General features: G+C 43.6%; 212 protein-coding genes, 7 pseudogenes and 1 riboswitch (1 of these 220 only partly in view). Of the genes and pseudogenes, 71 read left to right on the forward strand and 148 right to left on the reverse strand.

The window, feature by feature from the left end; all coding sequences use genetic code 11:
* The 8 genes from atpE to upp form a co-directional block, all read right to left on the reverse strand.
* Positions 1-121, reverse strand: partial view of a F0F1 ATP synthase subunit C gene (atpE, locus tag HHK01_RS14005; RefSeq protein WP_170008352.1) — the 5' portion only. Its footprint begins 83 nt before the window's first position; the window shows 121 of its 204 coding nt (coding positions 1-121); its start codon is at positions 119-121; its stop codon lies off the left edge, out of view.
* Positions 122-178: 57 nt separating this feature from the next.
* A complete protein-coding gene (gene atpB / locus HHK01_RS14010; RefSeq protein WP_170008817.1) occupies positions 179-904 on the reverse strand; it encodes a F0F1 ATP synthase subunit A in 726 nt (241 codons plus the stop codon).
* 4 nt (positions 905-908) lie between these two features.
* Positions 909-1,295 carry an ATP synthase subunit I gene (locus HHK01_RS14015; RefSeq protein WP_170008818.1) on the reverse strand — a complete coding sequence of 129 codons (387 nt, stop codon included), beginning with the start codon at positions 1,293-1,295 and terminating at the stop codon, positions 909-911.
* 8 nt (positions 1,296-1,303) lie between these two features.
* Complete coding sequence (locus HHK01_RS14020; RefSeq protein ID WP_170008819.1) at positions 1,304-1,489, reverse strand: AtpZ/AtpI family protein; 186 nt, start codon at positions 1,487-1,489, stop codon at positions 1,304-1,306.
* A gap of 249 nt (positions 1,490-1,738) precedes the next feature.
* Positions 1,739-2,416 (reverse strand): hypothetical protein, encoded by a 678-nt coding sequence (locus HHK01_RS14025; RefSeq protein ID WP_170008353.1) that lies wholly within the window; start codon positions 2,414-2,416, stop codon positions 1,739-1,741.
* Positions 2,417-2,551: 135 nt separating this feature from the next.
* Entirely contained in the window at positions 2,552-4,810 is a 2,259-nt protein-coding gene (locus HHK01_RS15805; RefSeq protein WP_322619372.1) for a S8 family serine peptidase, read from the reverse strand.
* Positions 4,811-5,014: 204 nt separating this feature from the next.
* Positions 5,015-6,169, reverse strand: coding sequence for a non-hydrolyzing UDP-N-acetylglucosamine 2-epimerase (wecB, locus tag HHK01_RS14035; protein WP_170008354.1), 1,155 nt, complete (start codon positions 6,167-6,169; stop codon positions 5,015-5,017).
* A gap of 42 nt (positions 6,170-6,211) precedes the next feature.
* Entirely contained in the window at positions 6,212-6,841 is a 630-nt protein-coding gene (gene upp, locus HHK01_RS14040; RefSeq protein ID WP_170008355.1) for a uracil phosphoribosyltransferase, read from the reverse strand.
* A 290-nt stretch (positions 6,842-7,131) separates the two neighbouring features.
* On the opposite strand from upp, the gene HHK01_RS14045 reads away from it, so the two are divergent.
* Complete coding sequence (locus HHK01_RS14045) at positions 7,132-8,091, forward strand: metal ABC transporter solute-binding protein, Zn/Mn family (protein WP_170008356.1); 960 nt, start codon at positions 7,132-7,134, stop codon at positions 8,089-8,091.
* 185 nt (positions 8,092-8,276) lie between these two features.
* Here HHK01_RS14045 and HHK01_RS14050 read toward each other — a convergent pair whose 3' ends face one another.
* From HHK01_RS14050 to rlmN, 3 genes are all read right to left on the reverse strand, one after another.
* Positions 8,277-8,510 (reverse strand): hypothetical protein, encoded by a 234-nt coding sequence (locus HHK01_RS14050; protein ID WP_170008357.1) that lies wholly within the window; start codon positions 8,508-8,510, stop codon positions 8,277-8,279.
* 119 nt (positions 8,511-8,629) lie between these two features.
* Positions 8,630-9,868: a serine hydroxymethyltransferase gene (glyA, locus tag HHK01_RS14055; RefSeq protein ID WP_170008358.1), complete on the reverse strand. Its 1,239-nt coding sequence runs from the start codon at positions 9,866-9,868 to the stop codon at positions 8,630-8,632.
* 627 nt (positions 9,869-10,495) lie between these two features.
* Positions 10,496-11,581 (reverse strand): dual-specificity RNA methyltransferase RlmN, encoded by a 1,086-nt coding sequence (gene rlmN, locus HHK01_RS14060; protein WP_170008359.1) that lies wholly within the window; start codon positions 11,579-11,581, stop codon positions 10,496-10,498.
* Positions 11,582-11,845: 264 nt separating this feature from the next.
* Between rlmN and HHK01_RS14065 the strand changes: the two genes are divergently transcribed.
* Positions 11,846-13,084 (forward strand): dicarboxylate/amino acid:cation symporter, encoded by a 1,239-nt coding sequence (locus HHK01_RS14065; RefSeq protein WP_170008360.1) that lies wholly within the window; start codon positions 11,846-11,848, stop codon positions 13,082-13,084.
* A 45-nt stretch (positions 13,085-13,129) separates the two neighbouring features.
* On the opposite strand, the gene HHK01_RS14070 is transcribed toward HHK01_RS14065, so the two are convergent.
* The 9 genes and pseudogenes from HHK01_RS14070 to HHK01_RS14105 form a co-directional block, all read right to left on the reverse strand.
* Positions 13,130-14,359, reverse strand: a complete 1,230-nt coding sequence (locus HHK01_RS14070) for an MFS transporter (RefSeq protein ID WP_170008361.1) — start codon at positions 14,357-14,359, stop codon at positions 13,130-13,132.
* A 248-nt stretch (positions 14,360-14,607) separates the two neighbouring features.
* Positions 14,608-15,171, reverse strand: coding sequence for a TIGR01440 family protein (locus HHK01_RS14075; RefSeq protein WP_170008362.1), 564 nt, complete (start codon positions 15,169-15,171; stop codon positions 14,608-14,610).
* Positions 15,168-15,614 carry a ribose 5-phosphate isomerase B gene (gene rpiB, locus HHK01_RS14080; protein WP_170008363.1) on the reverse strand — a complete coding sequence of 149 codons (447 nt, stop codon included), beginning with the start codon at positions 15,612-15,614 and terminating at the stop codon, positions 15,168-15,170. Before rpiB ends, HHK01_RS14075 begins: the two co-directional genes overlap by 4 nt.
* Before the next feature lie 144 nt (positions 15,615-15,758).
* A complete protein-coding gene (locus HHK01_RS14085; RefSeq protein ID WP_407646964.1) occupies positions 15,759-16,706 on the reverse strand; it encodes a methyl-accepting chemotaxis protein in 948 nt (315 codons plus the stop codon).
* Positions 16,704-17,054: pseudogene (locus HHK01_RS15980) on the reverse strand (HAMP domain-containing protein); the annotation flags it as partial. The gene HHK01_RS14085 and the pseudogene HHK01_RS15980, both read right to left, overlap by 3 nt.
* Before the next feature lie 23 nt (positions 17,055-17,077).
* Complete coding sequence (locus HHK01_RS14090) at positions 17,078-17,512, reverse strand: low molecular weight protein arginine phosphatase (protein ID WP_170008365.1); 435 nt, start codon at positions 17,510-17,512, stop codon at positions 17,078-17,080.
* A 293-nt stretch (positions 17,513-17,805) separates the two neighbouring features.
* Complete coding sequence (locus HHK01_RS14095; protein WP_170008366.1) at positions 17,806-18,357, reverse strand: manganese efflux pump MntP; 552 nt, start codon at positions 18,355-18,357, stop codon at positions 17,806-17,808.
* 176 nt (positions 18,358-18,533) lie between these two features.
* Positions 18,534-19,568, reverse strand: coding sequence for an L-threonylcarbamoyladenylate synthase (locus tag HHK01_RS14100; protein ID WP_170008367.1), 1,035 nt, complete (start codon positions 19,566-19,568; stop codon positions 18,534-18,536).
* Between the two features lie 100 nt (positions 19,569-19,668).
* Positions 19,669-20,145: a hypothetical protein gene (locus tag HHK01_RS14105; protein ID WP_170008368.1), complete on the reverse strand. Its 477-nt coding sequence runs from the start codon at positions 20,143-20,145 to the stop codon at positions 19,669-19,671.
* A gap of 356 nt (positions 20,146-20,501) precedes the next feature.
* On the opposite strand from HHK01_RS14105, the gene HHK01_RS14110 reads away from it, so the two are divergent.
* Positions 20,502-21,371 (forward strand): cation diffusion facilitator family transporter, encoded by an 870-nt coding sequence (locus tag HHK01_RS14110; protein ID WP_170008369.1) that lies wholly within the window; start codon positions 20,502-20,504, stop codon positions 21,369-21,371.
* A 56-nt stretch (positions 21,372-21,427) separates the two neighbouring features.
* Here the strand turns inward: HHK01_RS14110 and spoIIR are convergent, their stop codons facing one another.
* Positions 21,428-22,090, reverse strand: a complete 663-nt coding sequence (gene spoIIR, locus HHK01_RS14115; RefSeq protein WP_170008370.1) for a stage II sporulation protein R — start codon at positions 22,088-22,090, stop codon at positions 21,428-21,430.
* A 63-nt stretch (positions 22,091-22,153) separates the two neighbouring features.
* The gene (locus HHK01_RS14120) at positions 22,154-23,068 is read right to left on the reverse strand and encodes an acetamidase/formamidase family protein (protein WP_170008371.1); all 915 of its coding nucleotides are present in this window, start codon (positions 23,066-23,068) and stop codon (positions 22,154-22,156) included.
* 243 nt (positions 23,069-23,311) lie between these two features.
* On the opposite strand from HHK01_RS14120, the gene motA reads away from it, so the two are divergent.
* The 3 genes from motA (at position 23,312) to HHK01_RS15985 (ending at position 25,124) form a co-directional block, all read left to right on the forward strand.
* Positions 23,312-24,100 (forward strand): flagellar motor stator protein MotA, encoded by a 789-nt coding sequence (motA, locus tag HHK01_RS14125; RefSeq protein ID WP_170008372.1) that lies wholly within the window; start codon positions 23,312-23,314, stop codon positions 24,098-24,100.
* Positions 24,093-24,857 carry a flagellar motor protein MotB gene (motB, locus tag HHK01_RS14130; RefSeq protein ID WP_170008373.1) on the forward strand — a complete coding sequence of 255 codons (765 nt, stop codon included), beginning with the start codon at positions 24,093-24,095 and terminating at the stop codon, positions 24,855-24,857. The genes motA and motB overlap by 8 nt, the downstream gene beginning before the upstream one ends.
* A 123-nt stretch (positions 24,858-24,980) precedes the next feature.
* Complete coding sequence (locus HHK01_RS15985; protein ID WP_407646965.1) at positions 24,981-25,124, forward strand: DUF3977 family protein; 144 nt, start codon at positions 24,981-24,983, stop codon at positions 25,122-25,124.
* Between the two features lie 95 nt (positions 25,125-25,219).
* Here HHK01_RS15985 and clpP read toward each other — a convergent pair whose 3' ends face one another.
* The 13 genes from clpP to HHK01_RS14200 form a co-directional block, all read right to left on the reverse strand.
* Positions 25,220-25,804, reverse strand: coding sequence for an ATP-dependent Clp endopeptidase proteolytic subunit ClpP (clpP, locus tag HHK01_RS14140; protein ID WP_170008821.1), 585 nt, complete (start codon positions 25,802-25,804; stop codon positions 25,220-25,222).
* Positions 25,805-25,824: 20 nt separating this feature from the next.
* Complete coding sequence (locus HHK01_RS14145; RefSeq protein WP_170008374.1) at positions 25,825-26,538, reverse strand: sigma-70 family RNA polymerase sigma factor; 714 nt, start codon at positions 26,536-26,538, stop codon at positions 25,825-25,827.
* A 562-nt stretch (positions 26,539-27,100) separates the two neighbouring features.
* Positions 27,101-27,949 (reverse strand): peptide chain release factor N(5)-glutamine methyltransferase, encoded by an 849-nt coding sequence (prmC, locus tag HHK01_RS14150; protein ID WP_170008375.1) that lies wholly within the window; start codon positions 27,947-27,949, stop codon positions 27,101-27,103.
* Positions 27,950-29,026 (reverse strand): peptide chain release factor 1, encoded by a 1,077-nt coding sequence (gene prfA, locus HHK01_RS14155; protein ID WP_170008376.1) that lies wholly within the window; start codon positions 29,024-29,026, stop codon positions 27,950-27,952.
* A 141-nt stretch (positions 29,027-29,167) separates the two neighbouring features.
* Complete coding sequence (locus tag HHK01_RS14160) at positions 29,168-29,611, reverse strand: hypothetical protein (RefSeq protein ID WP_170008377.1); 444 nt, start codon at positions 29,609-29,611, stop codon at positions 29,168-29,170.
* Positions 29,612-29,697: 86 nt separating this feature from the next.
* A complete protein-coding gene (locus HHK01_RS14165; protein ID WP_170008378.1) occupies positions 29,698-30,318 on the reverse strand; it encodes a thymidine kinase in 621 nt (206 codons plus the stop codon).
* A 170-nt stretch (positions 30,319-30,488) separates the two neighbouring features.
* A complete protein-coding gene (gene rpmE, locus HHK01_RS14170; RefSeq protein ID WP_170008822.1) occupies positions 30,489-30,689 on the reverse strand; it encodes a 50S ribosomal protein L31 in 201 nt (66 codons plus the stop codon).
* Between the two features lie 132 nt (positions 30,690-30,821).
* On the reverse strand, positions 30,822-32,105 hold the full coding sequence (gene rho / locus HHK01_RS14175) for a transcription termination factor Rho (protein WP_170008379.1): 1,284 nt from the start codon (positions 32,103-32,105) through the stop codon (positions 30,822-30,824).
* 373 nt (positions 32,106-32,478) lie between these two features.
* Complete coding sequence (gene glpX / locus HHK01_RS14180) at positions 32,479-33,444, reverse strand: class II fructose-bisphosphatase (protein ID WP_170008380.1); 966 nt, start codon at positions 33,442-33,444, stop codon at positions 32,479-32,481.
* 207 nt (positions 33,445-33,651) lie between these two features.
* Positions 33,652-34,938: a UDP-N-acetylglucosamine 1-carboxyvinyltransferase gene (locus HHK01_RS14185; RefSeq protein WP_170008381.1), complete on the reverse strand. Its 1,287-nt coding sequence runs from the start codon at positions 34,936-34,938 to the stop codon at positions 33,652-33,654.
* Between the two features lie 138 nt (positions 34,939-35,076).
* Positions 35,077-35,730: a fructose-6-phosphate aldolase gene (fsa, locus tag HHK01_RS14190; protein ID WP_170008382.1), complete on the reverse strand. Its 654-nt coding sequence runs from the start codon at positions 35,728-35,730 to the stop codon at positions 35,077-35,079.
* A 183-nt stretch (positions 35,731-35,913) separates the two neighbouring features.
* Positions 35,914-36,777: a class II fructose-bisphosphate aldolase gene (locus HHK01_RS14195; RefSeq protein WP_170008383.1), complete on the reverse strand. Its 864-nt coding sequence runs from the start codon at positions 36,775-36,777 to the stop codon at positions 35,914-35,916.
* A gap of 227 nt (positions 36,778-37,004) precedes the next feature.
* Positions 37,005-37,379, reverse strand: a complete 375-nt coding sequence (locus HHK01_RS14200; RefSeq protein WP_170008384.1) for a response regulator — start codon at positions 37,377-37,379, stop codon at positions 37,005-37,007.
* 267 nt (positions 37,380-37,646) lie between these two features.
* Between HHK01_RS14200 and HHK01_RS14205 the strand changes: the two genes are divergently transcribed.
* On the forward strand, positions 37,647-38,153 hold the full coding sequence (locus HHK01_RS14205) for a DUF2529 family protein (RefSeq protein ID WP_170008385.1): 507 nt from the start codon (positions 37,647-37,649) through the stop codon (positions 38,151-38,153).
* A gap of 51 nt (positions 38,154-38,204) precedes the next feature.
* Here the strand turns inward: HHK01_RS14205 and HHK01_RS14210 are convergent, their stop codons facing one another.
* The 10 genes from HHK01_RS14210 to HHK01_RS14255 form a co-directional block, all read right to left on the reverse strand.
* A complete protein-coding gene (locus tag HHK01_RS14210; protein ID WP_170008386.1) occupies positions 38,205-39,833 on the reverse strand; it encodes a CTP synthase in 1,629 nt (542 codons plus the stop codon).
* A gap of 159 nt (positions 39,834-39,992) precedes the next feature.
* The gene (gene rpoE, locus HHK01_RS14215; RefSeq protein ID WP_170008387.1) at positions 39,993-40,565 is read right to left on the reverse strand and encodes a DNA-directed RNA polymerase subunit delta; all 573 of its coding nucleotides are present in this window, start codon (positions 40,563-40,565) and stop codon (positions 39,993-39,995) included.
* 126 nt (positions 40,566-40,691) lie between these two features.
* Positions 40,692-40,868: a hypothetical protein gene (locus HHK01_RS14220; RefSeq protein ID WP_170008388.1), complete on the reverse strand. Its 177-nt coding sequence runs from the start codon at positions 40,866-40,868 to the stop codon at positions 40,692-40,694.
* A gap of 601 nt (positions 40,869-41,469) precedes the next feature.
* Positions 41,470-44,730 (reverse strand): fused isobutyryl-CoA mutase/GTPase IcmF, encoded by a 3,261-nt coding sequence (icmF, locus tag HHK01_RS14225; protein WP_170008389.1) that lies wholly within the window; start codon positions 44,728-44,730, stop codon positions 41,470-41,472.
* A 25-nt stretch (positions 44,731-44,755) separates the two neighbouring features.
* Positions 44,756-45,415: a TetR/AcrR family transcriptional regulator gene (locus HHK01_RS14230; protein WP_170008390.1), complete on the reverse strand. Its 660-nt coding sequence runs from the start codon at positions 45,413-45,415 to the stop codon at positions 44,756-44,758.
* A 42-nt stretch (positions 45,416-45,457) separates the two neighbouring features.
* Positions 45,458-46,597: an acyl-CoA dehydrogenase gene (locus tag HHK01_RS14235; protein ID WP_170008391.1), complete on the reverse strand. Its 1,140-nt coding sequence runs from the start codon at positions 46,595-46,597 to the stop codon at positions 45,458-45,460.
* A 33-nt stretch (positions 46,598-46,630) separates the two neighbouring features.
* A complete protein-coding gene (locus HHK01_RS14240) occupies positions 46,631-47,767 on the reverse strand; it encodes an acyl-CoA dehydrogenase (RefSeq protein WP_170008392.1) in 1,137 nt (378 codons plus the stop codon).
* Between the two features lie 12 nt (positions 47,768-47,779).
* Positions 47,780-48,631 (reverse strand): 3-hydroxybutyryl-CoA dehydrogenase, encoded by an 852-nt coding sequence (locus HHK01_RS14245; RefSeq protein ID WP_170008393.1) that lies wholly within the window; start codon positions 48,629-48,631, stop codon positions 47,780-47,782.
* 263 nt (positions 48,632-48,894) lie between these two features.
* Positions 48,895-50,076 (reverse strand): acetyl-CoA C-acetyltransferase, encoded by a 1,182-nt coding sequence (locus tag HHK01_RS14250; protein ID WP_170008394.1) that lies wholly within the window; start codon positions 50,074-50,076, stop codon positions 48,895-48,897.
* 261 nt (positions 50,077-50,337) lie between these two features.
* Complete coding sequence (locus HHK01_RS14255; protein ID WP_170008395.1) at positions 50,338-52,452, reverse strand: (Fe-S)-binding protein; 2,115 nt, start codon at positions 52,450-52,452, stop codon at positions 50,338-50,340.
* A gap of 283 nt (positions 52,453-52,735) precedes the next feature.
* Between HHK01_RS14255 and cls the strand changes: the two genes are divergently transcribed.
* Together cls and HHK01_RS14265 are read left to right on the forward strand one after the other, a co-directional pair.
* Positions 52,736-53,929, forward strand: a complete 1,194-nt coding sequence (gene cls / locus HHK01_RS14260) for a cardiolipin synthase (protein ID WP_170008396.1) — start codon at positions 52,736-52,738, stop codon at positions 53,927-53,929.
* Positions 53,930-54,043: 114 nt separating this feature from the next.
* Complete coding sequence (locus HHK01_RS14265; protein ID WP_170008397.1) at positions 54,044-54,622, forward strand: spore coat protein; 579 nt, start codon at positions 54,044-54,046, stop codon at positions 54,620-54,622.
* 354 nt (positions 54,623-54,976) lie between these two features.
* On the opposite strand, the gene argS is transcribed toward HHK01_RS14265, so the two are convergent.
* On the reverse strand, positions 54,977-56,647 hold the full coding sequence (gene argS / locus HHK01_RS14270) for an arginine--tRNA ligase (RefSeq protein WP_170008398.1): 1,671 nt from the start codon (positions 56,645-56,647) through the stop codon (positions 54,977-54,979).
* Positions 56,644-57,063: a YwiB family protein gene (locus HHK01_RS14275; RefSeq protein WP_170008399.1), complete on the reverse strand. Its 420-nt coding sequence runs from the start codon at positions 57,061-57,063 to the stop codon at positions 56,644-56,646. The genes argS and HHK01_RS14275 overlap by 4 nt, the downstream gene beginning before the upstream one ends.
* A gap of 174 nt (positions 57,064-57,237) precedes the next feature.
* Between HHK01_RS14275 and HHK01_RS14280 the strand changes: the two genes are divergently transcribed.
* Together HHK01_RS14280 and HHK01_RS14285 are read left to right on the forward strand one after the other, a co-directional pair.
* On the forward strand, positions 57,238-57,666 hold the full coding sequence (locus HHK01_RS14280; protein WP_170008400.1) for a hypothetical protein: 429 nt from the start codon (positions 57,238-57,240) through the stop codon (positions 57,664-57,666).
* A complete protein-coding gene (locus HHK01_RS14285; RefSeq protein WP_170008401.1) occupies positions 57,667-60,108 on the forward strand; it encodes a molybdopterin-dependent oxidoreductase in 2,442 nt (813 codons plus the stop codon). It abuts the gene before it with no gap.
* A 186-nt stretch (positions 60,109-60,294) separates the two neighbouring features.
* On the opposite strand, the gene HHK01_RS14290 is transcribed toward HHK01_RS14285, so the two are convergent.
* The 3 genes from HHK01_RS14290 to speE form a co-directional block, all read right to left on the reverse strand.
* Positions 60,295-60,816 carry a hypothetical protein gene (locus tag HHK01_RS14290; RefSeq protein WP_170008402.1) on the reverse strand — a complete coding sequence of 174 codons (522 nt, stop codon included), beginning with the start codon at positions 60,814-60,816 and terminating at the stop codon, positions 60,295-60,297.
* A 336-nt stretch (positions 60,817-61,152) separates the two neighbouring features.
* Entirely contained in the window at positions 61,153-62,028 is an 876-nt protein-coding gene (speB, locus tag HHK01_RS14295; RefSeq protein WP_170008403.1) for an agmatinase, read from the reverse strand.
* 15 nt (positions 62,029-62,043) lie between these two features.
* Positions 62,044-62,874 (reverse strand): spermidine synthase, encoded by an 831-nt coding sequence (gene speE, locus HHK01_RS14300; protein ID WP_170008404.1) that lies wholly within the window; start codon positions 62,872-62,874, stop codon positions 62,044-62,046.
* Positions 62,875-63,156: 282 nt separating this feature from the next.
* Here speE and HHK01_RS14305 point away from each other — a divergent pair, with 282 nt between their 5' ends.
* A complete protein-coding gene (locus tag HHK01_RS14305) occupies positions 63,157-65,262 on the forward strand; it encodes a transglycosylase domain-containing protein (RefSeq protein WP_170008405.1) in 2,106 nt (701 codons plus the stop codon).
* A gap of 409 nt (positions 65,263-65,671) precedes the next feature.
* Here the strand turns inward: HHK01_RS14305 and HHK01_RS14310 are convergent, their stop codons facing one another.
* From HHK01_RS14310 to HHK01_RS14325, 4 genes are all read right to left on the reverse strand, one after another.
* Complete coding sequence (locus HHK01_RS14310; RefSeq protein WP_170008406.1) at positions 65,672-66,199, reverse strand: YwhD family protein; 528 nt, start codon at positions 66,197-66,199, stop codon at positions 65,672-65,674.
* A 310-nt stretch (positions 66,200-66,509) separates the two neighbouring features.
* Complete coding sequence (locus HHK01_RS14315) at positions 66,510-67,436, reverse strand: manganese-dependent inorganic pyrophosphatase (RefSeq protein ID WP_170008823.1); 927 nt, start codon at positions 67,434-67,436, stop codon at positions 66,510-66,512.
* Positions 67,437-67,599: 163 nt separating this feature from the next.
* Positions 67,600-68,109, reverse strand: coding sequence for a YwgA family protein (locus HHK01_RS14320; RefSeq protein WP_170008407.1), 510 nt, complete (start codon positions 68,107-68,109; stop codon positions 67,600-67,602).
* Positions 68,110-68,199: 90 nt separating this feature from the next.
* Entirely contained in the window at positions 68,200-69,504 is a 1,305-nt protein-coding gene (locus HHK01_RS14325; RefSeq protein ID WP_170008408.1) for an HD domain-containing protein, read from the reverse strand.
* 372 nt (positions 69,505-69,876) lie between these two features.
* Between HHK01_RS14325 and HHK01_RS14330 the strand changes: the two genes are divergently transcribed.
* Positions 69,877-70,719 carry an RsfA family transcriptional regulator gene (locus tag HHK01_RS14330; RefSeq protein ID WP_170008409.1) on the forward strand — a complete coding sequence of 281 codons (843 nt, stop codon included), beginning with the start codon at positions 69,877-69,879 and terminating at the stop codon, positions 70,717-70,719.
* Between the two features lie 83 nt (positions 70,720-70,802).
* On the opposite strand, the gene HHK01_RS14335 is transcribed toward HHK01_RS14330, so the two are convergent.
* The 7 genes from HHK01_RS14335 to HHK01_RS14365 form a co-directional block, all read right to left on the reverse strand.
* Complete coding sequence (locus tag HHK01_RS14335) at positions 70,803-71,633, reverse strand: lipoate--protein ligase family protein (protein ID WP_170008410.1); 831 nt, start codon at positions 71,631-71,633, stop codon at positions 70,803-70,805.
* Positions 71,634-71,751: 118 nt separating this feature from the next.
* Positions 71,752-72,723, reverse strand: coding sequence for a phosphate acetyltransferase (gene pta / locus HHK01_RS14340; protein WP_170008411.1), 972 nt, complete (start codon positions 72,721-72,723; stop codon positions 71,752-71,754).
* Between the two features lie 279 nt (positions 72,724-73,002).
* Positions 73,003-73,923 carry a 3-hydroxyacyl-CoA dehydrogenase family protein gene (locus HHK01_RS14345; protein WP_170008412.1) on the reverse strand — a complete coding sequence of 307 codons (921 nt, stop codon included), beginning with the start codon at positions 73,921-73,923 and terminating at the stop codon, positions 73,003-73,005.
* A 132-nt stretch (positions 73,924-74,055) separates the two neighbouring features.
* A complete protein-coding gene (locus tag HHK01_RS14350; protein WP_170008413.1) occupies positions 74,056-75,516 on the reverse strand; it encodes a CoA-acylating methylmalonate-semialdehyde dehydrogenase in 1,461 nt (486 codons plus the stop codon).
* A gap of 22 nt (positions 75,517-75,538) precedes the next feature.
* Positions 75,539-76,894: a GntP family permease gene (locus HHK01_RS14355; protein ID WP_228027590.1), complete on the reverse strand. Its 1,356-nt coding sequence runs from the start codon at positions 76,892-76,894 to the stop codon at positions 75,539-75,541.
* 12 nt (positions 76,895-76,906) lie between these two features.
* Positions 76,907-78,100, reverse strand: coding sequence for an iron-containing alcohol dehydrogenase (locus HHK01_RS14360; RefSeq protein WP_170008414.1), 1,194 nt, complete (start codon positions 78,098-78,100; stop codon positions 76,907-76,909).
* A 166-nt stretch (positions 78,101-78,266) separates the two neighbouring features.
* On the reverse strand, positions 78,267-80,060 hold the full coding sequence (locus HHK01_RS14365) for a sigma 54-interacting transcriptional regulator (RefSeq protein ID WP_228027591.1): 1,794 nt from the start codon (positions 80,058-80,060) through the stop codon (positions 78,267-78,269).
* A gap of 257 nt (positions 80,061-80,317) precedes the next feature.
* Here HHK01_RS14365 and hemQ point away from each other — a divergent pair, with 257 nt between their 5' ends.
* From hemQ to gerQ, 3 genes are all read left to right on the forward strand, one after another.
* Positions 80,318-81,070, forward strand: a complete 753-nt coding sequence (hemQ, locus tag HHK01_RS14370) for a hydrogen peroxide-dependent heme synthase (RefSeq protein ID WP_170008415.1) — start codon at positions 80,318-80,320, stop codon at positions 81,068-81,070.
* A gap of 246 nt (positions 81,071-81,316) precedes the next feature.
* Positions 81,317-81,748, forward strand: a complete 432-nt coding sequence (locus HHK01_RS14375) for a cell wall hydrolase (protein ID WP_170008416.1) — start codon at positions 81,317-81,319, stop codon at positions 81,746-81,748.
* Between the two features lie 65 nt (positions 81,749-81,813).
* Entirely contained in the window at positions 81,814-82,305 is a 492-nt protein-coding gene (gerQ, locus tag HHK01_RS15835) for a spore coat protein GerQ (protein ID WP_322619373.1), read from the forward strand.
* A gap of 239 nt (positions 82,306-82,544) precedes the next feature.
* Here gerQ and HHK01_RS14385 read toward each other — a convergent pair whose 3' ends face one another.
* The 3 genes from HHK01_RS14385 to HHK01_RS14395 all read right to left on the reverse strand — a co-directional run bounded on the left by HHK01_RS14385 (position 82,545) and on the right by HHK01_RS14395 (position 84,099).
* On the reverse strand, positions 82,545-82,910 hold the full coding sequence (locus HHK01_RS14385) for a DUF423 domain-containing protein (protein ID WP_170008417.1): 366 nt from the start codon (positions 82,908-82,910) through the stop codon (positions 82,545-82,547).
* A gap of 18 nt (positions 82,911-82,928) precedes the next feature.
* On the reverse strand, positions 82,929-83,177 hold the full coding sequence (locus tag HHK01_RS14390; protein WP_170008418.1) for a YwdI family protein: 249 nt from the start codon (positions 83,175-83,177) through the stop codon (positions 82,929-82,931).
* A 223-nt stretch (positions 83,178-83,400) separates the two neighbouring features.
* On the reverse strand, positions 83,401-84,099 hold the full coding sequence (locus HHK01_RS14395) for a uracil-DNA glycosylase (RefSeq protein WP_170008419.1): 699 nt from the start codon (positions 84,097-84,099) through the stop codon (positions 83,401-83,403).
* A gap of 205 nt (positions 84,100-84,304) precedes the next feature.
* Here HHK01_RS14395 and HHK01_RS14400 point away from each other — a divergent pair, with 205 nt between their 5' ends.
* Positions 84,305-84,631: a YflT domain-containing protein gene (locus tag HHK01_RS14400; protein ID WP_170008420.1), complete on the forward strand. Its 327-nt coding sequence runs from the start codon at positions 84,305-84,307 to the stop codon at positions 84,629-84,631.
* Positions 84,632-84,638: 7 nt separating this feature from the next.
* Here HHK01_RS14400 and HHK01_RS14405 read toward each other — a convergent pair whose 3' ends face one another.
* Genes HHK01_RS14405 through HHK01_RS14415 form a run of 3 tightly spaced genes read right to left on the reverse strand, consistent with a single transcriptional unit; the run spans position 84,639 to position 86,991 of the window.
* Positions 84,639-85,364, reverse strand: coding sequence for an ABC transporter permease (locus HHK01_RS14405; RefSeq protein WP_170008421.1), 726 nt, complete (start codon positions 85,362-85,364; stop codon positions 84,639-84,641).
* A complete protein-coding gene (locus HHK01_RS14410) occupies positions 85,361-86,080 on the reverse strand; it encodes an ABC transporter permease (protein WP_170008422.1) in 720 nt (239 codons plus the stop codon). Before HHK01_RS14410 ends, HHK01_RS14405 begins: the two co-directional genes overlap by 4 nt.
* A complete protein-coding gene (locus HHK01_RS14415; RefSeq protein ID WP_170008423.1) occupies positions 86,077-86,991 on the reverse strand; it encodes an ABC transporter ATP-binding protein in 915 nt (304 codons plus the stop codon). Before HHK01_RS14415 ends, HHK01_RS14410 begins: the two co-directional genes overlap by 4 nt.
* A 153-nt stretch (positions 86,992-87,144) precedes the next feature.
* On the opposite strand from HHK01_RS14415, the gene HHK01_RS14420 reads away from it, so the two are divergent.
* From HHK01_RS14420 to bshB2, 6 genes and pseudogenes are all read left to right on the forward strand, one after another.
* Positions 87,145-87,813: an HAD family hydrolase gene (locus tag HHK01_RS14420; RefSeq protein WP_170008424.1), complete on the forward strand. Its 669-nt coding sequence runs from the start codon at positions 87,145-87,147 to the stop codon at positions 87,811-87,813.
* 16 nt (positions 87,814-87,829) lie between these two features.
* Entirely contained in the window at positions 87,830-88,504 is a 675-nt protein-coding gene (locus HHK01_RS14425; RefSeq protein WP_170008827.1) for a response regulator transcription factor, read from the forward strand.
* Positions 88,501-89,904, forward strand: coding sequence for a sensor histidine kinase (locus tag HHK01_RS14430; protein ID WP_170008425.1), 1,404 nt, complete (start codon positions 88,501-88,503; stop codon positions 89,902-89,904). The genes HHK01_RS14425 and HHK01_RS14430 overlap by 4 nt, the downstream gene beginning before the upstream one ends.
* An 81-nt stretch (positions 89,905-89,985) precedes the next feature.
* Positions 89,986-90,130 (forward strand): annotated as a pseudogene (locus HHK01_RS14435) (bifunctional hydroxymethylpyrimidine kinase/phosphomethylpyrimidine kinase); the annotation flags it as partial.
* Between the two features lie 88 nt (positions 90,131-90,218).
* The gene (locus tag HHK01_RS14440; protein ID WP_170008426.1) at positions 90,219-90,569 is read left to right on the forward strand and encodes a YojF family protein; all 351 of its coding nucleotides are present in this window, start codon (positions 90,219-90,221) and stop codon (positions 90,567-90,569) included.
* Positions 90,570-90,587: 18 nt separating this feature from the next.
* Positions 90,588-91,253, forward strand: a complete 666-nt coding sequence (bshB2, locus tag HHK01_RS14445) for a bacillithiol biosynthesis deacetylase BshB2 (RefSeq protein ID WP_170008427.1) — start codon at positions 90,588-90,590, stop codon at positions 91,251-91,253.
* A gap of 9 nt (positions 91,254-91,262) precedes the next feature.
* Here bshB2 and HHK01_RS14450 read toward each other — a convergent pair whose 3' ends face one another.
* The 6 genes from HHK01_RS14450 to HHK01_RS14475 form a co-directional block, all read right to left on the reverse strand.
* The gene (locus HHK01_RS14450; RefSeq protein WP_170008428.1) at positions 91,263-91,637 is read right to left on the reverse strand and encodes a hypothetical protein; all 375 of its coding nucleotides are present in this window, start codon (positions 91,635-91,637) and stop codon (positions 91,263-91,265) included.
* Positions 91,594-91,767 (reverse strand): hypothetical protein, encoded by a 174-nt coding sequence (locus tag HHK01_RS14455; protein WP_170008429.1) that lies wholly within the window; start codon positions 91,765-91,767, stop codon positions 91,594-91,596. Before HHK01_RS14455 ends, HHK01_RS14450 begins: the two co-directional genes overlap by 44 nt.
* 79 nt (positions 91,768-91,846) lie before the next feature.
* Positions 91,847-92,566: a GntR family transcriptional regulator gene (locus tag HHK01_RS14460; RefSeq protein ID WP_170008430.1), complete on the reverse strand. Its 720-nt coding sequence runs from the start codon at positions 92,564-92,566 to the stop codon at positions 91,847-91,849.
* 148 nt (positions 92,567-92,714) lie between these two features.
* Positions 92,715-93,050, reverse strand: a complete 336-nt coding sequence (locus HHK01_RS14465) for a hypothetical protein (RefSeq protein WP_170008431.1) — start codon at positions 93,048-93,050, stop codon at positions 92,715-92,717.
* 118 nt (positions 93,051-93,168) lie between these two features.
* Positions 93,169-93,543: a GntR family transcriptional regulator gene (locus HHK01_RS14470; protein ID WP_170008432.1), complete on the reverse strand. Its 375-nt coding sequence runs from the start codon at positions 93,541-93,543 to the stop codon at positions 93,169-93,171.
* A 147-nt stretch (positions 93,544-93,690) separates the two neighbouring features.
* Complete coding sequence (locus tag HHK01_RS14475) at positions 93,691-94,572, reverse strand: LysR family transcriptional regulator (protein ID WP_170008433.1); 882 nt, start codon at positions 94,570-94,572, stop codon at positions 93,691-93,693.
* Between the two features lie 107 nt (positions 94,573-94,679).
* On the opposite strand from HHK01_RS14475, the gene HHK01_RS14480 reads away from it, so the two are divergent.
* Positions 94,680-95,777: a citrate/2-methylcitrate synthase gene (locus HHK01_RS14480; RefSeq protein WP_170008434.1), complete on the forward strand. Its 1,098-nt coding sequence runs from the start codon at positions 94,680-94,682 to the stop codon at positions 95,775-95,777.
* 33 nt (positions 95,778-95,810) lie between these two features.
* On the opposite strand, the gene HHK01_RS14485 is transcribed toward HHK01_RS14480, so the two are convergent.
* Complete coding sequence (locus HHK01_RS14485) at positions 95,811-96,149, reverse strand: DUF3889 domain-containing protein (protein ID WP_170008435.1); 339 nt, start codon at positions 96,147-96,149, stop codon at positions 95,811-95,813.
* Between the two features lie 138 nt (positions 96,150-96,287).
* On the opposite strand from HHK01_RS14485, the gene HHK01_RS14490 reads away from it, so the two are divergent.
* Positions 96,288-96,701, forward strand: coding sequence for a pyrophosphohydrolase domain-containing protein (locus HHK01_RS14490; RefSeq protein ID WP_407646966.1), 414 nt, complete (start codon positions 96,288-96,290; stop codon positions 96,699-96,701).
* A 123-nt stretch (positions 96,702-96,824) separates the two neighbouring features.
* Here HHK01_RS14490 and HHK01_RS14495 read toward each other — a convergent pair whose 3' ends face one another.
* Together HHK01_RS14495 and HHK01_RS14500 are read right to left on the reverse strand one after the other, a co-directional pair.
* Positions 96,825-98,513, reverse strand: a complete 1,689-nt coding sequence (locus HHK01_RS14495; protein WP_170008437.1) for a BCCT family transporter — start codon at positions 98,511-98,513, stop codon at positions 96,825-96,827.
* Between the two features lie 259 nt (positions 98,514-98,772).
* Positions 98,773-99,642: a Cof-type HAD-IIB family hydrolase gene (locus HHK01_RS14500; RefSeq protein WP_170008438.1), complete on the reverse strand. Its 870-nt coding sequence runs from the start codon at positions 99,640-99,642 to the stop codon at positions 98,773-98,775.
* A 269-nt stretch (positions 99,643-99,911) separates the two neighbouring features.
* Here HHK01_RS14500 and HHK01_RS14505 point away from each other — a divergent pair, with 269 nt between their 5' ends.
* From HHK01_RS14505 to HHK01_RS14525, 4 genes are all read left to right on the forward strand, one after another.
* Positions 99,912-101,048, forward strand: coding sequence for an ABC transporter ATP-binding protein (locus tag HHK01_RS14505; RefSeq protein ID WP_170008439.1), 1,137 nt, complete (start codon positions 99,912-99,914; stop codon positions 101,046-101,048).
* Entirely contained in the window at positions 101,049-101,702 is a 654-nt protein-coding gene (locus tag HHK01_RS14510) for an ABC transporter permease (protein WP_170008440.1), read from the forward strand.
* Positions 101,703-101,716: 14 nt separating this feature from the next.
* Positions 101,717-103,282 (forward strand): glycine betaine ABC transporter substrate-binding protein, encoded by a 1,566-nt coding sequence (locus HHK01_RS15840; protein ID WP_322619374.1) that lies wholly within the window; start codon positions 101,717-101,719, stop codon positions 103,280-103,282.
* A gap of 201 nt (positions 103,283-103,483) precedes the next feature.
* On the forward strand, positions 103,484-105,052 hold the full coding sequence (locus tag HHK01_RS14525) for a BCCT family transporter (protein ID WP_228027593.1): 1,569 nt from the start codon (positions 103,484-103,486) through the stop codon (positions 105,050-105,052).
* A gap of 207 nt (positions 105,053-105,259) precedes the next feature.
* Here HHK01_RS14525 and HHK01_RS15655 read toward each other — a convergent pair whose 3' ends face one another.
* The 7 genes and pseudogenes from HHK01_RS15655 to HHK01_RS14555 all read right to left on the reverse strand — a co-directional run bounded on the left by HHK01_RS15655 (position 105,260) and on the right by HHK01_RS14555 (position 114,950).
* Positions 105,260-106,114: an Ig-like domain-containing protein gene (locus tag HHK01_RS15655; RefSeq protein ID WP_228027749.1), complete on the reverse strand. Its 855-nt coding sequence runs from the start codon at positions 106,112-106,114 to the stop codon at positions 105,260-105,262.
* Positions 106,115-106,120: 6 nt separating this feature from the next.
* A pseudogene (locus HHK01_RS15660) lies at positions 106,121-107,281 on the reverse strand (arabinogalactan endo-1,4-beta-galactosidase); the annotation flags it as partial.
* A gap of 905 nt (positions 107,282-108,186) precedes the next feature.
* Positions 108,187-110,250: a beta-galactosidase GanA gene (locus HHK01_RS14535; protein ID WP_170008830.1), complete on the reverse strand. Its 2,064-nt coding sequence runs from the start codon at positions 110,248-110,250 to the stop codon at positions 108,187-108,189.
* 35 nt (positions 110,251-110,285) lie between these two features.
* Positions 110,286-111,137 (reverse strand): galactooligosaccharide ABC transporter permease GanQ, encoded by an 852-nt coding sequence (locus tag HHK01_RS14540; RefSeq protein ID WP_170008442.1) that lies wholly within the window; start codon positions 111,135-111,137, stop codon positions 110,286-110,288.
* 3 nt (positions 111,138-111,140) lie between these two features.
* On the reverse strand, positions 111,141-112,397 hold the full coding sequence (locus HHK01_RS14545; RefSeq protein ID WP_170008443.1) for a galactooligosaccharide ABC transporter permease GanP: 1,257 nt from the start codon (positions 112,395-112,397) through the stop codon (positions 111,141-111,143).
* Positions 112,398-112,504: 107 nt separating this feature from the next.
* Positions 112,505-113,782, reverse strand: coding sequence for a galactooligosaccharide ABC transporter substrate-binding protein GanS (locus HHK01_RS14550; protein ID WP_170008444.1), 1,278 nt, complete (start codon positions 113,780-113,782; stop codon positions 112,505-112,507).
* A 175-nt stretch (positions 113,783-113,957) separates the two neighbouring features.
* The gene (locus HHK01_RS14555) at positions 113,958-114,950 is read right to left on the reverse strand and encodes a galactan degradation operon transcriptional regulator GanR (RefSeq protein ID WP_170008445.1); all 993 of its coding nucleotides are present in this window, start codon (positions 114,948-114,950) and stop codon (positions 113,958-113,960) included.
* A gap of 282 nt (positions 114,951-115,232) precedes the next feature.
* On the opposite strand from HHK01_RS14555, the gene HHK01_RS14560 reads away from it, so the two are divergent.
* Genes HHK01_RS14560 through HHK01_RS14575 form a run of 4 tightly spaced genes read left to right on the forward strand, consistent with a single transcriptional unit; the run spans position 115,233 to position 119,932 of the window.
* A complete protein-coding gene (locus HHK01_RS14560) occupies positions 115,233-116,414 on the forward strand; it encodes a galactokinase (RefSeq protein ID WP_170008446.1) in 1,182 nt (393 codons plus the stop codon).
* Between the two features lies 1 nt (position 116,415).
* Complete coding sequence (galE, locus tag HHK01_RS14565; protein ID WP_170008447.1) at positions 116,416-117,411, forward strand: UDP-glucose 4-epimerase GalE; 996 nt, start codon at positions 116,416-116,418, stop codon at positions 117,409-117,411.
* Between the two features lie 2 nt (positions 117,412-117,413).
* The gene (galT, locus tag HHK01_RS14570) at positions 117,414-118,904 is read left to right on the forward strand and encodes a UDP-glucose--hexose-1-phosphate uridylyltransferase (RefSeq protein WP_170008448.1); all 1,491 of its coding nucleotides are present in this window, start codon (positions 117,414-117,416) and stop codon (positions 118,902-118,904) included.
* Positions 118,901-119,932, forward strand: a complete 1,032-nt coding sequence (locus HHK01_RS14575) for an aldose epimerase family protein (protein ID WP_170008449.1) — start codon at positions 118,901-118,903, stop codon at positions 119,930-119,932. The genes galT and HHK01_RS14575 overlap by 4 nt, the downstream gene beginning before the upstream one ends.
* Positions 119,933-119,977: 45 nt before the next feature.
* Here the strand turns inward: HHK01_RS14575 and HHK01_RS14580 are convergent, their stop codons facing one another.
* On the reverse strand, positions 119,978-121,144 hold the full coding sequence (locus tag HHK01_RS14580) for an ROK family transcriptional regulator (protein ID WP_170008450.1): 1,167 nt from the start codon (positions 121,142-121,144) through the stop codon (positions 119,978-119,980).
* A gap of 207 nt (positions 121,145-121,351) precedes the next feature.
* On the opposite strand from HHK01_RS14580, the gene HHK01_RS14585 reads away from it, so the two are divergent.
* Positions 121,352-122,413, forward strand: coding sequence for an NAD-dependent epimerase/dehydratase family protein (locus tag HHK01_RS14585; RefSeq protein ID WP_170008451.1), 1,062 nt, complete (start codon positions 121,352-121,354; stop codon positions 122,411-122,413).
* A gap of 175 nt (positions 122,414-122,588) precedes the next feature.
* Here HHK01_RS14585 and HHK01_RS14590 read toward each other — a convergent pair.
* Positions 122,589-123,038, reverse strand: a pseudogene (locus tag HHK01_RS14590) (AhpC/TSA family protein); the annotation flags it as partial.
* A gap of 279 nt (positions 123,039-123,317) precedes the next feature.
* On the opposite strand from HHK01_RS14590, the gene HHK01_RS14595 reads away from it, so the two are divergent.
* Complete coding sequence (locus HHK01_RS14595) at positions 123,318-123,620, forward strand: DUF3817 domain-containing protein (RefSeq protein ID WP_170008453.1); 303 nt, start codon at positions 123,318-123,320, stop codon at positions 123,618-123,620.
* Positions 123,621-123,654: 34 nt separating this feature from the next.
* Here HHK01_RS14595 and HHK01_RS14600 read toward each other — a convergent pair whose 3' ends face one another.
* A complete protein-coding gene (locus HHK01_RS14600; RefSeq protein WP_194241307.1) occupies positions 123,655-124,539 on the reverse strand; it encodes an SDR family oxidoreductase in 885 nt (294 codons plus the stop codon).
* A 504-nt stretch (positions 124,540-125,043) separates the two neighbouring features.
* Between HHK01_RS14600 and HHK01_RS14605 the strand changes: the two genes are divergently transcribed.
* Positions 125,044-125,952, forward strand: coding sequence for a PhzF family phenazine biosynthesis protein (locus tag HHK01_RS14605; RefSeq protein ID WP_170008454.1), 909 nt, complete (start codon positions 125,044-125,046; stop codon positions 125,950-125,952).
* A 156-nt stretch (positions 125,953-126,108) separates the two neighbouring features.
* Positions 126,109-127,524, forward strand: a complete 1,416-nt coding sequence (locus HHK01_RS14610; RefSeq protein WP_170008455.1) for a LysM peptidoglycan-binding domain-containing protein — start codon at positions 126,109-126,111, stop codon at positions 127,522-127,524.
* Between the two features lie 205 nt (positions 127,525-127,729).
* On the opposite strand, the gene HHK01_RS14615 is transcribed toward HHK01_RS14610, so the two are convergent.
* Positions 127,730-128,179, reverse strand: a complete 450-nt coding sequence (locus HHK01_RS14615; RefSeq protein ID WP_170008456.1) for a hypothetical protein — start codon at positions 128,177-128,179, stop codon at positions 127,730-127,732.
* A gap of 270 nt (positions 128,180-128,449) precedes the next feature.
* Here HHK01_RS14615 and HHK01_RS14620 point away from each other — a divergent pair, with 270 nt between their 5' ends.
* A complete protein-coding gene (locus HHK01_RS14620; RefSeq protein ID WP_170008457.1) occupies positions 128,450-129,223 on the forward strand; it encodes a 3-hydroxybutyrate dehydrogenase in 774 nt (257 codons plus the stop codon).
* A 108-nt stretch (positions 129,224-129,331) separates the two neighbouring features.
* Here the strand turns inward: HHK01_RS14620 and HHK01_RS14625 are convergent, their stop codons facing one another.
* The 5 genes and pseudogenes from HHK01_RS14625 to HHK01_RS14645 all read right to left on the reverse strand — a co-directional run bounded on the left by HHK01_RS14625 (position 129,332) and on the right by HHK01_RS14645 (position 133,072).
* Entirely contained in the window at positions 129,332-130,219 is an 888-nt protein-coding gene (locus HHK01_RS14625; protein WP_170008458.1) for an ROK family protein, read from the reverse strand.
* A gap of 271 nt (positions 130,220-130,490) precedes the next feature.
* Complete coding sequence (locus tag HHK01_RS14630) at positions 130,491-131,483, reverse strand: Gfo/Idh/MocA family protein (protein WP_170008459.1); 993 nt, start codon at positions 131,481-131,483, stop codon at positions 130,491-130,493.
* Positions 131,484-131,513: 30 nt separating this feature from the next.
* A complete protein-coding gene (locus tag HHK01_RS15665) occupies positions 131,514-131,684 on the reverse strand; it encodes a hypothetical protein (RefSeq protein WP_407646914.1) in 171 nt (56 codons plus the stop codon).
* 266 nt (positions 131,685-131,950) lie between these two features.
* A pseudogene (locus HHK01_RS15845) lies at positions 131,951-132,094 on the reverse strand (family 1 glycosylhydrolase); the annotation flags it as partial.
* Positions 132,095-132,817: 723 nt separating this feature from the next.
* Positions 132,818-133,072, reverse strand: coding sequence for a hypothetical protein (locus HHK01_RS14645; protein WP_170008462.1), 255 nt, complete (start codon positions 133,070-133,072; stop codon positions 132,818-132,820).
* An 87-nt stretch (positions 133,073-133,159) separates the two neighbouring features.
* On the opposite strand from HHK01_RS14645, the gene HHK01_RS14650 reads away from it, so the two are divergent.
* Positions 133,160-133,711 carry a short-chain dehydrogenase gene (locus tag HHK01_RS14650; RefSeq protein WP_170008463.1) on the forward strand — a complete coding sequence of 184 codons (552 nt, stop codon included), beginning with the start codon at positions 133,160-133,162 and terminating at the stop codon, positions 133,709-133,711.
* A 24-nt stretch (positions 133,712-133,735) separates the two neighbouring features.
* On the opposite strand, the gene HHK01_RS14655 is transcribed toward HHK01_RS14650, so the two are convergent.
* From HHK01_RS14655 to HHK01_RS14695, 10 genes are all read right to left on the reverse strand, one after another.
* The gene (locus HHK01_RS14655) at positions 133,736-134,296 is read right to left on the reverse strand and encodes a flavin reductase family protein (protein ID WP_170008464.1); all 561 of its coding nucleotides are present in this window, start codon (positions 134,294-134,296) and stop codon (positions 133,736-133,738) included.
* Positions 134,297-134,350: 54 nt separating this feature from the next.
* Positions 134,351-134,491: a hypothetical protein gene (locus HHK01_RS15670; protein ID WP_228027594.1), complete on the reverse strand. Its 141-nt coding sequence runs from the start codon at positions 134,489-134,491 to the stop codon at positions 134,351-134,353.
* A riboswitch (cyclic di-GMP riboswitch) is annotated at positions 134,481-134,563 on the reverse strand. It overlaps the preceding gene by 11 nt.
* Positions 134,564-135,386: 823 nt before the next feature.
* Positions 135,387-137,276 carry an ABC-F family ATP-binding cassette domain-containing protein gene (locus HHK01_RS14660; RefSeq protein ID WP_170008832.1) on the reverse strand — a complete coding sequence of 630 codons (1,890 nt, stop codon included), beginning with the start codon at positions 137,274-137,276 and terminating at the stop codon, positions 135,387-135,389.
* 60 nt (positions 137,277-137,336) lie between these two features.
* Positions 137,337-137,528 (reverse strand): histidine phosphatase family protein, encoded by a 192-nt coding sequence (locus HHK01_RS14665; RefSeq protein ID WP_170008465.1) that lies wholly within the window; start codon positions 137,526-137,528, stop codon positions 137,337-137,339.
* A gap of 103 nt (positions 137,529-137,631) precedes the next feature.
* Positions 137,632-138,387, reverse strand: coding sequence for an SDR family oxidoreductase (locus HHK01_RS14670; protein ID WP_170008833.1), 756 nt, complete (start codon positions 138,385-138,387; stop codon positions 137,632-137,634).
* Positions 138,388-138,496: 109 nt separating this feature from the next.
* Positions 138,497-139,261, reverse strand: a complete 765-nt coding sequence (locus HHK01_RS14675; protein WP_170008466.1) for an alpha/beta fold hydrolase — start codon at positions 139,259-139,261, stop codon at positions 138,497-138,499.
* Positions 139,262-139,276: 15 nt separating this feature from the next.
* Positions 139,277-140,623, reverse strand: coding sequence for a hydroxysqualene dehydroxylase (locus HHK01_RS14680; RefSeq protein WP_170008467.1), 1,347 nt, complete (start codon positions 140,621-140,623; stop codon positions 139,277-139,279).
* 195 nt (positions 140,624-140,818) lie between these two features.
* Positions 140,819-141,406, reverse strand: coding sequence for a transposase (locus tag HHK01_RS14685; protein ID WP_170008468.1), 588 nt, complete (start codon positions 141,404-141,406; stop codon positions 140,819-140,821).
* Between the two features lie 172 nt (positions 141,407-141,578).
* Positions 141,579-143,120, reverse strand: coding sequence for a gluconokinase (gene gntK / locus HHK01_RS14690; RefSeq protein ID WP_170008469.1), 1,542 nt, complete (start codon positions 143,118-143,120; stop codon positions 141,579-141,581).
* Positions 143,121-143,426: 306 nt separating this feature from the next.
* A complete protein-coding gene (locus HHK01_RS14695; protein ID WP_170008470.1) occupies positions 143,427-144,773 on the reverse strand; it encodes a GntP family permease in 1,347 nt (448 codons plus the stop codon).
* A 179-nt stretch (positions 144,774-144,952) separates the two neighbouring features.
* Here HHK01_RS14695 and HHK01_RS14700 point away from each other — a divergent pair, with 179 nt between their 5' ends.
* The 5 genes from HHK01_RS14700 (at position 144,953) to HHK01_RS14720 (ending at position 149,695) form a co-directional block, all read left to right on the forward strand.
* Positions 144,953-145,807, forward strand: coding sequence for a MurR/RpiR family transcriptional regulator (locus tag HHK01_RS14700; protein ID WP_170008471.1), 855 nt, complete (start codon positions 144,953-144,955; stop codon positions 145,805-145,807).
* 88 nt (positions 145,808-145,895) lie between these two features.
* Positions 145,896-146,912, forward strand: coding sequence for a DUF3231 family protein (locus HHK01_RS14705; RefSeq protein ID WP_170008472.1), 1,017 nt, complete (start codon positions 145,896-145,898; stop codon positions 146,910-146,912).
* 27 nt (positions 146,913-146,939) lie between these two features.
* Positions 146,940-147,818: a DUF3221 domain-containing protein gene (locus tag HHK01_RS14710; protein ID WP_170008473.1), complete on the forward strand. Its 879-nt coding sequence runs from the start codon at positions 146,940-146,942 to the stop codon at positions 147,816-147,818.
* A gap of 137 nt (positions 147,819-147,955) precedes the next feature.
* The gene (locus tag HHK01_RS14715; protein ID WP_170008474.1) at positions 147,956-148,537 is read left to right on the forward strand and encodes a biotin transporter BioY; all 582 of its coding nucleotides are present in this window, start codon (positions 147,956-147,958) and stop codon (positions 148,535-148,537) included.
* A 588-nt stretch (positions 148,538-149,125) separates the two neighbouring features.
* Positions 149,126-149,695, forward strand: a complete 570-nt coding sequence (locus HHK01_RS14720; RefSeq protein WP_170008475.1) for a glycerol-3-phosphate acyltransferase — start codon at positions 149,126-149,128, stop codon at positions 149,693-149,695.
* 82 nt (positions 149,696-149,777) lie between these two features.
* Here the strand turns inward: HHK01_RS14720 and HHK01_RS14725 are convergent, their stop codons facing one another.
* Positions 149,778-150,224 carry a hypothetical protein gene (locus tag HHK01_RS14725; RefSeq protein ID WP_170008476.1) on the reverse strand — a complete coding sequence of 149 codons (447 nt, stop codon included), beginning with the start codon at positions 150,222-150,224 and terminating at the stop codon, positions 149,778-149,780.
* A gap of 754 nt (positions 150,225-150,978) precedes the next feature.
* On the opposite strand from HHK01_RS14725, the gene HHK01_RS14730 reads away from it, so the two are divergent.
* The 13 genes from HHK01_RS14730 to HHK01_RS14775 all read left to right on the forward strand — a co-directional run bounded on the left by HHK01_RS14730 (position 150,979) and on the right by HHK01_RS14775 (position 158,844).
* Positions 150,979-151,755 (forward strand): phospholipase A2 family protein, encoded by a 777-nt coding sequence (locus HHK01_RS14730; RefSeq protein WP_170008477.1) that lies wholly within the window; start codon positions 150,979-150,981, stop codon positions 151,753-151,755.
* A 444-nt stretch (positions 151,756-152,199) separates the two neighbouring features.
* Positions 152,200-152,721, forward strand: coding sequence for an RNA polymerase sigma factor (locus tag HHK01_RS14735; RefSeq protein ID WP_170008478.1), 522 nt, complete (start codon positions 152,200-152,202; stop codon positions 152,719-152,721).
* Positions 152,708-153,181 (forward strand): zf-HC2 domain-containing protein, encoded by a 474-nt coding sequence (locus tag HHK01_RS14740; RefSeq protein WP_170008479.1) that lies wholly within the window; start codon positions 152,708-152,710, stop codon positions 153,179-153,181. Before HHK01_RS14735 ends, HHK01_RS14740 begins: the two co-directional genes overlap by 14 nt.
* A 16-nt stretch (positions 153,182-153,197) precedes the next feature.
* On the forward strand, positions 153,198-153,494 hold the full coding sequence (locus HHK01_RS14745) for a hypothetical protein (RefSeq protein ID WP_170008480.1): 297 nt from the start codon (positions 153,198-153,200) through the stop codon (positions 153,492-153,494).
* Positions 153,495-153,928: 434 nt separating this feature from the next.
* A complete protein-coding gene (locus HHK01_RS14750; protein WP_228027595.1) occupies positions 153,929-154,210 on the forward strand; it encodes a sigma factor-like helix-turn-helix DNA-binding protein in 282 nt (93 codons plus the stop codon).
* A 215-nt stretch (positions 154,211-154,425) separates the two neighbouring features.
* Positions 154,426-154,884 (forward strand): DUF6431 domain-containing protein, encoded by a 459-nt coding sequence (locus HHK01_RS15990; protein ID WP_228027750.1) that lies wholly within the window; start codon positions 154,426-154,428, stop codon positions 154,882-154,884.
* A gap of 134 nt (positions 154,885-155,018) precedes the next feature.
* Complete coding sequence (locus HHK01_RS14755) at positions 155,019-156,272, forward strand: DDE-type integrase/transposase/recombinase (RefSeq protein ID WP_170006483.1); 1,254 nt, start codon at positions 155,019-155,021, stop codon at positions 156,270-156,272.
* Positions 156,265-157,065, forward strand: a complete 801-nt coding sequence (locus HHK01_RS14760) for an ExeA family protein (RefSeq protein WP_170008482.1) — start codon at positions 156,265-156,267, stop codon at positions 157,063-157,065. Before HHK01_RS14755 ends, HHK01_RS14760 begins: the two co-directional genes overlap by 8 nt.
* Positions 157,062-157,322 carry a hypothetical protein gene (locus tag HHK01_RS14765; RefSeq protein ID WP_170007305.1) on the forward strand — a complete coding sequence of 87 codons (261 nt, stop codon included), beginning with the start codon at positions 157,062-157,064 and terminating at the stop codon, positions 157,320-157,322. The genes HHK01_RS14760 and HHK01_RS14765 overlap by 4 nt, the downstream gene beginning before the upstream one ends.
* Positions 157,323-157,811: 489 nt before the next feature.
* Positions 157,812-157,949, forward strand: coding sequence for a hypothetical protein (locus tag HHK01_RS15680; protein ID WP_228027753.1), 138 nt, complete (start codon positions 157,812-157,814; stop codon positions 157,947-157,949).
* A complete protein-coding gene (locus HHK01_RS15685; RefSeq protein WP_265575565.1) occupies positions 157,943-158,104 on the forward strand; it encodes a GNAT family N-acetyltransferase in 162 nt (53 codons plus the stop codon). The genes HHK01_RS15680 and HHK01_RS15685 overlap by 7 nt, the downstream gene beginning before the upstream one ends.
* Entirely contained in the window at positions 158,047-158,373 is a 327-nt protein-coding gene (locus tag HHK01_RS15690) for a GNAT family N-acetyltransferase (RefSeq protein ID WP_228027754.1), read from the forward strand. Before HHK01_RS15685 ends, HHK01_RS15690 begins: the two co-directional genes overlap by 58 nt.
* 39 nt (positions 158,374-158,412) lie before the next feature.
* On the forward strand, positions 158,413-158,844 hold the full coding sequence (locus HHK01_RS14775; RefSeq protein WP_170008483.1) for a hypothetical protein: 432 nt from the start codon (positions 158,413-158,415) through the stop codon (positions 158,842-158,844).
* 223 nt (positions 158,845-159,067) lie between these two features.
* On the opposite strand, the gene HHK01_RS14780 is transcribed toward HHK01_RS14775, so the two are convergent.
* From HHK01_RS14780 to HHK01_RS14795, 4 genes are read right to left on the reverse strand one after another with little or no spacing between them, the layout of a single operon-like run.
* Positions 159,068-159,859 carry a DUF817 domain-containing protein gene (locus HHK01_RS14780; protein WP_170008484.1) on the reverse strand — a complete coding sequence of 264 codons (792 nt, stop codon included), beginning with the start codon at positions 159,857-159,859 and terminating at the stop codon, positions 159,068-159,070.
* A 54-nt stretch (positions 159,860-159,913) separates the two neighbouring features.
* On the reverse strand, positions 159,914-160,495 hold the full coding sequence (locus HHK01_RS14785) for a hypothetical protein (protein ID WP_228027596.1): 582 nt from the start codon (positions 160,493-160,495) through the stop codon (positions 159,914-159,916).
* 45 nt (positions 160,496-160,540) lie between these two features.
* Positions 160,541-160,762, reverse strand: a complete 222-nt coding sequence (locus tag HHK01_RS14790; protein WP_170008485.1) for a helix-turn-helix domain-containing protein — start codon at positions 160,760-160,762, stop codon at positions 160,541-160,543.
* Between the two features lie 10 nt (positions 160,763-160,772).
* Positions 160,773-161,255, reverse strand: a complete 483-nt coding sequence (locus tag HHK01_RS14795) for a DUF2975 domain-containing protein (RefSeq protein WP_170008486.1) — start codon at positions 161,253-161,255, stop codon at positions 160,773-160,775.
* Between the two features lie 366 nt (positions 161,256-161,621).
* Here HHK01_RS14795 and HHK01_RS14800 point away from each other — a divergent pair, with 366 nt between their 5' ends.
* On the forward strand, positions 161,622-161,819 hold the full coding sequence (locus tag HHK01_RS14800; RefSeq protein WP_228027597.1) for a hypothetical protein: 198 nt from the start codon (positions 161,622-161,624) through the stop codon (positions 161,817-161,819).
* 610 nt (positions 161,820-162,429) lie between these two features.
* Here HHK01_RS14800 and HHK01_RS15995 read toward each other — a convergent pair.
* The 8 genes and pseudogenes from HHK01_RS15995 to HHK01_RS14840 form a co-directional block, all read right to left on the reverse strand.
* On the reverse strand, positions 162,430-162,525 hold the full coding sequence (locus tag HHK01_RS15995; RefSeq protein ID WP_170008487.1) for a YvrJ family protein: 96 nt from the start codon (positions 162,523-162,525) through the stop codon (positions 162,430-162,432).
* A gap of 90 nt (positions 162,526-162,615) precedes the next feature.
* A complete protein-coding gene (locus HHK01_RS14810; RefSeq protein WP_170008488.1) occupies positions 162,616-163,956 on the reverse strand; it encodes a 6-phospho-beta-glucosidase in 1,341 nt (446 codons plus the stop codon).
* Positions 163,957-163,979: 23 nt separating this feature from the next.
* A pseudogene (locus tag HHK01_RS14815) lies at positions 163,980-165,014 on the reverse strand (glycoside hydrolase family 1 protein); the annotation flags it as partial.
* Positions 165,015-165,173: 159 nt separating this feature from the next.
* The gene (locus tag HHK01_RS14820; protein WP_170008490.1) at positions 165,174-166,400 is read right to left on the reverse strand and encodes an ATP-binding protein; all 1,227 of its coding nucleotides are present in this window, start codon (positions 166,398-166,400) and stop codon (positions 165,174-165,176) included.
* A gap of 132 nt (positions 166,401-166,532) precedes the next feature.
* The gene (locus HHK01_RS14825; RefSeq protein ID WP_170008491.1) at positions 166,533-167,213 is read right to left on the reverse strand and encodes a Na-translocating system protein MpsC family protein; all 681 of its coding nucleotides are present in this window, start codon (positions 167,211-167,213) and stop codon (positions 166,533-166,535) included.
* 257 nt (positions 167,214-167,470) lie between these two features.
* Complete coding sequence (locus tag HHK01_RS14830; RefSeq protein WP_170008492.1) at positions 167,471-168,169, reverse strand: Na-translocating system protein MpsC family protein; 699 nt, start codon at positions 168,167-168,169, stop codon at positions 167,471-167,473.
* A gap of 303 nt (positions 168,170-168,472) precedes the next feature.
* Positions 168,473-169,690 carry a GNAT family N-acetyltransferase gene (locus tag HHK01_RS14835; RefSeq protein WP_170008493.1) on the reverse strand — a complete coding sequence of 406 codons (1,218 nt, stop codon included), beginning with the start codon at positions 169,688-169,690 and terminating at the stop codon, positions 168,473-168,475.
* Between the two features lie 233 nt (positions 169,691-169,923).
* Positions 169,924-173,031: an efflux RND transporter permease subunit gene (locus HHK01_RS14840; RefSeq protein WP_170008494.1), complete on the reverse strand. Its 3,108-nt coding sequence runs from the start codon at positions 173,029-173,031 to the stop codon at positions 169,924-169,926.
* A gap of 171 nt (positions 173,032-173,202) precedes the next feature.
* On the opposite strand from HHK01_RS14840, the gene HHK01_RS14845 reads away from it, so the two are divergent.
* Positions 173,203-174,069, forward strand: a complete 867-nt coding sequence (locus HHK01_RS14845) for a TetR/AcrR family transcriptional regulator (RefSeq protein ID WP_170008495.1) — start codon at positions 173,203-173,205, stop codon at positions 174,067-174,069.
* On the opposite strand, the gene HHK01_RS14850 is transcribed toward HHK01_RS14845, so the two are convergent.
* The gene (locus tag HHK01_RS14850; protein ID WP_228027598.1) at positions 173,984-174,445 is read right to left on the reverse strand and encodes a hypothetical protein; all 462 of its coding nucleotides are present in this window, start codon (positions 174,443-174,445) and stop codon (positions 173,984-173,986) included. The two genes, HHK01_RS14845 and HHK01_RS14850, sit on opposite strands and share 86 nt — an antisense overlap.
* A 25-nt stretch (positions 174,446-174,470) precedes the next feature.
* Between HHK01_RS14850 and HHK01_RS14855 the strand changes: the two genes are divergently transcribed.
* Positions 174,471-175,286 carry a DUF2935 domain-containing protein gene (locus HHK01_RS14855; RefSeq protein ID WP_170008497.1) on the forward strand — a complete coding sequence of 272 codons (816 nt, stop codon included), beginning with the start codon at positions 174,471-174,473 and terminating at the stop codon, positions 175,284-175,286.
* Between the two features lie 350 nt (positions 175,287-175,636).
* Here HHK01_RS14855 and HHK01_RS14860 read toward each other — a convergent pair whose 3' ends face one another.
* A complete protein-coding gene (locus HHK01_RS14860) occupies positions 175,637-177,475 on the reverse strand; it encodes an SgrR family transcriptional regulator (RefSeq protein WP_170008498.1) in 1,839 nt (612 codons plus the stop codon).
* A 135-nt stretch (positions 177,476-177,610) separates the two neighbouring features.
* Between HHK01_RS14860 and HHK01_RS14865 the strand changes: the two genes are divergently transcribed.
* Positions 177,611-178,804, forward strand: a complete 1,194-nt coding sequence (locus HHK01_RS14865; RefSeq protein ID WP_170008499.1) for an MFS transporter — start codon at positions 177,611-177,613, stop codon at positions 178,802-178,804.
* A 38-nt stretch (positions 178,805-178,842) separates the two neighbouring features.
* On the opposite strand, the gene HHK01_RS14870 is transcribed toward HHK01_RS14865, so the two are convergent.
* From HHK01_RS14870 to HHK01_RS14885, 4 genes are all read right to left on the reverse strand, one after another.
* The gene (locus HHK01_RS14870; protein ID WP_170008500.1) at positions 178,843-180,324 is read right to left on the reverse strand and encodes an alanine/glycine:cation symporter family protein; all 1,482 of its coding nucleotides are present in this window, start codon (positions 180,322-180,324) and stop codon (positions 178,843-178,845) included.
* Between the two features lie 255 nt (positions 180,325-180,579).
* Entirely contained in the window at positions 180,580-181,629 is a 1,050-nt protein-coding gene (locus HHK01_RS14875) for a DmpA family aminopeptidase (RefSeq protein ID WP_170008501.1), read from the reverse strand.
* 61 nt (positions 181,630-181,690) lie between these two features.
* Entirely contained in the window at positions 181,691-182,698 is a 1,008-nt protein-coding gene (locus tag HHK01_RS14880; protein ID WP_170008835.1) for an asparaginase, read from the reverse strand.
* Between the two features lie 92 nt (positions 182,699-182,790).
* Complete coding sequence (locus HHK01_RS14885) at positions 182,791-184,215, reverse strand: S8 family peptidase (protein WP_170008502.1); 1,425 nt, start codon at positions 184,213-184,215, stop codon at positions 182,791-182,793.
* A gap of 277 nt (positions 184,216-184,492) precedes the next feature.
* Here HHK01_RS14885 and HHK01_RS14890 point away from each other — a divergent pair, with 277 nt between their 5' ends.
* Entirely contained in the window at positions 184,493-186,547 is a 2,055-nt protein-coding gene (locus HHK01_RS14890; RefSeq protein ID WP_170008503.1) for a sensor histidine kinase, read from the forward strand.
* A gap of 56 nt (positions 186,548-186,603) precedes the next feature.
* Here the strand turns inward: HHK01_RS14890 and HHK01_RS14895 are convergent, their stop codons facing one another.
* From HHK01_RS14895 to argH, 6 genes are all read right to left on the reverse strand, one after another.
* Positions 186,604-187,977 carry a M20/M25/M40 family metallo-hydrolase gene (locus HHK01_RS14895; protein ID WP_407646968.1) on the reverse strand — a complete coding sequence of 458 codons (1,374 nt, stop codon included), beginning with the start codon at positions 187,975-187,977 and terminating at the stop codon, positions 186,604-186,606.
* A gap of 163 nt (positions 187,978-188,140) precedes the next feature.
* Positions 188,141-188,671 (reverse strand): transposase, encoded by a 531-nt coding sequence (locus HHK01_RS14900; RefSeq protein WP_170008505.1) that lies wholly within the window; start codon positions 188,669-188,671, stop codon positions 188,141-188,143.
* Between the two features lie 128 nt (positions 188,672-188,799).
* Positions 188,800-189,618: a carbohydrate ABC transporter permease gene (locus HHK01_RS14905; protein ID WP_170008506.1), complete on the reverse strand. Its 819-nt coding sequence runs from the start codon at positions 189,616-189,618 to the stop codon at positions 188,800-188,802.
* A 28-nt stretch (positions 189,619-189,646) separates the two neighbouring features.
* Positions 189,647-190,570 carry a carbohydrate ABC transporter permease gene (locus HHK01_RS14910; protein WP_228027600.1) on the reverse strand — a complete coding sequence of 308 codons (924 nt, stop codon included), beginning with the start codon at positions 190,568-190,570 and terminating at the stop codon, positions 189,647-189,649.
* A 137-nt stretch (positions 190,571-190,707) separates the two neighbouring features.
* A complete protein-coding gene (locus HHK01_RS14915) occupies positions 190,708-191,991 on the reverse strand; it encodes a sugar ABC transporter substrate-binding protein (protein WP_170008507.1) in 1,284 nt (427 codons plus the stop codon).
* A gap of 39 nt (positions 191,992-192,030) precedes the next feature.
* Positions 192,031-193,506: an argininosuccinate lyase gene (gene argH / locus HHK01_RS14920; RefSeq protein WP_170008508.1), complete on the reverse strand. Its 1,476-nt coding sequence runs from the start codon at positions 193,504-193,506 to the stop codon at positions 192,031-192,033.
* A 260-nt stretch (positions 193,507-193,766) separates the two neighbouring features.
* Between argH and HHK01_RS14925 the strand changes: the two genes are divergently transcribed.
* Together HHK01_RS14925 and HHK01_RS14930 are read left to right on the forward strand one after the other, a co-directional pair.
* Positions 193,767-195,185 carry a Na+/H+ antiporter NhaC family protein gene (locus HHK01_RS14925; RefSeq protein WP_170008509.1) on the forward strand — a complete coding sequence of 473 codons (1,419 nt, stop codon included), beginning with the start codon at positions 193,767-193,769 and terminating at the stop codon, positions 195,183-195,185.
* Positions 195,186-195,421: 236 nt separating this feature from the next.
* The gene (locus tag HHK01_RS14930) at positions 195,422-195,994 is read left to right on the forward strand and encodes a cysteine dioxygenase family protein (protein WP_170008510.1); all 573 of its coding nucleotides are present in this window, start codon (positions 195,422-195,424) and stop codon (positions 195,992-195,994) included.
* 179 nt (positions 195,995-196,173) lie between these two features.
* On the opposite strand, the gene HHK01_RS14935 is transcribed toward HHK01_RS14930, so the two are convergent.
* Both HHK01_RS14935 and HHK01_RS14940 read right to left on the reverse strand, forming a co-directional pair.
* A complete protein-coding gene (locus HHK01_RS14935) occupies positions 196,174-196,971 on the reverse strand; it encodes a cytochrome c oxidase assembly protein (RefSeq protein WP_228027601.1) in 798 nt (265 codons plus the stop codon).
* A 384-nt stretch (positions 196,972-197,355) separates the two neighbouring features.
* Complete coding sequence (locus HHK01_RS14940; protein ID WP_170008512.1) at positions 197,356-198,498, reverse strand: TraB/GumN family protein; 1,143 nt, start codon at positions 198,496-198,498, stop codon at positions 197,356-197,358.
* A gap of 417 nt (positions 198,499-198,915) precedes the next feature.
* On the opposite strand from HHK01_RS14940, the gene HHK01_RS14945 reads away from it, so the two are divergent.
* On the forward strand, positions 198,916-199,614 hold the full coding sequence (locus HHK01_RS14945; protein ID WP_170008513.1) for a DUF421 domain-containing protein: 699 nt from the start codon (positions 198,916-198,918) through the stop codon (positions 199,612-199,614).
* 27 nt (positions 199,615-199,641) lie between these two features.
* Here HHK01_RS14945 and manA read toward each other — a convergent pair whose 3' ends face one another.
* The 5 genes from manA to HHK01_RS14970 all read right to left on the reverse strand — a co-directional run bounded on the left by manA (position 199,642) and on the right by HHK01_RS14970 (position 208,027).
* The gene (gene manA / locus HHK01_RS14950) at positions 199,642-200,589 is read right to left on the reverse strand and encodes a mannose-6-phosphate isomerase, class I (RefSeq protein ID WP_170008837.1); all 948 of its coding nucleotides are present in this window, start codon (positions 200,587-200,589) and stop codon (positions 199,642-199,644) included.
* A gap of 395 nt (positions 200,590-200,984) precedes the next feature.
* Entirely contained in the window at positions 200,985-203,621 is a 2,637-nt protein-coding gene (mngB, locus tag HHK01_RS14955; protein WP_170008514.1) for a mannosylglycerate hydrolase, read from the reverse strand.
* A 34-nt stretch (positions 203,622-203,655) separates the two neighbouring features.
* Complete coding sequence (mngA, locus tag HHK01_RS14960) at positions 203,656-205,578, reverse strand: PTS 2-O-a-mannosyl-D-glycerate transporter subunit IIABC (protein ID WP_170008515.1); 1,923 nt, start codon at positions 205,576-205,578, stop codon at positions 203,656-203,658.
* A gap of 185 nt (positions 205,579-205,763) precedes the next feature.
* Positions 205,764-206,495, reverse strand: a complete 732-nt coding sequence (locus HHK01_RS14965; protein WP_170008516.1) for a MurR/RpiR family transcriptional regulator — start codon at positions 206,493-206,495, stop codon at positions 205,764-205,766.
* Positions 206,496-207,178: 683 nt separating this feature from the next.
* Positions 207,179-208,027: a M55 family metallopeptidase gene (locus tag HHK01_RS14970; protein WP_170008517.1), complete on the reverse strand. Its 849-nt coding sequence runs from the start codon at positions 208,025-208,027 to the stop codon at positions 207,179-207,181.
* A 571-nt stretch (positions 208,028-208,598) separates the two neighbouring features.
* Between HHK01_RS14970 and HHK01_RS14975 the strand changes: the two genes are divergently transcribed.
* On the forward strand, positions 208,599-208,955 hold the full coding sequence (locus HHK01_RS14975) for a helix-turn-helix domain-containing protein (protein ID WP_170008518.1): 357 nt from the start codon (positions 208,599-208,601) through the stop codon (positions 208,953-208,955).
* Positions 208,956-209,234: 279 nt separating this feature from the next.
* Here the strand turns inward: HHK01_RS14975 and HHK01_RS15695 are convergent, their stop codons facing one another.
* The 3 genes from HHK01_RS15695 to HHK01_RS14985 form a co-directional block, all read right to left on the reverse strand.
* Complete coding sequence (locus HHK01_RS15695; RefSeq protein ID WP_228027602.1) at positions 209,235-209,492, reverse strand: hypothetical protein; 258 nt, start codon at positions 209,490-209,492, stop codon at positions 209,235-209,237.
* A gap of 155 nt (positions 209,493-209,647) precedes the next feature.
* Positions 209,648-212,803, reverse strand: coding sequence for a DEAD/DEAH box helicase (locus tag HHK01_RS14980; protein WP_170008519.1), 3,156 nt, complete (start codon positions 212,801-212,803; stop codon positions 209,648-209,650).
* 93 nt (positions 212,804-212,896) lie between these two features.
* Positions 212,897-213,298 (reverse strand): (deoxy)nucleoside triphosphate pyrophosphohydrolase, encoded by a 402-nt coding sequence (locus tag HHK01_RS14985; RefSeq protein ID WP_170008520.1) that lies wholly within the window; start codon positions 213,296-213,298, stop codon positions 212,897-212,899.
* Between the two features lie 180 nt (positions 213,299-213,478).
* Here HHK01_RS14985 and HHK01_RS14990 point away from each other — a divergent pair, with 180 nt between their 5' ends.
* A complete protein-coding gene (locus HHK01_RS14990; protein ID WP_170008521.1) occupies positions 213,479-213,925 on the forward strand; it encodes a hypothetical protein in 447 nt (148 codons plus the stop codon).
* Positions 213,926-214,177: 252 nt separating this feature from the next.
* Here HHK01_RS14990 and HHK01_RS14995 read toward each other — a convergent pair whose 3' ends face one another.
* From HHK01_RS14995 to xylA, 4 genes and pseudogenes are all read right to left on the reverse strand, one after another.
* Complete coding sequence (locus tag HHK01_RS14995) at positions 214,178-214,453, reverse strand: glycoside hydrolase family protein (RefSeq protein ID WP_170008522.1); 276 nt, start codon at positions 214,451-214,453, stop codon at positions 214,178-214,180.
* A gap of 27 nt (positions 214,454-214,480) precedes the next feature.
* Positions 214,481-214,991, reverse strand: a pseudogene (locus tag HHK01_RS15000) (aldo/keto reductase).
* A gap of 115 nt (positions 214,992-215,106) precedes the next feature.
* Positions 215,107-216,606, reverse strand: coding sequence for a xylulokinase (xylB, locus tag HHK01_RS15005; RefSeq protein ID WP_170008523.1), 1,500 nt, complete (start codon positions 216,604-216,606; stop codon positions 215,107-215,109).
* Positions 216,607-216,633: 27 nt separating this feature from the next.
* The gene (gene xylA / locus HHK01_RS15010; protein ID WP_170008524.1) at positions 216,634-217,959 is read right to left on the reverse strand and encodes a xylose isomerase; all 1,326 of its coding nucleotides are present in this window, start codon (positions 217,957-217,959) and stop codon (positions 216,634-216,636) included.
* A 336-nt stretch (positions 217,960-218,295) separates the two neighbouring features.
* Between xylA and HHK01_RS15015 the strand changes: the two genes are divergently transcribed.
* The gene (locus HHK01_RS15015; RefSeq protein WP_170008525.1) at positions 218,296-218,913 is read left to right on the forward strand and encodes a YesL family protein; all 618 of its coding nucleotides are present in this window, start codon (positions 218,296-218,298) and stop codon (positions 218,911-218,913) included.
* Between the two features lie 234 nt (positions 218,914-219,147).
* Here HHK01_RS15015 and HHK01_RS15020 read toward each other — a convergent pair whose 3' ends face one another.
* The 3 genes from HHK01_RS15020 to HHK01_RS15030 all read right to left on the reverse strand — a co-directional run bounded on the left by HHK01_RS15020 (position 219,148) and on the right by HHK01_RS15030 (position 222,262).
* On the reverse strand, positions 219,148-219,969 hold the full coding sequence (locus HHK01_RS15020) for a carbohydrate ABC transporter permease (protein WP_170008526.1): 822 nt from the start codon (positions 219,967-219,969) through the stop codon (positions 219,148-219,150).
* A gap of 13 nt (positions 219,970-219,982) precedes the next feature.
* The gene (locus HHK01_RS15025; RefSeq protein WP_170008527.1) at positions 219,983-220,861 is read right to left on the reverse strand and encodes a carbohydrate ABC transporter permease; all 879 of its coding nucleotides are present in this window, start codon (positions 220,859-220,861) and stop codon (positions 219,983-219,985) included.
* Positions 220,862-220,960: 99 nt separating this feature from the next.
* The gene (locus HHK01_RS15030; RefSeq protein ID WP_170008528.1) at positions 220,961-222,262 is read right to left on the reverse strand and encodes an extracellular solute-binding protein; all 1,302 of its coding nucleotides are present in this window, start codon (positions 222,260-222,262) and stop codon (positions 220,961-220,963) included.
* Positions 222,263-222,426: 164 nt separating this feature from the next.
* Here HHK01_RS15030 and HHK01_RS15035 point away from each other — a divergent pair, with 164 nt between their 5' ends.
* Both HHK01_RS15035 and HHK01_RS15040 read left to right on the forward strand, forming a co-directional pair.
* Entirely contained in the window at positions 222,427-223,605 is a 1,179-nt protein-coding gene (locus HHK01_RS15035) for an ROK family transcriptional regulator (RefSeq protein ID WP_170008838.1), read from the forward strand.
* A gap of 86 nt (positions 223,606-223,691) precedes the next feature.
* Positions 223,692-225,302 carry a glycoside hydrolase family 43 protein gene (locus HHK01_RS15040; RefSeq protein WP_170008529.1) on the forward strand — a complete coding sequence of 537 codons (1,611 nt, stop codon included), beginning with the start codon at positions 223,692-223,694 and terminating at the stop codon, positions 225,300-225,302.
* A gap of 111 nt (positions 225,303-225,413) precedes the next feature.
* Here the strand turns inward: HHK01_RS15040 and nhaC are convergent, their stop codons facing one another.
* Together nhaC and HHK01_RS15050 are read right to left on the reverse strand one after the other, a co-directional pair.
* Complete coding sequence (nhaC, locus tag HHK01_RS15045) at positions 225,414-226,838, reverse strand: Na+/H+ antiporter NhaC (RefSeq protein ID WP_228027603.1); 1,425 nt, start codon at positions 226,836-226,838, stop codon at positions 225,414-225,416.
* A gap of 359 nt (positions 226,839-227,197) precedes the next feature.
* Positions 227,198-228,682 (reverse strand): malate:quinone oxidoreductase, encoded by a 1,485-nt coding sequence (locus HHK01_RS15050; protein ID WP_170008530.1) that lies wholly within the window; start codon positions 228,680-228,682, stop codon positions 227,198-227,200.
* Between the two features lie 126 nt (positions 228,683-228,808).
* On the opposite strand from HHK01_RS15050, the gene HHK01_RS15700 reads away from it, so the two are divergent.
* Positions 228,809-229,015 carry a hypothetical protein gene (locus HHK01_RS15700; RefSeq protein ID WP_228027604.1) on the forward strand — a complete coding sequence of 69 codons (207 nt, stop codon included), beginning with the start codon at positions 228,809-228,811 and terminating at the stop codon, positions 229,013-229,015.
* A 47-nt stretch (positions 229,016-229,062) separates the two neighbouring features.
* On the opposite strand, the gene HHK01_RS15055 is transcribed toward HHK01_RS15700, so the two are convergent.
* Entirely contained in the window at positions 229,063-229,437 is a 375-nt protein-coding gene (locus HHK01_RS15055; protein ID WP_170008531.1) for an SDR family oxidoreductase, read from the reverse strand.
* Positions 229,434-230,474: an NAD(P)-dependent alcohol dehydrogenase gene (locus HHK01_RS15060; RefSeq protein ID WP_170008532.1), complete on the reverse strand. Its 1,041-nt coding sequence runs from the start codon at positions 230,472-230,474 to the stop codon at positions 229,434-229,436. Before HHK01_RS15060 ends, HHK01_RS15055 begins: the two co-directional genes overlap by 4 nt.
* Positions 230,475-230,686 lie beyond the last annotated feature (212 nt).

Consider the following 230,686-nt stretch of genomic DNA (forward strand, 5'->3'; position numbering starts at 1 on the left):
TACCGCGCGCTTCCGGTTGACGAGCAATTCCTTCGACTGTACGTGATACGATAAGACCGTTACCGATACCTGCTCCAAGTGCTGCAAGACCGATAGCAATAGCTGCTGCAATAGCATTCATGATTTGTTGTCCTCCTTAAATATATGAAAGTTTAGTAGGCTTCCCAAATGGGTATAATCAATGGTCAGAGCTTACTTTATGAGCAAGGTACACCATCGTTAACATAGTAAAAATAAACGCTTGAATTACACCGACAAAGAGACTAAATCCTTGCCAAGCTATCATCGGGATAATCCCTGCAAGTCCACCAAGGATACTGGATGTTCCGAGACCAACGAGCAGTGCAAGAAGTATTTCACCCGCATAGATATTCCCATAAAGTCGAAGACCAAGCGTTAGCGTGTTTGCGAACTCCTCAATAATCTTCAACGGGAATAAGAACCACATCGGTTTGACGAACTCTTTCCCATAGCCGCCAACACCCTTCAATTTCACGCCGTAGTAATGGCTTAATACAACGACTAAGAGCGCTAATGTTAAGGTAACAGTTGGGTCAGCTGTCGGCGATTTCCACCAGAGCTCATTATCGACCACAATGGCTAACGGCACACCAAGCAAATTGGCGACAAGGATGTACATAATTAAGGCAAGTCCAAGCAAATGAAACCGCCCGCCATCCTTCCAATCCATCGTTGAATTAATGATGTTCCGAATAAAGTCAATGACCCATTCCATAAAGTTTTGCAATCCTGTTGGGCGCATTTGTAAGTTTCGCGTGAACAATATTGCAGTAAGCAGAACGATAACAGTGGCTACCGTAATCATTAACACGTTTGACATGTTAAAGGGTATGGTCAATTCACCTATCACCAGTTCCTCTATGGGCGCTTCATGTTCTTCCATCATCTCACCTCTTTTCCCGCTTCTTGCTAACCAAGTTTAGAACAAAAAAATCTATCATAATGACAACATACATTGTCATTAATCCAATTACAGTACTTCCCAGCGAGATGTCGTCAGGAAAACGCAGTACGATGACAACCGCAAGTGCCCCTGTTGCCAGACGCGAAAAACTTCCTAATGAACGAGTACGCTCTCCCTTTGCAATCGCTTCCCCGAACTGTGTTGACTTTCTTTGTAAAAGCCAGAAGTTGAATAAACTCAGGCTTGTCCCAAGAATCAACCCCGCAAAGACAGGTGCATACGGAGTGAACCCCCATCCGATTGTATAAATGGAGAGGAGATATAATAAGTACTTCGTTCCTCGCTTGAAAAGTGTGTTGAGGTCGGGCATCATGACACCTACTCTTTCGTATAACGTCGGATTGTCATGAGCATTGCAGTAATGCCCGTAGCAAGTCCCAATAATACCCCGGTAATAAGAAGTAGAGGATCTGTTTGGAAAGTATCATCAAGCCATCTGCCTCCGAAGAGACCGATGAGTATTGAACCTACCAATTGGGACAAAATGGCTGACATGAGAGCCATTGCTCGTAAAGGGTGGCGGTCAGGCTGTTTATTCACAGTAAATCGACCCCCAAGAAAAGTTGGGTAAAGTTGAGGAATTTCAGATCTGATAGGGCTACGTAGAGTAGAGGGAAAACACCTTTGAAAACCCTATCATCCTATACCCTTTGTTAGCATACAATAGCCCCCCAACCATGTCAACGTGTTCTAGTTTATTAAATCCATTCCCACAGCTACCAATTGTTGGTCTGTCACATTTTGATCACAAATTCACATACTTACTGAACCTATGAGTTTTTTTATAAATGAAATTCGCGGATATCGGCTCCTGATCGCGGATATCTGCTTCTGACCGCGGATATATTCCTCTGACCGCGGATATATTTCCCTGATCACGGATATCTGCTTCTGACCGCGGATATCTGCCCCTGTTCGCGGATATCTGCCCCTGTTCGCGGATATATTCTCCTGACCGCGGATATCTGCTTCTGTTCGCGGATATATTCTCCTGTTCGCGGATATCTGCTCCTGTTCGCGGATATCTGCTCCTGTTCGCGGATATCTGCTTCTGACCGCGGATATCTGCCCCTGTTCGCGGATATTTTCTCCTGATCGCGGATATATCCTCCTGACCGCGGATATATTCTCCTGTTCGCGGATATATTCCCCTGATCGCGGATATATTCTCCTGACCGCGGATATATTCCCCTGATCGCGGATATATTCTCCTAACCGCGGATATATTCCTCTGATCGCGGATATCTGCCCCTGTTCGCGGATATATTCTCCTGACCGCGGATATCTGCTTCTGTTCGCGGATATCTGCTTCTGTTCGCGGATATATTCTCCTGTTCGCGGATATCTGCTTCTGACCGCGGATATCTGCCCCTGTTCGCGGATATTTTCTCCTGATCGCGGATATATCCTCCTGACCGCGGATATATCCATAGCTCCGTTGCGAAGTCGTTGCGTTTTTTCAGCAGGCTATGGTGTAAGCCCGAACAAACGGAATGGTGTAAACCCGCATCAGACAAACAAATCGAAAAAAAAACGCCTCATAAAATGCATGAAGGCGTTTTTACTTTAGCGATGTTGATGAAACCGCGTTACAGGTTGTTGCAGTGCGATTTCCATTTCAATGACGTCCTCTTTTTTCGATTTGCGTGCAAAGATAAACGCATGGTAGTCCCCAAAAGGTACTCGATCCATTGGTATTTCCCTTTCGAGTAAACCCCTTTCAATGTTACGCCCCCAGTCGAGAAACCCAACAAAGCGAAGTGTGTCAGGGTCATACAGAGCGATCCCAAACTCTTCTGCGCCCCCAGGCAAGTACACTTCGTATTCCCATTTATCTTTTTCTTCTGCAAGCCGTAAATCAAATCCCATTACCCGTGGATAGTCAGGTTCTTTCGCCACAAGCAAGTAGGGGAGCTCGATTGTCTGTTCCTTACTTCTTAGCGTCACGAAGCCATCATAAAGCGATTTTTTGTTATCAACAAGTTTTGCTGTTACTCGTACCCGTTTGCTTTCCCCTGCGTCCAGTGAAAAAGAGGCTGGAAAACGCCACTCTATCATTTCTGTATCGGGGGCTTCAAACTGATATGTTTGCCGTTGGTCACTGACATTTTGTACGGTGACTTCTGCTTGCTTTGTTCGGTCTCCTCCCACACGTTGCACCTTTCCAAACGAAAGAGCACTTGGCATGACAAGCGATTTTGTTTCGATTGCTTCCACGACTTGTATCCTGCCTGCTCCTTGCTCATAGACAGCATACGGTTTTCCATTTTTCGTAACAAGTGGCTTTGCCGTATTCATGAGCGCTGCCTTAATTTGCTCTGGTTTCCAGCTTGGATGTGCCTGTTTCAAGAGTGCGGCAGCCCCTGCTACGTGGGGGGCTGCCATACTTGTACCTTGCAACTCCATGTATCCACCTGGCACTGTACTATTAATAGCAACACCTGGGGCCAGTACATCCGGTTTGACCATCCAATTTCCTGTGACGGGTCCTCGTGAGCTGAAGCCTGCCAATACATCTTCCACTTCTTTTGTATGCAATCTAATCTCATCCGTCCCATTCTTCATCTCTCTACGCAACTTGGCTCCGTCCTCTTTAGATAAAGCAGCTACCGGAATGTCCAGAAACTCCTCTATATTCCCGACAAAATCCCCTTCTACGTTGTTAACAATTAGGAGCCCGATCGCTCCTGCCTCTTGAGCAAAGAGAGCTTTGTTTGTAAATGTCACTTCCCCACGATCCACGAGCGTAATGTTACCCGTTACATTACCGTACTCTTCTTTTGTAGTACCTAAGCCGACATCTTCCACCTCGTACGTTCGTTCTGTTTGCCATTCAGTCGAACCGATGAGTGGTTGTAAGGCAAGAGAATTCCTATTTGCACCAAATTCCATAAAGGGTATTTTCATGGGAGGGGTTGAAGCGCCCACAGAAATCGCTTTTCCACTAGTCCCCGGTGAACCAACCGTCCATTTATTCGGTCCACTATTTCCATTAGAAGTTACCGCCACAATTCCCTTTTCAACCGCTTTGTTTAAGGCAAGACTAACTGGAAGATCTGGTCCATTTACAGTCGTGCCTAGGGATAAGTTGAGTATGTCTACTTTGTCGCGAATAGCTAATTCAATCGCCATAATCACTTGCTCTGTCGTTCCGAAGCCACCCGGCCCGAGCGCTCTGTATGCTTTAATTTTCGCTTTAGGTGCGATACCTTGCATCATACCGTCTGCTGCAATGACTCCTGCGACATGCGTTCCATGAAAGGTGTTTAGGCGACCTTGGGAAGTGGTTTCCATTGGATCCTGGTCTCCGTCAATTACATCACGTCCGCCGTCGTAATTTCTCATGAGATCAGGGTGCTGGTAGTCAATGCCTGTATCGATGACCCCAACCATTACTCCTTCACCAGTGAGTCGATGGTCTTTTGCATCGTACAGTCCGCGTACATCAGTTGCACCTATATACGGGATACTCGTTTCGCCATCAGTTGCATAGGAAACTGCCTTAGAAATAGATGAGATGCGTTGGATGCCGCCCAATTCTTTTAGTTCTCTAACTGGACCCGACACAGAAAACCCTGAGAACACCTCTGTAAACACGTGGCGAAGTTCCATATCTTTAAAAGGGGCCAGCATCGCACGTATTTCATCTTCCGTTTTCCTCTCTTCCAGCACAACAATAGCTACCTGCTCTTCGTCGAGAGAAGGTTCCGGTAGTGGAGGGATTTCTACTTTTATTTCCCGTCCGCTTACGATCATTCCACTAAACGAAAATGTTATGACACACAATATACATAACAACTTATACCAAAGACCCACACGCGTCACTCCCCTCTCTCCCGCTTACCGATTAGCGTGTCTCCCGAGTAGGGAAGGTATGCGCGACAAAATGGGAGTTTTGTCCCTTTTGAACGGGGGTTTGTCCCTTTTGAAAGCAATCGGTACTTTCGCCGATTTCTTTCCAGCGCTCTCACCAAAGAAAGTACTCCTCAAAATGAGAAGTACTTCTACACAATATATGTTTGCAAAGGGTTAACGCTTTATAGCTGGTTCAAAAGATGCCGGTCGTTCAGTGGTTTGCCCGAATCGATAACGAATACTCTCTGCAATTCGAGCAGATGCTTGGCCGTCTCCGTACGGGTTAGACGCCTTAGACATCGCGTCATACAAAGCTTGATCTGTTAGCAATTCTGTCGCCAATTGATAAATAGGTTCCTCGTCATTGCCTGCAAGCTTCAACGTTCCTGCTGCGATGCCTTCAGGGCGCTCGGTCGTATCACGAAGCACGAGAACTGGCTTCCCGAGTGATGGTGCTTCTTCTTGAATACCACCGGAATCTGTGAGTACAATGTGTGCGCGCGAAAGGAAGTTATGAAAGTCAATCACATCTAGCGGTTCAATTAGATGAATACGAGGATCATTTCCGAGCACCTCATCCGCTAGCTCACGAACAACTGGATTCAAGTGGACCGGATAGACAACCTGTACATCCGGTTGCTCTTCCACAATTCGTTTAATGGCACGGAACATATTGCGCATCGGCTGACCGAGATTTTCCCGGCGGTGTGCTGTGACGAGAATGAGGCGGTCCTCACCGAGCTTGTTCAACACTTCGTGGTCATAGCCATCCGTCACAGTTGTTTTCAACGCATCAATAGCGGTATTTCCAGTGACAAAAATCGCGTCGCCTTTTTTACCTTCATCTAATAAGTTACGCGCTGCTTGATCGGTTGGCGCAAAATGCAAATCAGCCATCACACCGGTCAATTGGCGATTCATCTCCTCCGGAAACGGGGAATATTTATTCCACGTTCGCAGGCCTGCCTCGACGTGTCCCACCGCAATTTGGTTATAAAAGGCTGCCAAACTCCCGACAAATGTCGTTGTTGTATCGCCGTGAACGAGCACGATATCCGGCTGGTGCCTTTTCATGACCTCATCTAACCCTTGAAGCGCACGTGTCGTCACATCGATCAACGTTTGGCGGTCCTTCATAATATTTAGGTCTTCATCTGGAGATATATCGAAAAATCCCATTACTTGATCAAGCATTTCGCGATGCTGTGCCGTAACAACAACAATCTGTTCAAATTGTTTAGGACGAAGATTCAACTCTAACACGAGTGGTGCCATCTTAATTGCCTCAGGACGCGTTCCAAAAATCGTCATCACTTTTATTCGTTTCATATGTAGAAACTCCTTTCGATCAGGACGTACACGGTTTACAAACTACTTTGTACCAAACAGACGGTCTCCAGCATCACCAAGTCCAGGAACGATATAGCCTTTTTCATTTAATTTTTCGTCTAAAGCGGCGATATAAATGTCTACATCAGGGTGCGCTTCCTTCACGACCTCTACGCCTTCAGGGGCTGCAATCAAGCACATGAATTTGATGTTTTTCGCACCACGTTTTTTTAAGGAGTTCAACGCTTCAACCGCAGAACCACCCGTTGCAAGCATAGGATCAACTACAATAAAATCACGCTCCTCAACATCTGATGGCAATTTCACGTAATACTCAACAGGCTGTAATGTTTCTGGGTCACGGTACAGACCGACATGTCCCACTTTTGCTGCTGGAATGAGCTTCAGAATTCCGTCGACCATTCCAATGCCTGCCCGTAAGATCGGCACGATACCGAGCTTTTTCCCCGCCAAAACGTTCGATGTTGCTTTCCGTACTGGCGTCTCAATTTCGACCTCTTGTAATGGCATGTCTCTCGTAATTTCAAAAGCCATTAGTGTCGCTACCTCATCTACAAGTTCCCGAAACTCTTTTGTCCCTGTATGTTGGTCACGGATATACGTTAATTTATGCTGAATGAGCGGATGATCAAACACATACACTTTTCCCACAACGTTCTCTCCTTTAGTACCAAGACTTTGGTTTTTTCACACTTCCCATCATTTTACCGAAAAAAATCGACAGCTTCAATGAGACATCCTGCAAAATGTGTGCGCAAAACAGGAAAATCGTCAGGATCACTCATTGACTTGTAGAAATTTGCTGTAATTTGCAAATAAGAATGATTACGAAAATCCTTTACAACCCGTTCAACTGTCTATACACTATAAAACGTAATGATTACGAATTGAATTAATAGAAAGCACTTGACCGATCTGCTTGTAGAAAGGATGACACATACATGAAAAAGAAACTATTTTTAGCTTCAGCCCTTCTTGTTGGGCCCGCATTGTTAGGTGGGTGCAGTGAGGAAGAAGTCGCCCAAACATCTGAAATAGACGAAGACAAATTAACCATTTACGCAAGTGTTTTCCCGTTGGAGGACTTTGCAAAAAAAATCGGTGGGGATTACGTAGATGTGAGACCTATGATGCCAAATGGTGGAGACGCTCATACTTATGAACCAACGCCTAAAGAGATGACTGAGTTTGCAGAGGCAGACTTCATTCTTTACAACGGCATGCAATTAGAAGGATTTATTGAACCCGTTAAAGACGCCCTCGCTAATCAAGATGTTGAGCTAGTAGCTGTTGGCGACTTTGTTCTGGAGAACGTGCCTGAGGATGAGTATGTTTTTATTGAAGAAGATGAAAATGAAGGCGAGGAATCTTCCGTTAGTCTAGACCCCCATATTTGGATTGACCCTATGAACGCCAAGGACATGGCAGAAGTTGTTTTAGAGCAGCTAAAACAAGCAAAGCCTGAAGCAGCAGATGACTTCACGAAAAACTTCGAGGCAATGGCAGACGATTTCGATACCCTGGATACTGCGTTTCAAGAGGCAATCGATGCCGCTCCAAATAAAACCATCGTGGTGGCACATGCCGCTTACGGATATTGGGAAAAAGCATATGGACTTGAGCAAGTAGCTATAAACGGCTTCTCCACGATAGAAGAACCATCCCAACAAGAATTGACGAACATTGTGCAATTAATTGAATCTGAAGGAATTCCATTCATTATCTTTGAACAAAACGTCTCTTCGCGCATTACAGAAATCATTCAAGATGAAGTCGGCGTGGAGGACTTAATGCTTCATAACATGGCTACTGTTACGGATGAAGATCGTAAAAATGGTGCTGATTATTTTAGTATTATGCAGCAGAATGTGCAGACGTTAGAGAAGGCTTTGAATTACTAGAAGATGATGAACAGCCCCTTACCGTTTGGCGAGGGGCTACTTTTTATGGGTCCTAAGTCACGATGGTATACTTTCGTCTGAAAGTATGTACTCAATCGTAGTTGAACCGGCAGCCTATTGATGTAAACTTTTTATTGGCTAGTAGACAGCTTCATGATGGTTTCTCCCCCACAGGTTTCTCCCATTTACCAATAAATATAAAGTCCCAAGCCAACTGCTAATATCACCACTAAGGCAACGTACATAAGCGTTAGGCGGGTTACATTCCCCTTCGTTTCAGAACGATAATTTTCATCACCTTTCCCACCTAAAGCGAGCGTTCCGATTAAGCCAGCGACCATAATTAGTATGACGATGATGAATGCGATTTCCACTTCTTTCACCTCAAATAGTAAAGGAACTGGTACGACCCGATTCATGTCGAAAAATCTTCATGTATTTACTACGAAACCTCTCGCAGACAGTCGACAAAAAGTGACAATTTCCGGGTGGTACCAGTTCCTGTGTTTATGACCAGGGTGAGGACGGCTTCGCGTTCTTATTTTGCGTACAAAGGAAACTTCGCTGTGAGCGCGAGTACTTCTTCTTTCACTTCAGCGAGTACCGCTTCGTTTTCATGATTCGTTAATGCCTTTGTAATGAGGCGAGCGATTTCATCCATTTCTGCTTCACCAAATCCGCGTGATGTGACGGCTGCTGTACCGATGCGAACACCACTTGTCACAAACGGGCTCTCTGGATCAAATGGGATTGTATTTTTGTTGACGGTAATTGCTACTTCGTCGAGTACTTTTTCTGCCACTTTGCCTGTGAGATTGTGTTTGCGTAGATCCACAAGTAACAAGTGGTTGTCTGTTCCGCCCGATACAATGTCGAAGCCTTCCTTAATGAACGTTTCTCCAAGTCGTTTTGCATTTGCGACAACTTGCTGGGAGTACTCTTTGAAAGCCGGCTGCAATGCTTCTCCGAATGCGACCGCTTTCGCTGAGATGACGTGCATGAGCGGACCACCTTGCAAGCCTGGGAAAATCGATTTATCTATCTTCTTCGCAAATTCTTCCTTGCAAAGGATCATACCTCCACGAGGGCCGCGCAATGTTTTGTGCGTCGTCGTTGTCACAAAGTCTGCATATGGCACTGGATTTTGATGGAGACCTGTAGCTACAAGTCCAGCAATGTGCGCCATGTCGACCATAAAATACGCGCCTACTTCATCGGCAATCTCACGGAACTTCGCAAAGTCAATTGCACGTGGATAAGCACTCGCACCCGCTACAATGAGCTTCGGCTTCGTTTCCAATGCTTTTTGACGAACATCTTCGTAGTCGATATGTTGTGTTTCTTTGTCTACACCGTATTCGACAAAGTTGTATTGAATTCCACTGAAGTTAACAGGGCTTCCGTGTGTTAAATGTCCACCGTGAGACAAGTTCATCCCGAGGACAGTATCGCCTTGCTCTAGTACGGTGAAGTACACGGCCATGTTTGCTTGAGCACCTGAGTGTGGCTGCACGTTGGCATGCTCAGCTTGGAACAGTTCCTTCGCACGATCTCTAGCTAAGTCTTCCACCACGTCGACGTGTTCGCAACCACCGTAGTAGCGACGATTTGGGTAACCTTCTGCATATTTGTTCGTTAACACGGAGCCTTGCGCTTCCATGACAGCCTCAGATACAAAGTTTTCAGAAGCAATTAACTCAATGTTTTGCTCCTGGCGTTCTTTTTCATTTTGAATGGCTGCAAATACTTGTTTATCTTGTGCTTGTAAGTGTTTCATCCTCTGTCCCCCTCGCGATTATCCGTTCCATCTTGTTCCAACCTTATTGTATCAGAACCGTACGATTGTGGAAACGATCTGCAAGCGTTTTCTCTTATGATGGCCAGACACCCACGCTGCTAAAGTGTTATCACAATGAATTTATTTCCACTGTGTCAAAAAAGTCTTCTCCCAGTATCCCCATGGAAATGTCGCCATAAGAGCCGTTAGGGGCAGATATCCGCGGTCGGGAGAATATATCCGCGGTCAGGGGCAGATATCCGCGATCGGGGGCAGATATCCGCGGTCGGGAGCTGATATCCGCGGTCAGGGGCTGATATCCGCGGTCGGGAGAATATATCCGCGGTTGGGGGCAGATATCCGCGGTCAGGAGAATATATCCGCGATCAGGGGCTGATATCCGCGATCAGGAGAATATATCCGCGGTCAGGGGCAGATATCCGCGGTCGGGAGAATATATCCGCGGTCAGGGGCTGATATCCGCGATCGGGGGCAGATATCCGCGGTTGGGGGCAGATATCCGCGGTCGGGAGAATATATCCGCGGTCAGGGGCAGATATCCGCGGTCGGGGGAACCGAAAAAAACGCATCCAACTATCTGGACACGTTTCTTTCTTCACTCGGTATTCAGCCTATTTCTTGACCTTCTCGTTTACGCGCTTTTTCCTTTTTAATCTGTTTACTTCTTAATTGCCCGCATGCAGCATCAATATCTGTTCCATGCTCTGTCCGAACGCCGCAGTTAATCCCTTTGTCCATTAACGTTTCATAAAACTTTAAGATCGCTTTCTTCTCGCTTCTTTCGTAGTCATTATCTCCGACAGGATTATACGGAATTAGATTCACGTACGATAGGTGACGTTTGTTACTGAGTAGTTTTGCGAGCTGCTGGGCTTCTTCGACGTGATCGTTTACATCCTTCAACAGAATGTATTCAAACGTGATGCGGCGGTTGGTCTTTTCTAGGTAGTAGTCGACAGCCTTCATTAATTTTTCAACCGGGTAAGCTCGGTTGATTTTCATAATGCGTGTTCTAAGCTCATCATTCGGCGCGTGCAACGATACGGCTAGGTTTACTTGCAGGTTTGTATCGGCGAATTCATAAATCTTATCTACCAGGCCACTTGTCGATACCGTAATGTGTCTCGCCCCGATGCCTAGTCCAGTTTGTGAATTCACCACATAGAGGAAGTCCATTAGATTATCGTAGTTATCAAAAGGCTCGCCAATTCCCATCACAACGATGTGGCTCACTCTTTCATCTTTTCCGACTTCATCTAAATGCAGTTGAATTTTCATAATTTGCTCCACAATTTCTCCACTAGACAAATCCCGATGCTTTCTCAAGACACCACTGGCACAAAAGCTGCAGCCGATGTTACAGCCTACTTGCGTCGTGACACACACAGATAATCCGTAATTAAAGCGCATTAATACGGTTTCAATTACGTTGCCATCTTGTAATTTGAATAGGAATTTAATCGTTCCATCCTTTGATTCTTGCTTAATCTCTTCCTGCAAAGTTTGTATAACAAAGTGATCCTCTAGTAGCTGAATACACTCTTTGCTCACGTTGAGCATTTCAGAGAAGTTCGTTACGCGCTTTTTATATAACCAATCCCAGACTTGAGTTGCCCGGAATTTTTTCTGTCCGTGGTCCACAAGCCATGATGTCAGCTGTTCTAAAGTCAATCCATATATTGAGTCCTTCATTTATTACCCTCATTTCAAAACTTTTCAATCTCACTTAATCCTACTGAAAATGTGTGAATGTAGCAACCTGTTTGACATGGTATATAATTGTATCTATTTTTCGATCAAATTCATAGTAAGCATTGATTTTGACAACTTCAACTAGGTACTGTATCTTATGAAAGAGTTTCCCGACTAAATTTATAGGAATTATCATATAGTCTTAGAAAACTATTTCCTTCTACGCTTGGGAACACTATTCATAAATAAGGGAGGTTATGTTTCGTGAAACCGATTTGGAGAGGTTATATCAACGCATCGCTTATTGTCAAAATTACCGTCGCTTTAGTTCTCGGCATTATCGTTGGTATTATTTTTGGCCAAGAAGCCTCTGTATTATCACCATTTGGGGATCTTTTAATTCGTTTACTTAAGTTTCTCATTATCCCGCTCATTTTATTTACCTTAATCGTCGGCGTCAATCATACTAAGATAGGTAACTTAGGGCGCATGGGTGGAAAGGTATTTTTGTATTATTTGCTAACGTCCGCACTCGCGATTGTCGTCGGATTAGCGGTTGCTAGCTTCTTTGATCCTGGTACTGGAATGAGTCTTGACACTGAAGAAGCATTCGAAGTACCTGATAACCCAGGTGTTACGAGTGTTCTATTAAGCATCGTACCGGATAATATTGTGACAGCTTTCAGTGAACTGAATCTGTTAGGAATTATTTTTACAGCACTCGCTTTCGGGATTGCTATATCTTTATTGAGATCATCTAAAGAACACGCTGAATTAGGTCAACATCTATACAAAGTGGTTGACGCATTAAACGAAGCCACATTAGCTATTATGAAGGTCATCCTACAATACGTTCCGATCGGGATCTTTGCGATGATCGCGACAACTGTCGGTAACCAAGGAATGGATACTTTACTGTCATTAGGTGACATGATCCTCGTTCTCTATGTGGCTTTATTCGTACAGGTCGGCGTCTACATCGTCTTCATGCTGTTATCTAAAGTGAACATTGGCCAGTTTTTTGTACAGGCACGCACACCAATGATAACTGCCTTTGTCACACAAAGTAGCTCGGGGACATTGCCACTTACGTTGAACGCTGCAAAAAACCTAGGTCTATCAAAAAGCTTATATGGGTTTAGCCTACCACTAGGTGCCACAGTCAACATGGATGGGGCAGCTATTCGTATTGCTGTATCAGCTGTTTTTGCGGCCAACCTTGTGGGAGATCCTTTGAGCTTTGCAGACATGTTGGTTGTCGTTTTAGTAGGAACACTCGCTTCCGTCGGTACAGCAGGGGTTCCAGGAGCAGGCATCATTATGATCGCCACCGTTTTTGCACAGCTCGGTCTGCCTATGGAAGCAGTGGGCTTACTGGTCGCTATTGATGCTATCGTTGGAATGGGTTGTACGGCCCTAAATGTTACCGGTGATTTGGTGGGTACGTCCATCATTAATAAAACTGAAAAGCAACAAGATAACTACACCCTTTCAAACGAGTAACACATATCCGGTGTCAGACCCCCACTGCAGTAATACCTTAACACTTTAACGTAATGGGGGTCTGACACCGCTAAGTGCTTCTACTACGACAGGTTGGCGTCGACCCCTCTTGACCGCTATCCCAACCACAAACAACAACGACGTACACCCAAACACGATGACCATCCAACGGAAACCGATCGTATCTAGGAACAATCCAGTTAACAGCATGAAGATCTGAAACAAAATGTTCTCGACCATACCACGGATAGAAAAGAAACGACCGTGTAGTGATTCAGGAACTTCAGTTTGGAAAATGGTCGTGACAATCGGAAACAGTGTCCCCATTGCAAGACCGAACAGAGCGAACGTCACAAACGGCATAAGTGGCTCTCCGGCAAAATACAATGATAGATGGCTGATCGAACCAATTAAAGTGATCACCAATAACGGACGAATACTCTTTACGTTGCTAAAGAAGCGTCTAGCAAAGTACGATCCGATAAAGACCGAAATCCCTTCAACTGTATAGAGCATCCCTTTAATTTCAGGGTTATTTTGCAGCTCACTTATTTCAATTACCATTAAGTTAAAGCCAGCAAGAAAGAAAAAGGCAGGAACGACAAGGAGAAGTCCATTAACGACCATCGGCTTTTCTTTGAGCGTCGGTAACAGTAACCGGAACGTCTGCACGAACGATTCTTTCTCTTGGCTGTTCCTCGGCTTCGGTTCATCCCCTTCAATTTTCAAGAAACACGTGGCGACAAACAACATCGCATAGGTCAAAAACGTCACAAAATACAACGAAAAAATAGTCATACTCACTAGAAGTAATCCACCTAACGCCGTACCAATTATTCTGGCAGCAGTGAAGATGTTCATGTGAATGCCGTTCGCTGTGAGCAGCTGTTTTTTCGGAACGATCATCGGAATGACTGTCTGCATCGCTGGGTTAGCGAATGTCACGGTAATCCCAATCGTTAACGTGTACACAACCATCCACGCTACAGAGTTTTGCCAAATGGCCACGAACATAAAAAGGACCGCCATACACCGCGTAAAGCTTGTAATCACGAGCACCTTTTTCTTTTGAGAACGATCTATGAGGCGTCCTGCCATCGGTGCGAGAAATACTCCGACAACAAAGCCCGCTAACAAAATGAGTGCCTGTAAAAATGAGGACTCTACATTCCTTTGTAAAAACTCTAAATTTCCGATGATCCCTACCCACAAACCAATACTTGAGATGGCAACACCTGCAATAATAATTAAAAAGTTCCGATTCCATAAAGCCATCCGTGGTTCCTCCCTCTAACGGTGTCAGACCCCCATTGTAGTAAAGCATTAACGCAGTGGGGGTCTGACACCCTTAACTAACTTAACTTCGAGACACGAAATAATCTTTTTTATTATACAGGATTTTACACCGAACGGAACTCTTTCTCAAAAAATATTTCCACCCAAAAAAAACCCTTTACTCGTTCTAGAGTAAAGGGTGAAAAGATTGCTCTCTAGCGGTGTCAGACCCCCACCACGGTGATACTTTAACGTAGTGGGGGTCTGACACCCACTGTGTAGACTGCTCGCTCGCCACCTATCAGTTTCGGGCGCGTTTTTGCAAAGGTAACATGTGCGTGACCTACTGTGTTCACCTGCATGCGAACGGGTACGGCAACCGGTCGCAAATGCATACCGATTAGTGTGTCGCCCACGTCTAGTCCCGCATGTGCTTGAATCCGTTCTACGACAACTGGATCCTTCAAATGCGTGTAGGCATAGGTTGCCATCGCCCCACCCGCTTTGCGAACAGGAATGACGGATACTTCTTCAAGTGTGTACCGCTCCATTGTCTCCCGCTCCACGACTAATGCTCTGTTAAGATGCTCACAACATTGAAAGGCCGCATGCACACCCTTTTGTTGGCAAATTTGGGCAATTGGCGTATACAGAGCTGCAGCAATTTCCTCAGTTCCTGCTGTTCCGATACGTTCTCCTGCTACTTCACTCGTACTACACCCAATGACTAGCAGTTGCCCTGTTTTTAATACGGCTTCCTCAAAGAACGCTTCCACAATCTCCGTCCAAGTTGATTGGAGAGAGTAGATCATTGCCCGCTCTCCTCTATTTCCGTTAGCTTTTTAAGACGTTTGGCGTGGCGTCCCCCCTCATAGTCTGATTGCAACCACGTTTGGGCGATTTCCCGCGCTAGTCCCGGACCAATGACACGTTCTCCCATTGCCAACACGTTGCTATCGTTATGAGCACGCGTCATTTTCGCTGAAAATACGTCATGTACGAGTGCACAGCGGATTCCTTTTACTTTGTTAGCTGATATGCTCATCCCAATTCCTGTTCCACAAATCAAAATCCCTCGATCAAATTCACCGGATGCTACCTTTTGTGCTACCGGTAAAGCGTAATCTGGGTAATCAACAGATGTTTCACAGTCGCATCCAAAATCCTCATAAGGAATGTTTAACTCTTCTAGTAAAGAACGAATCTCTTCGCGGATGTTGATACCACCATGATCCGATGCAATAGCGACTTTCATCGTCATCGCCTCCCTTTCTTATGTAGCTATAGTTTGGCACAATTCTTTCCGTTTATAAAGCAATGATTAGTTTGAACAAAACCGCACTTTTGAAATCGAGAAAAAGAGCACCTCTCCGCATCTTGCAGAAAGGTACTCCCCCACTTACCGATTCAGTTGATCAATCGTTTCCTTCAACTGAGCGGCCTGTGCTTGAAGCTCCTGGGCTAACTCTTCAACAGCTCTCATTACTGCTGTTTGCTCTTCCGTTGCTGAGGCAACTTGTTGTGCTCCAGCAGAAGTCTGTTCAGCGATCGCCGCCACTTCTTGTGATTGCGACGATGTTTTTTGGATTTGTGTCATTTGTTCGTCAACGAGTGTCGAGATCATTTCCACTGCACCCGCTACGTCGTTCACGGATTTTGTCATCGCTTCCATTGCAGAGTTCGTTTCTTCCCCTTTTTTCGCTTCACTTTGGGCAGAAGACACTTGCTCTGTAATATGTGCAACGACTTGCTTCACTTCTCTTTGGATATTTTGTACAAGTCCTGAGATTCCTTTCACAGCTTTAGCACTCTCGTCCGCGAGCTGGCGAACCTCTTCTGCCACCACCGCGAACCCTTTCCCATGCTCGCCGGCACGTGCTGCTTCAATGGAGGCGTTTAAGGCAAGCAAATTCGTTTGCTCGGCAATATCCCCGACCATTGAAATAATTTGCTCAACCTTTCTTGCATGCTCTTCAAGCTGATGTACAGATTGCAAAGAAACTTCATGCTCCTTCGCCAAAACGGAAATCCCTTCAACTAGTGAAGAAATAACTCCACGACTCTTGCCGAGCTCCTCCACCATTCCTTGTGAAACCTCTTTTGTTGATTTCGCCTGGTGAAGTACCTCTCCAGCAATGCGTGTCACTTCTTCTACAGAAGCTACCGTCGTCTGTACAGCTGTAGCCGAGTTTTCCGCTCCTGCTGAAATTTGTGCGATCGTTTCACTAATTGCTACCGACTGTTGTGCCGCTTTTTGTGACTCATCAGTCATCGCCAGCACTTTTTCGTTCGTATGTTGAAAGTTTGTCTCCACGTGCAAAATCATTGTACCGATGTTTGTCATCATTTTTTGTAGAGAAGCGCCTAGTGCACGAATCTCGTCATCAGTTTTTCCGATATCAATGACTTGGTCTAAATCACCCGCAGCCGCTTTCTCTGCAGCGTCCTGTAAACGATACAATCTTCTCACAATAAAACCGGCAAAGAAATACGCTAAAATACCCGACCAAATAACCCCTAAAACAAGCGTACCTATCGTGAATAAAGTTTCTCCAACAAACGAATCTACATAATTAAATACGAAATACAAAAATAGTGCAGAAATAGAATACGTGATAAAAGAAAGTCCTAGTGTCATCCACACGAACTTTTTACGCACGCCAGAACGAAACGCTTTCTTTTTCTCTTTTGCCATCCGGATTCCTCCTCCAAAGCTCCCTAAGCCTTGTCGAGTTTAACCGCTAGCTTTTGAAGTAATCTTTCCAGTTCAGCAAAGGTTTGCCGATACGTATCTATAGAACCCCCGTAAGGATCTGATACGCTCCCCGCTTCACCGACTGCCCCCTTTAAAGTATAGAGCTTATCGGACATATGAGGATAGTGTGCCTGCAATAGTGCGACATGGTCTGCTGTCATGCCAATTACGTGAGTTGCCCAGACCATGTCCTCCTCGCTCAATGCTTTTGACACATGCGAAGCCGGAATGCCAGCTTCCCCTAAAACAACGACCGCATGTTCAGCGGCAGGTGCACCGTCCATCGCAAACAGCCCACGTGACCTTACCTCATACCCATTAGTTACATGTTGAAAGATTTTCTCTGCCATTGGACTTCGACAAGTGTTACCGGTACATACAAATACGATTCGTTTCATCGTCCATGCCTCCTTACTAGTTACCCGTTCCATGTTTTCATGCTCGCGCGACGCGAGTGGGACCAGTGTTGCAACACGACGTCGCGACTTTAGCTTGGTTTCTCTAGTATACGGATATTTAGCACGATTCTAAAACAGAAGCCACTGGACATAGACACATTTTCCTACGACTTCTTTATCGACCAAACCTATTGAAAACTTTATGTATTTGAAAAAAAAGTAATCGGATATACAAAAAGAAGCTATACCCCTTACACTCACGGTATAACTCCATCCTATTTGCTATGTATTTACTAAGGCAGTATCAGCTTCAACCCAAACGCAAATAAAATACTCCCGCCCAATGCCTCACCATAAGAGCCTAGGAAACCTTGTACACGTTTTCCGACGAGTAAGCCTGCCCATGTTAACAATGTGGCAGCTATTCCAAAGCAGACAATCGTTAGAACCGTTTTGGCTCCATAAATACCGAGCGTTAGCCCCACGGAAAAACTGTCTAAACTGACGCTAAAGGCATAGACAATGAGGCCAAAGCCAATCGGCTGTATGAGCGAGTCTTCTCCCTTTCGAAAGCTAGCAATAAACATTTGGATCCCAAGAATAATGAGTAACCCTCCACCGGCATATGTTGCCACCGTACCGAATGTATCAGACAAAAAGCGCCCTGTCACCATACCTCCGAGCGGCATAATCACGTGAAATAAGCCGACCACAATCCCAATTTTCAAAATCTGTCGTCCACGCAAAGGGAACATTCCCATTCCCAACCCAACTGAAAAGGCGTCCATCCCAAGCGCAAACGCCATAACGGATAGCATTAAAATTTCTTGTAGCCACTCTGACATACGAGTTCCCTCCTTGGACGTGCCTATAGCAACATATGCATGTCCAAAGGGAATTAGAAGGATAGGTTGTTAGAAATTTAACTAACGAGCGTGTTAGCGATCGAATTTGGTCGCTGACTGATCTCGTCTTCTTTTGATGTGGAATAACTATATATAGAATAAACTCCAGCTGGAAATTAGTATAAATAACTATGTCCTGCTGCCTTCCGCAACCGATTCATTAACGCAGCACCCGCCCCATCTTCAGGGAACGTTTCGCACAAAATGACGTCTACATTTTGTTCGTTAAACTGACGAAGCGTATCATAAAGGGCCTTAGCTACTGTCGCGATATCCCCACGTTGACCACAAGTGAGCACAGCATCTGCTATCAAATCAGCTTTGGAGTCGACTGTAGTCAACACGCCGACCCGCTTTCCTTCACCTTGAAAGCGGTCTATCCACACTTGTAATGTCTTGATTTCACCTTCTACAAGATACAAAGGGGCGTCCGGGGCGTAGTGAGTATACTTCATACCTGGAGACTTGGGAGCTGATGTCACTCCGGTTAAACCCGCATCCAATTCCACATTGCCTATAACGGCGCGGATTTGGTCGGCTGTGATAGAGCCAGGACGTAGAATAATCGGTACTTCCCCTGTGCAATCCACAACCGTCGATTCGATTCCTTCTTCCGTAGGGCCGCCATCCACAACGCCTGCGATACGACCTTGTAAGTCTTGCAGCACATGTTCCGCGCGCGTCGGACTCGGTTTACCAGATGAATTAGCGCTTGGTGCCGCTATCGGGAGCTGTGTTGATTCCAGTAGATTACGTGCGACTGGGTGAGACGGAATCCGGACGGCCACTGTGGACAAGCCAGCTGTTACTCGTGTGGATAACATCGAGGTTTCCGTTACTGGCAAAATAAATGAAATGGGTCCCGGCGCAAAGGCTGCGATCATTTGTTGTGCAAGTGGAGAACCTCTGTCCGCAAATTCATCCATTTGTTCGGGCATACTAACATGCACGATCAGTGGGTTGTCACTCGGTCTACCTTTTGCCTCGAAAATACGCGCCACCGCTTCATCATTCGTCGCATCAGCTCCAAGTCCATACACCGTCTCCGTAGGAAAAGCCACGACCTTTCCTTCTTGGAAGAACGTGGCGACCTCATTTATGATTGATTGTGGATACTCTGTGGATTGTACCGTCCAAATTTTCGTGTTCATAAGCTCAAACTCCTTACCCGTTCAAAAAGGTTCTTTATCGAGTATAAGAGATGTTTACTGATAGAACAAGTCAATGTTATACACAAAATGTGGATAACTCCTATTCACTTGTGGGTAACTCTGTGGATACGTCAAGTGAACGCTTCATAAATAAGAAGTTTTCTTCACGGCTCGCTACAATTTGAGCACCATGTTCACAACCGGAGAGCACCTCTACTGCTTCCACTTCTTCCATCTCTTGAAATCCAAGTACTTGAAATAAGGTAGAGGTAGAGCGGCGATTGGATACTAAGTATACTGTTTCCATCCCCTTTTGCTGGGCAAGTTGGAACGCACCTTCGAACAACGCGAATAAGTCATTCTCAGTAGTTGCCGGTGTTAAGACGAGAGAACGCAAAAGACCAGACCTTTCCATCGGTTCAAGCCCGACCGTTGCGGTCATTTTTCCCTCTTCATTTTCTTGTAGAAGAAAGTGGTCATAGAGCTTGTCCACACCATCTGTTTGTAAGTCAGCTTTTTTAAGAAAGGATTGCAAAGAAAGGATATCTTGTTCTGTTGCGAATCGAATTGTGTTCATATCTTTCACCCTCCAAAGAGATTGTTACTGCATTCTATGGAAGTGATAGAGAGAATAGAACTCGATTTGGTAGATTTCCTCTCTTACCTAGCAAAGTACGGCATCCAGCGCACCCATCATTGTATTCCGTGCATGTTCGGTTTGACTGCTGATGTACTCTTTCCCATTCGGGTGCAATTCATAGGTTCATTCCGATCCCTTTGATTAATTGTTTCATTTATATTTTTTGCGGATACTCAAAACTATTCAGTACATACTACTTAGATGCAAAAAGGGAAACTTGTTTCTGTAGACCCACACGAATTCCCCTTGGTAAGCTATAGAAAGTGTACATAAGATTTGTTAGGGGATGAATTATGGATAGGTATCAAGAATTAAAAATGGCTGAACGTGGTGCATGGGTTAGTATTGGCGCTTATATCATTTTGTCTGCCGCGAAATTATTTTTTGGATATACCTTTAACTCGGAAGCGCTTCGGGCAGATGGTTTAAATAACACCACGGATATCGTGGTCTCTATTGCTGTGTTGATCGGTCTGAGAATATCTCAGAAACCGGCTGATGAAAATCACCGATACGGACACTTTCGCGCAGAGACGATCGCTTCACTGGTGGCCTCGTTTATTATCGCAACTGTAGGTTTAGAGGTATTGTATAACGGCATTGTTTCGATAGTGAATCCTAAACAAGAAGCGCCTAATTTAATTACAGCATGGGTTTCGTTAGGAAGTGCTGTCGTTATGTTTTTTGTGTTTATATACAACAGAAATTTAGCAAGGAGAACCAACAGTCACTCACTCCTAGCTGCCGCTGGAGACAATAAGTCAGATGCCTACGTAAGTATTGGGGTTTTTGTTGGGATCATGGCTTCTCAAATAAATCTGGCTTGGATTGATACGGTCGCAGCGATCATTGTAGGTCTCCTAATTTGCAAAACAGGATGGGATATATTTAAAGAGGCAACGCACTCGCTTACGGACGGATTCAGTGAACGTTCTTTAGAGGAAATCAAGCAAACAATTGAGTTAGTTTCACAGGTGGAAGCATTAAAGGATATTAAGGCGAGGTACTTGGGAAGTGAAGTACATGTAGATATTGTAATCGAGGTGTCACCACATCTAAATGTGCAGGAAAGCCATGAGATTGCGGATGAAATAGAGGAACAGTTGCATAGGAAGCATAACATTGCGCACAGTAACATCCATACAGAACCTGCTAATAATTAAGAAATAATATTCCTAAAAACCCTTCTTTCTTTAAGACTAGAAAGAGGGTTTTTCATTTAAAACAAGTCCAACACCCACTGAAACATTTCCACTAAGAAAAACTTTGCTTGCGGTTTATCGCCTTCTCCATCCACGTACATTGGGTCGTCTTCTACTCCATCTTCCCTTTGCTCTATTTTGACGTCATCGACGCCGTTTCCAGTTTGCGTAGTCATTCCGTTTGAGGAATCAACGAAGCACAGGTTTGGGAACAGGACACACCACCAATTCGATCCTTTTGCTTCTCCTAGCGAAATCAACACCGCTTCATATTCTCCTGCAGGGTATAGCAAGTTTCCGTACAATTTCGTAGGGAATTTAATCATGCCATATTCAACTTTAACATCCTGGTCCAGTCCCGACTCCTCTACCACTCGTTCAGCGATTTTTGTGATTTCTGGTAGTTTCTCTTGCATAACTTTACTCGCTTCGTCGAATGAAGAAGCTCCCTCCATCCACTCGGTAATCGCTATGTTCACTTCATCTCGAACGTCACGCTTCAGTGCTTGATCTACCTCCATGTCACTGTTAGCAAGAATTCGTAATCGCATAGCCTCTTCAGGTATCACGAATCGGCTATTTGCTGTCGCTTCTGTCTTTGGAATCGATAAACTCGCGATCGTGCCGAGCACTAATATACATATATACAAACTAGCAAAGTATTTTTTATTAATTTTCATAATTTGCACCGCCCCTTCACTACACAGTGTGGACAGGCGGTGCTCATCTTAAACTATGAAATTTTAATTTTTATTTTGTGCAAACGGCGTGCAGTTGAAAGCTTCTAGAAAACTACTTGGAACAAAGAAGCGACACGTAACTAACGGATCCACCACTTGAGAGATTTGCGTATGACCAACAGCACTCATCGCCATCGTTAGTTCCGCAAGCGACAAATCAGTATGTGGATGTAAGAAGTCAATCATCTCTTCCACAGCTACTTTCACTGCTTCGTCCAAAGTGTGCTTAGATACTAGAATGGCGAGACCTTCGTCGTTTTGCAAAAACGGGTAGCGTATAGGCTGTTCTTTAACGACGTCCAAAGTCACCTCTACTTTGCCTGGTACTTCAACTCCAGACACCCCGATTTCACCGTCTCCCATCGCTGCATGGAAATCTCCTAGACCAAATAACGCACCTTCAGTAAACACAGGGAAATAGACCGTAGCTCCTTCTGTCATGAGGGTCGTATCCAAGTTTCCACCGTGTGCCCCGGGTGTCCCGTTGTTCACTGGCTCCCCCTCTGGCGCCACCCCAATGACCCCAATCATTTTTTGTACAGGGAATTGAAGGGACGTTGAAAAGGTTACCTTATCTCCTTCAATTGGCAACACCTTTACTGAAAATGAGTCTACTCGATGTCCCATCACACCAAGGTCAGGACCTGTTACCATCACTCCTTGAGCTCCAATGTCTATGGAGTGAATGGTGACAGCTAATACATCGCCCTGCTCAGCACCCTCTACATATACAGGACCTGTTGCTGGATTCACTCGATCCCAATCGAGCTGCTGCATCGTCGTGCTTTCTGATTGAATTTGATCCTCAAAGCAATCGTACGTTTCAATAGCAACACGCTCTCCAGTACGAACGTGCACCTTTGCCTCATTTTCTTTAGAAAAAGCATAGAACGGCTTTCCTTTTTGTAATGTTTTCATGAGTCCCCAACCCTCTCGATCGTATGAATTTTCCGATAGTTTATCATATAAATAGGGCAGATGACCAGTGAGGTAGCTTGTAGACGCTTTCCTTCAATTGCTCTTATCATTTATAAAAGGAGTTAGTGAGCTATAAACTTTTGGCGGTTTTTGTCGATCTATTAAGTAGGGAGTGGGCGCCGTACTTGTTCGCATATTCTCTTCCAACACTATTAGATTCCTTGAGAAAGCTTAGGTGAGACCATGGATAAAACAACATTGATAGGAATAATACTCGGACTCATTGCCGTTGGAGTAGGTATGATTTTGAAAGGAGCCAGTCTTGTTGCACTTTTTAATCCGGCGGCCTTGTTCATTATTCTACTAGGAACAATTGCAGCGGTTACCATCGCCTTCCCATCAAGTGAAATTAAACGAGTTCCTCAATTATTTGGCGTTCTATTCAAGGAGAAAAAGGTGATGTCAATTGAGCAGCTCATCCCCCTTTTTTCTGATTGGGCAACTGTCGCTAGAAAGGAAGGCTTGCTTGCACTTGAAGGCAAGATCTCTACTGTAGAGGATCCCTTCTTAAAAAACGGCTTACGGATGGCTATCGATGGCCAAAGTGCCGAATTCATTCGTGATGTCATGACAGAAGAAATAGAGGCAATGGAAGATCGTCACCAAGCGGGAGCCGCTATTTTTTCTCAAGCGGGAACTTATGCTCCTACACTAGGCGTTCTTGGAGCAGTAATTGGTTTAATCACCGCTTTAACTTATATGGACAATACGGATGAACTAGGAAAGGCCATTTCATCTGCCTTTATCGCGACACTCCTTGGAATCTTTACTGGCTATGTACTGTGGCACCCCTTCGCAAATAAATTAAAAAGAAAATCAAGGCAAGAATTAAAAGTGAGACAAGTCATGATTGAGGGGGTTCTCTCGGTACTTGAGGGACAAACACCTCGTGCTATTGAGCAAAAGTTATCGACTTACCTACCCATTAAAGATAGACAAAAGGTGTTAACAGAGGGTGAGCTAAATGGCTAGAAGAAAAAGGAAAAAGAATGAAGAAGATCATATCGATGAGACGTGGCTGATCCCTTATGCTGACTTACTTACCCTCCTACTGGCATTATTTATTGTCCTTTTTGCAGCAAGTAACGTTGATATTCAGAAATTCAGGCAGATTGCTGAGTCCTTGAACAGTGCCTTTACCGGCGGGACTGGTGTGCTGGAATACGACAGCACACTCCCAGAAAATATACCGGTTGTCACGGAGGAAGAGGAAGAGGAAGAGGAAGAGGAAGAAAAAGAAGAAAAGTCAAAGGAAGAGACTGATCATGAGAGAAATGAGCTTATTCAAGTAAAAGAAAAAATAGATACTTATATAAAAAACAATGAGCTGGATTTACAACTAATAACTGCACTCACTGATGAGGGACTTCTCCTTACTATTCTAAATGATGCACTTTTTGAATCAGGAAGCGATGTTGTGCAGAGTTCAGATGTTGCACTGGCTAGGGAAATCTCTGAGCTCCTTGTCATGAACCCCCCGCGCAACATCATCGTGAGTGGTCATACAGACAATGTGCCCATTCGCAATAGTCAATTCGACAGCAACTGGCACTTAAGCGTGATGCGCGCAGTTAACTTCATGAAAATTTTATTAGAAAATGACGATCTCGACCCACGTTCATTTAGTGCAAAAGGGTTTGGTGAATTCGAACCTATTGCCTCAAACGCAACGGCAGAAGGAAGAATGAAAAATAGACGTGTAGAAATTTTGATTTTGCCTAATGAATAGCACCATGTCTATCCGAGGAAGTGGTTCTCTTTGAAATACATTGAATTCGGTTTAGGGTAACACATGGCTCATTAGGACAGAAGCAGAACATGATGATGGCACAGAAACAGAAGAAAAAGAATCATCGGACCAATCAAATGCCACTCCATATATATTCGGTTTTGGATTAGGGAAACTGTGTTTATTTTGGACTTAAAAGAAGGATTCAAAAGAAATAAGAAGAAACGTAGTGCATTTAAAGCTGTGGTTGGTAGTCTGGATATGTGATGAATTAGTTTGGTTTGGATTTACGCGTTGGCCTTCGTTCAATTCCACACATCAAAAAACGACAACCAGCATACGCCAGTCATCGTCATCACACCTTATTTGCTAGACTGAATAATCTCATCAATAATCCCATACTCTTTTGCTTCCTGCGCGCTCATGAAGTAATCGCGATCCGAGTCTGTAGTCACCTTCTCCAACGGTTGGCCCGTTCGCTCTGAAATAATGTGGTTTACTCGTTCTCGGAGCTTCAGGATGCGTCGTGCGGAAATCTCGATCTCTGTCGCTTGCCCTCTTGCCCCTCCTAATGGTTGGTGAATCATGATCTCACTGTTCGGGAGTGCGAATCGCTTTCCCTTCCCCCCAGCGAGCAATAGCATCGCACCGAATGAAGCGGCAAATCCTGTACAAACAGTGCGTACATCAGGTTCAATGTATTGCATCGTGTCAAAAATAGCGAAACCTGCAGATGTCGATCCACCTGGACTGTTAATATATAGGGTGATGTCTTTCTCTGGATTATCAGCAGCCAAAAAGAGCAGCTGCGCGACAATGGAATTTGCCATGTGGTCGTTAATTTCATCACCAACCATAATAATTCGGTCTTTTAACAGTCGCGAATATATGTCATACGAACGCTCTCCACGGCTCGATTGTTCAATCACATACGGAATTGTAGTCATCATGTACTCCTCCTATTTGTTTAAGCTGCCATACAGACGGCGCCAGAAGGAGTGCACGTGCGCATGTGTTGTTTTGCGAGTAGAATAGGAACGGTTTGCCCCAGGCGTAAGGAATGTAACGACGGAAGCACTTCGAGTAGTCGCTTTGGGTCTTGTGAGTGAATGGTGGTGTAGAGAAGGTCTGTAAATGCCTCTCGATCGTAGTCAATCCAGAATCGATCTGCAGATTGCCCTTGTTGCCCTTCTGTCGCCCTTCTCAAGCGTTCATTTGCCCGATGCAATGTGGATTTAATCGCGGTATCCGTTGTGTCAAACAGGTCTGCGATTTCTTTGACTTGAAATCCAAACGCTTCTTTCAAAAGAAAGCTGACGGACTGCTTGGGAGTTAACGTGTTCACTAACAGCTGAACTAAATCGGTTGAGTTTTCACTAGAAGATTGCTCCGTATCAATTACTTCAGGAGCAGATTCCAGCGTCTCCCTTTTTGACTTTCTGACGTGATCGATCCAACTGTTGTGTGCAATTTTTTTATAAAAGGCAAGACTCGTGTCAGGATGCACAACGTTCTTTTTCCATGCTTTCACGATCGTTTCCTGTACAAGATCCTCGGCATCCCACTTATTTGAAGTAAGAAAGCGGCAATACGGCAGTACCTTTTCGTACAAATCCTCCACATGCTTCTCTTGTACAACACCCAAAATCTGTTCCTCATATTGACCAAGCTTGGTAAGCAATGAAACCACTCCTTTGTGCGCGCGTCTGTACTCTATAAACGGATGAGTTCATCAAAAGGATACGGGTGGATTGAAATTTTTCCTTGTTGGTTTCATTATATTCTAGGAAAAGCTGTAGAGACAAAAAAACGGGTATGTGATCGTATCTGAAACCCCTGCTCTAAGTCTGCGCAACCACTCCCTAAGTCTGAGCAAATCCCCATAAGTCTGCGCATCCGCTCCTAAGTCTGAGCAAATCCCCATAAGTCTGCGCATCCGCTCCTGAGTCTGAGCAAATCCCCATAAGTCTGCGCATCCGCTCCCTAAGTCTGAGCAAATCCCCATAAGTCTGAGCAACCACTCCTAAGTCTGAGCAAATCCCCATAAGTCTGAGCAACCACTCCCTAAGTCTGAGCAAATCCCCATAAGTCTGCGCAACCACTCCTAAGTCTGAGCAAATCCCCATAAGTCTGCGCATCCACTCCCTAAGTCTGAGCAAATCCCCATAAGTCTGCGCATCCACTCCCTGAGTCTGAGCAAATCCCCATAAGTCTGCGCATGTTCGCGCGTGTAGAATCCGCATTTATATCCGTGCCACCACAATCCGATCCTTCCCATTTATATCCTGCTTCACTGTCACAGTTGCTTCTGGATATGTACGCAAAATAAGATGACTCACTGCTTCAGCTTGCGTATAGCCAATCTCAAAGGCGAGTATCCCGTGGCGGCGTAACACGGCAGGCGATTGCTTTATGATGCGACGATAGGCCTCCAATCCATCCTCCTCAGCAAACAACGCCAGGTGAGGCTCGTAATCCCGGACAGTGTCTGACAAATCAGGTGCTTCCCTGTGAGCAATGTACGGTGGATTGGACACGATCACGTCGACCTGTTGTCCAGCGTCTACAAGCGGAGTGAGCAGATCCCCTTCAAAAAAGCGGCAGCCAGCTTCTAAACTTTGGGCGTTCACTCGTGCGACCTGCAGTGCTTCACTAGATAAGTCTGTAGCGAACACCTGCCATTCCGGGCGTTCCACTTGCAACGTCACCGCAATTGCACCAGAACCGACCCCTACATCGACAACGGTTACATCGCGCTTTCCTGAAGTCTCCTCCAACACCGCCACCACCAATTCCTCCGTCTCTGGCCGCGGAATGAGCACGTGGGAATTCACCGTAAACTTTCTGCCATAAAACCATTCGTAGCCATACAGATGTTGAATCGGCTCACCATTTGCATGGCGGTGCACCCATTCTGTAAACGTCGTATTCTGCCCCTCTGTTAAAACGTCTTGTTCGCGCAAAATCAGCTCGCTAAACGAGGACAAACCTAATAACTCGCGTAGCATCCAATTGGCCGCGTTTGCTTCTCTACCCTCTTTTTCCAAAAAAGAAGAAGCCCACTGCAAGGCTTCTCGAATTGTTCTCCCCATTTAATTCCCTTCTTCCGCTTGTTCTAACCGCGAAGATTGGTCTGCAAAAACGAGTGCATCCACGATTTCATCTAATTTTCCCTCGAGAATTTGGTCAAGCTTTTGGATCGTTAAGCCGATACGGTGATCCGTCACGCGGTTTTGTGGGAAATTGTACGTGCGAATCCGTTCAGATCGATCTCCAGAACCGACAGCTGTTTTGCGCTGTGCATCGTACTCTGCTTGAGCCTCTTTTTGGAACATGTCGTACACACGGGCACGCAAAACCTTCATCGCTTTTTCTTTGTTCTTAATTTGCGACTTCTCGTCCTGGCAGCTCACGACGACTCCTGTTGGTACGTGGGTTAATCGGACAGCAGACATCGTGGTGTTAACGCTTTGTCCTCCTGGTCCGCTGGAGGTAAACGTATCGACACGAATATCCTTATCGTGAATATCTACTTCTACTTCTTCAGCTTCTGGCAAACAAGCAACAGTCGCTGTAGACGTATGGATTCGACCACCAGATTCCGTTTCAGGAACGCGTTGCACACGGTGAGCACCGTTTTCGAACTTCATCTTGGAATAAGCGCCTTTTCCATTGATCATAAAGATAATCTCTTTAAAGCCACCTAGACCTGTAGCCGCTGAATCAATGACTTCTATTTTCCATCCTTGCGTTTCAGCATAACGAGCGTACATGCGGTATAGGTTGCCCGCAAAAAGGGCGGCTTCATCTCCACCGGCCGCACCCCGTACTTCCATAATCACGTTCTTTTCATCGTTCGGGTCTTTCGGAACGAGCAACAGTTTCAATTTGTCTTCAAGCTCTGAAATTTGTTCTTCAAGCTCACTAATCTCTTCCTTTACCATGTCACGCATGTCTGCGTCTAACTTATCTTCCAGCATCGCCTTCGCGTCATCGAATTGAGATTTTGCCTCTTTGTACATTCGATACGTTGCCACTGTATCGGCTATATCGGACTGTTCCTTCGAATATTCACGAAGTTTGTTTGTATCACTAATGATTTCAGGGTCGCTTAATAACCCATTTAACTTTTCATAACGTTCTTCTACCGATTGTAATCGATCAAACATTCCTTTTCACCTCTACCGTTATCCACTTTTGTCATTATAGTATACGGCAGACTGTTCGGTCAAAGTGCATCACGAGCAAATCGCTTTCCAACTAGCTATTTTCCTTGAAATCTGACACAAAATTCGAGGCGTGTCAGTTCCCTAAGGTTGTTCTGTGAGTTTTAGTCTAATGTCGTATCGTGGTAATGCCATTACGAGAGCCTCGTATAGGTTGTCGTGAGCTTCATTTACTTTTTCTTTCGACATGTTGCCGGCGTAGTTTGCCTTTACCCGCATCGTATTTCCGTCAATGAAAACAGCATCCGGAATGTAGCCTGCACGCTCAATGACTCCCTCAGCCTTTTCTTGGTCTGTCCCTCTATCTGGTCTCTCCTCATCTAAATCCAAAAAGTTTGGGTTTTGGTTCGTATTCAAGCGGGGATCGTCAGTTAAGTCCCGCGTATACACATCTTCTCCTTGTTTACCAGTTCCCATAAGTTGGGTTCCGTTCGTATCGTTATGCTCTGTGTATACTGAATCTTGAGCGGTATTATTGCATCCCGCTACAAAGAACAGTGTGACTACTATTCCAATTGATTTCCACACAAAAAAGCACCTCCTACCCGTAGCGTGCGCGTTTTCGCAACGCTTCATGCTGGAAAGAGTAAGGAAGTGCTGATAATTGAGTTAAGTTATGGTTTCGTTGTATGCATCAGTGGTTTATACTCGAGGGCTGGCGACCCTGGCACCTCATGGTGGTGTCTACACCTTGGTTCGTATGACTCACTGGCTCCGACAAGAATGATCGGATCATCGTAGGAAGCTGGAGCTCCGTTAATGAGTCGTTGTGTGCGACTAGCTGGGCTACCACAAACCGCACAAACAGCGTGCAACTTTGTTACCTGTTCTGCCAAAGAAAGCAATGTAGGCATTGGTCCAAATGGTTCTCCGCGGAAATCTTGATCTAAGCCTGCCACGACAACGCGGATTCCTTCATCAGCTAATTGGGTGCACACAGTGATAAGCGAATCGTCCATGAATTGAGCTTCGTCAATCGCTACAACATGTGTATCCTCATCCACATGTGCCAGAATCTCCTCTGGTGATGTGACAGGAAAAGCTGCTACTTGGTCACCACTGTGAGAGACGACGGCCACCTCACTGTAACGGTTGTCCAAACTTGGCTTAAACACCTTTACGTTTTCTTTTGCAAATTGTGCCCGTTCGACTTGTTTAATAAGCTGTTCTGACTTACCTGAGAACATACTTCCACAGATCAATTCAAGCCAGCCGGATTGTTTCATCACCCACATGTTGCCGTCGTCCTCCCGTTCTCTCGAGTCTATGTAATAGCTATCATTTAGCCCTTTTTATAATAAGGCTGTTTTCGTATTCTTTGTTGTTTTTACTAAACCAGCCTATGACAAAAAGGTTTTATAACAAAGAAAAACAGGCAAGAGCCTCTTGCCTGTTTGTTCTCGTCTTACTTAAGGCCATATTTTTTGTTAAATCTATCCACACGACCGTCTGCAGAAGCAAAACGTTGACGACCTGTGTAGAATGGATGACATTCAGAGCAAGTCTCTACGCGAATGTCTTCTTTGACAGATCCTGTTTCAAACTCGTTTCCACAAGAGCAAGTCACTTTTGCTTTCTTATATCCTGGATGAATACCTTGTTTCATCATTTTCACTCCTTTGCCCTGAATCATACTGAGACAGAGTTCAATTAGGCGAAGGGTTATCCCTTTCACCAACAACTTCACTCATTATAACAACGCTTGCTCAATATTTCAAGTTGTCCACAGCAGGAAATATTAGTTTGTTGTTCTACGATGATTCTGCTTCATCTCATCACCGAGCGTATCGTAAAAGTCCTCATTCGTTTTACTTTGGCGGAGCTTTCGCAGCAATTTTTCAGCAAAGTCAGGTGAATCAGACATTGTTTTGCGTATCGCCCACAATTTCTCAAGATGAGACTTGTCAATAAGCAATTCTTCTTTTCGTGTACCAGAACGACGAATGTCGATAGCAGGGAAAATACGACGTTCTGCTAAGTGTCTATCAAGGTGGAGCTCCATATTCCCTGTCCCTTTAAACTCTTCGTAAATCACATCGTCCATGCGAGATCCCGTGTCGACTAAAGCTGTTGCTAAGATCGTCAAGCTACCACCTTCTTCAATGTTACGTGCAGCACCGAAGAAACGTTTCGGACGGTGAAACGCGGCAGGGTCAATCCCACCTGATAACGTACGACCGCTCGGAGGAATCACTAAGTTATAGGCACGGGCTAAACGAGTGATACTATCCATTAAAATCACAACATCTCGCTTGTGTTCAACGAGACGCATAGCACGTTCTAAAACGAGCTCAGCTACTTTAATATGATTTTCTGGAACCTCATCAAATGTAGAAGACACAACGTCTCCCGCAACCGACCTCTCAATGTCGGTTACTTCTTCTGGGCGCTCATCGATTAACAGTACGATCAGTTCCGCGTCAGGATGGTTCGATGTAATACTGCTTGCAATCTCTTTAATGAGCATCGTCTTACCTGCTTTTGGTGGTGCTACAATAAGACCACGTTGCCCAAATCCGACTGGCGTCATAATATCCATAATCCGTGTAGACAAATTGTGTGGTGTATTCTCCATCAGCATGTGCCGATCCGGATACAAAGGGGTTAGCGCAGGGAAATGGACACGTTCTTTTGCTGTCTCTGGATCGTCACCGTTGACTGCTTCCACGTGGAGGAGGCCGTAATACCGCTCATTCTCTTTTGGAGGACGAACTTTACCAGACACCTTGTCCCCGTTACGTAAATCAAAGCGTCGAATTTGTGATGCAGAGATGTAAATGTCTTCAGAGCTTGGCGAGTAATTGATCGGGCGTAGGAAACCAAAGCCTTCCGATTGGATAATTTCTAAAACGCCATCCATAAAGAAATATCCTTCTTGCTCCGCACGAGCTTTAAGAATAGCAAAAATAAGTTCTTTTTTTGTCAGCTTGCTGTAATACGAAATTTTATACTTGCGAGCGAGCTCGTATAAGTCTTTTAATTTCATATTTTCTAATCCGTAAAATGTCAGTTCTTCTAGCATAATTCCACCACTTTTTTTAGTTTTCGGGAAATCGTTTGTACTATTAGGTAAGGATGATTTTTATTTGGGGTAAGGCAGGCAAACTGATTCATTATACGCACATTAGATGCCAACTAAAGATTACGACGTCCTATTAGAGAACGACCGTGACCTTGGGCTCGCCTTTGCGTAAAAATTTACCTACTTACGTCCTGTGAACGAGAGGAGATATTGAAGCATTCTTTCGTTGTGAACTTTATAGCAGTTCCCCAACTGCTCGTACTCTCGACAGAGTGATTATACTTTATATTTCGAGACAGAGAGGAACTTTTCCTGTTAAGTCAGCAAAAATGAACTAACAATTTTTCGAAAAAGTTCACTCTCCCATCTTTTTCTAACCGCGCATAACAAGATTGGGTTTTTTCTGGAGACTATGACGTCCGTCAACAAATCGAACGGTGCCACTTTTCGCACGCATAACAACAGAATGCGTTGCTCCGTAAGTTCCTTTAAACTGAACACCTTTAAGTAGTTCACCGTCTGTAACTCCAGTCGCAGCAAAAATGGCGTCATCGCCACGCACCAAATCTTCCATCAGAAGTACTTTCGTCACGTCGACTCCCATTTTTCCGCAACGCGTTCGTTCTTCTTCAGTTTGTGGAAGCAATCTTCCTTGGATCTCACCACCAAGACATTTTAAAGCAACGGCCGCTAAAACGCCTTCTGGTGCTCCACCTGATCCGAACAAGATGTCAACCCCTGTGTGGTCAAAAGCAGTGTTGATCGCACCAGCCACATCACCGTCTTCAATCAGCTTAATGCGCGCACCAGCTTCTCGTAATTCAGCGATAATGTGTTCATGTCGCTTACGGTTTAGCACAGTCGCCACGACATCTTCAACGTCTTTATTTTTAGATCGTGCGACGGCCTTTAAATTTTCTGTGACTGATCGGTTAATATCAATTTTGCCAACTGCTTCTGGCCCTACTGCAATTTTATCCATGTACATATCGGGTGCGTGCAATAATTGACCATGATCGGCCACCGCTAGAACGGCTAAAGCATTCCAGCCACCTGATGCGACGATGTTTGTCCCTTCAAGCGGATCGACAGCAACGTCTACACGCGGACCATACCCTGTGCCAAGTTTTTCGCCGATATACAACATCGGCGCTTCATCCATTTCACCTTCTCCGATGACTACGGTTCCTTTCATCGGTATCGTGTCAAACACATCACGCATGGCAGATGTCGCTGCATCATCCGCTTCCTCTTTGCAGCCTCTGCCCATCCAACGTGCAGAAGCAAGTGCTGCCGCTTCTGTAACTCGAACTAATTCCATCGATAAGCTTCGTTCCATGTGCCATTCCTCTCCTTTGATGTCACTTCATTCGAAAAGCGTACCTACAGAGAAGACCTTTTCATCTGGGGAACAGGGCACCACCTTGATCACACGTTCATTGTCCCGAGGCACTCGCCATGCATCAGTCGTTAAGTACGGCTCCTACATGTTTTTTTTGTGTAAACAATCCTCAACAACATTATACCAAAAATACGCCCCTGCCGTTTACGATTGTTCAATTTGTTCCAATTCTTCTTGAGTCATTGGTTCTCTCCAGATTTGCGCTCCCAGCCCTTCCAGTTTTTCAACGAGCTGGCTGTAGCCTCGATCAATATGTTCAAGTCCGGTTACCTCAGTAATGCCTTTAGCAAGCAGACCCGCGATGACAAGGCACGCCCCCGCCCTTAAGTCACTTGCCTTTACTTTAGCACCTTCAAGTTGGGTCGGACCTGTAATAATAGAAGAACGACCTTCTACTTTCACTTTGGCATTCATTCTTCGCAGTTCATCTATGTGCTTAAAACGGGCAGAATAGATCGTATCGGTCACCACGCTCGTCCCGACAGCATGCGTCAATAAAGCTGAAAACGGTTGTTGCAAATCTGTAGGAAAACCTGGGTAAACAAGTGTTTTAATATCAACAGGAAGCAGTTGGTCGCCCGGTTCTACAAACATTTGATCGTCACTCGTTTCAATCCGGACACCCATTTCTCTCAACTTAGCCGTGAGGGACTCCAAATGTTGTGGAATCACGTTGTCCAAGAGGAGTCCATCTCCAATAGCTGCACCTAGAATCATAAACGTCCCTGCTTCAATGCGGTCCGGAATAATTGTATGGCGGCAGCCTTCGAGTCGATCTACACCTTCAATACGAATGACGTCTGTCCCTGCTCCCTTAATCTTTGCACCCATGCTTGTTAAGAGGGTCGCGACATCAATAATTTCCGGTTCTTTAGCAGCATTTTCAATGATGGTTTTTCCTTTAGCACGCACAGCCGCTAACATAATATTAATCGTCGCTCCTACGCTCACTACGTCTAGGTAGATTCGTGCTCCACGTAGTTCATCTGCACGCAAGTAGATAGCTCCTTGTTCGTTTGTAACCTTTGCTCCAAGTGCTTCAAAACCTTTTATATGCTGATCAATTGGTCGAGGCCCAAGATGACAGCCCCCAGGTAAGCCAATGACAGCCTTTTTAAATCGCCCAAGCATAGCACCCATTAGGTAATAGGAAGCTCGTAGTTTTTTTACTTTCCCGTTCGGAAGAGGCATGGCAACCATTTCTCGAGGGTTGACCGTCATATCCTGACCATCTAGCGATACCTCTCCCCCGATTTCTTCTAACAACGCTTGCAACATCGCAACATCGGAAATGTTTGGTAACCCTTCAATGGTCACAGGGGACTCGGCCAAAATTGTAGCGGGAATGAGGGCAACCGCACTATTTTTCGCTCCGCTAATTCGGACCGTTCCCTTTAATGGGGTTCCACCTGCAATCATGAGTTTTTCCATGGTAGACTCCTTCCTCTTTCCTAATCCAATATTTACCATCCTAAATTTCGACAGTATCTGTTCACTAGTGTACACAATTTACCACAAATCATGTATCAATTGCCAATAAATTTGGAATCCATTCATTAGACCTAGTTTTTACTTTTGTCCACCGAATGCGCTATTCCAATCGTCAAGAAAAGCTTTGAGACCTTGATCAGTAAGCGGATGCTTTAACAACTTCGGAAATACATTTGCAGGAACGGTCGCTATATGTGCTCCCCGCATAGCAGCACCTAATACGTGTTGTGGATGACGAACAGATGCCGCGATGATTTCTGTTTTAATGCCGTGTAGATCAAAAAGTTGTGCAATATCTTCTACAAGCTGCAATCCGTCATGTCCAATATCATCCAATCTGCCAATAAACGGAGAAACATACGTAGCACCCGCACGTGCGGCAAGAAGAGCTTGTTGTGCAGAAAAAACTAAAGTAACGTTTGTAGCAATGTTTTCTTTTGATAACGAGTGCACAGCTTGGAGACCGTCTTTTGTCATTGGAATTTTCACCGTCACATTTGGAGCGATCGCAGCTAACCGTTTTCCTTCTTCCACCATTCCCACGGCGTCCGTTGCTAATACTTCGGCGCTTACAGAACCATCTATCACGCTTGTAATCTCTTTGATCCTATCCTCAAATGCGACGCCTTCCTTTGCCACAAGTGTTGGATTTGTCGTTACTCCCGCAACAATACCTGTTGCTGCCCATTCCTTTATTTCCTCAACATTCGCACTATCAATAAACCATTTCATTACCATCCATCCCCTTTGTCAGTATTTGTTTAGTACCATACAAGAAAGTAGAGAAAGCTGTGCAACGTGAGGAAGGGCTGACTCGTCATTTCTGTGAGTCAGCCCTTCTTCTGTATGTCTTAAAGGCACATGCATGCCCCGAAGAGCACAAATATTCCTTTGCGAAAAAATTCGCGAGGGATACTATGCTTTTCCAGAAGAACCGAACTCGCGCATTTTTCCGATGACTGTTTCTTTAATGGCATCACGCGCTGGTCCTAAATACTTCCGTGGATCATACAAATCCGTTTTTTCTGCAAGCACTTCTCGAACTTTTCTTGCAGAAGCAATTTGGTTCTCTGTATTGACATTAATTTTAGCTGTGCCGAGCGAAATAGCTTTTTGAATATCTTTCGTCGGAATCCCTGTACCCCCGTGAAGAACTAGTGGAATTCCCGTCAGTTCCATAACTTCTTTCATACGATCAAAGCCAAGATTTGGTTCGCCTTTATATGGCCCATGAACGGATCCAAGCGCTGGTGCAAAGCAGTCAACATTTGTTTCACGTACTAACTGATCACACTCTGCAGGAATTGCGTACGCTGCTTGGGCATCTTCTACCACTAGGTCGTCTTCTTGCCCACCAATCCGGCCGAGTTCCGCCTCAACAGAAACCCCGTGAATGTGTGCCAGCTCGACCACTTTCTTCGTCAAGGCTATGTTTTCTTCAAGAGGATGGTGTGAACCGTCAATCATGACAGAGGTAAACCCTGCCTGAATTGCCTCCGCACATTTTTCAAAACTAGAACCATGATCCAGGTGAATCGCGACTGGAACCGTCACATTGTAGTCTTCCATAAGACCCTTTACGATGGCCACAGTTGTTTTAAACCCACCCATATAACGTGCAGCTCCCTCGCTCACTCCTAGAATGACTGGGGATTTTTCTTCTTCTGCTGCTTGTAAAATAGCTTGTGTAAATTCAAGGTTATTTAAGTTGAACTGACCCACTGCGTAACTTTTTTCTTTTGCAATTTGCAGCATTTCTCGCATTGAAACTAAAGGCATGTTTCCGTTTCCTCCTTCAATCCATGGTACTAACCTGTACATTCCTCTCCTCCATCTTTTCCTAACCTGGAGAATTCATGTATAAAGGTTTTCATTAGACAAGTTAGATAGTAAACCACACACATCATATCAAAGAAATGTCTATTTGACCATGTCCGAAGACTTGATATATAAAGGTTTTCTATGAAAACGGTTACGGAAACACACCTTCTTTCATCCCGATTGTCTTATGAAGAGGATTTGATCGGCAAATGTTTTTTTACTGCCGCACGAATATCATCAATGTCAAATGGCTTTGCAAAATGAGTCAACGCCCCTAGATTCTTTACTTCTTGGATCATGTCCAGTTCTCCGTAAGCTGTCATAATAATGACCCGAATGTTTTCGTCAATGACTTTCATACGCTTTAAAATTTCGATCCCATCCATCCCAGGAATCTTCATATCTAATAGGACGAGGTCAGGCGTATCTTCTTTAACAATTTCGAGTGCTTGTATGCCGTTTGCTGCTTGGTATGTACGATAGCCTTCTTTTTGTAGCACTTCATTTAGAAGTATCCTTATGCCGAATTGATCATCGACAATTAAGATTTTCTCTTTCATCTCGTCACCCCCATAAAATTCAATTGCTATCCCCCGGATACAGTTGCATTTGTCTAAACCTAGTTGTTGATGCCGGTAGAACCACATATCGCCATAGTTCACCAGCAATCTGCTAAGTTCACACAAAGGGTATACTTCTCTCTCTTGGGATGCTTTTCCTTCTAAACGACACAAGAAAATTTCTCTGTATGACAAAAGGAGAATACTTTCATTTGATAGGAGTCGTCTCGTGTAGTAGGATGAAAAAAAAGTCGGAGGACATGATGTATGTTAAAAATGTATACAACACAACTTGCCGGACTCTTACAACGAGTAAGCAAGCAAGAAGAAACGCTCGAAGAAGGAGCCCGTTTACTCGCTCAAGCTGCTGCAGGAGAGGGTACGATGTATGTGAAGCCTTTTGGCAACATGTCGTCTCTCTCTGTCGACCACCTTCCAGGACAACATCCAGCTATTGTTCCGTTACGCGATGATACCCAATTATCTGCTACAGATCGTATTGTACTACTCACAGACGACCATAACGATCCAACTTTTTACACACTTTGTCAAACGTTAGCAACGGACTTTCTTCCTTATTTTGTGGTTTCTATAGGAGAATTGTCGAATATAGCAACGGAGAAAGCATCCGTTCATTTGACGGTTCCTATGCAAAAGGGACTTATTCCAAAAGAAGATGGATCCCGCGTTGGCTATCCAGTCGAGATTGTAGGTAGATTTGTAATAGAAGCTGTTTCTTTATTATTAGAAGAACTGTTAGAGGACATTGAATGATAATGCAAAGAAACGAGCGAACTCTACCGTGAGAGTACGCTCGTTTTGCTTTTACGAGTTTGAAGTCGCTGTTTTTCCATTACGTTCGACAACCATCGCATGATTCACAAACTCGCGGAACAAGTTTTGTGGACGCGTAGGTCTGGAACTAAATTCAGGGTGAAACTGGGAAGCAACAAACCACGGATGGTCCTTTAATTCCACAATTTCGACTAGACGCCCATCTGGACTTGTGCCAGAAAAGACAAATCCAGCAGCCTCCATTTTTTCACGATAATAGTTGTTGAACTCATAGCGATGGCGATGGCGTTCATACACTACTTCGTCCTTGTAAGCAGCAAACGCTTTCGTGCCTTCTTGCAATTTGCACGGATACAAGCCAAGACGAAGTGTTCCCCCTAGATCCTCTACATCCTTTTGTTCAGGTAGTAAATCAATAATTGGATGTGGTGTTGACGGCGCGATCTCAGCCGAATGGGCTCCTTCTAACCCGAGCACATTCCGCGCAAATTCAACACTCGCTAATTGCATGCCGAGGCAAATTCCTAGGAACGGGATGTGACGCTCGCGAGCATATTGGGTAGCAGCAATTTTCCCTTCAATTCCTCTATCTCCAAATCCACCAGGAACAAGAATACCATCCGCATCCCGTAACCATTCGTGTGCATTTTCAGCTGTGACATCTTCAGCATTAATCCAACGTACATCAATATCAGCGTCATACGTATAACCAGCATGTTTCAACGCCTCTACCACAGAAATATACGCATCTTGTAACTCAACATATTTTCCAACAAGAGCGATCGTCACCGTTTTCGAGAGGTTACGTACGTTCTCCACAAGCTCTATCCATTCCGTCATATCCGCGACTGGTGCACTTAGTTTTAAATGATCCAACACAATTTGATCCATCTGCTGCGCTTGTAATGCAAGCGGAACAGCATACAACGTATCGGCATCTTGTGCTTCAATCACAGCATCCGTGTCAATATCGCAGAAAAGCGCAATTTTATCCTTCATATCTTGAGAAATTGGCATCTCTGTCCGAACGACAATAATGTTTGGCTGAATACCAAGACTTCTCAACTCTTTTACAGAATGCTGAGTAGGCTTCGTCTTCATTTCTCCAGCAGCTTTAATGTATGGAATGAGCGTACAATGAATGTACATGACATTATCTCTGCCAATGTCACTTTTCATTTGACGGATCGCTTCCAGAAATGGCAAGGACTCAATATCCCCCACTGTACCCCCTATTTCGGTAATGACCACATCTGCATTCGTTTCGTGACCTGCACGGTAAATGCGTTCTTTGATTTCGTTTGTAATATGTGGGATCACCTGTACAGTACCACCTAGATAATCACCACGTCGTTCCTTTTTCAAAACGGTCGAGTAAATTTTCCCCGTCGTGACATTAGAGTACTTCGTTAAGTTGATGTCGATAAATCGCTCATAATGCCCAAGATCGAGATCGGTTTCGGCGCCATCCTCTGTTACGAACACTTCTCCATGCTGATACGGACTCATTGTTCCTGGGTCTACGTTGATGTACGGGTCAAACTTTTGAATCGTTACTTTTAGACCACGATTTTTGAGCAAACGACCTAGACTTGCTGCCGTGATGCCTTTTCCCAGCGAGGAGACTACCCCACCAGTTACGAATATATATTTTGTCAACGTCGCTTCCTCCTATATGTGTGGTTAAGAGGGTTAGGTTTACATTTCCCTGAAAACATAAAAAAAACAGCCCCCATTTTTGTTGGGAGCTGTTTTGCTTCTTATTTAAGAGAGCCCAGTACACATCATACATACCGATGTACGGGAAGTCAAGAAGATCTACTGCTCATCCTCATCATCATCATCTGGATTTTCTTCATCAGCGTCGTCGAGATCGTCTTCGTCAACGTCAGCAAGATCATCGTTTTCGAGAACATCTTCCTCTTCTTCGTCTTCGTCTTCGTCATCGTCAAAGTCATCCGATTCATCGTCGTCCTCGAGCAAATCCTCATTCTCTTCAAAATCATCAAGATCGTCAAGGTTTACCTCTTCCTCATCGGAGTCATCATAATCATCGTGTTCAGCAGCCTTTTTCGTCTTTTTCTTTTTCGTTTTCGATTTCGGTTTCGCACTCATGACCACTTCTTCTTCAGCTTGATCAACTGGATACCAGTCACGAAGACCCCAGCGATTTTCACCTAGATGAAGAAAACGACCATCTATGTTTAGATCTGTATAAAATTGCGAGATCTTTTTCCTCACTTCTTTTTCAGAGCACCCTAGCACTTCTTGCAAGAAGCTAAGTAGTTGCTGGAATTCCATCGGTTCTTTTCGATCGACAAATAATTGATACACAAGTTCAATCCAAGCCGATTCTTTTATCTCTTCTGGTGAATACTGTTTCAGGCTCACAAACACTACACCCTTTCATAAAAAATCAAGCCTTACATCACATTCCATAACAAGGTAAGTCCTCATCATCTTACTCATTATAAACACAATCTAAACAAATTGCCATGTACTGAGTGTTCGACAAAATTAGTGATGGCCACGTTCGCGTTTTTCCTGTAACGCTCGCTTTCTTGCTTGCATTGCAAACCAGAAAAAATATACTGCGAGCAGCAGCAACGGAATTGAGCCCACTTGCAAGGGATAAGTGAACCACACAGCCACGATCAGTACGGCAATGAGCACAATATGCCAAATGATTGACATCCGACTCAACACCTTCTCACATATTTTTCTTTATTGTATCGCTCTTTTAGGAACATGGAAACAATCTTTACCTAAAATGTCTATTTGGATTTAAGTAAGGTGATGGTAACGGAAGAAAAATACTCAGACCAGGGTTAGCGCTCTTATACTGGGATTAACGCTCTTATACCGGGATTAACGCTCTTATACTGGGATTAACGCTCTTATATCGGGATTAACGCTCTTATATCGGGATTAACGCTCTTATATCGGGATTAACGCTCTTATACCGGGATTAACGCTCTTATACTGGGATTAACGCTCTTATACTGGGATTAACGCTCTTATATCGGGATTAACGCTCTTATACTGGGATTAACGCTCTTATATCGGGATTAACGCTCTTATACTGGGATTAACGCTCTTATATCGGGATTAACGCTCTTATATCGGGATTAACGCTCTTATATCGGGATTAACGCTCTTATATCGGGATTAACGCTCTTATATCGGGATTAACGCTCTTATACCGGGATTAACGCTCTTATATCGGGGTTAACGTCATATGACTGGATGTAAAAACCCCCTCTCTCAATTTAAAGAGGGGGCCTTTTACTGGAATTTACATGTTCCGTCGGTATTTGCCTCCGACTTCGTAGAGCGCTTGTGTAATTTGTCCTAAGCTTGCCACGCGAGTCGTATGGAGTAATTCTTGGAACAAGTTACCTCCATCAAGGGCCACTCGCTGTAGTCGTGTTAATGCTACCGAAGCTTCCGTCGCGTGTTCCTTTTGGAATGCTCGCAAGTTTGTAATTTGTGCTACTTTTTCTTCCTTTGTCGCCCGTGCCAATTCCATGTTGTTCATCTCGTCCTCAGATGGAGGGTTGGGGTTTTTGTACGTGTTCACGCCAATTAAAGGAAGCTCCCCTGTGTGTTTTAACATCTCATAGTGCATCGATTCATCTTGAATTTTTCCGCGTTGATATTGCGTTTCCATTGCACCGAGAACGCCACCACGATCGTTTAAGCTTTCGAACTCCTGTAAGACGGCTTCTTCGACCAAGTCGGTCAATTCTTCCACAATAAACGAACCTTGCAGAGGGTTTTCATTTTTCGAAAGACCGTGCTCCTTCGTAATGATAAGCTGGATCGCCATGGCACGACGGACTGATTCTTCTGTAGGCGTTGTAATCGCTTCGTCGTATGCGTTCGTATGCAAGGAATTACAATTATCTTGCAAAGCCATAAGTGCTTGAAGCGTCGTACGAATATCATTAAAGTCGACTTCCTGCGCATGCAGAGAACGACCTGACGTTTGAATATGGTATTTTAGTTTTTGACTACGAGCATTAGCTCCATATTTATCTCTCATGACCGTTGCCCAAATACGTCGCGCTACACGGCCAATCACCGTGTACTCAGGGTCGAGTCCATTTGAGAAGAAAAAGGACAAGTTCGGTGCAAAGTCATCAATATTCATTCCGCGCGATAGGTAGTACTCAACGTACGTAAACCCGTTTGCTAGTGTAAAGGCGAGTTGCGAAATGGGGTTGGCTCCTGCCTCTGCAATGTGATAACCAGAAATCGAAACAGAATAGTAATTGCGGACTTTGTGATCAATAAAGTATTGCTGAATATCACCCATGAGACGCAAGGCAAACTCGGTTGAGAAGATACACGTGTTTTGTCCTTGATCCTCTTTTAAAATGTCTGCCTGCACTGTACCGCGGACGGTTTGCAACGTGGTTTCCGTAACATCTACGCTCTCCGCTTCTGTGAGCGGGCGTCCGAGCTCTTCTTCTTTCATTGCCAATTGTTGATCAATGGCTGCATTGAAATAGAAGGCCAGGATAATCGGTGCTGGCCCGTTGATCGTCATGGAAACCGATGTAGACGGGTGGCAAAGATCAAAGCCCGCGAACAACTTCTTCATGTCATTCACTGTACAGATGCTCACACCACTTTCGCCGACTTTTCCGTAAATATCAGGACGTTCATCTGGGTCTTCTCCATACAGAGTAACAGAATCGAAAGCGGTGCTTAGGCGCTTTGCATCATCGTCCTTTGATAAGTAATGGAAGCGACGATTGGTACGTTCAGGTGTCCCCTCTCCCGCAAATTGACGCTTCGGATCCTCCCCTTGTCTTTTTAAAGGAAACACTCCAGCTGTATACGGAAATTCTCCTGGAACATTTTCTTTTCGAATCCATGTAAGGAGATCACCTGGATCGCTGTAGGTAGGCAGGGACACTTTCGGAATCTTGTTTCCAGATAAGCTTGTTGTAAAGAGTGGCGTCCGAATTTCCTTGTCACGTACTTGGACTACATATTCATCTCGACGATACGCTTCTTTTTTCGCAGCCCATCCGTCAAGAACCTCTTTTGACGTCGGGTCCAGCTGTTTTTCCACATTGACTAGCATGTCTTGTAGCGACTCAATAACTGCCTCGTGTGCTCCACATTCCTTCGCCTGCAACAAAGCCCCTTCTAACTGTGATTTGCGACGGGCTACGTTAGATTGCACGCCCGTTTCCTTGTGGTACGTGCGAATGGTTTGAGCAATTTCTCGCAAATAGTAACGCCGGTCATTCGGGATAATCACGTGCTGCTTTTCTACTTCAGCAGCCGTCGACCACGGTGTTTCCCACGTGCTACCTGCGACATCATTTACTCGTTCAACTAAAGCAGCAAACAGGGCATTCGTCCCTGGGTCATTGAATTGGCTTGCAATGGTTCCATACACAGGCATCTCATCTAACGACTTATCAAACCACGTGCGACTTCGTTGATACTGCTTTTGCACTTGTCGCCTAGCATCCTCTGAGCCTTTCCGCTCAAATTTGTTAATGACAACGAGGTCTGCATAATCGATCATATCGATCTTTTCAAGCTGAGACGGTGCACCAAACTCACTCGTCATCACATACATCGACACATCACAAATTTCTGCGATTTCTGCATCTCCTTGACCAATTCCACTCGTTTCCACGATGACTAGATCAAAACCAGCTGCTTGCACGATCCGAATAGCATCCTGAATCGCGACAGATAGCTCCGTTTTCGATCCACGCGTTGCTAAAGAACGCATATACACTCGTGGCGAGAAGATGGCGTTCATGCGGATACGGTCTCCAAGCAAGGCTCCCCCTGTTTTTTGCTTCGTCGGATCAATGGAAAGAATAGCGATTCGTTCTTTATCAAAGCAATGAAGGAAACGGCGAATAAGTTCATCAGTTAACGAACTTTTTCCGGCTCCACCTGTTCCTGTAATCCCGATAACCGGTGCACGTTTTTCTGTGGAAGAGACACTTTCCAACGTTTGCTGAATCGTTGCAGCAGCTTCCTCATTTCCTGTAGCAAGCTCTGCCATCGTAATTAAGCGGCTGATCGCTTTCGGCTCGCCGTCGCTCACTTCTTTGGCAGAAGGAAGTTCAGAACGTTCTGCTAGCAGAACGTCGCATTCCTCCAGCATCAGATTGATCATCCCTTGTAGGCCAAGCTGACTACCATCATCGGGAGAGAAAATACGGGCTATACCGTGATCGTGAAGCTCTTTAATTTCACGAGGAATAATCACGCCACCCCCACCGCCGTAAATGCGGATATGGCTACAGCCTTTTTCCTCGAGAAGATCGTACATATATTTGAAGTACTCCACGTGTCCTCCTTGATATGAGGAAATCGCGATTCCTTGCACATCCTCTTGAATGGCAGCTTGCACAATTTCTTCTACAGAACGATTGTGGCCAAGATGAATAACTTCCGCACCGGTCGCCTGTAAAATACGACGCATAATATTAATAGAAGCATCGTGCCCATCAAACAAACTAGAGGCGGTCACAAAGCGAACTGGATGCTTCAGTTTATATAGGGTTTGTTCCATGAATCTTTCCTCCTTTTGAGATCTCCTACGAGCTGCTCGTCGGTGTTTTATTTTCGGTGTGTGTCGCTTGCCAAACCCCGTCTAGCAACAGCTTTTTCCCGAAATCAATGTACTGAGAGAGCGTATAATGCTTTCTGAGAACCCAGCGTCTAAATGCCCACATTTGCCCTTGGACGAACAATTGGTGGGCAGCGAGTTTTCGTTCACCAGCAGACAGCGTGATGACCCCTTCTTCACAACACCGCTCTAGTAGCTGCTCAAATAAATCAACCATCTCTAGCTCTTTGTTAAGTACATAAGGGAGCGTATCCTTCGTAAGCGACTTTACCTCTTGGTACATAACTAGCACTTCATCCTGCAAATCGTCCATTACGCGGAAGTAGGCATCAATCGCAGCTTCTAACTGCTCCCTCGTCCCAAGATCGGTTTGAATCGCTTCCTCACAACGCTTGTGCACACGGTCGTATATTTCGTCACAAACAAGGTAAAGAACGTCATCTTTCGTTTGAATGTATTCGTACAAGGTACCCGTACTAAAGCCTGCCGCACGTGCAATTTCCCTAGTTGTTGTTCGATGAAAGCCTTTTTCCTTAAAAAGCTGTACAGCCCCCTGAACCATTTGATTTCTTCTTTTTGCCACTAAACGCTCATCTTTTACAGATGCTTTTACGTGCCTTTTTTCCATGAGCTCACCACGCTTTCTCTAAAAAAATGGGTTCCTTCCGCATTACTTCGTTAACATACGTGAAATAACAAGTCGCTGAATCTCTTGTGTTCCTTCATAGATTTGGGTGATTTTTGCATCGCGCATAAACCGCTCGACCGGGTAGTCTTTCGTATATCCGTAGCCACCGAATACTTGTACAGCCTCTGTCGTAACTTCCATGGCGATATCCCCGGCAAATAGCTTACTCATGGCAGATTCTTTTCCGTACGGCTTTCCTTTAGATTCGAGCCATGCTGCTTGGTACGTTAATAGACGAGCAGCTTCGATTTTGGTTGCCATGTCAGCAAGCTTAAAGCCAATCCCTTGTTGGGCGGCGATCGGCTTACCGAATTGTTCACGCTCTTTCGCGTAGGCAACAGCTGCGTCGAGGGCTCCTTGCGCAATACCAACGGCTTGCGCTGCGATACCATTTCGACCACCATCGAGTGTCATCATGGCGATTTTGAAGCCTTCACCCTCTTCACCAAGACGGTTTTGCAATGGTACGCGGCAGTCTTCAAAAATGATTTCTGTCGTCGGTGAAGAACGAATACCGAGCTTCTTCTCTTTTTTACCGACAGAAAAACCTGGGAAGTCCTTATCAACGATGAACGCAGTGGTTCCTTTTTGCTTAGAAGATGGGTCTGTAAGAGCGAATACGACGTAGAAGTCAGCAATTCCCCCATTGGTGATGAAGATTTTTGATCCGTTCAGGATGTAGTTATCTCCGTCTCGAACGGCGACTGTTCTCATTCCACCGGCATCAGATCCACTACTTGGTTCCGTCAGTCCGTATCCACCGATGGACTTGCCTTCAGCCATTGGCTTGAGGTATTGATGCTTTTGTTTCTCGTTTCCGAACGTGTAAATGGGCCATCCGGCAAGTGATGTATGGGCTGACAGTGTGACCCCTGTTGATGCACACACACGCGATAGCTCCTCGACCGCGATACAGTAAGCCAAATAGTCGCTACCAATGCCTCCATATTGTTCAGGCCATGGAATCCCTGTCAGACCGAGCTCAGCCATCATGTTAAAAATCCCATGGTCAAAGCGTTCTTCTTCATCTCGTTCAGCAGCGGTTGGCGCCACCTCATTTTCAGCAAAGTCACGCACCATTTTACGAATCATTTCGTGTTCTTCAGAAAGTTGGAAGTTCATTTTGATTCCTCTCTTCTCGTTGTCAGTAAGTTTTTATTTAGTTAACGCACGTGAAATGACAATGCGTTGGATTTCGCTTGTTCCTTCGTAGATCTCTGTTACTTTTGCATCACGGAAGTAACGCTCCACCGAATAGTCTTTTGTATACCCATACCCGCCAAATACTTGAATAGCGTCGGTAGCCACCTCAACAGCAGTGCGAGACGCAAAGAGCTTTGCCATAGAGGCTTCCGTTCCACACGGCTTGCCACTTTGTCTTAAATGAGCGGCACGATACACGAGTAGCTTCGATGCCTCTACTTTTGTCGCCATATCAGCGAGCTTGAAGCCAATCCCTTGCTGTGCAGCGATTGGTTTCCCAAATTGTTGGCGCCCTTTTGCATACACGACTGCATCTTCTAAAGCAGCTTCCGCGATGCCTAGCGCTTGAGCCGCGATCCCGATACGTCCGATATCAAGGTTTGCGAGGGCGATAGTAAAGCCTTCTCCCTCTTGTCCAAGCCGTTGCTCTTTGGGAACGCGTGCATCTTCGAAAGAAAGTTGCACCGTTTTGGAGCCGAGTAGCCCCATTTTGTTCTCGTCCTTACCGATATGAAATCCCGACGTGTCTTTGTCTACGATGAATGCTGTGATTCCCTTGGAGCCAGCCTCCGGATCGGTTACTGCGAAGACGAGGTATACATCCGCTTCTCCACCGTTTGTAATGAACACTTTGGATCCGTTAAGGACATACTCGTTCCCATCTAACACGGCCCTGGTTTTCATTCGTTTTGCATCACTTCCTGACCCGGGTTCTGTGAGGCAAAATGCACCGAGTGATTGACCAGTCGCCAGACGAGTGACATATTTTTGTTTTTGCTCCTCTGTACCGAAGTAAAGAATCGGATTTGTGACAACAGAAGTATGAACGCTTACAATAACGCCTAGTGTGGCACTAGCTTTAGATAGCTCGTGAATGGTAATAATGTACGATGTGAAATCCATGTCAGCGCCCCCATAAGATTCGGGTACAGGGATTCCCATTAAACCAAGCTCTGCCATTTGTTCCAGCAATGGTCGTGGAAATACTCCGGCTTCCATTTGTGGCACGAACGGTTTGACCTTCTCGTTGGCAAAGTTCCGTACCATTTGTTGTAGCATGAGTTGTTCGTCGGTCCATGTGAGATTCATGAGGGTTTCCTCCTAGGTGTACTCGTAAAAACCTTTGCCCGTTTTCTTGCCGAGCCAACCGGCATTGACGTACTTACGAAGAAGTGGACACGGGCGATACTTGTCGTCCCCAAATCCTTCATGAAGCGTTTCCATAATGTACAAGCACGTATCTAACCCGATAAAGTCTGCTAGCGTGAGTGGACCCATCGGATGATTCATACCGAGCTTCATCACCTCATCAATCGCTTCTTTTGAGGCCACTCCTTCATATAACGTATACACAGCTTCGTTGATCATTGGCATGAGAATACGATTGGAGACAAACCCTGGGAAGTCATTTACTTCAACTGGCGTTTTACGGAGAGCCTCTGTCGCTGTATGAATCGCCTCGTACGTCTCATCACTTGTCGCTAATCCACGAATAATTTCCACAAGCTTCATGACAGGCACCGGATTCATAAAGTGCATACCAATCACTTTCTCAGGACGATTCGTCACTGCTGCAATTTCGGTAATAGGCAAAGACGATGTGTTCGTAGCAAGGATGGTCTGCGCTGGCATACGCGCGTCAAGGTCGGCAAAAATTTGCTTTTTGATTGCAAGCTGTTCGACTGCGGCCTCCACGACCAAATCCACATCTCCACACTGATCAAGAGAAGTGATCGGGTGAAGTTTGCTAGTGATTCCTTCTTTCTCTGTTGCAGTTATGCGTTCTTTATCAACTTGGCGCTGTAAGTTTTTCTCGATAATGGCAAGCCCTTTTTGCAGACCAGCCTCTTTCGTATCAAATAACTGTACGTTGTATCCCGCTTGAGCAAACACTTGGGCGATTCCGGATCCCATTTGGCCAGCACCGACGATTAATACTTGTTGAATGGTCAATGTTTTACACTCCTTATGTTGCAGATATCATTAGTATCATGGTGTTCTGACACGGTTGTTGATTTTTGACTTTTGATGCGCTGATTCCTGGAATATGATCTGAACTGATCCTGAGTTTGGATATGCGCCTGATTAGTGTGGATACATGCTAAAAAGGCTGGATTTCCTAGACCGTACCCACCAGGCAAACTGATTCGACGGTTCACTATTAGGAAAAGAAGGGCGCGTCCCCCCTTCTTCTCCCTATCTTTCAGTCTACAAACCTATTTCTTCGGTACTTCCACGAGGATAGCGTCCCCTTGACCACTTCCACTACAAATCGCAGCAATCCCAAGTCCGCCTCCGCGGCGACGTAGTTCGTACGCCAGAGTTAAGACGATACGCGCGCCACTGGCTCCAATCGGATGTCCCATTGCAACGGCACCACCGTTGACGTTCACTTTTTCAGGGTTTAAACCAGCAAGCTGCTGACTCGCCAAGGCTACTGCAGAAAATGCCTCGTTAATTTCAAAAAGGTCAATGTCTTCTACACTGCGACCCGTCTTTTCGAGCAATTTGTTAATCACAAGACCTGGTGTTTTCGGGAAGTCTTTTGCCTCTACCGCAATTGTCGTATGATCTAGAATCGTTGCTAATGGTTGTTTTCCTTGCTTCACCGCTACCTCTTCGCTCATAAGTACGACAGCGCAAGCCCCATCATTCACACCAGGAGCGTTTCCAGCAGTAATCGTTCCGTTTGCCCCAAATACTGGACGCAAAGAAGATAACTTTACAATAGATGTATCTGCGCGCACACCTTCGTCCTTATTTACGACAACTGGATCGCCTTTGCGTTGCGGAATTTCTACTTCCACCATTTCTTCTTGAAGAATTGCTGCAGATTCAGATGCTTTCTGATGGGAACGGTATGCCCACTCGTCTTGTGCTTCTCTGGAAATAGATAGATCTTCGGCAGTTGAGTTTCCGTACGTACCCATATGCGCACCTGTAAACGTACACGTCAGTCCATCAAACGTCATGGAATCCTTTAGTTTCCCGTCGCCCATGCGATATCCGAAGCGCGCTTTATCTAGTAAGTATGGTGCGTTAGACATCGATTCCATTCCACCTGCGACAACAACATGGTGTTCTCCAAGGCGAATTAATTGGTCGCCCAGTGTAATGCTTCTCATTCCAGAAGCACATACTTTGTTAATCGTTTCGCTTGTCACATGCCAGTCTAATCCTGCGTGACGTGCCGCTTGACGTGATGGAATTTGTCCTTGTCCGGCTTGCAATACCGTTCCCATAACGACATGTTCAACCTCATCTTTATCCACTTGCGCGCGCTCTAAAGCGGCGGTGATCGCTTTCCCCCCAAGCTCTGCTGCTTGAAAGTTTGCTAGTGTCCCGCCCATTTTTCCAAACGGTGTGCGTGCTCCATCTAATATGACTGTTTTTGCCAAAGTCTCCACTCTCCCTTTTTTACATTATGTGAAAGTCATCACGTTCTTTGACTGAACGCTCGCTCGCTCGCTCGCTATTAAAACGAATCAATGTAACCGCTTACTAAAGTAGGTAAAACAAAAGACAAACCCAACTGCCTTCACCGCTATGTTGTTGCTAATTGCCGACACGTTATTCTTTCGACAAGAGGGGGAAAGTCTCCTGCAAAAGTCTCCCTTCCCCTTCTCATCTTATTAACACACCTCACGTGTCATACCTCATTAAGAAGCTACATTCTCTTCTTTTCTTCCACAAACTGATAGCTCCAAAATCTCTGCAACGTCCATTGTTGCCACGCTATCTTCTACTTCCTTCGCCTTCGTTCCATCAGAAAGCATTGTCAAGCAGTACGGACAACCTGAACTAATCATCGTCGGGTTCACTTCAAGTGCTTGTTCAGTACGCGTGACGTTCACGCGACTTCCAGTTTCCTCTTCCATCCACATCATACCGCCACCTGCACCACAGCACATGCCTGTTTCCCGATTTCGCTCCATTTCTACGAGCTGCAAACCTGGAATCGCTTTTAAAATATCGCGTGGTGGTTCATATACCTCGTTGTAACGTCCGAGATAGCAAGAGTCATGGAACGTAATCGTTTCTTGAACAGCATGGGTTGGTTTCAAGCGTCCTTCACGTACAAGCTCTGCCAACAACTCGGTATGGTGATACACTTCAATATCGAGACCAAAGTCTGGATACTCATTTTTGAAGATGTTATACGCATGTGGGTCGATCGTTACAAGCTTTTTCACTTCGTTTTTCTCAAGCTCTTGAATGTTCTTTTCAGCCAACTCTTGGAACAGGAACTCGTTACCAAGTCGACGCGGCGTATCTCCCGAGTTTTTCTCTTTGTTTCCAAGGATTGCAAAGGACACCCCTGCTTCGTTTAGCAGTTTTGCAAACGACAAAGCGATTTTTTGACTGCGGTTATCGTAAGATCCCATTGAACCAACCCAGAACAAATAGTCAAACTCTTCATCGGCCTTTTTCATTTCTTTCACTGTTTTCACTTCAACATCTTCGCGAAGCTCGCGCCATTCTTCCCGCTCTTTCCGGTTCAGTCCCCACGGATTGCCTTGGCGCTCAATGTTTTGCATCGCACGCTGCGCATCCGGGTTCATTTTCCCTTCGGTCAGCACGAGGTAACGGCGAAGATCAATAATTTTATCCACGTGTTCATTCATAACCGGACATTGGTCTTCACAATTACGACACGTTGTACACGCCCACAATTCTTCTTCCGTAATCACGTCACCTATTAAACTAGCATCATACGCTAACCCGGCTGCACTTTCTTGACCTGCCTCGCTAGCCGCTTGCATCGCAATTTGATTACCTGTTGTATTTCCAAAAGCAAACGTCGGTACCCACGGTTGTTTTGACGTGACAGCTGCACCTGTATTTGTTAAGTGATTGCGTAGCTTCACGATCAAATCCATTGGTGAGAGCATTTTTCCTGTCGCAGTTGCTGGGCACATATTTGTACAACGACCACACTCTACACATGCATACAAATCAACGAGCTGATGCTGCTTGAAATCTTGAATTTTTCCGACCCCAAAGGTTTCTTGTGTTTCATCTTCAAAGTCAATTTTCGCAAGCTTTCCTGGCGGGTCAAGTCGTTGAAACCAAACATTCGCTGGTCCAGCAAGTAAATGCGCGTGTTTGGACTGCGGTACATACACTAAAAACGCTAGCAAAAACAGTAAGTGGATCCACCAAGCGATGAAGAATAGCGTAATCGCTACAACTTCCGGAATTCCTGCAAACACAATAGACACTAACGAAGCGATCGGCTCTGTCCACGCCGGATCTTCCCCGTGCCAAATAAGAGCCATGCCATTCCCAAATAACACACTAATCATTAACCCACCGATAAACATTAAAACGAGTCCATTTTTCCAGCCTCGCTTTAAACGGACAAGCTTCTCCACATACCGTCTGTGAAATGCCCACACGACAGCGATTAGAATCATTAATGTCACGATTTCTTGAAAAAATGTAAAGGCTGGATACAGTGGGCCCAGTGGCAAATTGGATCCAGGCGCTATCCCTTTCCAAATAAAATCAATGGCGCCAAACTGCACTAAAATGAATCCGTAAAAGAACATCACGTGAATGATGCCGCTTTTCTTGTCCTTCAATAATTTCTTTTGCCCAAATACATTCGTGAGTATGTTTTGCCAACGTTCTTTCCACTTTTGATCAAACTCTTGCTTCTTCCCTAGTTGAATAAATGCAATACGCGTTCGTACAACGTACACAAACAAACTCAGTGCGTAAGCGGTTACAAGAATGAATGCAATAAGATTCACCCACAACAACGGATTCACACCAGTTCCCCCTCTGCTTCGTAAATTTACCCCTTGTTTTCTGAGACTCTTCTGTCCATAATTTCAGACTGTTATTTATACTCTCACTATAGATATGAATGATCATTCAGTCAACCCTTTTTCCTTACCGACTGCACTTTCACTAGTTACTTACTCCTCCGTAATACTGAATAATAATCATGATGTCTCTTTAGTTAATCATATGCATGATGACTGTTTATTCGTACTAGGATTAGCACTTTCGGAGACACTAGGATTATCTTGTCAAAAGGGGCGGTCAAACTTGACATGGATTGTGAGCATTCTCATCCTTTTTGTTGTCCTCATATGGGCAGATTTTCAGTACGGTAGATGGCATCACAAGAAACACATTCATAAGCTCACATTTAAGTTAAGAAAGAGCGATGTAGAATTACACGAAGATGGGGAAGCTCTTTTCACAAAACTTTTCCATGAAATTCACAAAGCGCAACACCACGTGCATGTGCTATTTTTTGTTGCTTCGGAGGACGACATTAGTCAGCGTTTTTTTGCCTTACTACGTCAAAAGGCGCGTGAAGGCGTTCAAGTCCGGCTTCTATTAGATCGGGTTGGTAGCCTAAAGGTGGGGAAGAAGACCGTTCGAAGGCTTCGGGAGGACGGGGTATTGGTGGCATTTTGTCATACTCCACGTTTCCCTGGCTTCTTTTATTCTCTGCAGGAACGTAATCATCGAAAAATCACAGTAATAGATGGGAACATTGGCTTTTTCGGGGGCTTCAATATAGGGGAACAATACGTTAACCATGATCCACAAATGGCCCCCTGGAAGGATTTTCACTTAAGATTTACCGGCGAGGGTGTTGAAGATTTACAGCGCCAATTTCTAACGGATTGGCAAGAGGCAACGAAGGACCACCTCGTAAATGATGACGAGTATTTTCCAAAACTAGAGCCAGGCACATTGGCACATCGCTTTTCGGCATCTGAAGGAGTAGAACTAGAAGGTATTTATTGCGAGTTTGTCCAAAAGTCGAGAACATCGCTTGTTATTGGTTCACCCTATTTCATTCCTAGTAAGAAACTGTTTCAAGCGGTATTAGATGCTTGTGAGCGCGGTGTTCAAGTGTCGGTAATTGTCCCTTTCAAAAAGGACCATCCACTCGTAAAAGAAGCTGCTTTCCCTTACTTTCGAAAGTTATTGCAGGCAGGTGGCACAGTCTATCAATTCCAGAACGGCTTCTATCACACGAAGGTTCTCGTACGCGATGATGAAGTGTGTGATATTGGAACCGCCAACTTTGATAAACGCAGTTTATACTTGAATCACGAGTTAAATTGTTACTTTTTTGACCGTACGTTTGTTCAAAAAGTACGTACACGCCTTGCTCGTCATATGGAGGGCTCTACCGAGTTAACGTACGAACAACTCACAAAGCCCAATTTCGTACGATCGATAAAGGAATGGTCTGCAAAAACAGTGTCTTATTTTTTGTAAGAAGATTTTGATTATGAAACTTCGATTCGGATTTGTGTCAAACGCACAAGATGTATAGTTCCAAACCATTGTCGCATTCTAACAAAGTAAAATACATTCTTGGAGGGATTCCTTATGCAATTAGCAGCACACGAGTTAAATGAGCTTAGCGAATTAGTAGCTGGTTGTTTTAATACAGTGACATGTATGTCAAGCTACATGAACCAAGCGCAAGATCCTGAATTGAAGCAGTTATTACAAAAGCATTTTCCGCTTCACGTAAAGGATTACAACTTAAAGGTAGAATTTTTACAAAGTCAAAGTGTACCTAACATCGAGAAGTTTCAACCGGACACACTCAATCCCCAATTAAGTAATTACACGCAATCACAACCATTACCTGCTGGCGCACCTCGTACAAATGTGCAACAGCATACCGATCGTGAAATCGCTCTTGCTTATTTGATCAACCAAAAGGGTTCAGCTAAAAATTATGCGGTTGCTGCAACAGAGTGTGCAAATCCAAACTTACGAACATTTTTAGAAAACGCCTTCTTAAACAGTAGCCACCACGCGTACGAAATGTTCGAATACATGGCGAAAAAAGGTTACTATCCATTGATGGCAGCACCTCAGACAGCCATTGATACGATGAGCACCATTTATCAGCCGGTTCCGATGGATGGTGGACAGCCACAAATGCCAATGCAGTAAGAGTTTAAGATCCGTATCACGAATCACCGTGATGCGGATTTTTTCAGATGGCTCTTTTCGTATCCTTTGTTGTTTTTACTATACAGTAATCTCATGATGCGACGTAATGCACATTCATAGTGCTTGAATACCGCTCCGGAAATACACTTCGCTTTCCGCGGGCTCCGCGCTGAGCCTCCTCGTTCGCAAAGTACGCTCTCTGCGGAGGCCCACAGGATGTGGGTCAGAAAGGCGTTGCCACAGGACGTGGCGCACTTAGCCTTTCCTCCTTCTACTCCTGCGGGATCAGCGGGACAGGCGAGACGTGTCTAGCTACAGCGGTCTGTTTTTTGCAAGTCCGTCTTTTTTTGTGTACTACATCTTCTCCGGAGCCGAAACCCCAATCAATCTCAAAGCATTCGCCAACGTAATTCGCGTTGCATCTACCAATCCTAAACGCGCCTTCGTCAACGCTTCGTCCTCTAATCCCAGCACCTTCTCCGCATTGTAAAAACTGTGGAACTGCGATGCCAAGTCATGAATGTAGTTCGCCACGATGTGCGGTGTGCGACGTGCTGCCGCCTCAGCTACTACTTGCGGGAAATCACCGAGCTTCTTCATGAGATCGATTTCCTTTTCCGCTTCCAGCTTTGTGAAGTCCGCTTGCGCATCAACAGTCAAGCCTTGTTCATCCGCCTGCCGCAGGATCGAACAAATCCGTGCGTGTGCGTATTGCGCGTAGTACACCGGGTTTTCGTTCGATTTTGATACAGCCAAATCTAGGTCAAAGTCCATGTGCGTGTCAGGACTTCTCATCGCGAAGAAGTAGCGAACGGCGTCTAAGCCGACTTCTTCTACAAGCTCGCGCATCGTCACGGCTTTGCCCGTTCGTTTGCTCATCTTCATTTTCTCTCCGTCTTTGTAGAGGTGCACGAGTTGGATGACGGTCACTTCTAGTGCGTCTCGTTCGTAGCCTAACGCTTGGATCGCCGCTTTCATCCGTGGAATATACCCGTGATGGTCAGCGCCCCAAATGTTAATCAGCTTGTCAGATCCACGTGCAAATTTGTCCAAGTGGTATGAAATGTCTGGCGTTAAGTATGTGTAGGATCCGTCTTGTTTGATTAATACACGATCTTTGTCGTCACCGAACGTTGTCGAGCGGAACCATGTTGCCCCGCCTTCTTCAAATACGTGACCTTGTTCGCGAAGTTTCGCCAAAGCGCGGTCGATGTGGTCGTTTTCGTATAGGGACGTTTCTGAATACCAAACGTCGAATGGGACGCGGAACGTTTCTAAATCTTTGCGTAGTTTTTCTAGTTCATATTTGAGACCGTATTGACGGAAGAAATCGTAGCGCTCCTTTTCGTCTGCTTGTACGTATTTGTCGCCGAATTCTTCAGCCAAACTTTTTCCGATGTTTACGATATCTTGTCCTTGGTAGCCGTCTTCTGGCATTTCTTTGTCGTGACCAAGTGCTTGGAAGTAGCGCGCTTCAACGGATACCGCGAGATGATGAATTTGGTTGCCGGCATCGTTAATGTAGTATTCGCGTGTCACTTTGTAGCCGGCTTTTGCGAGCACGTTACTAAGGGAGTCTCCAACCGATGCTCCGCGGGCATGACCGAGGTGAAGGTCGCCGGTTGGGTTGGCTGAAACAAACTCAACGTTGATCGTTTCGCCGTTCCCTGCATTCGATTCCCCGAAGCGGTCTTTTTGCTCGAGCACGGTTGCTACGACTTTCGTAAGGTAGCTTTGGTTGATAAAGAAGTTAATGAATCCAGGTCCCGCGATGTCTACTTGGCGGACAGACGCTTTCTTGTCATCGAGGTTGGTCACGATTGCATCGGCAATTTGTCGTGGTGACTTTTTCGCTACTCGCGCAAGCTGCATGGCCATATTGGTCGCGTAGTCTCCGTGCGCCTTATCTTTCGGTGCTTCGAGAATGACTTCTGGCAGCTGGTCTTCTGTCGCTAATTCTGCTTTGAGAACCGCCTGACGAATTTCTTGTTTTAACTGATCCTGTACTTTTTGGACAATGCTCACTGTTTTGCCTCCTTGAACGCGACCGCCATCGTATACATGCCAATAGACGATCCTTGCATCGTTAAGTCGTATTGAAATGTGACGTGCCCGTTCGCATCGTCTACATGTGAATCTATTTTTATCGTATTTGCTTGCATCGCAAGTTTTCCGTATGGACTGTCATAGGCCCCTTCCGTCGTTTCGCCTTCAATGTGCTCCATGCGCATGCCCACTGCTCCCTTCCGCATAATGAGCGCACGCCCTGAACGCCATTTCACCACAGTCTGCACGGTACCTTCCTCTTGATGCTCCTCATACAACAAATAATGGTCGTTTCCCTTATGTACATACTGCCCGGTTAATCTCAGCTCAAACGTCTCCGTCTCATCATCACGGGCAATCTCATTTTTTAAATGAATGTTCACGGGTTGTGCCAATAGAAAATGCCTCCCGTATCCGTCAATTTTTGAACTCTTCCAGTATACGAAGAAACTTGGTGGGATGCAATGCTGGTGTCAGTCCCCCGCCGCTTTAAAGCGGCGGGGGACTGACACCAGCATTGCACGCATACATATTAACACAGAGTTACATTTGAAGTTTGGAGGTGTGCAATGGATAGCAACTTGTTGCAGCATTTTGCGAGAGCGTATCGACTGCTTCAAGTCGTTTCTCGTGACTTCTCTTCTATAGACAGTCCGATACTAGTTCGTTTACTCGTCGTATTAAGGGAACAACAAACCACGCTCTACCAAGCCATCCTTCTACTTCAACAAAGCCATACTGACAAAGAAGATCTTCGTTACTATATAGAGGTCATTTACCGCGATGAGGAAGCGAGGGATCCGTTATTTAGAGCATGGGTACGAAATGTTATTTGGATGGGTCTAGAGAGTCGCGAAAGTACCAAGGCTAAGAAGTCTATTATGAAGCAAATCAGGCGTGAGCTCCTCCAAGCCGTTCCTTATGTTGAGGAGTTATACGGTAAACAAGAGACGAGATATATAATTCCACCGCTAATGAGAAAGAACGGAGGAATGTGAATGAGCTGGGCAACAGAAAGAACGGATATTAATGTATATTCACAAGGAGAAATTGATAAATGGGTGTACAGTACATGTAACATTTGCTCAGTGGGGTGCGGTTGCTTTGTAGCTGTGAAGGATAACAAAATTGTCGGGATTAAAGGAAATAAGGATCACAGTATTAACCGTGGAAGACTAGGGCCAAAAGGCGAAAATCAATGGTATGCGAATAACAATGTAGACCGGTTACAAACACCGCTTATCCGGAATTCCTCTGGGAGGTTAGTGACAGCTTCTTGGGACGAAGCGATGGGACTTTTTGTTGAGAAAACAAAAGAAACTTTGCAAAGGCTGGGTCCTAATGGTTTTTCGATCTATTCGACAGGGCAATGTTATTTAGAAACGTACTACACGATCGCAAAGATTGGTAGAGCCGGACTTAAAAGTCACTTACTTGATGCGAATACGCGATTATGTACAGCCACCACAGAATGGTGTTTGTTTGAATCCTTTGGGGCGGATGGTGTACCGGCATCGTATGAAGATGTCGATGTGACCGATACGATGATGCTCTTTGGTCATAATCTTGCTGAGACGGGTACGGTGTTGTTTGAAAGAATTATGGAGAGGAAGAGGCGAACTGGAAAGCCTTACTTAATCGTGGTGGACGTGCGTAAAACGGTCACTGCTCAAGCTGCAGATTTGTTTCTTCAACTAATACCAGGCACGAACGCGGCGCTTCTAAACGGACTTACCCACTTACTTATCAAGAATGGTCACATAGATGAACACTTCATCCAGAACCATACTGTCGGCTATAACAACACAAAGGAATCTGTTAACCAATGGACCCCTGAGCAAACCGCAAGTGTCACTGGAATCCCTGCTGAGCTCATCCAAAAAACCGCTCAAGTTCTTGGACGAACGGATACTCTCGTGTGTACGACGCTGCAGGGTACTTATCAATCCGTAGATGCAACCACTTCATGTGTGGCCATTAACAACATACATCTCTTACGTGGTCTCATTGGAAAACCTGGTAGTGGCCCGCTACATATGGCTGGCCAGCCTAGTTCCTCTGGTAACCGAACTGTTGGCGGGGTTGGCACTTACCCCGGTAACCGGAACCCAGGTAATCCGCAGCATATTAAGGAAATGGCTCGACTTTGGAACGTGGAGGAAGAACATCTAGAAGTCGGACCAGAAAAAGGGATTGAAGAGGTCATCCATTTGATGGAGAAAGACAAAATTGGGTTGTTCTGGAATATCGGAACGAATCCGATGGTTTCTTTACCGAATCGTAGGCGCGCGCGGAAAGCTTTTGAGAAAACCTTTGTCGTCGTACAGGATCCCTTTTTAACAGAAACTACGGAGGTAGCCGATATTGTCTTGCCTGCAGCTCTTTGGGGAGAGAAAGAGGGCACGATGGAAAATGCGGATCGAACGGTTAACCTTTTAAGGAAAGCAGTCGATCCTCCAGACGGGGTAAAATCTGATTTTGATATATTGTTAGATTTCTCACAAAGGATGGGATTTACGGACCAATCCGGACGCCCTTTACTTACGTACACAACCCCCGAGGAATGTTTTGAAGAGTGGAAGAAGGTGTCTGCAGGTAGACCAGCAGACATGACAGGAATTACTTATGACAAATTAGAGAAATATAACGGGCTGCGCTGGCCAGTGAATGAGGAAAATCCTTTAGGAACGCCGCGACTGTACGCAGATCACAACTTTCCTACGTATCCAGACTATGCCCAAAGCTATGGGAAGGATTTATTCACAGGGCGACCGAGAACGAAAAGTGAATTTGAAGCAATTGGGGCAAATGGACGCGCGATTCTGTTTGCGACCCATTACCTCCCCCCACCCGAACGACCGACGAAAGCCTATCCATTTTGGTTAACGACAGGTCGACTTGTGTGGCACTGGCATACGCGTACTAAAACAGGACGGTCCCCTCACTTGCAAATGATTGCGCCGAACGGGTACGTTGAGATGAACATGCAGGATGCAGATAAACTTAACTTGCTCCCTGGCGAAAGAGTTAGAGTTGTTTCACCGAGGGGTTGGATCGAGGTACCAGTAAGAATTGTGGATACCGTTCAACCTGGTTTAGTTTTTGTGCCATTTCATTACGGTTCATGGCAAAAGAATGAGGCCGCCAATGAGCTGACCGTCGATTTTACAGATCCCTTGTCAAAACAACCTACTTTTAAACAAAGCTCATGTCGGGTTGAAAAAATTAGAAAGAACTATACGGTAGGTAGCGATGAAAGTTTACAAAGTATCGCAGAAAAGCACGGGTATACGTTGGAAGAATTAGCGAAGATTAATAGTTTGTTTCCACCTTATCGGGTGGGTGTTGGGGAAAGTATTGAGGTGCCTTATTCTAGAGAGAACGTTGAGATTCCGCCTTATATGCCGTATCGAAGTGTGGAGAAGTTTCCAAGTGTGTAGCAAGGTGTCAGTCCCCCACCACTTTAAAGTGCTGGGGGACTGACACCCTATTTTTCCAAAGGATGATTAAAGCCAAAATACTAAACGGTATTGTATACAGACAACGTTTAAATTTACCTTCAACGTCTAATTCCCAATATGGAGTGTAGAATCTACGTTGCTTAAACATTGTATTGCTTCACATCCTTACCCGTTATACTCCCTCAGGCAGCATCCATTAACCATCTCTAGAGGACCTTGAAGAGTTACTTCTTCTAAAAAGTCACTTGTTCTCGATGAATGACTATAATTCTCTGCAACAAGTTGATATAAATATTTCCCCGCTGCATCACTATAGTATTCTACAACTTTGTTTCTTGAATAAACAATGTCAATATCGAGTACTAATCCACCTATGGCCGCACCGACTGCCGTGCCCCAAGCAAGTCCTGCTTCTCGTTTTATTGAGTATCCAATAGCTCCTCCGAGAGTGGCAGTAATCCCTGCATAATAATTCTTAATATCTTCTAGAATAGACGGGGTAATCTCATCCTCGTAAACGGAAATTATTGTACCGTTTCCGCCACCTGGTTGAACAGGAACCCTTGCTAGTTGATTATCAGTTGAATCATCTTTATCAAAAACGTGTTCCTTAGCTATCTCCATATACTCCTGCTTCTCTTCTTCTGTTAGAATATCTCCTTCTAACAGTGTAACGGTTATGTCCACACCGTTAATTTCTCCAATTTTTTCAGCAATGAAAGTAGGGTCTTCTTGTTCAGATTGCTTGGCTTGGTTTACTACATTCTCCTCTTGTCCAAAGGCATAACTCGTTGGTAGTAATTAAAATTACAGCAGCAACGAAACACAATAGAAATTTTTTCATTTCTATAAACCTCCTTGTTTTCTATAATACAACCCTACCATAAATACAGTATAATTTAACCATACAATATATAAAAATAAAGTATAACTCTGTCTTTCTTCCTGTGTCTTTATATGTAGTTTCATCCCAAAATATTACACAAGCCCAAGACAAAAGAATGTCTCGGGCTTGTTGCTTGCTTATTTCACCCAAGCCAACAACATCTCACGCACAAACTTTCCTGCTGCGATTTGCGTTTGTTCACTTGAGTCGTAGGCTGGTGCGACTTCTACTAGATCAGCGCCGACTACGTTTACATCCGATTGACTGATCGCTGTGATGGCTTCGAGTAGTTCTTTTGATGTGATACCGCCTGCTTCGGCTGTACCTGTTCCCGGTGCATGGGCCGGGTCGAGTACGTCGATGTCGATCGTGACGTAGACGTTGCGACCAGCAAGCTTTGGCAACACTTCTTTTAAAGGAGCCGCCACGTCGAACTTGGCCATATACATACCAGATTGCCTAGCGTACTCAAATTCTTCTTGCATGCCAGAGCGAATGCCGAACGAGTACACATTTTCCGGCCCAATTAATCCACAGGCTTTTCTGATCGGTGTGGAATGGCTTAACGGTTCGCCCTCGTATTCCTCGCGCAAATCTGCATGAGCATCGATGTGAATAATGGCTAAATCTGTGTATTTCTTGTGGAAAGCTCTAAAGATCGGCCAGCTAACTAAGTGTTCGCCGCCTAAACCGAGCGGAAACTTCCCTTCTGCTAACAGTTTGTCCACATATTCCTCGATCATGTCCAAGCTCCGCTGTGGATTACCGAACGGAAGTGGGATATCCCCAGCGTCAAAATATTTCACGCTTTCCAAGTGACGATCTATATAAGGGCTATATTCCTCAAGCCCTAGCGATGCTTCACGAATGCGCCCTGGGCCAAAACGGGACCCCGGTCGAAAGCTCACCGTCCAATCCATCGGCATTCCATAAATAACGGCTTGGCTGTCTTCATAGCTTGGGTGGCTTGCAATAAATACGTTACCTGAATAAGCTTCGTCAAACTTTACCATAATTGCATAGCCCCCTTATTCAGTTAGATCCTTCACAAACTTAGGCAACGCAAAGGAAGCCGTATGTAGTTCCTTCGTGTAGTACTTCGTGTCGATATCGTGGAATCGCTCCTCAGCTATTTGCAAAGGATCGTGTTTTTTCGAACCGATCGTAAATGTCCACAGGCCGCTTGGGTATGTCGGAATGTTGGCTGTGTATAACTTTGTAATCGGAAAAATTTCCCTCACATCGCTATACACTTGCTGAATCAAGTCTGCTTTGAACCACGGATTGTCAGTTTGTGCGACAAAAATACCCTCTTCTTTTAACGCTTTAGCGATGCCGGAATAAAACCCTTTCGTGAACAAGTTAACAGCTGGTCCTACCGGTTCTGTTGAGTCGACCATGATTACGTCATAAGCATTTTCACTTTGAGCAATATGCATGAAGCCGTCGTCTACTTGTACGTCGACACGAGCATCGTCAAGTGCTCCCGCAATTTCCGGCAAATACTGTTTCGAGTACTCAATCACTTTGCCATCGATTTCAACGAGCGTCGCCTTTTTCACACTCGGGTGCTTCAACACTTCGCGAATTACACCACCATCGCCGCCACCCACTACGAGCACATGCTCTGGATTTGGATGCGTGAAAAGCGGAACATGTGCGACCATCTCGTGATATACCCACTCGTCTTTCGTATTCGTCATCACCATGCCGTCGAGCAAAAGCATGTTCCCCCACTCTGCCGTTTCCACCATATCCAGCTGTTGAAAATCCGTTTTCTCCGAGTGCAACGTTTTATTTACTCGCATCGTAATGCCAAAATCATCTGTTTGTTTTTCTGTAAACCAAAATCCGCCCATGATCGGACTCCTTTCATCTGCGCCACGCAAAAACAGCGCTATTCTCTCTACTATTTACGGTTCCCCTGTCTCTTCTATTTCAAACGTGGCGGGTGTCACGTTGAGGGTGTCAGACCCCCACCGCTTTAAAGCGGTGGGGGTCTGACACCGAGTATAGAGTATCCTACGAAAATTTGAAACTCCTTTTTGCGTTTGAAAAGTCCTTAGGTCTGTCTGTATAAAAACAGAGAAACTTTTCCATACTAAAAATGATAAACGCATATGGAAAGGGGGCGATGGATCATGGAAGAATATCGACAAGAACGATCAGGTCGCAGAAGACAGCAAATAATCAAGTGGGTTCGTGCCACAGGGTTTATCGGTGGATTTTTTGTACTCCTCATGTTAATAGCAGTTGGTAGCCTTTGGGCTTATTTGAAAGTACAGGGACCTCCTCCTCTGTCAGTTCCCCAGTCCACGCTCTACTACGCAGCAGACGGAACGGTGATTGGTGAAGAGAACTTTAACGGTGAGAAGCGATACTGGGTTCCTATCGAAGAAATGAGTCCTGCTCTCGTGAACGCTACCGTCGCTATAGAGGATCGCAATTTTTATGAACATAACGGTTTTGATATAAAACGAATTGCTGGGGCCGCCATCGCTGACTTGAAAGCATTGGACATGGTTCAAGGGGCAAGTACCATTACGATGCAATATGCCCGCAACCTATTTTTAGAGCATGACAAAACGTGGGAAAGAAAGATTAAAGAGACTGTCTATGCACTCAGACTCGAGATGAACTACGACAAGGATCAAATTCTAGAGGGGTACTTAAACACGATATACTATGGACACGGAGCATACGGTATACAAGCTGCCAGTCAATTTTACTTTGGCAAGGATGCCGATGAATTATCTCTTGCAGAAAGCACGATGCTCGCAGGCATTCCAAAAGGCCCGAGTAATTATTCTCCACTTGAAGATGCAGACGCTGCAAAATCAAGGCAGAAATTAATTTTGCAAGAAATGGCCGAACAAAAACTTATTTCCGCTAAAGAGCTAGCTGTTGCGCTACGTGAACCACTCTCGTACACAGGAACCCATCCAACTGTCGCCAACAACATTGCCCCTTATTTTCAAGATGCTGTGAGAGCAGAGCTACAGCGCACGGTTGGCATTGACGAGAAGACGCTCGAGACAGGCGGGTTGCAAGTGTATACAACGCTCGATCCTAAGATGCAAAAGATTGCAGAACGAGCCGTGGAGGAAACGATGGAAGACGATAGCAACATGCAGCTTGGATTTGTTGCCATGAGCCCAAACACCGGATTTGTTCGTGCCATGGTGGGCGGACGTGACTACCAAGAAAGCCCATTTAACCGGGCAACACAAGCCATCCGCCAACCAGGATCGACCATCAAACCACTTTTGTACTACGCAGCGCTCGAACAAGGCTTTACACCCGCCACCTCCATGCAAAGTGAGCAGACGACATTTTTGTTTGACGAAGGGCGCGCCGAATACACACCGCATAACTTTAACAACAAGTACGCTGAAGACGATGTGACACTCGCTCAAGCATTGGCTTTGTCTGACAACGTGTATGCGGTGAAGACCCATTTGTTTATGGGAACACAAACACTAGTCGACACGATGAGACGCTTCGGTATTTCTACGAAAATAGATAAAGTCCCTTCCCTCGCGCTCGGTACATCTGGAGTGCGGGTGACGGAAATGACAAACACGTACAATATGTTTGCAAATGGTGGGAAAGATGTTAGGCCACAACTAATTGAGAAAGTCGTGAATCGAGATGGCGAGGTGCTGTACGAGGCTCCACAGTCTAGTGAGCAAACACTGAAAAAGGACCGCGCCTTTTTAATGACAAGTATGATGACAGGCATGTTTGATAGAGCGTTAAACGGCTACTCATCCGTAACAGGCACGACGGTCATTGACGATATCACGCGTGCCTATGCAGGCAAATCAGGCTCTACCGATACCGACAGCTGGATGATCGGCTTTGCCCCACAGCTAACTGCAGGCGTATGGACAGGATATGACGACGGACGCGACATTACAAATGTCACCGAAAAACAGTACGCTAAAAATATTTGGGTCACATTCATGGAAGAAGCGTTAGAAGGAAGCCCAGTGAAGGCGTTCCGTGCTCCAGAAGGCGTTGTCGGTGTCTACGTGAACCCTGCCACAGGAAAGCTTGCGACCGAAGCCTGCCCAACGAAGCGACTCACATATTTCATCGAAGGCACAGAACCAACAGAGTATTGCATTGAACACCTTGGAAGAGACGACAAAACTGATGAGGCTCCTGAGGAAGAGGAGTCAGATCCGAAAGATGAACCGATTGAGGAGCCTTGGTATAAGAAGTTGTTTGATTGGATTGGGTAGTGAGAGTGAGAGTGAGTGAGTGATCCTGAATTGCCAGGGTCGCTTTTTTATTGGGGTTTGCTCAGACTTATTGGATTTTGCTCAGACTTATTAGATTTTGCTCAGACTTATTGGATTTTGCTCAGACTTATTGGATTTTGCTCAGACTTATTGGATTTTGCTCAGACTTATTGGATTTTGCTCAGACTTATTGGATTTTGCTCAGACTTATTGGATTTTGCTCAGACTTATCCGCCAGTCACAAGTTCCTGGCGGATAACGCAAAAATCCCCACTATGGTGTGTTCAGAACCACGTGGGGAATTTTGTTGTCCTAGCTAATAAAGTGCTCTTCCATTATCTAGTTTACAAATTATAGAAAGCATTCGGCAAGGTGAGATTGGTTTGTTCACAAAGTTATCACAAACGGTTCAATTCTTTTCAAAAGAGGTTGACAATGCTTTGTGCAATTCCTCTGATGAATGCGTCCACAAGTCTTCATTATGCTTGCGTAAAAACGCGGACAGCACGTCTTTAGATACATCATCCATGTGATCGACTTCAATGCGCCCTTTCATCGATTTGTCCATCCGATTCACGTGTTCTGGAAGAATCTTGTATCCACGTCTAATGCTGCGGTCAACAGTGAATTCGCACGCTGTGACACCGTAATAATACGGGCCCTCTTGCTTCCTGTTAATCGTCACCCAAACGAGCCAGTACGGTTTGCCATTAGGTACTTCACTTTTGTCCTTCAAAAACTTAATACCACGCTCCACCTGGCTTCGTGCATGCATCGCGCCAATATCTACAAACGCATCTCGTTCTTCCACATCTATGATCACAGGCGACACGTTCTCTAAACTGAGCGCACCTACTCCGTATCCACGATGACCATCAGTCGGATCGTTTTTAATAATATTAAAGCCAATCTGTTTTTTCTTTTTCTCTTCACTCATATGGCGAATACCCCTTCCGTTCGCTCGATGTCTCTTCCTATAGTATAACGATTGATTCCGATCGTACGCAAATATATAGAGTTCAAAATAGAAAGGTACTTCCACGCTGAATTGGAGAGCGACTTTGCTCATGTCAAATAGCAAGCCTATAAGGTTATTTGCACCCTACAAGACAAAATGGGACACCTTTGGAGAAGTTATGGAACCTTGTTTCGTTGGGCAAAAAGCACTTATCATCTGAAAACAAAAGGACCTGACTCGTCAACACAGAGTCAGGTCCTTTATACAAATTGAACATTACAAAGGGTTCCTATTTCATAACATCCGTCAACTGAGGCACAACCTGCTTCTTCCGCGACACAACACCCTTCAACATAGCAGTGTTATTTTCCAGCGTAACGTCAAATGCCTTCTCCACAGCCTGTACCCCCTTGCCTAGAGCAATCGCAACTGAATCATTGTTCAAAATATCTGTTACTACAAACAAAAATAAATCTAATTCTTTCGAAGCAATGACGCCTGATATCGCCGTTTCCAATTCCGCTTGTTGAGCAAGTACATCGTTGACATCAACAGCATTTACCTGTGCAATCTCCACTTTGGAGCTACCCATTTGGAATTCCTTTGCATCAAGGGAAATGAGCTGGCTAATGGTTTTGTCACTTAAATCTGCACCAGCCTTCAGCATGTCCAATCCGTAGCTCTCCACATCGACTTCAGCAATCTTAGCCAATTCATGAGCTGCTTCTACATCTTCCTGTGTGCACGTAGGAGATTTGAACAGAAGTGAGTCCGAAATGATTGCGGACAGCATGAGCCCTGCCACTTCTTTACGAATCGCAACACCGTTTTCTTTGTACAATTTATTTAAAATCGTCGCAGTACACCCGACCGGTTCAGCACGGTAGTACAAAGGGTCGCTCGTTTCGAAATTAGAGATTCTATGATGATCAATAACCTCCAGCACGCGCACCTCATTGATATCTGCAACACTTTGCTGGCGCTCATTGTGGTCGACCAAAATAACTTCCTTTACTTCGTTTGCCACGGTGTCCACTAGGCGCGGTACTTCCACTTGAAAATGATCCAATACAAATTGCGTTTCTCCATTCAACTCGCCTAAACGAACAGGTTCAGCATTAACGCCTAACTCTTTCTTTAATTCAGCATACGCAATCGCAGAGCATATTGTATCTGTATCTGGGTTTTTATGTCCGAAAACTAGAATTTTGTCCATCATGACTCTCCTTGATAAGTTCTATCGTTCTTCCGTTTATTTTATCATTTTTTCTCTTAAAGGTTAAACAATGGCTTACTCTTTCAAAGAGGTGTTGTGTTGCTTCAGTGGCAAAAACAGAAAAAAACCTAACTCATCCAAAATGAGTCAGGCCCTCCCCACCCTACGAAAGCGGCGCTTGTTCACGTAAAGAAGCGATATATGTATAAGCTTCCTCTACTTCTTCCACTGTATAGCGATTTTTGCTTTTGAGCGTGAAGATTTTCTCTGTGACTTCGGCTTTTGGCAAATGTTCAAAATATAGAACGGTTGATACGAGCTCTAGAAATCTCGAACTCTTGTCATTCATGTTTGTTAGCACACTTTGCAAAGCCGCATCAGGCCTGCCGACGTGTTCTAAAAATTCATCGCCCGCTTCAGCGAGTGCGTAGCGATACTGAATGTAGCCGCCTTTTTTCTCTTTCACTTCTTGAAGGAACCCCATATCGCACAGTTCTTCTACTCGTAACGTCAACTCTTCAGAATACGGTCCATAGAAGTGATATTGGAACTTTTCTTGAAACGGGAACTGAAGGCGTTTTGCGATGTATACCATCTTTTGTAGCTTCTTCCGTCCGATGATTTCCCCAGAGGCTGAGATGGCCCCTAACACATTTGCGTGATCCTTTAGCAACTTACTCATCTCCCTATCCAAAGAATCTTTGTAAAAGGAAGTTCAAAAAGTCCGGGTTCGTCCCTCTTTTGAACTTTTACTATAGCTTGTCTACTCTTCTAAACGAAGTAATTGGCGTATTTGTCTTTTAACCGCCTTCTTCGATGTCTCGTCGTATAAAAGGTCTGCTGGGAAGTATAGCTTGTGGTCTGTACGGCGTTTTCCGGAAATGGCGTCAACAATATCAGAATGACGCGATAGCTCTTTCAAATCGCCATTCTCCATTAATAGATGAATCGGTAAACGTTCCTCTTCCTCACCTGGACGGTAAAAGTCATAGGGCAAATCTGAAGAAGAATCGACGACTAAATAATATTCTGGGTCGATGCCGGCCTTTTTAAAGAGAGTCATTAGTTCAAACTGCCTTTTATATTCCTTAGCCGGGTCAAATTCAATGTACTTAAACAGCTGACGGTTCGAAAAGCGTCGGCATAAATCTTGTAAAATAGGGTCGTCTTCTTTCTCCCACATTTGGAAGTAAAAATGAACGATACCCTCGTCAAGCAGGATATAGTCTTCTAGCGATACATCCTCATCAAACAAAGACAAAAAATGTGTCGGTTCAAACCGAAACGGGTACGACTGCTTGTACAAGTCCTTTGCTCGATGGAGGATTTTCGTCAAAATCACCTCAGCGCTGCGTGTGACTGGATGAAAATATACTTGCCAATACATTTGGTAACGACTCATGATGTAATCTTCTACGGCGTGCATTCCGCTTTGCTTAATGACGACTTGGTCTTCACGTGGGCGCATGACACGCAAAATACGCTCCATATCAAAATGGCCGTAGCTGACCCCTGTAAAATAGGCATCGCGTTGCAAATAGTCCATGCGATCGGCATCAATCTGACTTGAAATGAGGCTCACGACTTGCTTGTTCTCGCTTGTTTTGGCGATAATTTCTGCAACTTGCTTCGGAAACTCTTTCCCGACTCGTTTCAGAATGGCATGCACTTCTGTGTCTCCGAGGATCATTTGTTGTGTGAATTCTTCGTGGTCTAAGTTGAAAACTTTTTCGAAGGAGTGCGAGAAAGGTCCGTGCCCTAGGTCGTGTAACAATGCAGCGCAAAGAGCGAGTAAACGAGATGACTCCTGCCATTCAGAACGGTGACGGAATACATCGTCCACAATACGTCTTACAATTTCATAGACACCAAGAGAATGGTTAAACCGGCTATGCTCGGCCCCATGAAACGTTAAGTAGGTTGTGCCCAGCTGTTTAACGCGACGCAATCGTTGAAATTCGCGCGTCCCTATCAAATCCCAGATCACTCGGTCACGAACGTGGATGTACCGATGAACAGGATCTTTAAACACCTTTTCCTCATGCAATTTTTCCGTACGATACGACATGTTCTTCCCTCTTCCGCTAATCTTAGGTTCTATTATAACGACTTATTACAGACAATTCATCCTTGCATTTAGCGAAGTGCGGTGAATCCTTTGGGGGAGAAGGGGATAAAAATTTTTCTAATCCTTAACGTTTCTTTCTTCTCATTAGGCTCTTTTCACATAGTTTGTTGCGCTAAGACGTATTGTATCTAGCCGAGCCTACGTTCTCAAGTGATCTACTGGGGTCGTTCTATAGAACAAAAGAGGGAACATACCATTTTGATAGGCAAAAACTAGCATCCTTTTGAAATGCATGTATAAAACCCGTGCAAACTGTCCATCCTGTGACTACAAAGCATAATTTGAAAGTTGAATCAAAGGGAGTTGTGTAGAATGAAAACAAGACAAGATGCTTGGACAGAGGAAAATGATTTATTACTAGCAGAAACGGTATTGCGTCACGTACGCGAAGGTAGCACGCAACTGAATGCGTTTGAGGAAGTGGGCGATTCTTTAAATCGTACGAGTGCCGCTTGTGGATTTCGTTGGAATGCAGTCGTTCGTCACAATTACGAGAAGGCTTTACAGCTTGCTAAAAAACAACGAAAGCAACGCCAACGCTTGTTAGGCCAAGAACATGGTGGGAAGAAAAAATTACTCTATCAACCACCTACTCCATCATTTGACGAGATGGATGCGAGTGCCGAATACGGTGAGGAGTGGGAAGCCTACGATTATGAGCAAGGAGCCTCTTCCCCACTCCCATCCCCACCGCCGGAAGCCACTCCGCACAGTGAAGAAGTTGACAAAAGTGAAAATGAGCAGCCTTATGAACCTTTTGCTAGTGAACCAGAAGAACCCATCGTTGAACGAGCACAAGCCAGCGAAATGGTTCGCACAGAACAACCCGTACCTACTACACCAGCCACGCTAACACTCGATCATGTAGTGAGATATTTGCAAGGTATGAAAAATTCAAACTTCCATGTTGATGTTCTAAAACGGGAAAATGAGAGATTAAAACGAGAAGTTCACACGCTAGTCGGGGAAAATGAACGCTTACAAGCACGCGTGAAGGATTTAGAGTCTGATTCGTATACGATGCAGGAAGACTACGAAACGTTAATGAAGATCATGAATCGTGCGAGAAAATACGTAGTTTTCGAGGACGACGAAAAGCAACCAACGAAATTCAAAATGGATCGCAATGGGAACTTAGAGAAAGTTGCAGAATAATCCGCTTGGAGAGGCGGTTGGCAACAGCACTTTGTTTGTAAAATGTAAAAAGCACGTGGCAGGATGCTCATTGCCACGTGCTTTTATTGTTTTTGAATGAGTTTTTGGTTCCGTGCCTCGACGCGACTCAACTGTATAATCTTTTCTTCTTGTTCTTCACGAGTCAGACGGCCGGATTCCAGGCTAGCGCCCTTTGCTTGCAAAGTCGTGAGTAAACGATAACTGACGTCATGAACGGTCAAGCTTGCAGATACAAGCTCTTGAAGTGACGCCATGGATGTCGGACGTACAGCCGGATAGACGCCACGTTTTGCTTTGGCGGAGCCAGCTCTGTCATAAAATTGCTGAACTAGTTCCGCTCGCTCACTTCCTGACCCTTCAACACACAAGTAAATTTGCACAGCAATGCCTTTGCGAATCCGACGCTGTGAGATCCCGGCAAACTTTTGCCCATTGATACTTAAGTCGTAGCGCCCTGGGCAGTATGAATCTGAAATTTCGCCGTCATGAATCGAAGTCTCTGGAAACATCTCTCGAATGAGGGTGACCATGCGTTCGTATCCTTCATCGATTGAAAGAGTCCCGTCTCCGTCCGCGAATAATAGCGATGCATTCCAAATTCCTTCGTCAAGTATGACCGCTAACCCACCGGAAGTGCGTACGAACGCATCCATTCCTTCGTCTGCGAGCCATTCTATGCCTTGTTGTAAGTACGGTAGTCGTGAGTCCTGTACACCAAGAACGACGGTGTCTCTGTGCACCCACGTCCGCACAACGGCAGAACTGTTCCCGCTCCCGACAGACTGGCATAATGTATCGTCCGTCGCAAAAGAGTGCGAGACAGGGAGATACAGCCCCGCACTTGATTCATCTATGTAACGCCATTGTTGTTGCCAAACTTCTTTGTTTATCATGGTACTGTTCCTTTTCTACTACAGATTATGATCTGAGTATACCATATGAGCCGTTCGACAAAATTCGGTGTGAACAGATCTAGGAAGAAGCACCGAATCCGCACAAGGACGGACGCTCCTACAGGCTTTGGGCAGCGGTAATCAGCGAGAGTTTGTATACGTCTTCTTCGTTGCAACCGCGGGATAGGTCGTTTACGGGTGCGTTTAGCCCTTGCAGGATCGGACCGACTGCTTCAAAGTTGCCGAGGCGTTGGGCGATTTTGTAGCCGATATTGCCGGCTTCTAGGCTTGGGAAAATAAACACGTTTGCCTCTCCTTGAAGAGGTGAATCCGGTGCCTTCTTCTTGGCAACGGAAGGCACGAACGCTGCGTCAAATTGGAACTCACCATCAATGTTAAGTTCTGGCTGGCGTTCTTTGGCTAGTTTGACTGCCTCGATCACCTTTTCGGTTTCTGAAGAACGAGCTGAACCTTTTGTCGAGAAGCTAAGCATGGCTACTTTCGGTTCAATGCCAAACATGTTGGCTGTTTTTGCACTTTCGATTGCGATTTCTGCAAGGTCTGTTGCATCTGGAGCGATATTGATCGCACAATCTCCGAATACGTACTTTTCGCCTTCTCGTACCATGATGAAGGCGCCAGATGTTTTCTTCACGCCTTCTTTTGTTTTAATAATTTGTAGGGCAGGGCGAACGGTGTCTGCAGTAGAATGGGTTGCACCGCTTACTAGGCCTTCCGCTTTGCCTGTATACACAAGCATTGTTCCGAAATAGTTCACATCAAGAAGAATACGTCGCGCGTCTTCCTCGGTTGCTTTGCCTTTTCGGCGTTCCACAAATTTTGAGACTAACTCGTCCATTTGTGTGTAAGTCGCTGGGTTAATTTGCTCGACACCTGCCAGGTTCGCGTTCGCAGCTTTTGCCGTAGCTTCAATTTCTTCAGGGGAACCTAGTAAAATCGGTTTGACATACCCATTAGCTTGAAGTCGGGCGGCTGCTCCGACGACCCGCTCGTCGTTTCCCTCTGGAAGGATAATGCGGATGTTCTTACCTTGTAATGACTGTTGTAACGTGGCAAACAAGTCGCTCACGTGAATTCCTCCTTTATCGCACTTATTTCTTCTAGCATACCCCTCACACTTTTCTTTTCAAACCGGTAGCTTAAAGGTAAGCGATTGCAAGCTAAATGTTCCTCTTTTCAGTCAAATAAGGCGGATTCAGAAACACGGACAGTACGTAGACAAAAAAAGAAGCGCCTTTCAGGTAAATTGAACGCGCCCAGTTTATTCATTATGATTACACGTGGTAGAGCTTAAGAGCGTTATTTCCTAATTTAAGAGCGTTAGCCCCGCTTTAAGAGCACAGACCCTTCACTCTCTCATCCGGTACAATCTAGCAAATGCTCTATTTCTAGCGTCCACACGTTTTTCGACATCGATTTGATCGTAATCGTAGATGCCTTGGCCTGTTTTTACTCCAAGATGCCCTTCTTCAACTGATTTCCTTATAGCGCCTGGTGCTTCTGTGGATACGTCAAGGTGTGGTGCCAAATTGCTCATCACCTTCTCCCATATATCCAATCCACCGTAATCAGCTGTCTCTAACGGGCCACTTACCACCCAGCGGAATCCGGGTCCATTCATGATCGCCGCATCGATATCTGCTGCGTCCGCCACGCCTTCCTCTAATAAATGGAAGGCTTCTCGGACGAGGGCAGCCTGCAAGCGGTTCCCTACAAAGCCAGGGACGTCCTTTTTGAGTAGAATCGGTGTTTTGCCGACTCCGATAAGCAACTCTTTCATTTGTTCTACAACTCCAGGAGCCGTTTTTGTATGTACAACGAGTTCGACGAGTGGCACTATTTGTGCTGGGTTGAAGAAGTGGGCGATGATCATGCGTTCGGGATGGAGTAGTTTTTCCGCTAGCTTCGTGACCGGGATCGTTGATGTGTTGGATGCGATGAGCACGTCGGGTGCCACGATACTTTCTATAGTCTTGTAGATGTCATGTTTAATAGCTATCTCCTCGGGTGCGGCTTCCATGATAACATCCGCATTTCTAACCGCTTGCTCGAGCTGCGTCGTCCATGTTATGGAATCTAAGAGGTTAGACTGTCTTTGTAAAATCCCTTCCTCTTCAAGCAAATGGATGGACTGCTCCATGTGTTTCTTTGCTTTCGAAAGGCTTGCCTCATATGGATCATAAAGCGTGACGTTCATTTTTGCAGTTGCAAATAACTGCGCGATGCCATGTCCCATCGTTCCTGCACCTAGTACTGTAATCTTTTTCATGGTTCTCCTCCTCATGTCATTGAATTTAGTGGTAGTAAACCCGCCGTTCCCGATAGTAAACCCTTTTCCCCAATCATTCTGTTAAACTCCAAAAGAAAAGGAGGCAGACACCTCTGCCCCCTCCATCCGTCCTTACGCCCAGCGCGCTACTACTGTTTTCTTACGTGTATAAAATTGTACACCGTCTTTTCCGTTCGCGTGGAGGTCACCGTAGAAGGAGTTTTTCCAGCCTGAGAACGGGAAGAATGCCATCGGTGCTGGTACGTTTACGTTAATTCCGAGCATACCTGCGTGGATGTTTTCTCTAAATTCACGAGCTGCTTTACCGCTGTCAGAGTACAAAACCGCTCCGTTCGCAAACTCTGATTTATTCGTGAGTTCGATTGCTTCTTCTAAAGTCTTCACACGAACGATGCTTAATACTGGTGCAAAGATTTCGTCTTTCCAAATCGTCATATCTTCATTCACGTGGTCAAAGATTGTTGCACCGAGGAAGAATCCTTTGTCTGTTTTTTGTGCATCGATACGACCGTCGCGGAGCAAAGTTGCGTTTTCTTTTTCACCGATTTCGATGTAATTCAATACTTTTTGTTTGTGGCTATCACGAATAAGTGGGCCGAGGAAGACATCTTCGTCTAGGCCGTTACCCATTTTAATGTCGTTCGCTGCATCCACAAGGCGCGCAACGAGGTCATCAGCGATTTCATCGACAGCAACGACAACCGAGCATGCCATGCAACGCTCACCCGCACTACCAAATGCAGCGCCTGTAATGCCTTGAACAGCTTTATCTAAATCTGCATCACCAAGAACGATCGAGTGATTTTTCGCACCCGCTAAAGCTTGAACGCGTTTGCCATGAGCTGCTGCTGTTTTGTACACGTACTCAGCGACTGGCTGTGAACCGACGAATGAAATCGCTGCAACGTCTTCGTGCTCAAGCAACCCGTTTACAACATCGTGTGCACCGTGAACAAGGTTCAACACACCATTTGGTAGACCTGCCTCAGTGAACAATTCCGCTAGACGTTGGGCCAAAATTGGCGTACGCTCTGAAGGCTTCAACACAAATGTATTCCCTGTCGCAATCGCGAGTGGGAACATCCAGCAAGGTACCATCATCGGGAAGTTAAACGGTGTGATGCCACCAACAACCCCTATTGGATAGCGGTAGTAACCAGATTCGATGTCTGATGCGATGTCCGGTAGCACATCGCCCATCATTAAACTTGGTGCGCCTGCTGCAAACTCAACACATTCCACACCACGTTGTACTTCTCCGCGTGCTTCGGCAAAAGACTTACCGTTTTCTTTCGTAATCAATTCTGCGAGCTCGTCAAAGTTTTCCATAAGTAATTGTTGGTATTTAAATAGAATACGAGCGCGTTTCGGTACTGGTGTTTTGCTCCACGTTTTGAAGGCTGCATTCGCCGCTTTCACAGCGCGGTCTACGTCTTCTTTTGACGAAATAGGTACTTCTACTAGTGCTTCTCCAGTGGCTGGATTCGGAACGATTTCGGTTGCTGTTCCTGTTGCATCAACAAATTCACCGTTAATATAGTTTTTCATCGTTGTCATCGTTTTTGTTGTCATATGATCCAACTCCTCTTAAGAATTAAAAAATGGTGTATAAGAATACAGCGATTAACAAAGCAAGCATTGGCAAAATAACGCTTAACATGAATATTGTCTTGTACGAGCGTTTATGCGTCTCTCCACAAATAGCGCGAATCGTCGTGACAACATAACCGTTGTGTGGCAATGAATCCAAACCGCCGGAAGCAAGTGCTGAGAGACGATGCATAGCGCCAGGATCGAGTCCTTGTGCCATATAAATTGGTGACAAAATTGGCAAAGCGATTCCTAGTCCTCCTGAAGCTGATCCAGTTAAACCACAGATGAGTGTAACTCCAATTGCCAATCCTAGAAGTGGCGGACCTGGAATATTCACGAGCGCATCAACAAGCGTTTGAAACGCACTTACTTGTGCTGCCACACTACCAAAACCGACCACTGCACACGTGTTGGCTGCCGCAACCAATGCATTTTGGGCACCAGATGCAAGAGAATTCCAATATTGAACAACATACCGGAAGTTTAAGACCCACGTTAACACAATCCCAATCGTTAGAGAAATGAGTAACGCGTTCGTTGATGACATGAACTGCGCCATCACGTTCAAGAAAATTATGACCGATGCGAGTGGCACAATAGAAAAGAATGCGTTTGGTAAGTCTTTCTTTTCTGCTGGCACTTCTTCGACACGTAACTTCTCTGCCGCCGCCGCTGATTCTTCGGCGCCTTTGCCTTTACTAAGTCCACCCTCGACTGGTGGCATTGAAAATGTTTCCCCGTTGGCTACAGCCTTTTTCACGGTGTTGCCTAAATACAGTCCACCGACCGTCATAATAAAGAGCCCAATGACTACACCAACCCATCCGCCTGCAGTGGGTGTCGTTCCAAAATACTCCGTCGGGATAATGTTTTGAATCTCAGGTGAACCTGGTGAAGTCATCGTGAACGAAATGGAACCGAACACAAGTGCACCCGGAATAAACCTGTGTGGTAAGTTCGCTTGACGAAAAAGTGAAACCGCAATTGGATAGACGGCAAAACCGACTACAAACAAGCTTACCCCACCAAAAGTCATGATCGCACACGCAGCCACAACAGCAAACACAGCTCTTTGCGGGCCAAGTGTACGACTTACCCAGTTGGCAATTGCGTCAGCTGCCCCTGTATCTTGCATGACCTTCCCAAAAATCGCACCCAGCAAAAAAATTAAGAACCATGCAGCAAAGTATCCCGTAAAGCCGTCCATGTAATATTCTGTCATGGCAGTTCCGACGTTAAGACCGCCAACAATCGCCAACAGTACAGAGCTTAATATCGCCGCGATAATAATATTTACGCCACGCATCGTTAAGTAAATGAGTAACCCCAGCGCAACAAATAACCCGATCATCCCCATTGTTCTTCCCCCTTACCGACTCGCTGTACGCTGCGGTAAAAATTGATAGTCATAGCATGTCTTGTATAACCCAACAATTTCCGCTTCCGTTGGCACTCTTGGATTGTTCGCTGGACTTCCACTCGTTAAAGCATCCTGTGCCATTTTTTCGAGCACAAGATCGAAGGCCTGCTGGTCAATACCCCATCCTTTTAAATTAGGAATCTTTAAATCTAAGCAAAGCTGCTTAATCTCATCCACTACCCGAACCGCTACAGCTTCATCGTTTAGATCAGCAACGTCAGAGAATAATAAACGTCCGATATGTGCTAAACGATTTGTACAAGTCGCTTGGCTGAATTCAAGTACGGCAGGCAATAACATCGCGTTTGATATGCCGTGTGGTACATGGAACAATGCTCCAATCGGACGCGACATCCCATGAACGAGACACACTGACGAATTGGAGAATGCTGCCCCAGCCAACATAGCACCGTACGCCATTTTTCCACGAGCCTCTAAGTTCTCCCCGTTATAATAAGATTCACGGATATTCTCAACGATTAACTGGATAGCTGAAAGCGCCAACGTATCCGTAAAGGGTTGTGCTTTCCTTGAAATGTAAGCTTCAATAGCATGTGTCAGCGCATCTATACCCGTTGCTGCCGTAATCCCTCGCGGAGACGACACCGTCAAAACAGGGTCAACAATGGCGACTTCTGGCATAAAGGCTGGTTGCTTAATCATCATTTTGACATCGTTTGTCGTGTTCGTAATAACCGTGACATCAGTAGCTTCAGATCCTGTTCCAGCTGTCGTCGGAACGGCCAGTAGGGGAAGCGCTTTCTTTTTGGCAATTGTTTTTCCGTTCATATAGTCACTAATGTCGCCGCCGTTCGTTGCGAGGACAACGACCGCTTTTGCTGTGTCGATACAACTTCCACCACCAAGTGCAATCACCACATCACATGCTTCATTTTGTAGTAAGTGCAAGGATGCGTTGACGTATTGGTCTGTCGGCTCAGAATCAATATCTAAGTACGTGACATGGTCCACGTTAGCTCCCTCAAGATACGTTTTACACTCGGTCACATAGCCAAGTTGCTCCATAATTTTGTCACTAATAATCAGTGCCTTTTTTCCTAATAGTGCCGTTTCTTCCCCAACCCGCTTGAAGGAATCCTTTCCGTAAAACACATGCCTTGGCATTCGCACGGTTGCAACCATACATATCCTCCTTCTTTCATAACATTCGATGAAATTGATCATCTCATCTAATTACATGCAAGAAGTGTGCCAACTCCCAAAGAAAGCACAAACAGGATACCTCTTTGATTGGGTGTGTATATAAAAATCAACACTTCTGTAGCGAGTGTTGATTTTTATATACAAACTACAAATGATAGCGCTTTAGTTTTTGGTAAAGTGTAGTGCGATGAATGCCTAAACGCTCTGCTGCTTTAGTTTTATTTCCGTTCACTTCAACTAAGATCTTCTCGATGATTTGCCTTTCTTGCTGAGAACGTTCATCTTTCAAAGTGAAATCAACTTCTAAGCCTGGCACCATTACACTAGTATCGGTCTGTTTCACCATTACTTCTGGTAGATCCGCTAGCCGAATGGTTCCTTCCTCCACAATCGTGACAAGTCTCTCTGCAATATTCACAACCTCACGTACATTTCCTGGCCAATCATATGCCATAAGCGCTTGTATCGCTTCACGAGTAAAGCCTTTCTCTTGAAACCCGTATAACTCACAAAAACGGTTCAAATGATGTGACAGTAAAACAGGAATATCTTTTTTCCGCTCTTTGAGTGAAGGAACCCGAAGACGGATAATATTTAACCTGTAGTACAAATCTTCTCGAAAGGTGCCCTCCGTGACCATATCCTCGAGATTTTGATTGGTTGCTGCAATAATCCGTACAGCGATAGATTTCTTTTTGGAACCACCGACTCTTTCAATCTCTCTTTCTTGTAGGACCCGCAAAATTTTTGCCTGCATATGGAGAGGCATGTCGCCAATCTCGTCCAAAAAGAGCGTCCCGTTATGTGCTTGTTCAAACTTTCCTGCCTTACCACCTCTGCTCGCACCCGTGAAGGCACCGTCTTCGTAACCAAATAACTCCGACTCTAATAGCTGTTCAGGAATGGCTGCACAGTTTAAGCTAATAAACGGTCCGTTCGCGCAGCTACTCATATGGTGAATAGCTTTTGCAAACATTTCCTTCCCGGTTCCACTATCCCCTGTGATCATTACGGTCGCCAGCGTGCGTGCTGCGCGCCGTGCTAAGCTCTTGCACGTGGCCAGTTCGCTGCTTTCACCAATAATAGATTCGAATGTGAGACGATCACCTTGCTTCTGTTCCACAGTGAGGCGTTGCGTCACTTTATTAGAAGAGTACGTATTTTTGTTTGCGCGCTCCAAAATACTGTACAACTCTGACACCCCTTCAAATATGAGCATACCGATCGCACCGACAATTTCATTTCCTCTCCAAAGCGGAATGCGATGTACGACCATGCTTTGCCCTTGGATTTCTTGAATGTGACCTCTCTCAGGTTTTCCTGTCTCAATCGCTACGTGCAAACGTGTATTTTCGATTACGGAAGTCACATGCTTCCCGATAACATCATTATCGTTTTTAACACCTAGAAAACTTCGATATGCATCGTTAATCTCGCGCACAATGCCATCTTTATCCACCATAACAACACCTTCATAAGCGCTCTCCAAAATAGCATCAAGCGCTTCGGCTACATGACTCCGCAGCTGAACGAGATTCGTTAAAGCGTGCGTCAAATCGCGTGGCGTAATCATGCCCACTAAATGATCATTACCGTTAATTACTGGGACTACCTGGGACACACCTGGTGCGATGGTTAAAATAGAATCTTCCACTGAAGCAGGTCGCACCCTCTCAACAAGTAACTCTGTAAGTGGCTGCTCAAGGGTTCCCGGAGTCAACGCAAGAGATAACAACGAAGAGCTTGTCAGATAGCCGACAACCCGATGCTCTTCATCCACAACGATCGCGCCTTGACACCGTTGATACGCTATAAATTCCGCAACCTCTGTTAAAGGTTGTCCTAATCGAACGACGACAGGAGCGGTCATCCAATCCTTCACATAGCTCTTTTCAGTTCTATTTCCGATTGCAATCGGCTGCGATAAGTTCACTGTCACGACACTCACACCTCTAAAAAACAGATTATCAATCGACTCGAATACTTTGCATTATTTCTTATTTTACTATAAATCTACCTGTCATCTACTTATCAACGGAAAGAATCTTCGTCCGTATAAAGATAGGAATGCCCTGTCACCAGCTTGTCAAGTTTACTTCGTGAGGATCGTGTCGAAACTATGCTATAGTAAGGGCAGATAATGCGAGAAAGAGGCGCACCACAAAAGCGTCTGTAAATATAAAGGAGTGTTTTTTCATGAGTGAACCCGCACAAACACTAGACGGTTGGTACAGTTTACACGACTTCCGCTCCATCGACTGGATGGCTTGGAAGCTTTTAACGAGTGACGAACGCGAAATGGCACTAAAAGAGTTTTTTACTCTTGTGGAGAAATGGAATAAAGTTCATGAGGCAAAAGAAGGCAGTCATGCAGTGTACTCTGTATTAGGTCAAAAAGCAGACCTAATGTTCATGATATTGCGTCCTACAATGGTAGAGCTAAATGAAATCGAGACAGCGTTTAATAAGACAAAATTAGCAGAGTTTTTAATCCCTGCCTACTCATACGTATCAGTGGTTGAGCTGGGCGGTTATGTGCCGTCAGACGAGGATCCGTACGAAAACCCATTCGTCCGTTCACGCCTCTATCCAGAGCTTCCACGAACAGACTATATTTGCTTCTACCCGATGGACAAACGGCGTCAAGGAGACGACAACTGGTACATGCTACCGATGGAAGACCGTCGTCGCATGATGAAAGACCACAGCACAGTCGGTCGTGGGTACGCCGGCAAAGTCAAACAAGTCATCACAGGCTCCATCGGTTTTGACGACTACGAATGGGGCGTTACACTATTTGCCGACGATGTACTACAGTTCAAAAAGCTAGTTTACGAAATGCGCTTTGATGAAGTGAGCGCACGCTTCGGAGAGTTCGGTACGTTCTTTGTTGGGGTGTTAGCAGATACGGTAAAATTGAAGCAGTTATTTGCGGTAAACGAGCGATAACAGGAGACATAATCACGGTGAAGGGCAGTTGCTCTCACCGTGATTTTTGTTTGTCCTGACATACGGCGGTTCAACCTTTGCGACCCTGAGTCTGGATATGTGAATCTCTGCTATCAGACAGCAAGCTAAAAACAACCCCCTTCTTGTCATATCTCCACTCCCCCGCCATATACATCAAAATAGTGGGGAGAATCCCAACCACTCTCACCGATGACAACAAGATTCGACAGAAAGAGGTGCATGCTTTTGGGCGTTGTCCCACATAAAACGGCTGATGTGAAGTTACTCGCTCGTCTAATACGTGCCGAGGCTGAAGGAGAAGGAAAGCTTGGTATGCTGATGGTGGGAAATGTTGGCGTTAACCGCGTTCGTGCTGGGTGCTTAGATTTTAAGGATATTACCAGTATTAGGAAAATGGTGTTCCAAAGTCCTGGTGGCTTTGAGGCTACACAAAAAAGTTACTTTTACCAACGAGCTAGAGATGTAGATATGAAGCTTGCTCGGCGTGTTATCAATGGAGAACGATTCCGCCCGGCAACGAATAGTTTATGGTTCTTTAAACCTCCAGGAGATTGCCCAGCTACGTGGTATAACCAAAACAACGTCGGCCGCTATAAGGCACACTGTTTCTTCGCACCGACACAGGAAGACTGCAAGGATGTCTATGTAACTTGGTAGCTATCAATTTTGTGTTGAAAATTCGACGGGTGCTTTAGTGCCCGTCGATATAAGGAGGGTTTTTCTTGAGACAACAGGATGGAAATGCAAATGGATATGCCAATTATGCGTACGGACAGTCGTATCCGTATTATGGAGCCCAGCAACAACAGCAAGCTGCTCATCAAAGTGGATACCAAGCTTATCCAGCACAAGCGCAAGGAGCACAGGTACAACAGCCAGTTCACACGAACCAAATGCAAGGCTATTATCCACCATACAGCGGTGGCGGTGCAGCCGGAGGTCTCACAGCACAGGAGTCTTATATAGAAAACATTTTACGACTCAACCGCGGGAAATTAGCGACCGTCTACATGTCTTTCGAAAACAGTAGTGAATGGAGCTCCAAAGTATTCAAAGGGATCATAGAAGCAGCAGGACGGGACCACATCATCCTTAGCGACCCTCAATCAGGCAAACGATACGTCTTGCTCATGGTATACTTAGATTACATTACATTCGATGAAGAAATCGAATACGAGTACCCGTTTGCAGGCACTTCCTATTTGCCTCGTTAGCGAAAAGCAGAAAGCCGACTTCTATTTGTAGGAAGTCGGCGCCTTTTTAATTTAGGAGATTACGCTATACAAGAATGAATTCTTTTTTTTAAAGGTTGGATCCTTTGAGTTAGAGATGATCCTTTGAACTACAGATTGAATCCTTTGCAACAGAAATTGGATCCTCGTATCTATAGATTGGATCCTTTGCCTTTCACTTCAAATTCATTCTTGCTTAATTCTTAATATTTCACACTTAATTACCGGATCGCCGCCAGCAACAACAGCACCCACCCAACTAAAAACGCAACGCCTCCGATGGGTGTGATGGCTCCAAGAATACTGATTTGTGTGACAGTCAATACATACAAACTTCCTGAAAAAATGACAATTCCAATGACAAATAACCAGCCAGCCCACGTAAGCAATGGGCTTGATCCAAGCTGCGCAATCAAGATGGCCACAACAAAAATGGCACCTGTATGGAACATTTGATACGTCACACCCGTTTGCCAATTACCTAAATATTTTTCCGGTACTCGCCCATCTAACGCGTGTGCTCCGAATGCCCCTATCGCTACAGACAAAAATCCTAATACTGCACCGATCACTAAAAATGTTTTCATGTCATTGCCTCCTTCTTTTTAAAAGTCAAACAGCGAATCCCCGTTTGCCCCGTCGTCAGGCTTGTATTTCTTTTCTGAATGCGTCGGCACCGTAGTTAGCTGTTTTTGCTCAAGTAAGTTATCCCGCGTTTGCACTTCCGTATCTAATACTAACTCACACAATGTGTGGACCGCACGTAGAAGCTCTCTCCGCTCTGCAGGAGAGGATGCAGCCTGGGTCGTGATCTGTTGAATTTTCCGTATAACTTGTTCCTCGCTAATGCTCATCTGCTTACTCCTTCCTTTTATGCATAAAAACCGTTCCCTTTGTTGGAAGACGTATCGTTATTCTTCGATGAATATTGCTGACACGGTATTCCTGACGAGTTTAAAACAGCTCGAGAAGGCAACTCCCTAGACTTAAATCCATACGCTCGGCAACCTCTTGGAAACTTCGGATCCCATGTGACATAGAAGTGACGACACTGAAAGCAATTCAAGTCGCGGTTCTTCAAAGTCCTTGCTCCTCGAGGGACCAGTTTACCTCACCGTATCCCCATTTCCGAAGCTGGGCGTTCGCTTTTGAAAAGGGGCGACTCCCGAAAAATCCTCTTCGCGCTGACAATGGACTTGGATGCGGTGCACAAAGACAAACATGCCTCGACTCATCGAGGAGCGTGCGCTTTGCTTCAGCCGGTTTCCCCCATAATAAAAACACGATTGGTTTCTCACGTGCATTTAACTCTTTCATGACACCATCGGTAAAGAGCTCCCACCCTTTGTGACGATGAGAATTGGCTCGTCCTTCCTCTACCGTGAGCACAGTGTTCAAAAGCAAAACGCCTTGTTTCGCCCATTCCGTTAGATCGCCAGCCTTTGGAATGGTACACCCAAGGTCATCATGCAACTCACGAAATATATTGCGTAACGAAGGAGGAATTCGAACCTGGTCAGAAACAGAAAAACTCAAGCCTTGTGCTTGGTGTGGACCGTGATATGGATCTTGTCCAAGAATCACAACCTTTACGTCCTGATAAGGGGTCATCTGGAACGCTCGAAATACGTCTTCTTCCCGCGGATACACCCGCTCCTCATCGTAAGCAGTTTGCAAAAAGGTATGTAACTGTTGAAAGGAGCTCGTTTCCCACATCTTTTGCAATCTATTTTTCCAATCCTGTTGTATGTTGCTCCAGCCAAAATCGCTTTCCATCAGTTCTCCCAACTCCTACTGATTGTCTGTTTGCATTTTATCACAGGAAGCAAAAGAAACGCTAAGACGCACATAATTAAGAAAGAAAATAAAAACAATATCCTGAGGGAAGCGAGCGAAATCTGCAGTGCATCCATCAGATCGCATACTTTATCAATCAAAGCCTATAAATTATCCATTTAAGAATGTATCGGGAGGCACTTCTATGCAAATTGAGGTAGTTGAAAACGGGATCCAAGCTATGCGAAAGATAGAAACGTGGCAAGCAGAAGGAACGGACAAAAAACATATCTTCGTTTTCGCATACGACACGACGCGCTCTGAGGATTTAACCCACTTTACTGACACAGAACATGTCGGACTCGGAGAATTACGCTTCGAGGAAGTCTTCACCAACCTATTTCGCGACCGTAACCAAGTTCTTCATTCAAAGCTAACTGCTATCGGTGTACCCGTTAAAGAAGCGTTCACATTAGAGGAGAAAATGAAAGATGGGTGCGTTGTCGTCATCCGCACCCATCCTTCACCATAACCACTATTTAGGCAGTTCTTCTCTGTGTATACACCGTTCCTACTAGCGCAAAGACTAGTGCGCTTCCCCCGACAATAAGGAACAATGACCCATATCCTACCGCAAAAGGACCTCCGTCTCCCTTTGGCATCATCGCCAAAAACGGCTGCGCCCACGGATACCAAGGTCCGTAGTCTGCAGAGTTAGCAATTAATATAGTAGGTAACGTCACGCAAAATAAAAAAGCGAGTGATCCCCCCATACTTTCAAATCGTAGCGAGAGGAAGATTTGGAGTGCGATCGTTGGTAAAATAGCTATCCAGCCGATAAGTAGCGGCCATAAAAAGTATGACCACGGGATCACTGTCTCCGCTCCTTGCCATAAACTATTAGCAACATAGCTTACCCCAAACGCAAGTTGCATGAGAAATGAGCAGAACAATACGATCACTAGCTTCGCCCAGTAGAGCTGCCATTTTGAGACTGGGAGTGTGAAGAATTGCTTTAATCCCCCACCGACATGTTCGTACCGGCATACCCAAGCAGCGATGACCCCCGCCACCATCGGATACAGCCACACACTGTACGTAAATACCATCTGAACCCACTGCGCTTCCCACATTTGATCAACGGCTGCTTGGATCATACCTCCTGATAATACCGCCGAAAGAATCGCAGGCAACACAAGTAGCGGCGATAACTTTCCCCACTGAACCTTCATCCACTCGGTCTTTACAATAGAAAGAAATGTCACGACAAAGCCACCTCCTTACGTCGAAAATGACCCATTCCCACAACAAAAAAGAGCATCGCACCTGCTAAAGCCCATAAAAACAGCTCATTTTCCTGATTCACCATATACGAAACAGGCCACCTCCAAGGTAGCAATTCCGTTATCCCTTCAATCATCATCTGAGAAACGAGAATTCCAAAAATACCGATGGCAAGCGGAAGCACTTGTTGTGTTCTTACGGTAGATAACCAAACTTGCAAGGAAAGAGCAGGGATCGCTAGGAGCGTTGGAATGACTGTGTATAAAAGGACATCCTGCAAAGAAAGCTCGTCTAAAGGAAAATCTAGTAAAGCACCGACTCCGATAGAACCTACACTTAGCAAAACGGTAGAGATGAGAATAAGTACTAGCGTCCATATCCACTTGGCAAAGTACAAGTTTCCCTTTGAAACAGGTAAAGCACATAGCAAACTCCACATCCCAGTTTGATGCTCCACCTGCGCTAGTTGAGAAGCGACGAGCGCAACTCCCAGTAGTACAGCAGGTATCCCGAGGAAACCGACATTACTCAACCAGCCACCCCATAAATCGTCCTTGTGCTGTTGAATTAACCAGTCGTATCTGATGGTGAAATTTAAATATTGTAGAAGTAGTACACCGAAAGGCCCAATAAAGACCAACCACCAGAGTCCACGTCTTTTCATTTTCCAGCCTTCTACTACGATAGCCGTTTTCATGAGACGTGCTTCTTTTCAGCGGTTAAATTCATAAATAGATCTTCCAGCGTGGACTTCGTATGCCCAATACCGTAAACGTCGACTCCAGTTTGTACAAGGATTTTTGTAGCTCGGGCAATGACTTGATCTCCTTCGTACGGTAACAAAATTTCTCCAGCCACAGTGTGGCTTAAGAAACCAGCCGTCCGTAGAGCTTGACTTGCCTGCTCCACTTGATTCACCCGGAAGTGCACGGTTTCATGCGCCTTTGCTTGTAGCGACTCCAAACGATCCTGGAATAAAAGGCGACCGTTTTGCAAGATACCTATATGGGAAGCTACTTGTTCGATCTCGCTTAGCAAGTGACTCGATACGAGGATGGTGATCCCCTTTTCTCTTGCTAACTGACGAATCACATGCCGAATTTCTTGTATACCGGCAGGGTCCAAACCATTTGTCGGCTCGTCCAGTAACAGTAGTTCTGGTTGACCAAGCATAGCGGTTGCAATACCTAGGCGCTGCTTCATACCGAGGGAGTAACCCTTCACCTTACGATCTGCCGCATCCTGCAAACGTACAAGCTGAAGCACTTCTGAAATCTCTGAAGCCGGAACTCCCTTTAACGTTTGGACAATCTTTACATTTTCCCGTCCAGTTAAATGAGGGTAAAACGAAGGCGACTCCACAAGCGCGCCTACTCTACGTAAAATGTCAGCTCGGTCCTTGGACATTTTCTTATCAAATACACGTACCTCCCCTGACGTAGGACGCAATAAACCGAGAATCATTCGGATCGTCGTTGTTTTTCCCGCTCCGTTCGGTCCTAAAAATCCGTACACTGCCCCTTTAGGCACAGACAAATTCACACTGTCCACAGCTGTTTGGTTTCCTAATTTTTTTGTTAATGATGAAGTTTGTAAAATTACACTCACTTTTGATCACCTCATCCCTACTTTACAAAGAGATGGTAAAAACAGAGGTAGCTAATTGGTTAAAATTTGTTTAAAAATACGAGATTGCCGTGCGAACGTGTTAAAGTGGAGAAAAATATTATGTTTGGTTGGAGAAAGTGGGAGGGAATCGCCATGATTTTTTTTGATATAGATGCGACTTTACTCGATCATGAATATGCAGAAAATAAGGGAGCATTGGATTATTTTTATCAGCGCACAGATTCATTTGATCTTACGGATGAAGAATTTATCAACAAGTGGAATGATTTATCCAAAAAACACTTTCAAAGATTCTTGGACGGGCACTTGTCCTTTCAAGAGCAACGCCAAGTGCGAATAAAGGAATTGTATGGGACTGATTTAACAAACGCGCAGGCTGATAGGGAGTTTGACTATTATTTGCAACTATATAAAGAGAATTGGAAGGCATTCGATGATGTTATTTCTTGCCTGGATCTTCTATTAGATAAGAAATACAAGCTAGGTATTATAAGCAATGGTGATTACGAACAACAAATTGAAAAGTTGGACAAGATCGGAATCACTCAATACTTTTCTTATATTTTCACATCAAGCAAACTCGGGGTTGCAAAACCAGATAGTAACATATTTTTAGAGGCATGTTATCAAGCTAACTGTAACGTGAGCGAAAGTTATTACGTTGGTGACAATCTTGAAATTGATACAGTTGGGAGCTTGAACGCAGGTATGAAAGGCATTTGGTTAAATAGAAAGAATGAGCCTTTTTCTCACTCTGGAACTACTATACATAGTCTTAAAGAATTGGGAGCACTATTCTAAAAAATGAGGGATCATGATGCCGCACATCGTCATCGTAGAAGATGAAAAGGAAATTGGATCTTGGTTACAAGATGTTGTTACTGAAGCAGGCCTTGAAGCTACGTGGGTAACGACAGGCGAAGAGCTCCTTACAATAAAAAATGAAGTTGATCTCGTCATATTAGATGTCATGCTTCCCGGTCTGGATGGATTCAGCACAGGCAAGCGTTGGAAAACTCAGCATAGCGATGTTCCCATCTTAATGTTATCAGCAAGAACAGCCGTCGAGGATAAATTAGAAGGCCTCTCCTTTGCGGATGATTATGTCCCGAAGCCATTCCACCCCGAAGAGTTATTAGCACGAATTCAAATTCTGCTCCGTCGCTACGACAGGGATGCTACTCAGGTGATTGACATAGGTCAGTTGCGCATTTCTCTTAAGGATCTGTGTATACATAACCGGGAAACTGGTGGAGAAATTTTACTCACTGGAAAACAGTACGCCATCTTTCGCTATTTCCTTCAACACGCGAACTTTATTTTAACGAAAGAACAAATTTATGAAGGAGTTTGGGGAGAACCGTACATTGAAGGAGACAAAACACTTATGGTCCATATTCGACATTTGCGTGAAAAACTAGAGCGAGATCCGAGCGATCCGAAAATTATTGAAACGGTGCGGGGCATTGGTTATCGGGTGAGGACACGATGAAAAAGCTTTGGCGCCGATTTCGGGGCGAAGGGAAACACAAGAAAAAATTACTGCATAAATACACAGGGATTTTACTGGTAGGTATATTATTTTTCCCGCTCTCCTTCCCCCTCACGACAGTTTTCATTTATTTACCTGCAGAAGTGTTGTCAGATGCCTCCCTTCCGTATGCAAACTTAACGGATTTGGAAGACACCTTTCATGAGGAAGTGGACCGTCTACCTTCTTCCCCATCACAGATAGAAGCTTTTTTGAAAGAGTGGCATAAAAAATATCCAGACGCCTCTTTATTTTGGTTGAATCGTGAAGGATACCTGCAACAGTTTTTTGGGGCTGAACCACAAAATCTAATACCAGGTCCGTGGACACCAGGAGACACGGTGCAGTTTATGAAAGATAACTACGATAGTGATCCTTTTACAATTGTAGCCTTTATTGGAGAATCCAAAAATGAGGGGTTCGCCGTATTCCAAGTAGACCGATCCTTAACCGAAACCCCCTTGGACAACTTCACAAAAAAATACGGAATTTATTTTTACGCATTCATGTTCGTTTTTTTAGCGGCATTTCTGTTTATATCGTGGCGCTTTTTTAGAGGAATCCAAAAAAGACTGGTCCAGCTTGAACACGGTATGCATCAATTAGACGATGAAGGCATCCCAACCCCTGTGCTGATTACAAAGGACGATGAAATTGGAGCTCTTGAGCATTCATTCCAGGAAATGGTCGCCCAACTTAAAGAAGATCGTAGGAAGCAAAAAGAGGAGGAACAGCTACGAAAGGATTTAATTGCGCACCTCTCACACGACTTAAAAACACCGCTAACTGCTTTACGCGGACAGCTTTACCAATTGCAACAAGAGCCACAAAACGAAAAGAGCACACACATTACAACGCAAATGAATCAAAAAATCATGCACATAAGTCAGTATATGGAGCAGCTACTTTCCTATACACTCTTAAGTGCTGGACGATATCAATTTGAGCCCACTACAGTAGATTTGCAAAAGAAACTACGGAGTTTTCTCGCTATATGGTATCCATCATTCGAAAAGAGAGGGATCCAGGTTAAAGTGGACATACCGGAAACACCCGTAAGAACACGTCTCGACCCGTCTTGGTTGGAGCGAATTGTCGATAACTGCATGAGTAACATACTCCAGCATGCAACCGGTGCGACCACAGTAACGTGCATACTCGTTACTACCGAAAACACGTGGATAGTTAAGTTTATAGATAATGGACAAGGAATAAAAGCGGAATCGAAAACACGCGGCGCACGGGTTGGTTTGTCGATCGTTTCACTTATGTGCGAACGGATGAACGTGACGTGGTCCATTGACTCCATTGAAGGAAAAGGAACTGTCGTCACTTTCTCTGGGGATACCTTTTATCCGTAGTCGTCCGCCCCATCATTTGTTGTTTTAATAAAAGCCAGGATCAATACGAAAACATTCGAAATTGTGTGGGGGAATTGCAAGGTGACCATTCGTAAAGCATATACACGTGCTGGTTCTGATTCAAGTGGCAGGGCTGATATTCAAGCAGATTTGAAAACGTTTCAAGATTTAGGTGTGTACGGAATGAGTGCACTCCCCAACCGTGGTGGCGATAGATCCTAACAATTCACCCCCAATCCCCATAATCGCTTTTTCCCAACAACTTTAGTATGATAATGGTAACAAACTATTGCCTGCTACTCGGAGGGATCTACATGAAGCCGATCACTACGAAACCGCTTCAACAAGCGATCGACGCGTTTCAAGAACAAGAAGTATATATCCATTTAGAGACAACAAATGGAGCCTACGCGACACATCATGGCGGGAAGGCATTTTCTGCTGGTGCCTACATTCGCAACGCAAAAGTGCGATACGAATATGGTCGTATCGCTGGGGACGGTCCTTTTCGCATTGGACTCAAACTCGGTGAACTTGGCTGGGTATATGCAGAAGGGTGTACACACTTTGAAATGGACGATCAAGGAAGGCTGCTCGTTGCCGGACACGATGATCAAGGCAAACTCGCTGTTGCGCTCCAATTGAGTTTAACTCCATTTGAATAGGAAGGGATGTATTCAGTAATGAAATCCGAACAACACGTACTCGTTGTGTTTCCTCATCCAGATGACGAGGCATTCGGCGTATCAGGTACGATTATGACACATCTTGCCGAGGGAACACCTGTCACATATGCCTGCTTGACACTTGGGGAAATGGGACGTAATTTAGGGAATCCCCCTTTTGCTACACGAGAATCATTACCGTTCATCCGCAAACAGGAGCTCGAGGACGCCGCACGCGTAATGGGTGTTGAAGATGTACGGATGCTTGGTATTCGGGACAAGACCGTAGAATTTTTGAATGATCGGGACTTAACTGATCGAATCACTGCTTTGTTAGATGAATTGCAACCTTCAAAGGTGATCACGTTTTATCCGGGTTATTCTGTTCATCCCGATCACGACGCTACCGGAAGAGCTGTTGTTCGTGCGGTTGGACGTATTCCTAAGGACCAACAACCGACACTACATTGTGTGGCCTTCTCCAAAAATTGCGTAGACGAACTCGGGCCACCTAATATCGTCCATGACGTCTCTCGCTTTATGCAAAGAAAAATAGAAACGGTCAAAGCACACAAATCCCAAACTCAGCTCACCACCTCCACATGGGAGGAAAAAATTGCTGATGGCGATACGGAAATGATTCAATGGATTACGAACGAACGCTTTTGGACTTATCAATGGTAAGAGCGAATTTTAGCCCCACATATATTGTGGGGCTTTTTTGATGGGGGATAGAGTAAGTCTGGATTTAGGATATTTGCCCCTGATCGCGGATATCTGCCCCTCACCGCGGATATCTGCCCCTGACCGCGGATATCTGCCCCTGTTCGCGGATATCTTCCCCTGATCGCGGATATATTCCCCTGATCGCGGATATCTGCTCCTGATCGCGGATATCTGCTCCTGTTCGCGGATATCTGCCCCTGACCGCGGATATATTCCCCTGATCGCGGATATCTGCCCCTCACCGCGGATATATTCCCCTGATCGCGGATATCTGCCCCTCACCGCGGATATCTTCCCCTCACCGCGGATATATTCCCCTGATCGCGGATATCTGCCCCTCACCGCGGATATATTCCCCTGATCGCGGATATCTGCCCCTCACCGCGGATATATTCCCCTGATCGCGGATATCTGCTCCTGACCGCGGATATCTTCCCCTCACCGCGGATATCTGCTCCTCGCTATCAATCAAATCTCACCTTTTATCCATCAAACGGAATAAGCCGACCTGCTTACAAAGGGTCAGGTCGGCTCTAACAGCGTTCAATCATTCAAGATTGCCGAATCGAAATCGTAAAAGTATACTTATCACCACGATAAATCGATTTCGACCATTCAATCGGGTCTCCATGCACGGTACGCGTAATCCGGTTAATAATTAGAACAGGTGCACCTTCTTCAATCTGCAGCGCCTCTGCCTCCTCTTGTGTTGCAAGTCCTGCATCAATTGCTTGATCAGCTTCAGCGAGTAAAAGACCACACTCGGTTTGCAAAAATGAATACAAGGAATGTTGCGCAAGCTTTTCCTCTGTCAACCCTTTTACTTCATTAGCTGGTAAATACGTATATTCAATCGCCATTGGAAATTCATCGGCATAGCGAATTCGAGACACGTAGTAAACCGGGGTATTTTCCTTCATTAATAACACATCGGATACTTCTTCATGGGCAGGAATAATCTCAAACTGCAGCAAACGGGAAGACGGCGTCATACCTCTTGAACGAATGTCCTCTGTGAAGCTAGTCAGTCCATAAAGGGGTTGCTCTAGCTTTTGTTCCTGGACATACGTCCCACTCCCTCTTCGCCGCAATAATAATCCTTCAATCACAAGCTGTTCAACCGCATGCCGAAGTGTCATACGACTCACTCCAAATTGATCACACAGCTTCCGCTCAGGGGGTATGAGTTGACCTGGTTTGTATATACCAGCATAAATTTGTTCTTTTAACGTGTCAGCAATTGCTACGTAACGGGGAACATTCGGGTTCATCTCGCCACCCACCTTTCCCTGCTATCGTAGCAATTCTGGACACCCGTTGTCTATACCACCTTAACTTGGTATAAATACATTTTCCTTCAATGTCATCGATCCCGTTTCTCCATCTCCACTCGATACTATACCAATTTCCGTAAGACCATTACTTTGTCATCTTAGATTCTTTCTCAGCACGTGATAAGATAAGATAGCTAACACCGGCTGCTAGGAGTGCCACTAAAACTAATAGACTCGCGAAATACCAAGTGTTCTCCAGTACCATCTCGCCTAGTGCCACCCATACATCCATCATCCCTGGAAATAAAGCGGCGACAATTCCAATGCCGATTACAACAAGTCCCCATACCGTACCAAATCGATACATGAGGGCTCCTAATGCAAACATTACAAAGATCAAAAGTGTATTGATTGCAAAATCAAATCCAGCCATATACCAAACCGATGGGCTCTCCACCCAAAACTCTACAACATGAAGCACGGCGACTCCTGAGATTGAGATCCCTACCGCCTCAAACGACTATCCTATATAGTAAACTTGAAATGACACATCGTCTAACGCTATCCTCTCGCCATACCGCTTAGTCACATTCTGCAAATCAATCATTCTTCTCTTCCCCCTTCTCCACCATGTCAAAGATATCTTGTTTAGACAGGTGTAAACGCTTTGCCTCATTTTGCATAGGAACGACAAAGCGCAAATAGAATTGCTGTTTTCGTTCCTCGAGTAGCTGTTGTCTTGCCCCTTCTTGAACAAACATTCCGATCCCTCGCTTCTTGTACAAAATGCCTTCCTCGACGAGCTTGTTGACCCCTTTGGCCGCTGTAGCAGGGTTAATTTGAAAATGAGTAGCAAATTCATTTGTTGAAGGTACGCGTTCCCCTTCTTGTATAGAGCCATCTACAATTGCGTCCGCGATGCGTTCTGCAATTTGTTGGAAGATGGGGCGATTATCTTGAAATCTGGTAGACAATTCATCGCCTCCTTCAGTTTGTTATTTGGTTAATTACTTATGTAACTAACTATATGACAGACCAACCTGTTTTGGCAACCCCTTTTGGAATAATTTACCCGTCAATATTCGACAAAGGACGATCCCCTTAACGAGGACCGTCCAGCTTCAATTCATATAGGTAGACAGGATCATCTCTGTAAAAGCCTTTTCTAATGAGTGATTATATTTCATTAGAGCAAACGCATGGGCTTTCGGTGGTTGAATTCGGTGTGGAAAGATTTCCATCACCCGACCCTCTAACCGTTCACGGCGCACAGTTGAGGCTGGCACATATGTGAAGCCTAATCCCTCTTCAACAAAGCGCTTTGCAATGTGCACTTGTGACACGCGTATCATTTTTACTTGTGGGTAAGTGATCTGCACGTCTACATACAAATCTCCCCAGATTCCTGGATGATGATCGGTGAACAGTGTAAACTGGCTAAATACCTCTTCCTCTTGTAACGGTGGTCCAGAATCATGATCGACTCCATCGTGTGGAGCTATGCAAATAACGGGCTCTTCAAAAAGCGCTTCTGTTAAGCACCTGGTTGATCGCGCTGGCAAGCAACTGACACCATAGTCCACGCCACCTCGTAATACAGCTTCTTCAATTTCCTTTGATTCCATTACTTGAATCGACATGTCTACCTGTGGATGGTTGTGTTGAAAGGTTGTCAATACAGTAGGCAAAACGGTCTCAGCAAGTACCGGGGAAATGGCGATATGAAACGGTTGTACCCTCCCTTGTTGAAGAGAATGGACCCGTTCTTGCAAATTTTCCGTCGCTTGTAAATAGCGCTTTGCCTCCGCAAACACGATGCGTCCTTCTTCTGTTAATTGCACTCGCTGTTTTGTTCGCTGAAATAGCTGGATACCAAAATGGGTTTCCAGCCTTTGTATATGTAAAGTGACTGTTGGTTGAGAAACGAACAATTCTTCTGATGCTTTGCGAAAGTTTTCATGCCTAGCCGCTGCGCAAAATGTGCGTAGCCACGATGTCTCCATTGCAAATCCCCCACTTGATTATTAGTACTAATTAACTTCTTCATATATTGTTAATTTTCCTTTATGAAGGTGCCCCATATACTTACAACTATAGGGAGGAGATTTCTATGTATGCGAAAGGTTTAAAAGGTATCGTAGCAACCGAAACAGCGATCAGTCACATTGATGGGCAGGCTGGTGTTTGTTTGTACAGAGATAAGCCACTGGGAGAATTAATGGAAGGGTTCTCTTTTGAGAGTGTCATGTTCCTTCTTTTAAATGGAGAGGAAGCTTCACCTAAGCAAGAACAGTTACTTCGAGAAGAAATGCAAACATACCGTACGATTCCCGCTCGTACGATCAAGCTTTTAGAGGATACGCCAAAGCAAGTCGGCATGATGAGCGCGATCCGCACCGCTGTCTCTTCTTTACAAGAGGAAGACCCAGTACAGGATTCAATGAAGGAAGCTATCCGAATTATTTCAGCCCTTCCTACCATTGTCGCCTATCGATACCGCTCGCTACATGATTTAGTGCTGATTCCACCACAAAGTGAATCTAGCCATATTGAGAACTTTTTGACGATGCTCCACGGAAGGCAACCGACGAACGACGTTGTCCGGGCTTTGGAAACATACACCATCCTTACAATGGAACATGGGCTGAATGCTTCTACGTTTGCCGCACGGGTAACCGTATCTCCTCGATCTGACATCTATTCCGGTGTCACCGCGGCGATCGGAGCAATGAAAGGGCCTTTGCACGGGGGGGCTCCTTCCGAAGTAACAAGCCTGTTACAAGAAATTCGAGATGCCAGAGATGCGCGATCTGTGTTAGAGCGAAAAATTAAAAACGGCGAGCGACTCATGGGGTTCGGGCACAGACTATATAAAACTGTGGATCCTCGAGCTGCTACTTTAAAAGGGTTTCTTTTAAATGAACAACCCGATAATAACTGGTTTCAGCTTGCACTTCACGTAGAGTCTATCGCCGTAGATTGTTTGGAAAAACATAAACCAGGACGGGGATTGCACGCAAATGTTGAATATTACGCTGCAGCGATTATGCAGGCGGTTGAAATCGCTCCAATGCTCTTCACGCCTATTTTCACGATGGCACGCTCAGTAGGTTGGTGCGCACACATTTTAGAACAACAAGAAGAGGATGTACTATTCCGCCCTCTCGCCCGTTACATTGGCCAGAGCGCTGTGACAGAATCACCATAAAATAAATGGTACAGCTTTTTTTCGCTGTACCACTTATTTTGAAACTTCTTTAAAAGTAATTTCGTTTACTTGCTCAGTTTTCGTATCGAATTGAATGTCCACAATCACGCCGAACTCCTTGTCTTTACCTTTTAACCATAGCTTGAATTTCTCACTGCTAAATTTCTCCCCATCGTCCCTGCCAACATGATGATAATCAATAATTTTGGCATTAGGATACTGTTTTGTTGTTTTCTGCATAGCAAGTTTACCCCATTTGGCATACGGGGGTTTCTCTGCCATTATGGTATGACCTGCGTCACTAGGAGTTACAACTGAATTTCCAACTAACAACATGGTAAAAACCACTACACTTACTAACAGCTTCTTCATACATGAAAACTCCTTCTTTTTAGTATAGATTTCACAAGCTACCATACTTTTATCCATTTGACTTACCGTACCACTCGCCCCGTTACACAGGTACCGGTGTCATGATAGAATGGAACCTATCACGAACGGACAGGAGCGATCATCATGAACAAACCACACAACGAAGCATACAAAGCAGTAAGAACCTTTCACGAAAGCTTCCATCTCCCATACGAAGACAAACCTACATTATTAACAGAGGAACGCGCACAAAAAAGAGCGGCCTGGATGCGTGAAGAGATTGAGGAGTTTATAGAAGCAGTGCAGGACAAGGATTTAGTAGGTCAGGCAGATGCTATGATTGACCTCATTTACTTTGCATTTGGTACGCTTGTTGAAGCTGGGACAGAGCCGAACGACTTGTTCAACATCGTTCACCAAGCAAACATGGATAAGCTTTGGGAAGATGGAAAACCTCGCTACCGTGAAGATGGGAAAGTTATCAAGCCTAAAAATTGGGAGGCTCCAGAACCAAAGCTTGCGGACGCTGTTACGAAACAATTATCTAAATAAACCTATATAATTCAGGTTCTCTATAAAAGGGAGTTTTTGTCCTTAGTCTGGATTTGTGCCTGATTAGTCCGCACACTCAAAAAAAACGGCAGGAACGTTCACACGTCACTGCCGTTGCTCATATTACTTCTTCTTTTCATCCTTCTTCACCCGTTTTCCTTCTTTCCTTCTTTCTTTCTCTTCTTCTTTCTTTCGCTCTTTTTCCTCTAATTTCTTTCTTTTCTCTTCCCTTTTCTTGTATGACATACTATCTTCTGTTGTATACTGCTCCCAGTTTTCCGGTACGAGTTCGTCTCGTTTAATGGCTTTAATAAACGAGAAGGCCATTAAGATAATAATCGGGAAGATCGGGACGGCTCCTAAGGTCGTCATCGCTTGTAGCGGCTTCAGTCCTCCGATAAACATGAGAATCATTGGTAAGATCGAGATGGAGAAAGCCCAGAAAAGACGGTTCCAGCGAATGGGATCGTCATCCACTTTATCTTGTGTAATAGCTGCTAAAATGTAAGAAGCAGAATCAAATGTTGTCGCTAAAAAGATGGTAGCAAGGACAACAAAGAGCGCTACCGCAATCGCTCCCAGTGGCAAACTGTCGATTATCGCAATAATCGCTGTCGCATCACCTTGATCATTGACGATCCCTACTACGTCAAGAATACCTTCAACTTGAAGATACAGCCCATAGTTTCCAAATACAATAAAGAACAATGCACACCCTAGCGTTCCGTAACCAACAGACCCTAATATAATTTGGCGTACGGTACGCCCTTTAGATATTTTTGCAATAAACAATCCGATAAATGGGGCAAACACTAACCACCATGCCCAATAGAAAATAGTCCATGCTTCAGGGAACCCTGAATTTTCGATTGGGTCTGTCCACATACTCATACGGAAAAAGTTATCCAATAGCAATCCGATACTATTTGTTCCCATCTTCAACAGGAACAACGTAGGTCCAACAAATAATACAAAGAGAAGCAATATGGCAGCGATCCACAAGTTCCAATCACTTAACACCTTGATCCCTTTTTGCAAACCTGAAAATGCACTGAATCCAAAAATGATAGTGACTGTAAGAAGGATACCGATTTGCAATGGATACCCGTCAGGAATACCCGTTAAGTTGTTAATACCTGCAGAGATCATTGGTACACCGAGTCCGAGCGTAGTTGCTGCGGAGCCAAGTAAGCCAAACATAAAGAAAATATCGAGCGACTTTCCTAGTGGTCCATCTGTTAGCTTGCCTAGTATCGGTCGGCACGCTTCACTGACTTTCAAGACAGGCTTTTGTCTTACGTAATAGAAGTATGCAATCGGTAGGGCTGGTAAAACGTACATGGCCCACGCAATGGGACCCCAGTGAAAAATTCCATAAGTGGCCGCCCATTCAATTGCTTCCGATGATCCCACCTCTAAACCAAAAGGCGGAGCTTGATAATAATACACCCATTCGATCGTTCCCCAGTAAAGAATGCTCGATCCAATTCCGGCACAAAAGAGCATTGCTGCCCAGCTAATCGTATTGAATTGAGGGTTTTCATCCTTTTTCCCCAGCTTAATGCGCCCAAAACGGCTTAGTGCAATGTAGATGAGAAAGATAAAGATACCTAGTCCTAACCAGAGGAAAAAAACACCAAAGGTACCTGTCACCGCGGTATTGAGTGAGTTGAGAATTTCCCCACCTCGTTCGGGGTTCATGGCGAGAGGAATCACAGCAGCTATTAAGAGAGCAAACGTTGCTGAAAACGTCACCCAATCAATTTTTTCTTTATATACAGGTTGAGTTGATTCTTGTTTGTTATTGTCCATGGTTTCTCCTTTCCTGTTCACCCTTTCTTTTTGTTGAATGTTTCCTAAAACATTTCACAGGTCAATAGTTGTTTACCCCCTATCAAAAAGTGTAAACCTGTTTATTTAGCACAACTGCTTGCCTATTTTCAGTTTGCTCGACAAAATTCGGGTCGTACCTGTTCCCTATAGGTCCCTATAGGTACAAAATTCGGGTCGTACCTGCTCCTTATAGGTTGTGCAAATTCATGAAAAAAACCACCTTTTTGGTGGTTTTTTTCTAATTTGGCTTTGTCAATTGTAGTATTTTCTGAACGGCTTTGGCCACACCGTCTTCTTTGTTGGTGGCCGTTACTTCATGTGCTACTTCCTTTGCTTCCATTACCGCATTTCCCATGGCAACCGCATGACCGACTCGTTGAAACATGGACAGATCATTCAATTGGTCACCAAGTGCCATCGTGTCTTTCATCGAGATACCGAGTCGCTTCGTATGAGCAGCAAGCGCAATCCCTTTTTGGGCGTCTTTATGGTTGATTTCTAAGTTATCCATACCGGATGAAGAGAGAGCCAGTTCCTCATTGGACACCACTGTTTTCGCCTCTTCCAATTGACTTGGATCCTTTGAGAACACAAGAAGCTTATAAACTTCTATAGCGTCATCTTTAGTTAATTCTTGTAGATAAGGAACTGTTTTCATCATGCCGTCATCAAATCTCTTTGAGGCTTCCTTCTCAACATCCTCCCTTGACATCGAAGGGTTTGCAGAAAGGAAGACATTTACGAGTACCTCGATCCCCATTTCCTTGCTTTCTGTGTATGTACCGCTGTTTGTATACACCTCGTAATAAACCCCGATCTTTTCCAAATTCCGCATCACCTGTAACGCAAGCAGTTTTGGGATCGGTGTTGAATAAACCTTCTCCCCCGCTTCATTTCTTACTTCGGCCCCGTTTGTACAGATGATCGGACAAGTTAGTTCCGCTTCCTTTAATACTTTTTCCGCTTCGTAATAGGCTCTACCCGTTGCGACCACTACGTGAATTCCGGCATGTTGTGCTGCCTTGAGTGCCTCTTGATTTGCTTTTGAGATTTCTTGTTGTTCGTTTAGCAACGTACCGTCCATATCTGTTGCGATGCACTTGATCATATATCTATCACTCCATCTCTACCGACTGCACGTTCATTGTACGCCCTTTTTCTGGTCATGTAAAAGAGGATTGAATAACTTGTCTAGACATGATTATTCGTCCAGTCTCGTTCTAAAAAGAAAAATGGAACAGTAAACTCTCCCATGCCCTCCTCTCACCCCTCGGAACGGAAAATTCACTCATATTTGAATATTTTACAAATGTCTGCTTTAATTAGTAACTATGGTTTAATCTTCACAAAAATTCTACAAAAGGGTGGTACATGCCTATGATTGAACTTCAAGGTATTTACAAAGTTTACGATGACGGACACGAAGCGTTAAAAGACATTCATCTAACGTTTGAGGATGGCGACATTAACGTCATTATCGGTCCGAGTGGGTGCGGAAAAACGACAACGATGAAACTGATCAACAGACTTATTCAACCATCAAAAGGGAACATTTTAATCGATGGCAAAGATACGTCTACTCTTAGTAGCGTTGAACTTAGACGCAGCATTGGCTACGTAATTCAAAGCGTGGGGCTTTTTCCTCATATGACGATTGCCCAAAATGTGGGGGTAGTTCCTAAACTATTAAAGTGGGAAAAGCACAGGATTGATGAACGAACAGACGAATTGTTACAACTTGTGGGGCTCGAACCTGATACGTATCGTCACCGCTTTCCATCTGAGCTTAGTGGTGGTCAACAACAGCGCATCGGCGTGATCCGTGCTTTAGCAGCCGAACCGTCGATTATTCTTGTGGACGAACCATTCAGTGCACTCGACCCCATTAGCCGCGAACAACTTCAGGATGAGCTTATCAATTTGCAAAAAACGATTAAGAAAACCATCGTATTTGTCACGCACGATATGGATGAGGCGTTAAAAATTGCAGACAACATCGTGTTGATGAAAGATGGTGAGGTAGTTCAACAAGGTAGTCCAGAAAATATTTTACGTCATCCAGCAAATGAATTTGTCGAAAGCTTTATTGGCGAGAAACGACTTAGACAAGCAAATAATATGTCGACCGTCCAAGATGTTATGAGGAAAAACCCTGTTAGAGCAAGTGATAAGCGTGGACTGGCAGAAGCAATGAAAATGATGGAACGTAAGCAAGTTGACACGCTTCTCATTGTAGATAAAAGTGACGAACTAGAAGGGTATGTAACTATTTACGATGTCCTTGGGCATTTCCGTGAAGAAAAGAAAAAACTGGCCGATATTGTGAAGCCTTTTGAGCACATCGTCAAACTTGACACCCCTTTAACAGAGGCTATTCAGCTCATGAACGACTACAACCTGCCTTACATTCCTGTTACAAACGACAAAGAAGTGCTCCAAGGACTCGTGACTCGCGGCAGTATCGTGGGGCATATAGGTGAGTTGTATCCGCCTGAAGAACAAGGGGTGCTGTAAATGATAGAGTATATTACGGTTTTCAGCGAACGCTACCGAGACTTGTTGACAGCTTTAGGAGAACATATTTATATCTCTGGCTTATCTGTCCTATTTGGTAGTTTACTAGCCATTCCACTCGGCATTTATTTAACTAGAATGCGAACAAATTGGGTCAAAGGCACTATCTTTACAATCGCTAATGTGTTTCAAACCATCCCGAGCCTTGCTTTACTAGCGATGCTCATTCCACTGTTAGGTGTCGGATTAGCGCCTGCTATTTTCGCACTATTCCTCTATTCTTTAATGCCACTTTTGCGGAATACGTACGCGGGTTTTCAATCTATTGATCCGGATATTATCGAGTCAGCCAAAGGGATGGGCTATAGTCCCTTTCAACGTCTGACTCGCATTGAATTACCACTAGCCTTTTCTTACATTATGTCAGGGTTGCGTGTAACGACCGTATATATTATTAGCTGGACAACACTGGCCACATTAATCGGTGCCGGGGGTCTTGGACAGTTGATCGTCGGTGGTTTAGGCGTGAACGACAAGCAACTCATTTTCGCGGCTGCGGTAGCTTCTATGCTACTCGCACTATTCGTTGACATCGCACTAAACCGTGTTGAACGTTTTGTATCACAAAAAACCCATACGGAGACGAATGCGTAATGGGGAGGAATAAGATGAAAAAACGTAAACTATTGATTCTTTTGTCTATGGTATTCCTTTTGTCTGCGTGTGGTTTTGGCGGTCTTGGACAACAATCGATCACCATTGGGACGCAAACATTTACTGAATCAAAAATTATTGCCTATATGTACAAAAACTTAATTGAGCAAGATACTGATATCGAAGTAAACGTTCTTACAGATTTAGCCGCCTCGCCTATCCTTATCGATGCGATGAACAATGACGACGTACAGCTCGGATCACTTTATACTGGAGAAGTATTTAACGGGTACTTTCCATTTGACCAATCGGAGAGAGATCCCGAAGCAGTTCTACGTGCTGCTCAAGAAGGGTTCGATGAGTATTACAATTTTACTTGGCTCGATTCACTTGGATTTGAAAATACCTACGTCCTGACCGTTACAGAGGAAGTTGCACAAGAATACAATTTAGAGACCGTCTCAGATTTAGCAGAAGTAGCAGCCGAAATGCGTCTCGGCGTGGATACAACCTGGTTGGAGCGCGAAAATGATGGATACGGAGCCTTTACAGAGACATACGGATTTGAATTTGGCGAAGTGTTCCCAATGGAGATCGGACTTGTTTACAATGCCGTGGCAAGTGGTGAGGTAGACATCGTTCTTGCTTATTCAACTGATCCACGTTTAAAACAGTTTAACCTCGTGACACTTGAGGAAGACAAAAACTTCTTTCCTCCTTACGACATGTCAACGGTGATGAAAAATGAGCTTTTGGAAGAAAATCCAGAAATCGAAACCATCTTAAGTCCGCTGATTGGTACGATTGATGAAGCCAAAATGACCGAGTTGAACTATCTTGTAGACATCGATGGGTATACACCTGAGGATGTGGCTCGTTCATTTCTTAGTGAACAAGGCCTACTCGATGAGGAATTCAGCTTGGATGACGTCTTTATTAGTGATGCCGGTGGGATTGTTGGGTTTTATCACTATCTACTCGGAAACTGGGATACGTTACTTGAGCTCACGTATGACCATATTTTAATGGTTATTCTCGGCATCACAGCAGCACTTATTGTCGGCGTCCCGCTAGGCATATTGAGTGCAAAAAGCGAACGGCTAGCTCGCATCATTTTGACGTTAACGAATTTAATACAAGTCTTTCCGAGCCTTGCGCTACTTGCCGTGCTCATGATCTTTTTCGGTCTTGGCTTCAACACCGTGGTTATCGGCTTATTCCTCTATTCGCTATTGCCGATCACTCGAAACACATACGTAGGGTTGAAAAATGTGAGCGGTGATCTCAGCGAAGCCGGACGCGGAGTGGGGATGAACAAGTGGCAATTACTTCTTAGTGTGCAAATTCCACTATCCATTCCGTTTCTTCTCACGGGTATTCGCGTCGCCGCAGTTATTGCCATCGGTGTTGCGACGATTGCCCCATTTATAGGAGGCGACGGATTAGGACGAGATGTGTACTCAGGCATTAACTTGCGTGACAATATGCGAATCTATGGTGGGGCCATTCCTGCCGCGCTTTTAGCGATAGTGGCTGACTTATTGCTTGGGCGTTTAGAGAAGAGAGTAACACCTAAATAAACACTTTATTAACAGCTTATCCACAGGGTAGGCTGTTTTCTTTTTGTCATGCATAGATGACAAGTCACTCTTTTTCGCTTGTCCCACGCAGAACGTTCAAATACTATTCAATTTTACGTTTATCTCTATTAAAAAAGGGAATATAAGGATTGGACTTTATTTTCCTCTAGTTGTTTGTCATTTATAGGGGAAGCTACTTATATGTCAACTGTCCAAGGGGAGGCTAACTTTTTCATGAATGGTGAAAAACGACTGTGGTTCAATAGTGTATTCTGGGTATCAGCTATCGTGATTGCTGGTCTATCTATCATCGGAGCTGTCATGCCCGGTGCGTTTCAAAAAGGTGCCAATGCAGCATTTGGCTTTACTACCTATGCATTTGGTTGGTTTTATTTAATTTCAGTATTTTTATTTTGTGTTTTCTGCATTTATCTAGTGTTTAGTAAATACGGAAAGATCCGTCTCGGGAAAGATGAGGATCGCCCACAATATTCATTTTTCTCATGGATCGGTATGCTATTTTCCTGCGGGTTCGGTGTTGGGATCGTTTTTTATGGAGTAGCAGAGCCGATGAGCCATTTTTTTACTCCCCCTCACGAGACAATGAACCCACTTACCGAAGAAACAGCCCGTGAAGCGATGAAATATTCATTTTTCCACTGGGGAATAAGCCAGTGGTCTGTGTTTGCAGTGGTCGGACTCGCTATCGGTTATTTTCAGTATAGAAAAGGGACCGATGGAATGATCTCCACAACGATGAAGCCCCTTTTTAAAAAAGATAACGGTAACGCCCGCAAAATTATTGACATCCTCGCTGTTATTGCAACTGTTATGGGTGTCGCTACATCATTAGGTTTGGGAATATTGCAAATTAACGGTGGGCTTAACAGTGTGTTTGGTCTTCCACAAAATACGCTAGTCCAATTATCTATTGTCGGCATTTTAGCACTGCTCTATATTATCTCTACCACAACAGGACTAGAACGAGGGATCAAATGGTTAAGTAACTTGAATTTATCACTCACCTTTTTACTGATGATCTTTGTTTTTGTTACAGGACCTACCGTATTTATTCTAAACACGCTAACCGTGGGTATTGGCGATTATGTGTCAAACTTTATTGAAATGAGTTTTCGCTTAACTCCCTATCGCGGGACAGATTATACTTGGGTACAAGACTGGACGATCTTCTATTGGGCGTGGGCAATTGCGTGGTCGCCATTCGTAGGAGCCTTCGTTGCACGAGTATCGCGGGGACGCACGATTCGTGAATTCATTTTTGGTGTACTGATCGTGCCACCACTCGTCGCTATCGTTTGGATTGCTATTTTTGGAGGAACCGCCCTCAATTTAGACCTATTTGGTGGAACTTCCATTGCGGAGGCCGTCAATAATGACCTAACACAAGCGTTATTTGTTACGCTACAAGAGTTACCCTTCACGACATTTGTTTCTATCCTGGCATTGTTGCTTATCCTCACATTCCTTGTTACCTCAGCAGACTCTGCTGTGTACATTTTAGGAGTGATGACATCAAAAGGATCGCTGAACCCATCCATTGCTATTCGTGTCATTTGGGGCATACTTATCGCAGTGATCGCCGCCGTACTCATCATCTCCAGTGGACTAGAAGGCTTGCAAACGGCGTCACTCGTATCTGCCTTACCATTCACCGTTATACTTGCTTTAATGTGTTTGTCTGTTTATAAGTTACTGAGACAAGAGCCGCATGTTTCGAGACGGACAAAACGGGCGAAAGAACAGAAATAATGCATAAGAAATCCCCTTGCGCTTGTAAGCAAGGGGATTTTTGTATTTGTGCAGGTAGCCTTGTAACAGCATAAGAAAGAGCCCTATACAGAGGGCTCTTTCCTTACATTAAACTATTCTAACCTTCTTCAACACAGTAAATAAGAGCAGTCAATCGCAATTACGGGCAACCTTTAAAAGTAGTGAGTTATGGATACACGACGCAGTTTACGGTAATTGTTTACCTTTACCGCACTTTTTGCCATTCCCTTGACTTTTGTCAGGTTGATCTGATGCTCGATTTTTACCTTTTTTATTCTTTTCACTAGATACTTGCTGATTGCCTTTTCCATTGTGCTTATTTCCTACTTTGCCATTACACGAATTAACTGATTCCTCTTGATAGTCTCGTACACGGTATAAATTAAAATCATCTACGCTTCCCCATGCACCTGCGCTCGCTTCTATACTTGCACCAATAGTTACCGTTCCATCTAAAACAAGAATGTCTGTAATTTCGGGGTTACTCCAATTTACCCAACCATCTACTGTAGTACCAATCTTGTATTCTTCATTACTAGTATTTGCATAGATATACATGTCTGATTCCTGTGCATCCCCGCCTTGCAGAAACATAGAAAGATTGTAATAACCTGGTTCTAAGCCAGTAATTGTCTGTTCTACTTTGAAATTAACAGCATCCACTGAGTAAAAACTCAGTGAATAATCCCCTGATTTAGCATCGGAAGCCTTTTGTTGATAGTCGGTGTGAGGTGAGGATTCATTTTCATAAATTATCTCCCACATACTTCGTTCACTATCTTCAAAGCTTGGGTTAAGCACATAATTTACAGGTTTAATCTGAAGATTTGCCTTTACAATAGCTCCTCCTTCCACAACGCCCTCTATCACATAGGTGCCAACACCATTGCTTATTGCTTGTTCTAGAGCTCCGCTATCCCATGTTACTGAAGTAGATCCTTCACTACCATCATTATAGATGACTGCTACTGTTTCGGGTAAAGTAACTTTTTCTCCTAAAATAGCGCTTATGGATATATTTTCTATTTTGTCAATTTTCAACTCGGTAACGGCCCCTGTATCGACGTATTTGAAAACATTTAGTGAAGGTAATGGGTTTCCATTAAAATCAAACAGTGCTTGATTATCTACAGCACTCCCTCCGTACCACTCACCGGCGTCTTCAGGATCATATTCTGCAGCATAACTAGAGGCCCAACCTGATCCATATTCCTCCCAAATCGCCTTGTTTTGCTCTACATTTTCAGTTGATCCTACGGGAATCCAAGCCGGTTCCCAATAGAATACTCCAATACCCGCTTCACCTACATTCACAACAGCTTCTATCACATCTCTTACAGCATTCGCTTGACCTTGTACCGTAACAGGGTAACGCAAGGTTTGACCGGATTCTTTCGGTGCTGTATTTCCGTGTCCATCTCCGTCCTCAGCTGTGTACGTATACGATGTTTCAGCAACCATCACTTGTTTGTCATAAGTCTCGGCAACATTTTTCAGAACGGAGGTCAAATTATTTAATGTACCGTGCCAGAATGGATAATAAGAACTGGCAAATATATCATAGTCGACACTATTTTTGCTTAGGGTTTCTGCTATTGTTGCATATCTTCCCACAGACTCGGGGTTGGTAAAATGTAAAGCTACCAAAATATCAGGATTTATGGATCGAATCGCTTTACTTCCCTCATTAAATAATTCGCTCATTTTTGTCCAATCGGTTTCTCCAACAAATGCTCCATTTGTTTCGTTTCCGACCTGTACCATGCCAATATCAATTCCCTCATTCAGCATGGCTTGCAAGCTTTCTTTCGTATACTGATAGACGGCATCTTTCTTATCTTCAAAGCCCAAATCAGCCCAAGCCTTTGGTGCCTGTTGTTTAGCTGGATCCGCCCAAAAATCAGAATAATGGAAGTCCACTAGTAACTTCATACCATTAGCGGTAGCTCTTTTTCCTATTTCAATAGCTGTTTCTAAGTCGTTGTTTCCACCTCCATAACCATTTCCTTGCGAATCATAAGGATCATTCCAGACACGTACCCGAATATAATTGATCCCTGCTTCATTTAATGTCTTAAAAATGTCCTGCTGCTCTCCAGCTTCGTTATAAAAATTTACACCACTATTTTCTAACGCAATAATACTGGAAACGTCCGCTCCCTTTATAAATTCCTCATCAATACCCTCTACTCTATCTACAAAAATATCAGCTTCTACTGGTTCAGGGATATCCGTGTTTCCACCTTCATCTAGTATTAAGCGAAAGCTATCTAAATAACCCCAAGAATTCGGTGCCCCGGTCACGTTGGCTCCTACTTGAAAGTCTGACACGTCTTCCGTTAACTCAAACTTCAAGGTCATTGTCCCCCAAGCGTTGTAACCTGTGGTTGCGACAGCATCTACTGTTTCTTCCCCTGCAAATAGTTTCACATTCCCACCTTCACTACCTACTCCTCCCATCGTTCTAACAGATAATTCATAGTTTCCAGCTGGTAGCGTTGCAATTTTTTGACTGACAGTAAACGCCTGACTTTCGTTTGACGAATCTTTAATCCAATACTTAAATGCACGCTCACCTTCATCAGCAGTCATCCATGTATCTTCCGAATATGAAAAGTGCTGTATATCGACATTATCCCAATTCAAAGTATCAACCAGCCATGAACCATCGTCAAAAAAGTTCGATTCAAATCCACCATTTGCTAAGTAATTATCTTGTAAATTTGCTGCATACCCAAGATGACTATGTACCGGAAATAGGCCAAGCACCATAAGAAACGCTAAAAGCATCGATAGTAACCTTTTACTGCTAACTTTTCTTTTCATACCCCTCACCCTTTGATTTTATTTTTAGGCTTTTTTCGCACAGATATAACATATCGCTCCGGAAATACACTACGCTTTCCGCGAGCTCGAGCTGAGCCTCCTTTTTCGTGAGTGGCTCGGCGTTGCGTAAGCAAGGATATCGAGTGTGCCTGCGTTGCGACAGGGACATCGCGCACTTAGCAGTCCTTCCTTACTAGCGACGGTGCGGATTTAGCCGAGGTTCCTTACTAGGAATGGAGGAACATCCACTCTACATAATAGACTGGATGTTCCCCAAACAAATAAAATTAGCTATTTTTCTCCACGATTCTCACTTCATATTTTTCTAGAGTTATCTCACCTGTTATCTCTTCTCCAGTAACCATATCCTTTACTGTAGATTCAAACGTAACAGGTTGGGTTTCTTCCGTAAAATTCATCACAAACACGTAGTCTTTTTGATGATCTTGTCTAACCTGTACAGATACGCCTTTACCGTGTTTTACTGGAGCAGCCGGTTCAAGCGATAAGTCTTTCAGCAATCCCTTATAGAAATCACGATGAAATGGATCGTTCAGGCGTGCACCAATATAGTAGGATTTCCCTTCTCCGTATTGGTGGCTTGTAACCGCCGGTGTATTTGCATAAAAATCATCTTGGTAAAGACCTTCTGCGTTTGCTGACGTTAGCTCAATTACGGTCGCATAATCTTTTAACTGATAGGTTTTGTTATGATAATTTACATAGTTTTTATCGTTTGGATATAACGTATCTGTTTCGATAGGCTTCATACCAAAAATCTCTTGCAGATCTTGATGCCACCCGCCCAAGTATGTTAAATCATGCTCATTCACAATACCACTTATATAGGTCATGACTAATGTGCCACCGTTTGCCACAAAGGTCTTTAACCGCGAAATCGTATCTTCACTTACTAAATAAAGCATAGGAACAATCAGTAATTTACACCCGGAAAAATCCTGTTCTTTCGTAATTACATCTACTGAAATACCTTGTTCCCAAAAGGTGCGATAATGTTCCTGTAGTGTTTGCGGATAACGCTTCGTCTCCATTCCAAAACCTTGAGCATCATTGATTGCCCAATTGTTCTCCCAGTCATATAAAATGGCAACATCAGACGTACGATTCGTTCCTACGACTTTAGACAACTTTTCTAACGTTTCTCCCACTTTGGCAACTTCTTTAAAGACACGGTTTTCCGAACTATTGTCATGATCAACAACGGCACCGTGGAATTTCTCCGAAGATCCGCGCGATTTCCTCCACTGGAAATACATCACACTATCAGATCCGTGTGCAATCATTTGCATCGATGATAGTTCATGCATGCCTGGGCGCTTTGCCTTATTAACGTTATGCCAGTTGACCCCACTGGGTGTGGATTCTAACAATAGGAAAGGTTGTTGTTTTAGACTCCGATACAAGTCGTTAATAAAGCCTACTTTCATTGCCAGATCAGCAGTAGTTTCCCAATCATTGTGCCAAGCAGGGTAAGCATCCCAGCTGATTACATCTAGATGTTTGGCGAACTTGCTATAGTCAAGTGCTTGAAATGGGATTAAATCATGAGTATCCGCCATAAAATTTGTCGTAATCGGGATGTTAGGTGTCAATTCCTTTAAAGGAACAATTTCATTTTCAAAAAAAGAAATTGTCTGATCCGTGATAAACCGGCGCCAATCCAAGTTTAAACCGTGTACGGCATTCTCGCCTATTGGGGAGGGAGACTCAATTTGTGACCACTCGCTGTACGTATGACTCCAAAAAGGGGTCCACCAAGCATCATTCAAGGACTTAAGATTATGATCAAATTTCTCTTTAAGCCAGTCCCTAAAGGCATGTTGACACTTCTCGCAATGACATTCCCCACCATATTCATTCGAAATATGCCACATTAACAACGCAGGATGATTGCCATACCTCTCCGCCAAAAGACGATTAATATTTTGTGTTTTTTCACGGTAAACCTCTGAAGTAAAACAATGATTATGCCTTCCTCCATGCAACTGCTTCAGTCGATTCTCATTCACTCGCAAAACATCAGGGTATTTTTGTGACAACCAAGCAGGACGCGCCCCACTCGGTGTAGCTAAAATAACTCGACCGCCAATTTTATGGATGTTATCGAAAATTTCATCCAGCCATTCAAAGTGATATACCCCTTCTTCTGGCTCCAGGGCACTCCAGGCAAAAATTCCAACCGAAAACGCATTTGTATGGGAAAGCTGCATCAATTTAACATCATCAGCTAAAATATCAGGTCGATCTAACCATTGATCAGGATTATAGTCTCCTCCATGAAGCATAAAGTTGGCTTGTGTAGTGTATGTTTTTTCATGTTTTGACATAATACTCTCCTTCTAACATCATGTAATACGAATATCTCTTATCCTTTCGTTCCACCAGCAGTTAATCCCGATACAAAGTTCTTTTGTAGCAATACAAAGATGATAGCAACTGGGATACTTATAAGAATGGCTCCAGCAGCAAAGGTCGTATAGCTTGCCCCCATTACATCATTTACTAAATTGAATAGCCCAATTGGCAAAGTATAATATTCAGGTGTTCTCAATATGACAGAGGATAGAACGAAGTCCCCAAGAGGACCTGTAAAGCCATTCATCGCAACGACTGCTATCATTGGTTTAGACAAAGGCATTATAATTTGCCAAAATATCCTTGTATTGCTTGCCCCATCTATTTTGGCACTTTCATCTAAGTCAATTGAAATGGAATCCATATACCCTTTCATCAAATAGGTATTCATCGGAATAAGCCCGCCAATATATAACAAAATTAATAACCAATGACTATTCATCATGCCTAGAATCTGCGCTAAAACAAATAGTGCGATCAAAGCGGAGAATTGTGGAATCATTTGTAGTAATAAAAATAACGTTAAAGCATTTTTTCTACCTTTAAAACGAAAACGTGAAAAAGCATAAGCTGTAAAGGAGACACTTACTACTGCCCCAATCATTGTAAATACGCTAATTTTTAATGAGTTCAAATACCACTGGCCATATTGCAAACTTTCGCTCCCTGCAAACAATTCTTTATAATGAGCCACTGTGGGGTTTTCTGGAATGATTGAGGTACTAATTAAACTATTACCTGGATTAAAACTAGCTCCGACAGTCCAAAGTAAGGGGTAGATGATGATAATTACCATAAGGGTTAATATTGAATAAGAGATAAAGAGTCGAAGTAATTTTCTCCTCTTCGTATCTTTTAGCATTTTTTAAGCCCCCTCTTTAAATGAATTTGTACGTCTGAATTGCCATAATGCAATAGCAATAACAAATACAGATAACAAAATAGTTAATGCTGCTGCTAGAGAATATTGACTTGATTGCAATGTCAGTTTATAAATCCAAGATACTAATATATCTGTTCCCCCAGCCGTAGAACCCGGCTCTGCAGGACCACCACCGTTGAAAAGATAAATAATATTAAAGTTATTAAAATTAAATGTAAATTGCGTAATAATAATTGGGGCCATTGCTAGTAAGATCATCGGCATGGTTATATGTTTAAATTTAGAAAAAACAGAAGCGCCATCAATGGTCGCTGCCTCATAAAGATCCTCAGGAATAGATTGCAAAACGCCTGTCGTGACAAGAAATATATACGGAAATCCGAGCCATCCTTGCATAAGGATTAGTGCTAATCTTGACCAGTTAGAATCTGTCAACCAAGGGATTGCATCAATTCCAAATGCAGCTAGAATATCATTGTTAATTGCACCAAAACTGTCATTAAAGAGACCTGCAAAGATTAGAATAGTTACAAAACCTGGTACAGCCCATGGTAAAACGAGAACTGTACGATAAAATCTTTTGAAACGGATCTCTTTCTGATTGACGATAGTTGCTAATAAAATTCCGAGCGTTACTTGAAGACTTGTAGCAACCAACGTCCAGACAACCGTCCACCCTAGAACATCGAAAAAGGTTGAGCGCCAAATGTCGACTGTGAAGATTTTTGAAAATGTCTCTAGACCTACCCAATCTGCTAAATTAGCTGGTGGAGAATGGTACAAATCATAGTTTGTAAATGCTAGTGCAAAACTAAATAAAATAGGGAATATAACAGCAAATATTAATATAAAAAGAGATGGACCACTTACAACGTACGGGTATCCTTGAGAAACAACATTGTGGTATTGATCCTTAAGTGTACTTAGCTTCCGATTTTCGTCACGTAACCTCCCATTTTTATAGGCATCACGAAGATTTAAATAGTAGACAGCAAGTCCAAAACACGTCACAATAACTGCAATAATCCCTTCCGCTAATAGAAAAACTGAATTATCCCGCGGTACTTCAGTTCCTAATGTAAAGAGCCCCCAGAAGCCCATATTCAACATATCTCCAAACACTGCAAAGAAAGCCCCGCCAATACTGAGGAACAAAAGACCTTTTACCCATTGCCTATTATAGAGCTGGCCCATTCCAGGAATAATCGATAATAGTAAGGCTATCTTACGATGTTGCACACTCTTCACCTCTTTATAAATAAGGTCCTAAAAAATACTATTCTATTTAATTGTTATAATAAATGGTGTCAAACACAGAAAGCGTTTGACACCATCATTCCAACTAATTAACTTCCAGATTGCTTTGCCTCAATTTGTCCTGCAATTGTATCTACAGCTTGATCTAAAGCCTCTTTTGGTTCTGCCTTACCTGTGGCTATTGTTTGTAATGCTGCATCAGTTGGTAGCCACACTTCATTCATTTCAGTAATATTAGGTGTTAATTCTGCAAACTGAGACTGTTCAGCGACTGCTTGCGCCACCGGACTTTCAGCAACGACTGGGTCATTAGCTAAAGCCTGTACAGCGGGAACTTCTTTGGTAATCTCATATCTTGTTCTAGAGTTTTCTTCATTGGCTAGGAATACAACTAATTTCTCTGCTAGTTCAGTATTTTTTGAGTAGGAGCTGACATTGTAACTTTTCACACCAACAAACGAACTCATATTTTCTCCATTTGACAATTGTGGTAATTTCGCTACCCCAAAGTCAATCCCAGCTTTTGTAAATGGGTCGACATTCCATGGTCCAGAGATGACTGCAGCAGCTTTTCCTTCTGTAAACAGCGAGTCTAATACACTAATACCTTGTTCCCCGATGATACCTGCGGGGAATATGTCTTCTTCATAAAACTTTTGAATATACTCTGCACCCTCTATAGCACCTTCATTATTTAATCCGATATCGGTTGAATCATAGTTACCACTATCATCCTGTCCAAAAATGTATCCGCCGTAGCCACTCAATACACTTTGCGCATAATAGATTTGGTCAAACAACGCTAGAAACCCAAAGTTTTCACCATCCGTTAATTCCTGGGATAGCCCATACCACTCGTCTAAAGTTGTCGGTAACTCTTCCTCTGAAACAATATCTTTATTATAGAAAAGCACCGTCGTCTCTACTGCTTTTGGCAATCCATATACTTTGTTATCTACTTTTTGAGATTGCATCGCCACATCTGTATAGATGGATTGAGTATCTTCACTTACGTTTAACTCTTTGATCAACCCTTCAGTTACAGCTGTTCCAATTTGGTCTCCGGGCATCGTAAGTACATCTGGCCCAGTTCCAGCTGGTCCATCCAAACGTAAATCTTCAATTTGTTGTGCATAAGTTCTTTCCTCAACTTTGACAGTAACATCATTTTCCTTTTCAAACTTTGCAATGGCTTCTTCAATTCCTTCAGATTTCTCTACGTCTTCCCACACTAATAAATCATATTCTTGGTTTTTCGGTGCTTCCTCCGTATCTTCTCCTCCACTTGCCTGTGGTCCACAAGCAGCTAAAGTTAAACTTAAAGCAATACCACCCATCAAGCCAAAATACTTTTTGCGACTCTTCATGGATATACACCCCTTCGTGTAAAATATCAAAATATTCATACTCATAATGAAAGCGCTTAACAATTAAAATATAGCACCATCAGGAAAAAAAGTAAACAACTTTTTTCCTTTTGTGGGTAAAATGTTTTACCAAAATAGAATGACTTAGTGTTCTAAGTCATTCTATAGGTTTAGATTAGTTTGTACTCTTTCTAACCACTAATTCTGAACCTAGATATAAGGTCTTCGCGGTCCTGCGTTTCTCAAGTACTCGTTCGAGCAATAATTCTATCGCGTTTTTGCATATTTCCTCCATATCAATATGGAAAGTAGTAAGGGGTGGAGATACATATTTTGCAACACTGATATTGTTAATGCTAATCACACTTACCCTATTCGGTATCGCAATGCCATACTCATTCAACGCTTGAAGGCAGCCGACCGCAATTGGATCAGCTGCTATAAAGAAAGCAGTAGGTAAATCGTCTCCTAATTTTTCAATTGCATTAGTCATTAAATGATAACCATTATCGACAGAAAATCCCCTGTGACAAAAAATATACTTATCTTTTAGTAAACCCTTTTCCTCCATATAGCTACGAAATGTTCGTTCACGTATATCCATTTCATCATCATCAGTGTTGGGATTGTGGTATGTCCCCCCAACGAATCCAATATCTTGATGACCCTTTTCGATAAGAAAGTTTATAGTTTTCATTGTTATTTGTACTAAATCCGGTCTTACTGAATCATAATGCTGTGGGTCTGGGGTAGAATCGATAAATACTCCATTAGACGTTATGCTTCTTAAGTAGTCTAATTCCTTATCTGAAAACGTCCCTACCGCAATAAACCCTTCTATACTTTCTGGAATCGCAGTCATTCCATCTGTGACTTTACATGTAATTAGTTCTACGTTAAATTTCTTAGCCAACTTTTCTATTTCTAACCTCATTGTTTTAAAATAAACATCTTCTAATTCCTCTGTATCAGTTAGCCAGTATAAAAAAGCAATATTTTTCACTAAAAGCCTTACCGTTTTCTTCCGATAGTTCAGTTTCTCTGCCACTTCGTATATCTTTTCTCGCGTGTCATTCGGAACAGAAAGGCTCGGATCATTATTTAGGACACGAGAAACTGTTGAAATAGAGTACCCCGCGTCTTCTGCGATATCTTTAATTGTTGCCATTCTTCCTACCTCCACTTTTCATTGTACATACACTCAAAGTAAAACTTTTCACTATTATTTTACTCCCTTTTCCTAGAAGGGTCAATTTGAATCTATTCATCCCTATATTTGGTTGATCAGTTTTTAGATTTATGTTGCGTAGTCAGTAAAATTGTAGTACACTGTTTCCACATTAGTTAATTTAATTAACAAAGTGAAAATGCAGTTCTTTTCTTTAGTCTGGAGTGACGGATGTATGTATGCAACCAATATCGATTACAACACGTTCCATCAGGAGGTCCTATGAATACAACACCTGATTTATCAAAAGAATTTAAGTCAATTTTTAATACAACTACAACACCTAGGAAGTTTTTTGCCCCTGGAAGAATCAACCTTATTGGCGAACACACGGATTATAACGGAGGACACGTTTTCCCTGCCTCAATCTCATATGGAACTTATGCACTTGGGATAAAACGGGACGATCAACGACTGCGCTTTTATTCGATGAACTTCCCAGACATCGGCGTTATTGAGTGTGATCTGTCAGATTTAGCCTACGATAAGTCTCACCAATGGGCAAACTATCCAAAAGGGATGTTGCTTTATTTGAAAGCGGCGGGTCATGAAATTTCACATGGTGCTGATATCTTATTTTATGGAAATATCCCGAACGGTGCTGGTCTCTCATCTTCAGCATCTATTGAGTTGGCTACAGGCGTTTTACTAGATGGTCTATTTGATTTAGACATGGACCGTATCGATATGATCCAACTCGGTCAAAAAGTAGAAAACCAGTACGTTGGTGTGAACAGTGGTATTATGGATCAATTTGCAATAGGTATGGGGAAAAAGGATCATGCCATTCTTCTGAACTGCCAAACATTAGAACACGAGTACGCACCACTTTCTTTGAAAAATCATGTCATTATGATTATCAATACAAATAAGCAGCGTACATTAGCTAAGTCTAAATACAATGAACGCCGTGCCCAATGTGAAGAAGCATTAAAAGATTTACAGGCGAAACTTTCCATCCGTAGTTTAGGAGAATTTACAAAGGAACAGTTTGAGACCAATAAACACCTAATTACGGATGAAATCAATCGAAGACGTGCTAAACATGCCGTTTACGAAAATGCTCGTACTTTAGAAGCACTAGATAAATTACGGCAAGGTGACATCAAATTGTTTGGCAAGCTAATGAATGATTCCCATCTATCGTTAAGGGATGATTATGCGGTTACGGGTCTTGAACTCGACACGATTGTAGAGGCTGCTTGGAAACAAGATGGCGTTTTAGGAGCACGTATGACTGGTGCTGGGTTTGGCGGGTGTGCCATTGCGCTTGTTGCGAAGGACAGAGTAGATGAGTTCAAGAAAAATGTCAATGCCATCTACCACCAAAAAGTAGGCTATGATGCTAACTTTTACACAGCTACCATCGGTGATGGTGCAAAAGAAATTTCAAAGGAGTGTTGACATGAGTGTATTAGTTTTAGGCGGAGCCGGCTACATTGGATCCCATTCGGTGTATCAATTAATCGAACAAGGTGAAAACGTCATTATCGTGGATAACCTGGAAACGGGTCACAAGGAAGCAGTACACCCAAAGGCTCTCTTTTATGAAGGAGATATTCGGAATATTGACTTCCTTCGCTCTGTATTCGAAAGTGAATCCATTGATGCGGTGATTCACTTTGCTGCGCATTCGCTCGTTGGGGAATCCATGGAAAAACCGCTCAAGTATTTCGACAATAATGTTTACGGAACACAGGTGTTGCTTCAGGTAATGGTCGAACATGATGTGAAACATATCATCTTCTCCTCTACTGCTGCCACCTACGGAGAGCCCGAATCAGTACCGATTACCGAAACTACACCAACAAACCCGACCAATGCGTACGGCGAAACAAAACTCACGATGGAAAAGTTAATAAAGTGGACTGAGCAAGCTCATGGCATACACTATGTTTCCTTGCGTTACTTTAACGTTGCTGGTGCAAGAGCAACGGCAGAAATCGGTGAAGACCATCGCCCCGAAACCCATCTTGTTCCGATTATTTTAAAGACAGCACTACAACAACGATCGAATATCACAATTTTTGGTGATGATTATGATACAGTCGATGGAACTTGTATTCGCGATTATGTCCACGTTGAGGATCTTATCAATGCCCATCTTTTAGCTTTACATTATTTAAGAGAGGGTGGCAAAAGTGATGTGTTTAACCTGGGAAGCAATCAAGGTTTTTCAGTAAAAGAAATGATTGATACAGCCCGTGTTGTAACAGGTAAAGAAATTCCATCTGAAATAGGTGAACGGAGAGCCGGTGATCCAAGCATTTTGATTGCTAGCTCCGATAAGGCAAAGCAAGTATTGGGCTGGAACCCAACACGAACTTCCGTTACAAAAATTATGGAGGATGCTTGGAATTGGCACTCTTCACATCCAAAAGGCTATAGGGAGGAAGTGTAACTATGATTTACCACGATATAGAAGGACTCATTCAAAAAGCGATCGACGTGGGATTAATTGAACTAGCAGACAAGGATTATGTTCGTAATCAAGTGATGAGCCTATTAAGGATAGAGGTACTTCCAGAAAATGAAAACCAAAAAACCGATGATACGATTCCAAATATCGTGGAGAATTTAGTTGCGTATGCTATAGAACAAGACATCATACAAGATGTCTTTGATGACAAAGAGATCTTATCAGCCAATATCATGAATTGCTTCGTCGCAAGACCCTCTACTGTGAATGCGACTTTCAACGAAAAATACAAAGAATCACCGACTGCGGCTACCGATTATTTTTATAGATTAAGCAAAAAATCCAACTACATCCAAATGAACCGCATTAAGAAAAACATTTCCTATAAAGTATATACTTTATACGGTGAGATGGATATTACAATTAACTTATCCAAGCCAGAAAAAGATCCAGAACAAATCAAGCGAGAACGTGCTATAAAACAAGCTGGCAACTATCCAAAATGTCTTTTGTGTAAGGAAAATGAAGGATATACGGGGCGAACGGGACATCCAGCACGTGCGAATCATAGAATTATTAAGATTCCTCTCGTTGGGGAAAATTGGTACTTGCAGTATTCACCTTATGTTTACTACAACGAGCACAGCATTTTGCTTTCGGAACAACACCGGGATATGAAAATTGAAGGGGCGACGTTTAACAGATTACTCACTTTCACAGCTAAATTTCCACACTATTTCATTGGGTCAAATGCTGACCTCCCCATTGTGGGTGGTTCAATTTTAAGCCACGATCACTACCAAGGCGGACGTTATGAGTTCGCCATGACTCGGGCGAAAGATGCCTTTGTATTTGAATTACATGCTTATCCAGACATCAAAGCTTCGATTTTAAAATGGCCTATGTCTGTTATTCGCTTACGTGGAACGAGCATCCATACCCTTGTTAGTGCAGCTGATACTATTTTGAAGACGTGGAGAGATTATTCTGATGAGCTTGCAGATGTATTTGCCTTTACCGGTGATACACCACACAACACCATTACACCTATTGCCAGAAATCGCTATGGCGTCTTTGAGCTTGACCTTGTTCTAAGAAATAATCGGACAACAGAAGAACATCCACTTGGCATTTTCCATCCTCATGACGACGTCCACCATATAAAAAAGGAAAATATCGGATTGATTGAAGTGATGGGTCTTGCTGTTTTGCCACCTAGGTTAAAGGGTGAATTGAATGAGCTGAAGAAGTTCCTACTCGGTGAATCAAATCATGTGGAAGCTTATCATCACAAATGGGCAAACCAATTGAAAGGCGAATATGGAATACTTTCTGATTCGGAGCAGGCAGAAGCCATTTTACAAAAAGAGCTCGGAAAGAAATTTGTAAAAGTACTAAGAGATGCTGGTGTATTTAAAGAACGTGAGGCTTTTGATAGATTCATTGGCACCTTAAATAAAGTGAGGAAATTATGAACTTAAACATAAAGGAAATTTCAGGTGAGTGGAAGGAATATACGTTAGTTAATGATTCTGGTATGTCCGTTAGTGTACTAGACTATGGAGGCATCATGACGAAAATCATGGTCCCAGATAGAAATGGAAACTTGGAAAATGTCGTACTTGGATATAAAGATTATCTAGACTATGAATCAAACTCTAATTATTTCGGTGCCCTCATTGGACGTGTTGCAGGTAGAATTCAAGGGGCTTCATTCGAACTTGATGGCAAGACAATTCAGCTAGCGGCTAATAACGGGAACAATCATTTACATGGCGGGCCTAGCGGATTTCATCGAGTTATTTGGGATGTGAAGCCATTTCAAACAGATGATACAGTCGGTTTAGAGCTTATCCATAGAAGCGTTGATGGTGCTGGTGGATATCCAGGGAACGTAGATATAACGGTTACCTATTCCTTAAACAATAAAAATCAGCTCATTCTAAATTACATGGCAAGTAGTGATCAGACAACTCCCATTACCTTGACGAATCATTCTTATTTCAATTTAAGCGGAAACCTGACAAACACTGTACAAGATCACCACGTAACGCTCGATAGTAGTCAGTTTGTTGAACTAGATAACGATCTAATCCCCACTGGCAAACTGATTCATGTCGCTGGGTCCTCTTTTGACTTCCGTAGCGGACGTGTGCTTGGCGATGGGTTTAGCAGTGACTCCTACCAAAATAAAGTAGCTGGAAGTGGCTATGACCATTACTTTATCTTTGAAAATACAATGGAGAATCAAGCAATCATTCACGACCCAGCTAGCGGACGGGTGATGTCGATAAAAACAAATCAACCTGGAATGGTGATGTATACAGCAAATAGTTTGAACGAAGAATTGCAGTTAGCTGAAGGCTCATCACGAAAATACCTTGGCGTTTGTTTTGAAACGCAAGCATCGCCAGCATCATTACATCATGAAGGCTTTCCGAGTGTGATGTTGAATGCAGGAGAAAATTATGTGAAACAAACTGTATTTTCATTTCGTGTATAGGACTAAAGAAAGGCTGAACCAGTATTTTAAGGTTCAGCCTTTTACTTACATCGGATTAAATAATTCTACTAACAGCAACGACACCGCTCCTAATAATGTTGCATCATCACCCAGTTGAGTGACAACCACCTTTGTTTGTTTTGCTTCCGGTGTCAATGCTCTTTTTTGTATCGTTTCATGGATTGTTGGCATAATGACTTTTTCACTTTTCATTACCCCACCACCTAATACAATTTTGCCCGGATTGATTAGGTGAATTAAGTTTGTCAAACCGATGCCAATCATCCTACCCGTTTCACGAAGAAGATCAATATGGGGTTGACTTCCATTACGCGCTAACTCAAACACTTCTTTACCCGTTAAGTTGCCCACGGTTTCTTTTATCTGTTTTTCTGCTCGTTCAGCAATTGCTGCTCCACTCACGAATGTTTGCAGACACCCCTGATTCCCACATTCACAAATGTCACCGTTTAGATCAATTGTCATATGGCCCAATTCTCCAGCGATCCCCTGCGCACCATGATATAACTTGCCACTTATTACAACACCAGCACCAACACCACGTCCAATGTTCACAGCTACCATGCTGTCTACATCACCGTGCCCCCCAAACCACGATTCACCCAACGCCATGGCACGCGCGTCATTTTCAACTTTAACCGTTAAATTAAATTCTCTTTCTAACACTTCTTTAATAGGAGTATTTCTTAAGTTTAAATTCGGTGCAACAAGCGATGTACCCGTTTCCACATCAACTACCCCATGCATTGCTACACCGATTCCAATCATTTTGTCTTGATTGATTTTAGATTGTTTCAATATTGTTTGGATGTTTTCTTTTAGAGTAGAAATAAGTTGAGCATTCGTTAACGGCTTTTTCAGCACACTTGATGTCCTTTGGAGAATTTCCCCGGTTAAGTCGGTAAGAATACATTCCACTGTTTCAGGCCCCGCATCGACACCAATGACGTAAAAAGCATTGCTATCGATATGTAACATCGTCGGTTTTCGTCCACCACTCGACTGGCCCAGCACACTTTCCCTCACTAGACCCTGTTCAATCAACTCTTTTACAATACTACTGACTGTCGGAGGCGTAAGACTTGTTTCCTTGGCAATTTGTGCTCTGGAGATAGGTTCTGATATACGTATCTTATTTAAGATAATTGATTTATTAACAGACTTCATTAGTCGGAATGTACCACGTTGCATAGGATTCCCTCCATTTTAAATGCATTCATAATGCCTGATTGTAACATAGTTAGTTAACTTAATTTATGATAATGTCGATGTGATTAAGAAAGGTTCCCTTTTATCCCTACATGGAAGTCTGCCATTAACTGCAGTCTTGGTAAAGATAAAGGGATTTTGATGAGCCACACGGAATACATTATCTATGAAAAAAGGAGGAAACACACAATGAACATTTTACTTCTCGGCGGAACACGCTTTTTGGGAAAGGCAATCGCAGAGGCATTTGTCGCTAATGGGGATAACGTCACACTCCTCCACCGCGGGAAATCAACTACACTTCCTGAAGGTGTGACCTCAGTGATCGGTGATCGTCACGATGTACATACGTTTGATAGTCTGCAAGAAGAATGGGATATGGTCATAGATACGTGCGGTTATCATCCGGATGCAGTGAGAACAAGTGTAAATGCACTACAAAAGGCTTCGAAACAATATCTGTTCATATCCACGATCTCGGTTTACGAAGAATTTGCAATCGCGAATAACTTAGAAGAGGACGATGCAGCGCTTCTAACGATTAGCGATGCACAAATGGAGCAAGAAGGCTTGTCCAATGATAAGTTTGGTAAGTTTTACGGGCACTTAAAGACTCGTTGCGAGGAAGTAGTACGTGAAGGCTTTCCTAACAATCACTTAATCTTGCGTCCCGGCTTGCTTGTCGGCCCATACGATGTGACTGATCGCTTCACATACTGGGCTTGGCGTGTACAGCAGGAAGCGGAAATGCTCGCTCCAGGTCGTCCAGACAAACAAGTGCAATTCATCGATGTACGTGATATTGCCGATTGGCTCGTACGCCTCTCTCGTAATGATGTGAAAGCCGCAACCATGAACGTGATTGGACCTACTAAAGGGATCACGATGGAGCAACTGATCGAGAAAGCAAAGCAAGCGACAGGCTCTTCTACGCCGGTTACCTGGGTGGAAGAAACATTCTTAAAAGAGCAAGGCGTGCACCCGTGGCTGGAAATGCCACTTTGGCTACCAGAATCCTTCTCCTTGCGCGAAGATGGTCGTTTGCCTGAAGGAGAAATCGTCTTCTCACTCGACCGGGCAATTGAGTACGGCTTGCAAACAAGACCAGTAGAAGACACGATTCGCGATTTGGTGACGTGGTGGGATACGCTCGGCAAATCTGAACCTGGCGCGGGAATCGCTTTGAGTAAAGAAACGCTTGTTTTGCAAGAGTGGCATGCGAAGCAGGAGGCTACTGAACAACCGTCATAATTATAAAACGAGTATACAATTGGAGATTTGATGGATGAATCCGTGATTTTACTAATAAACCGCATTGTTGATCACCAGTTTACTGTAGTCTAAGAGGTCGGTACACCTGATCCAATCACAAACTTCAAAACAGGCAATCGAAACTCTTCCGACTGCCTGTTATTCATGTATTCATCTAGTTGTCACTAAGCTTCTTCACTTCATCCACCACTACCTCAATCCGCGCATGGTCTCCCGGTTCCTTATCAATATGCTTCCACAACACATCACCTAAACCGGACACGATCCACGTACCACCCTGGATGAGATAGTCTTGTTCTTTCACGGCTGTGAGCATCATGTCACGTTGGTGCTTCGTTTTTGGAGTGTACGGCTTTAGGTGTTTTGTTTTGCCTGTTACGAAGCCTGCTCCCAGCTGCAATGCAAGTTTCGCCTTCGTGATCGACGGATGTCCAAGACCTTTGTAAGCTTCCTTCTCAGGGTCTCCCACCACAACAAATGGAAAAGGACCATACTCTTCTACAAATGGGGAGATGTGCTCATGCTTAGCTGGAGCTACCGTGACGATCTGGAATCCTGCTTGTTCAATTTCCTTTGCGTGCTCACGCAACTGCGTGAGGTATTTCCGGCAAAACGGTCAGCCAAGATGTCGAACAAACGCAAGCACTGTTTTCTGTCCTTGAATAAGTTCATTCAACATTTTTTGGTCACCTGACGGCAATTCAACTGGATAGGAAAACATAGCAAGCCTCCTCTTTCGTTTGTTTGATCGTATCATCTTCACTTAGTATTCGCACGTAAAAGCCTATTTTGTCACCGTTTCGTTCATTTTCCTTTTCCTACTATTGTGAGAAGTAACTTATACTAGAAAGAAATAGTTTGGTAGTGTACAGGAGGTATATTTATGGCTTTAATGAAACACCCTGTCGGTCGTCTTCGTATTCTCGGCATACTTGAGGGCATATCCTATTTACTTTTGCTCTTTATTGCTATGCCACTAAAATATATGGCAGATATTTCAGAAGCCGTTTTGATAACAGGGGCTACCCATGGTTTCTTGTTTATTCTCTTCGTTTTTGCCGTGATCAACGTCTTTTTTAGCAAAAAATGGACCGTGCGTTGGGCAATCGGGGCAGTGATCGCTTCTCTTCTTCCATTTGGAACGTTCGTTTTGGATCGTCAGTTGCGGAAGCATAGTGCGGAGTAGTCCTCTGTTTCGTGCTTTCCTCGCCTTCTCTCCCCTACGACGACGTCCATTGTCCACCATTCACATGCAGAGTTTGCCCAGTCACAAACCGTGAATCGTCGGAGGCTAGGTAAACAAAGGTCGGTGCCACTTCAAATGGTTGACCTTGACGTTGCATCGGGTTGCCCGCTAGCGCAACCTGATCCGCAGAGAAGCTTGCTGGGATGAGGGGAGTCCAAATCCGACCAGGAGCAATGGCGTTTACACGAATCCCTTTATCTACTAAGTTATTTGCCAGTGCCCTAGTAAAACCAACGTTCGCCCCTTTTGTCGCTGTGTAATCGATTAATTGTTTATTCCCATCATATGTCACGACAGAAGCCGTATTAATTATAGAGCTACCAGCTTCTAAGTAGGGAAGTGCTGCTCGGGTGGTGTAGAAGTGAGAGTAGATGTTTACTTTAAAGGTATCATCGAACTGCTCATCGGTAATATCAAGTAAACTTAATTGTTGAAACTGGATGCCAACGTGATTGCAAAGAATATTCAGCCCGCCAAATGTGCGAATGGTTTCCTCCACAATATGGATACATTGTTGCTTTTCCCTTAGATCACCGGGCAATACTAAACAACGTTGACCTAACTCTTCAATTCTATTCTTTGTTCGATTCGCATCCTCATGTTCATCCAAATAAGCAATAGCAACATTGGCACCTTCCTTTGCAAAAGCGATGGCGGCAGCTGCTCCCATTCCACTATCACCACCCGTAATCAGTGCGACCTTCCCTTTTAATTTGCCACTCCCTTTGTAATTTGGATTTTCGATGATTGGCCTTGGCACCATCAATTTTTCTACACCAGGCTGACGAAGCTGACGTTGCTCAGGAACAGTGAGCGGAACGTCCTCGTATTGTGTAACTTTTCCGTAGTTAGGATACATCGGGTAGTCTTGTTCGGTTGGTTTTATATGCTCTCGTGACACGGAATAGCCTCCCCCAAAAGTATATTCTGGTTACTTTATGTCAGGTGGGCGCTTGCAGTGACTGGTAAGGTGATGCTGGACACGCTCAATGCTGTAAACGGTTGAATATCGTGAGAGGTAACGAAGTGTTAAGGAGGCTTCCACTGTGCATGACTATGAATATTATCCTGAAGTCACATTATTGTTGGACGATCACTCAGAAGAAAAGGTAGAATTATTTTATAACTCTAACCCTTATACTTTTGACATGCCTAAAATTGGACCTAGACCCCCGTATTACTGTAATCCGAGATATGAGCCTTACTTCCCTGTTATTTAGCATGAAATGGTGTCATGAAATGGTGTCATGAAATGGTGTCAGACCCCCACTGCTGTAGCACATTAAAGCATCAGGGGTCTTTCATCCCTTAAGAACATCCATTAAGCGTGCCACCGCTTAACAACAAAAGGAGCTGTTACAAAATGCGACGCTACTCAATGGTTACATTTGACGTATTTTCACCTAGAGCCTTTGGAGGGAATCAACTTGCTATTTTTCCTGAGGCAGATGAGCTATCCACGGATGACATGCAAACACTCGCAAAGGAGATCAATTTATCTGAGACTGTTTTTTGTTTTCCCCCACATAGTGAAAAGAATACCGCAAAGCTACGAATTTTCACACCAGGAAAGGAACTCCCAGTAGCTGGTCATCCAACCATTGGGACTGCAGTCTACTTTGCGGAACTGCATGGGATTCAGGAGGGCGAATCGATTGAATTCATTTTTGAAGAAGGGGTAGGCCCTATACATGTAGATGTCAATAGGCAACACGGCAAATTGATCGCCCGTATGCATCAACCGATTCCTCACCGGACGAACCTTACACCAATCGGCGAAGAAGCCGCTTTACTTGGTTTGGATGCGGGGCAACTTCATCCTTCTATACCTCCGACTGGACTGTCTGCAGGTGTACCCTTTTTATACATCCCACTACTGGATCGTGAGGCGCTGGCTTCTATCCAATTTCGACGAGACGTTTGGGAAAGCAGGTATGCGAAATTTGAGGAAACATCACACATCTTTGCGTTCGCGATGGACGAAAAGGAACCGACTCGAATCCATTCCAGAATGTTCGCACCAGCCATGGGAATTTCAGAAGACCCAGCCACCGGTATTGCCTCTGGACCACTCGGAGTATTCGTTGCAGAAAACTTCTTCGCAGAAACGGCGTCCAGTGTTCATTTGGTAAGCATTCAAGGAGCAGATCTGGGGCGCAGAAGCGTAATTCAAATTGACTTAAAACGGGAAGGTGGCACTTGGACAGACGTATCCATTGCGGGTACCGCTGTGCAGGTCGGGGAAGGGGCATTTTTTTGGGAGAAGAAATAACGGCGTCAGAATACACCACGGTAACATGTTAAAGCAGTGTGCGTTTGACAGCGTTACATACGAAACCTTTTTAAAACCCTGACATGGATAGGCACCAAACGGGTTAGTCACATCGTACGATAGGAAGAAGCCCTCAGTATAAGAAGGAGGTTCCTAATGTCTATACATGTAGTAAAACAAGGAGAAAGTCTTTATTCCATCTCCAGAAGATACGATGTTTCCATTGACCAGATTGCAGCAGTGAATAGCCTCCCAGCAAACAATTTGGGGCGGATCGTTCCTGGTTTAGCACTTGTCATTCCGCTTGCCGAGTGGGCATATACGGTGCAGCCAGGGGATTCGTTGTACCGCATTGCCAATCGGCACGGTACAACGGTTGCACGTATTATCGCCCGAAACAATATCGCAAACCCAGACCGTATTCAAGTTGGGGATTCGTTAGTTATACCTGTTCGTTTGTACAGGGTAGAGGCTGGGGATTCGTTATGGTCAATTGCACAGAGAACGGACACTTCTGTCGATCGTATTCAGGCATTAAATAATGTGCAAGCAAATCGGCTGCAAATTGGGCAACGCTTGTTACTTCCACAGCCCCGCAAACCTATAACAGAGGTGAACGCCTATTCTACAGAGTTAACAGAAGAAGGAGCACAAGAAATTCGAGAGCTCGGTAATTTACTGACATATGCCAGCCCGTTTGCGTATGTTTTTAACGAGCAAGGTAAGCTTAACAGCATTAACGACGAGCCGTTATTGCGAGCCATTAGAGAAACGAATACCGTTCCGATGATGTCCATTACGAACTTTACAGCTAGCAATCCAGGTACAGAGGTTGCCTCTACTATTTTAGGTAGCCCAGAGAAACAACAAACGTTGATTCAGTCTATACGCGATGTAGCACGCCGGAAACGTTATGCAGGCGTCAATGTAGATTTCGAAAATGTCGCTCCTGCCGATAAAGAAAATTACAATGACTTCTTGCGCCGGTTACAAGAGGCGACCGCTAATGACGACTTTTTTGTCTCAACTGCAGTTGCTCCAAAAACAAGTGCGGAACAAAAAGGGGTACTATACGAAGCCATTGACTACCCCGCTCACGGTGAAATTACCGACTTTGTCGTGCTGATGACGTATGAATGGGGTTACCGATTAGGTCCTCCACGTGCTATTTCACCTGTAGATCAAATCCGCCGTGTACTTGATTACGCGGTAAGTGTCATGCCACCTGAGAAACTCTTTTTAGGATTTCAAATTTACGCTCGAGACTGGACTCTGCCATTCCAGAAAGGCGATGAAGCCGAAACATTCAGTGTGGAGGAAGCCGTACACCGGGCTATTCAATATGGAGTTCCCATTCAATACGATGAGAAGGCACAGTCGCCATATTATCGCTATCGTGATGAACAAGGCGTCGAGCATGAAGTTTGGTTTGAAGACGCTCGTAGCGCGAAGGCAAAATTTGACCTAGTTACGGAATACGGTCTTAAAGGCGTAAGTTATTGGGTGTTAGGCTATCCCTTCCCGGAGAACTGGGAGTTGTTAGATCAAATGTTTCGTGTGCGGAAGAAATGAATGGACGTCCTCATCTTCGGTGGGGGCGTTTTCTTTATTAATAGGTGCTAATAAAAGCTGCCACGTTGTGTGGGGTATTCTGAAGGTGTGGGAACCGTGGCAACCTCTTTTGGCAACAATTTACTGACAAGACTAAGAAAATGTAGTCGTTCTAGGTGTAAAAATTGAGGTAACTACGTGGAAAATCCTAAGAAGTTAGCGTGCTTTAATTCATACCCATGACGTTTTTAATGCGATAAATGTCTTTTTTGTTTGACCACGTGTCGTCTTTCAACACTGCAATGCCCGCTTCAACCGTATCAAATTTCTCCTTCATCTCACCAAGATCCTTGGCATTGCGAAGTTCCATGCCATCAAGCTTTGCATTTGTTGCTTCTTGACCGGTTCGCAATGCGGACAACACGTGGCTATGTTCTTTTAATGTTTCTCCATGTTCTTTCAACAAACGGTCTTGTTCTTGCAGCAGTTGACCATGTTCCTTCAACGTTCGACCTTGTTCCTGCAACAGTTGACCATGTTCCTTCAACGTTCGACCTTGTTCTTGCAACAGTTGACCGTGTTCCTTCAACGTTCGACCTTGTTCTTGCAACAGTTGACCATGTTCTTGCTGAGTTTTTAAAACTTGTTCGAGCATTTGTACAATTTTCTCTTGCATCTATTTTACCTCCCTTCATTCAAAGATGAGATAAGTATACCACGAAACCCTTTTCGAGGTGGCACAAAAATGTAAAATTCGACAGCATTTTAGTATGCCGAATTTATCACAAGAACCCTTCAACATAGTTAGCTAGATTTAAAAGCGTAATACTTCCATAGAGACTCAAAAACGTTATACTAAAGGGGGATTAAGTTTTCAGATAGTTGCCACTACAGTGGGAGCCACCCTGGTTCCCTTTCTGTTTTGTGTGGAAAAGGGGGAAGGAATATGCACAAGAAAATATTATTCATTACTGGTGCTGCACAAGGAATTGGCTTTGAGGTAGCAAAGGACTTCGCAACCCGTGGAGCTACCGTTGTCCTCACAGATCTTCAAGAAGAGGCAGTCAAAAAAGCCGCAAACACGCTCGTTTCTTCTGGGCATGAAGCAATTGGGCTCCGTTGTGATGTGACATCAGAAACAGACATAGAACAAGCTTTACATACAACAGTTGAGAAATATGGCCGCATCGATTACCTCATCAACAACGCTGGCTTACAGCACGTGTCCCATTTAGAGGAATTTCCGACAGCAAAATTTGAACAAATGATTCAAATCATGCTCACAGCACCTTTTATTGCGATCAAACACGTGCTACCGATCATGCGTAAACAAAAATTCGGTCGCATTTTAAACATGGCGTCGATTAATGGATTAGTTGGCTTTGCAGGAAAGGCTGCCTACAATAGTGCAAAGCATGGGGTTATTGGTTTGACGAAAGTCGCTGCATTAGAGACGGCAACTGATGGGATTACTGTAAACGCGATTTGTCCTGGATATGTCGATACACCACTCGTCCGCAACCAACTGCAAAGCCTTGCCGACACGAGAGGCATCCCATTAGAACGCGTGCTTGAGGACGTGATTTATCCACTTGTTCCGCAAAAACGTTTGCTCGATGTGAGTGAAATTGCTAGTTATGCAGCTTACATTTGTAGTGAGGAAGCGAAAGGGATTACCGGGCAGGCGGTTGTGCTTGATGGTGGCTATACGGTTCAATAAAAGTAGTAGCACTCCTTTTTGCTTGGCGGAAAGGAGTTTTTTTGTGCTCACCATCTGAACGAAACGTGGGCATAAAGAGAAAGAATTCCGATAGGTACATACGCTCAATCATGAAGACCTGCCTTTTTTCCTAGCGCGTTCTGCAAGTAAAAGGCAGCCCGTAATGCCCGCATCATCTCCAAGTCCCGGTGACACAATGGTCTCTTCAATTTTCGAAGTGTACGCTTCAAATGACACATATCCATTCAATGCTTCTTTTACATGCTTATGTATGAGTGGGAGTAGTTGGCGCTGCTTCATAACGCCTCCTCCGAGCACGATCCTCTCTGGGGAAAGTGTCAAAATCCATGTGGCGACTGCCTCCCCGAGGTAATGGGCTTCCGTTTCCCACACTTCTGGACGATCTACTAATTGAGAGCCCTTTTGCCCCCATCTCTTTTCAATAGCCGGACCAGCAGCTAGCCCTTCTAAACAGTCACTATGGTACGGACAGTTCCCTGCATACGTATCTTGCTCGTGACGCCTTACCCGAATATGGCCCATTTCTGGATGTGTTATGCCTTCTAGTAGTTCCCCTTTCATGACTGCACCTCCGCCGATACCAGTCCCTACGGTAACGTACAAACAAGACCCCGCACCCTGCGCCGCACCAAGCGTCAACTCGCCTAGTGCCGCTGCATTCACATCAGTGGTAAATCCAACGGGGGCACCGACAATCTCCTTCACTGCTTGCAAGAACGGAAAGTTACTCCAACCCGCTTTCGGTGTTGTCGTCACATATCCATATGTTTTACTCGTACGGTTTACATCGATCGGACCAAATGAACCAATCCCTACCGCATCTACCGTTTCGTTTGCAAAGAACTCCCTAACTGCCAATAAAGTCTCTTCGGGAGTTGTCGTCGGGAATTGCATACGCTTTTCGATTTTCCCATCTACATCACCGATGGCACAAACAAACTTCGTACCGCCAGCTTCAATTGCACCCAGTCTCACGTTTACCGCTCCTTTCATAAGTGATCGATTCTCTTGTCATCCTATTAACATTTCACATTACCTGCTTATTTGTTGTTAAACTGTGAATAACCTATACAACCAGCTTCTATATGTAATGCTGCAGCAGTGGATTAAGCCTTTTTTGTGGGCAAATTGTGGATATGTGTGAGAATGCCCTTCTACACGCAAACATATCCACAAACACTGACTAGTTTATCAAATTTATTATCTCTTTTATCCACAGGATATATCTGAAATTGTGTATGTACCGTCACGATCCACTTATCTCATCTGCTGGAAACCGAATGCCTATTTGTCTGCGAATTTCCTCTAAAGCACTCATCGTTTGGCGGGATGCTTCTAGTGACTCCCAGCGTTTCATAGGGGAAGAAGAAGCTACTCGCTCAAAAAACGCTTCAATTTCATAACTCATCGGAGGTCGCGTTTGTGGTACAGAAACATCCTCAGGCTGTCCTCCACGTGCTTGGAATTGGATAGACGCCGGTGTATGGATGGTGTCCACATGTAATGTTCCTTCTTCTCCTTGGATCTCTGCGGGGAGATAGGAATCTGAGATCTTCGAGTACATGAGGGTAGCTTCCATGTCTTCATATTGGAGCAAAATACTTCCCATTCCATCAACACCGTTTGATAGCATCGTACCTTGCGCTCGGATTGCCGTTGGGGCCCCGAATAATTTGATTACCGGGTGAAGAACGTACACCCCTAAGTCCATTAACGCACCGTTCGATAAGCTAGGATCGAAAGCGTTCAAAATGGTTCCCTGTTTAAAAGCATCGTACCGGGAAGAATATTGACAATAGCTTGCAAACACCCGACGTATTTGGCCAACACGATCTAGTTGTCCCTGAAGTACAAGAAAGTTTGGCAAGTAAATCGACTTCAGTGCTTCCATCAATACAACATCGTTCGACCGGGCAGCTTCTTCCATTGCCGTCCACTCCTTCACTGTAGAACACGCAGGCTTTTCACAAAGTACGTGTTTACCCGCTTCCATAGCACGAATGGTTTGCTCAGCGTGAAAAACGTTCGGGCTAGCAATGTACACAGCATCGATCAGGGCTGATGACGCCATCTCCTGAAGAGAGTCATAGGCATCAGGTGCACCCACTTGACTAGCAAATTCCTTCGCGCGCTCCATCTTGCGGGAGTAAACAGCCTGGACCCGAAAATCTTTCACTGTCCGCCCGGCTTCGATAAACCGCTCTGTAATCCAGTTTGTCCCGATAATTCCGAAGTTCATGAAACCCTACCTCCATTTACCTACGTATATTTACAGCGGAAACGACAAATTTATCAACACGAATGGCTCGTCATTTACGATGCGTATCGAAACGTCCAACGCTCTTTTCATCGTCATCCTGCTGAATGAAAATTCCTTTGTTAAACTGATTTCGTCAGGTTCGTCAACCGAATACATACGATCTTTTACTCTTTGTCTCATCACCTGTGAAATTTTCAACACGCCATCACCCTTGTCTCAATTCTATCACTTTGTGTTTTAGATCACCTATAATTTTCGGCTGCATACTAATTCCCCACTGATCAACAGTTTTTCTAGTGCAAAACCCAACACGAGATTCAAACTACCTTGAGAATGAGTAGGATTAAAAACTGACCTAACGACTCCTTCACACAGGCTTCATCTGCTGTAGTACGTGCAGAAACTCCCGTACCGATAAAAAACATGGCCTCCTGGGACCACCTCTTTTAATCTATAAATCCATTTTGCTCGGACAACTCTCTGAACCAATAGCCACTCTTCTTAATAGAAGAAGCTTGATGACCATTACGTAAGTCGATTGATACAAATCCGTATCGATTCTTATAAGCATTCAACCACGACCAGTTATCCTGATCCCCTGACCGCGGATATCTGCCCCTGACCGCGGATATCGGCTCCTGACCGCGGATATATTCCCCTGTTCGCGGATATCGGCTCCTGACCGCGGATATATTCCCCTGACCGCGGATATCGGCTCCTGTTCGCGGATATCTTCCCCTGACCGCGGATATCTGCCCCTGATCGCGGATATATTCCCCTGTTCGCGGATATCGGCTCCTGACCGCGGATATATTCCCCTGTTCGCGGATATCGGCTCCTGTTCGCGGATATATTCTTCTGACCGCGGATATCTGCTCCTGATCGCGGATATATTCTCCTGACCGCGGATATATTCCTCTGTTCGCGGATATCGGCTCCTGACCGCGGATATATTCCCCTGTTCGCGGATATTTGAACACACTCATCCAACTATAAGGGTCCGGCGACTGATAGCAAACCTAGTACTCGTTCAGGAAAGTGCAAGGCATAGGATGAAGCCAAGTTTGCTCCCCAAATGGCCACCCACACCAACTTTGATCAAAGCGTATGACTTTGACATCTTGCTCTAACAAAGGGTTGTGTGTAATCGGAGCACCCTGGTCCCCCATGAAAAAATAAAAGTGGCACTCCTTCCCCTGTGGCGGCAGTATGGATACGTACACCATCTTTTGCAACGACAAATTCCCCCATAATTCCTCCCCCTATTTCCCGAGAAATAGACACGATTCCCCATGTTTCATCTGTAATGAACTTTACTTCAAGGAAAAACCCGCTTCTCGCAACAACTCTTGTGAAACCTTTTCATGCTCTATTCGTACTTGTAATATATGAACCACCTTCGTACGCGACGAGTTCATATACTTCGGAGATTGGATATCTACTTTGTATATCGGTACTTGATTCTGTTTGAGGATCTGTTTAGCTTTCCGCATTTCACCAGCATCTTCTGTTACAAACACGGAAGATACTTCTGGATACAGCTTTGAGATCAGTTTTTTCCACATCATGATCACCCTTTGTATAAAGTATTGCAAAACGTTGCTTTTAAAAATTGATCATCCCGTTTAGAGAAAGAGTGATAGGAGGTCATCTAAGTGGCACACATACTCGTTGTAGGAGGAACCGGTATGCTTTCAGGTGTATCCCGGCTCCTTGCATCAGATGGTCATACCGTATCAGTGGTAGGCCGGAGTATAACGAAAATGAATTCATTACAATCATCGCTCCCACCCCAAGTTCACATTCACCCTTTGCTTGTAGACTATAATCATGTGAGTAAGTTTCGCGAGCAAATTCGTTTGGCCATTCAACTTTACGGCCCTATTGATTGCGCCATCGTTTGGGTACACTCTTATGCCAAGCATACGCTACCCGTTTTGATCGAAGAAGTAGCGGTTAGTTCAGTTGATTGGGAGTTATTTCATGTTGTAGGAAGCAGTACGGATTTACCTAGCATTAAGGACGAGTTGCCTCTTCCTACTAGTTGTTCGTATTATCAAATTAAGCTTGGTTTTATTGTAGAAGAAAAGAGATCCCGTTGGCTGACACACGCGGAAATCTCTTCAGGGGTTTTGCAGTCAATTGCAGAAAAGGAGCCTAGCTATATTGTAGGTACGGTTCAACCATGGGACGCTCGTCCACAGTAAATAACACGCAACTAAAGCAACACGTTACTCCTCAATCCCCTTTTGTACCTGTACGGTCTGGTCATCGAACCTTGCATATGAAGATCGTCCTAGATAGAGGGGAATGTGAAGCTTATTTGGATCCGGGAGACCATTTGCTAGGAATAGCTCCTCATCACGATAAAAGCCTACCATCTCCGCCACAAACCAATCATGATCACCGTAGCTTTGACGGTCTATAGTTTTGCATTCGTAAGCCACGTAAGCATCGTGTAAAATCGGTGCCTTTACGTGGCGTCCGAGATCGTAGGTTAAACCTGTTCTTTCTAGCTTGTTCCCATCGCGCCCAGAGGACACACCAGATTGTTGAATAGCCTCTGCTTTATCGAACGGCAAAAAGTTGATAGCAAAGGATTCTGCTTCTTTCACAAGAGAGTATGTATGTCGTTCTCTTCCAATGGCTACACCATACATCGGAGGCGCATAAGAAATATACGAGTGCCAACCAGCTGCCATAATGTTTGTTTCTCCTTTGTGGGAAACTGTGACAAGAGCTACCATTCCTGGATAACTGTGCATCACCGTTTTCTCTGTAAATGTTCTCATCTCCATCACCCCTTTCCTTCATTAAAACACACTTCACAAAAAAACACGCAGCGTTTACTCGTTCGCTACGTGTTCATATCTTTTTAGTTGGTGTCCACCGTTGTTTTTCGCTGCATACATGGCGGAGTCAGCTTGACGAATGAGCTCTTCCATATCGTCTGTTATTGTGCATATACGCTCTCTTAATGGTAACACGCCGATCATAGCATCAGCGATAGACCCGTAGCTTTGCGTCCTTATTTTTCAACAAGTTTGCCTTTGCCATAGAAAAACGGGCGTGAGTCAACAATCTTCCCACGCGCAGAAAAGCACTCAAGCGAATGCAGACTTAGGGTCGGATTCGCAGACTCAGTGGAAAATGCTCAGACTCAGGGCCAGATACGCAGACTCAGTGGAAAATGCTCAGACTCAGAGCCAGATACGCAGACTCAGTGGAAAATGCTCAGACTCAGGGCCAGATACGCAGACTCAGTGGAAAATGCTCAGACTCAGGGCCAGATACGCAGACTCAGTGGAAAATTCTCAGACTCAGGGCCAGATACGCGGACTCAGTGGAAAATGCTCAGACTCAGGGCCAGATACGCAGACTCAGTGGAAAATTCTCAGACTCAGAGCCAGATTCGCAGACTCAGTGGGAAATGCTCAGACTCCGAGCCAGATACGCAGACTCAGTGGAAAATGCTCAGACTCAGGGCCAGATACGCAGACTCAGTGGAAAATTCTCAGACTCAGGGCCAGATACGCGGACTCAGTGGAAAATGCTCAGACTCAGGGCCAGATACGCAGACTCAGTGGAAAATGCTCAGACTCAGAGCCAGATTCGCAGACTCAGTGGGAAATGCTCAGACTCAGAGCCAGATACGCAGACTCAGTGGACAATGCTCAGACTCAGGGCCAGATACGCAGACTCAGTGGAAAATGCTCAGACTCAGGGCCGGATACGCAGACTCAGTGGACAATGCTCAGACTCAGGGCCAGATACGCAGACTCAGCGGAAAATGCTCAGACTCAGGGCCGGATTCGCAGACTCAGTGGACAATGCTCAGACTCAGAACCGGATTCGCAGACTCAGTGGAAAACATCTCTATAACTACGATTCAAACGACTCAATTAGCTCCGAAAGCTCTTCCCAGCGTTCCATTGCTTGTTCGAGTTCTGTTTCGGCTTCTTGTTGCTTGCGAAAGAGCTCGGTCGCTTTTCCGGCGTCGCTTCCTGCTGCTTGAATTTCTGCTTCCAGCGTTTTGATCGCTTCCTCCAGCTTTTCAATACGATCCTCTAGTCCGTCCCACTCTTTTTGCTCGTTATAGGAGAGCTTTTTCTTTCGCTTCTCTGGGCGGGAGTCGGTTTTTGTTTGTACCGTTTCTTGCGCTTGAGCATTTGCTAGCTGTTGTCTTCGCTGTTCCAAGTAATCGGTATAGTGCCCTTGAAAACGGTGAATTTCTCCGCTTTCAAAAGCTAGCAAATGGTCGACCGTACGATCCAAGAAGTACCGATCATGGGAAACGGTTAATACCACGCCAGGGAACTGATCCAGGTAGTCCTCTAGTACGCTCAACGTTTCGGTGTCGAGGTCGTTTGTTGGCTCATCGAGAAATAAGACATTCGGTTCACTCATGAGCACACGAAGTAAGTAAAGACGTCTTCTTTCCCCACCGGACAAACGATGGATGTACGTCCACTGATGTGAGCGTGGGAACAGGAACCGTTCTAGCATTTGTTCTGCTGTAATGATTTGTCCATCAACGGTATGGACGATTTCGGCAACTTCTGTAATGTATTCGATCACACGCAAACTTTCGTCCATCTCTTCATGCTCTTGTGTATAGTAGCCGATACGTACGGTCTGCCCGACAAGCACCTCACCTGCGTCAGGCTCGATTCGCCCAGCAAGCATATTCAGGAGCGTCGTTTTCCCGCTCCCGTTTGGTCCGGTGATACCTAGACGCTCTCCTTTTGTAATAAGGTAATCGAGTTGCGGGACAACGGTTCGACCGTCAAACGCTTTCGTAATCCCTTTGGCCTCGATCACATCATTCCCAAGCCGCTTAGAGCCAATGGCAAACTCGAGATTTTCTTGTACTTGCTCAGTCGATTGCTCTTGCAGAGATTCGACTCGACCGATCCGTGCTTTTTGCTTCGTCGTGCGCGCTTTCGCTCCTCGTCGTAACCAGGCTAGTTCTCGTCTTAGCGTATTTTGTAGCTTTTGTTCTTGTTGTTGAGCTTCCGCCACTCGTTCTGCTTTCTTTTCAAGAAACAGCTCGTAGTTCCCTTTATAGGTGTACAGTTGCCCTTGGTCGAGCTCAAAAATTCGGTTCGTGACACGGTTTAAGAAATAGCGGTCATGGGTCACCATAATGAGCGAGCCAGTATACGTCGCCAAATGCTTTTCCAACCATTCAATCGTTTCGTGATCGAGATGGTTCGTCGGTTCGTCCAACAGCAACAAGTCTGCCGGTTGAATGAGCGCTTTTGCGAGAGCCACTCGCTTTTTTTGTCCCCCTGATAGAGTCGAGGTGCGCTTATGGAAGTCAGAAACACCCAGCCGTGTCAGGATTGTCTTCGCTTGTGTACCCGCATCCCACGCCTGCTGAGCATCCATCTGCTGTTGCACGCGTGTGTACTGCTCTAACAGACGCTCGTTCGCTGGATCCGCCTCTAGCTTGTACTGTGCCTCCTCGTACTGAAGAAGTGTTCGCATGAGCTGTGCCTCCCCCGCGAACACCTCTTCCAAAACAGTACGATCTTCTGAAAAAACAGGCTCCTGTCGCAAATAGGTTAGCGTAAAGTCATTCGCATGGGTAATAGAACCCTCTTCGGTAGACTCTACTCCAGCGAGCACTTTGAGCAAGGTAGATTTGCCCGTACCATTGACGCCAATGAGACCAATTCGCTCCCGCGGCTCTACAGTAAATACCACCCCATCCAAAAGCACCTTTTCTCCATAAGACTTTCTCAAACCATCCGCGACAACCAAACTCACCATACATCCGTCCCTTCGATATGCTACCCATAACTATACCATAATGGTGTCAGTCCCCCGCTACTTTAACGTATTACCGGGGCGGGGGACTGACACCGGCTTATATAAATGCTCGCAATCATTTAAGCTCACAATCTCGGCCACTGCCACTGCCTGCTGGCGCCCCAATGAATTCAAGGGAATGTTTGATGCCCCTTGTATACGCATTGTCCGATTCCAATCCGTCTCTCCGTGTCGAATGCAGTAAATCATACAAACCACCTGCTCTCTCCCGATCTAGTCAACAATTACGATTGTAAACTAGATGGGAAAAGAGTTCTAGGTAGTTTGTTCGACAATATCTTTAGGCTTGGAACTAACTCCTTAAAAAGCCACCCTCCGAATTAATGACTTGTCCTGTTATCCAGCCAGCTTCTTCACTTGCCAAAAAGGATATTAACTGAGCTGCATCCTGTGGCATACCAATACGCCCTGACAAAAACTTCGGAGCAAGATGTTGCTTTATTTCCTCCGTCATCCATCCTGTATCAGTTGGCCCTGGATTCACCGCATTCACGGTGATTCCTAATGGAGCGAGCTCTGCTGAGAGTGATAGTGTGAAAGCCGTAATAGCGCCTTTTGTCGCAACATAGGCTAATTCATCAATCATCGGGCCTAATGCCTGACCCGATGTCATGTTAATAATTCTACCTGCTTTACTGTTGGAATTTTGAAAGCGACAAGCAAATTCAACACTTAGTAGAAACGTCGCTCTCATATTAACTGCATAGTGATCATCTAAAATCTTTGCATCCAAATGCATGTACCCGTCTCTTTCCGAGAAAGCTGCATTATTAACTAAAACAGTAGGTAAGCCTACCTTTGTTTCGACTACATCTAAAAGTTGAGCAGGAGCTTCTGCATTAGATAAATCAACCTCCAAGTACCCACACCTAACCCCTGATCCTTGTATCTCTTTTTGGAAATTTTCCACCCACACTGATTCAGCTTTCCAATGAATAAAGAAGATATCACTACCCTCCGCTGCCAATTTACGGCATACCGCTGCGCCAATCCCATTACTATGACTTACTCCGGTTACTAGAGCGATGTTTCCTTTAAGCTTACGTATGATCAACGACCTCCTGTACAAAGCAATTACGTTTATATTAACGTAATCATGAAGCTAATTTGAAGAGAACGCCGTAAATTACTGGAATTCTACCTTGCGATACAAAACCTTATACCTGTTTCGAAGCAACCACCCCACCAAACGTCCTCACAATATGATTAAACGTATACCACTGCTTCGTCGGCACTTGATGAGTGGCTCCCTTTAAGTGAATTACATGGTGACGGGGGCATTGTTTATAAAGCTCTCCGTGTGGAAATATCCACGGTGTCATCGTTCCGTAAACTAGTAAAAGCGGAACACCGAGCTCTTGAAGCGATGAAGTGCGATCATAGAGTAGGCACCGGTGATACATTCCGTACCACGCTTGAACGTTCGCTTTGCACATGTGTTGGTAAAGTTGTTCTTGTACTAGTTCATCGGTTGTATGAGAAGAGGCTAGTACTCTCGCTAGCGCACGAGGGAACCTCTCTACAGCAATTAAACCCAGTAAGAATTCCGTGTACAATCCCTTTGTAACTATCTTGGGAAAACCACCTGATAGCAAAATCCCCAGCGTTCGTTCTGGGTATTGCAAGGCAAATTCCTGCGCGTAGCAGCCTCCAGCTGAATACCCACAGAGGAGCGCTTTAGGAATGTGTAAGTGGTCAAGTAATCGATGGATTTGTTCTACTTGCTTTGTAATCGGAATCAGCTCTGGATCAAAATCTGAATCGCCATGACCGTTAAAGTCAGGCATAATAAGACGATACTCAGTAGACAACTGCTTCTGAAAAAGAAACACCTGACTCCCAAGACCCGGTGGATGAAAGAATACGATCGGCGTTCCTTCTCCTAAATCTTCGTAGGCCATGCCTTCAAACGTCTGCTGCATAGTCACATCTCCCATTTAATGATGATCTTTAAAGTAAGCATCAACCGCACGGATCCCTGAGGCCGCGGCGCCTTCCATCGTGGCAAAGTAAGGCTGGTGTGTGTAATCGCCAGCTAAATAGAGCGATTTGATAGGCGTTTTTTGCTGTGGTCTTAAGTGTTGATTTCCCGGTCGTAAAGAGTGAAAATCGTCGACATGATCAATCTTCCTGTAATCGAGCACGTGATCTCGAATGGGGATGCCAACTCTATCTAAGTCTTTCAGAACAATTTCTAGAGTTTCCTTCCCGTCTAACTCCAGGAACTTCTCCGGTGGGGTCAAAATAATCGAAAGTCTTCCCTCAGACTCCTGGAAAGTGGTTCGAGACTGTTCAGCAAAGCTCGCTAAATGGGTTAGAGGGGCAAAGGACGTGATATCGATCTCTATAGCGGGTTTGTCCAGCTCTATTTGAATTACAGACGCTGGCATCATCGGCAGCTTATAGATCGTGTTTGCAAAAAAAGGCTCGTCCTTAAACGGCAATGCCAAATCCTTGACGTTATGCAAAGTCGTGGCGAGAATGGCAGCCTTTTCACAAGAGTAGCGATCGCCAGCCTCGGTCTCGACACCAGTAACTTTTCCATCCTGTACCTGTAACTGGTGAACCCTGACACCCGTTTTCACCTCGCCGCCAAGCTCGCGTATTTTACGAGCGATGGGTTCACACATCACCTCAGTCATACCACCATTAAAGGCACCAAGCCTCAATTTATAAAATTTCATAACGCCAGGTGCAAACAATCCAAAAAAGACGTAAGCAGAATACTCAGTAGGAGGTAAAAAATAAATACCTGTAGACAAAGGAATAATCAGATAGCGAAAAGCTCGATCCGTCACACCGCATTTTTTGGCAAATGAGCGCACGTCAATTTGATCTAGTTTTTTAGGGTGAAACAAATATTGAAGAAGCCCACCTACGAAGAAAGGAATTAAAGAAAGCTTGTCCTTCAAAGAAAGATACTTATGATTACCGATAAGTCCCTTAATCATTTTCACAAACCCAAATAGAGGCGCCAACCCCATCACGACTGGGCGTTCTTGCCCTACTCTCACATGGATTTTTTCTTCCCACGTCAGCATCTCGTTTAATTCAACATCGGCTTTTCGCAATATTTTTGGTAGCTGTGAGTAATATCCAATATAGCGATGAAACCCAGACTCCACGTGCATACCGTGATCATTCCATGAAGAAGTACGACCACCAACCTGATCTTCTGCCTCCAGCACCAAAACTTTCTGGTTCTTTTCAGCGAGCAACAATCCACTCGTTAAACCAGCAAGTCCACCGCCGACCACGATGGCGTCGTATATGTGTGTATCCATAAAGTTTAACCCCTCGTTTTGCAGCTACAGACCGCAAGTATGTTGCTTATAATATGGCTCTGGTGTGGTTCTTTATGCGTTTGGTATGGGGCTTAACTTTAGGGAACTGGTACGCCCCGAACTGTGTCGAAACGGAGGTACTCACTATGCGGAAATCATTGCGGGAACTGGTACCACCCGAATTTTGTCGAAAAACTAATTCGTAATTAGTTCCTTTCCCTTTACCTTCACTGCTTCCTCATAAATAGCTTGTACATATTGCTTACGCTGCTCTCCACCATTACCAGGAAACGTCGATAATACGGCCCCCACGTCCATGTAGGAGGGCCTTTTCTCGTTGGTTATATCTGCAAAGTAACGGTAACTGCTCCACCTATAGCGTGGCTCTTTTGCCACCAAACCTGCCTTCACGGGGTTTAAATGAATATACTGACTCACCTTTTGCATAGAGCGATACCCAATCACAGGTTCGCGAAAATATCGATTCTCAAATACGTGACCAGTTAGGTGAAAGCGATTGTTATAGTATCTAGCAAATCGTTTATTGATGACTCCCATCACGATGGACAAAGGGGTTTCGCTGCTTTGAATTAATAGGTGAGTGTGGTTGTGCATGAGGCAGTAAGATGCAATGGAGAAGGGGTACTTTTCATGAGCTTGTTCAAGTATGTGTTCGTAGGCTAGAAAATCATAATCAGTGGCAAATAAAAGGTCTCGATGATTCCCTCTGGACACAACGTGATAGTAAAAGTGAGGGTTCCAAGGTACATATTTTCGAGGCAATAAGGTTGGCTCCTTTCGGGGAAGGGAATTTTGGAACTAGGGGAAATAATAACGCAAGTTTAGTATACAAACAGCAGTCGGAAAAGTCACTTTATTCAATTCGACAAAATTCGGGGCGTACCAGCTCCCGTACAAAAAAACCGACAGGGCTGCAACACCCGTCGGTTTCAAATCATACCTCGTGCTTCTGTTGGAAATCCGCAATCGCTTCATACTCCTCTGTAAATAGTCTTGAGCAACGGATAAAGAGAGGGAACAAGTCCCGATACACAGCTGCTGCTGCAGGATCTGGTTTGTGCTCATGTGTCGCTCCTACAAACTCCTTCACAACAGACAAATCTTCTACTTCTCCTAATGCGTACCAGCCTAAAACGGCGGCGCCTAAGCAAGAGCTCTCAAAGCTTTCCGGTACAGTAACGGGTTGGTCAAAGACGTCTGCCATCATTTGTCGCCACACGTCAGATCGGGCAAAGCCACCTGTCGCTTGAATGCGTTGTGGAGTTCCGGACAGCTCTTCTAACGCCAGTAACACGGAGTATAGGTTCATAAGCACACCTTCTAAAACGGCACGAATCATGTGTTCTTTTTTATGATGCATCCCGAGTCCGAAGAACGACCCTCTTGCGTTTGCGTTCCAGAGAGGGGCTCGTTCGCCCGCCATATAGGGATGAAACAGCAAACCTCCCGCTCCTGGCGCTACACCTGACGCAATTTTCGTTAGCACATCATACGGATCGACACCGAGTCGTTTTGCCGTTTCCACTTCAGATGCCGCCAACTCATCGCGAACCCAGCGAAAAATCATCCCGCCGTTATTCACGGGTCCGCCGATCACCCAATGATTTTCCGTAAGCGCATAACAAAAGATCCGTCCTTTAGGGTCTGTAACCGGTTTGTCTGTGACAGTTCGGATCGCACCGCTAGTCCCGATCGTGACGGCTACTACTCCGGGATCGATTGCGCCTACGCCTAAGTTAGACAGCACCCCATCACTAGCTCCCACTACAAATGGTGTGTCGGGTACCAACCCTGTCTCCTGTTGGGCCGTTTCGTTCAACCCTTTACAAATATAGGTCGTTGATACTGGTTTCGATAATTGATCTGCCGTTACGCCAGCAAGTTCCAACGCTTCCTCGTCCCAAGCCAAATTCTCCAAGTGAAACATCCCAGTAGCTGATGCAATGGAATAGTCCACGACGTACTTGCCAAACAACCGATAAAATACATATTCTTTAATGGAAATAAATTTGTATGATTGCTGAAAGAGCTCTGGCTCCTCATGGCGCAACCAAACAAGTTTGCTCAAAGGTGACATCGGATGGATTGGCGTGCCCGTCCGTTCATAGATCGCCTGCCCGTTCCACTTTGTCTTAATTTCCTCAGCCCATTTTGCACTCCGATTGTCACTCCATATGATCACTTTCGTCAGCGGTTTGCCCAGTTCATCAACGGCAATCACACTGTGCATCGCCGAACTAAACGAAACCCCTTGCACGTTCTGAGGATCCAGCCCCGCCTTCTTCACTGTTTCACGAATCACACCGACCACAGCACGATACATTTCCTCTGGATCCTGCTCAGCTGCAGCTGGTGACGGTGTGTATAAAGGATACGAAATGGCATGTTGACTCACAATGTCCCCGTTCCCAGAAAACAAAACCGCCTTCGTACTCGTTGTCCCCATATCCACACCTATAAAATAACCTCTTGCCATAAGTTAAAACCCCCACACCCGGAACTGGTACGCCCCGAATTTTGTCGAATTCAAATTTGATATGTACAGGCAAAAATGAGAATAAAACATTCATGAGCTCATCACGCCACCATGCATGGAAACTGGTCACAAAGCAGTCGAGTTGTCATCAAGGCGACGCGTGTGAAGCCCCATGGAGTTTATCAATCAACATCCGAAGTTGTTGTGTTTCTAATAGGTTAGATCATGATGTTAGGATTGTGCGTAACTCCGCCCCTTTTCCACAGAAAAGAAGGAAGAGGAAATCGCCCCTCTCCCTTCTGTAGTTTAAATGATAAAGAGTCCAATAACAAAAACGACCGCAAAACCAACAAACCCGATAATCGTTTCCATTACAGTCCATGACCACAATGTCTGTTTGACGTCGAGCCCAAAGTACCGGTTCACTAACCAGAAACCAGAATCGTTGACGTGAGAGAATGCTGTAGCACCGGCTGCGATACTAATCACGATGAGACCTAATGCAGGACCCGTTAAGCCTACCATTTCAATGAACGGTGTCATTAACCCAGCCGCAGTGACCATAGAAACGGTAGCAGATCCTTGTGCAATTCGAACTGCTAACGCAATCAAAAACGCTAAAACAATGATTGGCAAACCTGAAGCAGCCATTGCGTCCCCAAGCACGTCACCCACTCCCGAGTCGATGAGCACTTGCTTGAACACACCACCAGCACCTGTTACGAGGATGATGACCCCAGCTGGTTCTAAAGATTTGTTAGAGATATCAAAAACTTCGTCTCGCGTGTAGCCTCTACGTGTACCGAGTAGATAGAACGAAAGCAATGCTGCAATCGTCAATGCTACGAACGGATGTCCCAAGAAGGTGAATATCGTACGGAATACATTTTCATCCGATAGTGTGGCATCTAATACCGTGTTTGCCAAAATAAGTACAAGTGGCACAAAAATGATACTCGCTACCATCGCAAAGCTAGGAAGCTCTTTATCGTAGTCCTTTTCCTGAATTTCCATGTATTCTGGTACGGTTACATGAATCTTTTTAGAAATGTATCGCCCAAAAACAGGTCCTGCTAGAATCATTGCCGGAAGACCTGCGATTGCACCGAACAAAATAACCCATCCTAATTCTGCACCAATTAATTCAGCAACAGCAATTGGTCCTGGTGTTGGCGGGATGAAGCTATGTGTAACAGCTAAACCTGCTAAGAGTGGAATTCCGTACAAGAGAAGTGACTTCCCTGTTTTCTTTGCAAGACCGTAAATGATGGGAACGAGAATGATAAATCCTACATCGAAAAATACGGGTATCGCAACGAGGAACCCTGTGATCCCTAGGGCTGTTGGCGCTTTGTCCTCACCAAATTTCTTCAAAAGAGTTTGTGCAAGGCGTTCTGCCCCTCCCGATACTTCGAGCATACGGCCAAACATGGCGCCTAAACCAACAACGACTGCGATAAAACCTAAAGTACCGCCCATCCCGTTTTGAATGGAGGCAATAACATCCCCTAAAGGCATGCCTGCTGCTACCCCTACTAGCAAACTCACAAGCAAGAGAGCAACAAATGCGTGAAGCTTCGTGCGAATGACTAAAAACAACAAAAGAAATATAGCAGCTAACGTGATCAAAATAAGCCAAGTACCTGTGTCCATCTGTCATCCTCCTCTAAATTAAACTAGATTTGTAACCCGATTTACCAAGATCTATAAAACTGGAAAAAATAATTTTCGTTACTTCTTATTTTAAGAAAAAATTTTCTTTATTGCAACCGCTTCCAGAAAAAAATTTTTTCTTCTATACTAAAACGAACACGAAGAACGGAGAGATGGACATGCAAGCAAATCAAGGACAGGCATTACGAATGATTCGAACACAATATGGAAGTCTCAGTAAAATGGATCAAACCATTGCCGATTGGATTTTACACTACCCTGACCAAGTGGTGCATTACACCATAAGCCAGTTGGCAGAGTCTTTAGGTATTGCCGACTCAACTGTCTTTCGCTTTTGTAAACGGTTAGGTTTCTCTGGCTTTCAAGCGTTCAAAATTTCTCTCGCCTCTGAAATGGTGCAGCCGATGGAGCAAATTCATGAAACGATTGAACAAGGGGACTCGATTCAGGTCATCACAGAAAAGGTGTTCCGTTCTAATAGTAAGACGCTTGAAGATACATTATCGGTGGCTTCACAGGAAGCGATGTCTGATTCTGTGCAAGCTTTTTTAGGGGCAGATCGTATTGAATTCTTTGGCAGCGGCGGCTCGGGCATTATCGCTTTCGATGCGTACCATAAGTTCATTCGCTCTGGACTGCGAGTATATGCGAACTTAGACGCCCATCTACAAATTATGTCCGCAGCTCAGCTCTCAGAACACGATGTCGCCGTGTTAATCTCACACTCAGGAAGCACAACAGATATTTTACAGCTGCTCGCTTTGTTGAAGGAAAAAGGAACGAAAACGATTGCCGTTACGAACTTTGCCCGTTCCCCATTAAGCAAAGGGGCGGACATCACCTTATATACCGTCTCAAACGAAACTGACTATCGCTCTGAAGCGCTCTCATCCCGTATCGCCCAATTAACCTTACTCGACGCACTCTATGTCAACGTCATGATGGCAAGAAAAGAGGCAGGAAACGTTGCCCTAAAAAACATGCGAGAAGACATATCTATAAAAAAGATGTAACTTTAGGGAACTGTGCTCCATGGTGTACATAGAAACGCAGGCTTAGGGAAGGATGCCTAGTAGTAGAAGTTTCTAGGAGGGCACTATTATGGATCAAAGGAAGCAGATTCGGATTACCTCGGGCGAATTATCACAGCTGTGGACACAGTACATGAATGAAAGTGCAAGTATATGTATGCTAACTTATTTTCTGAACAAGGCGGAGGATCAAGAGATAAAAGAGGTGATTGAATTTGCCTTGCAATTGTCCGAAACGCATGTAGAAACGATCCGTTCCATTTTGACAGAGGAAAAGTACATCATTCCCCATGGATTTAAATTGGATGAGGACGTCGACGTTACTGCTCCCCGCCTGTTTTCAGATGTATATGCTCTGCATTTTGTCCATCAAATGGGGAAACTCGGTTTAACTGCATACGGTCAGGGTTTGTCTTTGTCGATACGTTCTGACATCACCCACTATTTCCGTGAGTGCCTTTCCGAGTCAGCAAAGTTGTTCGAGATGGCGAAGGACCTTCTCCTCTCAAAAGGTCTCCTTGTTAGAACCCCATACATTACAAGTCTTGATCATGTTGATTACGTAAAAGATCAGGGTTTCCTTTGGGACTTCCTCGGAGAAAAAAGACCACTCACTGTATTGGAAATCACGAATCTCCATGAAAATATCGAAAGAAATGCATTGGGGATTGCCACGCTAATTGGTTTTAGTCAAGTTGCCAACTCAAAAGAGGTGACCAAGCATTTCATTAGAGGGATAGAAATTGCAAAGAACCAATTAGGCAAGTTATCAAAAAAACTAAATGAAAGTAATCTTCCCGCTCCTATGACATGGAATTCGGATGTAACAAACAGTACAAAATTTACGTTTTCCGAAAAGATTATGATGTTTTACACTGAAGCTCTGATTGTCTTAGGCATAGGTTTTTACGGTATTAGTATAGCAACGGGACCTAGAATAGATCTTGGGGCTAGTTACAATAAGTTTATTTTAGATATACAAAGATACGCAGAGGATGGGGCAAACATTATGATTAACAATTCTTGGTTGGAGAAGCCGCCACAAGCTTCTAATCGAGAACAATTAGCAAAGAAAAATATGAATTAAATTTATTTACAATAAGTTTCAAGGTGAATGATTCTAGATCCATTCGACAAAGTTCGGGGCGTACCAGTTCCGGTAACTTTAACGGGGATTTGTGGGAAGGATGGAAGTGAGATGAGAGCATGGGTTATGGTGTTGGTGGGTGTTTTAGCTATTGTGCTGTTGTCCGCTTGTGGTAGTGCTCAAAATAGGAATGAGGAGCCTACGGAATCAGTTGATGGCCTGACTCGTACTGGTGGGGAGCAGTCTGAGAAGACAGAGCCTGTTTCGCAAGACAGTTATCAATCGGTTGGTATTGTTCTCGCTATAGATAATGAAGCGAAACGTGTACTGTTGAAAGATGAAAGCGGTTCAGGGGCTATTTGGCTGACGATTGATACGTATGAACGCTTTAACGAAATCCAACGTGGTGATAAGCTCGGCTATAACGTTGGTTTCGTGGCAGAGTCATACCCAGCTCAAGGCGGAACAGAGGAAGTAGACATTTTGGAGAAGCAATCGTTCGATATCGTGTCCAAAGAAAAGTCGCTCTTTACGAACGAGCACCTCAAAATTCTCGGATTAGAGACGACAAACGACGGGACGAATACCTTCCAGATTATTTATCAAGTAAGTGACGAACTGCGAGACTATCTGAAGTTCAATGAGTTTTACAATTTTGTTCTCACCATTCAAAATAAAAATGAACAACTCGTTGGAAAAAGCCATTGGTTCTTTAGCAGCAGTCAGCCAATCACACCGGAAACTGAACCGAAAACATACAGCGCCAACGTTTTCTTTGAGCAAACTACGTCACCAAAGCTCACGAATGGTTCACCGAGCGTGGTTCCAAGCTACACCGTTTATGTAGAGAACACCACTGGTGAAAAAATATTCGATGCGGGAAACGTCATGCTCCAAGCAAACTAGTGAAAATCGGCAGGATCGACTAAGCGTTCACCACGTAGTCGAATCCTGTCGATTTTTTTGTGGGTGACAACCTCTCTGTTAAATGTTAACCTTTATTTGTACATAGGTTAACATTTACACACAAAGGGGTTTACACGATGAGAAATGAACGGTTACGCGGCATGATTCATGCAGCATTTTTCGCGGCATTGTTGGGGATTTTTGCACAAGTGACAATTGAATTACCGCTTGTTCCACTCACGATGCAAACATTTGCGGTATTGCTTACTGGTATTATTTTGGGTCCAAAGCTCGGGTTCGTTGCCATGATTGTGTATTTAGCGCTTGGTTCAATTGGGGTACCGGTCTTTGCCCAATTTTCCTCAGGAATTGACAGTTTCGTCTCGCCATCAGGTGGGTTTCTAATCAGTTATCCATTTGCAGTATTTGTCATTGCAGCACTCTTGCACGGAATAGGCACTACGGTTGTTCGTGCACACATCGCGTGTTTAGCGGGAACGGTGATCATCTATGCTTTTGCCGTTGTCCATTACATGATTTTCTCTGGAGTCACATTAGGTGCGGCTTTAGCAACTATGGTGATTCCGTTTATTGTTGGGGATCTTATTAAGCTCGTGCTTGCCTGTGTCGCTGGGGTGCAAATTCGCAAACGGTTAATTCTAGCACGACTGTTACCAGATCATTCAACAACCAAGGTCTCTGTTGAAAAGGTTGCGTAATCTTGCATGACATGTAAAGGGGATGTCCGATAAGTGACAGCTCACCACGGTTTTACGCCGGATATAGTGTTTGTGGTTTTTGACAAACACTATATCTGGCGGTTGTGGTGACTGTTACTTTGCTTTTAGGACATCCCCTTGTCATTTCAAAATAGACGGAGCTCGACGTTACGAACGCTTTTCCCCTTTGCAAATCGGAATCCAAATCTCACTACGGTAACCCTCTGCCCACGGATCGCTATCTTCGTACACTTCTAGCTCCGCAGTCCCCGCATGCAATATCCTCTACCGTTAACTCATCGGGCAAATGGTAGTCTGCAAAGTTCGTCAAGATGACAATACTTACTAATAGTAAAAACCAACCTAATTTAGGCTTTAGGCTTTCTAATTGCGTTTGTTATTCCCTACACCTCCGTCTCCATTTCAAACTAAAAATATCAACAAAACCACTCTCCAATTGCCCTTTTTCTTCCATTCTATCAAAGATAATGAACAGTACCACCAGCTTCCAAATAAACTGGTTACTATAACCTGATCACCCTTAATATGGTAATACAATAACAAATTCACTAAACGGAGGGAGAAATTGTGGCTACCCTCATCCTTATACTTTGTTCGTACCTACTCGGATCTGTGCTATTTGGCCAGATCGTTGGATTTTTTTCTGGGAAGGTCGATTTAAGAACAACAGAAAGCGGAAATGTTGGTGCAAGAAATGCTGGTAGGTTGCTCGGAAAGAAAGCTTTCTTCTTTACGGTGATTGGAGATGCGGGAAAAGGGGCTGCGGTCGTTTTACTAGCAAAGTATTTTGAGTTCAGTACGGAGTTTCAGTTGCTCGCGTTGCTCGCCGTCTTAATCGGACATCTCTTCCCGATAACACTCAAGTTTAAAGGGGGTAAAGGGGTTGCCACTTTTTGTGGAGCATTCCTTTCGCTTGATCCACTGCTATTTCTAGTGTTCGTCTGTATCTTTTTCGTTTTCTATGCTCTTTCCAGAAGTGTGACAATAGCCGGAATGAGCGCAATCTTTACGACACCTTTTCTGCTCATGGCAGTTCGTTATTCTTTCTGGACCAGTGCTATCATGATCTTCATCACCCTGCTTATCACATGGGCGCACCGCGATAATCTGAAAGAAAGACTAAAAACTTGGAGTTGAAATTCGGTATGGGTCTTACCTACAAAATTGCCACTACAAAGGAAGAATTCGAACAAGGAAGGTTTGGGTCGCTTTTTAGATTTTATGAGTTATTCTTAAAATCCTTCCAACCACTTTCTGAATGAACTCTAGTAATAACACCAGCGTCAGAGTAAAACTCAATTACATCATCGCCATCTACATATTTCGTTACTGGTAACTCAACTTCTATTTGATCGTATTCTTGATGATCTACCATAAAATCAAGAGTATAGCGCAGTTTAACTGTTGCTTCTTGAATTTCTTCGGAAAGCCACTTTCTGTCTTCATCTGATTTCATTTTGCCTGCTAGTTCTCTTTGATTACGCTCAATCCAATAAAGTTCATCGTAATCTACAACTAAAGTTTCAGTCAGTTCTTGTTTTTCTAACGAGTTTCTTTCCAATAATTCTTTTCCACTGGACAGATAGAAGAAAGCGAAGCCCAAAATAGCGACTGTAATCAATAAAAACAATGACTTTCTTTTCTTTAAAAAAGTATTTTTCCTCATTATATTCATCCTCCCTTATAAAACAGTGTACCAGACGTTTTCTGATTCATCAGTAAGACCCATAAAAATTATATTTACTAAGATATATTCGAAACAAAAACTTTAATGCCCTTTTATATTATGACTAGGAAGAAAGTGTAACAAGAGAGTTATAAACCTTTGAACAATGAGTACTCACTTTTTGCAAGAATGAATAGAGATATCAAAACTGTTACGGGATTTAATCTAAATGTTATTAAACGTTTAATAACAAGAACCGAGCGCAAGGCTTCAAGGGGGAACCTGGAACGTATCCAAATGCTACAAATTCACGATTGAAGGCCCAAATCTGACCGAAAAGTTGTTTTACTACTGCCTGCAACTTCTTTATTAAATATAGTCAGCCACTGGGATTTAGTAAGGTTGACTTACCAATAAAACTGACCACATAACTAAGAGAAATGCAGAAACCCAATGGATATTTCATTCAACAAGTTTCAATGTGATTTTTAAATGCATCTTCTTTTAAGTTAAAGGGTTCTTCTAGTGAAGGGGGTGTAAAACATGAAAAAAATCAAGGAAACAAAACCTAATGGGGAAGTAACTATCCAGGCTCCTCTAGTATGTACCAGTCATTTGTCTTGTTGCGAACAAGAAGGATGTCCAGGAGAATTTCGACTCCTTCCAAACGGAGCGCTTGTCTTTAATGGACGATGCTGCTACTAATCCAACGAAATTCAATATAAAATAAAGTTTTTTGGAGGGAAATGAACAGATGTATATTACTGATATTAGGGCAAAACAAATTTTCAATTTAAGTTTAGATACTCTTACTGAGTTTGAGTATTCATTGTTAGAGCAGGCTCTTAATCATTTTAATCAAGCAGCTGTGCTCAATACGAATCCGCTTGAGTATAAAGTCTACGAAAGTCAATACTTTTATCAAAGTCTCGATCAAAAGGTTGGAAAAAGAATGGCTGATCAACTCAGTCATTTTATCCGGTTTAATGATTATTTACGAGTAACCTTTATGAAAACCCAAGCTATTGAAACTAATAAGGCATCTTACTATGTTTCTGTAGCTCATCTTATTCGGCAAGCTGGAGGTTCGTTCAAAAAAATAGTGTCATACCGAGATGGGAAACTGTTAGGCGAAAATAAAATTGAAACGGATCAGCAAGTGTTAGAAACACCTCATGAATACGATGTATTAACAGAGGAAGAAGTTGCATTAAACGATGACGCGATCTCTACTCAATCAGGGTTACCATGTATTCAGGATGGATGTTGTTCCTTTCGCTATAACGGAAATCCATTTAACCCTGAAGTAAATTACAATTGGTGTGGCGCCAACTGCGGGAGTGGTGTTCCTGTAAATGATTTAGATACTTGCTGTAGAACACATGACTTTTGCTACGGATCTTTTGGATCCTATCCAAATAGATGTTCATGTGACCAAACTCTAGTTGATTGTGCTAGTTTTACTGATAATGCAGGTACAACTCGAGTAATTGGTGCATTTAACGCCAAAATGTTTGTCATGGGGTGCTAAAATAAAGATGTTTAGCGAAAGTTAATTTATTCGAGCAATGCCTAGGCTCCGGTAACAACGGGGCCTTTCCTTATGAAGATCAACGTTTAAAGAAGTACATAGTTTCACCATCCATAAACATAAGTGATGGAAATCATTTTAAAAAAATTATGAGTTATCTTCACAAAATTATAGCTGCTTAGAGAATGGAAAGAGTTCTACTTGTAATTGCTGTTAAACTCCTTCAACTACTGTGGTGTAGGATAAGTGAATGACACTATACACATTTCTATGTATTCATGTGTAATTTTCAAAATTTCACATACGATACACTCATAGCATTATCTTATATTAATCGGTAGCATAACATACTAAACTAACGGTCCAACAAACAAATTACTTTTCAGTGCAACTTTCTTACGATGTTATCCGTCTCACTTCTGAAGGAGCAAAAGAGGGGATTATATGAAGCAGGATCGAAAAGACCCGTTATCACTTATTGAAGATGAATACAGGAAAAACTATTCCTTTTTAAAATACTTCTTAATAAAGCTCACATCTGACGAGAAGTTAGCTGAGGATATTATTCAAGAAGTCTTCTTTAAATTACTCATTAAACCTGAGCAAGTTTTGAAATTTGAGAGTATAAGGAGTTGGTTGATCACTTGCGCAAAAAACACACTCATTGACTTGTACAGGAAGAAGAAACCTTCACTTTTGAAGGATGAAGAGATAATTATCAATATGTTAATAGATAATCACGGTCCAGAAGAGAAATTCTTAATGAGAAATGAGGTTAACGAGATCTTAGAAAGACTATCCGAAATGGATAAAACGATATTTCTCGCAAAGGAGCACTATGGTTATAAGTACGACGAAATAGCTGCTCTACTCAACATGCCTGTTTCATCTGTGAAATCCAGAATGTTTAGGCTACGAAAAGATATATTATCATCAGTTCAGCGGAGTGATTATGATGGCAAATAAGGATGCGCACCATATTTTAGTTAGAGAGTTAATTCCCTTTTACGATGACGTTGAGGAAGATGCAAAAAAAATAATAGAAGAACACGTTCAATCTTGTCGGTCTTGCAGAGAATATCTACAGGTGAGCATGGATGCCTTTCCCCACACACTTGTCCCTGAAAATAGGGCTCAAGACGAAAAGGCTCCACCTTTTAAAAGGCTCGTCCAATTCAAAAGGTTTTTGTTTTTCTTTCAAAGTGCATTAAGGCTTTTCATCCTAGGATTAGTTTACTTTAATATAAACACGGATTTTAATATCCGCGTTCACGTAGATGCAAACATGATTCTATTTTACTTTCCTTATGCTGCGTTAACTAATGCTATCGTGTTTATTTTTTACCGTAAACTCTGGTTCTGGATCGTTCTCACTTTTGATATCATCGTGCTCTTGTTCTTCGGAGATTTTGTTCAATTATTTTAGATAAAGGAGTGATTTGATGAGGTTGACAGCTATGATAGCTGGTTTATTAGGCATATTAATATCTCTCACTGCACAACTCTTCGCGGTTATTGACGATTCTTACACTTTCGGGAGTATTGGGTTTTTAGGCATATTTAGTGGGGTGTTAGGTGTTATCGCGTCTTTTCAAGTACACAAAAACAATAAAAAGGCAACAATTCTCCTTGTTATTTCCTTACTATGCGGGATTGTCGCTATATCCTATTTATATGCTTTACCCGCGTTACTTCAAATTATATGCATTATGTACACAGCACGAAAAATGAAAAGCTAATTGTGTAGTGCAAAATAGAAGTACAGAGTTGTGCAACGAAAACGCACATAACTTTGTACTTCTTTTTTAGGCAAAAAAGCTAAATTGAAAAAGCCTTTAAAAGAATAGTATCTTTGTAGAAGGCTTTTTTTAACTTCACTTTATACCCAATAAATAGGAAGTTGATATATATAGGTATAGACAGATGGGGACTGCTAACATTCCTAAAGCAATTACCAATATCCCCATACCAGACCAACCACCAATTACAAAAGAACCAACTAAAGTTAATCCAAAAAAATCATGGTTATATTTGTGGCTCGTATTATGTTTTTTACTATAAACATGCTTATAGTAAATATCACCACATTACCAATAACACCAATACCGATAGGGACTAGACCTCTGAGCGTAACCCGTTGACGTTAGATCAACCTATTACGAGCGACGGCGATATGACATTCAAGGACCAACTTATAGATCCTCAAAGTGAAGTGTTTCTAGATCATTTGTTAGATGGCGACCAGATAGAAGGGTATTTAGAAGACCCAATTTTACTCAGAGCTATTCTAACGTTAACTCCCAAACAGAAGGAAGTAGTAAATTTCGCCTACCTCAAAGGATTATCGGATACAGAAATAGCAACGGTTCTTAATAAGACACAACAGGCCGTATCAAAAGTGCATAAAAAAGCTCTTGAGAAAATGGGTGCTTTCTTAAGGGAGAATACGGTGTAGAAAGCATCTAGGTTTCATGTAAACAGTCACTTTCTTTCCTCTGAAAAACCTTCGATATTTTCATATTCCCCCAGTATAGAAACTGTACTTCTCCGGAGTAATGTGCTACCTTTTTTGCATATTATGAGGGGGAGTTTTTTATTTTGATTATTCCTTATGATTTCGAGATAGAGCTGAGTGAGTATGCTGTATTAGGAAAAGAGAATGATTTTCCAATGTTTGATCAATGTCCAAACTGTCAGTGTCCTTCACCAGGAAACATACATAGACATGGCTATTATTGGCGTTTTGGCGTGACGGAGGAGGAGACCGTTAGGGTTCCCATCTGCCGAATGAAATGCTTACAGTGTAAAGTGAGCTTATCCATCCTTCCGGACTTTTTCATTCCCTACTTTCAACATACAATTCATACGATCTTACAGAGGGTTTATCAGCTATTACATGATAAGAAAGGAAAGAGTAGTCGACAATTACTAAGATTTCACCTAACGAGGTTCTGTAAGAGTCTAAAGTGGGTTCATACATTTCTAGTAACTTTAGGTGTGGTAAGCAGGTTTTCAGCAGATATAAAAAAAGAGGCCATAAAATATTTGAACCTGCTCCGAGATTTTGGCGAATCCACCTTCTTACGAAGGTCTTGGGGGCATAATTCATCATACTTTATGGCACATTAATTCTACCATATTTTTAGCGATATAAAAAAATTGTTCATCCCACACACTTTTTTCATAGTCGGAAAACCCCGAAAAAAGTAGAATAATAACCATGGATGACCGGTCGTCCTTCTCACTAAAAGGAGGAAGATTCCATGAATGAAAAAGAACGGGAACAAGTAGCCTTATTTCGGTATGGACTAATTGCCCCACTATTAAATGAACAGGTGGATGCCAAAGAATACTTTGGAGAGTTAGTAGGAAAGGTTCACTCCATTCCTTATTATGGAGAGCGAACCGTCGCAGAAAAAACGATGAAGGAATGGCTGCTTCATTACCGCAGACATGGGTTTGAAGCATTAAAGCCGAAGAAACGGACAGACCGAGGAAATTCGAGAAGGTTATCGGCTGATGACCAAGATCAACTTCTCGAACTACGAAAAAAAATTCTCCATATGCCCGTGAGTGTCTTCTATGAGCACCTCATTGAGCTAGGAGAAATAAAGAAAAATACAATATCGTACTCTACTATAAACCGATTACTTAAAAAACACAATCTAGTAGGGAAAAGAATTGTCGCAACCCCTGAAAGAAAAAGGTTTGCCCATGAACGAGTCAATCATTTATGGCAGGGGGATCTGTCTCACGGGCCTTACATTCCGATTGATGGCAAAAAGAAAAAGACGTTTCTAATCGCTTATATTGATGATTGTTCTCGTCTCGTTCCGTTTGGTCAGTTTTTCTCATCAGAGAAATTCGACGGTGTAAGAGTCGTGACCAAAGAGGCCCTTCTTCGAAGGGGAAAGCCAACGATGATTTATGCCGATAATGGCAAGATTTATCGTTCAGAAACTCTTCAATATGCATGTGCTCAATTAGGGATAACGCTAGCTCACACACAGCCTTACGACCCTCGTGCGAAAGGCAAGATTGAAAGGCTCTTTAAAACGATTCAAACGAGGTTCTATCCTTTACTCCAAGCAAAACCAGTAGACTCTTTAGAAGAGCTAAATGAACGGTTTTGGCGTTGGCTAGAAGAAGACTATCATCGTCGTATTCATGCATCTTTAGATGGAAAGACTCCGCATGAAGTCTACCAATCTCAATTGGAGAACGTGACGCTTCTTGAGAATACAGCGATTCTAGACACGATCTTTTTGAAGAGAGAACACCGAAAGGTGAAAGCCGATAGTACAATCACTTTAAACAAACAACTCTATGAGGTACCCCCACGTTTTATCGGACAATCCATTGATGTCCGCTTTGATGAGACAGGCATTTTTGTATTTGAAGAGGATCAAAGGGTGGCTGAAGCAGTACCTGTATCAATGACAGACAATGCCAAAGCAAAACGAGTGCGTTCTCCCTTTACCTTAACGGACGAAAAGGAGGGGAACGACTATGTATAAGTCTTTCTATTCCTTGGCTCAAACACCATTTTCTAAAAACTTGCGTTCGGCTGATGCCTTCCAATCAACTGACCACCAAGGTGCTCTTGGAGCACTCGATTACTTGAAGAAATCAAGAGGAATGGGTCTTCTTATCGGTGATCCCGGTGTGGGCAAAACCTTTACGTTGCGAACGTTTAAAGAATCATTGAATCCCTCGCTGTACCATGTCGTCTATTTCCCTCTTTCGACAGGAGGCGTTATGGACTTCTATCGAGGCTTAGTTTACGGTTTAGGAGAAGAGCCGAAATTCCGTAAAGTGGATGTATTTCGCCAAATTCAGCAAGGAATTGAACGAATGGCCCATGAACGGAAGATGACCCCTGTTTTCATACTCGATGAAATGCATTTGGCTAAAGATGCGTTTCTACAAGACTTAGCGATTCTATTTAACTTTCAGATGGACTCAACGAATCCATTTATCTTGATTTTAGCTGGGTTGCCACACCTAAAGACACGCTTGTCTATTAATCATCACAGACCCCTATCCCAGCGATTGATAATGAAATATGAGATACAGCCTCTAGTGAAGGAAGAAGTAGCCGAGTATATCGACCACCATATGAAGCTAGCTGGAGCTAAGATGCCTATTTTTACGGAGGCAGCTATTGAGGCGATTGCTTTACGGTCACAAGGACGACCTCGTGTTATTAACACGTTAACCATTAATAGCTTACTATTTGGAACGCAGCAGAAAAAAGAACAGATCGATGAAGAAGTGGTACGCTTAGCGATCGAGGATAGTGGGTTATGATGACAAAAGGAATTATGATCTATAATCAGGAAGAACAAGAATGGAGATTATGGATTGGGCATCAAGACTACTGGATTCAACAAGGTTATTTCTTTGAACTATTCATTCAAGGGCAGTGTTTTCAAGCCTATCTTCAGAAGGATTTAGACTGGTTTATCACGATAGAGGATGATGTCAAACTAGTGCTGCACATACAGGAAGTCTATAAAGTAAGCGTTCAGCTAGAGGATTTTATAAAAGTCGAAGACCCGTTTTAGGGTCTCTCTTTTTCATTTTAAGAACTGGATTAATTTGAACAGAGTTTTGCATATTCCGGAATAACGTGGAAAACTGAGCACATTATTTCATATTTTCTCCCGCAATAATTTGAAAATGAGGTGCTGAAATAATGTGCTCGTTTACAGGTTTCAGAGTAAAAACGCTAGAATCTATTGAAAGGGTGCTAAAATTGTATGAATTAGTAAAAGAAGCTAAAGATAGCAACTTCGCTTTGGAACAGGTTGTAAGTTTGTTTGAACCGAAACTTAAAAAGTCATTATCACTGACTTCTCTAGGCACGAAATAAACAACACTAAGTGCCCTACAAAGGTAGTTGTAAGAAAATTTTAACGTTTTATTTTCAACTAACAAGTATCAAATGCCTGTCTTGATACAAAATAGTCACCTGACATTAAAGGGATTTGGGGGGTTCATGCAGTATTGGTAGTATACATGCCTCTAGGACGTACAGAAGGAGAGATCGATGAATGGAAATAAGAAATTATGAACCAAAAGACGAGCAAAGTTGGCTACGTTGCCGTGTGCTTTCCTTTATACAAACAGCTATTACGACAACGTCTGCAGAGAGAAAGAACACTACGACCACCCCTCCGTTGAACTGGTAGCTACGGAAAACGGACAAGTTGTGGGGCTGCTGAATATAGAGATTGAATCTGCGCCAAGAGAAGTTTGTTCGGACGATGCTATACGAAGCGCCATGCTATGTCACATCGCCGTACATCCAGATCACCAACAAAAGGGTGTAGGACAAAATTACTAGCAGAAGCCGAGGCGCGTTTACAGACCCAACAAATTAAGAGATTGGAAGCATGGACGAAGGACGACAAGTGGGTACAGGAGTGGTACGAAAAAACGGGGTGGAATAGGAAGAGCTCTTACTGGCATGTATATATGGAAGGGGATAAAGAACTGAAGCCGCTTCAAAGTAAGATGTCAAAGTTGTATCCTGTTACGGCTTTTGCTCATTATATGGGGGATGAAGTTTTCTCTTTAAAACAAACTGTAAAGCGACTGCATGAGTGTGTGTAGTATGAGAAGTTTTTGTGAAATTGAGGGGAGTCGTTATTCATGAACTACACCTTACTAATCCCAGTTGGCATCGTTTCGTTTTTATGTGGCCTTGGTGGTTACTTACTAGCGTTGTGGTTTGGTTGGGAGCAAACCATTAGTACCGGAGACTTGCGCGCTGTTTTCATCTGGGGAGGCTTGGCGTACTTACTAACCGCTGCCCCGCTCTATCTTGTTGCAATTAGAGCAGTAGCACGTCGCGTTTCTAGACTTACCTGGGCTTTGTACCCAATTTGCTGTATGGCGCTCTTTTTCATACCTAGTGCGTTTATCATGTTATTATTTGGCGGCAGCTTACGATACATTGTATCGCCTGAAGCTCAGCTTTTTTATGGGTTTTTCTTAACCTCTGGATTCGCATTCGGTGTTGGATACTGGTTAGTTGAAAACGTATCAGCTATCAGAAATCTATTAATGAATAAAAAAAAATAGTAGGGTTTATTTGCGTACTAGTATTCGGGGCACCGGTTTTCATATACTTCTTTCCGTTTATTTTAAGATGGTGAAGAGGAGGCTCAGCTCGAGCCCGCGGAAAGCGTAGTGTATTTCCGGAGCGGTATGCAGGCACTATGAATTTGCATTACATCGAAGTATGAGATTACTGTATAGTAAAAACAACAAAGGATACGAAAAGATCCTTCTAAAAAGTGGGTTCTTATAAAAATTGACTAGTACCTATCCTAGTAGAACTTTTCCCCTTAACCTGCTTTAACGCTGCTACTAAAAGAAAGCTAACAATCACCAATAAGAGCCATGAACTCACCTTTCCTAGATGTACGAGACTCCAGCTATCTGCTTGGTTTGGATATTCCCAAGCCCCAAAGAACGTTGCGATATTTTCGGCAATCCATATAAAAAATCCGATGAGCACAAAAGAAAGTGTGAGTGGCATACGGTAACGAGTGCCACCAACCTCGTATGTGACCCATGATTGCCAAAAGATGATCATGACCAGTCCAGATAACCAAAAGCGGACGTCAATCCAATAATGGAGGGTGAAGAAATTCAAATAAACCGCAGCCGCAAGAGGGACAACTACCAAAAGCGGTGGCCACTTAATCAGTTCAACCTTCAACCTCCTCCACGCCTGGCAAAGGTAACTCGCTACACTTGCGTACATGAATCCGCTATACAAAGGTACTCCAAAAATTTTGGAATATCCCTCCTCTGGATAAGACCAGGAGCCCATATGTACCTTAAAAAGCTCAAGAGCAAGTCCAATTAGGTGGAACAATGTAATCACCTTTAGTTCATCCCGTGTTTCAAGCCCAGAACGCACCATCCACCACTGCATCAGAAGGAAGATGATAAGCAGCCAGTCATACCGTGGTAGGAAGGGAAGTGGCATAATTTGTGTAAAAGCCAAAGAGGCAAAAATAACGACAGGAAACAAACATGATAGGGCCTGCTCAAAGCCGAATCGAACGAGTTGTTTTAGCGTTCTCATAATTTCTGCCTCCAAAGGTTTTTTTGAATATAGTCTAAGTGTAATAACACGGAATTACATTTCAATCGGAACTATTGGATAAGGAACTTGGACCCTTTCAGTAGTGTCTTTATTTTGATAATCTTTTAATCTACCTTCAAAAACCAATTGAAAATTTGCTGAATGAGGCAAGTCACTTGGTTCAATAAGAGAAAGATCTTTTTCAAAGTCAATGACGTGACTTTCCTTTAGGACAGATGCCACAAACTGAGAACAGAAGAAAGCATTCTTTCTTTTTATCGGTTTTTTAAACGGTACACCAAATAGTCCTATAAAATTATAGCGATAATGTTCCTTTTCGACAGCTATTTGTAGAATATATTGATACATCTTTTTAAATTCATCATTTGTAATGGTTAAAAAGTATATGGAACAATTTGCCTCTCCAAATAAACCAGAATGAATATCTTCTCTAACGAATCCTCCAATATAAGGGTTCTTGGCTGTTTTTCTACCAAAACTATATACCTCGGTTAATTCAGTATCAAAGGCAATTGAGGCATGATTATAGGGTTTTTTAGTATAGGACTTAATCAACCTTGTTAAAATCGTTCCTGTATCAGTTAAAAGGAGATAAATCTTTTTTTCCCCCACCATGATCCTCCCCTTCATTCCTTTTCTGTGATTAATAAAGATAAAAACTTAAGAAAAGGTGTCTTCGTTACTTTTGTATTCTAAAATATCTCCAGGCTGACATTCTAAAGCCTTACAAATCGCTTCTAAAGTTGATAATCGAATCGCTTTTGCCTTTCCGTTTTTCAATATAGAAAGGTTAGCCATTGTTATTCCAACCCTCTCGGAAAGTTCTGTTACGCTCATTTTCCTTTTAGCCAGCATCACATCAATATTGATTATAATCGCCATTTTTTTCACCTCAGACCGTTAAATCATTTTCTGATTTTATATCAATCGCCTCTTTTAAAAGCCTTTGAAGAACAGCCGCAAAGACTGCAATCACCATTGAAGCAAAAATAATAACCAATCCGATTAGTATGATACCTGGAGCGTCATCTACCTCCGCCATGAGATAGTAGAGTGGCATGCCTAACACAAACAAGCTACTGATGGTGATGGCACAGTTTTTTATGTTCTTTAAGGACTTTACGGATAATTCTGAGAATGCTTTGTTCCTGTCAATATAGCTTAAAAGTTTAAATGCTTGATACAGAGCAAAGTAAAAAGGTATCGCCGCTGCATACAAATCGATTAAAACGAGATATTTCATATAAGCATGACCCGGATACAACTCTGCTGCAAAATTCGCTATCTCAGGCACCACAAATATACACAAAGCAAGAACTGGGATTCCAATAAGAATAACGGCTACCTTTAAAAAAAGTGTTGTTCCTTGTTTCACAAAAAGCACCTCACCTATTCATTTTCAATTTGACTTTACCACAGAATTTATCGTTTCGCAATAAAATATTATTGATTACAATCACATTATTGTTGTTACGTAGGTGCCATCTTTGAATTTGGACAAAATAAAAAGCATTCTTCATTACTGGGAAATGCTCGATAACTTAAACTATTTAATTTATAACTAGTGCAACTAACCTGATGTGTAATGCAAAATAGAAGTACAGAACTTTGCAGCGAATTTGTACAGAGTTCTACATGAGATTCTCATGCAAATTAAAAAGGACTTGCTAGCCACCCAAGTCAACCTCTACTGTTAAAGTGCGAACTCAAAACAGGTGGAGGTTAGGAAGGAGTGCTAACAATGTCCGATATCAATTGTATCAAACACTTACGAAATGAAAAAGGTCTGAGCATAGACAAAATCGCTACGACGCTCGGTATCAATTGGCGAACTGCCAAGAAATACGCGGATGAAGATGTACTCTACGAATCAATTATCAAACCGCGTAAAGGAATGATGTACGAGGAACTGCGTAACTGGCACCGCTATTCCACTTAAATAAAGGCTCTTTTCGCATCCTTTGTTGTTTTTACTACACAGTAATCTCATGATGCGACATACAGCTGTGTTGATTTCCGCTCCAGGCGGACGCTTTCCGCGGGGCGGGCGGTGAGCCTCCTCGTCGCTTTGCTCCTGCGGGGTCTCACCTGTCCCGCTGATCCCGCTGGAGTCGCCGCCTTCCGCTCCAATCAACGAACAAATGGCGAGTCAAAACTTCCCTTATTAAGTTTTAAGTTCAGTACTGGTGAGTCTTAAAATGCACTCACCATTTTCTTCGTGCGATATAAGTTCAAAACCAGCGGAGGAAATACACGTAGACTCCTGCGGAATAGCGGAGACGATGAGACCCCGCAGAGAGCGTACTTTGCGAACGAGGAGGCTCATCGCGGAGCCCGCGGAAAGCGAAGTGTATTTCCGGAGCGGTTTCATACTTCCATGATTTGCACTATGTCGCATCATTCAGCTACTATGTAATGAGATTCATTAAAAAAGCAACAATCTTTTTAGAAAACAGCCTAAATAAACAACTGGTCTGTACTTTAACACGAAAAAAGAGGGAGCGCGAAAAAAGAGGGAGCGGTTTAGTAACGCCAAAAAACACCAAACCTCACCTAAAACAGAAACGGTGCAACAAATATTCTGCTAAAGCTATTGGGAATCCAAAATTAGCAATCAACCGTGGAATAGTTGGATCATCCAGCACGTAATCCCCTGCTTATCTCATAAAAGGCCTCTCCTCTATTAGGAAAGACCTCTACTACTCTCATTTTACATTCTGATATTATCGTGGTTCCTATTCCACACCCACACCCTCACCAAAAAACTGCGGTAAATATTCCTTATGTGCTTCTAACAAATCATCCACAAGCTGCTTCGCCACTTTATCTGACGGTACCAACGGGTTGATGGTCATCGCCAGCACCGCTGTTTCATAGCTCCCTGTTACGGCTGCTTCAGCTGCGACCCGCTCAAATGATTTAATTTGCTGAATAAGCCCTTGAACGGCTACAGGTAGCTCCCCGACGACAATCGGTTTCGGACCTTCTTTTGTGATGACGCAGTTCACTTCTACAGCAGACTCGTATGGAATGCCGTCGATAGCGCCGAGGTTCATCGTGTTGACGGGTTGAATGTCGCGGCGGTCGTTGTAGATAGAGTCGATTAAGCGACAGGCAGCCTCACTGTAATAGGCACCACCGCGTTTTTCGAGCTGCTCCGGCTTTTCCTTTAGTTCGGGCTGTTGATACAGCTCAAACAATTCGCCCTCGAGCTTTTTCACGACTTCAGCACGCGTGCCTTTTTCGGCCGCTGCTGTTTGTTCTTCTGCGAGCATTGTGCTTGTCTGGTAGTAATAGCGATGATACGGGCAAGGTAGCATGCCTAACGCTTTCAAAAAGGACGGCTCCCATCCGAGATCCACAATATTCTTCATCGTGATCCCGCTCTCTTTGTCAGACGTTAAAGCGTCAATCACTTCTTTCGTAACGTCTTTCCCATCCAAATACACATGACGACCAAACACCATATGATTCAGCCCAGCAAAGTCAATGTGGACACGGGATGGATCAACATCTAGTTGTTTCGCGACACCCATTTGCATACCGATCGGAACGTTGCATAGTCCCACAACCTTCCGCCAATTGCTGTGTCGATAAACGGCCTCAGTCACCATGCCGGCTGGGTTCGTAAAGTTGATAAGCCATGCGTCTGGACAAAGCTCTTCCATGTCTCGAATGATGTCTAGGATAACAGGAATGGTACGCAAGCCTTTAAACAGTCCACCCGGTCCGTTCGTTTCTTGCCCGATGACGTCGTACTTTAACGGAATACGTTCGTCCTTAGCGCGAGCTGCGAGCTGTCCGACGCGAAACTGTGTCGTTACAAAGTCAGCATCTGCCAGTGCCTCTCTGCGATCAACCGTCAATCGAATGTCCAAATCAACGCCTGCTTCTGTCACCATGCGCTTTGCTAGGTCACCAACGATTTGTAGTTTGCGTTCTCCGGCAGGTACGTCAACGAGCCATAGTTCTTTTACAGGTAAATCCGCATGACGTTTAATAAATCCCTCGATAAGCTCCGGTGTATAGCTAGATCCTCCACCAATCGTTACCACTTTTAATCCTTTACGTGTCAAAGATTCTCTACCCCTTTCCTTACTACGTGAGGATTGTCAATTGATTTAAATACGCCCGGAACGCCATGCTCGGTGGAAGTTCCCTTTTGTCCGGTCGTGTTCATAACCCCTTCACCCACTCCATCAAGTGGATTTTCAGCTACAGCACCACTTCGGTAGTAATTTACACCCATGAAATCTGGTTTAGCTGCCTTTAATAGCCGTCGATCCTCAGCGGTCACAACAGGTGCTAACCCTTCATGATGCAAATACTTCCACATAATCGGTGGATATTCACCCCACGCGTACACATCCATCCACCAGTGGCTATTAAGTTCCTCCGCATTCTCCATCGCAAGCACGTTTTCTGGCTTGGCGTTATAGGAATAAGCAGGAGAGTATGCGAAGCTGGGACCTATTTTCCCTTCTGGTACGAGTTCGCGGAAAGAAACAATTGCTTGTGCATTTGCCAAATTTGCGTAATGATTTGCCTTGTACAATCGCTTCAAATCTTTTACCCCTGGCGGATGTAGCGCGGTTTTATACCCTAGTAACATAAACACGTTTTGTTCATTGAGCGTAACCCAATAGTTTACGCGGTCACCCAATCGTTTGAACAAAGTACGGGCATATGTATCAAAGTCATCCACAATTTCACGCGACTCCCATCCTCCATATCCGCTTTGCAAAGCTTGTGGTAGATCCCAGTGATACAAGGTGACAATCGGTTCAATGTCGTATTTATGTAACTCGTCGATTAATGCATCGTAAAAGGCCAGCCCTTGTTCATTCACTTGTCCCCGACCTTCTGGATAAATTCGCGACCAAGCTACAGAAAACCGATACGCCTTCAAGCCAGCTTCCGCCATCAACGCCACATCTTCTTGGAAGCGATGATAATGATCCACTGCGACGTCGCCGTTTGTTCCTTTAAATGTTTTTCCTGGAAGCCTCACGTAGGTGTCCCAAATTGACTGACCTTTCCCATCTTCGTTCCAGGCACCCTCTACTTGATAGGCAGCAGACGCGGACCCCCATAGGAAACTTTTCGGGAATGATGATAGCTTTCGATGCTGCATAAAAACCCCTCCAAAATGATGTGCTTGGTTTAAAAGTAAACGCTTTCAGAGTGGAAGTAAATATTTTCTGAACATTTTGTATAATTTACAACACGAACGGATTTTGTTCCATCCAGGAAACATGGTGTTCCATCTGAATGAAAAAAAGAACGAGCCTTATCAGACTCGTTCTTCAATCGGTAGCGTAATGGTGACTTCTGTTCCCCTCCCTAGCTGGCTATCAAACTGCATGGTCCCTCCATGGTTTTCAATAATACCAAAGCTGACAACAAGACCAAGCCCGGTTCCGCTCTCCTTTGTCGAGAAAAACTTCTTCCCTATTTTTTCAAGCTCTTCAGGTGAGATCCCTTTGCCCTCATCTTTAATGGTTATCGTTACTGAACAGTCCCTCTGCTTGACAAAAAGGTAGATACACCCTTGTCCTGTTGTTGCTTCGATGGAGTTTTTTAGTAGATTAATAAACACTTGCTTTAGTTTATTTTCTTCGCAATGAACGAAAATGTCTTTTCTCTTCACATCCTCTTCCATATGAATCGTTACATTGTGCATAATCGCTTGCGTGTTGACGATCGTAACTACATTTTTTAATAAGGGCAGCAATGACTTAGATTCGAGTGCAAAATCTTTCGGTTTGGCCAGTAACAACAGCTCTTCGACAATATCATTCATCCGCTCAATTTCAGATAACATCACTTCTGTATACTTTTTCACTAGACTTTCGTTACCATTTGATAGTTGGAGAAAGCCTTTGACGCTCGTCAGTGGGTTTCTTATTTCATGAGCAATCCCTGCCGCAATTTCCCCTAGAACAGACAACTGTTTAGAATGCTGCAATTCTCTCTGACTCTCCCTTTGTTCTGTTATATCACGTAAAACAAGGATAATGATTGACTCTTCAAACAATTGAAGAGATCGCCCTTCTACCTCGACATAAATGTTTTGTTTGTCAGCGCGCTTTATGACTGTTTCTTGCGCGAAGGATGTTGGATGGACGAGTGATGCCTGTTCCAGAACAGAGTACACCCATTCATATACAGGGTCATTATCTTTTTCAGCGCCCGTAACCCCCATGAGAGATGCAGCTGATTTGTTTATGTATTGAATATGTCCTTTTTTTAGCGTCACAACCGGAGTTGGAAAACCCTCTATCAATTGGGAGAGTTCACGTTGAAAAGAAATCAATTGTTTTTTCAACTTTAGTCTTTGTCTTGAAAAAAAATAGTGATGAATACCCATAACCAATACCGTAAGAGAAAATAGAGTGGCCGTCTCCCAAATAACATTCGGGCTTAGTACGTAAAATAATGTAATGATAATGAGAAATCCTTCTACAGCCCACATTACTCGTGAGGGTACATAGTACTCCTTCATCTTGACTTGATCCATCCACAATCCCCCCATATGACTTTTTACACATTATAAAATACCTATGTAAATGAAAAAAACCCAACTTCTTCAAAAGAAGTTAGGTCATGTGCAACGTTAAGTTGCCAATTAGTACATTTACCTACTTTTACATTATTTCATTACAAAACCTATAAATGATCTGTCGTCCTTCATATTCCAATCCACAAAAATATCGAGGACATCCCGCTTAAAAATTTCTTTGAAGACGCTACTTTGGTGAAGATGGCGTTTTTCTAGTTCATCTTTTGTGTACCGCAACTCATCTATGAAGCCTTTTGCAATCAGTGCTTTTTCAATTGGGATGAAGATCCCTTCTCGTAAAACGATAACCGTATTTTGAGTGATCGGAGTTACCTTTGTAAGGTCCGGCTCCTTTTCCACTACAAAGCTGATACGCGAGACTTCTTTCTCCAAAGCGCCAAGATCCCACGGTACTTGGATACCGGTCTGATTAATCTCATTCTCCAAGACGAATAAAAGCATCCCTGTATTATCTGGGAAGTTCCAATCATGATAATACTCCGCCACTTCCACATCCAAAGTGACCTGGACAACTCCTGTTAACTCTTCTAACACTTGATGCATGACGACATTTCGAGCATACCGCACCTGCTTCGTTTGGTCTTGCTCGAGCATCACTTCTTCCATTGGGGACAAAAACCCACGAATGTAAATAAACACGTATTTTCCACTTAAGTTCGCTTGGCAAGATACAGGACCTCGCCCAAATTTTTTTCGAAGGATTTTACTCGTATAACTACTGAGGTGGGTTAGCTGACTTTGTAGCTCCATTATTCCCCTCTTTTCAAGCAATGAACAATGGTTCATGCCTTTAAAGCATCAACCAAATTCATTTTACCATTTTTTCATTCGGCAACCTACTGATTCTTTTCCGAATGGTCTGTCTTTTGGAATAGATGTATCTATAGTAGTTTGCCCATCCTCTCGTTAAGTAAACTTCGTACGTTTTTTTAAAACAGGTTGAACGGTCAAAAACACCAAAGCATGCATCGCTTTAATCGATTTGTAAACAGCAGTCCAACTTCCCATTACTCTAAAAAAAAGAGCATATAACAAGCATCTTCTTGATAATCCCACAAAATAAAAAACTCGCTCATCTGCTTTTTAAAAATCTTTTCAAAGTCCTGCCAATAGGAACGATACACTTGGTTTAATTCATAAGAACTTTCCAATAGAATACTTAGGTATCCTCTTTTGTAGAGAGTGCGTTCAACAGGATGTAAAGTTCCCTTCATTTCAAGCACATAGAAAGAGGCATTCACCTTGGAAAGCGCCATCTTCTTAGGGACTTTATGATTCTCCATGCTGATCGCGGTGACTTTTTTTTGAAGGGGCTCTTCCATCAGTTGAATGGGAGGACGCTTGGACACGTTAGACTCACTCTTTACAAGCATGACTAGCCCGACATTTTGATCATAATTCCAATCAAAAAGGCATCGATCATACTCAACACCCACGACTTTCTTCACTTCCTGTTTAAATTGAACCAAAATATCTTCCATAATAATAGAACGGTAAGTAACCAGTTGTCCGAAATCACCGCTTTTACGCAACACGTGTTCAGACGGCGTTAAAAAATGCTGAATATACACATATACGTGACGATCATCCATCGTGGTGTAACACATTTTCGGTCCCTTACCGAACGATTTTTTCAGTAGCTTACTAAATGAACTGCTCAAATAAGTAAGCCGCTCCTGTCGACCTAGTAATGTATTCATGTTCATGTACATCCTCCACAAAAAATTCAGGGAAATCAAAAAGGCCTAACCTCAAAATCAATTGAAGTTAGGCCATGAATAGACACAGAAAAAAATTCCACTTCCTTCATTTACCACACTATATACTTATGAATATTGAAATTAATTCCCAAAGAATCCAGGACTAAAGCAACAGAATAAGTGACTGCTAGACACCTACCAGAAGAAATATTAGCACAACCATATGAAATTAGCAAATCGGGAACTGGTACGCCCCGAATTTTGTCGAACAGCCAGCATTTTAGCTTGTTTTTTAAATTGAATGGGTCCTTATAACCATTTTTCGTATAGCTGCTCTGTCCCTAACAACAAGCACCCGTTTTTTTGGAAAACGGTACGCATAGGAAGGTTCTTCACTTCGGTAGAGCCTATATAATAATCAGCTCCAAACCGCTCTCGAAGCAAATGGAGTCCGTAACGATGAACAGTGGCTGCCATTCCTTTTCCTCTATATTGCGGGAGGAGCCCAAAATAAAACAGCCTGCCCTGTTGTAACCTACTGGGCTCTTCATGTGGAAGGAGCAACCCTAGCGCTTCATCGCCTTCCTTTACCACACAAAGCGATTTTGTGTAGGCTTCACCTAATTCCGACTGTAAGTTTTTCACTTGCCTTTTTGCCGACACAACTGAAGCTGACGTGTTTGTTTGCCCTAGAATCTCCGCCCAAACGCTCTCCACTTCAGATACTATTCGCTTGCTCTCGTCCCATTGAAAGGGAAAGTCTTCATCTTGTAAGTTCGCTAAATCAAAGAAATATTTGACCGTTTCAGCGCGGAGGCGATATCCTCTTTGCTCAAGCCAGTCTCGTTCTACAAGATCAGCCGTCTTGGTTACTAACAAAACTCGATCTTTCTTATGTGCCTGAGCCTTGGCTTCGAGATCGGTAAGTAGCTCACTCCATTCTGATGTTGTCTTACACACAACATCCTCTGCTGTCAGGTAATCAGGACCCTGTAAGCATTTGTAATTAAGTGTTTGACTACTAGGCGAAAGATTCAAAAGTGGCACGGTAGACTGTACCACTTCGTACAGGAATTCCGCTTTTTCACTGCGATACTCTTCCATAGAGCCACCTTCATGCTTCCGTTTTAATGCATCATATCGTGTGCGCAACTCCTCATTTGACCGGAGAGCCTCTGTTACTTGCTCAAAGATATCAAACTCAGACCCTTTGACGGCTAGCTGAATGCCAAGCGGAAGTTCATACCGATCTGTTTCAAATGCACAAAACAAATGATTGCTCATACTCCCTACATTCCGTGGATACCATCGGGACAACCGACTTCTTGCCTCCGAAAAAAACACCGCGGAAACGCGCACTAAAATATCAACGTCCCCTTTAGTGAACCCTTCATCGATCGCGGTGCTCCCGATGTGTACAACCTCTGCACCCGGAAGGAGCTCCCGAAACTTTTCTTGATGAAGCCTGACTATGGTCTCAGCTCGCTTTTTCACATGAGACACCGGAACAAACGTCGCGGTCTCCATTTGAACCCCTCCTGTTCAAAAAAGCTTGTTTACTCAAGAGTATCAAGGCTTTTAGAGAAGTGGAAGAATGGTAAATGAAACCATACGACAGTTTCAAGTAAAAAAGAGGATTCTTCCGTTTTTCTTCTATTGTAACTTCACAGTAGGTATCCTTCTAACTGTAGCGACGGACACTACATTGGGGCCATCCCGATAAGCCAGCATCCTGACTTATCGGACAACCCCCACTACTATTATTTGTTCGCTCTCTTAAACTTACTCAACGCTTCATAAACAATCGGTACAATCAGCAAGGTAAGGAGCGTTGAACTCGTCAGGCCACCGATCACCGTAACTCCAAGTCCTTTTGAAATGAGCCCGCTTCCTTCCATGCCAAATGCCAACGGAAGTAATGCACCGATCGTCGCAATCGCGGTCATTAAGATCGGGCGCAGTCGGGTCGCTCCCGCTTCCAATAAAGCTTCGCGAGTCGACATGCCTTCCTTCTCTTTATGAATGACGCGGTCGATTAAGACAATCGCGTTTGTCACGACGATTCCGATTAGCATTAGCGCACCAATCATAGCGGAAATACTTAACGTCTCCCCTGTCACCAGTAAGGCAACAACGCCACCGATAACGGTAAACGGTAAGGAGAACAGAATCGCAAACGGTGCTAACGCGCCGCCAAACGTAATGACGAGCACGAAGTATACGATCGCGATCGCAGCTAGCATGGCCAGCCCTAATTGTGTGAAGGACTCTTCAATATCTTGCGTCACCCCACCCATAGAGATGTCAACGCCAGCCGGCAAATCCAACGCATCCACTTCACTTTGAATATCTGTTGACACGGCTGCCACATCGTCCGCCGTCATTTCACCGCTAACTTGCGCGTAAATCCGACCATCGTTACGTGACACCGTATCCGCCGTTTCCCCTTCTTCTAGTTCCACGACGTCATCTATCGTGACAGACATACCTAGTGGTGACTGGATCTCTTTGCTTAATAGATCATTGATGTCGCTGTATTCTTCCTGTTCCACTTGAACGGTGACATTTAGCTCTTCCCCGTCATTTTCAATTGTTGTGAGCACAGGCGGTTCTCCAGCTTGGTTAAACACCATTCCGATTTGACCAGCCGTTAAACCGAGTTGACTCAACTGTTGTTGGTCTGCCACAAACGTATACTCACGATAAGGATCAGCGAGTGTTGATTCAACGTTTTCAATGGATCCGTGTTCATTCATGAGTGCTTGTACGTCTTCTACAATTGGTTTGATCTCTTCTAAGTCGTTGCCGTATACAGATAGTTGGATTTGGTTGCTCGCCCCACCCATCGCGGCCATATCGAGTGAGCCCCATTCTCCTTTGTCTGTAGAAGCTTGTAGATCTTCCAGTACTTTTTTAGACTCATCGGCAAAGTTCTCTGTTTCTGCATCATACATGACGAAGAATAGCGCTTGGTTTGTGCTTCCTTGACTCATCGGATTTTCGCCACCTAATGAGAACTGCACAATCTCTACATTAGGGCGCCCCAGAAAATATTCCTCTGCTTCTGTTGCGATTTCCTCTACTTCATCCAGCGTTTGTCCAGCATCAGGGTTGTAAGTGGCGACAACCATCTTCTGTTCTTGCTCTGGCAAGAAACTGACACCGACGACTGGAATTAACGCCACACTGCCGACTAATAGCAAAATAGCGATTCCTGACGTGATGACTTTATGGTTTAATGACCATCGCAACACTTTCTTATAGAATTCGACGATTTTACCTGGTTTGTCATCGTGCGTGATCGCCTTCCCCTTGACCCCATTTTTAAAGAAGGAATGGGCCATCATCGGCACAATCGTAATGGCGACTAACAAAGATGCTAAGAGAGCGAACACGATCGTTAAGGCAAATGGTAAAAAGAGTTCGCCAACCATTCCTGATACGAGACCAAGTGGTAAGAACACGGCAATGGTCACGACGGTGGACGACAGAATTGGCATGAACATCTCTTTTGTTGCGGAAAGAATGAGTTCTTTGCCCTTTAGCTTTTCGTTTTGAAGCGCCATTCTGCGATAAATATTTTCGACAACAACGATTGAATCATCAACCACGCGTCCAATGGCTACTGTCATGGCACCGAGCGTCATCATATTGAGCGTAATGTCCATTTGCTCTAGTAATAGCACGGCGATTAATAGCGATAGTGGAATGGAGACGACGGAGATTATCGTTGTTCTGAAGTTTCGCAAGAACAATAGGATGATGAGCATCGCAAATAGTGCTCCGAATATCGCTTTGCTTAACATCGTTGCAACTGAGTCTTCGATTGGTTGCCCTTGATCGAGGGTTGTGATGATCTCTGAGCCAAGGTCTGCCTCGAATTGCGCAGCAGCGTCTTTTACTTGATTTACAACGTCCACCGTATTCGCGTCTTGTGTTTTGACGATGTTCATGCCAATCGATTGGCTTCCGTTCGTACGCGAGATGGATTCTGCTTCTCCGACTACTTCAATCGTCGCAATCTCGTCTAGAGTGACGGTTGGAATTTGAGTCGATGGCTGCTCCTGAGTTTGTGCACCACTTGCTCCCTGATTAGGTGCGATTCCTTCCCCAGCCGGCGCTTGTGGAACGACCGGAATATCTAGACTCTGCAAATCTTCTAAAGTCGTGATATTTCCGTCCAAGACGACAGACTGCTCTGTGCCGTCAAGCGTGTATAAGCCTAATGGGAAATTCACCTTTGATCCTTGAATGATGCCTTCTACTGTTTCTTGACTCAGCCCAAGCTCAGCCATTCTCTCCTCGTTATATGTGAGCTGAACCTCGTTTACTTGCTGTCCTGAAGCTTGAACAGACGCTACCCCTTCTAGTCCTTCTAGAGAAGGTATGATTTCGTCTTCCACTTGCGCTGTTAATTGTTCTAAAGACAGCTCATCATTCGAAATACTTAAACCAATAACCGGAAACGCGTTCAAACTAAGTTGCGAGGCCTCAGGCTCCTGTGCATTGTCAGGTAAAGCTACTTCTGCAAGGGCCTCTTCTATTTCCGTCATTGCCTCATCCATATCTTTCTCAAAGTTATAGGTGATTTGCATGACAGACACATTGGTCATAGATGACGAACTAATAGAATCTAATCCACCTAAATTTCGTAACCTTTGCTCCAACGGTTGAGATACTTCTTCATCTACTTCCTCAGGTGTTGCTCCAGGAAAAACCGTGGATACCGTCACAAACGGCGTCGTAATATTTGGTATCGTTTCTAATTTCATGTTCGTTCCTGCATAGATCCCCGCTACCGTTACCATGATCGTAAGTAACCAAACGGCAAACTTGTTATGCAAAACAAACCGGATAATTGGACTCATCTAATGTCTCCTCGTTTCATAATTGACTGACCAGTCATATCAATATACAATATAAATGACCAGTCGTTCACATGTCAACGAGGAAACGAATTCTTCACAAAGTGTTAACAGGTTTGATGTAATCCCTCTTTTCTTTATAATAGAGGGAACTGTTGATTGGAGCGCGATACGATGAAAGAAAAGGAAAAGTGGATAGTAGAAGCAGCTAGTAAACTCTTTGCAAGAAAAGGCTTTGCGAGCACCTCCGTACAAGAAATTGTAACAGAAGTAGGCATTTCTAAAGGGGCTTTTTACCTTTATGTCAAATCTAAAGATGACCTATTACTCAGCATCTTTCAACATTACTACGAACAAATTCAAAATAGAGTGAACGAAGTAAAAAAAGCAGAGTTGACTCCTAAAGAGAGATTTGTAAGGCAATTACAGTTTTATTTACAAGGGATTGCTCATCATAAGGAATTTATCATCATGCAGGCTCGGGAAAACGCGGTTCCGTTTAACGATCAAATTGAGCAATTCATCAGAAAAATGAAGATGGAATCGTTTCTCTTTTATAAACGGAGCTTGCTAGACATTTACGGAAAGCAAGTACAGCCCTACCTTTCTGACTTGATCATGCTTATCCAAGGGATGGGTCATCAATATATGGAGCTCGTCATTTTTGATATCGTGGAGGTTGATTTGGAGAGGCTTCCAGACTTTTTGTTAACGCGAGCAGATCACATCGTTGAGGGATTTGCAAAAACTGGCGAGCCTGCGCTGTTGCCAGCAGATTTTGCGAGTCAGTTGACTGATTGTACGGTAGATCAGGAATTTGATACGACGAAAGAAATTTTGCAAGCAATTGCGAAGAGCAAACAAAGCCTGGTGCAAGGGGAAGACTACGAAGAAGTCCTCGTTACGCTAGAAGTTCTCGAGGCTGAATTGGAAAGTGATCATCCGAGAATTCCTGTTATGAAAGGGATGCTATCAAACTTAGAAACTTTGCCACAGTTTCATGATGTAAGAAAGAGGATCGTTGAGAAGTTTGGATTATAACAAAGGCGGTGACAGACCCCGCAGTACCGCGGATATCTGCCTCTGATCGCGGATATATTCCCCTGACCGCGGATATATTCCCCTGATCGCGGATATCTGCCTCTGACCGCGGATATATTCCCCTGACCGCGGATATATTCCCCTGACCGCGGATATCTGCCGCTGATCGCGGATATCTGCCTCTGACCGCGGATATCTGCCGCTGATCGCGGATATATTCCCCTGACCGCGGATATCTGCCTCTGATCGCGGATATTATTCCCCTGACCGCGGATATCTGCCTCTGACCGCGGATATATTCTCCTGATCGCGGATATATTCCTCTGATCGCGCTGGGTTCTGACGCCTTTTTACATACTGTCTTCATACTTTTCATATGTTGGATAGCGGGAGGTGGAGAAATGCATAAGTCATTTGGCGAAGAAGTACAGTTTGAGCTGGAGTTTTGGACACAGGTTCTTGGTGACCACAGCCGATTTATTCATGATTCATTAGCTCCAAGCGAGAAGAAATACATTCAAAAGGCCGAACAATTTATTACGCAATTTGATGGACTTCTTGAAAGGGTTAGGTCAGGTATAACGAGTCAGCAATCGCTCATTAAATTAGTAAAAGAGGCCAAAAAAGAAGGAGAGGCATTACGCAAGTTCAAGTTAACTATCATTAAGCAACATTTGGTCGGTAAGATCAAGATCATGCTCACCCCATCCTTCGTCAATCACATGGTGAACGAACTCGATGAAGCGTTACGATTATTCTCGCATTACGAAAAAGGGGAACGGGCACCTGACGTTCATCCGCTCCACCATGATCTTCTCTGGCTATTAGATGCTGCCGGGCACGCCGGAGCGATTGACAACAATTTAGATCGCGTGGAAAAGCAGCTAAAGAAACACGGAGAACAGTTCACCAAAGACTGGGAAGCATTCTATTTGAAAGCCGTGGAAATGGCAGGCTACTTACGTGCAAACGTCTCAAAGTTCCCAGCGCTTTCCCGCTTCCACCAAGACATCGAACTCGAAATGACACTCTTTAAGCATTTCCTTCGGGAGCTGGAGGAAATGGAATTACGTAAAGAAACGCTCGGCATCTTAACCCCACTCATGGCCGATCACATGGCGCGGGAAGAATGCTATTACTTAACGAAGCTAAGCGAAACCACTGATGTCGTGAAACAACCTGATTGCGATCCGACGAAGGAGAGGACGCAAGGGTAGTGGAGATTTCCAAACAGTGAGCCCTTTGGAATGAGAGGGCTTTTTTTCTTATGTTCGAGGTTCGACCCACGACTTCCGGGGTCTATCCGCCGGTTTACCTGGCCTATCCGCTGGTTTAGAGACCCATCCACCGGTTTATGAGGTACATCCACCGGCTTACGAGACCTATCCGCCGATTTACGAGGCACATCCACCGGTTTATGAGACCTATCCGCCGATTTACGGGGCACATCCACCGGTTTATGAGACCTATCCGCCGATTTACAGGGTACATCCACCGGCTTACGAGACCTATCCGCCGATTTACGAGGCACATCCACCGGTTTATGAGACCTATCCGCCGATTTATCTTACCTATTTCTCGACTCGGGGCTTGTTTTACTTGCTAGACTGTTCGGTATTTGCTGTTCAACCGGCGCCTGCTTAAACCACATCTTCGTATAATCCACCCAGCCTAACGCATTGATCGTGACTCCTTGGAGATCTGGCTGATAAAAGGCAAATTGTTCGAGTCTGTAGAGGGACAAGAAGGCTCGTTGCTCTCGGAGTGATATTTCTACTTGATGAAACTGTTCCAAAAGGGCTTCAGCATCTTTATCCACTATTTCTCTACATTTGTCCCTATCTACCTCAGCCATGTGTCGTGCAATCACACTTTTCTCCCCGAGAAAAACGGATAAATAAGTGAGCAAAGGGTCTTCGTGAGATAGTTGCTCCGCCAACAGAAAGTCTGCCTGTTCCATTATCTGTTCACCCTCAACAAGCTCTTCCAGTGGATAGGCAGTCACCGCTACTCGAATGCCACATTCAGCCAGCCTCTCTTGAATCCAAGCTGCATCTCGTTCGTTTCCTGCCCCTTGATACGTTACGAGTGACAGCACCTCGCCGTTGTAATGACTCTTCCTCAGACATTCTTGGACGCTTTGCTCGTCGCCCAAGCTACTTTGTTCAAAAGGAGCCCCTTCCAAAAATGTCCCTGCCGCAACTGAACGGTTGCCACCTAGATCCTCGATGAGCTTCTCCCGATCGAGCGCTCGGTCAATCGCGCACCGAAGCCACTCATCACAACCTACACCAAATTTCCGAAGATTCATAGTCAACACTTTACTCCCTCGATCCATCACAGACGTCTTCACATAAGCTTCCTTCTCATCAGGATATTGATAATGAAAGAAATTCACCTGCTCATCGTCGGCAAACTCGTTCCATCTTTGTTGCTCGTACAAATGCGGGAAAAAGTAAAGATCGACACCATCAAGATGTGGCCTTTTATCAAAATACGAGGCAAAAGCCTCCATCGTGAACTTGTGTTCGTCATTTTGCTTCACTTGAAAAGGGCCCGTCCCGATAGGTAGATTTGCAAAGTTTCCCCGTCCTCCAAGGTGTACGGGCACGATGCTAGCACCTAACGATACCAGGAGGTGAAGAAAAAATGAGCACGGTTGAGCTAGCTCAAAAGTGACAGCATACCGATTTAGCTGAACACACTTCTTCACATGTCTCAAAAACCATCGGTAAGGAGAGTGCGGATGCCGAAGACGCTCAAAACTATAGACAACATCTTCGCCTGTCATCTCGGTTCCGTGATGAAAGAGCACCCCTTTTCGCAAATAAAATCTCCAGACCGTGTGCTCCTCGTTCGTCTCCCAAGCATGAGCCAGATGCGGCACATGCTTCCCTGTACCTTCATCGTAACGAACGAGCGTATCAAAAATATGTCTCATCATATGATTTTCTGTTCGTCGATCAACAAAGGCTGGGTCGAGTGATGGCAAAGGGCGATAACTTGGAAAGCTAAGGTGTTCACCGGCAGCGGCACCCATTTGCCTGCTATCAAAGGATGTAAAAAACCACTGCAAAAATTCAGCACGGTAACGCTCGTCTAAATGAAAACTCTTCAGCGTGTTCAAGGCTTCTTCAAACGAATGCTGCTTCGCGACGGTTTTTGCCTCTTCTAACACCAACTCTTCCAAATTTGCATGCACGGTGAGAGTGGATTTATTTCCTCGTCCACGACCAGATTCCCAGCTAATCCAGTCCAGATCAGTCATACTGTGAATAATCAATTTCACATTTCGAGGGGAACAACAAAATACATCTGCCAACTCAGCAGTGCTCATTGTTAATGCCGTCATCCTGTCTGATCCCACCGTACGCACAAGGCTCGCAAAATGCTCTAACAACTTCATAATCACACGCCTCCAAAAAGGGGAAATTTATTTAATACAAATATACACTTTTCTTTCCCCTTATGAGAACTAGAATAGAGGAAGGCAGCGCTGATTGGAGTGACGGAAATGTGCGAAGAAAGAAGAATCAATTCAATGCTCAGGCAAAAACGACAAGTCGTGCTAATCGCTTTCATTACAGCGGTTTCCGTACTTGGGGATGCGATGTTCATTATCGTCTTGCCGTTATACTGGCAGAAATTCGGATTAACCGCCATTTGGCAAATTGGGGTGCTTCTAGCAGTAAATCGACTCATTCGACTACCGATCAATCCTGTGGTCGGGTGGTTTTATCGTCGGTACCAGCGTCGAACAGGTTTTTTATTTGCTGTGGTGTTGGCCATTGTGGCGACATTTTCATACGGAGTTCTACAAGGCTTCTGGCTTCTTCTTTTAATGAGAGCTATTTGGGGTGTAGCCTGGTCCTTTCTACGACTCGGGGGCTTCTTAACCGTTTTAGAAACGTCAGACGATACCAATCGGGGACACTACGTTGGACTTTACAACGGACTTTGGGGAATTGGTGGACTCGTCGGGATGCTGGGTGGAGGGTTTCTTGTCGATCAAACATCCATCCTGTTTGTGACAACCACGTTTGCCATAATTGGACTTTTCGCTATCCCGGCAGTGTTTTTATCTATCCCGCTCACTGTTGATGATCAAACGGAAGAGAAAAAATCTGAAACCAAGAGCCCTTGGCTGACTCATCAGGTCATCGCCGTTTTACTTACAGGTTTGACGATGGGGTTTACAATCTTCGGTGTTTTTGCGGCAACGTTAGGGCAATTAATCGAGCGGCTCTATGTCAACGAATGGTCGACCGCACAAATTACGATTGGCGCTGCGACACTAGCTGGAATCATCCAAGCCATCCGGTGGGGTTGGGATCCATTTTTAGCACCGACAATGGGAAAACGGCTCGATCAATCGAACAAGAAACATGTTTTCGCGTCGTTTGCGTTGTTCACAGGTGCTGTACTGTTTATATTCCTAGGCACAACAAGCAGCCTACTATTTTTATTGCTAGGGTTGATCGCTTTCCAGCTCATCTCTACATTGTTTGTGACAGTTATAGATACGCTCGCTACATCGGTTGCAGCTACAACTGACCGTATCAAAATGATGACCGCCCATACGATTGTCGTTGATGTAGGGGCAGCACTCGGGCCACTGCTAGCATTTGTTGTTATTCAGTGGGGAAGTATTGCGGCGGTCTACCTCATTGCAGGGGGCTGGCTGCTTGTTCTCGGGTTATATTGGGTACTGCTGTTCCAATTACGAAGGGCATAGAAAAATTCGACAGGTACCAGGTACCTGTCGAATTTTTTCTATGAGACTTTTTCTTTTGCCTTTTCTTCCTTCTTTCTTTCCACCCAGTAGTCTGCATTGTCAATTCCGAGTTTTTCTGGATCAAAGACTGGGTCCAAGCCTTGTTTTTTCTGTGCCTCGTAATCTTTTAATGCCGTCAATGCTGGTTTTGCCAAGATTAGAATGGCGACCAAGTTTAGCCAAACCATGAGACCGAGACCGATGTCTCCGAACACCCAAGCGTTTGCAGCGGTTTTGACAGAGCCGAAGTATACCGCTCCAACAAGTACAAGTTTTAATACAAACATGGCCCATTTATTGGATTTCCCACGGATTAGGTAGGCAACATTCGTTTCTGCCATGTAGTAGTATGCCATAATCGTAGTGAATGCAAAGAATAATAGGGAAATCGCTACAAATCCTGATCCGAAACCTGGTAACACTGATTCAACAGCTGCTTGTGTAAAATCTGCCGCTTCAAGACCTGGTAGATTTTCAACAATCATCGTTCCATCAGGGGCTTCTGTATTGTACATTCCTGTGAAAATAATCATAAAGGCAGTCGCAGAACAGACTAACCATGTATCGATATACACAGAGAAGGCTTGAACCAATCCTTGTTTAGCAGGATGGGACACTTCAGCGGCAGCAGCAGCATGCGGACCAGTTCCTTGCCCAGCCTCATTGGAATAAAGCCCACGCTTTACTCCCCAAGAAATTGCCGCACCAAGGATTCCGCCAAAAGTTGCTTCAGCACCAAACGCACTGCTAAATATGAGTGAGATAACTGCAGGCAACTCAGTAACATTCATCGCAACAATAACGAGCGAAACGAGCACGTAAACGATGGCCATGAAAGGAACGACTACTTGTGCCACATTTGCAATTCGTCTCACTCCTCCAAATATGACAAGTGCTAGAACAATAGCAACCACAAGACCTGTAACCCACGTCGCTATACCAAATGCATTATCTATAGTCGATGCAATCGCATTCGCCTGTACTCCAGGCATGAGGAAACTTAATGCAATCACCGTGGCAATGGAGAACACGATTCCATACCACTTCCATCCAATTCCCTTTTCGATGTAATAAGCAGGTCCCCCGCGATATTCACCGTCCTGCTTGACTTTGTAGATTTGGGCAAGCGTTGATTCTACGAAGGACGTACCTGCGCCAACAAAGGCAATCGCCCACATCCAAAAAACAGCACCGGGACCACCGAAGCCAATAGCCGTCGCTGTCCCCACAATATTACCTGTTCCAACTCGCCCCGATAGCGCAACCGCAAAGGCCTGGAAAGAAGAAATCCCCGCTTTAGAACTTTTACCCCCAAATAACTGTTTCACCATGTCCTTGATCAGTCGTAGTTGCAAGAACCTTGTTAGGATTGAAAATAATAGCCCGACTCCAATAATAAAGATAATCATCGGTGTACTCCAAAGGATTCCATTGAACCAACCAGCCGCGTCAACCGTCAGCCAACTCCATAAATCAGCCATCCCTATTCCCCCTTTATTCATATTAAGAGATGTGGTCATTCTCCGGTTTACAAATTGTACTATAAGAACGAAAATAGAAAACGAGCTTGACTCTTTACATCTCTCTAGGAAAGTATATCAAATAGTTGCTGGAAAATTCACTAAATAAATTTAAAAAGGCAAAAGATTGTCCTTGATTTTTGACAAGTGCGAAGGAAACGGAAAATTCAACAAATTTTCACTCAATCGAACAAATATTGGCTCAAACAAAACAATCTATACCGTTGCTCCCTCACCAAATGGATACTGCTCAACAACTTGTCCATTTCTCCCTTTTGTCGTGACAGCTTGCGACAACGAGTTAAGAATCGCCTCTTCAGTTGCCTCGGCCGCACTGGTAAAGAGTTGATTCATAATCGGATGACCCTCGCGTAACTGGGTTCTTGTTTCTAACATTTGATTGTGAGAGTGAGCAATTTTGTGGGCAGTTGAGAACGCAATCACAATATCTCCACTGCCGTGACCGAAATGACTACCTGTTCTTCCAAGTCCGATGCCACAACGCTTTGTGACTCTCACTAGCTGTCGGTCACTAAGGGGTGCGTTCGTTGCAAGCACAATCATAATGGAGCCATCAGACGTTTCGGATAAAGCCTTTACTCGTTCCTTATTTGACACACAATAACGAGGCTGCTGAAATTCTTCCTTTTTGCCAAAGTTACTAAGCACTAAACACCCTATTGTATATTCACCTACAACACGTGAAGACGATCCGATGCCACCTTTGTATCCGAAACAAACCATGCCTTTCCCCGCACCGATTGCCCCTTCTTCTGCAGTTTGGTCCGTTGCGTTCTGAATCGCTTCGATGGCATGCTCCGGTTTGACAGGGAAATGGCGAATCGAGTTTAAGTAGCTGTCATTGCACTCACCGACGACTACGTTCATCGTGCCAGTCGTATCGCCCACGTCTGGATTCCTCTCCAACATGTATTGCAAAGTGCCTTGCGTAACAGCCGGAACACCGAAAGTATTGGTGAGCATTATAGGCGACTCTAACACGCCGAGCTCGTTCAGCTGGACAAGCCCTGTCGTTTTGCCAAAACCATTAATCACGTAGCTCGCCGCCGTCACTTTTTCGGTAAACAGATTTCCTTCATGCGGTAAGATGGCTGTGACCCCTGTGCACGCGTACTCATCGCCATCTAACGTATAATCGAGCGTAACATGACCTACCCGCACACCGTCTACGTCTGTAATGCAGTTTTTTGTACCGGTCGGAATGGTGCCGACGACGATTCCTCTATCTCTTACTTTCACTGCCATCCCTCACTTTTTTTCGGTGTCAGTCCCCCAACCCTTTAAAGCAGTGATGACTGACACCTCTTTACTTTTTCTTCAAAGTGAAATTAGGTTGAATTACACCAATAGCGTCCTTCCGTGCATTCAGGACCGGTGCGTGCACATACTGCTGGAGTTGCTCATAAATACGTTCGTTCCCTATGCCTAGTTGTTTCAAAACTTCCATCATCGCCACGCTTGTCCCTCGTTTGTTGCCGTCCTCTACTTTAACTGCGATTCCGATCCCAGTCTCCGAGTCTCCTATGCACTGAACCGCCTCTGCCCCTTCTTTTGCGACGATTCTGCCTTGGAATGCTCTCATTAAATCGGTATCAAAGCGGTTCGTCCCCCCGACTAGTTCTGGGTAGGTGGTCATCGCTTTGCGGATTCTCTCGAGCGTTTGGGCACGGAGTTCATCCTTCAAGGTAACAGGCTGGGCTAGACGTGCATATCCTAAAGCTGCATGAAAGAGAGGGAGACGATGAACCGGCACCCCGCACCCATCGACACTTATGCCAATCTCTTCTTTCGGAAAATCGCATACTGTCTCCACTGCATCTAAGATTCGTTGTTGATGCGGATGACTGAGTTCTCGATAAGAATCGAGGTCTTCTCCCCTGTGGGCAACAGCCGTCAGCATCCCCGTATGCTTACCAGAACAATTACTGTAGAGAGACGTAAGATCACCGCCACCTCGGATGAGTTCTTTATAACTTTCACCGTCAAACGGAATGTGTGTACCGCATTGAAGCGCTTTCTCAGGAAGCGTCACTCTACTCAAAATGTCGGTCACTCGACTTCTATGCATCTCTTCTCCATTATGAGACGAACAAATTAAAGCAAGATCCGCAACCTCATATTGAAACGCATCTGCGGCCCCTGTTTCGATGACCGGTATCGCTTGAAATGGCTTCATAGACGAGCGCGGAAACGTTAACCGGTTAGGATCACCGTATGAATATATGAGATTTCCATTTGTATCAACAACTGCCACATGGATGTTGTGTGTGCTTTCTATGTACTTGCCTCTGTAAACCGTGATTGCCTTCTCCATCATGTTTTCCCCTTTGATTGTTTGGGGTGTCAGACCCCCACTGCTTTAAAGCGGTGGGGGTCTGACACCCAGTATGACACCCAGTACAAAAACTATTGCAAAGCCTCAAACGCGTTCAAATGCCCGTTTCCGAAGTACTTTTTGTCTTGTCCTTTTACAGGGTCGACAGCTGTTTTGTATAGAAGGTCTTCAAGCTTTGATGGTTCCATTTTTCCATACTTATCAACGAGTAATGCAGCCACTGCTGAAACCTTTGGAGTTGCCATAGAAGTACCAATTGACCAGTACCAACCACCCGTATTACTCGCACTTAAGTTGAACTCCGTTTCGAATAGGCGTTTTGCTAAATACTCTCCGAACCTACCTTCATTAACATATTGATCGTACAGTCTGGCATCTCCACCAACGGCTGCGATATCAATAAATCCCGGCCCGTAGTTTGAGTAATTCGCTAGCACGTCATTTTGTCCAGTTGCCGAAACTGTCACAACACCAGGGAGCGTTCCAGGTACTTCAAACCCCGCACCAACAAAGTACAAACCATCCCCACCATAGGAAGCGTTCAAGAAATTCGTCACTTCGTTTTTGTTTGTCGCATTAATACCGTCATTACCTGCAGCAGCGACGACAAGGGATCCTTTCTCTGTTACATACTTTACGACACGCTTATAGGCTTTGAAATCGGCTACATCGTTTCCGAGCTTTTGTTTCTCACCTGTTTCTGGATCGATGTAAAATGTTTGCCCTAGAACATCGAATCCACCTAGGCTCATTGAAATGACATCTACACCGTCATTTGCAGCCGCAATCATTGCTTTATAAATCCAAGCAGATTCTGCAGAACTCGTACCAAATACACGGTACGCACGAATTCCTGTGTCCGGTGCTACCCCTAACATCGCTCCGTTACCCGCGATTGATCCGGCAACATGGCTACCGTGTCCGTTTTTATCATCAAATGCGTCTGGATCACCAGTTTCAGTAGGTTCAGTACCTTGGAAACCACCAGCCGGTACAAAGTTTTTCGAGCCTGGTAATAAGTTACCCTCTAAATCAGGGTGATCACGGTCAATACCTGTGTCGATGATACCTACGACTACATCACGTGACCCCGTACCAAGCTCATAGCTTGCACCGTTATTTGTGATACGTTGAATATCCCATTGTAGGTCCCAAAGTGCTGCATCAGCAGGATTTACAATGCTTTCTTCAATTTTTTCAGATTCTGGTAGATTCCAGGAAATTGATGGATTAGCTGCGCTCACACCACCCATTCCTTTTAATTCAGAGAATGAAGACGGTGAAGCTTTTACTTGCACAAAGCCAATTTCAGGGACAGAATACACGACTTCTCCACCCAGGCTTTTCACCTGCTCATCAAAGTCTTCAGGAATGTTGTTTGTGTTAAATAAAACCGAATAGTATTCCGCTTGAGTAGTCGCGCTGACACCATTTACAACTGGTAAATAACTCATTAATAGTACAAAACTCACTACAATTGCAAAAAGCTTTTTCATCTTATTCCTCCTCGAAATGGTATTTTACGATTCACCCTTAAAAGGGCTGTTTCGCATACATTACTAATTAGCCATTCCACTATTCTTTTCCTTCAACATGTGCACAACATATACTTACATGTTTCTAAAAAACAAGAGAGTTATTGTCATATTTCGGGGTATTAAGTCACCTAACTTGAACGAATCCCTTCCGTCTAATATACAACCTAAACAAAAAAATGTACCATGTAAACAAGGTCTTTAGCATTAGAAAATCTATTCTATGAGGGATGTCAGTGTGACGAGATATTTATATGTGTTGTTGTTAGTCGTATTGTTCCTTCCTGGCTCAGAAGTAGGAGCTAATTACGATTTCCAACCCCAAAACGGCATCGTAGATTTAACGGGTTGGAACGAGGAAACGGATGCGGTATTTCCATTAAAAGGTCAATGGGAGCTGTACTGGGGTAAGTTACTAGAACCAACTGACTTTTCTTCCACCATATCTTTCAAGCCTTCATACGTCATGGTTCCTAACCCATGGAGTACCTATGAAACTAAAAACCAAAACATTTCGAACAAGGGGTACGCTACATACCGACTACGAATTCAGCTACCTACTATTCTTGAAGAACGAACGCTCGCTCTCCGTATACCAAGCATTGCCACCTCATATAAATTATGGATAAACAAGGAGTTGCAAGCTTCAAACGGAGTGGTTGGGAAAACTGCTGAGGAAATGGTTCCTACAAGTTATTCAAAAGTCATCTATTTTCAACCTGAATCTAATCAATTGGATGTCGTGATACAAGTTTCCAATTTTGTTCAGCGTAAAGGGGGGATTTGGGATAGTCTTACCCTGGGAACAGAGGAACAATTGTCGTATCAGCAAAACATAAGTTATATGTATGAGATTTTTATAGTAGGTAGCCTTTTAATTATGGCTTTCTTCTATTTATTTCACTATTTAACGAGAAGAAAAGAACGTGCTTCCTTATACTTTGGCGGTGTATGCGCACTCATCGCTATTCGGACACTGTTTGTAGGACAAGGGACTGCCTACTATTTATTTCCTATGCTAAGTTGGGAAATTGGGGTGAAATTGGAGTATATCGCTCCGTTTGGTAGTCTGCTCTTATTAGTATTATTTATAAACTCTCAATACCCAGATCTCATGAAAATGTGGTTTGTGCGCCTCTTGCAGTGGAGTACAGGGATACTTGTACTATTCGTTGTAGTGGTACCTGCAGTCGTTTACACTGAGGTGCTATTTTTATATTTTTATGGAATAGCAACTCCCACCATTCTTTACATTTTATATATTTACCTTTTAGCTGCCAAACAAAAAAGGGAAGGTTCACTCCTTAACCTAATCGGGCTAGGTTTTCTGAGTGCGACCATTATGAGTGATATCCTTTACTATAGCTATTTAACAAACGTGGGGGATTTGATTCCTTTAGGGGTACTGATCTACTTATTTACTCAGTCAATCAATCTGGCGGTGAAGTATTCAAAGGCATTTGCAAACGTAGAAAGGCTTTCCCGTGAACTATCTATCTTGAACGAGTCACTCGAAGAAAAAATTAAAGAAAGAACCGTAGATTTGCAAAGAATGAATTCGGAACTAGAACAAGCCAACCTAGAATTGTCGAGAAAAGAGGAGTTTAGGCAACGGCTTTTTGCCAATATTACACACGAGATTATGACTCCTCTTACGTCGCTAAAAGGATACATCATGGCGATTATTGACCGAATTGTTCCGAGTAATGATCCTAAATACTGGACCATTCTCAAAGACAAGACACTATTCCTGGAACACATGATGGAAGACCTATTCGAGTTAACCAAATTGGAAACAAGGCAAATCCCCTTCGACTTTGAAGATGTGGAAGTAATCCCTTATTTCCAACAGCTCTATCAAAAGTATGAGCTCCCGATCTGCCACAATGTGAATTTTACAGTACAAAACAATGTAGATACTAGAATACTCGGCAACATTGATTCTGTTCGAATTGAACAAGTCTTTTCTAACCTACTAAAAAACGCACAAAAATTTACTCCCCCCACAGGTACTATTACTGTTCGTTTAGAGATACAAAAGATAGACGATAAGAATGGGATTGCAAAGGTGGAAATCGCAGATACAGGCAGTGGGATTTCAGATTCAGAGCTTGGGAATATTTTTGAACGCTATTACCGCAGTGCTACTATTAAAAGGAACAAGAGCTCTGGTGTCGGATTGGGATTAGCTATCTGCAAAGAAATCATCGCCTATCACCACGGGACGATTGGGGCGGAAAGTGAAAAAGGAAAAGGAAGTACTTTTTATTTTAGTCTTCCGGTTCAATTTTAAAGGGGTGTCAGTCCCCCACCACGTTAAAGCGGTGGGGGACTGACACCCCTTTTTTGTTATTTGTTAAGCGCCACCGGAAATCCTGAGAGCATATGGGCCATATGAACAATTCCCTGCTCAAAATCTTTTAGACGAATCGATTCATTAGGTGCGTGTGCTTTTGCCCCCACCCAGCCGACTCCGGTGCTGACAATCGGCAGATTAAGCTGCTCGCCGAATATATACATAGGACCTGTACCAGCAGAGTTCGGTGCTAGCACGCTATCTTTCTCATATACTTCACGGGCTGTCTCCGTGACGTGTGCAACGAACGGATGACTGAAGTCTGATCGGTACGCCTTTTGCCCATTGAGCAAGGTGACTTTTATATCTTCAAAACCATGTTTTTGTAAGTGATTCTGAATACACTCAAATATGTGGTCAGGATCTTGACCCGGTACGAGTCGACAATCCAGTTTTACCTTCGCACTCTTTGGCAGGACTGTTTTTGCCCCCTCGCCTGTATAGCCACTTTCAATTCCGCAAATGGTCATTGTCGGCTTAGCAACCATTGCCACTCTCGGATCCACGCCTTGAGCTGTTGTGATTAGTGGACGCTTAAGCCCGTAGAGTTCCGCAACCGCCTCTTCATTGAACGGGAGCTCTTTGACAGCCTCCTCTTCTGACTCGGTTAGCTCTAGAATGCCATCAAAGAAGCCTTCCACTAAAATGTCATTATCTTGAGTTCTCATCGTAGCTAACGCCTGAACAAGTCTCCATGCTGCATTATCCACGTAGGCTCCAACGGACGAGTGCATATCGATGTCTGCCCCCACGCAGGACAACTCCATATAGGCCATGCCTTTTATGCCTGCCACCATGCTGATCCGGTCTTTTTCGTCTTTACCACCAAATTCCCAAATACAAGCATCCGCCTTAAACAAATCCTTATACTTCTCAAGGTAAGGGGCTAAATTTGGACTTCCGATTTCTTCCTCCCCTTCAAGTAAAAACTTGATATTACAAGGCAAACCCCCTTCAACCTGTTGCAAAACCTTGATGGCAGTCAACCGGGCGACGAGATCTCCTTTGTTATCGGCCACACCTCTGGCAAATAACGTTCCATCCACAATTGTCGGGTCAAACGGCTCTGTGTTCCATTCGTCAAAGGGCTCTGGAGGCTGCACATCATAGTGATTATAAAAAAGGAGCGTTTTCTCGGCATCTCCCTGCTCTCCAGCTGCAAAGAAAGCATACACAACCGGGTTTCCACCAAGGTCATCTAACACTTCGACTTCTCCACCCGCTTCATGGATCATATGCACAACAAATTGAACCGTTTCGGGAATTGCCTTATTTTGCGCAGAAATAGTAGGCAATCCTAAGTAGTCCTTTAATGTCTCAATTGATTCAGGGACTAATTCCTTTGTGAATTTCTTTAGACTATTCAAATGTTCACTCACTAAAACTTCCCCTTTCAGAATAATGTGACATATATACATTTCGACGCTCGAAGAAAAGAATCCTTCTTTTTGACAGGTGTCAGTCAGGTGTCAGACCCCCACTATAGTAATGCATTAAAGTGCTGGGGGTCTGACACCCTACTTTGACACCCTACTTCAATAAATACTGATAATATTTTTCCTTTTGAGGTTGTTCGAAGTGAGACAAAATTTCTTCTGTAGTTACGTGGCGATTATGTTGATCAGAAACGTAAGCTGCGCAGCTACTCCACCTGTAGTCTTGAGGACTTAGTATCATCCCGGCTTCTACTGGATTGAGGTGAACATACTTGCTTACTTGCAGTTGGTATTGAATGGATTGAATTAGCTTTGATCCGTACCTTCCCTGAAAAACATGTCCAACCAACTCGTACTTCTTATTGAAAAATTTAGCATATCGGGTGTTGATCATTTTCATGAAATGCTGGGGGTGATCTTGGATGGTTTTTATCTGGAGATGAAGGTGGTTGTTCATTAGACAATAAGAGAAAAGTTGAAAAGGGTATCTTTCGCGGGCTTCTTCAAGAATGGAGAGATACTGGAGTCTGTCGGCATCTTCATAAAACAGTGCAGCTTTTCGATTTCCGCGACTTGTAACGTGAAAGCTGGCACCTGGATACCAAATTCTGTGCTTTCTAGACAACTTAGTTACACCTCCTTTTATAGAATCTTTTGTTACTTAGAATATAATTCGACATAAAAATCGCAACTCCTCTCTTAGGGTGTCAGACCCCCACTGCGTTAAAGCGGTGGGGGTCTGACACCCTGTTTTTATTTCATCCCCGTTAGCGTGATTCCTTTGATGATTTGTCTTTGGAATATAAGGAATACGATGATCAGTGGAATGACGGCGATTGTTGCACCGGTCATGATCAGCTCCCAGTAATCCTCATTTTCACCAGAGAAAAAGGCAAGTCCCACTGGTAACGTCCGGAGTTCTGGCGATTCAATTACGATGAGGGGCCATAAATAGGCATTCCAATTCCCTAAGAAAGTAAAGATACATAGGGCTGACAATGCAGGGAAAACTTGCGGAATGGCGACTTTGAGAAAGATGTTAAATTCACTCATTCCGTCAATTCTTGCTGCATCCAAAAGATCATTTGGAATCGATTCCATGAATTGCTTCATGAGAAAAATTCCAAAGGCGGAAATCACACCTGGAAACATAATTCCCCAGTATGTATCAACCCACCCTAGTTCTGTTGACATCAGATACCAAGGGATTACTAGCATCTCCGTGGGGATCATCAGCGAGCTTAAAATGAAAATGAAAATAATCTTACTGCCTTTGAAATGAAATTTAGCTAAAATATATCCAACTAAAGTATCAAAAAAAGCTACACTTAACGTCGTAACCACTGCAATTATTAAACTATTCATAAACCAATTTCCAAATAATGTATCTTTGAAAATTTCTATATAGTTTTCAAGTGTTGGATTGTCAGGAATGATCTGTAGCGAAAAAACTTCTAGTGGTGTTTTAAAGGAAGTCGAGATCATCCAAACAAACGGAAACAACATAAAAACAGATCCAAATAGTAATAAACTATACACAATTACCTTTTTCACTTTTCTAGATGTTGCCATTTTTCATGTGCACCCCCTCATTCTTTAGTTAATAGTCAAACTTCCGCGTTAATACTTTCATTTGGAATAGGGTTAACACTAGGATGATGAGAAAAAGAATCACCGTCGCTGCTGAGGCAGGGCCCATCTTAAACTGTTGAAATGCCAACTGATAAATATAGTGAACTAACGAATTGGTGGAATTTAATGGACCCCCCATTGTCATATTTTGCACTTGTGTGAAGGTTTGCAAAAATGAAATACTTCCTATAACAGCTGAAAATACAATGGTTGGGTTTAAAAGAGGTAACGTGATGCGATAGAATCTTTGCCAGCTGTTGGCCCCATCAATCTCCGCAGCCTCATAAAACATTTTCGGGATATTCTCAAGCCCCGCCAGAAAGATCACCATTTGGAAACCTAATCCTTGCCAGACCATAGAGGCAATAATGATATAAATTGCTTGATCAGGAGAATTTAGAAATAACTGCTTCTCAAACCCTAGATCGATCAACATACTATTCACAATCCCATTGTTCATAAATAGCCACTTAAACACCCAGCTGACCGCCACAATGCTCGTTACGTAAGGGATGAAATAAATGACCCTAAACAGGCCCACAAATTTATTAATCCTTTGTAGTAACAAGGCCACTCCTAAGCCGACGATCAACTGACCGATTACACCAAAAATCACATAAATAAATGTGTTCTTTAATGACTTGAGAAAGACTTCATCTTGAAATAACGCAACGTAATTATCAAGACCCACAAACGGCTTTACGCTGGAGAGAATATCCCATTCGCGAAAACCTACATTAAAGGTATAGAGTGTCGGTGCAAATCGAATGAAAATAAAAAACAACAGCGGGACGGCTAAACAACTGTATACGAATATATTTCTTTGCTGCCTAAGAGAGAGCTTGGTCTTTTTTTTCGACTTCATTTTTGCATTCATTTCCGTCTGCGCCACAATTCAAAGCCCCCTTGTATACACACTTTCTTCTCTCCTGGTAAAACTCAAAATGGGTAGGGAGACGGTTGAAAGTCTCCCTACTCCCAAATACAGATCCGAACGAACACGTTTACGGCTTTGGCACCGTGTACCCTCTATTTCCGATTGCTCCAATATTCGTCATATAGCGCTTGCGTCTTTTGAACCAATTCATCGTATGCTTCTTCAATGGTAGCCTCGCCCAACACTACTTTGTCCGTTGCTTGAATGACATAATCCCTTTCTAGTGTTTCATCGACAAAGAAGTGGGCATTAGCGTTTGGCAGTTGCTCGATAAATGGTCCAATTTTCTCATCGGTTAAGTACTTATCCTGAAATGCAACCTCTTCTTTAGCTGGAAGCTCTCCAACTTCTTCTAACCATCTTTCCATAACATCCTTACTCGTTAAGAACTCAAGGAATTTGTTTGCTGCATCTAATTTTTCACCTTCCACCTTGCTTGTAATTCCATTTGCCCAAAAGGATGATTGCGTCGCTTCCTCTTTATAGGATGGAAGTGGAGCAACCCCGTAATTTAAATCCGGTGTATCGGTTGCCAGCGTGCCTAATCGGAAAGAACCATCCACGTTCATCGCCGCGTTTCCAGTTTTAAATGCTGTCACATCATTTTGATAAAATCCCTTTTCTCCTACCTTATATTTAGTGGCAAATTCAACTAAGTAAGTAAAGGCTTCTAATCCAGCACCTGTATCATCCCAAAGTAACGTTTTTCGATCCTCACTTAGTCCTTCACCACCCGCTTGGTAAATAAGAGCGTCTCTAAACCAGTTATGGAGCTGTCCCCCTAGCTCCCACGCCATTCCAGCCGTTACGAGCTGTCCGTTCGAATCTCTCTCGGTTAGCGCAACTGAATAGTCTACCAGTTCATCCCATGTTTTCGGGGGCTCTGTCAAACCTGCTTCAGCGAATAAATCTTTATTATAAAATAAGGCTAGTGTACGAACAGCTGTCGGCAGTACCCAATACTCATCATCTAGTTTTACCGAGTCAATAAACGGGAAAAAGTCCTTTTCAATCTGCTCTTGCGGAAAGACATCTTGTGATAAAGGCTGTAAATAGCCAGAATCCACGTATTTCGGAACCCATCCGTAATAAAGGTTAATGATATCTGGACCTTTCCCGGCAGGAACTAACGTAGCTACCTTTTCATTGTATGAGTCATATGGAAAGGTTGTTTGATCAATCTTAATGCCAGGATTAGCTGCCTCAAACTCTTTAATTAACTCATCCATTAAATCAACCTTGGACTCATAGAAGTATTGCCAGTATTCCAAAACGATCTCGTCTCCATCGCCAGCTGCTTCATTGTTGTTTCCTGAGCATGCCGACAATAAAAGAATCATTATAGATGCTAATAAGACTCCCCATTTTTTCTTCATAAGTATTTTCTCCCCCCATTTTCCAACTTTAAATAGCTGCTAGTTCGTTTCACTTTTGATTAGTTCTGCTACATCAAGCTTATTTTCATAGGTTTGAAGTTTTCTATGAAACTTCCTTACTTTCTCAGTCATCCTTTCTAAACGGACCTGCAAACTGGCTACTTGCCTTTCCGTTTCATTGGGGTTTGGTCCACCTTTGATGGCCCTTACTTGTATAAAATTCCTTGGATCAATTGCCTGTAGATAATCCGCTTCCGACATGGTAATCTCTACTCCAGAGGTATCTGAAACGACTTTCTTGAACTCTTGAAAAACACCCTCCTTTAGATCAGAGCCTTTATTGATAAGGTCCCCCACGTAGGATTGGACGATTTTATGGGCCATTCTAAACGAGAAGCCGTGCTGCCTAACGAGGGCATCAGCCAGCTCCGTTACAGTCGAAAATCCATTCTCACATTTCTTCAAAAGCTCCTGTTTATTAAAGGAAGTGTTTGATAAAATTTCGCTTAAAAGCTTTGTAATCGACACTGTTTCATCTATTCCTTCCTGTAAGACAGGCTGGATATCATCCCCAATGTCTACAATGTCGCCAAACGGTACACTATGAGTCATGTAATAAGTTCCTTGAAGTCTTCCTAGTGTGTGACTGATGGCTGACCTTGTATGCTCTAAAGATGATGGGTTTCGCTTCTGTGGCATAATACTCGACGTCTGGACTAAAGAGTCATCTAAACGGACTCCACTGACCTCATTTGTAGCTAAAAATATAAAATCATACACAAATCGTGAGAGCGTAGATAAATAGATGGAGAGTGTCGATCCAATTTCTAGCATATAATCCGCTGCCGCAATTGCATCATAGGAATTATCCATTGCCTTATCAAAACCGAGCATCTCTGCCATGTACTCTCGATCAATCGGAAATCCCGTGGTTCCTAATGCTGCCGCACCCATTGGACATTCATTCATTCTTTCTAATAAGGCGTATCCACGATCTAGGTCTCTTTGCAAATGATTAGCGAGCCCGAGTAGGTAATGGGCAAGTGTCGTAGGTTGTGCTTGCTGATTGTGTGTATAGGCAGTCATAATCGTATCTTTGTGCTCTGTTGACATCTGTAGCAATCGTGTTTGTAGCTGTGTGATCTCTTCCAACCATTCAGCCAGCTTTTTTCTAAAATGCATTCGGAACATCGTAGCATCCATATCGTTTCTACTAAAGGCTATGTGCATGTTCCCGACTAACTCTTCTCCAACCATCTGCGTCATTTGATCCTCAAGCATGAAAAACAGGTCTTCGAATTGTGGATCATATTCTTTGTCAAAGCCTTCTCGTTGTAGAGAACGGTTTACCTCTACCATCTTAGTTGCTTCCTCGTGTTGAAGGATTTGTTGCTTAGCGAGCATGCTAATATGCGCGATATTGATCTGAAGGATGTAGACAAAATATTCCCTTTTTGTAAAACGATATATAGGCTCTAGTATTGAATCTACGTAAATCTTTGACCGTTTATTCATGTACCTTCTCCTCAACGTTTAAGTTCAAAAGTCTTCTCGTATGGTTACCGAAAATACTCAATATCTTCTTCCTTCATGTTCAACTCCTGCTCCTATAAGGGGTCTCCTCCCTCAAGGCCCACTTTAAAAATGCTTTCTACTGTAAAATATGCCATTTCCATAAGCATTAGACCCCCACCGCGTTAAAGAGATGGGGACTACCACCTGGATAAATTCAGCTTTTCATGGGGAACATGAATACATACAGAGGAGGCATTTTGATGGAGAACGCTTGGCTTTCACTCATTCCATTTATCATCGTGATCGGAATGTCTATATGGCTGAAAAAGATTCTACCTGGACTTGTACTCGGAATTCTCGTTGGATCTTTCATTGTAGAGGCGGGACTCCTAAGTGGTTCTCAACAAGCCGTTCGCTATATTGTCACCACATTGTCCAAAGAGACGAACATCCAGATCATAGGGTTCCTCTACCTGTTTGGCGGTTTGGTAGGTATGATGAAAATTGCTGGTGGAATCAAAGGATTTTCTGAATGGATCGGAGAAAAGATTAACTCTGAACGTGGTTTATTAAGTTTGATTTGGCTGACATTGCCTTTTACCTTTATGATGCCGATGTTTCGTATCATGATGATTGGGCCTGTCATTAAGTCACTTATGGAAAAGATGAATATGTCAAAGCAAAAAGTAGGCTTCACGATGGACGTGTCGACTGCCTCTGTCATCGTGCTCTTACCTGTTGCCACTGCTTTCGTAGGCTTCATGATGTCACTTGTGGAAGCTGGTATTCAGGAGAACGGGTTAAATGTATCGCCTTATGAGGTTTTTTTGCTCAGTATTCCCTTTAATTTCTTCGCAATTGTTATGCTCATTCTTGGTCTTGTGAAAACCTTTTGGAAGTCTAAAGGAGGAATTGAGCATGGCGGGCCTCAGGAAAAAGAGGAGCCTAAGGAGCATCCTTACCATGGCATTGGTACAAAAAAGGAACTATCTATGGTTAAGGCGCAACCGTGGCATCTCATCATCCCGCTCTTTATTCTTCTTGGCATGTCGCTCTATTTATTATGGCAGGACGGAATGGCAAAAGGAGCCCAATCCATATTTGAAGCATTTTCAAAAGCCGACGCTACTTTTATTATGCTACTAGCGGTCTTTGTTACGCTGATCCTTACCTTTATTCTTTACGTGGTTCGGCGCCAGTCACTTGACGAAATACTCTACCACTTTCTCGATGGTGGAAATCAGTTAATGCAAGCCATTATTCTGCTCGTACTTGTGTGGGCGTTGTCGTTAACTGCAGAGGATCTCGGATTTTCCCAATTTATCAGTGAGACATTAGGGGATTTCTTGCCTGCCTTCACCATTCCGGCTATTATTTTTTTACTCGGCTCCGCAGTGGCCTATTTCATTGGTTCGAGTTGGGGAACGTGGGGCTTGTTCATGCCGCTTGGAATAACACTTGCAACCGCAACGGGGGCCTCTATCCCATTAACCGTTGGCGCAGTATTTGCCAGTGGTACCTTTGGCGCTATGACCTCTCCTCTCGGTGACACAACCATCACCACCGCATCAATTTTAGAAATGCCCCTTGTTGACTATGCGCGCTACAAATTAAAAATCTGTGCAATCGGTGCCGCAATTGCGAGTGGATTGTACTTGGGGAGTGGGATGTTGTTCTAGGTGTCAGAACCCTACTGCGTGATTGCAGCGTGGGTCTGATGCCTAATTTGCATTGCTTAGACAGTTATTTTGCATTTATAATAAAAGGAAGGAAATTATTTGTCCGGTAGGGGATTGTTTTTTGACCTTTGCCTTGCGATTGGCCAAAAGGTGCCTTTTACTCTCTGAGTCAAGGTAACTCACATTTTTAATGAACCTAGTCCCAAGTGTTTATCAAAAATAAAGGAGTCCTTACAATGGAAATTCAAAAGAATTACAGTTTCGATGAATTTATACGAGAGATGACAGAGGCAGTGGAGCGAGCAAAGACTGATGAGGAGAAGGTGACCTTGGCTGAACCACTATTGGGAAAACTAGTTCAGTCTGCTTCCTGGCTCCCTCCAGAAAAACAAACACCTAATGACAAAGGATATGCTAGACATTCGTTGTACCACGACCCCCACGATCGCTTTGAGGTGATTGCATTAGTATGGCAGCCCGGTCAACGTACACCGTTACACGATCATGATGGTACTTGGGGAGTAGAAGGCGTGTTGTGCGGTCAGATCAAGGCGACAAACTATTTACAGGTGGGGCGCATTTCCGTCGATACCGTGAAACTTCGCTATACCGATACAGTCATCATCAATGAACAGGCTACTGGTCAACTCTTACCACCTGCCGATTGCCATATTTTAGAGGTGGAAGGTCTTCAAACTGCGATTACCGTCCACGTTTACGGAAAGAAATTACAGAAATTTCTTATATTTGATAAATCACCTGATGAAGAGGTATACGTAACACGTGAACATCACGTGAATTACATGTAGTGCAGTGCCTACTCCTCGCAAACACTCTTATTCTAAAAAATTGCTACAAAAAAGATGGTTGCCTTCCCGCTCTTGTTGCAGTGGAGACAACCATCTTTTTTCTGTGTTTATATTTGGATACTTTTTTTTCATACCATTAGTCTACCACCGAGAAATCAATTCTTTACCAAATAATAACTCTAGGATATTTTTATATCGGGAGTAATCAGGTCTTGTTCCTCTAGTTCTCTATTTTTCTTAGCCCATTTAAAGAAAATATATGCAATTACGACGCCATAAGAAAACTCTTGGACAACTTTCATAATAATGCCACCCGTTCGTTGATCTTCTATCGGAGGCAAAATCTCTATAATGGTTGGTGCTTCTAGTAAAGATGGGTATAGTATCCCTGGTGCAAATATGATCAGCGCACATGCAGGTGTAATGAGTATCCCATTGGCAAACATATAAGCCATTCTTTTTAGCTCCGATAGTTTACTTAATTCTTCCACTGGAGGAACCACCTGTATCCACATTAAGAAGGCAGAAGTCGTGACAACTACATGTATCACTTCTAGTAGGACTGTATTTACAAGTAAATATTCGTAAATAACAGGAATATGGTAAAACGACCATAGAACGTTGAAAAGAAATAGTGTAATTAAAGGTGAGGTTAACACTTTATCAAAAAATTTATACGTCAATAGTTTGTGAGCAATCTTTTTCACTCTATCTCCTGGAATTCCCAATAATATAAGAGGTGGCATCACAATATACATCAATGACTGTTGCAACATGTGTGCGCTGAGAATCAAGTTATCTGCTAGAATAGCAACGGGACCAGCTAAAGAGACATAAATGGTGAGAAGTCCTAAACCAAAGTAAAGCTTATATTTCCAAGTTCGTTTACCGTCTACTATTTTAGGGCCCTTATTGACCCATCTCCAATAATAAAAATACCCGGCAATTAGCAAGAGTAATAAAAGTGGATTTAACACCTCTAAGATAGAGTATTGTTCAAAAAAACCTTTCGTAACATCATAAGTGACCTCTTTCTGATTTGCAGATGCACTAAGAGGACGGAATATAAAGATTAGGGGAAAAATTGAGACAAAATACTTAGTCATTATGACAGCACCTCGATCCTAGTAAACTCTACATTTTGTATGATTGGATGAGTAAAATAGACACTACTATTTATAGTATCAGCTTTTCTCGTAATGGCGTCAACAAACCGCCTACGTCTGTCACATAATATCCATACATTTACGGAAGTTTACAGGTTAACACATTGTTTTCATTATGAAACGAGCGATTTTCATTACACTCATCCGTAGGTCAGTCCCCTACCGCTTTAAAGCAGTGGGGGTCTGACACCTTTTCTACAAACTTTCAATAAACAATCGAACTACGTCAGCACCGCCAATAAATGTACCTAGTGAGCTGCCTAGATTCGAAAAAACGACGACAAGCAGGATACGTGTTACTTTATTACTCCAAAATCCCTTCACGCTTTGAACATCCTCGGACAAACTTTCAAAGTCCGCTACATTCGGTCGACGGAAATAGGCTTGTACGAATCCTGCAAACCAGCCCGCCGCCGTGATCGGGTCTAAAGACGTGATGGGCGCTGCAATAAAGGCAGTCAGTATGGCGAGCGGATGTCCTAACGCAATGGCTGTCCCAATGGCGGACAAAGATCCATTCCATAGCACCCAACTGAGCGTTTGTTCGAGACCAGCTGACGGATTTGTATAAAAGGTATAGGCAATAATCGATAAAATTAGGATCGGGATCGTCCAAGCGATGATTTTAGGTGCCTTTGATTTAGGTGGCACCTGGGATAACCGCTCTACATCATGCTCCTTTTCAATTTCTTTTGTAATGCCAGGGACGTGGGCAGCTCCTAGGACAGCCACAATCTTCTTACCCGGCGCCTCCCTAATTTTCTGTGATAGGTACTGATCTCGTTCATCAATTAATGGGGTCTTCAATTTCGGAAAATGGACTGTGAAATCATGAAGAACAGTGTCCAGCATATCTTGAGACTTCATTTTTTCCAGTTCCTCTTCTGAAATGCTTTCCTTATCAAAAATACTGAAGATAAGCTGTACGAGAAGCTTTGCTTTTCCCCACAATCCAACATTTTGCCAAATCCTGGAAAAGGTAATTTGAATATTTCGATCCGCTAAAACTAGATCAGCGCCTATTTCTTTGGCTGACTCAATCCCTTGAATCATTTCTTGTCCAGGCTGAATCCCAAATTGTTTTGCCATGCGCTTTTGAAAGGAGGATATGGCTAGGTTGATTAAAAGCAGCGTAGCTTTCTTCTCTTTAATCACTTTAAAGATATCCATATCCCTCCATGCATTTCCCTCTGTAATGGATTGATACCTTTGTTCATCTAATTCTATACAAACAGAGTCTGGTCTTTCGGCTTCAATGACTTCCTTTACTTGCTCGGCACTTTGTTTCGAAACGTGAGCGGTACCGATCAGTATGAATTCCTTACCATCTAAATGCATTCTAGTGACGTTTTCATTCGTTTTCAGACGTAAACTTCCTTCCGTTTATAAATTTGGCGTACGAATAAAATAATTTCTATCATTATACAACGAAATGGATTGATCTTCACTTCTCTTCCTCAAGATGTTCGATAAAATTCCACATCATTTCTGAAATCTGCCTCACTTCATGCTCATCATCCGATCGTTAAAACGCTTGTGCCAGCGATAAAAGTACACTTTCTAGCAAAAATAGGCGTGACTTGTCAGTGTGAGCTTCACACAGTACAAACTGAACATGCATCGAGCAAAAGTAGCACCTGAAGAGGCAGTATAAACGGACGAAAGTCCTCCATCGCATCTGGGTGGCTGTCACCCTCATGCATTCCCCCTTTTTCGTACATACTAAATAGGTACGCATTTAGGGGGGGGCTTTGCATGGATTTCATTCAAATTGCTTTAGAGCTTATCGTTGGATATGTCGCCCTTTTTTTCCTAGCAAAATTACTCGGGAAAACGCAGATTACACAGATTACGGCATTTGATTTTATATCCGCACTTGTGATAGGCGAGCTAGTAGGAAATGCGATCTATGACGAAGAAGCAGGAGTAGCAAAGGTTCTTTTTGCTGTATTTTTTTGGGGGGCACTGACCTATATCACGGAAGTAGCTACACAAAAATTTAAACGCGCGCGCAATTTACTAGAAGGTCAGCCTTCGATTGTTATCCAACATGGAAAAATCCAATATGATCAGTTAAAGAAAAACCACCTCGATATTAATATGCTTCAACATTTGCTCAGAAAAAAGGACGTATTTTCCATCCGAGAATGTGAATACGCGATTCTTGAAACAGATGGTACCGTCAGCGTCATAAAGAGGGACCCTTTTGCCACCGTAACAAAACAGGATCTGTCACTAGAATCCTCGAGGCAAACACTTCCCTTTACGTTAATCATGGATGGTGAAGTCATCTGGGATAACTTGAAGTCCATCTCGAAAAATAAAGAGTGGTTACTCGATCAGTTAAAGCAGCAGTCTATCCCTTCGGCAAAGGGTGTTCTCTATTGTGAGTGGCAAAAAGGAAAAGCTTTACACATCCAAACGTATGACAGTGACAGCTCCCCGCCAGTTTAAAGTTAAAGTGGTGGGGAACTGGTCACGTTAAGGATGAGAAACGATCAGTTCAATATTTCCATCCATTTCAAAGTCCCCGACTCCATTCGGCAAAATAAAGTGATCTCCTTTGTAGACTGGGAAGCCTCCTTCTTGTGTGCGGATGTGTCCAGATCCTTTTATAACGCTTGCGATTAGAAACGGCTTGTCTACTGTGAAGCTTGCTGGTGCTGTGATAGCCCATTTATAGACAGAGAAATAGCGCGCCTCCACGAACGTCGTGATTGTTGCACCTCGTCTCGATTGCGTGGCAGGTCTCACCGCAACATCCACATGAGGAACTGTCGTCACATCAATAGACTTTTCAAGATGTAACGCTCGCTTGTTCCCGTTTTGATCGACACGATCGTAGTCATATACACGGTAGGTTGTGTCCGAGCTTTGTTGAGTTTCGAGAATGAGCACCCCAGAGCAAAGAGCATGGATTGTGCCACTTGGGACATAGAAGAAGTCACCGGACTTTACTTTGACTCTTCTTAGAAGGTCACTCCACTCCCCTTTTTTAACCATCTCTACAAATTGTTCTTTCGTATGCGCATTATGACCAAAGATGATTTCCGCATCCTCTTCACAGTCAATGACATACCAACATTCCGTCTTGCCAAGTTCACCATTTTCATGAGCGTTTGCATACTCATCGTTCGGGTGGACTTGTACAGATAAGTCGTTATTTGCATCTAATATTTTTGTTAATAACGGAAAAACATCGCCTTCCAAATTCCCAAAAAGTTCACGATGCGCACTCCATAGTGCACCAAGTGTTTTACCTTGGTACGGGCCGTTTTTCACAACACTTTGCCCATTTGGATGTGCGGAAACTGCCCAGCACTCCCCTGTTAACTCTGAATCTATATCGTATCCAAATTCGGTTCTTAACTTTGTGCCTCCCCAGATTCGTTCTTGAAAAACGGGAGATAAGAAGATCGGTTGTTTCATTACAAAACGTCCTTTCATGAGGTCAGTCTCCTATTAAAGTAACACATTAAGTAGTGGGGGACTAACACCCCAATCTTTTCATTATTTTTCACAACCGCAATCAATCGAAACAATTGCTGAGCTATCACTCTCAGATTACCAAACGTATTCGTAAGGTCAACCACACCTCCCTACAAAACATTCATGAGCTGGGCACTCAACCAGGCATGGAAACTGGTCACAAAGTAGTCGAGTTGTGATCAAGGCGGTGTGAGTGGAGCCTCATGTATGGGAGGGTTACCTATGCGTAGTTCTGCTCGATTAGGCAACTGAAACACGGTTAGGAATTGGCGTAACTCCGCCCCTTTTCCACTGAAAAGAAAAAGACACCTTATACGAGTGCCCTTTTCTTTATTCTAGAACAAAATTGATTTTACTTGATTTTTTTTCACATTTGTTTGCATTTGGTTGTTGTCGATTGCAAGACCTCCAACAGCCTTCTCGTTCAAATTTATCACATTCGCTTGACCAATTCTGCGGTTGAACTCGAAAGAAGCTGACGTTTCCTCGCTAGTCGGATTATAGAAGCGTAGTACAAACCGATCCTCATTTTCCGCCTTCTTCAGCGTACTCAACACAACGTTCGGGTCTACCTCTTTGAAGAAGCTATATTCTAGAGGTGTGTTCACATTTGCTTTATTCAGCCTCATCGCATCGTGTGGAGTTTTGTTGTACGTTTCCACGGGGGTGAGGAATTCTTTTGCAATACGAGCAACATTGGCCTCTGCTGGATGCGTCGCGATCGCAAATTGTAACGTTAAGCTACCGATCATTTGCGAGTCTGGCGTCGGCAATTTGATACCCGATGGACGACCCGGTCTACGAAGCATCTCCTCTTTTCCTAGAAACCCGATGCTTCTAAACAACGTAATCGCAATCGTATCAAAATTTTCACCGACGATTTCATACTCTCTCGTGCTGTTTGTGAGGACACTGACACCGTAGTCTTCATTTGTTAAACCCACATAGCTTAGCATCGGATAGATCGGATCTGGACGCTCGTCCCAATCCTCTTGCTCCCACACCTTGATTGCCGAATCAATCACCTCCCGTTTAATAGAACCAAACTGATTATCCGAAATCGAGAAAGCAGAGGCAATGTTCGTCGGAATGAGCGCTCTGAGACGGTGATCCTTCGCAAAGTTGTTCACTTCAAATTTCACTTCGATGACCGGCTTGTGGTTCGGAACCATGGCCACAATATGAACGTCAACAGCACTCTCTACGACCTGTTCTTTTCGTTTTTGCAAATTCGCAGGAACGTCTAGTCGGTACTGAATATCGATGGTTGCCCCGTACTGATTTTGGGTAATCTCTACATTAGCTCTCACGTCATCACTGTAAATCAGCTCTTCATTCGGCAGTGGAGAGAAGTCATACTCATCTCCGTCGTCGCCACCATTTTCCAGCAACAGCACATTTTCAAAGCTTTGTTTAATTTGTTTATCAAAGATGTTCAGCGTGCCGTTCGAATTCACGGTGATGTCGTAAAAATCCGTCTCGATCTTATTAGAGGATGAAAGGCTAAGTTCGCGACGTCCTGTCGCAACGCCTTTCTGACCCACATCGTGTGGGCCCCCACTCTCCACGACAAAATACGTTTTGTATCCCATCGCCGGAATCGCATCTTTCAGCTGAATCGTATACTTCACAAACGGATCATAGTTCCCGTAATGCACAATTTGACGGTCGATGAGACCTGGGTCGGTAATCTCGCTATCAAGCACCTCAAACTCTACTTGCACACCATTCTTATCTACTAGCTTGAACGCCTCCAGCTTCGTCATCACATTCGTCGTCACGACTTCCGTTCGCTCATAAGGAAGCAGGTTAAACGCGGTTAATCGATCATGCGTCAGCTCCGTATCCATCGAGTCAACAATTTTCCGCTTATAGAAATTGATCAGCTGATCGACTTTCTCCTCAGCAAGGAAGAAGCGATTGCAAATTTCCCGGTGCACCTTATCTGAGCAGCAGCACCCGATACTATCATGAGCGTGATTCTTCATTATTTCCTTCCAAATCAGCTCGATTAACCCATGGTGATACTCAAAACCTAAGCTATATGCAAGAGAAGCAAGTGGCTCCAGCACATTTGTAATTTTGTTCTCGATTCGTGTATTAGCCGCTTTAATATCCATACGCGTCGAATAAATGCTGCGGTGCACACGCATGTATTTGCCATCTAAAAACTCACCTTGCAACGTTGGCAGGTCATTCTCTTTCTCAAGCTCGGCAAACACATTCTCATACTTACTCAAGAAGAACTCGCGCTCCGGATATAGCTTGCGAAGCTTATCCATCACTTCAAAGATGTTCTTCTGAATCGGCATCTGATCGTGCCCATTCGGTAAAATGATATTGTCAGTCGTCGCCCCACGGTCTAGCACGCTAAAATATTTATCCGTGCGCTTCTGCAGAGCTTCCTCATCCTCAGGTAAATACTTGCCGATCGCATAGCCGAGTGGAAATAGCTGAACAAGTACTTTCGAACCGTCATCCGTTTCCCAGTAAAACTCAGTTTTGTTCGTCCCATGACGTTCCGAAGTGCCACGCCAAAAGATCGAATACGTAATATCAAAACCGTTTAAAATCATCGGCATTTGCGAAGATTGACCGAATGAATCCGGTAAATAACCTATTTTCATGTAGTCACCAAATTGCTCGCTATCCTGAATTCCGTAAAGCAAATTGCGAACAATCGACTCGCCTCCGACGACCATCTCATCAGTTTGCGTATACCAAGGACCGATAATCAACCGACCCTCTTGAACGAGTTTCTTTACTCTCTCTTTGTTTTCTGGTTTCACAGCGAAATAGTCTTCTAATATGGAGGTTTGCCCATCCAACACATAGTAAGGGTAATCAGGATTCGTTTCTAACATCTCCATGATTTCTTCCATATTGTTCACTAATAGAATTCTTGATTCCTCCGTTGAAAAATACCATTCTCTGTCCCAATGCATATGGGGAACGATATGAACGTTTTTCATTAATATCCTCCCGTAAAGCTAGTTTTGTCGATTCTTAGGCTGCTTTTCGTAATGAATCCTTTTGAAGCTTACTCTTTCTTGTTGCGATCAATAAAACCATAGAAATCAATGCTCCAATTAAGGCGGCTCCTAACCAAACACTTGCTGCAAGTAATAGCGGCTGTCCTTCTAGTAACGCTAAGGAGAAGATGCCAGCCCCCGGAACATTTAGACCGATATCAAAGTAGGCCACGATCGCGCCTGTGACAGCAGATCCCGCGATCAAAGATGGAATTACACGAAGGGGGTCATTAATCATAAACGGAATCGCCCCTTCTGTGATCCCGGCTAATCCGAGTAACCACGTTTGCTTCCCAACTTCTTGTTCTTGCTTTGTGAAATACTTCTTCCCGATAATCGTGGCACCTGTTACCGAGAATGCGGAGACCATTTTGACGGATGCAAAAGCTGCGTAAGGAACGATATTCCCGCTCGCCATCGCCCCAATACTGAACGTGTAAGCCGCTTTGTTCACTGGACCACCAAGGTCAAATGATACCATGGCGCCCAAAATCGCCCCTAAAATGATTGCATTCGTTCCAGACATCCCATCTAACCATTGAATTAACCCTTCGTTTAGGGCAGCTAACGGCTCCCCAACAATAAATAACATGATCGAACCTACAACAAGGGTTCCGACTACCGGATATAACCAAAAGCTAACAAACCCAGCAAAGGTTCCTGTTGGCTTGACCTTTTTCTTTAAATATTTCAAGAAATAACCCGCTAATAAGCCTCCGAGCATCCCGCCAAGGAAACCGCTTCCAATTAAGTTCGCCGCAACCCCGGCCGCAAAACCTGGTCCTAGCGCTGGCTTATCAGCGATAGAGTACGCCATGTAAGCTGCTAAGATTGGGATCATGAGCGTACCTAACAACGATCCACCGAGCTGTCTCAGTAACCATAGCCATGAACCTTCCGTGTTATAAACTTCTTGCAGTCCAAAGGCTTGCGACAAGAAGACGGCGGCCGCTAACGTCATCCCACCCGCAACAATGACGGGGATGATGTACGAGATCCCTGTTAATACAGAGTCCTTGATTTCGGTTTTCACTGATTTTTTCTCATCGTCATCGGACGTATCATCTGTATCTACGTACGCTGACTTAGAAGTCTTCTCTGCCTTTTGTAACGCTTGTTCCAATAGACTTTTCGCGTTTCTGAGTGGGGCAGCAACCGATGCTTTCACCTTCGGAAGGTGCCCGAAACGATCTTCATCCTTCACAGCTACATCAACCGCAAAGACAACTGCATCTGCCTTTTTCAAAAGTACCTTTGAATGGCGATCTTCAACCCCGTTAGCCCCTTGCTTCTCAACGAACACATCCACACCCAGCTCTTTACCCGCCTTGACGAGTGCCTCTGCAGCCATGTAAGTGTGCGCGATACCTGCTGGACAAGCTGTGACGGCCAAAATGGTTTTATTGAGTTTTTTGGCACTTTCCGTTTCCACTGCTTGATAATCTGCATCTAAATGCTCATATAGCTCGGTACTTGTTTTGGCTTGCAACAAACCATTTTTGTATCGTTCATTAGATAATCTTGTGACAAACTCTGATAGTAAAGAGAGATGAGTCGAGCCCTCTTCCTCTTTTGGAATCGCTAACAAAATCACTAACTCGACTTGATTGTTCGGGTCAATGCTTTCCCACGTATCAATCGGCTTGGACAGCGTCGCCACCGCAAAGGCAGCTTCTTTGACAGCTTCAGATTTCCCGTGTGGAATCGCAAGCCCCCCCTCGAAACCAGTGGGTGACATCGTTTCTCTATCTAGCACCGCTTGGTAAAAGTCCTCTTCTGAACGTAGTTTTCCTTCTTCGCCTAGCTTCTTCACGAGGAACCGAATCGTTTCCTCTTTGGAAGAAAAGGATTGATTCGTATGAAGTAGGGCTGGTGATGTGAGATTTTTCAACAACATGGTGGAACCCCCTTTGTTTGTTAAGGTTGAAAGGCTAATTTCGCAACGTCGTGTCGCAACGCCTTTCTGACACACGTCCTGTGTGCCCTGATCGTAGCAAAAAAAAATAAGAAGCTCGGATTCTTCTTATTTTTACACAGCTATTCGTTTGTAAAGCGCTTTCATGTGTATTTATACACAAGATCTTACAACGACTCCCAGTAATGCTCAGACAACGCGCGCAACACAAGCATGGCAGGGGTTTTGTCGGTAATGTTATGACCGTTTAACACCTTCCTTGGAGAATAACAATACAAGTTCACGTCCGCCAGCTGCTGCAACGAATTCCGGTCAAAATGAGTGAGCGAAATGATTCGAACACCCCGCTCCTGCGCCAACGTGGCCATCTCCAACACTTGCGTCGTTTCGCCTGATAAGCTGATCACAAAGAACAGATCATTGCTCTCTAGCTGGTTGATCTCTAGCACGACATCGTGACGATGGACGGAAAAAGACGACGCCTTCCCTACAGCCTTCAAGCTCTTCACCATGTTCTCACACAAAGGTACCGTATCCCCCACTGCAAAAAAGAGCACCCGATGCGCTTCCTGAATCATCTTCGTGACCATAGACAGCTTGTCCCGATCAACCAAGCTCATCGTTTTATGGATGGCAATAGAAAGACTATCTTCAACATCCTCCTGCTTGGCATCAATCTCTTCCTTCAGGCTGTTTTTCAATTGCGAGAACCCATCATACCCTAACTTTTTGGACAACCGCGTCACAGTGTTTGGAACCGTATACATTTGAGCCGCTAAATACTGTATAGAATGCGTAATAACATCCTTTTTGTGTGTACTAACATAGTCAATAATTTGGTCGTCTGTATCATTTAATTTATACTCATATTTTTGAACACGTTCCTCAAATAACATCATATGTGTAGACCCCTTACCCCTTTATATCTCCCTCTGCCCATTATAGAGAAAAGAGCATGTCATTGTACAACCTCTTCTAGTCGATTTGACTATTCAAAATGAGCAGACATATTCAGCAAAACCTGCAACGAGCGCTTACCTATTTTGACATGACGCAGATCTAAAATGAACAAAAGGGCGAAATTGGCGAAATGTTTGCCATCGTCTCGAAGTAGCTTATCTTGCACATTGGTTTGAATGAGGCCATCTTACTAACGGCACTAGTATCACGTCTAGAAAGTAGCACGCAGGACGTTCAGCAAGCTTGAACAGCTCGGATTTGTGCGTAGTGAAAATTTGAATAAGTGGAAGGCGGATAATACGAAGTGTTTTACGGTAGATTTTGAGAAAATTGGAGGAGGAATTTAGTAAGATAGCAGATCTAAAGTATCGGCGTATTCATGGCTTTATTAGGCTGGGTCAGCACTTTACCGTTAGCCATTCTATGCGTAGCCTGTAGCGGATTCTGTATCATTCTGTTTAACGTCAATAACACAACCATGTACCAACAGAGAGTAAAAAAGTACTCCCCATTCACAGTTTCCCACCTCATACTTCAACATACGATAAATAGACAAAGAGGCTCTTGAATGGATGACATTCAAAGAACCTCTTTTTGAGTCATAGAGTCCAGGATGGTGTAATTAGGCGTTAACATTCCCCAAAACACCATTCGTCGCCGTAATCGCGATAATAACACAGCCCCACATATGCTTGTACGCAGTGACAATATCGTCGCAAGTAAAGCGAATTCGTGTCGGAGAAAGTCGTTCAACAGTCGGCAGCGTCGTCGTCATCTGTGCTTGCTGAGGACCTTTGAACTCGATCTCAAAGGTAATAGGGCCTTTCAACTCTAAAGGAGAGAACTGACCAATCTTCCTCACTGCAGCTTCAGCCTGCTCCTTAATCATTTCCTGTACTTTTTTAGGATGAATCAATTCAGCAGAGAATCGATCGATTGCCCGTTTCACCACAACCGACTCGACATCAGGCAAAGTTTCCTTCACTTCTCGTACATAAGCATCATCCCCGCTAACAAAAATTGCCGGAACCCCGAAGCCACCTGCCACAAATGCGTTCATTTCTGTCTCACCGACTACTTGTCCATTAATCTTCATTTCTTTCACACAAATCCCTGCAAGCGTATGACTGATGACAGCCGTGTCCGATCCACCCTCGCGCCCATGGTGACCGACAAACATGATCGCATCATACGTTTCATCGAGTCCTTCGAGCTGACACATCACTCGGTTGCTACCAGAAACAAGGCGAGCACGAGAGTCTAACTCTTCTATGAAAATGTTAGACATGTTGCCGTGTCCGTCTGCTACTGTGACTGCCTCGGCTCCTCCCCGGAACGCGCCCTCGATGGCGGCATTCACCTCTGCTGTCATTAGTTTGCGGAACCGTTGATACTCGCTTGGCGTTTTTAGTTGTTGGTTTGTTGCTACACCTGAAATTCCTTCGATGTCTGCTGAGATAAAGATTTTCATTTGGCTACATCCCCTTTGGTTAACAATTTGAATACAACTCAACGATTAATAAGTTATAGATAGATTTGTAAAAATCCGGCTATATAGCTGAACTTGTTCTTACCATAAGAGTAACATAGAACCGGTAACTGTTTGTATGAAAATTCAATCATTTGTTAACACAATCTTATCTACACACTCTCTCGAACCAAACATCTTGCTCTCTACCTACTTCCTCGGTGAACAAGCGAACGCTCTCATTCTATAGGTTGCGTGATACCCTTCCTCAAAAAACTTCAGGTGCTCTTTTTCATTCTAATTACTAGTTTTATTTTAGAGGCTGAACTTAAAGAATTTAATCCAACTATTGATATCAGCATCAGATAACCGTTTCACTCAGTCACCTTACAAAAAATAATTTGTGTACACAACAGCATAAATATATCGAATGCTACTGTTGCTAAAGGACACATAATAGACCTTCTTAAAAGAGTTCACTTTTTCCCAATTTTTTAAAATGTGGGGTGTCCGTTTTGATTACTCAAGCCTATATAAAGGGTGAAAGCACTTGATCAAAAGGAGGAAAAGACACATGAAAACAACCATGCAAAACAACACAAAGGAACCCCTATCGTTCTCACGTGAGCTCGCAACTAAGGTTGGGGTGAAAGGCGCATTGATCGTGACAGTGATCGCAAACCAGCTGAGAGACGAGTCCGAAATCCACAAAGGAGAGCTTTGGGTACGGAGTACATACGAGGAATTGTTGGAACGACTCCCTTTTATGTCTGTACCAACCATTCGGAGAACCATTAAGAAGCTAGAGGAACTAGACTATATACGGAGTGCAAAACTAGGAAAGCACCCTATGGACACGGCCAAATACTACACACTCAATTTTCCCAAAGTGGCTGACCAAATTCCTCAAGGTTTCTTGTATTATGTTTGAGAACGAAAAAAGTCATAGGTTCATTTAGCTCTGTATGAAGTATGATCTACTAAATATAAAGGCTGGTTTGCGATCCTTAACTCGGGTTGCACGAACTGGTCTTTATTTATTTGCGTACAAGTAAAATGCAACGACTTTAGAGTGAGATTGGATAACGCATAAGTTACTCTTCATAGAATTCATATTCCTCTGGTAAGTACTTCTTAAAAATAGACAAAAACTCTTCATGAGAACCCGCTTCTCTGTGAAGTACAAGTTTCCCATTTTTCCACTCTTGAATCACAATGATGTCACTAACGCTTCATAGGAAAATTTAGCCTGTGGAAACTTTTTTGCCAAGACTTCAATGACCTTCGGAACAGGACTATAGGCAGTTTCAAATGCAATACCAATACCACCCCTACCGTTGCTTTCAACTAATACCTCACGAACATCCCACTTCGTCCCCCAAACAGAATACGTTTTGGAAATGGACTTATTTTCGTCTCCTATTGGGATAATGCTTTTGAAGGAAAAGGGGCTTGTTTCAGATTTCACAAACGCTAAAATTTCAGTTTTTCTGCTGAATCAGTGATGAGCAAATGATTCTCACAGCAATTTGGCATGCTGTTCATCCTTTCTGATTAGTTCATTTGTGGAGGATTAATTGAAAAAGGGACTAAACATTACGAGCCCTTTAATTTCTTCATTTCTCACAAGATATTCTTATTAGCTTTTGGCACTAAATAAGAAGGCATATCATGCTCTAACTCCCAAACAAAGCTCATCGGTTTATCGCCTGAATGCTTGATGTAATTCGCTGTTCCGAGGAAAACAAATGGTGAAGTAATACTGCCCCTTTCTGTTTTATATTCCCTCACAAACAGTGCGATTTTATTTCCCGTTTGCCGATGGTGAATATACCGCTGTGCAGTTGGGCTTCCTTCTCCGACGCGACTTTGTGTTTGCCAGTGGAACAATTTTTCATTAATCGCGTAATCTTCGTACAAAGTAGACGGTGAGAAGTCCTTTTCCGATTTGTTTAATGTAATGAAAAACACATCAAGTTCCTTATCACGAAAATACTTTACTCCTTCTCTAAAGGCAGGACTCGCTGCTTCGTTAAAATAATCTAAACCAGCCATCACTTGATTCGTAGAATATTGACTGTGCACCTGTAATGGACAAGGGAAAGAGAAACTAGGTGCAATCTCAAGCGTTTCAAGAGACTCGTAAAGCATCTGTAAAATCTCTTTAATCTCCTCTCTAAAAGCAGGATGATCCAATACCTTTTCAATCCCATCTCTTACCGATAAAAATCCTTCTTTCTCTGGGTGAGCCTGATAAAAGGAGTAATAAAACATATTGAGCATTAACTTTTCCTCTTGTGTTTCCGCCCGGCCATGTTGCACAAACGATAGTAAAAACTCTAATAGCTTCTTTGAGTTAAGATGAAACAAATTTGATAGTCGACTGGTGAGCCACTTTTCCTGGTCGTACTGAAAGTCTTCAGCTACACCGGCTTCAACTTTCATTCGACTAAAGCTCCGGTTTCTATTTCCACCATACATGCCGTAAAGGGACAAGTGAAAATGATCCAGAAAGTTACGAAGTGTGAGTTCCTTCCCTGTGTCTTGCTCAAAATGCCTCATTTTCGTGATCAAGTTACTTTTTGTGTTTGCGCTTGATTTGATATTTCGGAGTATATACTCTTTCGCCTGCTTCTCCAGCTGAATAAAGCAACCTTTTGGCAAATTAAAGAATCCATTCTCTACATAATGTTGGACGGAGTGTTTCGATCTACCGATTAGCGCACGAAACTTCTCTTCGAATGAGTAATTCATGTGTGCTTGTCCGACAAAATCCAAAACCGTTAAACAATCTTTATCTTCTGCTAAACGAAGACCACGCCCAAGTTGCTGAAGAAACACAGTTAAGCTCTCAGTGGGACGGAGAAAAAGCACGGTATTTACTTCTGGAATGTCGATTCCCTCGTTATATAAATCAACGACAAAAATAAACTTGATTTCGCCATTTACTAGTTGCTGTTGAACATTTACACGGGTCTCTTTGTCTGTTCTCCCATGCAAAGCTATCGAGGGAATTTCCGCCCGATTAAAATAATCGGCCATGTATTGAGCATGAGCAATGGAGACACAGAACCCTAGACCTTTCACTTCTCGGATATCAGTGACATACTTTTGGACGCTCTGGACAATTTGAGCGCTTCGAAGATCGTTGGATGTGTACACATTCTCCAGTTCCCTCGTGTCATAGCCTCCTCTTGACCATTTCAAATGGAAGAGATCGACTGTATCACTAACACAAAAGTATTGGAATGGGCTTAACAGCTTTTGGTTCACTGCTTCAGTCAATCGCATCTCCGCAGCAATTCGATCATCAAAATACTCAAGAACACTTCTACCATCCATCCGCTCTGGAGTCGCAGTCAATCCAAGCAAAATTTTAGGTTGATAATGAGAAAGAAGCCTTTGATAGGATTCCGCTGCCGCATGATGGAATTCATCGACAATGATGTAGTCGTAGAATTCACTAGTGGTTTGCTCATATAATTTTTTACTATTAAAGCTTTGGATACTAACAAACAAATGATCCAGAGAATCAGGCTGGTGTTGTCCGACAAGCATATCTCCGAAGTTCGGATCTTTCAAAATGGCCCTAAACGTATCCAGACTTTGCTTTAGAATTTCCTCACGGTGAGCGACAAACAACAACTTTGCTCTACCCGCATTACGCTTACGAAAGCGCTTATAATCAAATGCTGATATAACTGTCTTTCCAACCCCGGTAGCAGCCACAATAAGATTTCTATAGCGTTGGTGAACCTCTCTCTCAACTTGTAGTTTCTCTAGAATCTCTTTCTGATAAAAATAGGGCTGGATATCGAATATGTATGGTGTTGAACTCTCCGCTACTTCCCACTTACTTTTCTCCAATGCGTAGCGAAGATAGTGCTGGTCTTGCTCATTTTTACCATTGAACTCTTTGAACTCGCGATCATTCCAATAGCTTTCGAATGTCGCTTTACATTTCCTCATTACATCATACGAATCCTTTTCAGTTACCTTCACATTCCATTCTAGTCCAGAAGTCAATGCAGGGTTCGATAAATTAGATGAACCAATGTAAGACGTACTAAACCCAGTGTCTCTTTTAAACAAGTAGGCTTTTGCATGTAGCCTTGTACGTTCAACGTCATAAGAGATTTTTATTTCAGTGTTAGGTAACTGGCTCAATTCCTGAATGGCTTTATAATCGGTCGCTTCCATATAGGAAGTAGTAATAACACGAAGCTGTCCTCCGTTTTCAGTAAACGTTCGTAACTCCTCTATAATGACCCGAAGACCACTCCACTTAATAAAAGACACGAGCATGTCGATGGAGTTGGATGATAAAATTTCTTTCTTCAACTCTCCTAACATATTAGGCTCATGAGAAGACCCTGTGAAAAGGGAGCTCTCGGCTATCGGTGTTACAGGGCGAACTACTTCTTCTCTTCTGATACTACGAACGGAATTTATCCGAGAGTAGATATGAGTCAGCACTTCACCTTCTTCGGCTATTTTCAGCGATTCGAACTCAGCTCGGTCTAATCGTTGACTCAAGATCGAAATAATATCATTACAAGTCGCGATCTGATGTAGAAGAGGGTCCTTCTTATAGCGCTCATCATCACGAACAAACTGGAGCGCCTTTCTGGTGACCAAGCTGATATAAGAAGACAATACCTTTCGCGCTTCTTCCACATCAAGTGGATCCTTTCCGATTTCAAGATCTATATCAGCATTTGCTAACTCTCTTTTTAATTTCTGATTAATGATTTCCTCATAGATTCCTTGCTTAAGCATTGAATCACCTCGATTGTTCTTGTTTTTAACCTTACCATGAATTTCATATGAAGGGAAAAGAGGACTTTGAACCAAGTCCTTTCGAAAGTGAAACTATCCTCTTGAATTCATTTCTTGCAATTTCTCCACCGTAGGAATATCCGCAGGCGCCCAATCTAAAGAAGCTAACTCTTCAGCTAATAACCACTTCATTGATTTGTGTTCTTTTAAGATGGGCTCACCTTCAATGATTACACAGATAAAAGTAGTTAAATGTACAACCCCGAAATCATACTCATGAACGGTATGAGCTACTTGGTCTCCAACAATAACTTGGCAACTCATCTCTTCAAGAATTTCACGCGTCAATGCGTCTTGCGGAGACTCCCCTTTTTCTATTTTTCCACCCGGAAACTCCCACTTCAAGGGCAAAGACATAGTTGAACTTCTTTGAGCGCAAAAGATCTTACCGTATTGTATAATCGCCGCTCCTACAACATGTATCTCTGTTTTCATGGAATCACCCTTTATTGGAATATCTATAAATGATCTTAACATCTCATATCCATACTGTGTACCTAGGTGTATAATCCCTGCACGGCAATGCTTATAGTGTCTGGCTCAGGCACCGAATTTGATGTAAATGCAGCTGGATTGTGATAGAGTAAGTGTTAATGTTTAAGTTGGAGGTCTCTAATGTTGAATGAAGTAACCAATGGCTTACATAGCCTCTCTGCAATTGTATTTTTACTTATTTTATTTTTCCCATTCTTTATCCGTAGACATTTAGTTAGGAGTCCGGAAAAGCTGGCTTATTCTTTGAAACGATGGAAACAACTTTTTCTTATAGCACACATTTTTCTTATTATTTCTTTACTGACAGGAATTGAAATGGCTTACCGAGCTGACTCCTCCTTTCAGTGGGTCACCTCTCTTTGGTTCATTAGTGTACTCATTGTATTTCTACTGTTGGGTGCTTTACTTGGAATAGTGATGAAATATACGCGCATAGCAATCACTTCATCGGGTAGTGGTGACAGCCACAATACGGTTCACATTAAGTTACAAAAATTCAGCTGGCTCCTCTCTTCATCTATTTTAGTCATTTTAGTTCTAATGTTCATTTCTCCATTTGGACACTAATCCGGTACTGCCCCAGCCCCGTAGGAGTGCGTTAACATGGCGGGGCTTTTTTTATAAAAACTAAACGTATGCACTTTGCAGCTAGTTGAAGAAGCAATCCAACACATACTAGAGAGATGTTATGTCCTTTTCTATATTTCTTAGATTAGGTGTGCGTACATGGAAGCTCTGTAGTAGACGCCTGCATTGTACTTGACCCTGTGCTCCACACACTCCCCGCTCCGCAACGCCCTCTAACTCTTTAACCGGCACTTACCACACCTTGCCTCCCACAAGCTTTACCCCCCGCGGAATCGTCATATTATGCAACCACTGATGCAGTATCGTCGGATGGTCTTGTTCATTTTGATCAGGAACGCTCATCCAGGTAAATAGTAGACTGCGGCCTTGTTGGTCGAGTGTCGTTTGAGGTGCGTTGAAGTCGAAGCCTCGGTCTAGTTCTTTGAATTGGCCGTGTTCGTTTGTGCCTGTTTTCGGGTCAAAGGTGCCGATTACGTAGCCTGCTTGGTATACGTTTTGATATTTCATTCCTTCTGGTAAAAACACTTCAACTTATCAATAAGCCCCTCGAATATGCGCATGAACTTCTTCATTGTAAAAGTCTTTCAATTTTTGTAATTTATCTTTACTAAAATCTTTCACTTTCAATGCCTTCAGGTTGTCCTCCACCTGTTTCACATTTCTGAAACCCGGTATTACACTTGTTACTTCCTCTTGTTGCAGGATCCACTTAATCGCAGCTCTTGTTCTGTTTCCTCGTTCATTTTCGATCCACTTTAAATTATTGCTCAGTTCCACACCTTTTTGAAAGTCTAAACCGCCGAATGTTTCTCCGACGTTGAACGCTTCTCCTTCCTTTTGTGGCTTTAGCCAGTAGTTCTTCGCTGTGCCCATCTCCATACACATCCGCCGTATCAAAGAAGTTTACTCCTGCATCCATTGCATAATCTAATGCTTTCAGCGCTTCCTGATCATCTAGCTTTCCCCATGCGCCGCCGATTGCCCAAGTACCGAAGCTTAGTTCACTTATATTTAGATCCGTGTTTCCCAGTTGATTGTATTTCAATATTTTCATCCCCTTATGTAAATATTTAAAGAAGGAGCACCCGCAAAAAAAGGCAACCTCAAGAAGCGTTTCAATTCTTCTGTACACTTCTGAGATAGCCTTTTACGATAATCGTTTATTTTCGATATTTAGTTAGTTTTTCATTTAGTTCCTTAGTTTGCACGTAGACCTCTTGGTATAGACTAAATAATTCCTTGTATTTCTCTACATTAAAGGCATTCGGCACAAACTCTTTATCTACTTGTAAAAATTCATCCGCACATTCTTTCAGGGAATCAAACCATCCACAACCATAGGCCGCAAGCATGGCAGCTCCCATGCCAGGTCCTTGCTCACTCGATAGCTTCACAATCCTCGCGTCGAAAATATCAGCCTGCATTTGCAGCCATTCTTGATTCTTCGTACCGCCTCCGGTAGAGACAATGGTATCAATATGCTTGCCATTTTCACGGAAAATAGCGATTGATTCATTCAGCGAAAAAGTGATCCCTTCCATGATAGCTCTGACAAAATCTTTTCGTTCATGCGAGCTGTCCATACCGATAAAGCTAGCACGAATCGCTGCATCTGCATGGGGTGTCCGTTCACCTACAACATAAGGTGTAAACAGTAATCCATTGGACCCAACAGGCACCGTTCCCACTTCACTCACTAATTCCTCAAAACTTTCCGCTTTAGCAAAAACATCCCTAAACCAGCTCAAGTTGTATCCTGCTGCCAGGGTAACCCCCATTGTGTAATAGGCATGCGGTGCACCGTGATTAAAGTAATGGACCTTCCCCCTGAAATCCTTATCATTACTCGATTCATAGGAAAGAACGACACCAGATGTTCCGATACTACAGAGAGTTTTTCCATCTTCGAGAATTCCAGAACCGATTGCTCCGCAGGCATTATCTGCTCCCCCAGCAAAAACACGTGTTGATATTGCCAGACCTGTCAATTCAGCAATTTCAGAAGTGATTCTTCCCACTTCCTCATGGGAATCTACTAATGTTGGACATAGATTCTCGTCAATTCCTAGCAGATCACAGATTTCTTTACTCCATACTTTTTCACTGTTATCTAGTAATAACGTTCCAGCTGCATCCGAGTATTCCATATGCAATTCACCCGTAAGCTGATAACGCAAATAATCTTTGGGTAATACAAATGTCTTTGCCTTCTCATAGATGTCTGGTTCATGCTTCTTAACCCAAAGTAATTTAGGTAAAGTAAAGCCCTCCAATGCAGGGTTCTTCGTAATGGCCAGTAGACGTTCTTCGCCAACAACATCATAAATATGCTTGCACTCGGCGGTTGTTCTTGTGTCATTCCAAAGAATCGCATTACGCAACACATCTCGATTTTCATCAAGCAGGACTAGCCCATGCATTTGTCCGGAAAAACTGATTCCTTCGATATCTTCTGGAATTCCATTAAACCCTCTGATCAGATCAGACAGTCCTGCAACTGTTTGATCCACCCATGATTTTGGGTCCTGTTCACTATACCCTGTTTTCTTCTGGATGAGAGGATACTCTTTCGAGACCTCCTGAACGACATCTCCATTTTGATTCACAAGCAGAATTTTTACCGCACTTGTTCCCAAATCAACACCAATTACGTACTTCATAGCAACACCTCTTCTATAAGCAACGCTTTATTCTCCGGCGTAAGCTTTCAATAAATATTGATTGATTGTTGCTTTGATTTTTTCCAGACGACCAGACTGCTGTTTGACTTCTGATAAGCCCAATGCATGCTCCTCAAGCTTGTGGAAGTCCGTATTTCCTTCCACTATGTCAAGTCCAATACCCTCTGTATAACTCTTATAACGATTTTCAACTACATCATCAAGTACTTTATCATCAATTAGTTTTTGGGCGACTTTTAAACCAACGGCGAAACTGTCCATCCCGGCGATGTGAGAATGAAATAAATCCTCAGGCTCAAAAGAACCTCTTCTAACCTTTGCGTCGAAATTAAGTCCACCGCGACCTAGCCCGCCATTCTTAAGAATTTCATACATTGCTAATGTTGTAGAGTATAAGTCTGTCGGAAATTCATCTGTATCCCAGCCTAATAACGGATCACCTTGGTTAGCATCAACTGAACCTAACATGTTGTTTACACGTGCATAACGAAGCTCATGTTCAAATGTATGTCCCGCCAACGTTGCATGGTTTGCTTCAATATTAAATTTAAAATGATCTTGCAAATTGTAGTTTTGCAAGAATGCGAAACTTGTAGCGACATCGAAATCGTATTGATGTGTCGTAGGCTCTTTCGGTTTTGGTTCGATTAGGAATTGTGCATCAAAGCCAATTTCTTTTGCATAATCTACAGCCATATGGAAGAAACGACCTAAGTTATCCATTTCAAGCTTCATATCTGTATTAAGCAGTGTTTCGTATCCTTCACGACCACCCCAGAATACATAGTTTTCTGCTCCTAATTCTTTCCCGATTTCCAAGCCCTTTTTCACTTTTGCTGCAGAATAAGCAAAGATGTCTGCGCTGTTTGAAGAGGCAGCACCATGAATAAAACGTGGATGCGTGAAATTGTTCGCAGTATTCCATAGTAATTGAGTCTTGCTATCTTTCATGTAATCCTTCATCATGCCAACGATCGTATCAAGGTTTTGATTCGTTTCTCTTAAATTGCTTCCTTCTGGTGCAATATCACTATCATGGAAGCAAAAGAATGGGACATCTAGTTTATCGAAAAGTTCAAATGCAGCTTCTACACGCGCTTTCGCTAAATCCATCCCCGTGTATTTATCCCATGGACGAATCATGGTACCTGCTCCAAATGGATCAGAACCGTCCATTGTGAACGTATGCCAGTAAGCTACACCAAAACGCAAGATTTCCTCCATTGTTTTGCCGCCGATTTCTTCCTTAGGATTATAGAATTTAAATGCAAATGGATTTGTTGAAGTTGAGCCTTCGTATGTTATTTTTTTGATGTTATTAAAATAAGCCATTGACCGTTCCTCCTACAATTTCATAATAAGTGTTTTCTCATCCAGGTTGAGCGTGAGGCTTTCACCGAATGTTCGTTAAACGAATCGGACATTTCATGACAGTGGATCTTCCTTTATCACCCAAAGTGTTTGACATCGTTTACTTACTGCCAAAATTGCTTGATAAACTTCATCCCAAAATGTAAATGCTTACAACGTAAGTATAGCAACACAGTGTTAGTTTGTCTATTGAATGAACAAAGTTTTTGCAAACTAATGTTATACAAGCATGGATACCGTATAATAGATCGTGATGATGAATGAATAATAGGATCATCCAAGGAGGTTGTTATGTCCATGAACACTGTTACCAGTGTTATTTATAGCATACTGGAGTGGATTACTCGTTTTGCTTACATAAATGTATTGTGGATTTTGTTTTCATTGGCTGGTGGAATTATTTTCGGTTTCTTCCCCTCTACAATTTCCATGTTCTCCATTATGAGGGATTGGTTAAGAGGAAACACAGAAGCCCCCCTCTTCAATACCTTTTGTAGATACTTTAAGAAAGAGTTTTGGAAGAGCAATCGTCTAGGACTCTTTATTATGGCTATTGTTCTCCTTATCGGACTTGATCTCTGGTACATTCAAATTAGCCTGAATGAGCTTTTATCATGGACTTATACTCCATTATTTGCATTCATGGTGCTGTTTCTTATCTTTTTGTTCTATCTATTTCCATCCTTTGTGCACTTTGATTTGAAAGTAACACAGATTATTAAAAACGCTTTATTTATTATGCTAATCAGCCCGCTTCATACTCTATTGGTAATTCTGTGTCTCGGTTCACTTTATGTAGTCATGACGTTGGTTCCTGCTCTCGTGTTTATCTTCGGTGGAAGTTCCTATGCTTTTGTTACGATGTGGCTTAGCTTAGATGCATTTAATAAGATTCAGCGAAAACAGGCCTACTAAAACATTCATGAGCTGGGCACACAACCATTCATGGAAACTAATTTCAAAGCAGTCGAGTTGTGATCAAGGTGGTGCGAGCGGAGCCCTATGTAGTTTATCAAACAACATCCGAAGTTGTTTTTCTAATAGGATACATCCTATGATTTTAGGATTCTACGTAACTCCGCCCCTTTTCCACAGAAAAAATTACTTTCTCTTTTATTCTTAAAAAGAGAAAGTGATTTTTTTGAATGACTATCCTTTAACCGCACTGGAGGAGATTCCCTCCACCACTTTATTACTAAAGAATAAATACGCCAGTAGGATTGGCAATACACTGATAATCAGCGTTGCCCCAATAGCTCCCCAATCTGTCATATATTGTCCAATGAAGTTTTGGATCCCTACTGTAAGTGTTTTGTATTTGTCTGAACTAATAAATGTGTTCACAAATACAAATTCGTTCCAGTTATAGATCATGTTGATAATAACCGTTGTAGACATAACCGGTGTGGTCATCGGCAGGATAATTTTAAAGAACATCCGATGAACCGAACATCCATCCATGATCGCCGCCTCTTCTATCTCACGAGGTAACGTATAATAGAAGCCAAGCAGAATCATCATTGTAATAGGCAAATTATAAGCCGTATATGTGATGACAATAGACCATGGATTATCTATTAAATTGACATTTAGGAACATACTGAAAAGCGGGATGATGGCAGAATGAAGGGGAATCATTAAGCCAACCATAAATAAGCCCAACACGAGTTTGCTCAGTTTCCATTTCATTCTAGTGATCACAAAGGTCGCCATACTTGCTAATAAAATGGTTAGCATAATCGCAACACCTGTGATCCAGATACTATTCCAGAAATATATGCCGATTCCACCTTCCCATACCTTCGCATAATTCTCCCATCTAAATTCAGACGGCAATGCAAAGGTGGATTTTGAGAAGATCTCCTGGTTATCTTTTAAGGAAAATAGGAATAGCCATATAATCGGAAAAATCTGAAATAAAGCGACGATTGCTAAACCTACATAAAGGAAAAAATAGCCTACACGCCCCATTGTATAAACCTCCTTAATATTGAATTTCTTCTTTGGTGGCTGTGGCTTTACGTATGATTACGGTCACGACTAGTGTGATGATCAATAACAAGAAGCCGATTGCACTTCCGTAACCAAAATCATTGCTTGAAAAGGCCAGTTTATACATATAGGAAGCCATCACTTCGCTGGCACCGTTCGGACCGCCCCCAGTCATCACATAGATCAGATCAAAGTATTTTAACGAACCAACAACAGCCAGTACGATGGTGACTTTTATCACTCCCATGATTAAAGGTAGCTTAATTTTATAGGCAATTTGGAGAGGCGTTGCTCCATCAATCTTCGCAGCTTCCACTAATGATTCAGGAATGTTTTTCAACGCTGCATAGTAGATTAAAATGTAAAAACCGGCATATTGCCATAAAATAGGAATAAATATCGCGTATAATACAACTGAAGGTTCAGCCAGCCACGCTGGAGGATTTTCAATTCCGATTGCCATTAGGATGCTGTTTAACATTCCGTTTGTAGGATTAAACACTTTAATCCATAACTGTGCAATGGCCACTGAGGACAAAAGCATCGGAATTAAATAGATCTTCCTTAAAAGGTCAGATCCTTTTATTTTTGATGCCAATATTAGTGAGATTGCTAGATAAATAATCAAACTAAGCGTGGAAAATAGGGCAAGTAAAAATGAATGAAGGGCACTCTCCCAAAACTTTTCATCTTGGATTGCATTAATGTAATTTTCCAACCCTATAAACTCCATAGCACCGATGCCATCCCAATCCATTAAACCATAATATCCAGTCAGGACTAGCGGGATGAATATAAGTACACCGATTAACAGGAGTGCAGGGAGAACGTATAATGCTATTACCCACTTATTAGACATTACTTTATCCATAACATTCAACCCCATAACTTTTTGGAAATTGAAAAGGACAATTCAGCAAGAGGGTATGTCCTTTTCCTTAAATGATTACTTCATTAGATTCATATTCTACTATTCTTCTTCCGAAAGTGCATTTTCATGCTCTTTCGCAAACTCTTCCGGTGTCACACTTCCGCCAAAGAGGGCTTGAATCATATCCAAATGAACCTGCGCTACATCTGCACTCATTTGAACGTCTGCAAATAATGTGATGTTACTTGCATTGTTTAGATCCTCAAGAACATCGACATACATTTGTGGCAGATCCAGTGATTCTACATCTACTTTCGTAGCCGGAATTACACCAGCTACTGATACTGATTTTTCTCCCCATTGCTGCACGAAGTATGATGCAAATTCCTTCGCTTCTTCTTTTACGTCAGAGTCTTCAGCAACGAACAGGCCAACACCAGGACCGCCTACAAAGCTGTTCGTATCTCCCTTTCCATCAACTGTCGGAAAGTTAAAATACCCTACAGAGTCTCTGAACTCCTGAGGAACATCTTCATTTGTTGTATAGTTTGGTAAATCCCATGTAGCAATTAAGTACATCGCAGCCTGTTCGTTCATAAACATGCTCTTCGCTTCTTGATCAGATAAACCATTGAAACCTTTAACAAACGCGTCCATACCTACTAGATTCTGCACTTCTTCAGCAGCGGATACCAATGCCGGGTCTTCGAACGAGCCGGACCGGTTTATCGCACTTGTTAAGACATCTGCGCCACCGATTCTGTCAGCAAGATACATATACCATAGAGAACCCGTCCAGCGATCTTTATTTCCTAGAGCAATTGGTGCTACTCCATTTTCATTTAATGTTTTGACTACATTCTCAAACTCTTCATATGTCTCAGGTGCTTCTAAACCATACTCTTCAAATATTGCTTTATTGTAAAAAACAGTTGCAATATTCAATTCAAGAGGCAGACCATACGTACTTCCATCGATCTCATAAGCTTCCGCAGTTCCAGAGACGAAGCTGTCTTTTAAATCCCCTTCAAGCAGGTCATCTAGAGGCGCAAACTTATCGCCACTAACATAAGGTTCTAAAAATCCTGCAGCCCATGTCATCCCTACATCCGGTAATTCATTAGAAGTAGACAACACCTTTAGTTTATCCTTGTATTGCTCATTGCTTAATACCTCAAGTTCAACTGTTACACCCGGATTTTCACTTTCAAAATCCTCAATGATTCCGTTTACAATATCGTAATGCAGTTTTGAACTTCCTTCAGGCCACAAATGCATAAATTCGATCGTTTTGTCATCACCAGATTCTGAAGCATTCTCATCAGTCCCCGCACAACCAGTTACTAATAACAGCGAGGCAAAAATGATAAACATCGTTGTAACCGCTTTCTTATTTCTCAAACTAAACACCCCCAATATTCGTTATTTTGAAATCAGATTTTTTTACTAACCTAAGATTACCACCCAAAACAATGTTTGTCTAGTGGATAAACTAAGTTTGTGATATAAATATATAGTGGTACACTAAGGAAAAATACGAGAAAGAGTTGATCCTCTAGGTGAAGATGATTCAAACATATAATCAACATGTCGTCAAAAAAGGGAACAAGTCATTGGTCTTACAAACTATCCAGGAATACACCCCTATATCAAGGGCAGATATCGCAAATAGAACAGGACTGAATAAAGGAACAGTTTCTTCTCAAGTAAGTGAGTTGCTTAAAGAAAAACTGATTCTTGAGTCGGGCCCCGGAGTTTCCAGTGGTGGAAGACGACCCGTTATGTTGTTATTCAATCAATTAGCAGGCTATTCCATTGGCATTGATATAGGTGTTAACTATATTCTCGGCATCCTAACAGACCTTCAAGGAAATATTTGCAATGAGAAAATGATTCAATTTAAAGACTTGCCTTATGAAGAAATAATCCAGGAGTTATTTATCATTGTGGATGCACTAGTCTCTTCCACGCCTCCAAGTCACTACGGGATAGTCGGAATCGGCATTGGTGTGCCTGGAACCGTAAATACAGACGGGGAAATACTCCTCGCTCCCAATTTAAATTGGAAGAATGTTCATCTGAAAGAAGTTATGGAACAAAAATATAATGTACCCATTCAGATTGAGAATGAAGCAAATGCCGGAGCTTATGGAGAGAAGAAGTTCGGTGCAGGCAAAGACTCCGATAATATTATTTACGTAAGTGTGGGAATCGGGATAGGTGTTGGCCTTATATTGAATGGTCAGCTTTATAAAGGAAACAACGGTTTTTCTGGAGAGTTTGGTCACATGACTATTGAAAAGGACGGTATTAAATGTCGCTGCGGTAACCAAGGCTGTTGGGAATTGTATGCTTCAGAAAAAGCCCTCGTCAACAGTGCCATTCAAAAAGGAATCGAAATGGAAATTGGTCAGGAACTTTCCCTTGAACGTTTAAACGAACTAGCTAATAACGGTCATAAAGAAGCGATTAACGCCTTTGAAGGAATTGGGGATTACTTAGGAATCGGCATTAATAACATTATTAATATCTTCAATCCTGAACAGGTTATTATAGGGAATCGTTTAGCTTCCTCTCACAGATGGCTGGAAGAACCAATCAGGAAAAAAGAGAAACATGCCCTTTTAACTCATCAAAAAGACTTAAGTATTGATTTTTCAACACTATCAACACATTCAACTGCACTAGGTGCGGCGGTTTATGCCAGTGAAAACTTTTTAACTATTGATATCCAGGAAGCTTAAAGGGGGTGGTGCGTTCTTTTGACTAACTACGAAAGCAACCTTGATTAAGATTTTCTCAGCATGTAAATAGGAGAGGTGGAATCACAATGACAACGATTCAAAATCCAATTTTAACAGGCTTCAATCCAGACCCAAGCATTTGCCGTGCAGGAGAAGATTATTATATTGCCGTATCTACTTTCGAATGGTTTCCGGGTGTAGGAATCTATCATTCAAAGGACTTAAAGAACTGGCGGTTAGCTTCAAGACCACTGAATCGCCTAAGTCAATTAAACATGTTGGGAAATCCTGATTCAGGCGGTATTTGGGCCCCTGCTTTATCTTATCGAGATGACAAGTTTTGGTTAATCTATACAGATGTAAAAGTGGTCGATGGACAATGGAAAGACAGTCATAATTACCTAGTTACATGTGCTACCATTGACGGTGAATGGTCCGAGCCTATCCACCTAAACAGCTCGGGCTTCGATCCTTCTTTATTCCACGATGACGACGGTAAAAAGTATCTGGTAAACATGGTATGGGATCACCGTGTAGGTCACCACAATTTTTACGGCATCGTCATGCAGGAATACAGCGTGAGCGAGCGAAAGCTAATTGGAAAAAAGGAAATAATCTTTAAGGGTACCGATATGAAACTGACGGAAGCCCCTCATCTATATAAAATGAATGGCTATTACTACCTTCTCACAGCTGAAGGAGGAACGAAATACGATCACCAGGCGACCATAGCCCGTTCAAACAATCTATGGGGACCCTATAAAGTGCATCCTGACAACCCATTGATTACTTCATTCCCCTATCCTAGAAACCCGCTTCAAAAAGCAGGACATGCTTCGATTGTCCAGACTCATACGGATGAGTGGTTCCTGGTCCACTTAACAGGACGGCCATTACCGCAAGAGGATAAACCACTTTTAGACCCACGCGGTTATTGTCCGCTTGGAAGAGAAACCGCCATTCAGCGACTTGAATGGAAGAATGATTGGCCATATGTTGTAGGCGGCAATCAGCCATCGGTAGAAATTAAAGGACCCGACATTGAAGAAGTGAAATGGGGAAAAGACTTTGCTGAGAAGGATGACTTTCACTCCGGAAAATTGGATCAACATTTCCAATCATTACGTATTCCATTAGGTGAAGAAATCGTATCTTTAAAAGATAATCCAGGACACTTACGACTGTATGGAAGAGAATCATTAACTTCTAAATTTACTCAAGCTTTTATAGCTAGACGTTGGCAACATTTTCAATTTACTGCCGAAACAAAGGTGGCTTTTAACCCAGAAACATTCCAGCAAGCAGCTGGTTTGGTAAACTACTATAATACCCAAAACTGGACAGCCCTGCAGATTACTTGGAATGAGGAAAAAGGAAGAATCCTTGAATTAACAACCTGTGATAACTTCACCTTCGACCAGCCGCTTAAAGACAACCAGATCGTTGTTCCAGAAAACATCGAATATGTCTACCTACGCGTCAATGCAAATAAAACTACGTACGAGTATTCTTACTCATTCGATGGCGAGACCTGGACGAAGATCCCTGTTAAACTAGAGTCTTATAAGCTATCAGATGATTACATTCAGGGGGGCGGCTTCTTTACTGGTGCATTCGTCGGAATGCAATGTCAGGATACATCAGGTCAGAAGCTGCATGCTGACTTTGATTATTTCGTTTATAAGGAAGAGAACTAAACTTAGATACGCAAAGCAACCGTGATATTTCTGTTGAGGAAATATCACGGTTGCTTTTGTTTCTTTAGGGAACTAAAGTAATGCCCACACATACTTTTCGATGTGTGAAGATTACGCTTCAACTGGTTTCATAGTTGTTTTCTTCTTCTTTGGTGTTTCATTCTTCGTCATGGTTAACCCTGTAATTCCGTAGAAGAGAGAAACCATCGGCGTAATGAGCGCTAAGAAACAGAATGGCAGGTAGACACCCGTTGCTACACCCAGTGCACTTGACGTATAGATTCCACTTCCGGTCCAAGGAAGAAGTGAGGCGCTTTGTGTTCCCGTATCTTCTAATATTCTCGAAAGGTTTTCAGGCTTCAAATTTAACCGCTCAAAAATAGGCCTCATCAATGTGCCACTCATGACGCTTGAGAAATAAACAGAACCGCCGATAGCAAGTGTTACATAACTCACTATGATCGTAACAAAGACAAGCATCCCTGTGTGTTGAATCTTATGAGCAAAAGATGCAATGAGCGCCTCTAATACCCCCGCTTCTGCTAACAAACCACCCAATCCAAGGGCAAATAAGAACAAGGCGACAAGGGCGAGCATACTAGTTAACCCACCACGCTGAAGTAAACTATCCACTATCTCAATACCAGATTCTATATGATAACCATCATAGAAAATCGTAATCGTATCTGTAAAGCTGAACCCTTGATAGATCATGGCGACGACTCCACCAACTGCAGCTCCAATAAAGATGGATGGAATAGCAGGTTTTTTTAACATCAGCAAAGTGATCAGAACAACAATTGGAATCATCGGTACGATCCCGAGATTAAAAGTCTGGTCTAGATAAGCAATTAATTGATTAACGCTTCCAGCATCTACAGTGGCCGCACTATACTTTAAACCAATAAAGGTAAAAATCACAGCTGTAATAATATAAGCTGGTATTGTTGTCCAAAGCATGTGCTTAATATGAGTAAATAGCTCACCACCGGTTACGGTTGGTGCCAAATTTGTTGTGTCAGACAGTGGTGACATTTTGTCTCCGAAATAGGCCCCACTAATAATCGCTCCTGCAGTTAGACCCACAGGTATTCCTAAAGCTGTTCCCACCCCCATCATGGCAATCCCAGCTGTCCCAATGGTTCCCCATGAAGTTCCTGTAGCCACTGAAACAAGAGAACAAAAAAGTAATGTTGTGACTAAAAAGAACTGTGGTGAAATCGCTTCTACTCCATAATAAATTAACGTAGGTACGGTACCTGAAGCTATCCATGCACCGATTAAAATCCCGACGGTTAATAAAATCAGCCCAGGCTGCAACGCCCTACTCATCGATCTCATCATCGACTTTTCTACTTGTTTATAGTTAAAACCTAAGCCCATCATAAATGGAACTAGGACAAGCATGCTGATAAACATCAGAATTTGAATCGGTGCATCAAATACCAGAATGCCGATTGAAATAACAGCAATCGCTACAATTAGCATGGATAGTGCATACATGAAAGACGGTTTTCTAATATGATCGGTTTCCAACAAACCACTCCTTAGTGTTGTGTTTTTTTGATCTTAAGATGTCTAGAATGACGCTTTGACATGGGTAAGATCGTGTACAATGAAAAGGTATATATTTATGTTACTATAGATGAAATTTTCAGTAAAATCCCATATAAGTCCATTATCTATGATATAGCGTGATGAATGCCCCTTGCAGCCACGTACGCTAGATGATTCATAGAAATGCTCATGTATTGTGCCGTATACTACGGATCGCACAATTAAAAAAAGTGCAAGACCCTGCATTTTTCCTTTGCAAGGCTTGCACTTATCAAACAACTTCATATTAGATCCGTATTGAAAAACCTCATTTGCTAATCGGGTGATGACCACTGGTTTTATTTTTCGCTTAGACCAAGCGCCTGCGCTGTTGAAGTATGAATTTCCTGGAAGAGCTCTGGGTTTTCCACTAGTGACACGCCATAAGAAGGAATCATTTCTTTTATTTTCGGTTCCCACTCTTTCATATGTTGTGGGAAGCACTTTTCTAATACCTCAAGCATCACGTGAACGGCAGTAGAAGCACCCGGAGAAGCGCCGAGTAATGCAGCGACCGAGCCATCAGTGGCACTAACCACTTCCGTACCAAATTGAAGTGTCCCTTTACCGGCATCAGTATCTTTGATCACTTGTACACGCTGACCCGCTACCACGATATCCCAATCCTCGCTCTTGGCGTTCGGGATAAACTCGCGTAATTCTTCCATGCGTTTTTCATGCGATAACAGTACTTGCTGGATCAAGTATTTTGTCAACGCCATCTCTTTCATACCGGCAGCCAACATAGTAAAGATATTATCAAGCTTCACGGAATTGATTAGGTCAAAATTCGAACCGTTTTTCAAGAATTTTGGTGAGAAGCCGGCAAACGGTCCGAACAGCAATGATTTTTTGTTATCGATATACCTTGTATCAAGATGAGGAACAGACATTGGAGGAGCCCCAACCTTAGCTTTACCGTATACTTTCCCATGGTGCTGCTCGGCAACCTCAGAATTGTTACATACCAAAAATAGCCCGCTAACCGGGAACCCTCCAATATGTTTTGACTCAGGAATACCGGTTTTTTGCAGTAGATGTAAACTTCCTCCTCCACCGCCAATGAAGACGAATTTTGCCGTATGATATTCGATTCGACCACTAGCGATGTCATGTACTTTCACTTCCCACAAGCCATCGCTAGTACGTTTCATATCCTTAACACTATGCCTGTAGTTTATGTCGACGTTTTGACCCTCTAAGTGGTCAAACAGCATGCGCGTTAACGCACCAAAATTGACATCCGTTCCAGAGTCGGTTTTGGTTGCCGCTATCGATTCATTCGATGTACGTCCTTCTATGATAAGCGGAATCCATTCCTTCAACTTTTCAGGATCATCGGAAAATTCCATCCCCTGAAACAACGGATTGTTTGACAGCGCATCAAAACGTTTTTTCAAATACGTAACATTTTCTTCCCCTTGCACTAAACTCATATGAGGTATCGGCATGATAAAGTCCTGCGGGTTACGAATCATGTGGCTGTTCACAAGAAAAGACCAAAACTGTCTTGAAAGCTGAAACTGCTCATTCACTTTTATCGCTTTGCTAATATCTATCGATCCATCAGGTTTTTCGGATGTGTAGTTCAGCTCGCACAATGCAGCATGACCCGTACCCGCATTGTTCCATTCATTCGAGCTTTCTTCTCCTGCGTTTGCGAGTTTCTCAAACACTGTGATTTCCCATTCCGGTGCTAACTCTTTCAGTAATGATCCCAAAGTCGCGCTCATGACTCCGGCACCAATTAAGATGACGTCTGTTTTTTTCTGTACGTTGCTCATGATAACCTTCCTCATCCCCTATATATGCAAAAGAATCAGCGCTCCTGCTTAGGTTTCACAAAAAGCAAGGCGCAATCTAGGAACATACTTTTTCTGTTACGATTATACCATACAGTCTGTTGTAATATGACCCATACATTAGAATGTCTACTATTATCAGATAACATTACACTGATTAACGCTGGAAAAGATGGAGGATTCGTCCATGAGGTATATGTAACCGTTGGATCAGATGTACGAGGTGATTTCCAATTAAAATATGACTCTTTGATCATTCAACAAATGGATCAGAGGTCAGAAAAAGCATCTTTACTGACCTCTGATCCATTTTGATTGGTGTATGAAGAATAATTACTCTATTGTCCTAATAGAATAGTTGCTTATAATGTTTTTAGAGCCTTTTCAATTGATGTTTCCCCACCCACCAGATCAAAGGCTTTGCCGATTGTTTGGTCATCCTCAAGTGAGGCAATAATTACTGAAGCAACATCTTCACGAGAAATTTGCTCAAAGTCAAGGTCAGCCGCCACTTTCACCTTTCCAGTCCCAGGTTCGTTGGCCAATCCTTTAGGACGAACAATTGTATAATCAAGACCACTTTCCTCTAACCAAACATCTGCGTAATACTTAGCTGCACCATAGACCATTAGATTTTTCATCCAATCAGCGTGATTGTTGTCATGGAATCTGTGAACACCAATTCCACTAACAATGACAAAACGTTTTATAACTATACAAACATTGTCGCTACTCACATTGTGCTGATGTCAATTACGAATCGATACTTCACATCTGAAGCTAATACTCGTTCGTAGGCTTCGTCAATTTGGTCGGCTGAAATAACTTCAATCTTAGGAGCAATGTTGTGTTCTGCACAAAAGTCCAACATCTCTTGAGTCTCACGGATGCCACCGATCATAGAACCTGCAAATGAACGACGACGACCGATTAAATTAAACGCGCTTAGTGACAGCGGTTCTGCAGGAGCACCGACGTTTACCAGAGTGCCGTCAAGAGTGAGTAGCCCTAAATAAGCATCCATGTTAATCTTTGCACTTACTGTGTTAATAATTAAGTCAAAGGATTCGGCAAGTTTCTCAAATGTTTCTGGAACACTTGTCGCATAGTACTGCTTTGCGCCCAATTGCAAGCCATCGTCCTTTTTCTTCAATGTTTGGGACAGAACAGTGACCTCTGCTCCCATGGCATGTGCAATTTGGACAGCCATATGACCAAGACCTCCCATACCAACTACCGCTACTTTCTTACCTGGACCAGCATTCCAATGATTGAGTGGTGAATATGTCGTAATACCAGCGCAAAGTAAGGGTGCTGCTACATCAAGCTCAATGTTATCAGGGATTCTGAGTACGAAATCCTCCGTTACGACAATGTGGGTAGAATAGCCGCCTTGAGTAGGCTCGCCATATTTATCTACACCAGCATAGGTAGGGACATTCCCTTTAAGACAGTATTGTTCTTCTCCTTTACGGCAATTCTCACATTCACCGCAGGAGTCAACCATACATCCAACTCCTACCCGATTACCAACCTTGTATTTTGTAACATTAGGTCCTACAGCCGTAACAACTCCTGCAATCTCATGACCAGGAACAAGAGGATAGTTTACTGGACCCCATTCACCATGTGCAGTATGGATGTCTGAATGGCATATACCTGAATATTTAATCTCAATTAGAACATCATGCAAATCTAGATCGCGTCGTTCAATTTCAGCTGCGCGAAATGGCTTGTCCGGACCATCAACAGCTCTTGCTTTAGCAGTTACCATTAATAAAACCTCCTGTAATTCATGCTTTTTAAGAGAATATGTTTGTATCAGGTAAATGAATTACTCAGGTAAAATTTACCCTTATTCATTTCGATTCCAACTTTTTCTCTTGCAAAACAATGTTAATCCTTATAGTTAACTCTAGGTCAAGTGATTTTAAAATTTTTCTGAAGATCACCTCGGGCAGACAGTTTTCATATCATTTATCCATC

Source organism: Bacillus fonticola (assembly GCF_012955605.1).
Classification (GTDB): Bacteria; Bacillota; Bacilli; order Bacillales; family JC228; genus Bacillus_CG; species Bacillus_CG fonticola.

Bases quoted from the DNA above. Each gene is read 5' to 3' on its own strand.
- atpB (WP_170008817.1), bottom strand. From the start codon at position 904: ATGGAAGAACATGAAGCGCCCATAGAGGAACTGGTGATAGGTGAATTG.
- HHK01_RS14015 (WP_170008818.1), bottom strand. From the start codon at position 1,295: ATGCCCGACCTCAACACACTTTTCAAGCGAGGAACGAAGTACTTATTA.
- HHK01_RS14020 (WP_170008819.1), bottom strand. From the start codon at position 1,489: ATGGCTCTCATGTCAGCCATTTTGTCCCAATTGGTAGGTTCAATACTC.
- HHK01_RS14025 (WP_170008353.1), bottom strand. From the start codon at position 2,416: ATGGATATATCCGCGGTCAGGAGGATATATCCGCGATCAGGAGAAAAT.
- wecB (WP_170008354.1), bottom strand. From the start codon at position 6,169: ATGAAACGAATAAAAGTGATGACGATTTTTGGAACGCGTCCTGAGGCA.
- HHK01_RS14045 (WP_170008356.1), top strand. From the start codon at position 7,132: ATGAAAAAGAAACTATTTTTAGCTTCAGCCCTTCTTGTTGGGCCCGCA.
- HHK01_RS14050 (WP_170008357.1), bottom strand. From the start codon at position 8,510: ATGAATCGGGTCGTACCAGTTCCTTTACTATTTGAGGTGAAAGAAGTG.
- glyA (WP_170008358.1), bottom strand. From the start codon at position 9,868: ATGAAACACTTACAAGCACAAGATAAACAAGTATTTGCAGCCATTCAA.
- rlmN (WP_170008359.1), bottom strand. From the start codon at position 11,581: ATGAAGGACTCAATATATGGATTGACTTTAGAACAGCTGACATCATGG.
- HHK01_RS14070 (WP_170008361.1), bottom strand. From the start codon at position 14,359: ATGGCTTTATGGAATCGGAACTTTTTAATTATTATTGCAGGTGTTGCC.
- HHK01_RS14075 (WP_170008362.1), bottom strand. From the start codon at position 15,171: ATGATCTACTCTCTCCAATCAACTTGGACGGAGATTGTGGAAGCGTTC.
- rpiB (WP_170008363.1), bottom strand. From the start codon at position 15,614: ATGAAAGTCGCTATTGCATCGGATCATGGTGGTATCAACATCCGCGAA.
- HHK01_RS14085 (WP_407646964.1), bottom strand. From the start codon at position 16,706: ATGATGACAAACATCGGTACAATGATTTTGCACGTGGAGACAAACTTT.
- HHK01_RS14090 (WP_170008365.1), bottom strand. From the start codon at position 17,512: ATGAAACGAATCGTATTTGTATGTACCGGTAACACTTGTCGAAGTCCA.
- HHK01_RS14095 (WP_170008366.1), bottom strand. From the start codon at position 18,357: ATGTCAGAGTGGCTACAAGAAATTTTAATGCTATCCGTTATGGCGTTT.
- HHK01_RS14100 (WP_170008367.1), bottom strand. From the start codon at position 19,568: ATGAACACGAAAATTTGGACGGTACAATCCACAGAGTATCCACAATCA.
- HHK01_RS14105 (WP_170008368.1), bottom strand. From the start codon at position 20,145: ATGAACACAATTCGATTCGCAACAGAACAAGATATCCTTTCTTTGCAA.
- HHK01_RS14110 (WP_170008369.1), top strand. From the start codon at position 20,502: ATGGATAGGTATCAAGAATTAAAAATGGCTGAACGTGGTGCATGGGTT.
- spoIIR (WP_170008370.1), bottom strand. From the start codon at position 22,090: ATGAAAATTAATAAAAAATACTTTGCTAGTTTGTATATATGTATATTA.
- HHK01_RS14120 (WP_170008371.1), bottom strand. From the start codon at position 23,068: ATGAAAACATTACAAAAAGGAAAGCCGTTCTATGCTTTTTCTAAAGAA.
- motA (WP_170008372.1), top strand. From the start codon at position 23,312: ATGGATAAAACAACATTGATAGGAATAATACTCGGACTCATTGCCGTT.
- motB (WP_170008373.1), top strand. From the start codon at position 24,093: ATGGCTAGAAGAAAAAGGAAAAAGAATGAAGAAGATCATATCGATGAG.
- clpP (WP_170008821.1), bottom strand. From the start codon at position 25,804: ATGACTACAATTCCGTATGTGATTGAACAATCGAGCCGTGGAGAGCGT.
- prmC (WP_170008375.1), bottom strand. From the start codon at position 27,949: ATGGGGAGAACAATTCGAGAAGCCTTGCAGTGGGCTTCTTCTTTTTTG.
- prfA (WP_170008376.1), bottom strand. From the start codon at position 29,026: ATGTTTGATCGATTACAATCGGTAGAAGAACGTTATGAAAAGTTAAAT.
- HHK01_RS14165 (WP_170008378.1), bottom strand. From the start codon at position 30,318: ATGTGGGTGATGAAACAATCCGGCTGGCTTGAATTGATCTGTGGAAGT.
- rpmE (WP_170008822.1), bottom strand. From the start codon at position 30,689: ATGAAACAAGGTATTCATCCAGGATATAAGAAAGCAAAAGTGACTTGC.
- rho (WP_170008379.1), bottom strand. From the start codon at position 32,105: ATGCTAGAAGAACTGACATTTTACGGATTAGAAAATATGAAATTAAAA.
- glpX (WP_170008380.1), bottom strand. From the start codon at position 33,444: ATGGAACGAAGCTTATCGATGGAATTAGTTCGAGTTACAGAAGCGGCA.
- HHK01_RS14185 (WP_170008381.1), bottom strand. From the start codon at position 34,938: ATGGAAAAACTCATGATTGCAGGTGGAACCCCATTAAAGGGAACGGTC.
- fsa (WP_170008382.1), bottom strand. From the start codon at position 35,730: ATGAAATGGTTTATTGATAGTGCGAATGTTGAGGAAATAAAGGAATGG.
- HHK01_RS14195 (WP_170008383.1), bottom strand. From the start codon at position 36,777: ATGCCTTTAGTTTCAATGCGAGAAATGCTGCAAATTGCAAAAGAAAAA.
- HHK01_RS14200 (WP_170008384.1), bottom strand. From the start codon at position 37,379: ATGAAAGAGAAAATCTTAATTGTCGATGATCAATTCGGCATAAGGATA.
- HHK01_RS14205 (WP_170008385.1), top strand. From the start codon at position 37,647: ATGTTAAAAATGTATACAACACAACTTGCCGGACTCTTACAACGAGTA.
- HHK01_RS14220 (WP_170008388.1), bottom strand. From the start codon at position 40,868: ATGTCAATCATTTGGCATATTGTGCTCATTGCCGTACTGATCGTGGCT.
- icmF (WP_170008389.1), bottom strand. From the start codon at position 44,730: ATGGAACAAACCCTATATAAACTGAAGCATCCAGTTCGCTTTGTGACC.
- HHK01_RS14230 (WP_170008390.1), bottom strand. From the start codon at position 45,415: ATGGAAAAAAGGCACGTAAAAGCATCTGTAAAAGATGAGCGTTTAGTG.
- HHK01_RS14235 (WP_170008391.1), bottom strand. From the start codon at position 46,597: ATGAACTTCCAACTTTCTGAAGAACACGAAATGATTCGTAAAATGGTG.
- HHK01_RS14240 (WP_170008392.1), bottom strand. From the start codon at position 47,767: ATGAATCTCACATGGACCGACGAACAACTCATGCTACAACAAATGGTA.
- HHK01_RS14265 (WP_170008397.1), top strand. From the start codon at position 54,044: ATGCAATTAGCAGCACACGAGTTAAATGAGCTTAGCGAATTAGTAGCT.
- HHK01_RS14280 (WP_170008400.1), top strand. From the start codon at position 57,238: ATGGATAGCAACTTGTTGCAGCATTTTGCGAGAGCGTATCGACTGCTT.
- HHK01_RS14285 (WP_170008401.1), top strand. From the start codon at position 57,667: ATGAGCTGGGCAACAGAAAGAACGGATATTAATGTATATTCACAAGGA.
- speB (WP_170008403.1), bottom strand. From the start codon at position 62,028: ATGGTAAAGTTTGACGAAGCTTATTCAGGTAACGTATTTATTGCAAGC.
- speE (WP_170008404.1), bottom strand. From the start codon at position 62,874: ATGGGCGGATTTTGGTTTACAGAAAAACAAACAGATGATTTTGGCATT.
- HHK01_RS14305 (WP_170008405.1), top strand. From the start codon at position 63,157: ATGGAAGAATATCGACAAGAACGATCAGGTCGCAGAAGACAGCAAATA.
- HHK01_RS14310 (WP_170008406.1), bottom strand. From the start codon at position 66,199: ATGAGTGAAGAGAAAAAGAAAAAACAGATTGGCTTTAATATTATTAAA.
- HHK01_RS14315 (WP_170008823.1), bottom strand. From the start codon at position 67,436: ATGGACAAAATTCTAGTTTTCGGACATAAAAACCCAGATACAGATACA.
- HHK01_RS14325 (WP_170008408.1), bottom strand. From the start codon at position 69,504: ATGTCGTATCGTACGGAAAAATTGCATGAGGAAAAGGTGTTTAAAGAT.
- HHK01_RS14330 (WP_170008409.1), top strand. From the start codon at position 69,877: ATGAAAACAAGACAAGATGCTTGGACAGAGGAAAATGATTTATTACTA.
- HHK01_RS14335 (WP_170008410.1), bottom strand. From the start codon at position 71,633: ATGATAAACAAAGAAGTTTGGCAACAACAATGGCGTTACATAGATGAA.
- HHK01_RS14345 (WP_170008412.1), bottom strand. From the start codon at position 73,923: ATGAAAAAGATTACAGTACTAGGTGCAGGAACGATGGGACATGGCATC.
- HHK01_RS14350 (WP_170008413.1), bottom strand. From the start codon at position 75,516: ATGACAACAAAAACGATGACAACGATGAAAAACTATATTAACGGTGAA.
- HHK01_RS14355 (WP_228027590.1), bottom strand. From the start codon at position 76,894: ATGGGGATGATCGGGTTATTTGTTGCGCTGGGGTTACTCATTTACTTA.
- HHK01_RS14360 (WP_170008414.1), bottom strand. From the start codon at position 78,100: ATGGTTGCAACCGTGCGAATGCCAAGGCATGTGTTTTACGGAAAGGAT.
- hemQ (WP_170008415.1), top strand. From the start codon at position 80,318: ATGAGTGAACCCGCACAAACACTAGACGGTTGGTACAGTTTACACGAC.
- HHK01_RS14385 (WP_170008417.1), bottom strand. From the start codon at position 82,910: ATGAAAACATTTTTAGTGATCGGTGCAGTATTAGGATTTTTGTCTGTA.
- HHK01_RS14390 (WP_170008418.1), bottom strand. From the start codon at position 83,177: ATGAGCATTAGCGAGGAACAAGTTATACGGAAAATTCAACAGATCACG.
- HHK01_RS14395 (WP_170008419.1), bottom strand. From the start codon at position 84,099: ATGGAAAGCGATTTTGGCTGGAGCAACATACAACAGGATTGGAAAAAT.
- HHK01_RS14400 (WP_170008420.1), top strand. From the start codon at position 84,305: ATGCAAATTGAGGTAGTTGAAAACGGGATCCAAGCTATGCGAAAGATA.
- HHK01_RS14410 (WP_170008422.1), bottom strand. From the start codon at position 86,080: ATGAAAACGGCTATCGTAGTAGAAGGCTGGAAAATGAAAAGACGTGGA.
- HHK01_RS14420 (WP_170008424.1), top strand. From the start codon at position 87,145: ATGATTTTTTTTGATATAGATGCGACTTTACTCGATCATGAATATGCA.
- HHK01_RS14425 (WP_170008827.1), top strand. From the start codon at position 87,830: ATGCCGCACATCGTCATCGTAGAAGATGAAAAGGAAATTGGATCTTGG.
- HHK01_RS14430 (WP_170008425.1), top strand. From the start codon at position 88,501: ATGAAAAAGCTTTGGCGCCGATTTCGGGGCGAAGGGAAACACAAGAAA.
- HHK01_RS14440 (WP_170008426.1), top strand. From the start codon at position 90,219: ATGAAGCCGATCACTACGAAACCGCTTCAACAAGCGATCGACGCGTTT.
- bshB2 (WP_170008427.1), top strand. From the start codon at position 90,588: ATGAAATCCGAACAACACGTACTCGTTGTGTTTCCTCATCCAGATGAC.
- HHK01_RS14460 (WP_170008430.1), bottom strand. From the start codon at position 92,566: ATGAACCCGAATGTTCCCCGTTACGTAGCAATTGCTGACACGTTAAAA.
- HHK01_RS14475 (WP_170008433.1), bottom strand. From the start codon at position 94,572: ATGGAGACATCGTGGCTACGCACATTTTGCGCAGCGGCTAGGCATGAA.
- HHK01_RS14480 (WP_170008434.1), top strand. From the start codon at position 94,680: ATGTATGCGAAAGGTTTAAAAGGTATCGTAGCAACCGAAACAGCGATC.
- HHK01_RS14485 (WP_170008435.1), bottom strand. From the start codon at position 96,149: ATGAAGAAGCTGTTAGTAAGTGTAGTGGTTTTTACCATGTTGTTAGTT.
- HHK01_RS14495 (WP_170008437.1), bottom strand. From the start codon at position 98,513: ATGGACAATAACAAACAAGAATCAACTCAACCTGTATATAAAGAAAAA.
- HHK01_RS14500 (WP_170008438.1), bottom strand. From the start codon at position 99,642: ATGATCAAGTGCATCGCAACAGATATGGACGGTACGTTGCTAAACGAA.
- HHK01_RS14505 (WP_170008439.1), top strand. From the start codon at position 99,912: ATGATTGAACTTCAAGGTATTTACAAAGTTTACGATGACGGACACGAA.
- HHK01_RS14510 (WP_170008440.1), top strand. From the start codon at position 101,049: ATGATAGAGTATATTACGGTTTTCAGCGAACGCTACCGAGACTTGTTG.
- HHK01_RS15840 (WP_322619374.1), top strand. From the start codon at position 101,717: ATGAAAAAACGTAAACTATTGATTCTTTTGTCTATGGTATTCCTTTTG.
- HHK01_RS14525 (WP_228027593.1), top strand. From the start codon at position 103,484: ATGTCAACTGTCCAAGGGGAGGCTAACTTTTTCATGAATGGTGAAAAA.
- HHK01_RS14540 (WP_170008442.1), bottom strand. From the start codon at position 111,137: ATGCTAAAAGATACGAAGAGGAGAAAATTACTTCGACTCTTTATCTCT.
- HHK01_RS14550 (WP_170008444.1), bottom strand. From the start codon at position 113,782: ATGAAGAGTCGCAAAAAGTATTTTGGCTTGATGGGTGGTATTGCTTTA.
- HHK01_RS14555 (WP_170008445.1), bottom strand. From the start codon at position 114,950: ATGGCAACAATTAAAGATATCGCAGAAGACGCGGGGTACTCTATTTCA.
- HHK01_RS14560 (WP_170008446.1), top strand. From the start codon at position 115,233: ATGAATACAACACCTGATTTATCAAAAGAATTTAAGTCAATTTTTAAT.
- galE (WP_170008447.1), top strand. From the start codon at position 116,416: ATGAGTGTATTAGTTTTAGGCGGAGCCGGCTACATTGGATCCCATTCG.
- galT (WP_170008448.1), top strand. From the start codon at position 117,414: ATGATTTACCACGATATAGAAGGACTCATTCAAAAAGCGATCGACGTG.
- HHK01_RS14575 (WP_170008449.1), top strand. From the start codon at position 118,901: ATGAACTTAAACATAAAGGAAATTTCAGGTGAGTGGAAGGAATATACG.
- HHK01_RS14580 (WP_170008450.1), bottom strand. From the start codon at position 121,144: ATGCAACGTGGTACATTCCGACTAATGAAGTCTGTTAATAAATCAATT.
- HHK01_RS14585 (WP_170008451.1), top strand. From the start codon at position 121,352: ATGAACATTTTACTTCTCGGCGGAACACGCTTTTTGGGAAAGGCAATC.
- HHK01_RS14595 (WP_170008453.1), top strand. From the start codon at position 123,318: ATGGCTTTAATGAAACACCCTGTCGGTCGTCTTCGTATTCTCGGCATA.
- HHK01_RS14600 (WP_194241307.1), bottom strand. From the start codon at position 124,539: ATGTATCCTAACTACGGAAAAGTTACACAATACGAGGACGTTCCGCTC.
- HHK01_RS14605 (WP_170008454.1), top strand. From the start codon at position 125,044: ATGCGACGCTACTCAATGGTTACATTTGACGTATTTTCACCTAGAGCC.
- HHK01_RS14610 (WP_170008455.1), top strand. From the start codon at position 126,109: ATGTCTATACATGTAGTAAAACAAGGAGAAAGTCTTTATTCCATCTCC.
- HHK01_RS14615 (WP_170008456.1), bottom strand. From the start codon at position 128,179: ATGCAAGAGAAAATTGTACAAATGCTCGAACAAGTTTTAAAAACTCAG.
- HHK01_RS14620 (WP_170008457.1), top strand. From the start codon at position 128,450: ATGCACAAGAAAATATTATTCATTACTGGTGCTGCACAAGGAATTGGC.
- HHK01_RS14630 (WP_170008459.1), bottom strand. From the start codon at position 131,483: ATGAACTTCGGAATTATCGGGACAAACTGGATTACAGAGCGGTTTATC.
- HHK01_RS15665 (WP_407646914.1), bottom strand. From the start codon at position 131,684: ATGAGACAAAGAGTAAAAGATCGTATGTATTCGGTTGACGAACCTGAC.
- HHK01_RS14645 (WP_170008462.1), bottom strand. From the start codon at position 133,072: ATGATGTGGAAAAAACTGATCTCAAAGCTGTATCCAGAAGTATCTTCC.
- HHK01_RS14655 (WP_170008464.1), bottom strand. From the start codon at position 134,296: ATGAGAACATTTACAGAGAAAACGGTGATGCACAGTTATCCAGGAATG.
- HHK01_RS14665 (WP_170008465.1), bottom strand. From the start codon at position 137,528: ATGATTTACTGCATTCGACACGGAGAGACGGATTGGAATCGGACAATG.
- HHK01_RS14675 (WP_170008466.1), bottom strand. From the start codon at position 139,261: ATGCAGCAGACGTTTGAAGGCATGGCCTACGAAGATTTAGGAGAAGGA.
- HHK01_RS14680 (WP_170008467.1), bottom strand. From the start codon at position 140,623: ATGGATACACACATATACGACGCCATCGTGGTCGGCGGTGGACTTGCT.
- gntK (WP_170008469.1), bottom strand. From the start codon at position 143,120: ATGGCAAGAGGTTATTTTATAGGTGTGGATATGGGGACAACGAGTACG.
- HHK01_RS14695 (WP_170008470.1), bottom strand. From the start codon at position 144,773: ATGGACACAGGTACTTGGCTTATTTTGATCACGTTAGCTGCTATATTT.
- HHK01_RS14700 (WP_170008471.1), top strand. From the start codon at position 144,953: ATGCAAGCAAATCAAGGACAGGCATTACGAATGATTCGAACACAATAT.
- HHK01_RS14705 (WP_170008472.1), top strand. From the start codon at position 145,896: ATGGATCAAAGGAAGCAGATTCGGATTACCTCGGGCGAATTATCACAG.
- HHK01_RS14710 (WP_170008473.1), top strand. From the start codon at position 146,940: ATGATTCTAGATCCATTCGACAAAGTTCGGGGCGTACCAGTTCCGGTA.
- HHK01_RS14715 (WP_170008474.1), top strand. From the start codon at position 147,956: ATGAGAAATGAACGGTTACGCGGCATGATTCATGCAGCATTTTTCGCG.
- HHK01_RS14725 (WP_170008476.1), bottom strand. From the start codon at position 150,224: ATGAGGAAAAATACTTTTTTAAAGAAAAGAAAGTCATTGTTTTTATTG.
- HHK01_RS14730 (WP_170008477.1), top strand. From the start codon at position 150,979: ATGTATATTACTGATATTAGGGCAAAACAAATTTTCAATTTAAGTTTA.
- HHK01_RS14735 (WP_170008478.1), top strand. From the start codon at position 152,200: ATGAAGCAGGATCGAAAAGACCCGTTATCACTTATTGAAGATGAATAC.
- HHK01_RS14740 (WP_170008479.1), top strand. From the start codon at position 152,708: ATGATGGCAAATAAGGATGCGCACCATATTTTAGTTAGAGAGTTAATT.
- HHK01_RS14745 (WP_170008480.1), top strand. From the start codon at position 153,198: ATGAGGTTGACAGCTATGATAGCTGGTTTATTAGGCATATTAATATCT.
- HHK01_RS14750 (WP_228027595.1), top strand. From the start codon at position 153,929: ATGACATTCAAGGACCAACTTATAGATCCTCAAAGTGAAGTGTTTCTA.
- HHK01_RS15990 (WP_228027750.1), top strand. From the start codon at position 154,426: ATGTTTGATCAATGTCCAAACTGTCAGTGTCCTTCACCAGGAAACATA.
- HHK01_RS14755 (WP_170006483.1), top strand. From the start codon at position 155,019: ATGAATGAAAAAGAACGGGAACAAGTAGCCTTATTTCGGTATGGACTA.
- HHK01_RS14760 (WP_170008482.1), top strand. From the start codon at position 156,265: ATGTATAAGTCTTTCTATTCCTTGGCTCAAACACCATTTTCTAAAAAC.
- HHK01_RS14765 (WP_170007305.1), top strand. From the start codon at position 157,062: ATGATGACAAAAGGAATTATGATCTATAATCAGGAAGAACAAGAATGG.
- HHK01_RS15680 (WP_228027753.1), top strand. From the start codon at position 157,812: ATGGAAATAAGAAATTATGAACCAAAAGACGAGCAAAGTTGGCTACGT.
- HHK01_RS15690 (WP_228027754.1), top strand. From the start codon at position 158,047: ATGTCACATCGCCGTACATCCAGATCACCAACAAAAGGGTGTAGGACA.
- HHK01_RS14775 (WP_170008483.1), top strand. From the start codon at position 158,413: ATGAACTACACCTTACTAATCCCAGTTGGCATCGTTTCGTTTTTATGT.
- HHK01_RS14780 (WP_170008484.1), bottom strand. From the start codon at position 159,859: ATGAGAACGCTAAAACAACTCGTTCGATTCGGCTTTGAGCAGGCCCTA.
- HHK01_RS14785 (WP_228027596.1), bottom strand. From the start codon at position 160,495: ATGGTGGGGGAAAAAAAGATTTATCTCCTTTTAACTGATACAGGAACG.
- HHK01_RS14790 (WP_170008485.1), bottom strand. From the start codon at position 160,762: ATGGCGATTATAATCAATATTGATGTGATGCTGGCTAAAAGGAAAATG.
- HHK01_RS14800 (WP_228027597.1), top strand. From the start codon at position 161,622: ATGTCCGATATCAATTGTATCAAACACTTACGAAATGAAAAAGGTCTG.
- HHK01_RS14820 (WP_170008490.1), bottom strand. From the start codon at position 166,400: ATGGATCAAGTCAAGATGAAGGAGTACTATGTACCCTCACGAGTAATG.
- HHK01_RS14825 (WP_170008491.1), bottom strand. From the start codon at position 167,213: ATGGAGCTACAAAGTCAGCTAACCCACCTCAGTAGTTATACGAGTAAA.
- HHK01_RS14830 (WP_170008492.1), bottom strand. From the start codon at position 168,169: ATGAACATGAATACATTACTAGGTCGACAGGAGCGGCTTACTTATTTG.
- HHK01_RS14835 (WP_170008493.1), bottom strand. From the start codon at position 169,690: ATGGAGACCGCGACGTTTGTTCCGGTGTCTCATGTGAAAAAGCGAGCT.
- HHK01_RS14840 (WP_170008494.1), bottom strand. From the start codon at position 173,031: ATGAGTCCAATTATCCGGTTTGTTTTGCATAACAAGTTTGCCGTTTGG.
- HHK01_RS14845 (WP_170008495.1), top strand. From the start codon at position 173,203: ATGAAAGAAAAGGAAAAGTGGATAGTAGAAGCAGCTAGTAAACTCTTT.
- HHK01_RS14850 (WP_228027598.1), bottom strand. From the start codon at position 174,445: ATGAAAAGTATGAAGACAGTATGTAAAAAGGCGTCAGAACCCAGCGCG.
- HHK01_RS14855 (WP_170008497.1), top strand. From the start codon at position 174,471: ATGCATAAGTCATTTGGCGAAGAAGTACAGTTTGAGCTGGAGTTTTGG.
- HHK01_RS14860 (WP_170008498.1), bottom strand. From the start codon at position 177,475: ATGAAGTTGTTAGAGCATTTTGCGAGCCTTGTGCGTACGGTGGGATCA.
- HHK01_RS14865 (WP_170008499.1), top strand. From the start codon at position 177,611: ATGCTCAGGCAAAAACGACAAGTCGTGCTAATCGCTTTCATTACAGCG.
- HHK01_RS14870 (WP_170008500.1), bottom strand. From the start codon at position 180,324: ATGGCTGATTTATGGAGTTGGCTGACGGTTGACGCGGCTGGTTGGTTC.
- HHK01_RS14875 (WP_170008501.1), bottom strand. From the start codon at position 181,629: ATGGCAGTGAAAGTAAGAGATAGAGGAATCGTCGTCGGCACCATTCCG.
- HHK01_RS14880 (WP_170008835.1), bottom strand. From the start codon at position 182,698: ATGGAGAAGGCAATCACGGTTTACAGAGGCAAGTACATAGAAAGCACA.
- HHK01_RS14885 (WP_170008502.1), bottom strand. From the start codon at position 184,215: ATGAAAAAGCTTTTTGCAATTGTAGTGAGTTTTGTACTATTAATGAGT.
- HHK01_RS14905 (WP_170008506.1), bottom strand. From the start codon at position 189,618: ATGGCAACATCTAGAAAAGTGAAAAAGGTAATTGTGTATAGTTTATTA.
- HHK01_RS14915 (WP_170008507.1), bottom strand. From the start codon at position 191,991: ATGAAGAAAAAATGGGGAGTCTTATTAGCATCTATAATGATTCTTTTA.
- argH (WP_170008508.1), bottom strand. From the start codon at position 193,506: ATGAATAAACGGTCAAAGATTTACGTAGATTCAATACTAGAGCCTATA.
- HHK01_RS14925 (WP_170008509.1), top strand. From the start codon at position 193,767: ATGGAGAACGCTTGGCTTTCACTCATTCCATTTATCATCGTGATCGGA.
- HHK01_RS14930 (WP_170008510.1), top strand. From the start codon at position 195,422: ATGGAAATTCAAAAGAATTACAGTTTCGATGAATTTATACGAGAGATG.
- HHK01_RS14940 (WP_170008512.1), bottom strand. From the start codon at position 198,498: ATGCATTTAGATGGTAAGGAATTCATACTGATCGGTACCGCTCACGTT.
- HHK01_RS14945 (WP_170008513.1), top strand. From the start codon at position 198,916: ATGGATTTCATTCAAATTGCTTTAGAGCTTATCGTTGGATATGTCGCC.
- manA (WP_170008837.1), bottom strand. From the start codon at position 200,589: ATGAAACAACCGATCTTCTTATCTCCCGTTTTTCAAGAACGAATCTGG.
- mngB (WP_170008514.1), bottom strand. From the start codon at position 203,621: ATGAAAAACGTTCATATCGTTCCCCATATGCATTGGGACAGAGAATGG.
- mngA (WP_170008515.1), bottom strand. From the start codon at position 205,578: ATGTTGTTGAAAAATCTCACATCACCAGCCCTACTTCATACGAATCAA.
- HHK01_RS14965 (WP_170008516.1), bottom strand. From the start codon at position 206,495: ATGATGTTATTTGAGGAACGTGTTCAAAAATATGAGTATAAATTAAAT.
- HHK01_RS14970 (WP_170008517.1), bottom strand. From the start codon at position 208,027: ATGAAAATCTTTATCTCAGCAGACATCGAAGGAATTTCAGGTGTAGCA.
- HHK01_RS14975 (WP_170008518.1), top strand. From the start codon at position 208,599: ATGAAAACAACCATGCAAAACAACACAAAGGAACCCCTATCGTTCTCA.
- HHK01_RS14980 (WP_170008519.1), bottom strand. From the start codon at position 212,803: ATGCTTAAGCAAGGAATCTATGAGGAAATCATTAATCAGAAATTAAAA.
- HHK01_RS14985 (WP_170008520.1), bottom strand. From the start codon at position 213,298: ATGAAAACAGAGATACATGTTGTAGGAGCGGCGATTATACAATACGGT.
- HHK01_RS14990 (WP_170008521.1), top strand. From the start codon at position 213,479: ATGTTGAATGAAGTAACCAATGGCTTACATAGCCTCTCTGCAATTGTA.
- HHK01_RS14995 (WP_170008522.1), bottom strand. From the start codon at position 214,453: ATGAAATATCAAAACGTATACCAAGCAGGCTACGTAATCGGCACCTTT.
- xylB (WP_170008523.1), bottom strand. From the start codon at position 216,606: ATGAAGTACGTAATTGGTGTTGATTTGGGAACAAGTGCGGTAAAAATT.
- xylA (WP_170008524.1), bottom strand. From the start codon at position 217,959: ATGGCTTATTTTAATAACATCAAAAAAATAACATACGAAGGCTCAACT.
- HHK01_RS15015 (WP_170008525.1), top strand. From the start codon at position 218,296: ATGAACACTGTTACCAGTGTTATTTATAGCATACTGGAGTGGATTACT.
- HHK01_RS15020 (WP_170008526.1), bottom strand. From the start codon at position 219,969: ATGGGGCGTGTAGGCTATTTTTTCCTTTATGTAGGTTTAGCAATCGTC.
- HHK01_RS15025 (WP_170008527.1), bottom strand. From the start codon at position 220,861: ATGGATAAAGTAATGTCTAATAAGTGGGTAATAGCATTATACGTTCTC.
- HHK01_RS15035 (WP_170008838.1), top strand. From the start codon at position 222,427: ATGATTCAAACATATAATCAACATGTCGTCAAAAAAGGGAACAAGTCA.
- HHK01_RS15040 (WP_170008529.1), top strand. From the start codon at position 223,692: ATGACAACGATTCAAAATCCAATTTTAACAGGCTTCAATCCAGACCCA.
- HHK01_RS15050 (WP_170008530.1), bottom strand. From the start codon at position 228,682: ATGAGCAACGTACAGAAAAAAACAGACGTCATCTTAATTGGTGCCGGA.
- HHK01_RS15700 (WP_228027604.1), top strand. From the start codon at position 228,809: ATGACCCATACATTAGAATGTCTACTATTATCAGATAACATTACACTG.
- HHK01_RS15060 (WP_170008532.1), bottom strand. From the start codon at position 230,474: ATGGTAACTGCTAAAGCAAGAGCTGTTGATGGTCCGGACAAGCCATTT.